Source organism: Microbacterium paludicola (genome assembly GCF_015235415.1).
GTDB lineage: Bacteria > Actinomycetota > Actinomycetes > Actinomycetales > Microbacteriaceae > Microbacterium > Microbacterium paludicola.
The window spans coordinates 55,855-226,439 of the sequence record NZ_JADGLL010000001.1 but is presented as its reverse complement, the minus strand read 5'-3'; the positions used below and the strand labels follow the sequence as shown (position 1 = coordinate 226,439).

Below are 170,585 nucleotides of genomic sequence, written 5' to 3'. Positions count from 1 at the left end.
ACAGAAGCGAGATGCCCGCGCCCACCCGCCCCAGCGCCAGCGCGAGCAGCGCGATCATCGCCATGGTCCCGGCACGGATGACGCTCGGCTCGGGCGTCACGAGCACGACGAAGCCACCGAGTGCCGCGGCAGCGAGCCCGATCCGCGCACCGCGGGAGGCACCACACAACGCCGCCGCGCCGAACGCGATGCCGACCACGAGTGCGCAGTTCGCGCCGCTGACCGCCGTGAGGTGGCTCAGCGACGTCGCCTTCATCTGTGCGTCGAGCTCATCCGTCACCGCCCGTGTGTCGCCGACGGCAAGGCCCGGAAGCAGCATCGAGCCTGGCGCGGGGAGGGCCGTCGCCCGCTCGACGAACACGTCGCGCAGCGACGCGGCCGCGTCGAGCGGCCCGAACGGCCCGCGGATGACGTCCACCCCGCGCGCGAAGACGACCAGCGCCGCACGGTCTCCCCCGTCTCCCGCCTGGGCCGTGCCGCTCACGATCACGGCCGAGCCGAGGTCCAGCCGCTGCCCCTCGACCGCCTCTGCCGACACGCTGACCGTGACCGGCACTGTGCCGACGAGCTCCTGCTCCCCACGACTCAGGCGCTGTGCCTCGCCGTCGAACCACAGCGCCTCGCCGTGCAGCTCGACCTTCGACGTCACGTCGACGCTGAGCTCCACGGAGCGGCCACCGGTGACCGCGAACTCGACCGCCGCACTGCGCGCGGGCAGAGCGGCGGCCACGTGGGTGGCGACCGCTCCGGAGGCCGCGCACGCGAGCAGCACGACGGCGGCAAGGGTGCGCCGCCGCGCCGGGAGCCACCGCCACACGGCGAGGCCGGCGACCGTCATCACCCAGGCGGCGACCGCCACGGGAGCGGCCGCCGGCGGCGCGAGCACGACCAGGAGGGCGGTCGCCCACGCGGCGATCGCGATCGGCAGCAGCCGCAGATCGGCCGAGCGAAGCAGCTCCTCCTGCTCGACCGGCGCGTCCTGCACGACGGGCGCGACGAACGTCATCCGACCCTCACGTGGGGGCGCAGCGACTCGAGCATCTTCTCGCCGATGCCCGGCACCGCGAGAAGATCCTCGACCGCGGCGAACCGTCCGTTCGCGTCCCGCCACTCGATGATGCGCTGGGCCAGAGCCGGGCCGATCCGGGGCAGCTCCTCCAGTGCGGCGGAGTCGGCGGTGTTCAGGTCGATGAGGGCCTCGCCGCCGGCTCCTCCGCCCGCCGCCGCGGCAGGCGGAGGGGCGGCCCCCTGCTCGGGCACCACGAGCTGCTCGCCGTCGGCCACGACGCGCGCGAGGTTCACGGAGGTGCGGTCGGCCTTCTCCCCGAAGCCGCCGGCGGACGCGATCGCGTCGACCACGCGCGATCCTGCGGGCAGGACGTACAGCCCCGGCGCGCGCACCTGCCCGTCGACGTGCACGTATACACGTCCCGCGGCCACGGTCGCTCCGGGAGTCGCGGTGGCGGCCGCCACCCGCTCGGTGGGCGTCGTGGCACCGCGCCACACGCCGATACCGATCGTGACCGCCAGCGCGCCGAGCACGAGCAGTACGACCGCACCGAGGCCGAGCCTCACCCGGCGCGGCGGCGCCGCGATCTCCGGGATCGGCTCGGCACGTGTCCCCTCGCCGCCCGCCACATCGCCAGGCTATAAAGAGCCAGGACGCGCGAAGCGGGCCTTTCCCGCAATCGTGGAAGGCCTAGGGTGCCGACCTCCTGGGGACGAGTCACCCGGTCGCTTCGACTCGCTTCGCTCGCTCAGCAACCGTCACTGGACGCGGCCACCGGCCTGTCCCCGAGCTGCCGGAATCAGACGGCAACTCGGGGACAACAGCCACAGGAATTACTTCGTCGAGAAGCTGACGACCTTCGGCGCGCGCACGATCGCCCGCACGATCTCGCGGTCGCCGAGGGCACGCAGCACGCGCTCGTCGGCGCGCGCGAGGCGCTCGAGCTCCTCGGTGTCGATCTTCGCCGACACCTCGAGCGTCGCCCGCACCTTGCCGTCGATCTGCACGACCGCGGTCACCGACTCCTCCACGAGCAGCGCGGGGTCGGCGCTGCGCCACGTCACGTGGCCGACCGAGGCCTCGTAGCCGAGCAGCTCCCACATCTCCTCGGCCGTGTGCGGCGCGAACAGGTCGAGGATCATCGCGGTCGCCTCGACCGCCTCGCGCACGGCGGGATCGGCCGGACCCGCGGCGCCGTCCACGGCCTTGCGGATCGCGTTGACGAGCTCCATCAGGCGCGCGACGACCACGTTGAACTTGGTCTGCTCGATGAGCACCGGGGCTTCGGCGAGCAGGCGGTGCGTGACGCGACGCAGGCCCGCGTCGCCCTCGGCCCAGACGACATCCGTCGCGCTCGTGACCTCCTGCGCCAGGCGCAGGGCGCGGGCGAGGAACTTCTGGGCGCCCGTGGTCGAGACGTCCTTCCAGTCCTTGTCGTCTTCCACGGGGCCGGCGAACGCCAGAGCCACGCGCAGCACATCGGCGCTGTGCTGCGCCAGCTCCTCCTCGAACAGCACGAGGTTGCCCTTCGACTTCGACATCTTCGCGCCGTCGAGGATCACCATGCCCTGGTTGATCAGGCTCGAGAACGGCTCGGTGAAGTCGACCTGGCCCATGTCGAACAGGACCTTGGTGATGAAGCGCGCGTAGAGCAGGTGCAGGATGGCGTGCTCCACGCCGCCGATGTACGAGTCGACGGGCGCCCAGCGGTCGGCGTCCTTCGGGTCGAAGGCGCGCTCGGCGTTGCCGGGAGACAGGAAGCGCAGGAAGTACCACGAGCTGTCGACGAACGTGTCCATCGTGTCGGGGTCGCGCAGCGCGGGCTCGCCGGTGCGGGGATCCGTCGTCTCCACCCAGCCGGTCGCGGCGCCCAGCGGCGACTGCCCCTTGGGCTTCAGGTCGAGCCCGGCGGCGTCCGGCAGGCGCACCGGCAGCTGGTCGGCCGGAACCGGCACGATCTCGCCGTCCTGCGTGTGGATCATCGGGATCGGGGTACCCCAGAAGCGCTGGCGCGAGATCAGCCAGTCGCGGAGGCGATACTGCTTTGCCGCGCGGCCGGTGCCGGCCGCCTCGAGCTGCTCGATCACGCGCGCGATCGCGTTGCGCTTGGACAGTCCGTCCAGCGATCCGGAGTTGATCATCCGCCCCTCGCCGGTCAGCGCCTCACCCGTGTGGCGGGGGTCGACGCCGCTCAGCTGCGGGTCGATCGGCACGCCGTCCTCGTCGAGCTCGATGACCGGGATGGCGCCGGTGATCGGCGCCGTCGTGTCGACGACGACCCGGATGGGCAGGTCGAACGTGCGGGCGAAGTCGAGGTCGCGCTGGTCGTGCGCGGGAACGGCCATGACCGCGCCGTGGCCGTAGTCGGCCAGCACGTAGTCGGCCGCCCAGATCGGCAGGCGCTCGCCGTTGACGGGGTTGATCGCGTAGCGCTCGAGGAACACGCCAGTCTTCGGCTTGTCGGTCGCCTGGCGCTCGATGTCGGTCTGCTTCTGCGTCTGCTCCAGGTAGTCCTGGAAGCGCATCCGCGCCTCGGGCGACGCGCCGGAGACCAGCTCGGCGGCGAGGTCGCTGTCCGGGGCGACGACCATGAACGTCGCGCCGTACAGGGTGTCGGGACGCGTGGAGAAGACCGTGACCTTCTCGGCGCGGCCCTCGATCTCGAAGTCGATGTCGGCTCCAACCGAGCGGCCGATCCAGTTGCGCTGCATCTGCAGCACCTTGTGGGGCCAGCGGCCCTCGAGCTGGTTCAGGTCGTCGAGCAGGCGGTCGGCGTACTCGGTGATGCGGAAGTACCACTGCGTGAGCTTCTTCTTCACGACGGTCGTGCCGCAGCGCTCGCAGGCGCCGTCGACGACCTGCTCGTTCGCCAGCACGGTCTGGTCCTTGGGGCACCAGTTGACCGGGCTCTCCTTGCGGTACGCGAGGCCGCGCTCGTGCAGCTGCTGGAACAGCCACTGGTTCCAGCGGTAGTAGTCCTCGTCGCTGGTGTGGAGCACCCGGCTCCAGTCGAACGAGACGCCGTACGCCTTCAGGCTCTCGCGCTGCTGCGCGATGTTCGCGTAGGTCCACTCGCGCGGGTCGGCGCCGCGCTGGATCGCCGCGTTCTCCGCCGGCAGGCCGAACGAGTCCCAGCCGATGGGCTGCAGCACGTTGTAGCCGCGATGACGCCAGAAGCGCGCGACGATGTCGCTGTACAGATAGTTCTCCGCGTGACCCATGTGCAGATCGCCGGACGGGTACGGGAACATCGGCAGCACGTACTTGCGCGGACGGGTGTCCTCGTCGGAGCCCGCGAGGAACGTGTCGTTCTCGGCCCAGTACGCCTGCCACTTCGCGTGCAGGGCGTGGAGGTCGAACGCGCCGTCGGCGGGAGCGTTCGCTGCGGGGGCGGGAGAGATCTGCGACACGGGTGGGACAGCCAATCGATCGAGCGTGCGCGCCCCGATTCGGGCGCGTCGGTGCGAGATTCCAGGTTAGCGCCCGACGCCCCCGCCTATGCTCTACGCGTGGACGACGCTCTCCGGTGGCTGCTGGACCTGGTGGAGTCCGTGGATCCGGTGCTGCGCACCACCCTGGCGGGCATCGCGATGCTGCTGGAGACCAGTGTGCTGGTGGGGCTGATCGTCCCCGGCGACACCGTCGTCATCGTCGCGGCGACCGGCGTGACGAGCCTGCTCGACGGCGTGATCCTCGCGCTCGTGGTCATCTCCGGGTCTCTTGCGGGCGAGTCGATCGGCTTCGCCCTCGGACGCTGGCTCGGCCCGCACATCCGCACGTCCTGGGTCGGACGCAGGATCGGCGAACGCAACTGGGTTCGGGCGGAGCGATACGTCCAACGTCGCGGCGGGATCGCCATCTTTCTGTCCCGGTTCCTGCCCGTGATGCACTCGCTCGTGCCCCTCACCGTCGGCATGAGCACCTACCCGTTCCGCCGCTTCATCCTCTGGACGCTGCCCGCCTGCGTGATCTGGGCGACGCTCTATGTCTCGATCTCCGCCGGCGCGGCGCAGTCGTACCGCACGCTCTCCGAGACCGCGCACTGGGCCGCGTACATCTTCGTCGGCGCCATCCTGCTGCTCGTCGTCGGCGTCTTCGTGGCGAAGAAGGTCATCGCACGCGTGGAGCGGCGCCACCTCGACGACTGACGGGCACCTCCACCCGCGGACACGAGCGGTGCTCGTGGAAGACTGGTGGCGATGCCCTCCACCTCGCCTCGCGACAGGATCCACTGGATCGCCCGGATCGAGCGCCGCGTGCATGCGTGGCGAGAACGACGCGCCCGTCGGCACGGCCGCAAGCCCACGGTGCTCGTGTTCCCCGGCTACGGCGGCGAGGGATGGGTTCGCGTCCTCGGTCGCGTCCTGATCGTGCCGCCGACGAAGCGCACGAAGTCGGGCGAGCTGGCCAGCGTGCGCGGCTGGCGCAGCTTCCTCGGGATCCCGGTGGGCTACTCCACTGTGCGCATCACGATCGGCGACGAGACGCACGAGGTCGTCGCCGACCGCGGCGGGGTGATCGACGCGCGCATCGAGGCGAAGCTCGAACCCGGCTGGCAGCTGGTGCGGATGGCCGTCGAGGACGGCGAGCCCGGCGAGTCGCTGGTGCAGATCGTCGCGCCCGGAATGCGTCACGGCGTCGTCAGCGACGTCGACGACACCGTGATGGTCACGGCGCTCCCCCGACCGCTGCTCGCCGCGTGGAACTCGTTCGTGCTCGACGAGCACGCCCGCCAGCCGGTGCCGGGGATGGCGGTGCTGCTCGGCCGCCTCACGCGCCAGCAGCAGGGGCTGCCGATGGTCTACCTGTCGACGGGCGCCTGGAACGTCGCCCCGACGCTGACCCGCTTCCTCAACCGCCATCTCTTCCCCGCCGGGTCACTGCTGCTGACCGACTGGGGCCCGACGCACGACCGCTGGTTCCGCAGCGGCAGCGATCACAAGGCGACCAACCTGCGCCGCCTCGCCGAGGAGTTCCCGGATGTGCGGTGGCTGCTGATCGGCGACGACGGTCAGCACGACGACGCCATCTACACGGCCTTCGCGAGCGAGTACCCGCAGTCGGTCGCGGGAGTGGCCATCCGCCGCCTGTCCCCCGCCGAGGCGGTGCTGGCCGGTGGTCGCACGGCCGTCAACGACCACTCCGGCGCCTCGATCCCGTGGGTCACCGCCGACGACGGCGCGGGCCTCGCGGAGCGCCTCGAGGCCGTCGGCCTCCTCGACCCGGAGAGCTGAACTCCCGCGATATCGGTGGTCGGCGTGCGCCGGCGAGCCTATGAGGCCGCACGGATCATCCGGATCTCACGGACTCCGTCGTCGACCTCTGACCGGCCGTCAGGTGTGAAGCCGTGCCTCCGGTAGAAGGCCTGCGCCCGCGGGTTTGGGTCCGCAACCCACAGGAAGGCGCCCTCCGTCGGCGCCAAGACCGCCTCGAGGAGCGGACCGCCCACGCCCGAGCCGTGCTCGGCGGCGAGGAGGTAGATCAGGTAGAGCTGGCGCGCCTGGGGCGCATCGTCGCCCTCCGGCGGGCCCGCCAGCGCGATCCCTACGACCGCTCCATCGCGGTCCGCGACGGCCGCGCGCTGGCCCGATCCGCCGATCCTCGTCAGCACGTTCGTCCACATCCGCTCGCGACGCTCGACCGCGTCGGGGGCGTCGAGCACCTCGTCGCGCATCAGCCCGCGGTATGTCTCCTGCCAGGCCAGCGCGTGCACGCGCGCCATAGCCCGCGCGTCCTCTGGCCGGGCGGCCCGCACCACGACTGCTGGGGTCATGGCACGACGGTAGCGACCCGAAACGACTCACCGCAGCCGAAACGACGGACGGGATCGGCGATCCGGTGCGTCGCTGCGGTCTTCTTGTGTCGTTTCGGGCCACTGGCAAGCGGCGCAGCCCACACGCTCGCCCCTCGGCCCGGGGCCAGACGGATGTCGGCGGCACGGCATAGCCTGGCGGCATGTGCGGTCGATTCGTCGTGGCGAAGGTCGGGAACGAGCTCGTGGGCGAGCTGCGGGTGGATCTGCAGGCGGATGAGCTGCCACCGCCCTCGTACAACGTCGCCCCGACCGATCGGGTCGCGATCGTGCTCGATTCGGCGAAGACCGAGCCGCCGACCCGCCGGCTCGAGGTCGCGCGCTGGGGACTCGTCCCGTCCTGGGCGAAGGACCTCTCGATCGGCGCCCGCGCGTTCAACGCGCGCTCCGAGGAACTGGAAGAGAAGCGGATGTTCCAGAACGCGCTGCAGAAGCGGCGCGCGATCATCCCCTCCTCGGGCTACTACGAGTGGCAGCAGCAGGCGGACGGCAAGGTGCCGCACTTCATCCACCCCGCCGACGGATCGCCGCTGCTGTTCGCCGGCCTGTACGAGTGGTGGAAGGACCCGTCGAAGGGCGACGACGACCCGGCCCGCTGGGTGCTGAGCTTCACGATCCTCACCCGCGAGGCGATCGGCGAGCTCGGCTCCATCCACGGCCGCATGCCCGTCTTCCTCGACGTCGACCACGCCGATGCCTGGCTCGATCCGACGATCGACTACCCGCGCGATGTGCTGGACGCCGCGGTCGACGCCGCGCCCTACGTCGCGGAGACGCTGACGTTCCACCCTGTGGCGAAGGACGTCGGCAACGTGCGGAACAACTCCCCCGCGCTGATTGAGCCGCTCGACGCCGCCTGAGCCGAGACGCCCAGGCGCCCGCGCGATAATCGAACCCATGACTGCCGATCGCGTTCCCGCCGAAGCCCGCGCCCACATCGAGGACCTCGCGGCCTTCGTGACGGCCTCCCCGTCCTCGTACCACGCGGCCGCGGAGATCGCCCGCCGCGCCGAGGAGGCCGGGTACACGCGGATCGACGAGGTCGACGCGTGGGACATCGTGCCCGGCGGGCGCTACGTCGTGGTGCGCGACGGCTCGGCCGTGGTGTTCGCGCTGCCGGAGGCCGCCGCCGCGACCACGCCCTTCACCATCATCGGGGCGCACACCGACTCCCCCGGTTTCAAGCTCAAGCCGAAGCCGACCACGCACGGGCCCGGCGGATGGTGGCAGCTCGGCGTGGAGGTCTACGGCGGCCCGCTCCTGAACTCGTGGCTCGACCGCGAGCTCGAGCTCGCCGGTCGTCTCGTCACGCTCGAGGGCGACGAGCACCTCGTCCGCACGGGGTCGCTGCTGCGCATCCCGCAGCTCGCGATCCACCTCGACCGCGGCGTCAACAACGGCCTCGAGCTCGACAAGCAGCGTCACACGCAGCCCGTGTGGGGCCTCGGCGACGCCGAGAGCGCCGACATCCTGCACGCCCTGGCGGCACGTGCGGGCGTCGAGGCCTCGCAGATCGGTGGCTACGACATCGTGGTCGCCGACACGCAGGAGCCGCGCACCTTCGGCCACGCCCAGGAGCTGTTCGCATCGGGCCGGCTCGACAACCTGCTGTCGGCGCACGCGGCGCTGGTGGCCCAGCTGCAGACCGAACCGCGCGAGGCGATCACGATGTACGCCGCGTTCGACCACGAGGAGATCGGCAGCGCCTCGCGCTCCGGCGCGGCCGGCCCGTTCCTCGAGGATGTGCTGCTGCGGATCTCGGCGGCGCTCGGCGCCGGCGCCGACGAGCGCGCGCAGGCGTTCGCCGCGTCGCTTCACGTCTCCAGTGACGTCGGTCACGCGGTGCACCCGAACTACCCCGACCGGCACGACCCGGCGAACCACCCCGTCGCGGGCGGCGGGCCGATCCTGAAGATCAACGCCAGCCAGCGCTACGCGACCGACGCGCACGGCGCGGCCGCGTGGAACGCGGCATGCGAGGCGGCCGGCGTGCCGATGCAGGAGTTCGTGTCGAACAACGCCGTGCCGTGCGGCTCGACGATCGGCCCCATCACCGCGACCCGCCTGGGCATCCGCACCGTCGACGTCGGCGTGCCGATCCTGTCGATGCACTCCGCCAGGGAGCTGACCGCGGTCGTCGACCCGTGGTACCTGTCGCGCGCGATGCGCGCCGTCCTCGAACGGTGACATGACGCCGACCGCCGCGCCCGCCGTCACGCGCCTCGCGCGCGATGAGTGGCGTGCGCGCGCGGAGGCGCACCAGCAGAGGGCCGACGAGCTGACCGCGGCGCACCGCGCCCGGTCGGCCCGCGGCGAGAAGCACCCCGTGTGGGACTTCCTCTTCACCTACTACTCGTACAAGCCCGCGACGCTTCGCCGCTGGCATCCCGGCCCCGACGTCGAACTCGCGGGCGCCGCGGACGACGAGCGTGCCGGCTGGCGTTGGTACGTGCAGGGCACGGAGCCGGGATCCCTCACCGTCGACCGCCACGGATTCGGCCGCGACAAGGCGTCGCTGGCGCGGCTGATCGAGATCATGCTCCGCCGGCCCGCGGAACGCGCGGGGCGGTTCGACTGCTTCGGGCTTCACGAGTGGGCGATGGTCTACCGGCAGCATGAGCACCGGCATCCGGTTCCCCTGCGCCTCGGCCAGGATGCGACGGACGCGGTCGTCGACACGCACGAGCTCAAGTGCACCCACTACGACGCGTTCCGCTTCTTCACACCCGACGCCGTGCCGCGCAACCAGCAGGCGCCGACGCGTGAGACGCAGCCCGAGCTCGACCAGCCGGGCTGCCTTCATGCGGGGATGGACGTCTACAAGTGGGCCGTCAAACTCGGCCCACTCGTTCCCGGCGAGCTGCTGCTCGACGCATTCGAGCTGGCGAGGGACATCCGGCTGCTGGACATGGAGGCCGCGCCGTATGACCTCGCCGACTGGGGCGTCACACCGGCGCGGATCGAGACGCCGGAGGGGAAGGCCGAGTACGTGCGTCGGCAGCGGGCGTTCGCGGAGCGGGGAAACGACCTGCGCCGGCGGATCCTCGACGCGTGGCGGCCGGACGATCAGCGCCGCACGAGCGCTTCGATCGCCCACGCCCCGGCGACGCCGGCGGCGTAGAGCAGCAGGTCCTGAGGGGCGAACACCGTGCCGAAGACGAGCATCAGCGGCGTGAAGGCCGCGCCCCATACCTCGGGCAGCCCCGTGAGCTGGAACAGCTCGACAGCCGCGCACCAGCCGAAGGCTGCGGCCGCGACGATCCAGGACGCCGCGCGCGGCAGGATGAACACCCCGAGCAGGTAGATCAGCGCCGCGTACAGCGCGTCGCCGGCCGCGTCCGAGGCGAAGCCGTCGGGCGCGAACGCGTGGACGGCGAGCCCCGCGGCCACGACCAGCGCTCCCGCGACGGCAACCGCGACACGCCTCGGCGCCGACCGCACGCGGGCAGAACTGCCCGGTTCTGTCGCCATACCCACGGCGCGACTCTAGACGAGGCGTGTGATCCGCGGCCGAATGCCCGTCAGCGCCGCAAGTCCCGCCGGCCACAGCCAGGTGAACGGTCGCGAAACACGATCGAGACGTCGATGTAATGGTCGGGTACGCGACGGAGAAGTAGGTTGGCGGATATGCGTCGGCTGTGAGCCGACGCGATCTGCATTCCGAGAAAGGTGCACAGCGCATGTCCCATCACGCACGACGACGCGGCCTGATCGCAGTCGCGGGGATCGCCATCGCGACCCTCGCCCTCAGTGCCTGCGCGCAGAGCCAGCGCGGCGAGGACGGCGGCGGTGACGGCGGCGACGATGCCGCGGTCGACTCGACCTTCACGTTCGCCTCCTCGTCCGACCCCGCCGGTCTGGATCCGGCGTTCGCCAGCGACGGCGAGACCTTCCGCATCGCCCGCCAGATCTTCGAGGGCCTCGTCGGCGTCGAGCCGGGCACGGCCGACCCCGCCCCGCTGCTCGCCGAAGAGTGGACGCAGAACGACGAGGGCACCTCGTTCACCTTCACGCTGAAGGAGGGCGTGAAGTTCCACGACGGCACCGACTTCAACGCCGAGGCGGTGTGCGCGAACTTCGACCGCTGGTACAACTGGACCGGCGTCGCGGCGACCGAGAGCCTCTCGTACTACTACAACAGCCTGTTCGGCAGCCCGGACTCGTCGGACAACCCGCTCTACGAGTCCTGCAGCGCCGACGACGAGCTCAGCGCGACGGTCAACCTGACGCGCCCGTGGTCGGGCTTCATCGCCGCACTGTCGCTGCCCGCCTTCTCGATGCAGAGCCCCACCGCGCTCGAGGAGTTCGGCGCCGACGAGGTCGGCGGCACCGAGGACGCGCCCGTCTACAGCGAGTACGCCGAGGGGCACCCTGTGGGCACCGGTCCGTTCACGTTCGACTCGTGGTCGCCCGGCGACCAGGTCGTCCTCACGGCGAACGAGGACTACTGGGGCGAGCAGGGTCAGGTCCAGGAGGTCGTCTTCCGCGTGATCGACGACCCGACGGCCCGCCGTCAGGCGCTCGAGTCGGGCTCGATCGACGGCTACGACCTCGTCGCCCCCGCCGACACCGCCGCGCTGGAGGAGAAGGGCTTCACGATCACCCAGCGTGACCCGTTCACGATCCTCTACCTCGGCTTCAACCACGCGACGCCGGAGCTGCAGGATCCGCTGGTGCGCCAGGCGCTCTCGTACGCGATCGACAAGGACGCGCTCGTCCAGCAGGTGCTGCCCGAGGGAACCGAGGTCGCGACGCAGTTCATTCCGCCGGTCGTCAACGGCTGGAACGATTCGGTCACGACGTACGAGTACGACCCCGAGAAGGCGAAGCAGCTGCTGGCGGAGGCCGGCCATGAGGACCTCACGCTCACGTTCAACTACCCCGTGAACGTGTCGCGCCCCTACATGCCGAACCCCGACCAGATCTTCGCGGCCCTCGCCGCGCAGCTGGAGGAGGTCGGCATCACGGTCGAGCCGGTCGAGAACGAGTGGGTCGACTACCTCGACCTGATCCAGGGCAGCGAGAACCACGGCATCCACCTGCTCGGGTGGACGGGCGATTACAACGACACCGACAACTTCCTCGGCGTCTTCTTCGGCCGCCAGTCGATGGAGTGGGGCTTCGACAACCCCGAGCTGTTCACGGCCCTCGAGGAGGCGCGCCAGATCCCGAGCCCGGAGGAGGCGACGGCGACGTACCAGGAGATCAACGAGATGGTCGCCGAGTTCATCCCCGGCATCCCGCTCGCTCACCCGGCACCGTCGCTCGCGTTCGCCCCGCGCGTCACGTCGTACCCGGCGAGCCCGGTGAACGACGAGGTGTTCAACATGATCGAGCTCAGCGAGTGACGCTCGGCGAGTAGGACACGTTCGACAGACGACTGCCGCGGGGTCGGCTCTCCGGCCCCGCGGCAGTCGCTCGCCGCCCCACATCCCGCAGGAGCACCGTGCTACGCACCATCGGCAAGAGGATCTTGCTCGTCATCCCCACCCTGTTCGGCCTGACAATCCTGCTGTTCGCCTGGGTGCGCGCGCTTCCCGGAGGGCCCGCCGCGGCCCTGCTCGGCGAACGCGCGACACCCGAGGCGATCGAGCGCATCAACGCGGCATACGGCTTCGACCGCCCGATCGTCGTGCAGTACTTCACCTGGCTCGGCCGCCTCATCCAGGGCGACTTCGGAGCGTCCATCAGCTCGCGCCGCCCCGTGCTCGAGGAGTTCGCGAACCGCTTCCCCGCAACCGTCGAGCTGTCGATCGCGGCGCTGCTGATCGCCGTCGCGATCGGCATCCCCATCGGGTACTGGGCCGCCAAGCACTACGGCAAGGCTGCCGACCATGTCTCGGTGGCCGCCAGTCTCGTCGGCATCACCATCCCGGTCTTCTTCCTCGCGTACATCCTGAAGTACGTCTTCGCCGTACAGCTCGGATGGCTGCCGTCGGACGGCAGGCAGGACAACATCGACGCGACCCACATCACCGGCTTCTACGTGCTCGACGGTCTCATGACCGGCGAGCTGGATGCCGCGTGGAACGCGATCCTCCACCTGATCCTTCCCGCGATGGCGCTGTCGACGATCCCGCTCGCGATCATCGTCCGGATCACGCGTGCATCCGTCCTCGAGGTGATGAACGCCGACTACGTCCGCACGGGCCGCGCGAAGGGGCTTCCCCCACAGCAGATCCGTGACCGGTTCGTGCTGCGCAACGCGATGCTGCCGGTGGTCACCACCATCGGCCTGCAGGCGGGCCTGCTCATCGCCGGCGCCGTCCTGACCGAGACGGTGTTCGCCTTCCACGGGATCGGCGAGTTCCTCGCGACGGCGATCTTCCAGCGCGACTTCCCGGTGCTGCAGGGCTTCGTCCTGTTCATCGCCATCGCCTACGCCGCGATCAACCTGCTCGTCGACATCTCCTACAGCCTGATCGATCCGAGAGTGAGGGTTCAGTGAGCGCTCCGGTCATTCCCCCCACCGGCGGCCTCGGCGGCGACGCCACCGCCGTCGACCACGCCGCACTCGAGGCGCGACGCACGGGCGGCTTCTGGCACGACGTGTTCCGTCGCCTGCGCCGAAACCCGACGGCCTGGATCGGCGCCGCCATCGTGCTGCTGTTCATCCTCGTGGCCGCCGCTGCACCGCTGCTGGCACCGTACGGCGACCTCAGCTCGCCCGGACGCGAGCACATCCGCCCGACGGCGCTGCCCGGGATCGGCACGCTGCCGGAGTTCCCGCTCGGGATCGACCGGTTCGGCGGGGATGTGCTCTCGAAGCTGATCTGGGGCGCGCAGGCGTCCCTCGTGATCGGCGTCGTCTCCACCCTGTTCGGACTGATCGGCGGAATGGTGCTCGGGGCGCTCGCGGGGGCGTTCGGCGGCTGGGTCGACAACGTCGTGATGCGCGTCGTCGACATCCTGCTGTCGGTGCCGAACCTGCTGCTGGCGGTCTCGATCGCCGCGGTGCTGGGACGCACCCAGCTCGCCGTGATGATCGCGATCGGCGTGGCGCAGATCCCGATCTTCGCGCGACTGCTGCGCTCGTCGATGCTGCAGCAGCGCGAGACCGACTACGTCCTCGCCGCCGGCACGCTGGGCCTCGGGCGCGGGCGGATCACCCTGACGCACGTGCTTCCCAACTCGGTCGGCCCGGTCATCGTGCAGGGAACCCTGACGCTCGCCACCGCCGTGATCGACGCTGCCGCGCTGTCGTTCCTCGGCCTCGGCGGCGGGCGCCCCGAGACGGCAGAGTGGGGGCGCATGCTCACGTACGCGCAGGCGGAGCTCTCGATCGCCCCGCACCTGGCGTTCCTGCCGGGCATCTGCATCATGATCACCGCGCTGGGTTTCACGCTGCTCGGCGAGGCGCTGCGCGGTGCGATGGACCCGCGGACGCGCGCACGCTGATCCCACAACGAGAAGAGGCCGGTCCCCCGTGGAAGGGTGACCGGCCTCTTCTGCGTGCGACTCAGCTCGCGATCTCGAGCTCGTTTCCCGGGATCGACGCGAGCAGATTGCGCGTGTACGGGTCGCGCGGATTCGTGAAGATCTCCTCGCTGGTCGCCGCCTCGACGAGCTTGCCGTTCTTCATCACGCACACGTAGTCGCTGATCAGCCGGACGACGGCGAGGTCGTGTGAGATGAACAGGTAGCTGAGCCCGTACTCGCGCTGCAGATCGCCGAGCAGCCGCAGGATCTGGTCCTGCACGAGCACGTCGAGCGCCGAGACCGGCTCGTCGCACACGACCACGTCGGGCGAGAGGGCGAGTGCGCGGGCGATGGCGACGCGCTGGCGCTGACCTCCCGAGAGCTCCGACGGGTAACGGCGGGCCATTTCGGATGGAAGGGCGACCTGGTCGAGCAGCTCGCGCACCCGCTTCTGACGCTCGATCCGCGATCCGCGCCCGTAGAACGCGAGCGGCTCCTCGATGATGCGCTCGATCGTGAACATCGGATTGAGCGACGAGTACGGGTCCTGGAAGACCGGCTGCACCTTCTGCCGGAAGTCGCGCTGCTCGGCGCGGCTCAGGGAGAAGATGTCCTTCCCTTCGAAACGGACCGTGCCCGACGTCGGCTCGATCGCCTTGAGCAGCATCCGCGCGGTGGTGGTCTTGCCCGATCCCGACTCGCCGACGACCGAGACCGTCGTGCCCCGCGGGATCGCGAGAGATACATCGTCCACCGCGAGGAACGGCTCGCGCTGCCCGCGGATGCGGTACTCCTTGGTGACGCCCTCGAACTCGACGATATGGTCGGGCGCGGGCGCCGACGCGACCGGAGCCAGACGCTCGCTCGTCGTGGCGCGGAAGTCCTCGGGGCGCAGGCGCGCGATCGCGACCGACGGCGCGGCCTTCACCAGCGACTGGGTGTAGGGGTGCTGCGGGTCCTCGAGGATCTGGCGGGCCGGGCCCTGCTCGACCACACGACCACGGTGCATGACGACGACGTGCTTGGCCCGCTCGGCGGCGAGGCCGAGGTCGTGCGTGATCATCAGCACGGCCGTGCCGAGCTCGCGCGTCATCGAGTCGAGCTGGTCGAGGATCGTGCGCTGGACGGTCACGTCGAGGGCGCTGGTGGGCTCGTCGGCGATCAGCAGGCGGGGGCGACAGGCGAGACCGATCGCGATCAGCGCGCGCTGGCGCATGCCCCCGGAGAACTCGTGGGGGTACTGCTTCGCCCGGCGGGCGGCGTCGGGAAGCCCCGCGGCCGCGAGCGTCTCGACGACCTTGGCGTCGACGTTCCGCCGGTTGGCGAGCCCGTGCGCGAGCAGCGTCTCGGCGACCTGCGTGCCGATCTTCGACACCGGGTTCAAGTTCGACATCGGGTCCTGCGGCACGAGTCCGATGTGCCGGCCGCGCACCTCGCGCAGCGCTGCCTCGTCGGCCCCGACGAGTTCCTGCCCGTCGAAGCGGATGCTGCCCGCCGACACGCGCCCGTTGCCCGGCAAGAGACCGATGATCGACATCGCGGTCGTCGACTTGCCGGATCCCGACTCGCCGACGATGGCGAGCGTCTCCCCGGCCCCGAGCGTCAGGCTCGCCTCGTGCACCGCGGTGACCGGTCCGTCCTGGGTCGAGAAGTCGACCTTCAGACCCGAGATCTCGAGCAGCGGCGGGAGCGTCTCTGGATGCCTCATCCCCCCATCCTGCCCTCGACAGGCCGCATCCGGGTATCGCCATCCCCGGCAGTAACGAGCCTGTAACAGCGGCACCGTGAGTGCGGCAGGATCGACGCATGGCCTCCGACCCGCTGATCGACGTCGCGTGGGAGCTGCACGACCTGCCGCCCGCGCGGTTCACCGCCGAGCGCAATGCCCGCGCGAAGGCGGTGAAGGGCGAGGATCCGGCGCTCGCGAAGCGGATCGCCGAGCTGCGACGCCCGTCCGCGCCGGCGTGGATCATCGGGCAGCTCGTGCGGCACCGCGCGGAGCGGCTCACCCAGGTGCTCGAGCTCGGCGCCGAGCTGCGCGAGGCCCAGGAGGATCTGGATGCAGCCACGCTGGCGCAGCTCACGAAGGACCGCCGTGCGCTGACGGCCGCGCTCGCGCGCGAGGGCGCCGACCTGGCCGCCCGCCAGGACGTCAACGCCCCGTCGTCGGTGCTCGACGAGGTGTCGCAGACCCTCCAGGCGGCCATGGCCGACGCGGGCGCGGCCGAGGCGGTCACGTCGGGGCGGCTGATCCGGTCGCTCGAGGCGGTGGGCTTCGATCCCGTCGACCTGGCCGACGCGGTGGCGGGGCCCGCGCCCGACGGCTCCGTCGCCCCGCAGCGGGCGAAGGCGGCGCCGGACGAGCTCGCCGCTCGGCGCGCGCGCCGGGAGGCCGAGCGCGCGATCCGCGACGCGGAGGCCGCGCACCAGCGCGCCGAGCGCGACCTGGCTGCCGCGCGCCGCACGGCTGCAGACGCGCGGCAGCGCCAGGACGAGCTCACCAGCCGCCGAGAGCAGCTGCGCGCTGAGCTTCGCCGGCTCGACGACGATCTGCGCGACGCCGAGACCGCGACCGAGCAGGCGACCGCCCGCGAGCAGGAGGCCGAAGCGGCCCAGGCCACCACGGGCGCGGCACTGGAGCGCGCCCGCTCCGCGCTCGAGCCCTGACCGAACGGCTCAGTCGAACGGCGCCGGATCCCACCGACATCGAGCGGCCGCCGCCGCACCGCCGCCGCAGATCGGCGAAGATGGTCTCATGACCTCCGCCCCCTACGGCCTGCTCCTCGACGTCGACGGTCCGCTCGCGAGCACGGTCACCCGGTCCATCCGGATCCCGTCGATCGCCGATGACCTCGTCGCCATCGCGAACTCCGGGTGCCCGGTCGTGTTCAACACGGGGCGCTCCGACGCCTTCCTCGCCGAGCAGGTCATCCCCGAGCTCGTCCGCGCCGGCCTCGCCGCCGACGCCCCCGTGTGGGGAATCGGCGAGAAGGGGGCCTCCTGGTTCACCGTGACGAACGGCCGGATCGGAGCGGTGCAGGTGGACGAGACCATCGCCGTCCCGGCGGATCTCGTCGCCGCCTGCCGCGCGATCGTCGAGCAGCACCGCGACCTGATGTTCTGGGACGCCACCAAGCGCACGATGGTGTCGCTCGAGCAGAACCTCGACGTCGAGAACGCCGACTTCCTCGGGCGCCGCGCGCAGGTCACGGCCGAGCTCGACGCCGCGATCGCATCCCTCGGCCTCGCGGATCGCTTCTACACGGTGCCCACGGTGATCTCGATCGACCTCGAGCACCGAACCGCGGGCAAGGCCCTCGGGGCCGAGCGCGCCGTGCGCCTCGTGGGCGAGCGGATGGAGGTCCCCCGCCGGTGGTTCACTGCCGGCGACTCCCACGGCGACTACGACATGGCCGCCTGGCTGCACGACGCCGGCTACGACGCGACGCACCTGGACGTGCGCCCCTCGGGCGACCAGCCGGAGACCGCGTTCACGGTGCTGCGGGAGATCCCGACCTTCGCCGAGGGTCACGCGGAGGACGACATCACCGCCTCGTACCTCACACGCTGGCGCGCGGAGCTGGCCGTCTAGACTCGGGCGTCATGACGGCGATGCGGCTACCTCTCCCCCGCCTGCGCGGGCTGCTCGAGCTCTCCCGCGTCGTCCTCGCCCTCCGCACGGCCGTCGCGGCGGCGATCGCCTGGTATCTGGCCCCGCTCGTCCCGTTCGCCGAGGCGGAGTACTCCTACTACGCCCCACTCGGGGTGCTGGTGAGCATGTATCCGACGCTCGCCCGCTCGGCGCGATCCGGGGCGCAGGCGCTCCTCGGCCTCGCGCTCGGCATCGCGCTGGGCATCGGCGGCATCGCGCTCACCTGGCTCGGCGCGCCCGGCATCATCGCCCTCGCCCTCGTCGTCGGCGTCGGCGTGTGGCTCGGCGGCATCGAGCAGCTCGACGCCGGCCGGGACTGGATCGCCATGGCGGGGCTCTTCGTCCTGCTTCTGGGAGGGCCGACGCCGGACGACTTCTCGATCTCCTACCTCGTCACGATGGCCTTCGGCGTGATCGTCGGGCTCGTCGCCAATCTCCTCTTCCCGCCGCTGTACCTCCAGCAGGCGTCCGCGCGACTGTCGTCGCTGCGCGACGCGGCCGCCGCCCACCTGCACGACATGGCGGATGCGGTGGAGGCGGATCAGCTCGAGAAGGAGCACCTGCACAGGATCGTCCGCGAGCTGCGTGAGACGGAGACGCAGGTCGCCGCCGCCGTCGAGGACGCGGATGAGAGCAGCCGCGCGAACCCTCGCGCGCGCGGGCGAGGCCAGGACCGCGAGCTGAACCGGCAGCGCCTGGAGGCGCTCGAGAGGACGACGTTCTCCATCCGCGAGCTCGCGGACGCCCTCGAGCGGGCGCACGACCGTCCGGCCGGGCCGGAGCCCGCGCAGGACCTGCTCGCCGAGGCCATACATCGCGTCGCCGATCTGGTGGCGCAGGCGCCGCGCAGCGACGCGGGTGCCGAACAGCTGACCGCCGCCGAGCGGGCGCTCGAGCGCTACACCTCCGCGATCGACGACGCCGCGGGCGGCGCGGAGCGCGTGGCCGTGCCGTCGGGCGTGGCCGAGGAGATCACCGCCGCCGTGTGCCTGCGTCGCATCGTCGATGCGTCGCGTCCGCTCGTCTGAGTCCGCTCAGCCGACGGCCACGGGAGCCACGACACGCTCGACGCCGGCGTAGACGTTCATCGTCTCGCCGCGCAGGAACCCCACCAGGGTCAGGCCCTGCTCGACCGCCAGCTCGACCGCGAGCGAGGACGGCGCGGATACGGCCGAGAGCACGGGGATGCCGGCCATGACCGCCTTCTGCGCGAGCTCGAAGCTCGCCCGGCCCGACACCATCAGCACGTGACCGCGAAGCGGCAGGCGGTCGTTCAGAACTGCCCATCCGACGACCTTGTCGACCGCGTTGTGCCGGCCGACGTCCTCGCGCAGCACGACCAGTTCACCCGTCTCGGCGTCGAACAGTCCCGCCGCGTGCAGGCCGCCGGTCTTGTCGAACACGTCCTGGTGGGCGCGCAGCGCATCCGGCAGCCCCGCGAGCGTCTCGGCCGTGACGCGCACGTCATCCTCGGCGACGTCGTAGGCCGACACGGCCTTCACCGCATCGATGCTCGCCTTCCCGCACATCCCGCACGAGCTCGTCGTGTAGAAGTTGCGCGCGAGGTCGGTGCTCGGCGGCTCCACGCCCGGCGCGAGGGCCACATCCAGCACGTTGTACGTGTTCTCCATGCCGCCGGTCCCGGGACCGCCGCAGTGGATGGCGGAGCGGAAGTCGGATCCGGTACGCACGACCCCCTCGGACACGAGGAATCCCGCGGCGAGCTCGACGTCGTGCCCCGGGGTGCGCATCGTCACGGCGAGCGGCTCCCCCACAACGCGGATCTCGAGCGGCTCCTCGACCGCCAGCGTGTCCGCCCGGCGAGTCGTCGCGCCGTGCAGCGCGATCCGCACGACGGGACGTCGCTGTGTGATGCGTCCCATGCCGTCCTCCTATCGCCTCTCGAGCCGCACGACCACGGCCTTCGACGTCGGCGTGCCACTCACATCCGCCGTCGAGTCGAGCGGCACCAGGACGTTCGTCTCGGGATAGTACGCGGCGGCGTTCCGGCGCGGCGTGTCGTACGGGACGAGACGGAACTCCTCCGCGCGCCGCTCCTCGAACCCCGCCGGACCGTTCCATTCGGACACGAGATCGACCACGTCGCCCTCCGCGAACCCGAGCTCCCGGATGTCGGCCGGGTTGATCAGCACGACCCGGCGGCCGTCGTGGATCCCCCGGTAGCGGTCGTCCTTGCCGTAGATCGTGGTGTTGTACTGGTCGTGCGAGCGGAGGGTCTGCAGCAGCAGACGGCCCTCCGGGATGACGGGGTACTCCAGCGGGTTGGCTGTGAAGTTCGCCTTCCCGTTCGCGGTGGCGAACCGCCGCTCGTCGCGCGGCCCATTCGGCAGGAAGAACGTGCGTCCCTTGTCGATCCGGGCGTCGTAGTCCTCGAACCCCGGGATCACGCGCGAGATGTGGCCGCGGATGGCGGAGTAGTCGCTCTCGAGGCCGCGCCAGTCGGCGCGGGGGGCGCCCGGGCGGTCGGCGAAGACGAGCTCACACAGCCGGGTCAGGATCGCCACCTCGCTGAGCAGGTCTTCCGCCGGCGGGGCGAGCCGGCCGCGTGAGCCGTGGACGGCGCCCATCGAGTCCTCCACGGTGACACGCTGCTCGACGCCACCCCGGCGGTCGCGGTCGGTGCGTCCGAGCGTCGGCAGGATGATCGCCCGGCGGCCGTGGACGACGTGCGAGCGGTTGAGCTTCGTGGAGACCTGCACCGTGAGCCCCACATTGCTCATTCCCTGCTCGACGACCCGGGTGTCGGGGGTGGCGCTGACGAAGTTGCCGCCCATCCCCATGAACACGCGCACCCGGCCATCGCGCATCGCGCGGATCGCCTCGACGGTGTCATAGCCGTGCTTGCGCGGCGCGGTGAACCCGAACTCGCGGTCGAGTGCCGCGAGGAACGCCTCGGCGGGCTTCTCGTAGATGCCGACGGTGCGGTCGCCCTGCACGTTCGAATGCCCGCGCACGGGGCACACCCCCGCGCCGGGGCGCCCGATGTTGCCCTGCAGAAGAAGGACGTTCACGATCTCGCGCAGGGTCGGCACCGAGTGCTTGTGCTGGGTCAGTCCCATCGCCCAGCACACGATCGTCGCCTCCGACCGACGCACGATCTCGGCGATCTCGCGCAGCCGATCCGCCGTCAGCCCTGTCGCCTCCTCGAGCGGCTCCCACGGCAGCGCGGCGACATGCGCGGCGTACTCGGCGAAGCCGGCCGTGTGGCCGTCGATGAAGTCGTGATCGAGCACGCCGCCCTCTTGGGCTTCCCGCTCCAGCAGGTGCTTGCCGATCGCCTGGAAGAGCGCCTGGTCGCCGCCGAGGCGGATCTGCACGAAGTCATCGGCGAGCTTCGTGCCGCCCAGCAGCACTCCCTTCGGCGTCTGCGGGTTCTTGAAGTTGAACAGGCCCGCCTCCGGCAACGGGTTCACCGCGATGATCGTCGCGCCCTTCTCCTTCGCCTTCTCGAGCGCGCTCAGCATCCGCGGATGATTCGTGCCGGGGTTCTGGCCGGCGACGATCAGCAGGTCGGCCTCGTGGATGTCGGTGATCGAGACGGTGCCCTTACCGATGCCGATCGTCTGGTTGAGTGCCGAGCCGCTCGATTCGTGGCACATGTTCGAGCAGTCGGGCAGGTTGTTCGTGCCCAGTCCGCGCACCAGCAGCTGGTACAGGAACGCGGCCTCGTTCGACGTGCGCCCCGAGGTGTAGAAGACCGCCTGATCCGGGTCGTCGAGCCCGCGCAGCGCCCCGGCGATCTCCTCGAGCGCCGCGTCCCAGCCGATGGGGCGGTAATGGGTGCCGCCCTCCTCGAGCAGCATCGGCGTGGTGAGGCGCCCCTGCTGACCGAGCCAGTAGTCGTCGTGCTCGCGCAGCTCGGCGATGCTGTGCCGGGCGAAGAAGTCGGGGCCGACCCGTCGCACGGTGGCCTCCTCGGCCACCGCCTTCGCGCCGTTCTCGCAGAACTCCGCGGCGTGGCGGTGGTCCTCCTCCGGCCAGGCGCATCCCGGGCAGTCGAAGCCGCTCTTCTGATTCACCCGGAGCAGGGTCTGCGCGCTGCGCAGAACGCCCATCTGCTCGATCGAGATCTTCAGCGCGTGCATCACGGCCGGCACGCCGACCGCCGACCGTTCGCGTTCGCCGATGCGCAGCTTGGACTCGTCGATGTCCTCGGTGGGGGGCTTCGTCGCCATCGTCCCTCCTTCGTCTCGTGCCAGGCTACGCCGGGCGGAGGCCAGTGGGGTCCAGCACGCCGCGTACTAGGAGGACGGCGTGACGGTGACGCCCTCGGACGGCTGCACGATCACGAAGCCGTAGCCCGCGAACGCGACCTGCACGGCCTCCCCCGATCCGCGGCCGATCAGCGCGCCGGCCTTGAACGACGTCTTCAGCGTCGTCTGCAGGGACGCCGACCAAGCGACGACGGCGTTGGTGTCGGCGTACGTCGGGGCCTCGGCGGCGTTGAGCACAACGGGCGGCCCGGCCGTCGTGACGGCGACCCATCCGGTTCCCCGCAGCGTCGTGTTGAACAGGCCGCCGGTCATGATCCCCGCGCCCTGCACCCGCTCGATGTTCCACTGCAGGCTCTCCGAGAACGCCAGCACGTTGCGGCCGTTGATCGAGATGCCGGAGTCCTCGAGGTGAAGGATGTGCACCTCGGCCTCCTCGTTGGCGAGGAAGACGTCACCCCGGCCCGAGACCCGCATCAGCGAGAGCCCTTCACCGGTCACCTGCGACTTGAGGAAGCGACCCACGCCGCCGCCCTGGTACGCGAAGTCGACCTCGCCCTGGTAGGCCACCATCGCGCCCTGGCGGGCGAGGAACGCCTCGCCCAGGCCGACGCGCAGCATCTTCAGGTTCTGCTTGGTGGGGCCGAGGCCCGACACCTCGGCGTGCGACCCGGAGATGAGGTCGCCCGTGATGCCGGCGTCGCCGCGGCCGATGCCCTGCCCCGCTGCACTGGACTGCGCCGCCTGCGGAGCGAAGGCCGCCGGCGGGGCCTCCTCCTGCGCCTGCGACCCGCCGCCGACGGCGTGCGGCTCCTCCTGCGCGGGGGTCAGCGGCGCACTCGAGACCACGCCTCCGGTCGAGACGTGCTCCGTCCACGTCGTGCCGTCCCACCAGCGCAGTTCGGCGCGCCCCGTCGGATCCGGAAACCAGCCTGCATCCATGTGCGGTCCCTCCCTCTCACGGGAACACTACTCAGTGCGCTGGGACCCGTGCGAGGTCGCCTCGCGCCGCGGGTTGCGGATGCCCGCCCAGGAGGCGAGAGCTCCCGCGGCGAACAGCACCGCGGTGGCGACGGCCGTGCGGTGGAATCCGTCGAGGTCGAGGTCTCCCCCGGCGATGACCGCGATCATCGCGACCACGAGAAGGCCCGCCACCCTGGCGACGGCGTTGTTCACGGCCGAGGCGATGCCCTCGCGGCCCGTGTCGACCGCGCCGAGAACGGCGCTCGTGAGCGGACTGACCGTCACCGTGAGGCCGACGCCCAGCAGGATGATCCCCGGCAGCATCTGCAGCCAGTAGTCGAGCGGATCCCGCGCCGTCAACAGCAGGATCGATCCGATCGCCATGATGGCGGGTCCGGTCGCCATGAACAGCCGGGGGCCCCGGCGGTCCGCCCATCTGCCCACGCGGGACGATCCGAGGATCATGATGACCGTGATCGGCAGCGAGGCGAGCCCCGCGAGCGTGGCGCTGAATCCCGCGGTCTCCTGCAGGAAGACCACGACGGCGAAGCCGTTCAGGGCGAGCGCCGCGTAGACGAACGTGGTCGCCAGGTTGCCGGCCCAGAAGTTGCGGAGCCGGAACAGCGCCAGCGGCAGCACCGGCTCGGACGAGCGCCGCTCGCGCAGCACGAACCCCGCGAACAGGGCCGCCCCGACGAGGAGCGCCGCGATCACGATCGGATCCGCCCAGCCGAGACGCGGACCCTCGATCAACGCGAACACGACGCCGCCGAGCCCGAGGGCGCACAGCGTCGACGCGAGGAGGTCGACGCGTGCGCCGGGCTTCCGCACATCCGGTGTGCCCAGCCCCGCCAGCAGCCACAGCGTGATGCCGATCGGGAGCACGTTGATCAGGAACGCCCAGCGCCAGGATGCGAGGTCGATGAAGAGGCCGCCGATCAGCGGAGCGACGAGCATGGCGGCGCTCGTCGCGGCGGTCCACGCCCCGATCGCCCTGCCGCGCATCGCCTCGCCGAAGTGGGTCGTGATGAGCGCGAGCGAACTCGGCACCAGCAGCGCGCCCGCGATCCCCTGCACGGCCCGGGCGATGACGGCGAACTCGATTCCCGGGGCAGCCGCGATGGCCACCGACGTCACGAGGAAGCCGATCAGCCCGACCCGCAGCACCACTTTGCGCCCATAGAGATCGCTCAGCGAGCCCGCCACCAGGATCAGCGCCCCGAGAGTGACCAGGTAGGCGTTGACCACCCACTGCTGACCCGCGAGGCCCCCGCCCAGATCGGCCCGGATCGCCGGCAGCGCGACGTTCACGATGCTCGAGTCGAGGAAGGCCACAAAAGACGCGAGGATCGCGACCGTGAGCACTCGACGATCGGTCGCAGTCATCCGCTCATCCGGCACGTCTGCACGCTACCCCGGATCGAGGGCGCCGGGGCCCGACGGCGCCCTCACGCGACACGCCGTCCGACCACATCCGGCCCGTGACCCCCTTCCCTCCGCGGAGCACGTCGTCTTGACTGGACGGAGGGACGACACACGACGAAGGCGAGGGATATGAGCAGCGCTCAGGACGACCGCGAGGTCGAGGAACTCCCCACCGGGGAATGCTGGCGGCTCCTCGAGATCGCCGACATCGGCCGCCTCGCCGTCACCCACGGTGACGGAGGCCCGGACGTCTACCCCGTGAACTTCATCGCCCACCAGGGGCGGATCTATCTGCGCTCGGGGGCCGGTCCGAAGCTTCGCAGCATGATCGCGAATCCGGCGGTCGCGATCGAGGTGGACGGCGAGGAGGACGGATTCCACTGGAGCGTCGTCGTGCGCGGCGTGGCAGCCCGCACCGAGGTCGACTCCGAGATCCTCGCATCGGGCGCGGCCCGGCTCGTGAGCCACGAGCCCGCCCGGAAGCCGCATGTGCTCCGCATCACGCCCGACAGCGTGACCGGGCGCCGCTTCGCGAAGCGCTCGACGCCCGGCGAGCCTACGCCTCCGGGGCGAGGGGCTCCGCCCACCGACGCTCCTGGAAAACCGAAACCCATCCCGCACTTCCCGCCGCCCTGGCAGCGCTGAGGTCGCGTCAGTCGACGCGCCCCGCGCGGAACGCCTCCGGCACGATGTGCGCGTGCAGGCGGGTCAGCGTGTCGGCCTGCTCGCGGGCCCGGGCCGCGAGCCGCTGGAACTGCTCGCGCGGCAATCCGAGTTCCGGAGCCAGCTCGGCGAGGGTCTCCCACCCTCCGAGCTTTCCCATGATGGCGCTGCGCATCAGCTCGATCTCCAGCACGGGGGTCATCGGCGAGCCGAGCGGGCGGCCGTTCGTCTTCAGCCGGCCGGCCCGCTCCGCGGCCCAGGCCGCCGCCTGACGGTAGGGGCGGCGTCGGAACTCGAGCGTGGCGAGCAGATCACGGAGGAACCTGCGCTCGTCGCGGGTCTCGCGCGCGATGCGGGCGAGGTCGGCCCCCATGTCGGTGTCGGCGTATGCCTTCGCCATCCGCTCGAGTCGCGCAACACCCGCCGTGGCACCCGTCAGGTGATCGGACAGGTAGAGACCGAGGATGTCGCGCTCGAGGTCTGCGGGCACGCGGTGCGCCGACGCGGCCGGCGGCTGCACCATCCCGTCCGGCGTGCTGGCCGCGGGCGGCTGCTGATCCTGCGGCCACTCCTTGCGGGGCCGCATCGGCGGGCTCGCGGTGCCGCGGCCGTCCGCCATCGCGGTGAGCAGCTCGCTGAGGGCCTCTCTCGCGCCGCGGCGCGGGCTCCAGCCGAGCTCGCGCTGGGCCCGCGACGTGTCCATGAGCGGGGCCGTCATCGCCATGTCGAGCCAGCCGGGGTCCGCCGCGACGGCGTGTGCCCGCCACGCCGCGTGCAGCATGGGGCGCAGCATCCGCGCCGGCACCTCGATGTGCCTGCCGTGACTGAGCACATCCGCGAGGTCGCGAGCGCGCAGCACGGGATCGGTGGCGATGTTGTACGCACCGATCGCCCGCTGCACGATGACCCGACGGTAGGCGTCGGCGAGGTCCGCGCCGTGCACGACCTGCATCCGGATTCCCGCGGGCAAGGTGAGGAGCGGAAGCGCTCCCGGCCGCAGCAGCGCCGGCGGAACGAGCGCCCCCACGAAGAGCCGCACGACCTCGGCTCCGGCATCCGCGTCGAACACGAGCGCCGGGCGCAGCCGCGCATCGGCGAGCCCGCGCCGCTCCCCTTCGTCGAGCACACGCTCCTGCGCCGCCTTGTCCGAGGCGTAGTGCGCACTCGGGATGCCCTGCGTCGGCCACGACTCGTCGCGCAGGTCGTCATCCCGCACGCCCGTGTAGGCGCCCACCGACGACGCGCAGACCAGGTGGGCGACCCCGGCGCGCACACAGGCCTCCACGACGCGCCGCGTGCCGTCGACGTTCGCGCGCCGCAGCAGCTCGCGGTCTCGGTTCGGCTGGATCAGCCACGCGAGGTGGACGACCGTGTCGACGCCCGTGAACGCGGCCGCCAGGCGCGCGATGATCAACTCCTCGCTCTCGTCCCCGAGCAACGGCGTCGCGATGTCGATGAGGTCCCAGCGCGCCGCGTCATACGGCGCAGCAGCGACGTCGGGCGAGCGTCGGGCGATCCCGATGATCTCTCCGACGCCCGGCTCGTCGCGAAGCGCGCGCAGCAACGCGGTGCCGACGTGGCCGCTGGCTCCGACGATGGCGACTTTCAGGGGGGTGTTCGATGCTTCCGGCATGGCTTCCTCCTTGGAGGATCCTCGCCCGCGCTGCGGCCCCTGACCATGGGGTTGCGGTGACGTCGATCTGGCCGTACGGCGGCGCAAACTCGCGGCATGGCCTCGCGAGAGCAGAACCAGGAGCGTCTGTTCAAGACGGCCGTCTCCGCCGTCTACCCGCTGTACGTCCAGAAGGTGGAGCGGAAGGGGCGCACGAAGGCCGAGCTCGACGAGGTCATCGAATGGCTCACCGGCTTCGATCAGGGCGAACTCGAGGCCCACCTCGAGGCGGGAACCACGTTCCGCGACTTCTTCACGCGGGCCGAGATCAATCCGCTGGCGTCGCAGATCACCGGCGTCATCTGCGGAATGCGGGTCGAGGAGATCGACGACCCGCTGATGCAGAGGATCCGCTACCTCGACAAGCTCGTGGACGAGCTTGCCCGGGGCAAGGCGATGGAGAAGGTGCTCCGCGCCGTGTGACCCCTTCGCGGGCGGAATGCAAGCCCCGTTCGCCATTGCGTCGCTCGTCTTATGGTTGCAGTCATGACCGACATCCAGCTGATGCAGCGCGTCGAGGTGTCCATCAATGGCACAGCACACCTTCTCGCCCAGGGACAGCAGCTCACCGCGCTCAAGGAGCGGGTCGAGGAGGCCGTACAGGCCGGCGGAAGATTCATCGACTTCACCGTCGTCGGCAATCGCTCCGTCAGCGTGCTGATCACTCCCGCTGCACAGGTCGTCTTCTCGGTCGAGACCGTGCAGTACGACCCGCGCGACGACGGCGACGAGGCCCACCCGTACGGCGGCATCTTCGACTTCTAGGTCGTTGTGTCGCACACGCCGGGAACGAGAAAACCCCCGGGGAGACCGGGGGTTTCTTCGTGTCGTTGGTGGATCTGAGGGGACTCGAACCCCTGACCCCCTGCATGCCATGCAGGTGCGCTACCAGCTGCGCCACAGACCCAGGTGCTGTCCGGGTAGAAGCCCCGGACAACTCCATAAGCTTACAACAGGAGTACGCGGAGGTGAAATCCGGTCACTCGGCCGGGCGCGTCGAGGCTTCGGGGGCCGCGACCGTGACGGGCAGCACCGGGCAGTCCTTCCACAGGCGCTCGAGCGCGTAGAACGCCCGCTCCTCCTGATGGAAGGCGTGCACCACGAGATCGCCGAAGTCGAGCAGGACCCAGCGCGACTCCGCGCGGCCCTCGCGGCGCAGCCGCTTGTAGCCCGCCTCGTTGAGCTTGTCTTCGATCTCGTCGGCGATCGCCGCGACGTTGCGCTCGCTGCGTCCCGTCACGAGGAGGAAGACGTCGACGAGTGGCAGCGGCTCGGAGACGTCGAGGGCGACGAGGTCCTCGCCGCCCTTCGAATCGGCCGCCGCGGCGGCGATCTCGAGCATGCGCAATGAATCGGCAGAGGCCATCAGCCAAGAACTCCTGTTGTGAATGCGGCGACCACCACGCCGATGAGAGCGATGCCCAGCACACCCGCCGCGATGCCGAGGATCAGGGTCAGGCGGTGCGACTTCTCCGGTGCCGGCGGGCGGATCACCTCCGCTGGGCTCTTCGAAGTGCTCACCGCGTCGCTCGCGGAGATCGGGGTCGGCGACGACGCGAGCGGCAGCTCACCGTCGATCAGCACGACATCCACTTCCTTGCCGTCGGTGGTGCCGGCGGCGTGCCCGCGCGACCCGAACCCGTCGGGAAGCGCGTGAGTGCTGGTGACGAGGATCTCCCCCGTCGCGTCGATCGGCGCGGACAGCGGGATCGCCCCGGGGTCTGTTGCGAGGATCAGCGTGCTGCCCGCCGTGGCCGTGCCGCTCGAGTCGGACGACTGGGTCAGGATCTCCTCGAAGCTCGCCGCGGTGGGCGTGGCGGGAGCCGGTGCCCGTAGCACGGTGGAGCCGAACGCCGGCGCGACAGTGGGGCGCTCCTCCTCGACACCGTCGGCCGGTGCGTCCTCGGCGACGAACACCGTCTGCACGGCCGCGTCCGCGAACTCGTCCTCGGGCCGGGGCTGCTCCGTCTCCTGCTCGGGGGCGGCGTCCTCGTACACCAGCTCGGCCACCGGCACCTCGGCGCCTGCGGGCTCCGTCTGCTCGGAGGGCTGGGCGTCGTCGTCCTGCTCGGCCGCGGGCTGCTCGAACGGCACCTCGACGACCTCGTAGACAACGGACGTCTCGTTCTCGCCGACGATCTTCGTCTCGATGGCGGCGACATGCGGCTCGAAGGCGAGCGGTGCATCCTCGTCGGCGGGAGGGATCACTGCCATCTGGTTTGTGCGCAGCCGCTCCTGCTCGCGCACCTCGCGGCGCGTGAGGGGTCGACCGCCGCCGATGGGCCACGCGGGGGCCGAGGACTCCTCGGCGGCCGCCTCCAGCGCCGCTGCCTCTTCGGCGGGAGCGGGCTCCTCCGCGGGAGCGGCCTCGGGCGCGACGGGCTCCGCGACATCCTCAACGGGTGCCGCGGGCTCGGGCGTCTCCGCTTCGACGACCTCGGGCGCTGCTTCGGCGGGAGCCTCCTCGACTCCCCGGGCGTTGCTTGCGGCCTGGATCTCGGGCGTGATCACAGGCGTCTGGCCGGTCAGTTTCAGCTCGCGCAGCTGCCGGCGCGTCAGCGGCTGCGACGGCTCGTGCGGTGTGCTCATTTCGACTCGCTCCGATACAGATGATGCTTCGCGATGTACTGCACGACCCCGTCAGGCACGAGGTACCAGACCGGGAAGCCGCGACTCACGCGGTCACGGCAGTCCGTCGATGAGATCGCCAGCGCGGGGATCTCGAGCTGGCTCACTTCCGTGGTCGGCAGTCCCGCGAGGTCGAGCACGTGGCCCGGCCGGGACACGGCCACGAAGTGCGCGAGATCCCACAGTTCATCGTGGTCTCTCCAGCTGAGAATCTGCGCCACGGCGTCGGCGCCGCTGATGAAGAACAGCTCGGCGTCCGGCCGCTGCGCCTTCAGGTCGCGGAGCGTGTCGACCGTGTAAGTGAGCCCCTCGCGATTGACGTCGACCCGGCTCACGGTGAAGCGAGGGTTCGAGGCGGTGGCGATGACCGTCATCTCGTACCGCTGCTCGGCGGGCGAGACGTCCTGCTTCTGCCACGGCTTGCCGGTCGGTACGAAGACGACCTCGTCCAGGTCGAACGACTGCGCCACCTCGCTCGCGGCCACGAGGTGACCATGATGGATGGGATCGAACGTCCCACCCATCACCCCGATACGCGGAGGCCTCGGCTGCACCGTCACCTGGGACGACCTAGTGGCCGTGGCCCGTCTCGTGCTCGGAGTGGCCGGCGGATGCGTGCACCTCTGCCGGGTCGGCGTGACGGTTGGCGACGTTGCGGTACGACGCCGTGACGATCGCGAGCAGCGTGAAGACGACAGCCGCGATCACAAAGGCCGGCAAGGTCGCCAGCATCGGGTTGCCGTGGTGTTCCGTCTCGGCGGCGGCGGCGACAAGCGCTGCGGCGAGGTGCATTCGTGCTCCGTTCAAGGTTCTGGCACGGGTGATGAGAACGTGCCGTCCCAGCTTATCTCTCAGACGCGGACCTGACCGGAGCCACGACCGAGCCACTTCGTGCTGGTCAGCTCCGGAAGGCCCATCGGACCGCGGGCGTGAAGCTTCTGGGTCGAGATGCCGACCTCGGCGCCGAACCCGAACTCCGAGCCGTCGGTGAATCGCGTCGACGCGTTCGCCAGCACGACGGCGGAGTCGACCTCGGCGAGGAAGCGCTCGGCGTTGCGGACATCCGTCGTCACGATCGACTCGGTGTGCCCTGTCGAGTACCGACGGATGTGCTCGAGCGCGTCGTCCAGCGAGTCGACGACGCGCATGGCGATGTCGAGGGTCAGGTACTCCGTGGCCCAGTCGTCTTCGGTCGCGGGCTCGACGCCCTCGACGAGCGTGCGGACGGTCTCGTCGCCGTGGATCGTGACGCCCTGTGCCTGCAGGGCCGACGCCACGGGCGCCACGAGGCGCTCCGCCGCGCCACGCAGCACGAGGACGGTCTCGGCGGCGTTGCAGACGCTGGGCCGCTGCACCTTGGCGTTCACGACGATGTCCCGCGCCCATTCCTCGGGCGCGCTGTCGTCCAGGACGATGTGGACGTTTCCAGCGCCGGTCTCGATGACGGGGACGGTCGACTCGGTCACCACGGTCTCGATCAGGCTCGCACTGCCGCGCGGGACGAGCACGTCGACGAAGCCGCGGCCGTGCATGAGGGCCTTCGCGCCGTCGCGTCCGAAGGCGTCGACCGACTGGATCGCGTCGGGCACGATCCCCTGCGCCTCGAGCGCGTCCCGCATCACACCGACCAGCACCGTGTTCGACGAGAGGGCCGCACTGCCGCCGCGCAGCACCACGGCGTTTCCCGACCGCAGCGCGAGCGCGGCGATGTCGACCGTCACATTTGGCCGGGCCTCGTAGATGGCGCCGACCACGCCGAACGGCACGCGCACCTGCTCGAGGTTCACGCCGTTGGGCATGCGGTGCCCGCGGACGATCTCGCCCACGGGGTCCGGGAGTGCGGCGATCTGCCGCACCGCCTCGGCCAGCGCGGCCACGCGAGGGGTGTCGAGGCGCAGGCGGTCGAGCAGCCCCGCGCCGATGCCGTCGCGCTCGCCCCTGGCGAGGTCGTCGGCGTTGGCCGCGATGATCTCATCGCCGTGAGCGAGCAGGGCATCGGCGATCGCGTGCAGCGCATCGGCCTTCTCGCCGCTCGTGAGCCGCGCCGTGACGCGCGCGGCGTCCTTGGCGAGGCGCAGGCGATCCTGCGGCGTGTCGACGGCGACCTCGGCGGTCTCGACGATGCTCATCAGCGCTGTCTCCTCGGGGTGCGAGCGGCGCGTCCGGGACCGGGCCACGGGCCCGTCCGGATCACTGTCATTCCGTGAGTGTACCGAGCGGTGCCGGGGTCGGAGACGGCTCGAACCACGTGCCGACCGGCCCACCGGCGAGGGCCTCGCCGACGAGGTCGGCACCCGTGACCAGCACGCCGATCCCGGCGGCCGCGGCAAGGCGCGCGGCGGACACCTTGGTCGCCGCTCCCCCGGTGCCGACGCTGTTCACGACGGTCGATCCGAACTCCAGCCCGCTGAGGTCGGCGTCGTGCGCGATCACGTCCAGCGGCTCGGCGCCCGGCTCGGTCGGCGGCTTCGTGTAGAGCGACGCGATGTCGCTGAGCAGTACGAGCGCATCCGCCGACACCAGCTTCGCCACGAGCGCGGCGAGCCGGTCGTTGTCGCCGAAGCGGATCTCCTGCGTCGCCACCGTGTCGTTCTCGTTGACGATCGGCAGGACGCCGAGATCGAGCAGGCGATCGATCGCGCGGCGGGCGTTGCTGCGCGGTGTCGGGTTCTCGAGGTCGCTCGCGGTGAGCAGGATCTGCCCGGCAAGGGTCGCGTGCCGATCGAGGCTGTTCTGGTAGCGCCACATCAGCACGTTCTGCCCGACCGCCGCGGCCGCCTGCTGGGAGGCGAGGTCGTTGGGTCGGCCGCCGAGATCGAGGAACGGGATGGCGGTCGCGATGGCTCCCGACGAGACGAGCACCACCTCCGCACCGCGTGCGCGCGCGTCGGCGAGGGCGTCGACGATCACGTCGATGCGCCACGACGACTCGCCGCTGATCGACGAGGAGCCGACCTTCACGACGATGCGGCGCGCGGCCGCGAGACCGGCGCGGTCCTGCGCGGTCACGACGCGTCGTCCTTGGTTCCGGCCTCCTCGGGGAGGTCGTCGCGTCGGGCCCGGCGCACCTCGTCGGCCTCCGCGCGGGCGGCGGCGCGGGCATCCTGACGCGCGTGGTACTGCTCGCGGCGCTCGTTGCTCGTGCGGCGACCGCCCTGCATGAGGCGGGGGTCGGTGCCGCGCGGGGCCTGGATGAGCTCGGCGGCCGAGCCGATCGAGGGCTCCCAGTCGAAGACGACCGAGTCGCCCTCGCCGATGAGAACGGTCGAGCCGGGCGTCGCGCCGGCGCGGAACAGCTCGTTCTCGATGCCGAGCTTGTCGAGGCGGTCGGAGAGGAAGCCCACGGCCTCCTCGTTCTGGAAGTCGGTCTGCTGCACCCAGCGCACCGGCTTCTCGCCCAGGATGCGGTAGATGTTGCCGTAGGTGCCGCCCTCGACCCGGATCTCGAACTCCTTGCGGGAGCCCTTCGGGCGGATGACCACGCGCGGCTGGACGGGCTCGACGGGCTGCGCCTTGCGGTGCTCGTCGATGACCTCGCCGAGCGCGAAGGTCAGCTCGCGCAGCCCCTTGCGGGCGACGGTCGAGATCTCGAACACGCGGTAGCCCTGCGCCTCGAGGTCGGGGCGCACGAACGCGGCGAGTTCCTCGGCCTCGGGGACGTCGATCTTGTTCAGCACGACGATCTGCGGGCGCTCGAGCAGGGGCGTCTGCCCCTCGGGCACGGGGTACGCGCCGAGTTCGGCGCGGATGACCTCGAGGTCGCTGACCGGGTCGCGGCCGGGCTCGAGCGTCGCGCAGTCGAGGACGTGCACGAGCGCGGTGCACCGCTCGACGTGGCGGAGGAACTCGAGACCGAGCCCGCGGCCCTCGCTCGCGCCCTCGATGAGACCGGGCACGTCGGCGACCGTGTAGCGGACGTCGCCCGCCTGCACGACGCCGAGGTTCGGGTGCAGCGTCGTGAACGGGTAGTCGGCGATCTTCGGCCGCGCGGCCGAGATCGCGGCGATCAGGCTCGACTTGCCCGCCGACGGGAAGCCCACCAGCGCCACGTCGGCGACCGTCTTCAGCTCGAGGACGACATCGCCCTCCCAGCCGGGCGTGCCGAGCAGCGCGAAGCCGGGAGCCTTGCGCTTGGGCGACGCCAGCGCCGCGTTGCCGAGGCCGCCGCGGCCACCGGGCGCGGCGATGAAGCGCATCCCCGGCTCGATCATGTCGACGAGCACCTCGCCCGACGGGTCCTTGACGACCGTTCCGACCGGGACGGGAAGCTCGAGGTCCTCGCCCTGCGCGCCCGAGCGCATGTCGCCCATGCCGAATCCGCCGTTGCCCGCCGCGCGGTGCGGCGAGTGGTGGTAGCTCAGGAGCGTCGTCGTCTGCGGGTCGGCGACCAGGATGATGTCGCCGCCGTCGCCGCCGTTCGCGCCGTCCGGGCCTCCCAGCGGCTTGAACTTCTCGCGGCGGACCGAGACGCAGCCGTTGCCGCCCTTGCCGGCACGCAGATGCAGCGTGACCTCATCGACGAACGTGACCATGATCCCCACAGATTCAGATAGATAGAAGAACGGGACGAGCCGAAGCCCGCCCCGTTCCCAAGAGTGCTCGTGCGCGTCGAGTGATTACTCGCCCGCGACGATGTTGACGACCTTGCGGCCGCCCTTGTTGCCGAACTCGACCGCACCGGCGGCGAGGGCGAACAGGGTGTCGTCGCCACCGCGACCGACGTTGGCGCCCGGGTGGAAGTGGGTGCCACGCTGGCGGACGATGATCTCGCCGGCGCTGACGACCTGACCGCCGAAGCGCTTCACGCCCAGTCGCTGGGCGTTGGAGTCGCGACCGTTACGGGTGGAGCTTGCGCCCTTTTTGTGTGCCATTGCTCAGATCCTCCGCTGCTTACTTGATGCCGGTGATCTTGACGCGCGTGAGGTCCTGACGGTGTCCCTGGCGCTTCTTGTAGCCGGTCTTGTTCTTGAACTTCTGGATGACGATCTTCGGGCCGCGAAGGTTGCCGACGACCTCAGCCGTGACCTTGATCTTCGCGAGCTTCTCAGCGTCGGTCGTCACGTTGTCACCGTCGACGAAGAGGACGGCGGGCAGCTCGATCGTCTCGCCCGCAGCAGCCTGCACACGGTCGAGCTGAACGATGGTGCCGACCTCGACCTTCTCCTGCCGGCCGCCGGCGCGCACAACTGCGTAAACCACTTCACACCTGTTTCATTGGGGAGCCTCGTCCGGCTCCGGTATCTCACGGGAAAGACTTCGCTTGCTCTCGCTGGCAGCGAGGGGCGTCTGCAAGACTTTCGTCGCGGCGCTGTCTGGAGCGCGCGACATAGGGGACGCACCAAAGGAATACTCTACCCGATCCAACCTGGATCCGGCAAAAGCGGCGACCCGGCGCGTCGCCACGTTCCCGCTGGTTACGATCGTGCGATGGCGATCCTGGTGGATGATCCGGTCTGGCCCGCGCACGGGCGCCTGTGGGCGCACCTCGTGAGCGACTCGGATCTCGCCGAGCTGCACGCGTTCGCGGCGGCGCAGGACGTGCCGCCGCGCTCGTTCGACCGCGACCACTACGACGTGCCGCAGGATGCCGTCCCGCGCCTGATCGCCGCCGGCGCGCGGCACGTCTCGGGCAAGGAGCTGGTGCGCGCGTTGATCGCCTCCGGGCTGCGCGTGACGGCGCGCCAGCGCCGCCACGGATGACCCGCACGACGCGCGAACGCCGCGCGCGCTGAGCCCGCGGCGTTCGACGACGCCGATCAGTCCTCGGCGAGAGGAGCCGGTGCGACCGGGGTCACCGAGACCGCCGTGCCGGTGAGCGCGGCCGTGGTGACGCGGCGGCTGCGGCTGCGTCCCTGGCCCGGCGCCTTCGGCTCCGGCAGGGCGTTGAGCACGGAGTCCAGCAGCTGCTCGGTCGACGACTTGCGCTGCGGCTGAGCGGGCTCGGCCGCCGGACGCTTGCGGCGCGGCTTCTTCTGACGATCCTCGCGCGGTGCGCCGTCCTGGGCGTCCTGGCGGGGCGCATCCTGCTTCGCGGGCGTGCGGGGCCCCTCGGGCAGCTCGATGCGGACCTCGGGAAGCGTCTCCTGCTTCTCGGGGTGCGACAGCGTCGACGCGGCGATCTGGGCGAGGGCCGACTTCACGCCCTCGGTGATCACGTGCGTGCCCGCGGTGCTGGAGGCCGCGCTCGAGGGCTGGCCTCCCCCGTTGCCCGACTGCCCGTTCGACGACCCGCCGCCGCGCGAGCGCCGGCCGGAGCCGCCGCCGTTGCCGCCCGCGCTGCCACCGCCGTTGCCGTTGCCGACGGGACGGTGCTTGGCGACGGGATCGTGATGCACGATCACGCCGCGGCCGGCGCAGACCTCGCACGCCTCGCTGAAGGTCTCGAGGAGGCCGAGGCCGAGCTTCTTGCGGGTCATCTGCACGAGTCCGAGCGAGGTGACCTCGGCGACCTGGTGCTTCGTGCGGTCGCGGCTCAGGCACTCGACGAGTCGTCGCAGCACGAGGTCGCGGTTCGACTCGAGGACCATGTCGATGAAGTCGACGACGATGATGCCGCCGATGTCGCGCAGCCGCAGCTGGCGGACGATCTCCTCGGCGGCCTCGAGGTTGTTCTTGGTGACCGTCTCCTCGAGGTTTCCGCCCGAGCCGACGAACTTGCCGGTGTTGACGTCGACGACGGTCATCGCCTCGGTGCGGTCGATCACGAGCGAGCCGCCCGACGGCAGCCAGACCTTGCGGTCGAGCGCCTTCTCGATCTGCTCGGTGATGCGGAACGCGTCGAAGGGATCCTGCTGGTCCTCGTACTTCTCGACCCGGTCGAGCAGGTCGGGGGCGACGCCCTCGAGGTAGCTGGTGATGGTGCTCTGCGCGTCGGCGCCCTGGATGAGCATCTTCGTGAAGTCCTCGTTGAAGACGTCGCGGACGATCTTCACCAGGAGGTCGGGCTCGCTGTGGAGCAGGCTCGGGGCGTTGCCCTTCTCGACCATCGCGTTGATGTGCGCCCACTGCGAGGTGAGGCGGTTCACATCCCGGGTCAGCTGCTCCTCGGTGGCGCCCTCGGCGGCTGTGCGGACGATGACGCCCGACGACTCGGGCAGCACCTCCTTGAGGATCTTCTTCAGGCGCGAGCGCTCCGTGTCGGGCAGCTTGCGCGAGATGCCGTTCATGGCGCCGCCCGGCACGTAGACCAGGTAGCGACCGGGCAGGGAGATCTGGCTCGTCAGACGGGCACCCTTGTGGCCAACGGGGTCCTTTGTGACCTGCACGAGGACCTTGTCGCCCGGCTTGAGGGCGAGCTCGATGCGGCGGGGCTGGTTGCCGGTCTCGACCGAGTCCCAGTCGACCTCGCCCGAGTAGAGGACGGCGTTGCGGCCGCGCCCGATGTCGACGAAGGCGGCCTCCATGCTCGGCAGCACGTTCTGCACGCGACCGAGGTAGACGTTGCCGATCAGCGACGCGTCCTGGCTGCGCGCCACGTAGTGCTCGACGAGGACGTTGTCCTCGAGCACCGCGATCTGCACACGCCCACTCTTCGAGCGAACGATCATCTGGCGGTCGACCGCCTCGCGGCGCGCGAGGAACTCGGCCTCGGTCACCACGGGACGGCGACGGCCCGCCTCGCGGCCGTCGCGGCGGCGCTGCTTCTTCGCCTCGAGTCGCGTCGATCCCTTGATCCGCTGCGGCTCGGTGATGACCTCGACGACGCGCTGGCGGCGGCGCGGGGCCTCCTCGGCCTGCGCGGGGGCAGGGGCCTCGTCGGCACCATCGCTGCCGCCGCGGCGGCGACGACGTCGCGACGAGCGCGCCGAGCTCGGCTCCTCCTGGGCGGGAAGCGCGGGAAGCGGCTGGATGTCGGGCGCGTAGAAGTGGAGAGCGGTCGAGACCTGCGACACGAACTGCTCGGGAAGCAGCCCGAGGCTCACGGCCGTCGGGCGCTCCGGGGTCTCGGGCTCGGCCTCGGTGGTCGGTGCGGGCTCAGCATCAGCCGGCTCGGCATCAGCCGGCTCGGAGCCTGCGGGCTCGGCCTCGCCGGGCTCGGCGGGCTCGGTGGCGTCAGCCGCGTCGGCCTCCGGCTCCGTGGCCTCAGGCGCGTCGGCCTCCGGCTCGGCGACCGCGCGCTCGCTCTCCGCGGCGGGCTGCTCATCGACCGGCGCCACGTCGGCGGGCTGGTCCTCGGACGGCTGCTCTTCGGTCGGCTGCGCGTCGGCGGCAGCCTCGACGGGCTGCTCGCTCTCGGAAGCCTGAGCCTCGGGCGCTACCGCGTCCGCAGGCTCGTCGAAGGTGCGCTCGTCGTGTTCATTGTTCTGTTCAGCCATTGCTGGCGTACTCCCTGCGGGCGGACATCCGCGCGTCGCCCGGAAATCTCGTGCGGCTCCGCCTCGGCGGCTCCGCGAACTCATTCGGCCTGCGACCGGCTCATGGCTCTGGTCGCGCGGGGCATCCGTTGCCCCGAAGTCTTCAATCGACGCGGAACGCGGCGCGGCCGCGAGATGCGTCAGGTGTCATTATCGCACCCCGCGCGCGGTTATCGCACGCACGCGCGGCACGACGGCGCGTGAGACCCGGGAGACAATGGTGCGGTGACCGAATCGCCGCGCCGCCCCGTCGTCCTCGCCGTCTGGCTCGTGATCGCCGGAGTCATCGGCTGGTGGGCGGCCTTCTCGCTCACGATCGAGCGCTTCCACAGCCTGCAGAACCCGGGCACGGACGCATCCTGCGACTTCAGCCTGCTTGTCCAGTGCTCGGCGAACCTCGAGTCGGCGCAGGGCTCGGCGTTCGGCTTCCCGAACCCGATCCTCGGCCTCACCGGGTGGGTCGCCCCGATCGTCGTGGGGATGGCGCTGCTCGCCGGAGCGCGCTTCGCCACCTGGTTCTGGCTGCTGTTCCTCGCCGGCATGACGTTCGCGTTCGGCTTCGTCGTGTGGCTGATCGGCCAGAGCATCTTCGTGCTGGGAACGCTGTGCCCGTGGTGCATGGTGACGTGGGTCGTGACGATCCCGTCGTTCTATGCGGTGCTGCTGCACACAATCCGTGTCGTCGGCGGATCCGGGGCACGGCGGGTCGCCGGGACGCTCATGGGCTGGCTGCCGCTGTTCGCCATCGTGAGCTACGCGGTGATCGCCGTGCTCGCCGAGCTGCGCCTCCACGTGCTCGACAACCTGTTCTAGGCCCGTCGGTCCACAGACGCGAGGGGCCGCTCTCCTTCGGTCGTTGAGTGAGGGCGTCCACGCCCGAGTCGAAACGGCCCGGACCGCCGGGGGCTTCACGCCGTGGCACGTCCGGACCGTTTCGACTCGTCGCTTCGCTCCTCGCTCAACGAACGAGGGGCGACTTCAGTTCACGCGAACCAGATCGCGAGCTCGCGGGACGCCGACTCGGGCGAGTCGGAGCCGTGCACGAGGTTCTGCTGCACCGCGACGCCCCAGTCACGACCGAAGTCGCCGCGGATCGTGCCGGGCGCCGCGGTCGTCGGGTCGGTGGTTCCCGCGAGCGAGCGGAAGCCCTCGATGACGCGGTTGCCGGCGACGCGGATGGCGACCACCGGGCCGGACATCATGAACTCGAGCAGCGGCTCGTAGAACGGCTTGCCCTCGTGCTCGGCGTAGTGCTGCGCGAGAAGGTCGCGGCTCGGCTCGACGAGGCGGATGTCGACGAGCGAGTAGCCCTTCGCCTCGATGCGAGCGAGGATCGATCCGGTCAGTCCCCGGGCGACGCCGTCCGGCTTGATGAGGACGAGGGTCTCTTCGGTGGCCATGTGCTCTCTCTCCGTTGCGTTTGTCACTGCCGCACGGGGCGGCGTTCGGTCAGTTCGAGTCGTCGTGCGCGGCGCGCTGTGCGGCGATCCGGCGCTCGATCCGTCCGCCTCCGATCGTCGCATACGCCCACATGCCGCCGAAGACGAGCGCGACCAACAGGATGGCCGGCACCACGAAGGCACCGAGCGCGACGACCACCTGGAGCACCCAGCCGATCACGAAGCCGGATCTGCGCCGCAGCAGACCGGACGTGAGGAACATCGCCAGCCCCACGACGGCACCGGCGACGATCCCCCACCAGGGCGCGATCGGCTCGGGCAGCGCGCGCAGCCCGTAGATCACAAGCCCGGCGAGGAACACGACGATCGCCTCGAACCCGAGGACGACCTGACCGAGCTTCTCGGGCAGGGAGCGGTAGCGAGGCGCCTTCGGCGCGGGCTCGCTCATCCCTTCCACCCGGACTTCCAGTCGTCCGCCTCCGAGAGCGTCAGCGCCTCACCCGCGAGCAGCACCGATCCGGCGATCGCGACCGCGCGGCGCGGGCTCTCCGACGCCCACTCCCGTGCGGCGTCGGCGGCGTCCGCGAGGTTCGGGTGCACCGTGGTGCGCAGCCCCGCGCTCTCGACGAGATCCGCCAGCGAGTCCGGCTCCGTCGCGCGCTCCGACTCGGGAGCGGTGACGAACACATGCGCCGCGATCGGGCCGAGCTCGCGCAGGATGCCGATCGCGTCCTTGTCTCCGAGCACACCGAGCACGAGGCCCCACTCGTCGAAGTCGAACGCCTCGCGCAGGGCGGCGGCGAGGGCCGCGGCGCCGTGCGGGTTGTGCGCGGCGTCCACGACGACGGTCGGCTCGACGCCCACCAGCTGCAGGCGTCCGGGAGACGTCGCCTCGGCGAGCCCCTCGGTCAGCACGGCCCCGGCGATCGGCTGCGATGCGCCGCCGATCAGCGACTCGACGGCGGCGATAGCGAGCGCGGCGTTCGCACCCTGGTGGCGCCCGTACAGCGGCAGGTACTCCTCGGGGTACTCCCCCGCGAGGCCCTTCACCGTGATCAGCTGCCCGCCGACGGCGAGCTTGTCCTCGGCGAGGGCGAAGTCGGCGCCCTCGAACGCGATCTCGGCGCCCTTCGCGGCCGCGACGCGGCGGAGCACCGCCTCGGCCTCGGGGCGCTGGCGGGCCGAGACGACGCGCGCGCCGTCCTTGATGATCCCGGCCTTCACCGTCGCGATCTCCGCGATCGTCTCGCCGAGGCGGTCGGCGTGGTCGACATCGATCGGCGCGAAGACCGCCACGTCACCGTCGGCGGTGTTCGTCGAGTCCCACTCGCCACCCATGCCGACCTCGAGGACCAGCACGTCGATCGGCGCGTCGGCGCACGCGACGAACGCGAGCACGGTGAGCAGCTCGAAGAAGGTCAGCGGCTCCTCGTCCTTCGCCTCGAGCTCGGCGTCGACGATGCCCACGAACGGCTCGATCTCCTCCCAGGCATCCGCGACGGCGGCGTCCGCGATGGGGCGGCCGTCGATCAGGATGCGCTCGGTGAAGCGCTCGAGATGCGGGCTGGTGAACAGGCCGGTGCGCAGCCCGTGCGCACGGATGAGGCTCTCGATGATCCGGCTCGTCGAGGTCTTCCCGTTCGTGCCCGTCACGTGCACGACGCGATAGGTGCGCTGCGGATCGTCGAGCAGCTCGAGCACGCGCGCGGTGCGCTCCTTGCGCGGCTGCACCCACCGCTCGCCCGCACGCGAGAGCAGCGTCTCGTAGACCGCGTCGGCGCGCCGGCGGTCCTCCGGGGTCCCCTCGACGATGTCCTCGCTGTCGCTCACTTGGCGGCTCCGATCCGGCTCACGGCGACCGCGAAGTCGCCCCTGTTCGCGTATGTGCCCTTGCTCACCACGGCGGTGTGCTCGGCCTCGCCCGGGGTCGACCCGGTCGTGACCGCATGCTCGACCGCGAGGGTCTCCCCCGCCACGTCGGCCACGTCGAACGCGCTGCGCACGGCGGCGGCATCGGCCTCGTCCGCGAAGGCGAGGGAGAGACGGATCCGGTCGCTCACGTCGAAGCCCGCCGCCTTCCGGGTGTCCTGCACGGCGCGGATGACGTCGCGCGCGAGGCCCTCGGCCTCCAGCTCGGGCGTCGTGTTGGTGTCCAGCAGCACGAAGCCGCCCGTCGGCAGCAGCGCGAGCGCCTCGCCCTCGGGACGTCCGGTGGTCTCGAGCACGAGCTCGTACTCGCCCGGCTCCAGCGCCAGTCCGCCCGCGGTGACGACGCCGTCCTGCTCCGACCAGTCGCCCTCCTTCGCGGCGCGGATCGCCTGCTGCACCTGCTTGCCCAGGCGCGGTCCGGCGGCGCGCGCGTTGACCGTGAGCCGGTGCGAGATGCCGTACTCGGCTGCCGTGTCGTCGCCCAGCGCCACGAGCTCGACCGCCTTGACGTTCAGCTCCTCGCGCAGGATGTCCTCGAACTGGCCGAGACCGGCGTGGCCTGTCACGACCGTGAGCTTCGCGAGCGGCAGGCGCACGCGCAGCCCCTCCTTCTTGCGGAGCGCGTTCGCGACGCTCGAGGCCTCGCGCACGGCGTCCATCGCCTCGCGGATGTCGGCGGCCTCCGGGAACGCGGTCGCATCCGGCCAATCCGTCAGGTGCACGCTGCGGCCGCCCGTCAGGCCCTGCCACACGCGCTCCGCCACCAGCGGGATGAGCGGCGCCGCGACGCGCGTGAGCGTCTCGAGCACCGTGTACAGCGTGTCGAAGGCCTCGCGGCTCTTCGGATCCTCCGTCACGCCCGTCCAGAAGCGGTCGCGCGAACGCCGGATGTACCAGTTCGTCAGCACCTCGGCGAAGTCGCGCAGGCGCGCGGCGGCCGTGGTCGAGTCGAGTGCGTCGAGGTCGGCGGCGACGTCGCGCACGAGCTCGCCGAGCAGGGCGAGGATGTACCGGTCGAGCACGTCGGTGGAGTCGATGCGCCACTGCGCCTCGTATCCGGATCCCTCGGGTCCGCCCGCCGCGTTCGAGTACGTCGCGAAGAAGTACCACGAGTTCCACAGCGGCAGCAGAAACTCGCGCACGCCCGCGCGGATTCCCTCCTCGGTGACGATGAGGTTGCCGCCGCGCAGCACGCTCGACGACATCAGGAACCAGCGCATCGCGTCGGATCCGTCGCGGTCGAACACCTCGGACACGTCGGGGTAGTTGCGCAGCGATTTCGACATCTTCTGCCCGTCGCTTCCGAGCACGATGCCGTGGCACGAGACGCCCGAGAACGCGGGACGGTCGAACAGCGCGGTCGAGAGCGCGTGCATCACGTAGAACCAGCCGCGCGTCTGACCGATGTACTCGACGATGAAGTCGGCCGGGGCGTGGGTGTCGAACCAGTCGGCGTTCTCGAACGGGTAGTGCACCTGCGCGAACGGCATCGATCCCGAGTCGAACCACACGTCGAAGACGTCCTCGATCCGGCGCATCGTGCTCTGCCCCGTGGGATCGTCGGGGTTCGGGCGGGTCAGGTCGTCGATGTACGGGCGGTGAAGATCCACCTCGCCCTGCTCGTTGCGCGGCAGGGTGCCGAAGTCGCGCTCGAGCTCCGCGAGCGAGCCGTAGACGTCGACGCGCGGGTGGTTCGGGTCATCCGACTTCCAGACCGGGATCGGCGATCCCCAGAACCGGTTGCGGCTGATCGACCAGTCACGCGCACCCTCGACCCACTTGCCGAACTGGCCGTGCTTGACGTTCTCGGGCGACCAGGTGATCTGCTCGTTGAGCTCGACCATGCGGTCCTTGAAATCGGTGACGCGGACGAACCAGCTCGACACCGCCTTGTAGATCAGAGGGTTCCGGCAGCGCCAGCAGTGCGGGTACGAGTGCTCGTACGACTGCAGGCGCAGCAGGCGGCCGTTCTGACGCAGCAGACGCACGAGCGGCGTGTTCGCGTCCATCCAGAGCTCGCCCGCGACATCCGGCACCATGTCGAGGAACCGGCCGTCGTCGCCGAGCGAGACGATGGTCGGGATGCCGGCGGCGTCGTTCAGTCGCTTGTCGTCCTCGCCGTAGGCGGGGGCCTGGTGGACGATTCCCGTGCCGTCGCCGGTCGTGACGTAGTCGTCGACGAGGATGCGCCAGGCGTTCTGCGTGCCCCACTTCTCGGTGTCGGCGAAGTAGTCGAAGAGCCGCTCGAAGGTGACGTCGGCGAGGTCGGCGCCGGCCACGCGCGTGCGCACGGCCGCCTTCGCATCGTCGGCCGACTCGTAGCCGAGGTCCTTCGCGTAGCCGCCCAGCAGGTCCTCGGCGAGCAGGAACTCGTCGCCCGCGGCGCCCTCCTTCGCGCCGTTCGGCCCGACGGGCACCACGGCGTACGTGATGCCGGGCCCGACCGCGAGCGACATGTTGGTGGGAAGCGTCCACGGCGTCGTCGTCCAGGCGAGCGCTCGCGCGCCCTCGATGCCGAGAGCCGCCGCCTTCTCGCCCGTGAGCGGGAACGTCACGGTCACCGACGGATCCTGGCGGTTCTTGTAGACGTCGTCGTCCATCCGAAGCTCGTGCGTGGACAGCGGCGTCTGGTCGCGCCAGCAGTACGGCAGCACGCGGTAGCCCTCGTACGCGAGTCCCTTGTCGAACAGCTGCTTGAAGGCCCACAGCACGCTCTCCATGAACGTGGTGTCGAGCGTCTTGTAGCCGCGGTCGAAGTCGACCCAGCGCGCCATGCGCGTGACGTAGTCCTGCCACTCGCGCGTGTAGGTGAGGACGGACTCGCGCGCCTTGGCGTTGAACGTGTCGACGCCCATGGCCTCGATCTCGCTCTTCTCGGTGATCCCGAGCTGCTTCATCGCCTCCAGCTCGGCCGGGAGGCCGTGCGTGTCCCAGCCGAACACGCGGTCGACCTTGCGACCCCGCATGGTCTGGAAGCGCGGGAAGAGGTCCTTCGCGTAGCCGGTGAGCAGGTGGCCGTAGTGCGGCAGGCCGTTCGCGAACGGCGGGCCGTCGTAGAAGACCCACTCCTCGGATCCCTCGCGCTGCTCGATCGACGCGCGGAAGGTGTCGTCCTGCTGCCAGAACGACAGCACGTCGCGCTCGATGTCGGGGAAGCGCGGGCTCGGCGCGATCGCGCTCTGCGCGTCGGCAGCGGGACCAAAGGAAGACTTCGGGTAGGTCATCAGCACTCCAGCAGATCCGGTGACGGTCTGCGAGGACGACCTCTGCCGACGAACGACAGGTGCCGCGGTACCACCCCGCGTTGCGTGGTGCCGAAGCACCGCGCCGCTCTCACTGCGGCTGTGACGGGCCTGCCCCGCGCGGTTCTACTGGGGCCGAAGCCTGTTCTTCCGCGAGCTCCCCGGTGATGGCCGGATCGATGCCGTTCCCTCGATTCTACGGGGTCGCCGCCGTCCGGGGATACCGTGGCGGAATGGCCAGATCCGTCGTCCGTCCCGCCCCGCCCCGCGTCTCGTCGCCCGATCTGCCGAATCGGCTCGAGGATGGCGTCCCGAGGCGTGGGATGGATGCGCACCAGCAGCGCTTCGCCGGGCTCGACGCTTCCGTGGATCTCGCGCATGCGTCGCTCGAGGAGTGCGCGATCGACGACGCCGCCGTCGACTCGCTCGATCTGCTCGGAGCGACCCTGATCGACGTGTCGGTCTCGAACCTGCGGGCGGCGTCCGTGTCGGCGCGCGACACGACGATCCGGCGTCTGCGCGTCACCGGTGGCCGCATCGGCACGCTCGATCTCACGGGAGCGCAGGTCGCGGAACTCGAGCTGCGCGACGTCCGCATCGACTATCTGACGCTCGCCGGATCGCGCGCGGAGGACATCCTGGTCTCCGGGTGCACGATCCGCGCCCTGGATCTGCCGCACGCGACGCTCACGCGCGTCGCCTTCGACGACTGCCGGGTGGACGAGGTCGATCCGCGCGGAATGCGCTCGGCCGACGTCGACCTGCGCGGGCTCGACGCCGTGGGCTTCCTCGACGTGCTCTCGCTGCGCGGCGTCACCCTCTCGTCGCTCCAGGTCGAGCGTCTCGCCCCGGTCTTCGCCGTGGCGGCCGGCATCGACGTCCGCGACTGAGGCTCCGGCGCGTCCGCCCGACGGCTTCTTCGGAGATGCCGCGTTCTCCGGAGGCGAAGCGGGCGATTCGGACCGGAGAAGCCGGGATCTCCGGAGAACCCGTCACCGTGAGCCACTCGCGACCTCCCGGTAGACTCGAGGCACAACCCCACACTCAGGCACGCAGACACCGTGCCGCATATAACGAGGAGATCCTTATGGCCGCCATTCCCGACAAGCCCGCGCTCGAGGGTCTCGAATCCAAGTGGGGATCCGCCTGGGAAGAGCAGGGCACGTACCTGTTCGACCGTGACGCGGCGAAGGCCGCCGGTCGCGCGCGCGTCTACTCGGTCGACACTCCCCCGCCCACGGCATCGGGATCGCTGCACATCGGCCACGTGTTCTCGTACACGCACACCGACGTCAAGGCGCGCTTCGAGCGCATGCGCGGCAAGACCGTGTTCTACCCGATCGGCTGGGACGACAACGGCCTGCCGACCGAGCGCCGCGTGCAGAACTACTACGGCGTGCGATGCGACCCGTCGCTTCCGTACGACCCCGACTTCACGCCGCCGTTCGAGGGGAACGCCAAGAGCCTGAAGGCCGCCGACCAGGTGCCCGTCAGCCGCCGCAACTTCATCGAGCTGTGCGAGACCCTCACCGTCGAGGACGAGAAGACCTTCGAGGAGGTCTGGCGCGCGCTCGGCCTCTCGGTCGACTGGACGCAGACGTACCGCACGATCTCGGACGACACCATCCGGACGAGCCAGCTCGCCTTCCTGCGCTCGGCTGACCGCGGCGAGGCGTACCGCGCCCTGGCGCCGACGCTGTGGGATGTCGACTTCCGCAGCGCGATCGCGCAGGCCGAGCTCGAGGATCGCGAACAGCAGGCCTCCTTCCACCGGATCGCGTTCGCGAAGACGGATGGATCGGGCGACATCGAGATCATGACGACGCGCCCGGAGCTGCTCGCGGCCTGTGTCGCGCTCGTGGCGCACCCCGACGACGAGCGCTACCAGCCCTACTTCGGCAAGACCGTGACCACGCCGGTCTTCGGCGTCGAGGTCCCGGTGCTGCCGCACCCGCTGGCGCAGCCCGACAAGGGCACCGGCATCGCGATGATCTGCACCTTCGGTGACGTGACGGACATGATCTGGTGGCGCGAGCTGGATCTGCCGATCCGCACGATCATCGGCCTCGACGGCCGCGTGGTCGCCGACGCCCCCGAGGCGATCACCAGCGACGAGGGCAAGGCCGCGTACGCCGAGCTCGCGGGCCTGACGGTCTTCAGCGCAAAGAAGAAGATGGCCGAGCTGCTCGAGGCGTCCGGTCGCCTGCTCGAGGTGGGCAAGCCCTTCATGCACCCCGTGAAGTTCTTCGAGAAGGGCGACCGCCCGCTCGAGATCGTCTCGACGAAGCAGTGGTACCTGACGAACGGCGCGCGCGACGAGAAGCTCAAGGAGCGCCTGCTCGAGCTCGGCCGCCAGATCGAATGGCACCCCGAGTTCATGCGCGTCCGCTACGAGAACTGGGTGAACGGCCTCACCGGCGACTGGCTCGTCTCGCGCCAGCGGTTCTTCGGCGTGCCGATCCCCGTCTGGTACGCCCTCGACGAGAACGGCGACCAGAGCGACGTCCTGTTCGCGACCCCCGACCAGCTGCCCGTCGACCCGTCGACGGATGTGCCGGCCGGCTTCACCGAGGAGCAGCGCGGCGTGCCGGGCGGGTTCATCGGGGAGACGGATGTGCTCGACACCTGGGCCACGTCCTCGCTCACGCCGCAGATCGTCGGCGGCTGGCAGCGCGACGAGGAGCTCTGGAACCTCGTGGCGCCGTTCGACGTGCGCCCGCAGGGCCAGGACATCATCCGCACCTGGCTGTTCTCGACGCTGCTGCGCAGCGCGCTCGAGGACGACCGCACCCCGTGGGCGAACGCCTCGATCTCGGGCTTCATCGTCGACCCCGACCGCAAGAAGATGTCGAAGTCGAAGGGCAACGTCGTCACCCCTGCCGACATCCTCGCGCAGCACGGCTCCGACGCGGTGCGCTACTGGGCCGCCTCGAGCCGACTCGGCACCGACGCGGCGTTCGACCCGCAGAACCCGACGCAGATCAAGATCGGTCGCCGCCTCGCGATCAAGCTGCTCAACGCGGCGAAGTTCGTGCTCGGCTTCCCGGTGCCGGATGGCGCCGAGGTGACCGAGCCCCTCGACCTGTCGATGCTCGCCACGCTCGATCGCGTCGTCGCCGATGCCACCAAGGCGCTGGAGGCGTACGACCACGCCCGCGCGCTCGAGGTGTCGGAGTCGTTCTTCTGGACGTTCTGCGACGACTACCTCGAGCTCGTCAAGGAGCGTGCGTACGACCAGACCAACCCCGGTCAGGCCTCGGCGGCGCTCGCCCTGCGCACGGCGCTCGAGACGCTGATCCGCCTGTTCGCCCCGGTGCTGGCGTTCGCTGCCGAGGAGACGTGGTCGTGGTTCCGCGAGGGATCCGTCCACACCGCCGGATGGCCGACGCCCGCGGGCGTCGAGGGCGACCTCGCGGTGCTCACCGCCGCGAGCGAGGCCCTGATCGGCGTCCGGCGCGCGAAGACCGAGGCGAAGGCGTCGCAGAAGACCCCCGTGGCCTTCGCGGCGATCGCCGCCCCCGCGGCCACCGCCGCGGCCCTGCGCCTGGCGGCCGGCGACCTGAAGGCCGTGGGGCGCATCCAGGAACTCGAGATCACTGACGGCGAGGAGTTCGCGGTGACGCGCATCGACCTCGCGGAGACGGAGGCATGATGCAGCTCGGAACCCGTTGGACGGCAGGATCGCAGCCGCCCGCATCGGTGCCCGCGGAGCTTCGCGAGACGATCGCGAAGGTCGAGGAGCACCTTCCCGAAGGCCCGAAGCCCGGGTGGACGCTGACCTGGCTCGAGGGTCGCCCGATCGCCGAGCTCGACACGGGCGTCACCGTCTCACTCGCGCCGGACGGCGAGGCCGTAGTCGGTCACATCGACGGCATGGACGACGACGAGCGCTGACCGGATGCACGAAGGCGCCTGACTTCCGCGGATGCTCAGGCGCCTTCGTCGTCTCCGGGGTCAGAGCCGGGGGACGTCGCGCGCCATGGCGCGCATCGCGGCGAGCCGGCTCTCGCCGACAAGTCGCTCGCGCTCGAGATCGGCGAGCAGTCGTGCATCGCGGCGCATCGCCCGGCGATGGATGTACGCCGCGAGTGCATCGGCCGCGCGCAGCGCGAACCGCTCGCCCGGCGTGATCCGGAGCGATGGCATCGCGGCGCGCGGGTACAGCGTCACAGCGGTCATGAGGCACCTCCGAGCTGGCGCAGCGGAAAGAGGTCGGCGCGGATGGTGACGCTGCGCACGTCCTCACCCTCCTGGTCGCGGTAGCGTTCGCCGGCCGCGGTGATGATGGCCTCGATCTGATCGCCGATCTCGGCGAGCTGGGCCGGCGTCATCCGGGCCGTCGTGGTGAAGGAGGAGGAGACATCGCGCCACTCCTCCGGTTCGCGGTCGGCGCGGCGGGTGAAGAAGTCGAGCGTCTCCTCGTTGCGGAGACGGTGGAACTCCGAGGTCGCGGCCTGGAGCGCGGCGCGGCCGGCGGGCGAACGGGTGTCGTCCGTGTCGCCCCACGCCGTGGAGCCCTTCGGCCGCTCCCACCAGCGCTCGCGGCCAGTGCTGCGCTCGGGGATCTCGCGGATCAGCTCCTGCTTGGCGAGGATCCGCAGGTGGTAGCTCGTGGACCCGGACGACTCCCCCGTCAGTTCGGCCAGCGTGCTCGAGGTCTGCGGCCCGTGCTGACTCAGGATGTCGAAGATCCGCATGCGGAGCGGATGCCCCAGCGCACGCAGCGCCGCGACATCGAGGACACGCCGCTCGCGGGTCGGCTGTTCGGGCTGCTCATCGGTCATGTCCCCCAGCGTACGATCGCAAAGGTTTCTTTGCAAGACTTTCTTTGCAGAGATTTCCTTGCCGTTGGCTAGGGTGGAGGAATGACCGACGCGCCCGCCTTCAACCCGCTGCTCGCCCCGTCGCCGCTCCCCTACGGCGTGCCCGACTACGCGGCGATCGAGCCGGCGCACTACCTTCCCGCATTCGAGGCCGCGTTCGCGGCCCATCGCGCCGAGGTGGAGGCGATCGCGTCGCGGGATGAGGAGCCGACGTTCGAGAACACCCTGCTCGCGCTCGAAGAGGCGGGCGGGCAGCTCGAGCGCGTCATCCTGGCGTTCTACACGGTCAGCTCGGCCGACGCGACGCCCGAGATCCAGGCGATCGACGAGCAGCTCGCGCCGCTCATGGCCGCGCACACCGACGCCATCCAGCTCGACGGCCGCCTCTACGCGCGCATCCGCGCCCTGCACGAGCGACTCGACGATCTGGACCTGGATGCCGAGTCGCGGCGGCTCGTCGAGCGTCACTTCCGCGAGATGACGCACGCCGGCGCCGCGCTCGATGACTCCGCCAAGTCGCGCCTGACCGCGCTCAACCGCCGCCTGTCCGAGCTCACGACGCAGTTCGAGAAGAACCTCCTCGCGGACACGAACGAGCTCGCGGTGGCGTTCGACGACGTCACGGAGCTCGACGGCCTGACGGAGGGTGAGCTGTCGGCCGCGGCCGAGGCGGCGCGAGAGCGCGGCCTCGAGGGCAAGTGGCTCGTGACCCTGACCCTGTTCTCGGGTCATCCGTACCTCGCGCAGCTGACGAGCCGCGCGTCGCGCGAGCGCATCATGGCCGCCTCGCGCGCCCGGGCATCTCGGGGCGACGCGCACGACAACAGCGCCGTGCTGCTCGAGATCGTCCGGCTGCGCGCCGAGCGCGCCGAGCTGCTCGGCTACGCGTCGCACGCGGCCTACATCACCGCGGATCAGACCGCGGGCACGCCCGAGGCGGTGCAGTCGCTGCTGAGGCAGCTCGCGGTTCCCGCCGCGCGCAACGCTCAGGCCGAGAAGGCCGCCCTGCAGCGCCTGATCGACGCGACGGAGCCTGAGCCGTACCCGCTCGAGGCGCACGACTGGGCGTTCTGGACCGAGAAGGTGCGCTCCGCGGAGTACGACATCGACGCGGCCGCGCTGCGCCCCTGGTTCGAGGCGGAGCGCGTTCTGCAGGATGGCGTCTTCCGCGCGGCGAACCTGCTCTACGGTCTGACGTTCCGCGAGCGCGCCGACATCCCCGCTTACCACCCCGACACCCGCACGTTCGAGATCTTCAACGAGGACGGATCGGCGCTCGGCCTGTACGTGCTGGATCTGTACACGCGCGACACGAAGCGCGGCGGGGCCTGGATGAACTCGATCGTCAAGCAGTCCGCCCTGCGCGGCACGCAGCCGGTCGTGGTCAACAACCTCAACGTGCCGAAGCCGGCGGCGGGGTCGCCGACGCTGCTGACGCTCGATCAGGTCACGACGCTGTTCCACGAGTTCGGTCACGCGCTGCATGGCCTGTTCGCCACCGTGACCTATCCGCACTTCGCCGCGACGGCGGTGCACCGCGACTTCGTGGAGTTCCCGAGCCAGGTCAACGAGATGTGGATCCTCTGGCCCGAGGTGCTGGCGGAGTATGCCGTGCACCATGAGACCGGCGAACCGCTGCCCACAGACGTGGTTGAGCGCCTGCGTGCGACCGAGACGTTCAACCAGGGCTTCGCGACGAGCGAGTACCTCGCCGCGGCGTGGCTCGATCAGGCGTGGCACTCGCTGTCGCGCGCCGAGGCCGACGCGGTCACCGACGTCGACGCGTTCGAGGCCGCGGCCCTCGCCGACATCGGTCTCGACGAGCCCGCCGTCCCGCCGCGCTATTCGTCCACGTACTTCGCGCACGTGTTCTCGGGCGGCTACAGCGCGGGGTACTACTCCTACATCTGGGCCGAGGTGCTCGACGCCGACACCGTGGAGTGGTTTCGCGAGAACGGCGGCCTCACCCGCGCGAACGGCGACCGGTTCCGGCAGCGCCTGCTCGGTGTCGGCGGCGCCAAGGATCCCCTCGAGGCCTACCGCGACTTCCGAGGCCGCGACGCCGAGATCACGCCACTGCTGACGCGCCGCGGCCTGACCGCCTGAGCATCTGTCGCGCCTGCCGCGCCGGGTCTACGCTTCGCGCAGGAGACCCGAGCGGAGGACGCCATGTACCTGGAGACAGTGTCGGACGAGGCGGCGGACGGCGAGATCGCGGCGATCTACGCCGCGGAGCGCGCCGACATGGGCATGGTCATGAACGCCACGCGCAGCCTGTCGGCGCGGCCGGACATGGCGGCACCCGTCGAGAGGCTGCTCCATCAGCTGCGTGACGGCTTCTCGCTGGGCCTCGAGGCGTTTCGGATGATCACGCTCGTCGTGGCGAAGCACGTGCCGTCCAGCTACTGCAGTCACGTGTACTTCCGCGGGCTGACGCGGTTCGTGGGGCGCGAGCAGGCGCTCGCAATCCAGAGCGATCACCGCACCGCGGGTCTGAGCGCGCGCGACGTCGCGATGCTCGACTACGCGGAGCAGATCGCGACCGACGCCTCGCGCATCGGCGAGGCCGACATCCAGCGTCTGCGGGACCTCGGCTTCAGCGACCTCAATATCGCCGACATCGCGTACGCCGCGGCGTTCCGGTGCTTTCTCAGCCGGTACTTCGACGCGGTCGGCGCGACCGCCGAGCCAGACCTCCTCGATGACGACCCCGCTGTGCGGGCGCAGCTCGCGGTCGGCAAGCGCTGACCGGCACGCCGGGGACGCCGGGGCTCAGCGCAGCGTCGCCGCGAACGCCCGGACGCGGTCGGCCATCTCGCGCGGCACCTCGGCGATCGTGAAGTGCCCACCCCGCTCGAGACGCTCGAACACGCGCAGGTCGAGATAGTAGCGGCGCGCGAGGACCTCCGGATAGTCGTGCTCATGGCGCTGGATGAACACGGCGGCGGGCACGGTGACCGGCGGGATCGGGCCGGGGGTGTCGGCGCCCTCGTGATACGGCCGGAACGACGTCGCGATGCTCTGGGTGACCCAGTAGATCATCGCCTCCGTCAGGATGCGATCGCGCGAGATGACCGACTCGAGCCGTGCCGGATCGTCGCCTGGGACATCCGCCCACTCGGCGAGCTTCTCGGCGATCCAGGCGAGCACGCCCGCCGGAGAGTCGTTCAGCGCGGCCGCGAGGGTGTCGGGGCGCGCCCACTGCACGTGACCGTACGACCCGTTCGGCCCGTGCTCGGCGTTCAGCCGCGCGAAGAACGCTCGCACCGCGGGATCGTCGTTCGCCTCACGCTCGGCCGGGGTGCCGAAGTGCGCATGCGTCGCGACGATGCCGGCGACCTGATCCGGATGCGTCGCCGCGATCAGGTCGCTGACGTTCGCCGAGACGTCCTCGCCGTACGTGATGTACGACGTGTAGCCGAGCACGTCGGTCATCAGCGCGTGCATGGTCGCCGCGAAGCGCGCTTCATCCGCCGGTCCGTCGTCGTACGGCGGCGAGAATGCGAAGCCCGGCAGGCTGGCGACCACGACGTGGAAGTCGCGCAGCTGCGCCGCGAAGTCGAGCTGCAGCGCGAAGGTGTGCGGCCAGCCGTGCATCACCAGCAGGGCGGGCGCATCGGCCGCGTCGGAGCGCAGGTGCGCAAAATGGATCGTCGCGCCGTCGACGTCGGCGAGGAACTGCGGGCATCCTCCCAGCCACTCCTCGCGGGCGCGCCAATCCCACGTCGCCCAGGCATCGACGAGGTCACGCAGCCAGTCAGCCGTCATCCCCGACGGCATCCGCCGTGGCGAGTCGGGAAGCAGCCTGGTGCGCGTCAGTCGCTCACGCAGATCCGCGAGCACGGCGTCGGGCACGTGGAGCCGGAAGGGTCGGATGTCGGTCATGCGCGCACGCTACGCGCGGGCACCGACATCGGCGTCGGCGCCTGCCACCACAGCGCTCAGTCGAACGAGATCGCGTGCCCGTCGGTCAGCGGCCGCGGCGAGACGAGCGAGCCATCCAGGAGAACCCGGTCGCCCAGGCGCTCGGCGAGTTCGATGGTGAACGGCGTCGTGGGGTTCGAGGGGCAGGTCTGCGGCCCGCCCTCGGGACGGATGCCGATGCGCACCGTCACGGAGGCATCCGTCTCCTCCAGCGAGATCAGCTCGATCCGGCCCGCGGCGTCCCGCCCGCTGTTGCAGGCCCCCTCGGTGACGAGGAGCGCGATCGTGGTGTCATCCGGTGACGGGAGAGCGGCCAGGTCGCGCTGGACCAGGGCTCCGGTCAGGGGCGCAGGGTCCAGCGACAGCGCGCACGACGACAGCTGCCCGTAGGAGGGGATGTCCCCGAGCTCGGTCGTCGCGGTGAAGAGCTCGTGATCATGCAGCTCGCCGTTGCCGTGGAGATCGGCGGGCTCCGCCAGGGGCCGGATGAGCGTGACCCTCGCCGAACTCTCGCTCACGATCGACCACGAGGCGAGGTCGTCCACGGTCACGGGGTCTCCCAGGTCGTCCGTCGCGCCCGCCACAAGCGCCGCGGGCTCCGGCGACAGCTCGTCGGCGCTGCGGGCTTCGCGGTACGCCGCGGAGTCGATCGGCGCTCCCCCGCACATGTACGGCGACGAGACGCCGGACGCCGCCCCGCCCGGCGAACCGGCGACCGAGGGCGATGCGCATCCGGAGGCCGCACCGGACAGCACGACAACGGCGAGCAGCGCGTACGCGCGCGAAGTCCTCATACCGAGGAGTGTCCCCGACGGAGCGTACGTCTCACACCCGTCGGGACGAGATCAGGCCGACTTCTTCTTCTGCGCGAGCACGAACGTCGGATCGGCGCCGTCCTCGACCGAGGCGCGCGTCACGATCACCTTCGCCACGTCGTCATTCGAAGGGATGTCGAACATGATCGGGCCGAGCACGTCCTCGAGGATCGCGCGGAGACCGCGCGCACCGGTCTTGCGCAGCACCGCCAGATCCGCGATGGCGCGCAGTGCGTCCTCTTCGAACTCGAGCTGCACGCCGTCGAGCTCGAACATGCGCTGGTACTGCTTGACCAGCGCGTTGCGCGGAACGGTCAGGATCTCCATCAGCGCGTCCTGATCGAGCGGCTGCACCGAGGCGATGACGGGAAGCCGGCCGATGAACTCGGGGATCAGGCCGAACTTGTGCAGGTCCTCCGGGAGCACCTCGCCGAAGAGGGAGCTGTCGTCGTTCTTGTCGTGCAGCGGGGCGCCGAAGCCGACGCCGTGCTTGCCGACACGGGCGGAGATGATGTCCTCCAGGCCCGCGAAGGCGCCGGCCACGATGAACAGCACGTTCGTGGTGTCGATCTGGATGAACTCCTGGTGCGGGTGCTTGCGCCCACCCTGCGGAGGAACCGAGGCGACCGTGCCCTCGAGGATCTTCAGCAGCGCCTGCTGCACACCCTCGCCCGAGACGTCGCGCGTGATCGACGGGTTCTCGGCCTTGCGGGCGATCTTGTCGACCTCGTCGATGTAGATGATGCCGGTCTCGGCGCGCTTGACGTCGAAGTCGGCGGCCTGCAGCAGCTTGAGGAGGATGTTCTCGACGTCCTCGCCGACGTAGCCAGCTTCAGTCAGCGCGGTGGCGTCGGCGACGGCGAACGGCACGTTGAGACGCTTCGCCAGCGTCTGCGCCAGATACGTCTTGCCGCAGCCGGTGGGGCCGAGCATCAGGATGTTGCTCTTCGCGACCTCGACGTCCTCGGCCTTCTGGTCTGCCGCCTTGAGCTCACCACGGGCGCGCACGCGCTTGTAGTGGTTGTACACCGCGACCGCGAGGGCCCGCTTGGCGGGGTCCTGGCCGATGACGTACTCCTCCAGGAACGCGAAGATCTCGCGGGGCTTGGGAAGGTCGAACTCGGCCACCTCGCCGGTGCCGGCCGACTCGGCCATCCGCTCTTCGATGATCTCGTTGCACAACTCGACGCATTCGTCGCAGATGTACACGCCGGGGCCGGCGATCAGCTGCTGCACCTGCTTCTGGCTCTTGCCGCAGAAGGAGCACTTGAAGAGGTCGGCGCTCTCACCGATACGTGCCATGCGTGTCCTCCTCGGACCTTTCCGTTCGAGTCCCCCTGAGCCTAACCGCTGCCACCGACACCGGGACCGCGGCACGCGCCGTTTTCGGTGTCGGTCCTGTCACGGCCCTCCGGATCATGTCCCCGACGAGGTCCGCCCGCGCCTCGCCGCGATCTCCGCGAGCAGGATCGCCTCGGTGTCCGGTCCCGCCTTGATGCCACCCGGCAGCCGGAAGGCGAACGCGACGCCGACCAGCATCCAGACCCCGAAGATCAGGTACGACTGCCAGGCGAGAGTGATGCTGATGGGCGTGAGCCCCGGGATGTAGAGCAGGAAGAGAAGCACGCACAGCACGCTCGCCGCGACGCCCACGACCATGCCGGTCGTGCGGCCCCGACCGACGCGGAAGGGCCGCTCCATCCCGGGGTCCTTGATCCGCAGCAGGCAGAACGACAGCGCCACGAGCGCGTAGGCGAGCACGATCATCGGCGAGCCGCCGTCCACCGCCCAGCCCAGCATGGCCGTGCCGCCGAACGGCGCGATCACCGACAGGGCGCCGATGAAGAGGATGGCGTTCGACGGCGTGCGGTAGCGCGGATGGATCCGGCCGAACCACGCGGGGATCATCCCGGACATCGACATCGCCCAGAGCAGCCGCGACGCACCCAGCAGGAATCCGATCCACGACGTCAGGATGCCCGCGAGCCCGCCCGCGATCACGACGCGGCCCCAGAAGTCGGCGCCCAGCATGATCGCCAGCGCGTCGGCGGTGACGAGGTCGAACGCCGCGAGTTCGCTCGCGGGCATGGCGAGCGAGGTCACGAAGATGACGATCAGGTAGAACGCGACGGCCATCGCGACCGACAGGATCAGGATCCGCCCGATCCTGCGCGGCGGCAGGTCGATCTCCTCGGCCGCCTGCGGGATGACGTCGAAGCCGACGAACAGGAACGGCACCGCGCCCAGCACGATCGCGAATCCCGCGACGCCGCCCACGAAGGCCGGCTCGGTGTTGGCGATGTCGCCGCCCGCGAACCCGCCGAAGACCAGCAGCGCCGCGACGAGCAGCAGGAACGACACCACGAAGGTCTGCACGAGCGACGTGATCTTGACGCCGCGGATGTTGATCCACGTGACGGCGATCGCCGCGACGACGCCGACGAGCGCCCACGGCAGCCCGACCTCGAAGCCGGCGATCGTGTACATCGGCATGAGCGAGGCGAGCCCGGGGAACAGGTAGTCGAACGTGCGCGGGGTCGCCACCGCCTCGAACAGGATGACGGTGATGTAGCCGCCGGTGATCGCCCAGGATCCCACCAGGGACCAGCGCGGCCCCATGCCGCGCATCAGGTAGTTGTGCTCGCCGCCCGCTCGCGGCATCGCCGACACGAGCTCGGAGTAGACGAGGCCGACGAGCACCATGATGGCGCCGCCGACGACGAACGCGAGCATCGCGCCCCAGGTTCCCGCGGTGGTGAGCCATCCGCTCGTCAGGGTGATCCAGCCGAAGCCGATCATCGCCCCGAACCCCACGAACAGGGCGTCCACGGAGCCCATCGCCTTCACGAATCCGCCCTCGCGGTGTCCGCCCTCGGTCTGAACGCAGGTCATTGCCCCGCCTCTCGTCCGCTCCATTGCGGCCCATGGTGCCGGGCCGGGATGTCGAGGACATTACCGCGAGGAAACGCCGACGCCCCGGAACCGCACGCGGTTCCGGGGCGTTTCGAGCCGTGGTTACTTGATGGCCGGCTGGCGCTTGCGCGTCGTCAGGACCTGGTCGACGAGGCCGTACTCGACCGCCTCCGCGCCGCTCAGGATCTTGTCGCGGTCGATGTCCTTGTTGACCTGCTCGACCGTCTTGTTCGAGTGCTTCGCGAGCGTCTCCTCGAGCCAGGTGCGCATGCGCAGGATCTCGGCCGCCTGGATCTCGATGTCCGACGCCTGACCGTGACCGGCCTCGCCGACGGCGGGCTGGTGGATCAGCACGCGCGCGTTGGGCAGCGCCAGACGCTTGCCCGGGGCTCCGGCGGCGAGCAGGACCGCGGCGGCCGAGGCCGCCTGGCCGAGCACGACCGTCTGGATCTGGGGCGAGATGTACTGCATCGTGTCGTAGATCGCCGTCATGGCCGTGAACGAGCCACCGGGCGAGTTGATGTACATGATGATGTCGCGATCGGGGTCCTGGCTCTCGAGCACAAGCAGCTGCGCCATGACGTCGTCTGCGGACGCGTCGTCGACCTGCACGCCGAGGAAGATCACGCGATCTTCGAACAGCTTGTTGTACGGGTCCTGGCGCTTGTAGCCGTAGGCCGTGCGCTCCTCGAACTGGGGCAGGATGTAGCGGCTGCCCGGCATCTGCAGGCCCTGGGGCGACGTCTGGCCGGTGTAGGGGGTGTGCATCTTCGATACGTCCTTCTCTGTGTACCCGGGCTCAGTTCGCCGCGCGGTCGGTGCCGCCGCCGCCGGTGACGTCGGCCGCGTGCTCGCGGATGTGGTCGACGAAGCCGTACGCGAGGGCCTCCTCGGCCGAGAACCAGCGGTCACGGTCGCCGTCCTCGTTGATCTGCTCGACCGACTTGCCGGTCTGGGCAGCGGTGATCTCGGCAAGACGGCGCTTCATGTCGAGGATGAGCTGCGCCTGCGTCTGGATGTCGCTCGCGGTGCCGCCGAAGCCGCCGTGGGGCTGGTGGAGCAGCACGCGCGCGTTCGGCGTGATGTAGCGCTTGCCCTTGGTGCCGCTGGTCAGCAGGAGCTGGCCCATCGAGGCCGCCATGCCGATGCCGACGGTGACGATGTCGTTGGGCACGAACTGCATGGTGTCGTAGATCGCCATGCCGGCCGTGATCGATCCGCCGGGCGAGTTGATGTAGAGGTAGATGTCCTTCTCGGAGTCCTCTGCCGCGAGAAGCAGGATCTTCGCGCAGATCTCGTTCGCGTTGTCGTCGCGCACCTCCGAGCCAAGCCAGATGATGCGGTCCTTCAGCAGGCGGTCGAAGGCACTCTGTGCCATCAGCGGTTCGGGCATTCTCACTCCATTCAGTGGTGCGTCGATATGACCCTACCCGCGGGTTATCCGGGCCTCGCGCGTGTTCGCCGTGGGCATACGTCGGTGTCGGCGCCCCCTCCGCCGGCGGCCGCGAAGACCCTCCTCTAACGGCCCGGTGGCTCGATTCGCAAGCCCTTCCGCAGGGCCCGGTCTCCGCGTTAGCGTCGCCGTGAGAGCTGTCCCGGCTCCCCTCACAGGAACGGCAGGATCACATGGAGACGTGGCCAGGACGGCCCTACCCGCTGGGTGCGACATACGACGGCGACGGCACGAACTTCGCGCTCTTCAGCGAGGTCGCCGACAAGGTCGAGCTCTGCCTCTTCGACGACGACGGCACCGAGACGCGCGTCGGCATCATCGAGGTCGACGCGAACGTGTGGCACGCCTACCTTCCCGGGGTCGGCCCCGGTCAGGAGTACGGCTACCGGGTCCACGGGCCGTTCGATCCCGCCGCCGGCCATCGCTGCGACCCCAGCAAGCTCCTCGTCGACCCGTATGCCAAGGCGCTGGCGGGAAGCATCGACTGGGATCCGTCGCTGTTCGACCACCACTTCGACGACCCCGACGTGCGCAACGAGGACGACTCGGCCGCGCACACCATCCGGTCCGTGGTGATCAACCCGTACTTCGACTGGCGCGGCGACCGGCGCCCCGGCACCCCCTACGGCCAGACGCTGATCTACGAGACGCACGTGAAGGGCCTCACCGAGCTGCATCCCGAGATCCCCGAGGAGCAGCGCGGCACGTACGCCGGCGTCGCCCATCCCGCCGTCGTCGCCCACCTGAAGCGGCTGGGCGTGACGGCGATCGAGCTGATGCCCGTGCACCAGTTCATCCACGACTCCGTCCTGCTGGAGAAGGGGCTGCGCAACTACTGGGGCTACAACACGCTCGGCTTCCTCGCGCCGCACAACGAGTACTCCTCCAGCGGCGACCGCGGCGAGCAGGTGCAGGAGTTCAAGGCGATGGTGCGGGCGCTCCACGCCGCGGGCATCGAGGTCATCCTGGACGTCGTCTACAACCACACGGCGGAGGGCAACCACCTCGGCCCGACGCTGTCGTTCAAGGGAATCGACAACGCCGCCTACTACCGGCTCGTCGAGGACGACCCGCAGTACTACATGGACTACACGGGCACGGGCAACACACTCAACGTCCGCAACCCGCACTCGCTGCAGCTGATCATGGACTCGCTGCGGTACTGGGTGACCGACATGCACGTCGACGGCTTCCGCTTCGACCTCGCATCCACGCTCGCGCGGGAGTTCTACGAGGTCGATCGCCTGTCGAGCTTCTTCGACCTCGTGCAGCAGGATCCGGTGGTGTCGCAGGTGAAGCTGATCGCCGAGCCGTGGGATGTCGGTCCCGGCGGCTACCAGGTCGGCAACTTCCCCCCGCAGTGGACCGAGTGGAACGGGAAGTTCCGCGACACGGTGCGCGACTTCTGGCGGGGCGAGCCCTCGACCCTCGGCGAGTTCGCCTCGCGCTTCACCGGCTCCGCCGACCTGTACGAGGGAAGCGCGCGGCGCCCGATCGCCTCCATCAACTTCGTCACGGCGCACGACGGCTTCACCATGCGCGACCTCGTGTCGTACAACGAGAAGCACAACGAGGCGAACGGCGAGGACGGGCGGGACGGCGAGTCGCACAACCGCTCGTACAACCTCGGCGTGGAGGGGCCGACCGACGATGCCGAGATCCTCGAGCTGCGCGCGCGGCAGCAGCGCAACCTGCTGACGACGCTGCTGCTGTCGCAGGGAGTGCCGATGCTGCTTCACGGCGACGAGCTCGGTCGCACGCAGCAGGGGAACAACAACGGGTACGCCCAGGACTCGCCGCTCACCTGGATCCACTGGGACGAGGCCGACGAGCCGCTGATCGAGTTCACGGCGCTCGTGTCGCGCCTGCGGCGCGAGCATCCGACCTTCCGGCGGTGGGGCTTCTTCGACGGCCGGCCGGTGCGCCGCGGCGAGGGAGACCCGCTTCCCGACATCGTGTGGCTGACGCCCGACGGCTCGCCCATGGACGAGGGCGACTGGCAGACGAGCTACGCGCGCACGCTCGGGGTGTTCCTGAACGGCCAGGGCATCCAGGAGCGCGGCCCGCGCGGCGAGCGGATCGTCGACCGGCACTTCCTGCTGTTCTTCAACGCGCACAGCGAGCCCGTCGACTTCACCCTTCCCGCCGACGAGTTCGCGGCGTCGTGGGACATCGTGCTGAACACCTCGGACGGGCGCGATCCCGCACCTCACGAGGCGGGAAGCACCATCGCGGTGCCGGCCCGGTCGATCCTCGTGCTGCGCGAGTGGCAGGAGGAGGCGGCCGCGCCCGAGTGGTCGCCGGCGGCGTCCGTCCGGCAGGCGCTGGCGGGCGGTCAGGGCGGTGCCGGCGGTCAGGACGTCGAGGCCGACGGATGAGCGGGCGCATCCCCCGCTCCACCTATCGCCTGCAGATCCGGCGCGAGTTCGACCTCGACGCCGCGGCGGGCGTCGTCGACTATCTGAAGGCGCTCGGCGTCGACACCGTCTACCTCTCCCCCCTGCTCGCGAGCGAGCCGGGCTCCAACCACGGCTACGACGTGATCGACCACTCCCGGGTGGACCCGGATCGCGGCGGATCCGAGGGGCTCGAGCGGTTCGCGACGGCCGCCCGCGAGGCGGGGCTCGGGGTGCTCGCCGACATCGTGCCGAACCACGTCGGCATCGCGACGCCGCGGCTGAACCCGTGGTGGTGGGACGTGCTCACGCACGGGCGCGGATCGCGTCACGCCGAGGCGTTCGACATCGACTGGGACGCCGCGAGCGGGCGGATCAGGATCCCGGTGCTCGGCGACGACGACGTCGAGAAGCCGGATCTCGGCCTGCGCATCGAGGACGGCGAGCTGCGGTACTACGACAACGCGTTCCCCCTCGCGCCGGGCACTGCCGACGACGGCGCGTCGCCGGGCGTTGTCCACGCGCGACAGCACTACGAGCTCGTCCACTGGCGCCGCGGTGACAGCGAGCTGAACTACCGCCGCTTCTTCGCGGTGTCGACGCTCGCCGCCGTGCGTGTCGAGGACCCGCGCGTGTTCGACGAGAGCCACACGGAGATCCTGCGGTGGCTCCGCGAGGGGCTCGTCGACGGCCTGCGCATCGACCATCCCGACGGCCTCACCGACCCCGGCGGCTACCTCGCCCGCCTTGCGGACGCGTCCGACGGCGCGTACGTGCTCGTGGAGAAGATCCTCGAGCCGGGCGAGCCGCTCCCGGCGCACTGGGCGACCGCCGGAACCACCGGATACGACGCGCTCGGCGACATCGACCGCGTCCTCGTCGACCCGGCCGCGCGCACCGCGCTCGACGACCTCGAGGCCGAGCTGCGAGCGGATTCGCCGCAGACCGGCACCGCCGAATGGCACCGGATGATCCACGACGGAAAGCGCGCCGTGGCAGACGGCCTGCTGCAGGCGGAGGTGCGGCGCCTCGCCCGGCTCGTGCCGGACATCGAGGGCGCCGAGGACGCGCTGGCCGAACTGCTCGCCTGCTTCCCTGTCTACCGGTCGTACCTGCCCGCCGGGCTCGACCACCTCCACGAGGCGGCCGCCGCGGCCAAGCGCGGCAGGCGCGACCTCGCCCGCACGATCGACAGGCTGCTCCCCCTGCTCGCCGACCCGGATCATCCTGCCGCGATCCGGTTCCAGCAGACCTCCGGGGCCGTGATGGCGAAGGGCGTCGAGGACACGGCCTTCTACCGCTACGGACGCCTCGCCTCGCTCAACGAGGTGGGCGGGGATCCCGCCGAGTTCGCGATCGACGTGGCCGAGTTCCACCGCCGGCAGGCCGCACGTCAGGCGTCCTGGCCGCTGTCGATGACCACCCTGTCCACGCACGACACGAAGCGCGGCGAGGACACCCGCGCACGGATCGACGCCCTCGCAGAAGTGCCGGAGCTGTGGCGCAGCACCCTCCGCACGCTGCGCACGCTGGCGCCCCTCGGCGACGGCCCGTTCGAGTCGCTGCTGTGGGCATCCCTGATCGGCGCCTGGCCGCTGTCCCGCGAGCGCGCCCACGCGTATGCCGAGAAGGCCGCCCGCGAGGCCGGCACGCGGACGACGTGGACCGCGCCGGACGAGGCGTTCGAGCGATCGATGCACGCGCTCGTCGACGCGGCCTTCGACGACGAGTCCGTGCACCGGACGCTCGAGGAGTGCGTGGGGTTCGTGCAAGCCGCCGGCTGGTCGAACTCGCTGTCGGCCAAGCTGCTCCAGCTCGCCGCACCGGGCGTCCCGGACGTCTACCAGGGGTCCGAGCTGTGGAATCGGTCGCTCGTGGACCCCGACAATCGCCTTCCGGTCGACTACGCCGAGCGCCGCGCCATCCTGGAGCGCATCGACGGCGGCGAGCTGCCCGACCTCGATGAGACCGCCGCCGCCAAGCTGCTGGTCACGACGCGGGTCCTCCGCGCCCGCCGCGACCGTCCCGAGCTGTTCACCCGCTACGCCGGGCTGGACGTCACGGGCGGGGCCGCGGAGCACGCGATCGCGTTCGACCGCGGCGGCGCGGTGGCGGTCGCCACGCGTCTGCCCCTCGGGCTCGAGAGGCGGGGCGGATGGGCCGACGCGCGCGTGATGGTGCGGCCCGGCCACTACGTCGACGCGATCACCGGCGTCTCCTTCTCGGGCGACGCCCTGGCGCTTGCGGACGTGCTGGGGCGCTATCCGGTCGCCCTGCTGCTGAGGGAGGGCTGATGGGTTTCGAGGTCTGGGCGCCGCGCCCCGCATCGGTGCGCCTCGTCGTGGACGGGCAGACGCACGACATGAGGCGCGAGGGCGGATGGTGGCGGGCCGACGTTCCCCGTCGTCCCGGGCAGCGGTACGGCTACCTGCTCGACGATCGCGACACACCCGTGCCGGATCCGCGGTCGCTGCGCCAGCCCGACGGTGTGCATGAGCTGAGCCAGGTGCACGACCTCGGCTTCGACTGGACCGATCAGCGTTGGACCGGCCGTCAGCTCGCCGGATCGGTGATCTACGAGATGCATGTGGGCACGTTCACCCCGGACGGAACGCTGGATGCCGCCATCGAGCGTCTCCCGCACCTCGTCGACCTCGGCATCGACCTCGTCGAGGTCCTGCCCGTGAACTCGTTCAACGGCGCCTGGAACTGGGGATACGACGGCGTGCTCTGGTACGCCGTCGACGAGACCTACGGTGGTCCGGAGGCGTACCAGCGGTTCGTCGACGCGTGCCACGCCGCCGGCCTCGGCGTCATCCAGGACGTCGTGTACAACCACCTCGGCCCCAGCGGCAACTACCTGCCGCTGTTCGCCCCGTACCTGCAGGACGCGAGCGCCAACACCTGGGGGTCGTCTCTCGATCTCGCCGAGCACGAGGTGCGGGAGTACATCCTCGACAACGCCCTCATGTGGCTGCGCGACTTCCACGTGGACGGGCTCCGCCTGGATGCCGTTCACGCGCTTGTCGACGACTCCTCCACGCACCTGCTGCAGGAGATGGCCGAACGCGTCGACGCGCTGAGCGCGCACCTGCGGCGTCCGCTCACGCTCATCGCGGAGTCGGACATGAACGAGCCGAAGCTGATCACTCCCCGCGAGGGCGGCGGCTACGGGATCCACGCCCAGTGGAGCGACGACTACCACCACGCGGTGCACGTCGCCCTCACCGGCGAGACCTCGGGCTACTACGCCGACTTCGAGCCGATCGAGGCGCTCGCCAAGGCGGCGACCCGCGGATTCTTCCACGACGGCACCTGGTCGTCGTTCCGCGAACGCGAGCACGGTCGTCCGATCCCGCCCGAGACGCTGACCTGGCGCCTCGTCGCCTACGCGCAGGATCACGATCAGATCGGCAACCGCGCGACGGGCGACCGGCTCTCGCAGACCCTCGACGACGACGGCCTGGCGATCGCGGCGCTGCTCGCGCTCGCGGGCCCCTTCACGCCGATGCTGTTCATGGGCGAGGAGTGGGGCGCCTCCACACCGTGGCAGTTCTTCACGGCCCACCCCGAGCCGGAGCTCGGCGAGGCGACGGCGAAGGGGCGCATCGCCGAGTTCGAGCGCATGGGCTGGGATCCGGCGGTCGTGCCCGATCCGCAGGACCCCGAGACGTTCCGCCGGTCGAAGCTCGACTGGTCGGAGCCGTCGACCGGACGCCACGCGCGCCTGCTGCGGATGCACCGCGAGCTCATCGCGCTGCGTCGCCGCGAGCCTGACCTGACCGACCCGCGCTTCGACCGCCTGTCGGCCGAGTGGAGCGAGGATCCGCGGTGGATCCGGATCCGCCGCGGCGCGCTCGAGATCGTCGTCAATCTCGCCGACCTGCCGCTCGCGATCACGCCACCCCGCGAGGTCCTGTTCGCGACCAAGCCGCTGGGCGCGGAGGCCGACGGCATCCCGCCCCGCTCGGGCGCGATCATCCGCCCGTGACCCGCGCGGGTCGCTGGATCAGTCGCGCGCGAGCTCGGCGGCGTAGCCGGTGACCGAGCGGGTGTAGCGCGTCAGATGCGGCGCAAGCGCCGTGAGGGCGACCGAGAGACCCCGCTCGGGCTCGCCGGCCGAAGCGAGCGCGAGGGCGTAGAACGCCGCGGCCTCGTCGCGCAGGGCGGCCGCGTCCTCCCGCTCGTGCTCGCTCCGCAGCAGCTCGAGCGCCTCGTCGGTCTTCCCCAGGTTCCGGATCGTGCTGGCGAGCTGGACGATCGCCCGCGTGCGCCGCTGATCGTCGAGACCCAGCTCGATCGCGCGGCGGTAGAGCGGCTCGGCCTCGGTCTCGAGGCCCGCGCTGTCACGCGCACCGGCGCGCTCGAACAGCGCCACCGGCTGCTCCTCCCCCAACTCCGCGGCAAGTGCGTCGATCCGCGCGATCCTGTCGTCGTCGGTCAGCGCGGCATCCTGCCAGACCGCGTCGATGCGCTCCTGCCAGTCGTCGAATGAGGAGGCCATCGGTGTTCCTTCCGGGTGGATGAGAAAGGGGGACGGATGCGCGCGGCATCCGTCCCCCCCCCCCCTCGCGGGCGCTGCGGCTTACTCGGCCGCGGGCTCCTCGGTCTTCTTCTTGCGGGTGCGCTTCGGCTTCTCCTCGGCGGGGGCCTCCTCAGCGGCGGCCTCCTCGGCCGGGGCGGCCTTCTTCTTGGTCGCGCGCTTCGGCTTCTCCTCGGCGGCGGGCTCCTCGACCGGCGCCTCGGCCTCGACCTCGTCGGCCTCGACCTCGTCGGTGGCGGCGAAGCCGGACAGGTCGACCGCCTGGCCGTTGCTGTCGACGACCTCGACCTTGCCGAGGACGATCGCGAGCGCCTTGTTGCGCGCGACGTCGCCGATCACCGACTGCAGCTGGTTGCCCTGCTGCAGCGCCTCGATGAACTGCTGCGGCGCCATGCCGTACTGACCCGACATCTGGATCAGGTACTGCGTGAACTCGTCCTGCGAGACCTGGACCTCGAGCTTCTCGGCGATCGCGTCGAGCAGCATCTGCGTGCGGAACTGCTTCTCGCTCGCCTCGGTCACCTCGGCGCGGTGGACGTCGTCCTCGAGCCGGTTCTCCTGCTCGAGGTGCTGGTGCACCTCGTCCTCGACGAGCTGCGCGGGCACCGGGATGTCGGCCTTCTCGAGCAGCGTCTCGATGAGCTTGTCGCGCGCGGCGGAGCCCTGCGAGAAGGCACCGCGCGAGGCGACCTGCTCGCGCAGGCTGTCGCGCAGCTCGGCGATCGTGTCGAACTCGCTCGCCATCTGGGCGAAGTCGTCGTCCGCCTCGGGCAGCTCGCGCTCCTTGACGGCCTTGACCGTCACCGCGACCTCTGCCTCCTCGCCGGCGTGGTCACCGCCGACGAGCGTCGAGCGGAAGGTGGTGTCCTCGCCCGCCGTCAGCGAGTCGATGGCCTCGTCGATGCCGGGGAGCAGCTCGCCCGAGCCGACCTCGTACGACACACCCTCGGCGCGGTCGATCTCGGCGCCGTCGATCGTGGCGACGAGGTCGAGCTCGACGAAGTCGCCCTTGGCCGCGGGGCGGTCGACAGGGATCAGCGTGCCGAAGCGCGCGCGCAGACGGTCGAGCTCCTCGTCGAGCGCCGACTCGTCGACCTCGGCGGCGTCGACCGTGATGGTGAGGTCCTCGTAGGACGGGATCTCGAACTCGGGGCGGACGTCGACCTCGACGTCGACGATCAGGTCGCCCGAGAAGTCCTTCTCGTTCGGCCACTCGACGATGTCGGCCGAGGGACGGCCGAGCATCTTCACGTCGTGCTCGGCGACGGCGGCGCGGAAGAAGCCGTCGAGGCCCTCGTTGACGGCGTGCTCCATGACGGCGCCGCGGCCGACGCGCTGGTCGATGATCGGAGCGGGCACCTTGCCCTTGCGGAAGCCGGGGACCTGCACGTCCTGAGCGATGTGCTCGTAGGCGTGCTGGATGCTCGGCTTGAGCTCCTCGGGGCTGACCGTGATGTGCAGCTTCACCCGGGTCGGGCTGAGCTTCTCGACGGTGCTGGTGACCATAGGGGTTCGTTCTCCTCGTGACTCCTCCCGCGCGCAGGCCGCGCGACGGGATCGTAGGTCTGTGTGGGCCGATCGTCGGGGCGACAGGATTTGAACCTGCGGCCTCCCGCTCCCAAAGCGGGCGCTCTACCAAGCTGAGCTACGCCCCGGGGAGTCCCCACGGGGGACACGAAACGGCCCCGTGAAGTCTAGCCGACGCAGCAGGATCGGCCTCTCACGCTTCCGCCAGCGCTTCGGCGACCATCCTGAGGCCCCGCTGCTCGAGCTCCGGAACCCCGAATGCGAACGACCAGCATGCGGCGGAGATGCCCGCCCGCGTGCGCTGCCGGAACCAGGCCGGCGTGCGGCGCGGATCGGAGCCGTACCCGCGGATGAACGCCTCCTCGCGCTCCGGGCGCCCCACGAACTCGCCCGAGTCGAGCCGCTCGAAGTCCTCGAGCGGCGGGCGGAGATCCGCGCGCCCCCAGTCGATGACCCGCACGGTGCCGGCCTCGTCGATCACCCAGTTCCGCGGCCGCCAGTCCCCGTGCGTCGGAACGCACACGACCTCCGCTTCCGGCCACGACCGGATGAGCCGCCGCAGCCGCGCGGCGTCGTCCGCGGGGATCCGGTGCGGCCTGTCGAGCCAGGCGAGGACCTTGCGGTTCGCGCTGGCCTCGAAGTCTGGGTCGACGACCTCCAGCTGGCCGTGCAGGGCCGCGAGCAGCTCACCCGCCTGCCGATACGTCTCGGGATCCGACACGGCGGGGCCATCCTGCACGAGCGCGCCGGGCAGGTGCTCCGTCACGAGCAGCTTCGCCTCGAGGTCGGCGTGCAGCAGTCGGGCCGCGCGTCCGCGATCGACGAGCGGTGCCGTCCATTCGCGATGGGCGCGGATCTCCCGGGCGATGTGGTGGTCGCCCGGCCCGCCCGCCTTCACGACGACCACACGGTCGCGGTGCGTCACCCTCAGGACCGTCGTCTCCAGCACACCCCATGACATGTCGGCATCCACGCGCGCCCCGGGAAGCCACGCCGCGAGGAGTTCGCGCCGCACGAGTCGAGGCCGGGATCCGGGATGGGCATGCGCCGAGCCTAGGACCGGCCGTGACGCGAAAGCGCCCCGGCTCGGTGAACCGGGGCGCTGATGGAGGGGATGACGGGAATCGAACCCGCGTAATCAGTTTGGAAGACTGAGGCTCTACCATTGAGCTACATCCCCGCGACGCGATCCGAGACGGATCGGGCAGCGCGTAAGAGTCTATCCGATTCCGCGCCGCTCCCTCGACGCGGGCACGCCGCGGAGACCTCGCCGGCGAGCCTGCCGATCCCGTTCCGGCGCCGGAGGGAGTCGCGCCTAAGGCACCGGCGACTCGGAAATAGGGCGATCGTCCGATGCCCCTCCCCCACCTCAGAGACGAGCGTGGAGACATCCGAACAAGGGATGGAGCGGGACATGAGCATCGATCCGATGGCCGTCATCAGGGAGTACGAGCTTCACGTGCGCGAGGCGGAGGAGCACATCGCCCGGCGCCGCGCGCTCGAGGAGCGCCGAGCCGATGAGCGGAGCGCACCGGCGCGGAAGGCAGTGCGGCGGGAGGGCGTCCTGCGCCGGCTGCTTCCTCGCCACGGCGCATGACGGAAGCGGGTCCACCGGGATGTCGGTGGGGGATGTCACGATGGGCGGGTGCGGATGCAGACGTCTGAGCTGATCGGCCGCGATGGCGAGCTGAGCCTTTTGGCGGAGGTGATGGCGGATGTCGTCGCCGGTCGCCCGCGCACGGTCGCGCTCGGGGGCGAGGCAGGCATCGGCAAGACGCGCCTGCTGACCGAGTTCCTCGAACGGCACGCCGGCGCCGCACGTGTGCTCATCGGACGCTGCGTCGACCTCGGCGGTTCCGGCGACGCCTACACGTCGATCGCCGGCGCGCTCCGCCCGCTCATCACGGAGCTCGGCGCGGACGAGGTCAACCGCATGACCGGCGGCCAGCGCGCGATGCACCGCCTCTTCCCGCAGCTCGGCGTCGGAGCCGAGGAGCGAGAGTCGACGCCCGGCGGCCTGCACGAGTCGATCGCACTGCTGCTCGAGGCGGTCGCCGTCGAACGGCCGCTGGTTCTTGTGATCGAGGACCTCCACTGGGTCGATCCCGCGAGCCTCGCGGTGGTGCGGTTCCTCACGCGCGCCCTCAGCGAGGCGCCGATCCTGCTGATCATCTCCTACCGGTCTGAGGACATCGGGCGCGGGCACATCGCGCGCGCGTTCCTCGCCGAGCTCCCCCGCGACCGCCGGGCGCTGCGGATGGATCTGCCGCGGCTCGACAGGGAGTCGACCCGACGGCTGATGCGCGAGCTGCGGGGTGAGGTCCCCGAGGAGACCGCCGTCGACGCGCTTCTCGAGCGCACGGACGGCGTGCCGTTCTACATCGAGGAGCTCATCGACCTCGATGCCTGTGAGGACGGCAGCGCGGGCCTTCCCGACGGCCTGCGCGATCTGCTGCTGCTGCGATACGAGCGTCTGTCGGAGGCCTCGCAGCGCATCGTCCGCCACGTCGCGGTCGGCGGCGTCGAGGTCGAGCACGATCTGCTCGCGGCCGTGCTCGGGCAGGACCCCGACACGCTGGACGCCGCCGCGTGGGAGGCGATCGGCGGGGGCGTGCTGGTGGCCACAGCCACGGGCTACGGGTTCCGGCACGCGCTCATGCGCGAGGCGATCCTGCAGGACTTCCTCCCCGGCGTGCGGGAGCGCCTGCACGAGCGGTACGCGATCGAACTCGAGCGTCGCGCCGCCGAGGGAAGGCCCGCCGCGGCCGCGATCGCTCACCACTGGTCGGGCGCCCGCAACGCATCGCGCGCGTTCCCGGCCTGGCTGCAGGCGATGCGGGAGGCCCGGGCCGCGCTCGGCTATGCCTCGGCCGCGCCGAACGCCGAGCGGGCACTGGCTCTCTGGGACCGCGTCGACGACCCGGAGGCCGTGGCGGGGATGACGCGGCGCGAGCTGATGGGCCGCACGGCGACGTACCTGCGCAACGCCGGTGACGTCGAGCGCAGCCTCGCCGTGCTGAAACTCGCGCTTGCCGACTGCCCTCCCGGCACGCTCGAGCACGCGCTGCTGCTGAACAACCAGGGGCGCGGGCTCGCCATGCTCGCGCGCCCGGGCGCGATCGAGGTATACCGGGAGGCGCTCGCCACCCTCGACACGCTGGGCGGCGGCCCGAAGGTGGATCTTATGCGCGCCGATGTCATGGTGTCGCTGTCCGGGCGCCTGATGCTGATCGGCGAGGACGAGGATGCGCTGGTGCTGGCCGAGGAGGGCGCGGCGCTCGCCCGTCGCCATGCCGGCTCATCGCTCGGCCGCGAGCAGGGAGTCGACCGGCTGCAGTCGGTGGCCGAGAACCTCGCGGCGCTGTGCCGTGGGCACATGGGGCAGCTCGACGCGGCGGCCGCGGGGCTGGAACGCGCCCGCGAGCTCGCCGGCACCGACGGCCCCGCGCTGCTGCGCTACTGGGTGAACGCCTCCGACCACGCGTACCACCTCGGCGAGCACCGCCGCGCGCTCGCGATCGCGCGGGAGGGTCTCGACGCCGCTCGCCGATACGGCGCCGACCGCACGTCGGGCGTGATCCTCGCCTCGAACGCCGCCGACCCCCTGACGGATCTCGGCCGCTGGAACGAGGCGAGGGAGCTGCTCGAGCGATCGCTCGAGCTCGCGCCCCCTGGGTCGTTCCGGTCCTACCTCGTGCGCGGGATCGCGTGGCTGCAGCTGTGGCAGGGCGACGCGGCCGGCGCGCAGGCATCGATGGCCGACGCGCGCCCGCAGCTCGCGCAGACGTCGCGGTTCGAGGTGCAGTCGCGGCTGAACGTCGGGCACGTCGGTGCGGAGATCGCGCTCGCGCTCGGCGACCTCGCCGGCGCGTGGCGCGACGCGCAGGCGCTGCTCGACGCCGATCCCGCCCGGCTGCATCCGGGGCACGTTCCGCCGTTCTCCTGGACCGTGGCGCGGGTGATCTCGCGGATGCGCGATGCCGGCCAGACGGAGGTCGATCTCGAGGGCGCGGCCGCCACGCTGCGCGACATCCTCGATCGAGCCTCCGCGTGGTGGCCGACGCACGCGGTCTGGAGCCCGGCGGTCGATGCCGAGCTGCGGCCGACACACGCCGCGTGGGACGCGGCCCTGGCGGCATCCGAGAGCGAGCGCGCCCCCGTCTACCTGCGACCGGCGGCCCTGCTCCGCTCCGCCGAGTGGCTGCTCGCGGTCGGTGACCGTGCCGCGGCGCGCGAGCGCCTGGACGAGACCCTCGCGGAGGCGGCGGAGCGGGACGTCACGTCCATCCGGAACGCGGCGCTCGCCCTCGGCCGCTCATCCGGCCTGCTTCGCGAGGCGACGACGCGCACGGTGGCAGAGGGGCTCACCGAACGCGAACGGCAGGTGGTCGAGCTGGTCGCCGCGGGCCTGAGCAACAAGCAGATCGGCGAGCGGCTGTTCATCAGCGGCAAGACGGCGAGCGTTCACGTCTCGGCGATCCTGCGCAAGCTCGGCGCCGCGAATCGTGCCGAGGCAGCGCACCTCGCGCGCGACCTCATCGCGCGCTGAGTTCCTCAGCCGGCGGCGAGCCCCGCGGCATGCCGCTCGGCGTGGGCGAGATAGGCGACGGCGTTCTCGCGCAGCCCCGCGACCTCGTCGTCCGTGAGCTCGCGGCGCACCTTCGCCGGCACGCCGGCGACGAGCGATCTGGGCGGGATCTGCGTGCCCTCGAGCACGACCGCGCCCGCTGCCACGAGGCTGCCCTCGCCGATCACGGCCCCCGACAGCACGACGCTTCCCATGCCGATCAGGGCACCGTCGCCGATCGTGCAGCCGTGCACCACGGCGTTGTGCCCGACCGACACGTACTCGCCGATGTCGACAGGGTTGGACGCGTCGACGTGCACCGAGACGTTGTCCTGCACGTTGCTGAACGCGCCGATCGAGATCCCGGCGACATCGCCGCGGAGCACGGCGTTGTACCAGACGCTCGCGCGCTCGCCGATAGAGACCGACCCGATCACCCGTGCGCCGTCCGCGACGAAGGCGTCGGGATGGAGCGCCGGGAGGTCCTCGTCGCCCGTCGGAGAGCTCAGCGGCAGGATCGATGCATGCAGAGACACGGCCATGCGCCGACTCTACGACGTCGACCCGTTCCGTGCGGCCGCCACCGCTGTCAAGCCCCACCGGCGCGGTGAGGTATGGCTTGCCTATGTTTTCCCAGATGAGGCAGTGATTAGCCGAGCCTTGGCTTGCTTGCGGAATGCCCGAACGCGAGTAGCGTTGTACTCACCGACCGGCTCTCGCGCCGGAACACTTCGGAGGGATTGACATGAGCAGCAACCAGACCATCGCCACCACCGCCGCCGACCCGACTGTCGCCGCGGGGGCATCGCAGTTCCTCTCCCCCGTCGTCCTGGGCCTGCAGGCGCTCACCGTCAACGGCAAGCAGGCGCACTGGCACGTGCGCGGCGCGAACTTCATCGGCGTGCACGAGTTCCTCGACACGCTTGTCGCACACGCCGGTGCGTGGGCCGACGAGGCCGCCGAGCGCATCGTGGCCCTGGGGCTCCCGATCGACGCTCGCCTCGAGACCGTCGCTCAGAAGGCCGCGGGCACCACCGTCGCCGCGGGCTTCTCGCAGTCGACCGAGACCATCCGCGCCATCGTGGCCGACATCGACAAGGTGATCGCCGACCTCGACGCCGCGATCGACGGCCTCGACGAGATCGACCTCACCAGCCAGGACGTCGCGATCGGCATCAAGGCCGGCCTCGAGAAGGACCGCTGGTTCCTCGTGGCGCACATCGCCGAGTAATCAGCCACCACACATCGAAGGGCTCCGGATCTGATCCGGAGCCCTTCGTCGTGTTCGTCGTCGCGATCAGGCGACGTGCGTGAGGCGTCCGCCGATCATCGTCGCGTGCACGGGCATCGTGCGCAGTCGCTCCTCACCCGCGGTGAGCGGATCGTCCGCGACGATCGCGAGATCCGCGAGCGCGCCGGGCTCGATCCGGGCCGAGTGGCGTGACCCGCCATAGGTGGATGCCGCCAGCGCGGTCTCTGCGTCGAGCCGCTCCTCGGGACGCCACGCGGGGCGATCATCGTGCGTGCGGAACACCGCGGCCGCCATCGAGACCCACGGGTCCAACGGGGCGACCGGCGCATCCGAGCCGAGCAGGATGTTCGCTCCCGCGTCGCGCAGCGACCGCAGCGGGAAGGCGAGCGCCGTCTGCGACGCCCACAGCGTCTCGGTGAGTTCCCGATCGTCGATGGCGTGCTCCGGCTGCACGCTCGCCCCGACGCCGAGCCGCGCGAACCGCGCGAGGTCGGCGTGCCGCACGAGCTGTGCGTGTTCGATCCGCCCGACCGCGCCCGTCGAGGCGAAGGCGTCGAGGGCGTGCGAGTTCGCGAGATCGCCGATCGCGTGGATCGCGCACCCGATGCCGGCGGCGGTGGCGGCGGTCATGAGCTCGACGAGGACTTCGGGCGAGACCGTGAGCATCCCATGGTTGTGCGGGTCGTCGCCGTACCCGTGCGAGCACGCGGCGGTCCGGGTGCCGAGCGAGCCGTCGGTGATCACCTTCAGCGGGCCCACCCGCACGAGCTCCGTGTCCGCGTCACGCAGCGGATCGCCCGACTGCAGTCCGAGACCGATCGCGCGCTCGAGGTGCTGCGGGTAGATGCCGAAGTCCACGCGCAGGCTGTCGAAGCCGCCGGCCACGCGGCGCTGCCAGGGCTCCTCGTTCCAGGTCATGTCCAGGTCGACGCAGCCGACGACTCCGCGGGCCGCGGCAGCCAGCGCCGCGCGCCCCACGGCGGCGTCCGCGTCCGCGACCGGCACGTCGTTCAGGATGCGGGCGACCGCGAACGCGTCGTCCTCGCGCACGAAGCCGCTCGCATCCGGTGCGAATCCCTCCCGCCGCAGCGCGGCCGAGTTCAACCACGCCGAGTGCAGATCGAGGTTGAGGATGTACGTCGGCACGTCGCCGGTGGCGGCGTCCAGCAGCGCCACGGTCGCGGGATCCGCCCACAGCGCGTCGCGCATGTCGACGGCGATGCGCCGGCCGTCGGAGCGCACCGGGGCGCGCGCCGCAAGAGCCGCGGTGTCGGCCGCGGTCTGCGCCTCCCGTACCGAGAAGCGTTCGACCCCGAGCGCCCACTGCAGCATGTGCACGTGGTGATCCCAGAGCCCGGGGATCAGCCACCCGCCCTCCGCGTTCAGCACGCTCCCACGGCGCGGCAGTGCGCCGGCGGGCGCGATGTCGGCGATCAGCCCGTCGGCGAGGATCACGTCGTAGAGCGCGTCGTCGTCCACGCCGGCGAACGGCAGCAGCTCGCGTCCCTCCCCGGTGATCCGCGCGTCCGCGATGACGTCGACCCGGGTGCCGCGCGCGGTCATCCGGCGTCCCCGGCGCGGGCGGCCGCGCGGGCGTCCTGCGAACGGCGCATCTCCGCCGCCAGGGCGGGGTTGCGGAACGGTCCGTCGCCGGACAGCTCGCCGATGATCGTCTCGACCACGTCGTCGGGCCGGTTCTGGCTCAGCTTGCGCTTGGCGACCACCTTCGTCGGGGTGAGCCGGAAGCCGACGGTGCCGCGCTCGAGCTTCGTGACGAAGTCGGCGTCGTTGGGGCGCTCCCACATCATCCGCGGATCCGGCATGCGCGACTCGAAGCGCGCGACGAGCCTGTCGAGCACGGCGAGGTTCTCCTCTGCGCTCAGGATCTCGGGGACGCCGCTCAGATGGGCGGAGACGAAGTTCCACGTCGGCACGGCGGGGCCGTCGCCGTACCAGTTCGGCGAGATGTACCCGTGGGGGCCCTGAACCACCACAAGCAGCTCGCGCTCGCCGAGCCCGTGGATCGCGTCGTCCGGGCGCCCGACGTGCCCGACGATCGTGAGGTCATCGCGCTCTTCGTCGAGCAGCACCGCGTAGTGCGAGGCGGTGAGGCCCTCGGGCGTCGCGCTCACGAGCGTGACCCACGGGTTGCGGTCGATCAGGCGGCGCAGTTCGGCCACATCCGTGAAGGCGAAGCTCGGGTTCTGACGCATGGATCCGATCGTACGGCGGAGCAGGGGCCCCGGACGCCGCGCGACGGGACCACCGCGATAGCCGCACCTGTTCGCCCACCGCGAACGGGCGTTCGTCGAGCCACAGGCGAATCAGGACCGGAGGACGTCCAGCTGCTCGGGGGTCACGTCGCGATCGGTGTAGATCAGGCGCACCGCGTCCGGATCCGGATTGCCCTCATCCGGCCCACGCCAGGCGAGGCGCAGCCCCAGCTTCTCGGCGACGGCTTTCGAGGCGAGGTTGTGCTCGAGCAGGATCGCCGAGATCGGGATGTCGGGATCGATGTGGGTGGCCGCGCCCATGCCGGCGCGCGCGATCTCCGTCGCGAAGCCGCGGCCCTGGTACGCCGGATCGATCCGGTAGTAGATGTTCCAGGCGGTCGCCTCGCGCAGGCGGCAGCCGCCGATGCCGACGTAGTCGCCCGAGCTGCGCAGCCGCGCGGTCCAATAGCCGACGCCGTGGCGCCAGTCGTCGATGTACGCCTCGACCATCTCGCGCGTGCGGAGGAGCGTCCGGTGCCGACCCGAGGGAAGGTGACGCCAGACCGCCGGATCGGCGTGGAGCCGGTGGATCTCGGGAAGGTCGTCCCTGGACACCGGCGAGAGCATCAGCTCGCCGGTGACGAACGGCTCGGTCAGCGCTGACACTGCGGGCACCAGTAGAGCTTGCGCGCCTGCATCTCCTCGAGCACGATCTCGGTACCGCAGACGCGACACGGGAGGCCGGCGCGGTGGTAGACCCAGTGGCGGTCGTCGCGGTGGGCCATGGCCTTCCGCCACTCGTCACCTTCAAGCCCGTCCATCGTCATCATCTGCCCGGTCTCTACGCCGATGCGGATCAGCTCGACCCAGTCGCGCCACAGTCCGCGCACGATCTCCTCAGGGATCGCCCTGCCCGGCGTGTGCGGGTCGAGGTTCGCGCGGAACAGCATCTCGGCGCGGTACACGTTGCCGATGCCGCTGACGACCGACTGATCCATGAGGAGCTGGCCGATCGCGACGTTGCGGCGGCGCACCGCCTGGACGAACCGCTCCTCGTTCTCGCGCGGGTCGCCAACGAGCGGGTCGGGGCCGAGCCGGGCGATCACGGCGGCGACCTGCTCCGGCGTCTCGACCACGCAGGCGGTGGGGCCGCGCAGATCGGCGCAGGTGACGTCGGTCATGAGCCGAAGCCGCACCTGCCCCACGACCGGCGGCGGCCACTCCGAACCGGCGGCCTCGAGGCCATCCGCCTCGTCCAGCCCCTTCGTCTGCTCGGACATGCGCACATGGACCCGCGTCCGGCGCGGGGCGCCGATCGACGCGAGCGAGTTCTCACCGGCGTCGTCGAAGATCGGTGCGTCATCCGGCGTCGCGAGGTCGGTGCCGCGCTGATTCGTCTGGCCCATCCGGCCGTTCGCGGACGCGATCGTCGGATCGACGAGGATCTCCCCCGCGAAGTCCCATGCGCCGTAGAGGCCGAGGTGCACGCGCAGCCACAGGTCGCCGTCGAACTCCATGAACATCTGCTTGCCGACGGCACGCACCGTCGTCGGCGTGCAGCCGTCGAGCTGCGCGGCACCGTCGGCGAAGCGCCCCTGCGGGCTCGAGGCACGGACGGGACGGCCGACGAAGTTCCGCGCGAACTGCCGCGCGATGCGATGGACGGAGTGACCCTCTGGCATCAGGTGCGAGGCCCGCCGGCCTCCGGCTGCTCATCCGCTCGCGGATCCGGAAGCAGCGAGCCGTCCGTCTCGTAGGCCGCGATCTGCGCGATGCGGCGCACGTGGCGCTCGTCCTGCGAGAACGGCGTCTCGATGAAGCGGTCGATGAAGCGCACGACATCCTCGAACGCGTGCTGGCGCGCGCCGATCGCGATCACGTTGGCGTCGTTGTGCTCGCGGGCGAGCTCGGCGGTCGCGATGCTCCACACCAAGGCGGCGCGCACTCCCTCGACCTTGTTCGCCGCGATCTGCTCGCCGTTGCCGGAACCGCCGAACACGATGCCCAGCGCCGGGACGCCGGCACGCTGATCCACGACGACAGCCTGCGCCGCGCGGATGCAGAACGCGGGGTAGTCGTCGACGGGGTCGTACTCGATCGGCCCGTGGTCGACGACCTCGTGGCCCTGCCCCGCCAGGTGGTGCTGCAGCTGGGTGGAGAACTCGAGGCCCGCGTGGTCGGTCGCGATATGGATGCGCATGAGGTCGATCCTAGATTCTCGTTGGCGGCTTGCCACGAACCGCCCCGTCGGTCGTTGAGCGAGCGAAGAGCCGAAGCGCCCTGCCGGGCCGGGTTATGGCAGGAGACCGGCCGCCGCGGGCTTGAATCCGGCACGGACGTTCTCGCAGCACCCCGGGCGGCAGATGTCGAACCATGGTCCGAGTGCCGTGCGATGCGGCCGCTCGGCGGCGGGCGTGCCCGTCAGTCGCTCCTCGACCAGATCCACCAGCCCGGAGACGTAAACCGGATCCACGCCTGGCGTGGGCGTGCGCACCGCGCGGATGCCGGCTTCCGCCGCCGACTCCATCGCCTCGTTGTCGAGATCCCACATGACCTCCATGTGGTCGCTGACGAAGCCGAGCGGAACGATGGCGACTGCCTCGATGTCGGCCGCGGGAAGCTCAGCGATCACGTCGTTGATGTCGGGCTCGAGCCAAGGCTGCGAGGCGGGACCCGAGCGCGACTGGTAGACGAGCTTCCACGTCACGTCGGCGGCTTGGGGGACGCGCGTCGCGATGTCCGCCATGACGACCTCCGCGACTGCGAGGTGCTGCGCCTCGTATGCGCCACCATCGCCCCACTCGACATCGCGCGGGCCTGAGCGCTGGGCGTCCTGCATCGGGACGCTGTGCGTCGAGAACAGCACCTGGACGCGCTCGGGCGCGACGCCGTCCGACAGGAAGCCGCGCACCGCGGCTTCGACGCCGTCGATGAAGGGCTGCACGAATCCGGGGTGGTCGAAGAACTGACGGACCTTGTCGATGGTGACGCGGTCACCCAACCCGGTGTCGGACAGCACTCGAGCAAAGTCCTCGCGGTACTGCCGGCAGCTCGAGAACGAGCTGTAGGCGCTGGTCGCAATAGCCAGGAGACGTCGGTCACCCGCCGCGTCCGCGGCGGTCACGGCTTCGTCGAGGTACGGCGCCCAGTTGCGATTTCCCCAGTACACCGGCAGATCGAGACCCCGGCGTGCGATCTCGCCCTCGATGGCCTCCTTCAGCGCTCGGTTCTGTGCGTTGATGGGACTGACGCCTCCGAAGTGGCGATAGTGAGTGGCCACCTCCTCCAGCCGCTCGTCCGGGATACCCCGGCCACGGGTGACGTTGCGGAGGAAGGGGATGACGTCATCCTGGCCCTCGGGTCCGCCGAAGCTGGCGAGCAAGATCGCGTCGTACGCGACGGCGTTCTCGATGTGCGGCGCTCCGGTGGATGCCTCGGGCGAGGCGAACAGAGGCCCCCGCTGCTCGACCGTTGCGGTGGCGGGGTTCGATCCGGGAGTCTGGTTCTCGTCGCGCTGCTCGTTCACGTCCTCCATTTTCGCACCTCTGTAGAAGTCGGGACGACATCCCGCGTGACCCGCGCCGCCAGGGCGGTGGCCGTGCCCAGCGACGGACGACGTAGTCTTGTCGGGTTGCCGCAGGCGTCACCCATGCCTGCGCGTCCCCCGACCCTCACCCCACGGGAGCTCAGCAGTGCCTGGAGAGAACCTCACCCGGAACGAAGCGCACGAGCGCCGCACCGTCATCGACACCCGCTCCTACGAGGTCGCGCTCGATCTCACAAAGGGCGCGGAGGTGTTCGGCTCGCGCAGCGTCGTCCGGTTCGCCGCAGCCCCCGGCGCATCGACCTTCATCGACCTGATCGCGCGCGATGTGCGCGAGATCACCCTGAACGGGCGCGATCTCGACCCGGCCGTGGTGTTCGGAGACTCGCGCATCCAGCTCGACGGTCTCGAGGAGGAGAACGAGCTGGTCGTCGACGCCGACTGCCTCTACACGAACACCGGCGAGGGCCTGCATCGCTTCGTCGACCCCGTGGACGGCGAGGTCTACCTGTACTCGCAGTTCGAGGTGCCTGACTCGCGCCGCATGTTCGCCGTGTTCGAGCAGCCCGACCTCAAGGCCACGTTCCAGTTCACGGTGACCGCGCCGGCGAACTGGAAGGTCGTCTCGAACGCGCCGACCCCCGAGCCCATCACGCACGACGAGGGCGCCACCGCGACGTGGGGCTTCGCACCGACGCAGCGGATCTCGTCGTACATCACGGCGCTCATCGCCGGCCCGTACGAGGAGGTCCGTTCCGAGCTGACGAACTCCGAGGGCCGGGTCATCCCGCTCGGCGTGTTCGCCCGCAAGAGCCTGTGGCAGCACGTGGACGCCGACTACATCTTCGAGAAGACCCGCCAGGGCTTCGCGTACTTCGAGGAGAAGTTCGGCTACCCGTACCCGTTCGAGAAGTACGACCAGCTCTTCGTCCCCGAGTTCAACGCCGGAGCGATGGAGAACGCGGGCGCCGTGACCTTCACGGAGGCCTATGTCTTCCGCAGCAAGGTGACCGACGCCGTCAAGGAGCGTCGCGTCGTGACGATCCTGCACGAGCTCGCCCACATGTGGTTCGGCGACCTCGTCACCATGAAGTGGTGGAACGACCTGTGGCTGAACGAGTCGTTCGCCGAGTGGGCGTCCACGATCGCCACCGCCGAGGCCACCGAGTGGACCGAGGCGTGGACCACGTTCAACGCCATGGAGAAGACCTGGGCGTACCGCCAGGATCAGCTTCCCTCCACGCACCCCGTCGTCGCCGAGATCAACGACCTCGAGGACGTCCAGGTCAACTTCGACGGCATCACCTACGCCAAGGGCGGCTCGGTGCTCAAGCAGCTCGCCGCGTGGGTCGGCATCGACGCCTTCTTCTCGGGCGTCGGCGCGTACTTCAAGAAGCACGCGTTCTCGAACACCGAGCTGAGCGATCTGCTCGTCGAGCTCGAGCGCACAAGCGGCCGCGATCTGTCGGGCTGGTCGAAGAAGTGGCTCGAGACCGCGGGGGTCAACACCCTGTCCCCCGTCATCGACGAGTCGGGCGACGGGACGATCTCGCGCTTCGCGATCACCCAGACCGCGCCGGCCGACTACCCGACGATCCGACCGCACCGTCTCGGCATCGGGTTCTACGACCTGAAGGACGGCGCCCTCACGCGCACGCACAGCATCGAGCTGGATGTGGACGGCGACCTCACCGAGGTGCCGCAGCTGAAGGGTCAGCGCCGGCCCGACCTGGTGCTGCTGAACGACCAGGACCTGGCGTACGCCAAGATCCGCCTGGATGACCGATCGCTCGCGACCGCCATCGAGCATCTCGCCGACATCGCCGACCCCCTCGCGCGCTCGCTCGTCTGGGGCGCCGCCTGGGATCAGACCCGCGATGCCGAGTCGTCGGCGAGCGACTACGTGGATCTCGTGCTGCGCAACATCGGCCGCGAGACCGAGTCGACCACCATCCGGACGACGCTCGCTCAGCTGCAGCTCGCGGCCAACACGTACGTCGCTCCGGATCACCGCGACATCACGCGCGCCCGCGTGGCCGACGGCCTGTGGTCGCTCGCTCAGGCCGCCGAGGCCGGCAGTGACGCCCAGCTGCAGTTCGTCACGGCGTTCGCCTCGGCCGCGTCGACGCCGGCGCACTGGGAGATCGTCCGCGGGCTCCGCGCCGGCGAGACCTCCCTCGAGGGCTTGACGATCGACACCGACCTCTCGTGGCAGCTGCTTGTATCGCTCGCCGCGGGCGGCGTCGCCGACGAGGCGACCATCGACGAGGCCCTCGCGGGCGACAACACGGCGAAGGGCGGCGAGTTCGCCGCCCAAGCCCGCGCCGCCATCCCGACGGCCGAGGCGAAGGCCGCGGCTTGGGCCTCGCTCATCGAGAAGGACACGCTGCCGAACACCCTCGTGCGCACGTCCGCCGCGGGCTTCGTACACCCGGCGGGCCGGCACCTGCTCGGCGAGTACGTGGAGAAGTACTTCGCGATGCTGCTTCCCATCTGGGAGGCGCGTTCGTTCACGATCGCCGAGTACCTCTGCGAGCTGCTGTATCCGGCGCCGCTCGCCGACGCCGCGCTGCTCGAGGCGACGCGCGGATGGCTCGCGGCGAACCCCGAGGCCCCCGCCGCGCTGCGTCGCATCGTGATCGAGAACCTGGCGGGCGTCGAGCGCGCTCTCGCCGCCCAGGCGCGCGACGCGGAGTGAGTTCCCTCCGCAGGGCCTGAACATCCCCAGCGAGCCCCGGCGTCACCTCAGGTGGAGCCGGGGCTCGCCGCATACGCTGGAGGGGATGATTCACACCAACACCGATGACACCGCAGAGAAGGTCCTCACGTTCGGCGAACAGGTGCTCGAAGTCCTCGGCGTGATCGGCGGGAAGCTGCTCTGGATCGCGATCACGATCGTGGTCTGCGCGCTGATCGCCTGGGTCCTGCGGCTGCTCGTGCGCCGTGTGGTCGACCGCATCGTGCAGGGCGCCAAGAGCAAGGCGAAAGTCGACGACACGCGCGCCCTCGAGCGGTCGCCGCTGGCAGCCGTCCGGCTCGTTCAGCGCACGCGCACGCTCGGCTCCATCCTGACCAACATCATCAACACGACGGTCGTCATCGTCGCGATCATCCTGATCATCAACATCATCAATGAGAATCTGCTCGGCTCGTTCGCGCTGATCAGCGCGGCCATCGGCGCGGGGCTCGGCTTCGGCGCGCAGAACATCGTGAAGGACGTGCTCAACGGCATGCTGATCGTGGCCGAGGATCAGGTCGGCATCGGCGACGTCGTCGACCTCGGGCTCGCGACCGGCGTCGTCGAGTTCGTGAGCGTGCGCATCACGCACGTCCGCGATGTGAACGGCACGCTCTGGTATGTGCGCAACGGCGAGATCACGCGGATCGGCAACATGTCGCAGGGCTGGTCGCGCGTCGTGATCGACGTCGGGCTCCCCGCCGACATCGACGTGCTCGCCGTCGAGGCGGCGCTCCTCGACACCGCGGAGGAACTCTCGAAGGACCGCCGCTGGCGCACCCGCGTCATCGGCTCCCCCGAGGTCTGGGGCCTGGAGTCCGTGGCGGGCGAGACGCTCAGCATCCGGCTCGTCCTCCGCGCGAAGCCGAGTGCGAAAGACGACGTGGCCCATGAGCTGCGCATGCGACTGCGCGCGACTGTGCACGAGCTCGGTCTCGACCTTCCCTCGCTCGAGACCGTCACCCTCACGGGTGCGGACGGCGCGTTGCGCGTGCGCGGATCGAACCCGCCGCGCACCGAGCCTCAGCCCCTCCCCGAGCGCCCCTCGTGGCGTCCGCTGGGCCGCAAGAAGAAGACGACCGCGCGGGACGAGGCTCCGCTGACGACCCCGCCTCCCGGCGACGAGGGCAGCCAGGACGACGAGCCCGTCGCCGACGGCGAGATCGATGAGAGCGCACCCTCGGCGGACGCCCCGCGCGAGGCGCCCAACGGTGACGGGGACCACCCCGGAAAGGATCGCGCCCTGTGAGCGGACAGACCCTGAACGGAGTGATCCAGTGACCCTCGGCATCCGGCCGGAGGGCCACGACGAGAACCCGTCCATCACCTTCTACGAGGCCGTCGGCGGGCACGACACGTTCGTGAAGCTCGTCGACGTGTTCTACCGCGGCGTCGCGGACGATCCCGTGCTCAAGCCGATGTACCCCGAGGAGGACCTGGGTCCGGCCAAGGAGCGCCTGACGCTGTTCCTCGAGCAGTACTGGGGCGGCCCGACGACGTACAGCGAGACCCGCGGCCACCCGCGTCTGCGCCAGCGGCACTTTCCGTTCCACGTCAATCCCGACGCGCGCGATCGCTGGCTGCGGCACATGCGCACGGCGGTCGACGAGCTCGGCCTCGCGCCCCTCCACGAGGAGACGCTGTGGGACTACCTGCAGCGCGCGGCCCACGCGATGGTGAACACGTTCGAGGAGACTCCTTCGTAGCTCGCTGCGCTCGCGCGTCCCACGCGCTCGGGCACCCGCTTCGCGGATGCCACTCGGCGAGAGACACGACGTCGCTTCGCTCCGTCGGAGGCGTGCGCTGCGCACCCGCAGGGCCGCTTCGCGGCACGCTCACTCCGTTCGCACGGGCACAACGCAAACGGGCACGCGCGCGCGTCTCACGCGCTCGGCACCCGCTTCGGGCACCCCTCACCGGCTTCCGGTCTCCCGCACCGCGGTCATGCCCATCGCGGCCGGCCCACGCGACAGGATGTGGCCACGCTGAAGCGTGACGCGCGTCCAACGGCCCGAGGCGGTGACGCGCGCCTCTTCCTCGCCGCCGATGAAACCGAGCGAGAACGCCGCGAACGCGATGCCGAGCGGCAGGCCGAGCAGGGCGTCATCCGGCATCCCCCAGACGTCGCCGCGGATCGCGCGCACAACGTCCTCGCCGGCATCCTTGGGCATGCGCTCGGCGACCGCCGCGATCCCCCACTGCGCGCGCGAGGCGAGCGTCGCCGCGGAGATCTCGCCGCGAGGCTCCCAGCCGCCCCGCGGCGGCGCGACACCCGCCCACGCGGGGGCCAGGGCGGTCTCGGGAAGCGCGAGGGCCGTGTCGTCATCCGTCTCGGCGAGCTCGCTGACGACGAGGTCGCACTGCAGCTCCGGATCGGCCGCGATGATGCGCATCCCGAGCACCGTGGGCGTGCGGTCGAGCAGGCCGCGGGGCGCAAGTGCCGCCGTCGACATCGCGAGCACGCCGCCCGCGGCCTGCAGGCGCACGCCCTCATCCCCGATCCGGGCGGAACGGCGCGCGAAGGTCAGCGCATCCTGGGCGGAGGGGGCATCGGCGAGCACGAGGCGGGCGGCGGTCACCGGTCAAGCCTAGGTCGCCGCGGGCGCGACGCGGTTGTGAGTGGACGCCAAGCGACACCGGATGGCGCCTCGCGCGAATCTAGACTGGACGGATGACCGACGCCCCCGCATCCGCCGATCCGATCGACGTCCTGCTGGGGGTGCTCGCCATCGGAGAGACCGGCGCCCGCACGAGCGAAGACATCTTCACCGCCTCGTCCCACCCGATGCCGGGTGGCCGCGTCTTCGGCGGTCAGGTGCTCGGCCAGTCGGTGGTCGCCGCCTCGCGGACGCTGCCGCCCGACCGCGCGCCCCACTCGCTCCATGGGTACTTCCTGCGCCCCGGCGACATCGCCAAGCCGCTGACTTTCTCGGTCGACCGCATCCACGACGGCCGCTCGTTCTCGCGCCGCCGCATCCAGGCATTCCAGGAGGGCGAGCCGATCTTCTCCGGCATCGCCTCGTTCCAGGACGACGACCCGGGCTTCGAGCACCAGGTGTCGATGCCCGACGTCCCCGGTCCGGAGGAGCTCCATGGGCCGTCCGATCTCGTCCACGACCGGCCCGAGGCGTCGCTGCTGATCCGGATGAACCCGATCGAGGTGCGCCACGTCGGGTCGGACATCTACCTGTCGGTCGACAAGCCCGAGCCGCGTCAGGCGGTGTGGACCCGCCTGCGCCGCCCGATCGGCGACGATCCGGTGCTTCACCGCGCCGCGCTCGCCTACCTGACCGACTTCACCATCCAGGAATCGGTGCTGCGCGCGCACGGCGTGCCGTGGTCGACGCCGGGCATCCGCACCGCCAGCCTCGATCACGCCATCTGGTGGCACCGCTTCGGCCGCGCGGACGAGTGGATGCTCTACGTCCAGGAGTCGCCGAGCGCGCGCGGCGGCCGCGGGCTGGCGCAGGGAAACCTCTTCTCGCGCGACGGTCGCCTGCTCGCCACGGTCAATCAGGAGATCATGCTGCGCGTCCCCGGCGCGTAGTCTCGGCCCATGCGCCGCCGTCTCGTCGCCCTGTCCGCCCTCGCGGCGGTCCTGACGGGATGCGCGGCGCAGCCGTCACCCGAAGCTCAGGCGTATGCCGAGCACGCGATCGCGCTGATGGACGACGGGCTCTTCGCCACAGGCGACGGCTGGTCGGACGCGAAGCAGCGTGCGGAGGCGCGGATCGAGGCGGCGGACGACATCACCGAGACCTACGACACACTGCGGTCCCTCGCGAGACTCGCCGGAGGGGCGCACTCGGTGTTCCTCGATCCGGATGAAGCGGAAGCGAGCGAAACCCGCGCCGATGAGCTGGAGACCCCGACCGTGGCCGCGAGCGACGGCATCGGGACCCTGACGCTGCCGGCCTTCAACAGCGGTGACGACGACCTCGTGCGCGCTTATCGGGACGCCGCGCTCACGGAGCTGGGCGGTGCCGCCGTGGACTGCGGCTGGATCGTCGATCTGCGCGGCAACGTGGGCGGCAACATGTACCCGATGCTCGCGGCCGTCGCGCCCCTGTTGCCGGACGGGCCGGCCGTCCTGCTGCGGGAACCCGAGGGCGGCGAGGAGGTGACCGCCGTCGGTGACGGCGACCTCATCCTGCCCGGCGGCGACGTGCTGGCGTCGGGGACGGCGTACCGCTGGAGCGGACCGGTCGCCGTGCTCACCGATGCGGGCACCGCGAGTGCGGCCGAGGCGGTGCGCGTCGGCTTCGCGGGGCGCGCCGACACCCGCGTATTCGGGGTGCGGACGGCAGGCGTGCCGACTGGCAACGTCACGCACGAGCTCGACGACGGCGCGAAGCTGGTGCTCACGACTTCCCGGATGGTAGACCGGGACGGCCGTGTCTACGACCGTCGGATCGCTCCGGACGAGGTGACCGATCGCGGCGAGGCGCCGAGCCGCGCCGCCTCTTGGCTCGCGGGAGCCTGCGGACGCTGAGCGCGATCGGCGGATGCACCGAGGGCGAAGATCGCGACGGTGCGGCGCAGATCATGCTCCGCGTCCCCGGCGCGTAGTCTCGGCCCATGCCCCGCCGCGATCTCTCGTCCGCTCGCCTGTCCCCCGCGGCTCGCTCGCGCTATGCGAAGCGGCGGCAGCGCAGACTTGCGCGGGTGGACAACGACCTCAGCGCCGATCAGTGGCAGCAGCTGCTGGAGGCGTGGGCGGGATGCGCGTACTGCGGCGCCGACGGGCCCGCGCTCCAACGCGACTGCATCCTGCCGATCTCGCGTGGGGGTCGCTACACGCTCGAGAACGTCGTCCCGGCCTGCGCGTCGTGCAACGCGAGCAAGCACAACGCGGAGGTCACCGGCTGGCTGCGCCGGAAGAAGCTCGACGAGCGCGCGTTCCTGCTGCGCCACGCGGCCATCCTGCGTGGTCTTGTGCCGCGGGAGGAGTGACGCGCCCGTTACGCCGTCTGGTTCAGGCAGGCCTCCAGGGCGACCCAGCCGAGCATCGCGCACTTGATGCGCATCACGTACTTCGCGACGCCCTGGAAGGCGGCGGCGTCCTCGAGCGACTCCGGCGGCTCGCCCGCGCCGCGGGAGCGCAGCATCGTGCGGAACTCCTCGATCCGCTCCAGCGCCTCGGCCTTCGACGCCTCGGCGAGCATGTCGGCCATCACCGAGGCGGAGGCCATCGAGATGCTGCAGCCCTGACCGTCCCAGACGAGCCGGGTGATCCGGCCGTCCTCGCCCACCGTGACGCCCATGGTGATCTCGTCGCCGCACGACGGGTTGAGCTCATGGTGGGTGTGGGCGGCGGTTGTCGGATCGCCCTTCCCCTGCGGGTTGCGGGAGTGATCGAGGATGACCTCGCGGTACAGCTCCTCCAGCTCGGCGCTCATCGGTCGGCTCCGAAGAACGCGCGCACCTCGGCGAGGGCCGCGCCGAAGCGGGCGACGTCGTCCGCTGTCGTGTAGACGTACGCGCTTGCCCGCGTCGTGGCGGCGACGCCGAGCCTGCGGTGAAGCGGCTGGGCGCAGTGGTGTCCCGTGCGCACGGTGATGCCGCGGTCATCCAGGAACTGACCGACGTCGTGGGAGTGGACCCCGTCGACGACGAAGCTGACGAGGCCGGCGCGTTCGGCGCCCGCGGGCGGCCCGAAGAGCCGCGTCCCGGGGACCGCCCGCACGGCATCGACGAGCAGGCCGGCCATCTCGGCCTCGTGCGCGCGGACGCGGTCCATGCCGATGGCCGACAGGTATGCGGCCGCGGCGCCGAAGCCGACAGCCTGGGTCACGGGCTGCGTGCCGGCCTCGAAGCGCTGTGGCGACGGCAGGAACTCGGCGTCCTGGAGCGTGACCGTGGTGATCGTCGACCCGCCGGTGCGCGCGGGCGGCAGCTGGTCGAGCAGCTCGGCGCGGCCGTACAGCGCGCCGACGCCGGTCGGGCCCAGCATCTTGTGCGACGAGAACGCGGCGAAGTCGACGCCGAGCGCACCGAGGTCGAGCGACAGGTGCGGGGCCGACTGGCACGCATCCAGCACCGTCAGCGCGCCGGCCTGACGCGCGACCTGCACGACGTCGGCGACCGGGGCGATGTATCCGGTGACGTTCGAGACGTGAGCGAAGGCGATGAGGCGCGTCCGCTCGGTCACGACGGCGGTGAGGTCGTCGATGGTCCAGAGGCCGCTCTCGTCCACCGGCACGACCCGCAGCGTGGCTCCGGTGCGGCGCGCGAGACGCTGCCACGGGATGAGGTTCGCGTGGTGCTCGGCCTCCGTGATGACGATCTCGTCGCCAGGTCCGAAGGCGAGGTCGGGAGCACCGAAGGTCGCGGCGTCCGACAGGCCGAGCGCGATCACGTTCAGGGCGTCGGTGGCGTTCTCGGTGAACACGATCTCGCGGTCGCCGGCTCCCACGAACCCCGCGATGGTCTCGCGTGCTCCCTCGAACGCCCAGGTCGCCTCGCCGGTCGCCATGCTCGAGCCGCGGTGGACCGCGGCGTACTGCGTGCGAGCGAAGACGTCCTCCGCCTCGAGCACCGCATCGGGGCGCTGCGAGGTCGCCGCCGAGTCGAGATAGGTCCGTTCGGCGTTGCTGCGCAGGTACGGGTACGCGTCGCGCGCGAACGCGGAGGGCGTGGTCGAGGTGGTGTGCATCAGGCTCCCTGTCCGGCGAGAAGGCCGTCCTCCAGTCTCCCCCATCCGTGGCGCCGTCGGGCGCCTCAGGCTGTGGGATCGCTCAGCGACGCGCGAAGCTGATCGGCTCCTCGACGTACGGCGCCCACGTCTCCCGGACCTCGTCCGAGAGCCGCGTCGGACGCCCGGTCGCGGTGTCGACGAGCACGACCACCGCGGATGCCCGCGCGTAGCAGACCTGAGGATCGCTCCCGAACGGGCTGTAGACCTCGTAGCAGACCTCGGCGCTCGCCCCGCCGATCCGGCCGAGCCAGATCTGCACGTCGAGCGGCTTGTGCTCGTACGGCACGGGAGCGAGGTACTCGATCTCCTGCCGAGCGATGAGGGTGGCGACCGCTCCCCCGCCCTCGAGCACGCTGGCGTCGAAGACCGCAGTCGGCGCCTGATCCTGGGGGTCCGCGGACCTCCAGAACGCGCGCAGGCGCGCTTCCTCCAGGAGTTTCAGCATCGAGGTGTTGTTCACGTGCCCGAGGGCGTCGAGGTCGCCCCAGCGACGATGGATCGGGATGTGGACGCGGGTCATGCGGTGCTCTCTCTCGTCGTCGGGATGCGCTCAGGCCCCGCAATGGTCACGATCAGGTAACGGTGAGGCCGCGCCGATTCCACTCGCGGATCGCACCCAGAGCCGCGGAATGACGCGGCCCAGCCGACGTCCACTGCCGCTGATCGGGAGTCTCCCCTGCTCGCGAGGCGTTGCTAGCCTAGGCGTGGCCCTCCCGGGACAGCGCGCTGTGCGCCCCGGTGGAGGCCGAGGGAGCCCGGGCGACGCGTCCGACACGATCCGGGCTCGCGACCCGCCCAGGACCGCGCGTGCCAGCCCGAATGGCATTCGTATGGCCGACGATCGCCGCCGAACCGGCGGCCGCGTGTGCGGCGCCGCTGCGTCGCTCCATCGTCTGCCCGGACCGTGACCGATCACCGATCGACCGACATCCGTCGTGTCGCCCGGCAGAGGAGAACGTGACCGACAACGACCGCTCCACCGCCCTGAGAGCCCGGAACCTGTACAAGGTGTTCGGGCGTCGCCCCGCCGAAGCCGTCGAGCGCCTGGGCTCCGGCACCCCCCGCCACGAACTGGACCCCGGCACCACCGCCGCCGTGATCGATGCCTCGTTCGAGGTGCATCGCGGCGAGATCTTCGTGGTGATGGGACTGTCCGGCTCGGGCAAGTCGACCCTGATCCGCATGCTCAACGGCCTGCTCGAGACAAGCTCCGGCACGATCGAGGTGGGCGGCGACGCCCTCACCGGCGCGCCTGCCAAGCGGCTGCGCCGGATCCGCCAGGACCGCGTGTCCATGGTGTTCCAGCACTTCGCCCTGCTACCCCACCGGACCGTCGCGGCGAACGTCGCGTACCCGCTGGAGATCAAGGGCGTCGGCCGCGCCGAGCGCCTGCGCCGCGCGCAGGAGGTCCTCGAGCTCGTCGGTCTCGGCGGCTGGGGCGACAAGTTGCCTTCGCAGCTGTCGGGAGGCATGAAGCAGCGCGTGGGCATCGCCCGTGCGCTGGCCGCCGACACCGACATCCTGCTCATGGACGAGGCGTTCAGCGCGCTGGACCCGCTGATCCGGCGCGAGATGCAGGATCAGCTGCTGGAGCTGCAGCAGAAGCTCGGCAAGACCATCGTGTTCATCACGCACGATCTGAACGAGGCGATGCTGCTCGGCGACCGCATCGCGGTGATGCGTGACGGCCGGATCGTGCAGATCGGCACGCCCGAGGACATCCTGACCGACCCCGCGAACGACTACGTGGAGCAGTTCGTGCAGGACGTGGACCGCGCGCGTGTGCTGACCGCGGGCAACGTCATGGAGCGCCCGCGCCCCGTCGTCGACCTGCACGACGGGCCCCGCGTCGCCCTGCGCGCGATGCGCGAGCCGTTCCTGTCGGCCGCCTACGTCGTCGACCAGGACCGCCGGCTGCTCGGTATGGTCACCGACCGCGACGCCATCAAGCTGGTGCGCCGGGGCGAGCGATCGCTGTCGTCGATCGTCACGCCGGCCCCCGCCACGGTGCGCGACACCGACGTGCTGATGGACGTGTTCGTCCCTGCCGTCGAGTCGCCCTTGCCGCTTGCCGTGCTCGACGCCGACGGCCGCCTCGTCGGCGTCGTCCCCCGTGTCACGCTGCTCGCGGCCCTGGGCCCCGGCCCGTCCGCCACGGAGGAGATCATGCTGCCCAGTGAGCCCGTGCCCACCGCCGTGATCGACGAGGTGCTCGCCGCCACGGAGGGCCAGGCCGACGAGAAGGTGGAGGTGCGCTGATGGACGGCATGATCCGCCTCCCGATCGGCGACATCGCCGAAGGCGTCGTCTCGTGGCTGGTCGCCAACGCGTCCGGTCTGTTCGCGGTGCTCCGCACTGTGTTCAAGGGCATGTACGACGTGCTGTACGGCGTGCTGGGCGCCGACTACTTCTGGATCGTCCCCGGACAGCTCGCCGTCACCGGCATGTCCCTGATCATCGTGCTCTTCGCCGTGATCGCGCTGCTCGCGCGCGGCTGGGTCTTCGCGGCCGGCACGACCGCCGGCCTGCTGCTCATCGCGAGCGTCGCGCAATGGGACAACGCCATGGCGACGCTGTCGCTCGTCATCGTCGCGACGTTCTGGGCCCTGCTCATCTCGATCCCCCTCGGCATCCTGGCGGCCAGGAGCGACGGGGTCTCGCGCGTGATGCGGCCGATCCTGGACTTCCTGCAGACCATGCCCGCGTTCGTGTGGCTGATCCCCGCGCTCGTGCTGCTGCGCGTGGGCGTGGCCCCCGGCATCGTGGCGACGATCATCTTCGCGCTCGCCCCGGGCGTGCGCATGACAGAGCTCGGCATCCGCGGCGTGGACAGCGAGGTCGTGGAGGCCGGGCACGCGTTCGGCTCCTCGCCCGGACGCATCCTGCGCCAGATCCAGCTGCCCCTCGCCCTGCCGACCATCATGGCGGGCGTCAACCAGGTGATCATGCTCGCCCTGTCGATGGTGGTCATCGCCGGCATGGTGGGCGCGGGCGGCCTCGGCAGCGACATCGTCCAGAGCCTCGGCACGCTCGACACGGCGCTCGGCGCCGAGGCCGGCATCTCGGTCGTCATCATCGCGATCGTTCTGGATCGCCTCACGGGTGCGTTCGGCAAGCGGATGGGCGTCTTCGCCTGGATCCGCGAACGGGCCCAGCGCCGTCGCGGGCGGCAGCCCCTCCCGGCCGGGGCGCCCGCGCCCGAACCGGTCGCGGCGACCGCCTGACACACAGACCTGCGCCGCCCCGACGAGGAGCGACGTGGCATCGGAGCTCAGCCGATGCATCCGGCCGGGGAGATTCTCCGGCTCGAGAAAGGAATCACAGCATGACCAAGCGTTTTATGACACTGACTGGCCTCCTGGCCGTCGGCGCCCTCGGCCTGACCGGCTGCGTCGCCTCGGCCGAGGACGTCGCAGGCGCGGGTGCCGGCGGCGAGGAGTCGAAGGGCGAACTCACGGTCGCCGTCTTCAACGGCTGGGAGGAGGGCATCGCCACCTCCGAGCTGTGGAAGGTCGCGCTCGAGCGGCAGGGCTACGACGTGACGCTCGAGTACGTCGACGCGGCGCCCGTCTTCCAGGGTCTCGCCGACGGCGACTACGACTTCACCACCGACGTGTGGGAGCCCGTCACGCACAAGGAGTACCTCGCGCAGTACGGCGACTCGATCGAGAAGCTCGGCACGTGGAACGACGATTCCAAGCTCACGGTCGCCGTGAACGAGGACGCCCCGATCGACTCGCTCACGGAGCTGGCCGGCGCGGCGGACGAGTTCGGCAACACGATCGTCGGCATCGAGCCCGGTGCGGGCCTCACGGCTGCCGTGCAGGACAGCACCATCCCGACCTACGGCCTCGAGGGCATGGACTTCCAGACCTCGTCGACCCCCGCGATGCTGGCCGAGCTGCAGGCGGCGACCGACGCGGGCGAGAACATCGTCGTGACGCTGTGGGAGCCGCATTGGGCGTACAGCGCCTTCCCGCTGAAGAACCTCGAGGACCCGGAGGGCACGCTCGGCGACGCGGAGACACTCAGCTCGTACGGCCGCACCGGCTTCGCCGACGACTTCCCCGAGGTCGCCGAGTGGCTCAGCGGCTTCACGATGGACACCGAGACCCTCTCGGATCTCGAGAACTTCATGTTCAACGAGAACGAGGGCGCCGACGACTGGGGCCCCGTCGTCGAGCAGTGGGCCGAGGAGAACCAGGACTACGTGGACTCGCTCACCAGCTGATCCTCACGCGCACGAAGAAGGCCGCCCCGATCGGGGCGGCCTTCTTCGTGGGTGGGCTCAGTCGCGCGTGAGCTTGCGGTGCGTGGTGCGGTGCGGACGCGCGGCGTCGGGGCCGAGGCGCTCGATCTTGTTCGCCTCGTACGACTCGAAGTTGCCCTCGAACCAGTACCACTTCGCCGGGTCCTCGTCCGTGCCCTCGTAGGCGAGGATGTGCGTCGCGACGCGGTCGAGGAACCACCGATCGTGGGTGATGACCACGGCGCAGCCGGGGAAGTCGAGCAGCGCGTTCTCGAGCGAGCTCAGCGTCTCGACATCCAGGTCGTTCGTGGGCTCGTCGAGGAGGAGCAGGTTGCCGCCCTCCTTCAGCGTGAGTGCGAGGTTCAGACGGTTACGCTCACCACCCGAGAGCACGCCGGCCTTCTTCTGCTGGTCCGGCCCCTTGAAGCCGAACTTCGACACGTAGGCGCGCGAGGGGATCTCGGTCTTGCCGACCGTGATGATGTCCAGGCCGTCGGAGACGACCTCCCACAGCGTCTTCTCCGGGTCGATGTTCGCACGCGTCTGGTCGACGTAGCTGATCTTGACGGTCTCGCCGATCTTCAGATCGCCGCCGTCGAGCGGCTCGATGCCGACGATCGTCTTGAACAGCGTGGTCTTGCCGACGCCGTTGGGGCCGATGATGCCGACGATGCCGTTCGGCGGGAGGTTGAAGCTCAGGTTCTCGATCAGCGTGCGGCCGTCGAAGCCCTTCTTCAACTTCTTCGCGTCGATGACGATGCTGCCGAGGCGCGGACCGGCCGGGATCTGGATCTCCTCGAAGTCCAGCTTCCTGGTGCGCTCGGCCTCCGCCGCCATCTCCTCGTAGCGGGCGAGACGCGCCTTCGACTTCGTCTGGCGGCCCTTCGCGCTGCTGCGCACCCACTCGAGCTCGTCCTTCAGACGCTTGGCGAGCTTCGCGTCCTTCTTGCCCTGGACGTCGAGGCGCTCGGCCTTCTTCTCGAGGTAGGTCGAGTAGTTGCCCTCATAGGGGTAGAGACGGCCACGGTCGACCTCGGCGATCCACTGCGCGACGTGGTCGAGGAAGTACCGGTCGTGGGTCACGGCGATGACCGCGCCCTTGTACGCCTGCAGGTGCTGCTCGAGCCAGAGCACGCTCTCGGCGTCGAGGTGGTTGGTGGGCTCGTCGAGGAGCAGCAGATCGGGCTTCTGGAGCAGCAGCTTCGCAAGTGCCACGCGGCGCTTCTCACCGCCCGACAGCGGCGCGATCGCCGCGTCGGCCGGGGGCGTGCGGAGCGCGTCCATCGCCTGCTCGAGCTGCGAGTCGAGGTCCCAGCCGTCGGCAGCGTCGATCTCCTCCTGGAGCGTGCCCATCTCGGCCAGCAGCGCGTCGAAGTCGGCGTCGGGCTCGGCCATGAGCGCCGAGATCTCGTTGAACCTGTCGACCTTCGCCTTGATCGCGATGCCGTCCTGGATGTTCTCCAGCACGGTCTTCGACTCGTCGAGCTCGGGCTCCTGCATGAGGATGCCGACGCTGAAGCCCGGCGAGAGCTTCGCCTCGCCGTTCGACGGCGTGTCGAGACCCGCCATGATCTTGAGGATCGTCGACTTTCCGGCACCGTTGGGGCCGACCATGCCGATCTTCGCCCCGGGGAGGAACGCCATCGTCACGTCATCGAGGATGAGCTTGTCGCCGACCGCCTTGCGGGCGCGCACCATTGAATAGATGTATTCAGCCATTTGGCTCCCAGTCTAGGGCGCCGGGCCGCGATCGCACGGGTCGATGAGCCGAGGCTCGGGTGCCTACCAGTCGATCGGGCGGGTCTCCCCGAGCAGACAGACCGTTCCGCCCTGGAGGGCCGGAAGCACACGCGTGATGGCCTCGCCGATATCGGGCCCGACCTGCCCGACGAGGCACTCCTCCTGCCAGAGCACCGAGAACTGCATCGACTCGGCGGGATTGCCGACGGTGCTGTAGTCCTGCGTCACCTGCATCGTCGCCTTGTCGAAGCCGGCCTCGACGAGCGCGTCGATGTACGCCCGGCCCTCCGCGCGCCGATCCGACGCCCAGACCTCCTCGGTCACGGCGGTGAAGAACGGCAGATTGTCGTCGGCGGATCCCTCGGGCACCAGCACGGGCTCGGCCGGAGCCGAGGGCGTGGCGGTGGCCGATGCCGTCGGCGCGGAAGCGGCGGGTGCCGACACGCTGGGCTGCGGAGTCTCGGCACCGGCGTCGCATCCGGCGAGGACCGTCGCGACGGCGACCGCGAGGGCCGCCGACATGACGCGCCGACGGGTCGATCGCGGGTCGCGTCGCAGGCTCACGCGCTCGAGTCTACGGCGCCCGCACGTGCGCCCCGGGATCCTTGCCCGCCTGCTCGCCCGCCGCGCGCCGCTCAGAACGGTGCGCTGTCGGCCAGCTCCGAGATGCGCTCCGCTTCGGGTGCCGGCTGGGTCGGCACATCCGCCTTCGGCCAGGAGGGCTCACCGTCGGCCGATGCACCGGGGAGCGCCCATGCCTCCTGAACGCCGTCGGCCGGCGGCTCGTCCTGCGCCGACGGCGTGCGCGTCGAGGTGCGCCGGTAGGTGCTCGTGCCGAAGAGGAGGTCGTGCCCGAGCGCGTCGGCGTCGATCTCGGCCTCCATGCCCTTCTTTCCATCGTTCTCCCACGCGCGCAGGCGCAGCCGACCGGTCACGATGACGCGTTCGCCCTTCTGGAGCGAGTTCCGCGCGTTGTCCGCCAGGGTGCGGTACGCCGAGACGCTGTACCAGTTGGTGGGGCCATCGACCCAGCGGTTCGCGTCCCGGTCGAACTTGCGGGTGCCGCTGGCCACCCGGAACCGGGTGACGGGGATTCCGCTCGGCAGCACCTTGTGCTCCGGCGGTGTGGCGATGTTGCCCGTGATGGTGATGATGTCGGTCATGTCCGTCCTCCTTCGCTTGCCGGTCGCCCGGCCGGCCGCCGTTCGGCCTCGCGACGAGGATGGCGCGATCCGCACCCGCCAGACGCGAATCGCCCCCATCCGGGAGGGATGGGGGCGATTCCGGCTGCTGTGGACGAGTCTGCCGTCAGGCGACGAACTCCGCGAAGCGCGCACGCACCTTGTTCACCTTCGGCACCGCGACCGCCAGGCAGTACCCCTGATTCGGGTTCTTCGCGAAGAAGTCCTGGTGGTAGTCCTCGGCGTCGTAGTAGCTGCGCAGCGGCTCCATCGTCGTCACGATCGTGCCCTCGGTCTCGCCGAGCGGGGCGTCCCAGATCTCGGAGGCGCGCTCGCGGGCCTTCTCGAAGACCTCCCGCTGCGCGTCATCGGCGGGGAACATCGCCGAGCGGTACTGCGTGCCGGTGTCGGCACCCTGGTGGTTGAGCTGGCGCGGGTCGTGCATCGTGAAGAACGCGTCGAGGATCACGTCGGACGGGATCACCTCCGGATCGAACGTCACCTTCACCGCCTCGGCGTGCCCCGTCGCGCCGGTGCAGACCTGCTCGTAGGTCGGGTTCGGCGTGGTGCCGCCCGTGTAGCCGGACACGACGCTCTCCACGCCTCGCAGGGCGCGGTACGCCGCATCCAGACACCAGAAGCAGCCGCCTGCCAGAACGTAGGTCTCCATGTCGTACTCCTCTCGCCGCTTCCGCGGCACGTGCTCCACGCTACGCCGGATCGCCGCCCGGACCGCGCGGCGCGGATGTCGGTGGCCCCTCCTAGCGTCGGGGGCGGAGAGGAGCCTTCATGCACAACACCGGTCAGGCCGCAGTCGTTCCCGAGATCCCGATCGCCGCACCGCAGATCCGCGGGCGCGAGACCCTCGTCCGCGCCGGTGCCGCGCTGTGGCGTGTCACGACGCGTGAAGGCCGCGTGATCGGGCACCTCCGCCGTCTCGAGCACCCGCTCGGGATGCGCTTCCGCGCCGAGAGGCTGCACCTCGCGACCAACCGTTTCATCGAGGTGGGCGAGTTCTGGTCGGCCGACGAGGCGGTCGCCAGCCTCCGGGCCTGATCGGCTACACGACCGCGTCGAGCGGCGTCGTCTCGCCGGGTTCGAACGCCATGTCCGCGACGTCGTGCCACGCTTCGACGAGCAGCAGTGCCGCCCGTTCGATCACCGGCGCCGGCGCCGTGAACGGCACCCGGATGTGGCGTTCGTGACCGCCACCGATGGAGAACCTCGGCCCCGCAGACAGGAGCAGCCCTCGCCGGCGCGCCGCGAGGGTCAACGCCGAGCTCCGGGGCGCGCCGATCCCGACCCACAGTGCGACCCCGCCGCCGACATCGGGCACGTCCCACTCCGGGATGTCGCGCCGCAGCGCCGTGACCGCGGCGTCGCGTCCCGCGCGCAGCAGCTCGGATCGCTGGGCAAGGATCTCCGGCATCGCCGGCATGAGCCGCTCGGCAACCGCCTGTTCGAACTCCGGCGTTCCCAGATCCGTGCTCGGCCGCGCCGCAGTGAGGCGCCGGATCATGTCGATGTCCGCCCGGATCCAGCCGATGCGCAACCCGCCCCAGACCGTCTTTCCGAGCGAGCCGAGCGTGATCACCCCGTCGCCGCCGCCCACCGTGGCGAACGGCGCGGGCGAGATGACGCGGTCGAGGCCCAGCTCCGCCGTCGTCTCGTCCACGATCACGATCGCACCGACGGAGCGTGCGAGGTCGGCGATCCGCACCCGGGTCTCAACGGGCATCGACTCACCGGTCGGGTTGTGGAAATCGGGCATGAGATACAGCGCGGTCGGCCGTGACCGCAGAATCGCGTGCTCGGCGCGTTCGAGATCCCAGCCGGCGCCCACTGCGACCGGGACGCCGACCAGGCGCGCACCCTGCCGCGCGAAGGCCTCCGCCGCGTGCGGGTAGGTGGGGGTCTCGAGAAGCACACGGTCGCCCCGCGCGACGAGCAGCGTCGCGAGCAGGGAGATGGCGCTCTGGGCGCCGTTCGTCACCATGATCTGCGCGGCTTCGGTGGGAAGGCCGCGTTCCGTGTATCGCCGCGCGATCGCCTCGCGCAGCCCCCGCCGCCCCGAGACGTCGTAGCCGGCGCGCGCGACCACCGAGGGTGCGTCCGCCGCCGCATCCGCGTACACGGCCGCAAGCCCGGGCCACGAGGCGGGGCTCGCCTGCTGCAGGTCGATCGACCCCTCGTCGCCCGCCACACGTCCGAGGTCGCGCCGCCCGAGCGGGCGCGTGATGCTGCCGGAGCCGCGCACGCTCTCGATGTGTCCCGAGCCGCGCAGGCTGCGGTACGCGGCCGCCACGGTTGTGCGGCTCAGACCGAGCCGCGCGGCGAGCTCACGCTCGGCGGGCAGGGCGGTGCCCGGAGCGATCCGGTTGTCGAGACAGAGCAGCCGGATCGCGTCTGCGAGCGCCTCGTAGGCCGGCTCGCGCGTGCGCCATGGTCCGAGAAGAGCGTCGAGCGCACGAGCGGAGAGTCGGGAGTCAACCATGGATCCACTCTAGCCATATTGGACTCTTCACAAGTGGCCAATCCGGGTGTGGACTTCTCAACATGCCCACCCTTCTCGCCCTCCTCGTCGCGATCGGCCTGCTCTCGACGCTCGCCGTGGCGGCGACGCTGCGAGAGGTCGCCCGCGACGGACACCGCGCGATCCCGACGGATCCCCTGCGCGTGCCCGACCGCCACCCGCTCACGGAAGATCGATCGCTATGACCCGCCGCATCATCCAACTCCTCCTGGGCCTGCCGCTGTACGGCGCCGGCGTCGCCCTGACGGTCGAGGCCGGCCTGGGTCTCGACCCGTGGACAGTGCTCGCCGAGGGCATCTCGCTGCACACCGGCATCGGCATCGGCTGGGTCGCCAATCTGCTCGGCGCGGTCGTGCTGCTCCTCTGGATCCCCTTGCGCCAGCGGCCCGGCGTCGGGACGGTGCTGAACATCCTGCTCGTCGGCACCGCGATGCAGATCACGCTCGACCTGATGCCACCCGTGGAGGGGCTCGGCTGGCGGGTGGCCTGTCTCCTCGGCGGCATCGCCCTGGTGGGGTTCGCCTCCGGCCTGTACATCGGGGCGCAGTTCGGCCCCGGCCCTCGAGATGGCCTCATGACCGGACTTCACCGCCGTTACGACTGGCCCGTGTGGCGGGCGCGGATCACGGTCGAATTCACCGTCCTCGCCCTCGGCTGGCTGCTCGGCGGCACGGTCGGCATCGGCACGCTCGCCTTCGCGCTGCTCATCGGGCCGTGCGTGGATGTGGCGCTGCGCTTCCTCGACACGGCACGCGCACCGCGCGCCCTCCCCGCGCCTGCGTGAGCGCACTCGGCGCTCGCGACCTCAGGGCGCGGGAGCTCCCCAGTTCAGTGCTCGCGGAACTCCGGGCGATCCGATCCGGGCTTCAGGTGCGAGACGAGGGCATTCTTCGCGACCTCGAGCCCCTCGTACTTACCCACTGGCGAGTCGGCTCCCGCCATGGTGACCGCGAAAACCCCACGGTCGACCTCGCGAACCGTGCCCACCGCGCCGGCCGGCCCGTAGGCCACGTACAGGCGTCCTGCGTGCGTCGTCGTCATCATCGACTCCTTCCGTCCGCATGGCACGCTACGCCTGAGATCGCCGGCCCGGAAGGTCTTGACAACGACCGACTCAGTCCTCCACCCAATGTCGGAGGTATGTTCTAATGTCGGCGCATGGACAGAGAGAGGCGGTATGCCATCCAGGCCCGGCATCGGCACCTGAACTTCGAGCGCATGATCGCGTACCTTCGCGAGCACCCCTGCGTCGATTGCGGCGAGGCCGACCTGGTGGTGCTCGATTTCGATCACCTTCCCGGGTTCGACAAGCGATTCGACGTGAGTCGCGCGGTGGGTGGTTCGACACGCTCGTGGGCAGCCATCGCCGAGGAGATCAGCAAGTGCGAGGTGGTCTGCGCGAACTGCCACCGCCGGCGGGGTGCGCGACGAGGCGGCTTCCGTCGCCACCTCCTCGATCTGGGCGTCAGCCTCCCACCACCACCCCCAGTCGGAGGTCGCCGGCTCGTCCCTCACGGAGGTGGAGCGAAAGGGCGCCGCGGCTGCGTGTGCGAACCCTGCGCGACACGACGACGCGAATATGCCCGCGACTATGCTCGACGAAAGTCGGCGCGACTACGCGCGCAGAGTGTCGCAGACGAGCCGAGTACCCTGGTTGACGACCCCCAATAGCTCAGCTGGACAGAGCATTGGACTTCTAATCCAACGGTCGTAGGTTCGAATCCTACTTGGGGGACCACCATCGTCGTCCGCCGCTGTCCTCCCCCGTCGTTAGGCTGGAGGAATGGTAGGCGCCTCCGAAAACGACCGGCTTGTCTGGATCGACTGCGAGATGACGGGCCTCGACCTCGCGGTCGACGAGCTGGTCGAGATCGCGATCGTCGTGACCGACTTCGACCTGCGGATCCTGGATCCGGGTTTCCAGGTCGTGATCAAGCCGTCGCAGGCAGCACTCGACAACATGGGCGAGTTCGTGACGCAGATGCACCGGAAGTCGGGGCTGCTCGACGAGCTCGACGGCGGTGTGTCGCTCGAGGAGGCCGAGCGCCTGTCGCTCGAGTACATCCGCCGCTTCGCACCGCAGGAGCGGAAGGCGCCGCTCGCGGGAAACACCATCGGCACCGACCGCATGTTCCTCGCGAAGTACATGCCCCAGGTGGACACCTACCTTCACTACCGCAGCGTCGACGTCTCGAGCGTCAAGGAGCTCTCCCGCCGGTGGTTCCCGCGCGCGTACATCCACGCCCCGGCGAAGGACGGCGGCCACCGTGCGCTCGCCGACATCCTCGAGTCGATCCGCGAACTCGAGTACTACCGGCGTGCGGTTTTCGTCGCCGAACCGGGCCCCACGAGCGACACGGCCCGCGCGATCGCCTCGTCGGTCGTGTCGTCGTCCGCCTCAGAAGTGTGACAGAATGAAGAGGTTGTCCCCGAGCGATCGGGGGCCACGGTGGCTGTAGCTCAGTTGGTAGAGCACCGCGTTGTGGTCGCGGGGGTCGCGGGTTCAAGCCCCGTCAGCCACCCCACTGATTCCGCGGGGATGTTCCGATGATCGACATGGACGCCGATGCGTTCGAGCGTCTCGTCATCGACGAACTCGACCGCCTTCCCGACGACATGGTCGAGGGCCTGGACAACGTGGTCTTCGTCGTCGAAGATCGGCCGGAAGACGGCTCGCTCGATCTCCTCGGCCTCTATGACGGTCTCGCGTTGACCGAGCGCGACCGTTACGGCATGGGTGAGCTGCCGGACCGCATCATCGTGTACCGCGAACCGCATCTCGCTCAGTGCGAGACGGAGGACGACCTGCGCGACGAGATCCACACGACCCTTGTACACGAGATCGCGCACTTCTACGGGATCGACGACGAGCGCCTGCACGAGCTGGGGTGGGCGTGAGCACGTCCCTGCCCGAGCTCGGTGAGGATCTCCGGCTCGACGAGCTGCACCGCCCGGATGTCCCCTGGCAGACCGTCGTGTGGAACGACCCGGTCAACCTGATGAGCTACGTCGTCCACGTGTTCCGCGAGTACTTCGGGTACAGCATCGACCGCGCGACGCAGCTGATGCTCGCCGTTCATCACGACGGCCACGCGGTGGTCGCGGAGGGAGCGCGCGAGCAGATGGAGCTGCACGCCCAGGCGATGCACGACTACGGGCTCTGGGCCACCGTCCGGAAGGCACCGGTCGGATGAGCGAGCACGTCGTCCTGACGCTCACGCGCATCGAGGCAACGCATCTCGCCGAGCTGCTCGGACAGTTCGCCGAGCTCGTCGGCAGCAGCCCGGCCATCCCGGATCCGGCGCTCGAGCGCCTCACACCGGATGTCTATCCGGAGGACGCCGAGGCCTCCCGCGAGTTCCGCTCGCTGACACGCTCGGACCTGCTGCGTCGTCGCGCCGAGGACGCCCGCGTCGTGCTGGACGGTCTCGCCGCGATCGAGCACGAGGATGAGCTCGCCCCGGTCGAGGTGTCCGTCGATGCCGCGCAGCTGCGCGCGTGGATGCGCACCCTCGCCGCGGTGCGCCTCGTGATCGCCGACCGGCTGGGCATCGTCGACGACGATGAGGACCGCGATCCCGACGACCCGCGCTATGGCGTCTACGACTGGCTCGGGTACCGTCTCGAACTGCTCGTGCAGACGGCCGAGCAGGGCTTCTGAGCGACGATCCTACGGCAGGTCGAACACCAGGTCCGCCAGTGCCCGCGGGGAATGGCGCGCCATGTGCTCGACCTCCTGCGCGGCCCACCGCTCCCAGTGGGGCGCATACGCGTCGCCGTCGCGATCGAGCGCGCGGATGCGGCGCGACGACTCCGGGGCGTCCACCCAGACGGTGAGATCCGCGAGCGGCTTCGCCTGCGCCGTCAGCGAACCGGATCCCTCGATGATGAGCGGGCGCTCAGCGTCCACGGCGTGCTCCTCGGCGAACGCCTGCACGTCCCAGTCGAATCGGCGCCACCGCGCCTCGCGGTGCTCCGCGTGCGGCACGAGCAGCCACTCGCGCGTCAGCCGCGTCGCCTCGGCCAATCCGTCCCAGCCGGGATAGAAGGAGTCGAGCGCCACCAGCTGCGGCCGCTCCCCCGCGGGGGGCCACTCGTCGGCGAGCCGTCGAGCCAGCGTCGTCTTGCCTCCGCCGCTGCGGCCGTCGATCAGGACGACAGGAGCTGTCGAGTCGAGGCGCGCGACTGCGTCGGCGACGACCGCGAAGGCGTCGTCGTGCGCGGCGACGAACGGATCCGGTGCGCTACTTCTTGAGCGCACGGATGATGCGCGACAGCGCCCTGCCGGCGACCCACACGAAGGGGATCGCCACGGCCAGCAGCGAGACGAGGTTCGGCTCGAAGGTGAGCGTGTCGCCGCGGCGGATGTACGCGCCGATCGGGGCGGAGAAGCCGCCACCCCCACCGCCGCCGTTGCCCGACTCGTCCGAGCCGCCGCCGAAGCCGCTCCACGTGGCGGCGACGGGCACGATCCGCACGCCGTCGACGTCCTGCTGCTCGCCGTAGCTGCTGGTCACGCCGATGTTGGCGGACATCTTGCCGAGCTCGAGTGCGATGTTGGGCATGTCACCACCGTACCGAGGTTCGTCGATCCGCGTCAGTTCTCTTCCGAGCCGGCGCCGATCGACGTGCGACGCCGCCGCGACGGGATCAGGACTCCGGCCGCGGATGCGAGGGCAGGTGCCGCTGCTCGTCCCGGCCGAGGAACGTCGCCCGCGTCACGGCGCCCTTCCCGAAGCGCGCGAGGGCGTCGTCGAGCGTCCCCTCCAGGCGCTTCCAGTCGGCGTCGTCGTCCCACAGCGCGACGCCGCCGGATCCGGCCGCCTGCAGGCGCTCGGCGCGGACCCCGATGAGCCGCACCGGCAGGCGCAGGTCGACCCCCGCGAGGAGCTCCCGCGATGCCTCGGCGATGCGCTGTCCCACGGCGGACGGCTCGGGCAGCGTGGCGGAGCGGGTGATCGTGGAGAAGTCGGAGAACCTGACCTTGATCGCGACGCCCGCCGCCTCGAACCCGGCGCGACGAAGGCGCACGGCGACACGATCGGAGAGCCGGAGCAGTTCGGCGCGCAGCACCCCGACATCGGGGATGTCGGTCTCGAACGTCTCCTCGTGCCCGATGCTCTTCTCGACCCGGGTGGTCTCGACCCCGCGCGGATCGATGCCACGGGCGAGCTCCGCGAGCCGCTGCGCCCCGGCGGGACCGACGATGCGCTCGAGCACCTGCGGCGGCGTCTGGCGCACATCGCCGATCGTGCGGATCGCCCGCGATTCGAGGGCCTCGGCGGCCTTGGGCCCGACCCCCCAGATCGCGCGCACGGGCTTCGGGTCGAGGAACTCCTGCGTGCGATCGGCCGGGACGATCAGCAGGCCATCCGGCTTCGACATCGTCGACGCCATCTTCGCGACATGCTTCGTGGCGGCGACTCCGACGCTCGCGGTGATGCCGACCTCCTCGGCGATCCGCGTGCGGATGAGCTGCGCGATCGTCCCGGGGCTTCCCCACAGGCGGCGCGCTCCCCGCACGTCGAGGAACGCCTCGTCGATCGACAGGGGCTCGACGAGGGGCGTGAAGCTGCGGAACACGTCCATGACCTGCGCCGAGACGGCCTGGTACCGGCCGAAGTGCGGAAGCACGACGATGGCCTGCGGGCACAGCCGAAGCGCCTGCCCCATCGGCATCGCCGAGCGCACCCCGAAGCGCCGCGCCTCGTAGGACGCGCTCGAGACGACCGAACGACCCTCGGGTGCCCCGATCACGATCGGCTTGCCCTTCAACGACGGGTCGTCGAGAACCTCGACGGCCGCGTAGAACGCGTCCATGTCGACGTGCAGGATGCCGGTTCCCGAGTCGTCGGCGTCGATGGGCGACACGATGCGCCCCGACCCGTCCGCTCGTCCCATGACTCCATTGTCGCCCGAGGCACCGACACGGACACGTCTCGGGCTCGGGGCTCATCCCCTCGGCGGTTCGAAGGCGTCGCCGTCGAGAAGGCCCGAGGCGAGCACCCGCAGGGTGACGACCCGCGTCGCGGCCGCCTCGAGACGCTCCGGCGGAAGGTCACCCGCCTCCGCCGCCGCCGCGATCCCGTCGGCGAGCTCGCCCGCCGTTCCCGCGTTCGATCCGGCGACCATCAGGGCCATGTCCGCGCCCGCCGTGATCGCATCCACCGCGTTGCGGACGGGATCCGCGTAGCGACCCTCGCCTGAGGACAGCAGCATGCCGAGGTCGTCCGTGATCGCGACCCCCTCGAAGTGGAGGTCGTCGCGCAGGATGGCGTACCACTCGGGCGAGAGCGAGGCCGGAGCGTCGTCCACCGCGGTGAAGCGGAGGTGCCCGGTCATCACCAGTTCGGCGCCCGCCTCGATGCCCGACTCGAAGGGCGGCGCGTGGTCGGCGCGCCACTCCTCGACGGGCATCGCGGTCTCGGGGATCGCGCTGTGCGAGTCGCCGGCCGCAGCGCCATGGCCGGGGAAGTGCTTGAGCGTCGAGAACGCGTGCGGCCTCTCCCCCGCGACGGCCGCGGCGACGCGCTCGGCCGCTGCCGTCGCGTCGCCTCCCAGCGTCCGCGGCCGGATGAAGCCGCTCGTGCGGGTGCCGACGTCTGCCACGATCCCGAAGTTCACGCTGATGCCGACGTCCTCCAGAAGCCCTCCCCGCGCGTCGAACGCGGCGCGGGAGGCGTCGGGGTCCTGGCGCTGCAGCTGCGTGCCCGCAGGCCCGTCGTCCCAGGGCAGACGGGTCACGACGCCGCCTTCCTCGTCAACCGCGACCAGCGGCGGCAGCGTCCCCGTCGGTCCATCGAGCGCGTCAGTGATCCGGCGGAGCTCGTCCGGGGTCTTCGGCACGTTCGAGCCCATCAGGATGAAGCCGCCCAGCCGGCCCTCGCGGACGTACGCGCCGAGCGCATCCGGATCCGTGCCGCCGACGTGCCCCATGACGACGGCCGACGCCCGCTCGGCCGTCGTCATGTCGTCGACGATCGCCCCGGCGATGGCCGAGGCCACCTCCTGCCGCGAGGCGGCCGGGGCCTCCGCAGCCACGGGCGTAGCCGCCGGAGCGGACACCGGCGCGGCGCCCGCCGGCGCCCCACACAGGACAGAGCCGGTCAGCGCGGCTGCGAGCCACGCTGACCGGCCACGGTCACGGCGGAGCATCACGCCTGCGCGGCGCGCTCCAGGACGAGTTCGCGGACGCGGGCGGCGTCCGCCTGGCCCTTCATCGCCTTCATCACGGCGCCGATGACGGCGCCGGCTGCCTGCACCTTGCCGTCGCGGATCTTCGCCAGCACGTCGGGCTGCGAGGCGAGGGCCTCGTCGATCGCCGCGATGAGCGCCCCGTCGTCGGAGACGACCGCGAGACCGCGGGCATCCACGACCTCCTGCGGGGTTCCCTCGCCGGCGATGACTCCCTCCAGCACCTGACGCGCGAGCTTGTCGGTCAGGGTGCCCGCGTCGATCAGCTTCTGCAGGGCGGCGACGTTCTCGGGCGACACGAGTGCCGCGGGCTCGCGACCCTCGGCGTTCGCGACGCGCGTGATCTCGCCCGTCCACCACTTGCGGGCGGCGGCGGGGCTCGCGCCGGCGGCGACGGTCGCCTCGACCTCGGCCAGCAGGCCGCCGTTGGCGACATCCTGGAACTCGAGGTCGGTGAAGCCCCAGTCGCCCTTCAGGCGGCGGCGCCGGACGGCCGGCGGCTCGGGCAGCGCGGCGCGAAGCTCCTCGATGAGCTCGATGCTGGGCTCGACGGGAAGCAGGTCGGGCTCCGGGAAGTACCGGTAGTCGTCGGCATCCGACTTCGGGCGACCGGGCGACGTGGTGCCGGTGTCCTCGTGCCAGTGGCGGGTCTCCTGGATGATCGTGCCGCCGTCGGCGAGGATCGCCGCCTGGCGCTGGATCTCGTAGCGGACCGCGCGCTCGACCGAGCGCATCGAGTTGACGTTCTTCGTCTCGGTGCGGGTGCCGAGCTTCTCGGCGCCTCGCGGGCGGAGCGACACGTTCGCGTCGCACCGGATGTTGCCGCGCTCCATGCGCGCCTCCGAGATGCCCAGCCCGATCGCGATGTCGCGGATCGTCGCGAGGTACGCCTTGGCGAGCTCCGGGGCGCGGTGCTCGGCGCCGAGGATGGGCTTCGTGACGATCTCGACAAGCGGCACGCCGGCGCGGTTGTAGTCGACGAGCGAGTACTCGGCGCCCTGGATGCGCCCGGTGGCGCCGCCGACGTGCGTGAGCTTTCCGGCGTCCTCCTCCATGTGCGCGCGCTCGATCGGCACGGTCACGATGGTGCCGTCCGACAGCTCGACCTCGACCGATCCCTCGAAGGCGATCGGCTCGTCGTACTGGCTGATCTGGTAGTTCTTGCCGAGGTCCGGGTAGAAGTAGTTCTTCCGTGCGAAGCGGCTCGAGGGCGCGATCGAGCAGCCGAGCGCGAGGCCGAGGCTGATCGACGAGCGGATCGCCTCCGCGTTCACGGTCGGCATCGAGCCGGGAAGGCCCATGTCGACCGGGGCGACGAGCGTGTTCGGCGCAGCGTCGTGGTTGTCCGCGTGGGCGGGGTTTGCCGCCGGCGAGAACATCTTCGTCCGGGTGTTCAGCTCGACGTGAACCTCGAGACCGATGACCGGCTCGAACAGCTCCAGCGCCTTGTCGAAGTCCATCAGCTTCGCGGTCGCCATCAGCGGGTCCCTCCCAGCAGTGCGGGGGCGCGGTCAAGCAGCAGGCCGCCCCAGTCGTCGACGAGCAGCGCCTCGAGCGCGGCGCCCACGCGGTACAGGCGCGCGTCCTCGCGGGCGGGGGCCAGGAACTGGATGCCCACGGGCAGACCGTCCTCCTCGGCGAGACCGGACGGCACCGAGATGCCGGGCACGCCGGCGAGGTTCGCCGGGATCGTCGTGAGGTCGTTGAGGTACATCGACAGCGGGTCGTCGATCTTCTCGCCGATCTTGAACGCCGTCGTCGGCGCGGACGGCGTCGCGATGACGTCCACCGACGCGAAGGCCTGGTCGAAGTCGCGCTGGATGAGCGTGCGCACCTTCTGCGCGCTGCCGTAGTACGCGTCGTAGTAGCCCGCCGACAGCGCGTAGGTGCCGAGGATGATGCGGCGCTTCACCTCGGGACCGAAGCCCGCGTCGCGCGTGGCCGACATGACGTCCTCGACCGTGCCGCCCGGCACGTCGACGCGAAGGCCGAAGCGCACCGAGTCGAACTTCGCGAGGTTGCTCGACGCCTCCGCGGGGAGGATCAGGTAGTACGCCGCCACGGCGTACTCGAAGTGCGGCGCGCTGATCTCCACGATCTCGGCGCCCTGCGCCTCAAGCTTCGCCAGCGCGTCGCGGAACGACGAGGCGACACCGGCCTGGAACCCGCTGTCGGGAAGCTCCTTGACGACGCCGACCTTGAGGCCCTTCAGCACATCGCCGCGCGCGCCCTCTCGGGCCGCCTCGGCGAACGAGGGCCACGGGTCGGCGATCGAGGTCGCGTCGTGGATGTCGTGTCCGGCGACCACGTCGTGCAGCAGGCCCGCGTCGAGCACCGTGCGGGTCACGGGGCCGACCTGGTCGAGGCTCGACGCCAGCGCGATCGCACCGTAGCGGCTGACGCCGCCGTAGGTGGGCTTGACGCCGACCGTGCCGGTGACGTGCGCGGGCTGGCGGATCGAGCCGCCCGTGTCCGAGCCGAGGGCGAGAGGCGCCTCGAACGCGGCGACGGCCGCGGCCGAGCCGCCGCCCGAGCCGCCGGGGATCCGGTCGAGGTCCCACGGGTTGCGCGTGGGACCGTACGCGGAGTGCTCGGTGGACGAGCCCATCGCGAACTCGTCCATGTTGGTCTTGCCGAGCGGCACCAGATCCGCCGCGCGCGAGCGCGCGACGACCGTGGCGTCGAAGGGCGACATGTACCCCTCGAGGATCTTCGACCCGGAGGTCGAGGGCATGTCGGTCGTGACAAGCACGTCCTTGATCGCGAGCGGCACGCCCGCGACCGGGCCGAGCTGCTCGCCGCCCGCGCGGCGGCGGTCCACGTCGGCCGCGACGTCGAGAGCGTGGTCCGAGACGTGGAGGAAGGCGTGGACGTCGCCGTCGACGGCGGCGATGCGGTCGAGGTGGGCCTGCGTGGCCTCGACGCTGGAGATCTCGCGCGAGGCGAGCTTGGCGGCCAGATCGGCCGCGCTCAGGCGGGTGATGTCTGTCACAGCTCGTCGCGTCCTTACTCTTCTTCGCCGAGGATCGCGGTCACGCGGAAGCGCGAGCCGTCGGCATCGGGCGCATTCTGCAGTGCCTGCGCGGTGGTGAGCGTCTCCGCCACCTCGTCGGGGCGGAAGACGTTCTGCATCGGGATGGGGTGGCTCGTGGCGGGGACGTCGGGGGTGGCGACCTGCGCGACCTTGGCGATGTTGTCGACGATCGCGTCGAGCTCGGAGGTCAAGCTGGTCACCTCCTCGTCGCTCAGCTGGATCCGGGCGAGCACACCGAGATGGCGCACGAGATCAGGGGTGATTTCAGACACCCCCAGAGTCTACGTGGTGACGCTCTGCCGTCCCGAGCCGTCACGCCTAGGCTGGTCGCGTGACGACCTTCGATCCGCCGCGCCCCTGGGTGAGCAGCTATGCCGCTGGAGTCCCCACCGACCTCGACGAGATCAGCGGGTCGCTTCCCGACCTCGTCGCCGCCTCCGGGCGCGAGTTCGCCGACGCGCCGGCGCTGCAGTTCTTCGGCCGCACAACGAGCTACGCCGATCTGAACGCGGCGATCGATCGCGCTGCTGCCGGCCTCCACGCGCGGGGCGTGCGCAAAGGCGATCCGGTCGCGATCATCCTTCCCAACTGCCCGCAGCACATCATCGCGTTCTACGCGATCCTGCGCCTCGGTGCCGTCGTGGTCGAGCACAACCCGCTCTACACGCCGCGCGAGCTGCGCAAGCAGTTCGAGGACCACGGCGCGAAGCACGCGATCGTGTGGAGCAAGGTCGTCGGGACCGTGCAGCAGTTCCCGGCCGACCTCGCCGTGAAGAACCTGATCTCTGTGGACGTGACCCGCGCGATGCCGCTGCCCATGCGCGCAGCGCTGCGCCTGCCGATCCCCAAGGCCCGCGAGTCGCGGGCGCAGCTGACCGAGCGGGTCCACGGCGTGCCGCAGTGGGAGGAGCTGCTGCGGGCCGCTCCCCTGCCTGCCTCGCATCCCGGCCCGGCGACCGACGACCTGGCGATCATCCAGTACACGTCGGGCACCACCGGCACGCCGAAGGGGGCGGCGCTCACGCACCGGAACCTGCTCGCGAACGCCGCGCAGGCCCGCGCCTGGGTGCCGACCATCACGCGCGGCCGCGGCACGAACGTGTACGCCGTGCTGCCCATGTTCCACGCGTACGGCCTGACGCTGTGCCTCACCTTCGCGATGTCGATGGGCGCGCGGCTCGTGCTGTTCCCGAAGTTCGACCCCGACATGGTGCTCGACGTCGTGAAGAAGCACCCGGCGACGTTCCTGCCGCTCGTTCCTCCCATCGCCGAGCGCCTGCTCAAGCGGGCGAAGGAGCGCGGAGTGTCGCTGGCGGGCACCGAGATCGCGATCTCCGGTGCCATGGCGCTGTCCGCCGACCTCGTCGAGCCCTTCGAGGCCGAGTCGGGCGGCTTCCTCGTCGAGGGCTACGGCCTCAGCGAGTGCTCGCCCGTGCTGATGGCGAACCCGGTCGCCTCCCACCGTGTCGCCGGATCGGTGGGCCTGCCGCTGCCGGGCACCGAGTGCCGCGTGGTCGACCCGGATGAGCCGACGCGCGACGTGGAGCAGGGTCAGCCGGGTGAGCTCATCGTGCGGGGCCCGCAGGTGTTCGGCGGCTACTACGGCAAGCGCGAGGAGACCGAGGAGGTGTTCGTCGACGGCTGGTTCCGCACCGGCGACATCGTCACGATCGACGACGCCGGGTTCGTCCGGATCGTGGACCGGATCAAGGAGCTCATCATCACGGGCGGCTTCAACGTCGCGCCCACCGAGGTCGAGACCGCCCTGCGGCAGTACCCCGGCATCGCCGACGCCGCGGTCGTCGGCCTGCCGAACGCGCGCAGTGGCGAGGAGGTCGTCGCCGCGATCGTCACCGACGGGAGCGCCGAGATCGACGTGGAGGCGGTGCGCACGCACGTGCGCGACACCCTCACCCCGTACAAGGTCCCCCGCCGCATCTTCATCGTCGACGAGCTTCCCAAGTCGATGATCGGCAAGGTGCTGCGCCGGCAGGTGAAGGAGCAGATCCTCCAGCTCACCGCCGGCGCGTCCTGATCAGCGGGCGCCCGGTCGGCGAGTCAGGCGTACTGACAGGGGCAGGGGCTACCGTGGCCACGTGCCTATTGAAGATGACACTCTGACCGAGACCGCTGCCACCCCCGGCTTCGAGGAGCTCGGGATCACCGGATCCGTCCTGTCCGCGATCCGCGACCTCGGTTACGAGACCCCCTCCCCGATCCAGCAGGCGACGATCCCGACGCTGCTGAGCGGGCGCGACGTGGTGGGCATGGCGCAGACCGGCACGGGCAAGACCGCGGCGTTCGCGCTGCCGATCCTGCAGCGACTCGACGTCAACCGCAAGGTGCCGCAGGCCCTCGTCCTGGCCCCCACCCGCGAGCTCGCGCTGCAGGTGGCCGAGGCCTTCGAGTCGTACGCGGCGCAGATGCCCGACGTGCGCCTGCTTCCCGTCTACGGCGGCCAGGGCTACGGCGTGCAGCTGTCCGCGCTGCGCCGCGGCGTCCAGATCGTCGTGGGCACCCCCGGCCGCGTGATGGACCACCTCGCCAAGGGCACGCTCGACCTGTCGGAGCTCGACTACCTCGTGCTCGACGAGGCGGACGAGATGCTGAAGATGGGCTTCGCCGAGGACGTCGAGCAGATCCTGTCGCAGACGCCCGAGGAGAAGCAGGTCGCGCTGTTCTCGGCGACCATGCCGGCGCAGATCCGCCGGATCGCGCAGCAGTACCTGCGCGACCCGCAGGAGATCTCGGTCAAGTCGAAGACCGCGACGAACGCCAACATCACCCAGCGCTACCTCGTCGTGTCGTACTCGCAGAAGGTGGATGCCCTCACGCGCATCCTCGAGGTCGAGAACTTCGACGGGATGATCGTCTTCGTCCGCACGAAGAACGAGACCGAGACGCTGGCCGAGAAGCTGCGCGCCCGCGGCTATTCCGCCGCGGCGATCAACGGCGACATCCCCCAGAACCTGCGCGAGCGCACGGTGAACCAGCTCAAGGAGGCGAAGCTCGACATCCTCGTCGCCACTGACGTCGCCGCCCGCGGCCTCGACGTCGAGCGCATCAGCCACGTCGTCAACTTCGACATCCCGACCGACACCGAGTCGTACGTGCACCGCATCGGCCGCACCGGCCGCGCGGGCCGCACGGGCGACGCGATCAGCTTCATCACCCCGCGTGAGCGCTACCTCCTCGGCCACATCGAGAAGGCGACGCGTCAGCAGCCCACCCAGATGCAGCTGCCCACGGCCGAGGACGTCAACAGCACGCGCCTCGCCCGGTTCGACGACGCGATCACCGAGGCGCTGCAGGACACCGGCCGGCTCGACGCGTACCGCGACGTGATCGCCCACTACGTGCGCAACCACGACGTGCCCGAGGTGGACGTCGCCGCCGCGCTGGCGATCGTCGCCCAGGGCGACAAGCCGCTGCTCATCGAGGCCGAGAACGACCAGCTCGCCGCCGCGGTCGCCGCCGACAACAGGCCCCCGCGCGAGCGCACCGGATCGGATCGCGGCGCCCGGGAGGACCGGCCCCCGCGCCGCGGACGCGGCGACTACGAGCCGTACCGCATCGAGGTCGGGCGTCGTCACCGCGTCGAGCCCCGTCAGATCGTCGGCGCGCTGGCGAACGAGGGCGGCCTCGGCCGCGACGACTTCGGGGCCATCCAGATCCGCCCCGACTTCTCGATCGTCGAGCTGCCCGCGAACCTCGACCGCCGGGTGCTCGAGAAGCTGCGCGACACCCGCATCTCGGGCAAGCTCATCGAGATCGCCCCGGATCGCGGCCCCCGCGGGCGGCGCCCCTCGCGCGACGGCGACGCGCGCGGTCAGGACCGCGACGACCGCGGGCCCCGCAAGCCCCGCCACCGTAAGGACTGACGGCGCCTCGCCTCGCGAGGAGATCCGCGTTCCTGAGGAGGTTTCGGACTGAATCCTCCTCAGGAGCGCGGATCTCCTCGTTTCGGGCTTACCAGCGGTCGTGCACCAGCGGGCGGATGGCCTCGTCGTACAGGTCGCGCACCGCGTCGAGGAAGTCCTGCGGCAGCGGCCCGACCTCACCGGCCGCGGCATTCGCGCGAGCCTGCTCCGGGTTCCGCGCGCCGGGGATGACCGTGGTCACTCCGGGCTGCTGCGCGACCCACGCGAGGGCCGCGGTGGCCGGCTCGAGGCCCGCCTCGCGCGCGAGCGCGGAGAAGCGCTGCGCCGCGTCGACGCCCGTCTCGTAGTCGACGCCCGAGAACGTCTCGCCCACGTCGAATGCCGACCCGTCGCGGTTGTAGTTGCGGTGGTCGTTCTCCGCGAACGTCGTCTCCCGCGTGTAGCGGCCGCTCAGCAGCCCGCTCGCGAGCGGCACGCGCGCGATGATGCCGACGCCCGCGGCGATCGCCGCCGGAAGCACCTCCTCGAGCGGCTTGCGACGGAACGCGTTCAGGATGATCTGCACGCTCGCCACGCCGGGGCGCTCGATGGCGCGCAGGGCCTCGGCGACGGTCTCGACGCTCACGCCGTAGTTCGCGATGGCGCCGTCCGCCACCAGGGTGTCGAGGTCGTCGAATACGCGGTCGGTCTCGTACACGTCGCTCGTGGGGCAGTGAAGCTGCACGAGGTCGAGCGTGTCGACGCCCAGGTTCCGGCGGGAGCGGTCGGTCCAGGCGCGGAAGTTCTCGAGCGTCGCGTGCGCCAGATCCGGGGCGTCCGCCCGGCGGATCATCTTGGTCGCGACGAACACACCGGAGTCGGGGTTGGCGCGCAGCCACTCCCCGATCGTCTGCTCGCTGCGGCCGTCGCCGTAGACATCCGCGGTGTCGAAGATCGTGACGCCGGACGAGTGGGCGGCGTCGAGCACGGCGAACGCGTCGCTCTGCGCGACATCGCCCCAATCCGCGCCGAGCTGCCAGGTTCCGAGGCCGATCGTCGAGACGTCGCGGCCGGTGCGGCCGAGGGTGCGCGGTTCCATGTCTCCGAGCCTATTCGGCCACCCGCGCCGGCGCGCCGCTCAGCGGTAGAACCCCTCGCGCAGGTTGATGCCGTGCTCGACCCAGGCCTTCAGCGCGGCGAGCATCCCGGTCCAGCCCTCGCAGTTGCCGAACGCGCTCTTCGCGCCGGCCGCCGTCGCCGCCCAGGCCTCCTCCGTGATCGTGACGAGGGTGCGCGTGCCGTCATCGATCGACGCGAACTCGAAGGTCGTGCGCGTTGTGCCGCGGCCCCCGGCCGTCTCTGCGCCATCCCATTCGATGACGATCCGGTTCGGGGCTTGTGCCTCGACCACCGTGACCGGAAACGCGCCGGGGAAGTCGGCGAAGTCCCACGTGACATCCGCGCCGGCCTCGAGCCGCCCGCGCGCCCCTCCGGTCGTGAAGTAGCGGGAGAGCTGGCCGGGATCGGCGACCGCCTCGTACACGTCGGCGACGGGGCGCGACACGCGACCCGAGACGGTGAAGCGCAGCTCGGACAGGGGCTCGGTGTCGTTCATGTGATATTTTTACAACATGTCTGATGCGCCACGCAAGAGCGATGACGCCGATGACGAGCGGGTGTTCAAGGCCCTGGCATCGTCGACGCGGCGGCGCATGCTCGACGTGCTCCGGGAGGGGCCGTGCTCGACGGGCGAGCTGTGCGGCAGATTCCCGGAGCTCGACCGGACGACGGCACTGCAGCATCTGAGGGTGCTCGAGCGCGCCGAGCTCGTGATCGGCCACCGCGTCGGCCGCGAGCGGCGTCTGACGCTCGCTCCCCTGCCGATCAAGCGCATCCATGACCGGTGGATCGGCGAGTACGCGCGCGCCGCCGTGGAGCTGCTCGACGAGCTCGATGGGCTGTGAGCGTCAGCCGGCGTCGGCCTCGGCGGCCGGCGGCAGTGCGCCGGGCCCCTCGGTGACGAGGATGTGGAACTGCGCCGCGTCGAGGATGCGGACGCCGAGGTGCTCGGCCTTGGCGAGCTTCGAGCCCGCGCCGGGCCCCGCCGCGACGAAGTCGGTCTTCTTGGAGACGCTCGAGGCCGCCTTTCCGCCGGCCTTCATGATCGCCTCCTGCGCACCCTCGCGGCTGTAGCCCTCGAGCGAGCCCGTCGCCACGACCGTGAGCCCGTCGAGGACGCCGCCCCCGGCCGACGCGGCGCCGGGACCGGGATGCCCCGGGGTCTCGAACCTCACGCCCGCCGCGCGCCAGCGGTCGAGGATCTCGATGTGCCAGTCGACCTCGAACCACTCGAGCAGCGAGTCGGCGATGATCGGCCCGACGCCCTCGACGCCGGCGAGCTCCTCGCGCGAGGCTGCGCGGATCGCGTCGAGCGACCCGAAGTACGTCGCCAGCGCGCGGGCGGCGACGGGGCCGACGTGCCGGATGTTGAGCGACACCAGCAGGCGCCACAGATCCTTCGTCTTCGCCTTCTCGAGCTCGTCGATCAGCTTCAGCGCCTGCGAGGACGGCTGCGGTCCCTCCCTGCCCTCCTTCCGCTCGGCGGCTGTCGGGTTGCGGCGGAACGGCGCGCGGCGCACGTACTCGCCGGTCTTCTCGTCGACGCGACGCTCGCCCGTCTCGGCGTCGCGCACCACGACCTCGATGGGAACGATCTGGTCGAGCGTGAGGTCGAACAGCGCGGCCTCGGTGTGAAGCGGCGGATCGGCCGGCACATCCGGCTGCGTGAGCGCCGCCGCCGTGACCTCGCCGAGGGCCTCGATGTCGAGGGCGCCGCGGGACCCGATGTGCTCGACGCGGCCGCGCACCTGCGCGGGGCAGTCCTTCGCGTTCGGGCAGCGGAGGTCGATGTCGCCCTCCTTCATCGGGCGCAGCGGCGTGCCGCACTCGGGGCACTCCGCCGGCATCACGAACGCGCGTTCGGTGCCGTCGCGCTTGTCGACCACCGGTCCGAGCACCTCCGGGATCACGTCGCCCGCCTTGCGCAGCACCACCGTGTCGCCGATCAGCACGCCCTTCGCCTTCACGACGTCCTGGTTGTGAAGGGTCGCCTGCCGCACGACGGATCCGGCCACGTGGGCGGGCTCCATCACGGCGTAGGGCGTCGCCCGACCGGTGCGGCCGACGGACACGACGATGTCGAGCAGCCGCGTGTGCACCTCCTCGGGCGGGTACTTGTACGCGATCGCCCACCGCGGTGCGCGGCTGGTGGCGCCGAGCTCGTCGTGGAGCGCGAGCTCGTCGACCTTGACCACGATGCCGTCGAGCTCGTGCTCGACCGAGTGGCGGTGCTCGCCGTAGTACTCGACGAAGGCGAGCACCTCGTCGATCGAGGCGCACACCTTCGGGTGCGGGCTGATCGGCAGACCCCACTCCTTGAGCAGCGCATAGACCTCGCTCTGGGCCTCGACCGGCGGGTTCTGCCACGCTCCGATGCCGTGCACGTAGAGGCGCAGCGATCCGACGCGAGCCAGGGCTGCCTCGAGTTCGAGGCCCGACTTCTTCTCGATCTGCTGGCGCAGGCCGCCGCTCGCGGCGTTGCGGGGGTTCGCGAAGGCGGGGAACCGGCGCACGGCCGACAGCAGCGCCTTGTCCTCGTCGAACGGGCGCCCGCGCGACTCGGCGCGCTCTCGGCCCTCGGCCACGGCGCGGTCTCGCAGGTCGGCCTGCAGCGCGTTCAGCTTCTCGAAGGCCTCGACGGGGATGAACACCTCGCCCCGCACCTCCACGATGCGGGGATGCCCCTCCCCCGCGAGGCGCTCGGGGATGTCGGCGAGGCGCAGCGCGTTCTCCGTCACGATCTCGCCCACGCGGCCGTCGCCGCGCGTCGCGGCGGACGTCAGCACGCCGTTCTCGTAGCGCAGGTTGATCGCCAGGCCGTCGATCTTCAGCTCGGTGAGCCACGCGACCCGCCGGCCCGCGGCGTCCTGCGCCTTCGTCGCCCACTCGCGCAGCTCGTCGATCGAGAACACGTTGTCGAGGCTGAGCATGCGCTCGGCGTGCTCGATGGTCGCCAGGGTCGTGCCCTCGGCCGCGCCCACCATCTGCGTCGGCGAGTCCTGACCCGCCAGCTCGGGATGCGCGCGCTCGATCGCCTCGAGACGCCGCATCCACCCGTCGTACGTCGCGTCGTCCACCAGCGAGGTGTCGCGCCCGTAGTACGCGTCCTTCGCCTCGAGGATCCGCTCGGTCAGCTCTCGCGCCTCGGCGCGCGCCTCGTCGAGGGTCAGATCGGGAAGGTCACGCGCGTCGTCAGCCACGCCCCAAGTCTACGAAGGGGGTGGGACATCCCCCGGGGCTTGCCGACCACAGACCGGACGGGCTAGACGCCCGCGGGAACGGCCGACACCGTGCGGTCGATCGTGCACTGGCCGATCACGCGCGTGTGGTCGTAGATGACGGCCGTCTGGCCGGGCGCGACGCCGTGCAGCGGGTCATCCGGCGTCACGACCAGCTCGCCGTCGCGCACCACGGCCACGGCGGGAACCGGATCCGCGTGCGCCCGCACCTGGACGTCGCACCGGAAGGGGGTGGTCGCGTCGAGCGGCGCGGCACCGGCCCACGTGAAGCGGCCGCCGGCGAGCTCGCCGATCGCGAGGGCCTCCTTCGGCCCGACCACCACGGTGTTCGTCACGGGCCGCACCTCCAGCACGAAGCGCGGCTTCCCATCCGGCGCCGGAACGCCAAGACGCAGCCCCTTGCGCTGTCCCACCGTGAACGCGTGCGCGCCGTCATGGGAGCCCACAACCGCGCCCTCCCGGTCGAGGATCTCGCCCGGCGCGGTGCCGACCTTGTCGGCGAGCCACCCGCGCGTGTCGCCGTCCGGGATGAAGCAGATGTCGTAGCTGTCGGGCTTCTTCGCCACCGTGAAGCCGCGCGCCTCGGCCTCGGCGCGCACGAGCGCCTTGGACGGCGTCTCACCGAGCGGGAAGTACGTGTGCGCGAGCTGCTCGGCCGTCAGCACGCCGAGCACGTACGACTGATCCTTGGCCTCCTCGCTGGAGCGGTGAAGCTCGAGCCCGCGCTCGCCGTCGCGCAGGATCGCGTAGTGACCGGTGCAGACGGCGTCGAAGCCGAGCTCGAGTGCCCGCTCGAGGAGCGCGGCGAACTTGATCTTCTCGTTGCAGCGCATGCAGGGGTTGGGCGTGCGACCCGCCTGGTACTCGGCGACGAAGTCGTCGATCACGTCGTCGCGGAACCGCTCGGAGAAGTCCCACACGTAGAACGGGATGCCCAGCTTGTCGGCGACGCGGCGGGCATCCATCGCGTCCTCGATCGTGCAGCAGCCGCGGCTGCCGGTGCGCAGCGTGCCGCCCGCGCGGGACAGCGCGAGGTGAACGCCCACAACCTCGTGCCCCGCGTCGACCGCGCGCGCCGCGGCCACGGCGGAGTCGACTCCACCGCTCATCGCCGCCAGGATCCGCATCGTCCCAGTCTACGAAGGCACCGCTGGACGAGGGCCGGATGATCGCCTCGGCTCGCTCCGGCCGCTCAGCAACCGTGCGGATCAGCGGTGCGCGGCCTGGCGATATGCGTCCGGCAGGGCGGCGAGCAGCGCGTCGACGTGCCCCTCGGTCGTCGTGCGTCCGAGCGTGATCCGCAGCACCTGTCGCGCCGCGCGCTCGTCGTATCCCATCGCCATCACAACGTGCGACGGTTCCGGAACCCCGGCCTGGCACGCGGACCCGGTGGACACCGCGATCCCCGCCCGATCGAGCAGGTAGAGCAGCGACTCACCCGGCGCACCCGGCAGATGCAGGTGGACGTTGCCGGGCAGCCGGTCGACAGGATCTCCGAGCAGGATGGCCTCCGGCACGCCGGCGCGGACGCCCGCGATGAGGCGGTCGCGCAGGCCGGACAGCCGCCTCGTCTCCGCCGCGCGTTCCCGTTCCGCCAGCTCGGCCGCGACCGCCAGCGCCACCGCGCCCGGGACATCCTGTGTACCCGCCCGCAGCGTCCGCTGCTGCCCGCCGCCGTGGAGCAGTGCGGTCGGCGCGGCGTCGCGGGAGACGACGAGCGCCCCCGTGCCGACGGGTGCGCCGATCTTGTGCCCCGACACGCTGAGCGCGACGAGCCCGACGGATCCGGATGCCCCGCCCCGCCAGCGACGGAAGGTCACCGGCACGTGCCCGAACGCGGCGACCGCGTCCACGTGCAGCGGCACTCCGCGCTGAGCCGCGATGGCCGCCAGCGTCGCGACATCGTTGACCGTCCCCGCCTCGTTGTTCGCCGCGAGCGCCGTCGCCAGCGCGGTGCCCTCGTCCAGGGCCTCCGCGAAGCGATCGGGCAGGATGCGCGCGGTCGCCCCGAGCGGGACGGGAACGACCCGCGCGGCCTCGTGAGCGCTCAGCCACTCGACGGCGTCGAGCGTGGCGTGATGCTCCCCGTCGGGCAGCACGATCGCGTCCGTCCCCGACGGCCGCGCCCACCACAGCCCCTTGAGCGCGAGGTTGACCGCCTCGGTGCCGCCCGAGGTGAAGACGACCTCGATCGGCTGGCAGTCGAGCACGCCCGCGAGGCGCTCGCGGGCGTCCTCCAGCAGGCGCCGCGCGGTCTGCCCCGCCCCGTGGATGGACGAGGCGTTGCCGACGACCTGCGACGCCTCGAGCCACGCGTCGCGCGCCTCGGTGCGCAGGGGCGCGGTCGCGGCGTGGTCGAGGTAGATGGTCACGGCCGAGACCCGGCGGCGATCAGAAGAGCAGCGAGGTCAGCTGCCCGCGGGCGCGGACGACGCGCGGGTCGGCGGCGCCGACGAGGCCGAACAGCTCCACGAGCCGCTCCCGCACGGGCGCGCGCTCCTCCGACGGCAGCGAGGCGAACAGCTCGAGCAGACGGTCGAACGCGTCGTCCACGTGGCCACCCGCGATGTCGAGATCGGCGACGACGAGCTGCGCATCCACGTCCCGCGGCGCGTCGGCGGCCGCCTGACGGGCGGCCTGCAGATCGACACCCTGCACGCGGGCGAGCAGGCTCACCTGCGCGAGACCCGCCTTGGCGTCCTCGTCGCGCGGGTTCTCCTTCAGCGCCTGCTCGTATGCCGTGATCGCGCGGGGGTAGTCGCCCGCCTCGATCGCCGCGAACGCCTCGGCGTGCAGCGGCGGCATCGGCGGTTCGGCCGGCGCCTCTGCGGGTGCGCCCTCCACGGGCACCGTCCCGGTCACGCCGTTCTGCGCGGCGAGCTGCAGCAGCTGGTCGAAGACCTGACGCACCTGCTCCTCGGGCACGGCACCGGTGAACAGCGGAACCGGCTGGCCGGCCACGAGCGCGACGACCATCGGGATCGACTGGGCGCGGAACGCCTGCTGCAGCTGCGGGTTCGCGTCGACGTCGACCTTCGCGAGCACAAGGCGCCCCGCGAGCTCGGTGACGACCTTCTCGAGCACGGGGCTCAGCTGCTTGCACGGCCCGCACCACTCGGCCCAGAGGTCGACGACCACCGGCACCTGCCGGGAGAGCTCGAGCACCTCGCCGAACGTGGCGTCGGTGACGTCGAACACGAGCGGCAGCGCACCCTGCGGCGCGGCGCCCGCGGCGCCCGGCTGGGCGGGAGCGGAGCCGCCGGCGGCCGGCTGCGCGGGCGCGGGCCGGTTGCGCAGCGAGGACAGGTCCACCGCCCCGCGCAGGGCAGCGGCGTTCAGCGTGGAGGAGGCGTCAGCCATCGGTCACCTTTCGACGGATCCGTTCGATGCAACGATCAACCGGTCTCGGATCATTCCTCGCGGATCTCCGCGGTGCGCAGCCCCGAGGAGTAGCCGAGCAGTCGGATCTGCTCGGGCGAGCCCTGGGCCGGCACCGCGAAGAACAGCTGGTTGGTCGCGGTCTCGACGACGGGGGTGGATGAGGTCTCCTCGCCGACGAGCGCGACCACGCCCTTGTTGCCAGGGAACTTGACGACGACGCCCTCATCTGTCGGGGCCGTCACGATGCGCGTGTCCACCGTCACCGCGACGATGGCCCCGCTCTCGAGCGTCGCGAGGGCCGTCGGATCCGACGGGCCCACACCCTGCTCGAACGTCATCTCGCCCGTCTCCGCGCCGGTCTCCCGGAACTTCGACAGCGTCTCCGCGCGCGCGTCCTCGAGCGCGACCCGGAAGCTGTCGCTCTCGAGGTCGAACAACGGTGCGAACTTGCTCTTCTCGCCGTGGGCCAGGACGTCCGCGTAGGCGGCGGGAAGCTCGGCCGGTGCGATCGCCAGGAACGACGAGTCCGGCGGAACCAGCGCCGCGCCGAGCCACCAGGGCGCGAGCTTCGGGAGCTCCGCGGCCGCTTCGAGGCTCGCCACGGTCGTCACCTTGTACTTCGCCCACGGGTCCGCCTGCGTGATGTTCATGATCGTCGGGGGGGCCTGCTCACCCTCGGCCGTCGCCTCGCCCTCGACGACGAGCATCGCCGAGCGGGGCCACTCGTCGAATGCCTGGGGCAGGATGATCCGCACGCTGTCGCCGGGGATCGGCAGCGGCGCGGGATAGTCCTCGACGTCGCCGCGGATGCGGTAGTTGACCTCGCGCATCGTCAGGGCGATGCCGTCGAGGCGGGTCTTCGCGAGGTCGAGATCGCGGTCGGCATCCGCCTTCTCCACGGTCGCGGCGATGTCCTCGGCGATCCGCACCGCCTGCGCGTCGGTCAGCGCGGGAGCCTGCTGGTTCTCCGGTGCGACGACCGTCTCGGTGGGCGTCGGCGTGGGCGTGGAGCCGAACTGCGGCCACGCGTCGGGCGAGCAGCCGGTGAGAAGCGCCGCCGTCAGCCCGAACACGGGTACAGCGAGCAGGGCGCGCCGACCGCCACGGCGACTGCTGCCACCGGGCGCCTCGTCTTCGCCGTTCTTCTCCGGCGCATCCGACGACGCGTCGGGGTTGTCGGCGGCGTCGGCCCCCTCCGCGGCCTCGTCGCTCGATGCGGCGTCGGGCCCGGCGGTCAGCTCCTTGCGCGGCTCCGCGGCCGCGACCGCGCCGCGCCGGCGACCCGCCCCGAGCGCGCGGCGCCGCGGCTCGGCCTGGACGCTGCCCTTGCGGCGGGGTCCGCGCGAGCGACGGACGTGACGGATCCCGAGGACCCACAGGATGACCCCGAGCAGCAGGATCAGCGCGCCGGCGACGATCAGCGGGCCGGCCCATGGCGTCGCGTTGGAGATCGGCCAGACGATCGAGATGTCTGTCGGCGCCGGTGCGTGGCCGTCGGAGGCGAGGAGGACGCTGACGTCCTCGGGAAGCTGAAGCGGCGTGCTGAGCGACCCCTCGGCGGTGCGCTCCTCGAGCCACAGATCCGATCCCGCGGGGTTGCGGCCCGGATACACGTCGCCCTCCCACGAGGGCTCCGCGGCGGGCACCGACTCGGCGACGGCCTCGCCGTCGTCATCCAGCGTCACGTGCGTGTACGGCGCGTCGGACAGCCAGGCCTCCAGGTCGGCGGTGCGGCTGTACGCGAGGTAGATCTGCTCGGAGCCCTCGACCTTGAGCGTCTGCGTGCCGGAGTGGGCGCGGAACACCTCCGCATCGATCAGCGTGTACGGCTGATCCTCCTGGACATCGACCTGCATCGTGGCCGTGTCCGGCCCCAGAAACACGGTGCGCTGGGCGATTCCGGCGCCGATCAGCGCGGCCGCGAGCACGAAGGCGATGACCGCCCAGACGAAACGCACGAATCCGACTCCTAACAGACCCGCTCATCGGTACGGCGGATCTCGGCACTCGACTTTCCAGACTAGCGAAGCGTCCTGAAAACCGCCCAGGAGCAGGTCGCGCGCGGAACCGGTCGCCCGAGCCCCATATCCTGACCTCACGACACTGTCCGCAGAGGACGATCCCGGAGGAGACTGCGTGAAGATCCACAACCCGTTCCGGGTCGCATTGGTGGCAACCCTCGGCGTCGGTCTCGGCATCATGCTGCTGCAGAGCCTGCAGACCCTCTCGACGATCCTCCTCTACGTCGGAACGGCGCTGTTCATCGCGCTGGGCCTCGACCCGGTCGTCTCGTGGCTCGAGCGTCGTCGGCTGCCTCGCTGGGCCGCCGTGCTGATCACGCTCATCGCCGTGCTGGGGCTCTTCGCAGGCATCGTGCTCATCATCCTGCCCGTGCTCGCGGGCCAGATCGGCGAGCTGATCAACGCGGTGAGTGCGATCATCCAGCGCGGCACCTGGCAGCAGGACCTCCAAGCGTGGCTGCTCCTGTACTTCCAGGAGGACGTCATCACGCAGGTGTTCACCACGGTCCAGGACTGGCTCGTCGGCAACATCGACACCATCAGCGAGAGCCTCGTCGGCGTCACGTTCGGCGTGGTCAACGGCCTGTTCGGCGCCTTCATCATCCTGATCCTGACGATCTACTTCACGGCGTCGACGCCGTCGCTGAAGCGCTCGATCTATCAGCTCGCGCCCGCGTCGAAGCGCCCGACGTTCGTCTCGCTCGGCGACCAGATCACCGATTCGGTCGGCTACTACGTCATGGGGCAGGTGAGCCTCGCGCTCATCAACGGCGTCCTGAGCCTGATCTTCCTGAACATCATCCGCGCGCCGTTCCCCGCGGTCCTGGCGGTCGTCGCGTTCCTCGGGTCGATGATCCCGCTCGTCGGAACGCTCACGGGTTCGACGATCATCGCGCTCACGTGCCTGATCCCGGGGCTCGGCTCCCCCACCACGGCGATCATCGCCGCCATCTACTACCTCGTGTACATGCAGATCGAGGCGTACGTGCTGTCGCCGCGCATCATGAGCCGCGCCGTGTCGGTGCCAGGCGGAGTGGTCGTGGTCTCCGCCCTCGCGGGTGGCGCGCTGCTCGGCCTGCTGGGCGCGCTCATCGCGATCCCCGTCGCGGCGAGCATCCTGATCATCTACCGCCAGGTGGTCATCCCGCGCATGAACGAGCGCTAGCAGTACCTCCTCACGCCCGTCCCGGCGTGCGAGCGAAGCGAGCGTGCGGGCGTTCGTACGCCCGCCACCTCACGCCTCCAATGGAGCGTCAGCGACAGTGCGAGGACGCGAGGGCGCGGCGGAGCCGTGCTCGAAGCGGCCGAGGGGCGTGAGCAATCAAGAATCCGCGAAGCGGGTCCCCGAGTGCGTGGGACGCGCGAGCGAAGCGAGCTAATAGGACATCGGCAGCGGCAGCGCGTCGGGATTGACCGCGCCCACGATCTCGCTGAGCACGCGATACGTCTGCTTCTCGCCGACCCAGAGGTGCTTGCCCTCGGCGACATCGATCAGCCGGATGTGCGGGATGAGCGAGAAGCGCTCGGCGGCCTCGGCGGGGCGCAGGTAGTCGTCGAAATCCGGGATCAGCGCGACGAGCGGTCGCGGATCCCCCTCCCACGCGCGGAGCTCATCATCCGTCGTGCGGTGAAGCGGAGGCGACAGCAGGATCGTCCCTCGGACGTTGTGCTGCCGCCCGTACTTCAGGGCCAGCTCGGTGCCGAACGACCAGCCGAGGAGCCAGGGGTCGGGCAGACCGCGCTCCGCGACGAACGCCATGGCGGCGGCGACATCGGCCTCCTCCGCGACGCCCTCGCCGAACTGTCCGTCGCTCGTGCCGCGTGGCGACGTCGTGCCGCGCGTGTTGAACCGCAGCACGGCGAGGTCCGCAAGGGCGGGCAGGCGCGCGGCGGCCTTGCGGATGATGTGCGAGTCCATGAAGCCGCCGTGCGTCGGCAGCGGATGCAGCGTGACGAGCGTCGCGACGGGTTCCCTGTCGGCCGGCAGCGAGAGCTCACCGACGAGGCTGAGGCCGTCGCTTGTGTGAAGCTCGATGTCTTCGCGCCGTGCCGGCAGCAGCGTGGCTCCGCGGATCTCCATGTGTCTCCCTCCGCGGCCCTCAGTCCGTCTTCCAGCAGTGGGTGTGCCAGTGGCGCCGCGCCGCGAGATCGGCGGCCGGGCCCATGACGCCGTCTTCCCGCCACACGACGACATGCGCGACACCGATCTCGATGGAACGGCTGCACCCGGGGCACGTGTAGCTCTTCTCGGTGCGGGCGCCGGAGACCGGCTGCACCGAGTACTCGCGGCCGCGCCGGGTCTCGGTGCGCCGCCATCCCGCGATCAGGCGGTCGAGCGAGTCGTCGTCGCGGTCATCCCGGCGACGACGGTGCGAGCGTGGCATTGCGCGCGGCCTACCACCAGTGGTTGGAGGTCCAGAAGGCGTACGCGTTGGCCCAGCTGCCGTAGCGGCCGACCGCGTAGCCGTTGGCCCACGTCAGGTTCGCGACGGGGTCGTAGCCGCCGCCGGGCACCTTGCTGCACGGGAGCGCCTGGACGAGACCGCAGGCTCCCGACGACGCGTTCGTCGCATTCGGGTTCCAGCCGCTCTCGCGCGAGACGATGTAGTCGACGTAGCCCCAGTCGCCCTGGGCGATGCCGGCAGCGGCCATCCACTGCTCCTTCGAGCCGCCGCCCGTGTAGAACGGCACCTGGACAGCGGCCGCGGGGGCCCCGCCGCCGGAGGCTGCGGCGACGGTGGGCTGCTCGGCGGCCTTCGCGGCCTCCTCGGCGGCCTTGTCCACGAGCGCGATGACCTCGTCGCGCGTGGCGCCCTCGGGCACCGAGATGTCCTTGCTCTCGGCGTACGCGACCCACTCGTCGACAGGCGCCTTCGGGTGCGGTGCGCCATCGGCCTGAGGCGCGAGCTCGACCTCGTACGAGCCGTACTGCACGCTGCCGGCGGGCGTCAGATTCGCCGCGGCGACGTAGACCTGCGCGTCGGCCTGCGCCGTGTCGTAGCTGGACGTCGCGACGCCCTCGGCAAGCGCGGCCGTCGTGGGCACAAGATACGCGGCGAGGAAGCCGAACGCGGCGACACCCGCGAAGACGCTGAGCACCCCGCGGCGACGGCTGAGGCGCGTCTGCGCGGGGGCGGCGGTACGGGCCGTCAGCGCGCGCGCATCACGGCGCGTGATCTGGGTTGCCGTCCGGGTTCGGGTCTCGTAGGCGGAAGTCACAGTTCCCCGAGTCTAACCCGGGCCTTCCGGGGAATCCACCGCGAATGTGATCAGTTCGTGACAAATGCGCTCAGCGCACCGCGAGCATCACGTCGACCACCGCGTCGAGCAGCGCGTCGACCTGCTCCTCCCGGTAGCCGCCGCGCACCAGCCGGAAGGCGGCCGCACGCACCTGCTCGACCGTCACCGGCTCCCCCGCCTCGAAATAGCGGGTCAGCCGATCCGCGACGAGATCCACCTCGTCGGGCGCGTAGCCGTACGAGAGCCAGGACACGCGGTCGAAGCGCCGGCCCTTGGGACGGCTCATCCGGTCGAGGATGACCTGCGCCTCCGCGCGCGCCCGCTCGACCCAGACCTCGGCGCCGCCCGAGGCGATCGCGCGCTCACGCTCACGCGCCGCGAAGGCGTCCTCGATCCGGCCCAGCGCCGCGTCGACCGCGGCGATCTGGTAGCCGCCGCGGCGCAGAGGGAACGCCACCTCGCGGACCGCGCGCGCGTCGATGGCGGATGCGCCCTGCTCGAACGTGCCGCGCGCCTTCGCCAGGAACTCGTCGACCGCCTCGCGGTCGTACCCCTTCTCGCGACCCTGCGCCAGCGGGAACGGCTGCGTCGCGCCGCTCACGGGGTGACCCCCGACGCGCCCAGCGGCGCCAGCAGGTGGTGCAGGATGAGCGCCGCCGTCACCGACGGCAGGATGCTGTCGAGACGGTCAAGCACTCCCCCGTGCCCAGGAAGCCACGAGCTCATGTCCTTGATCCCCAAATCGCGCTTGACCATCGACTCGCTGAGGTCCCCAGCGGTCGCGGTGCCCATGACGACGGCACCGAAGATGAGGCCGCTCCACCAGGGCAGCCCGAGCATGAAGTGCGCGAGCAGGGCGCCCGCGACGAGCGAGGCGAGGACCGCGCCGGCGAAGCCCTCCCACGTCTTGTTCGGGCTGATCCGAGGCGCCATCGGCGTGCGGCCGAAGGCGAGACCCGCAGCGTACGCCCCCGTGTCCGCGACGACCACCACCGCGATGAACGCCAGGACCCACCACTCGCCGCCGGGCTCACGCAGCAGCACAAGCGCGAGGCTTGCAAGGAACGGCACGTACAGCGTCACGAACGCGCCGACGGCGACGTCGGCGAGCACATCCGCGTACACCCGGCCGTCCTGCGCGGCCATCTGCGCCATCAGGCGCCAGACGATCACGAGCGCGATGGACGCGAACAGCATCGACCAGTGAAGCCACAGGTCACCGGCGTAGCCCGAGACCAGCAGCAGCGCCACGGCGGCGAGCTGCGGCACCAGGTCGATGCGACGGCCGCCCGCCTGCAGCGCGCGGGAGAGCTCGAAGACGCTGAGCACGGCGGCCGCCGCCGCGAAGATCGTGAACGTCCACTTGACGAAGACCAGCGACGACACCGTGATCACGCCGATCGCGAGGCCGATCGCGATCGCCACGAGCAGATCGCGGCCGGTGCGCGCCTTGATGCGCTCGTTCGCCTCGTCGAACTGGTCGCGGGCGTGCGCCGCGTGCATCTCGAACTCGCTGCGGGCGGCGCGGATGCGCGCCTGCAGCTCGGCCGCGTGATCCACGCGCGACGCCGCGGGAAGGCTCTCGTGCTTCACCTCGGGCGGCGCGCTGACGGGCGGCGTCACGAGGCTCGGCTGCTCCGCGCCGTGCGGCGCGGCGGGACGGCGCGATGCGTCGGCCGCCGCCCCCTCTGCCTCCGGAACGTCGCTCATGGATCAGACCTCGAGAAGCTCTGCCTCTTTGTGCTTGAGGGCCTCGTCGATCTTCTCGACGTGCGCCTTCGTGATGGCGTCGAGCTCCTTCTCGCCGCGGGCGATGTCGTCCTCGCCGATCTCGTCCTTCAGCGCGTCGAGGTCGTCCTTGATCTGACGGCGGATGCCGCGGATGCGCACCTTCGCGTCCTCGCCCTTGGTGCGCACGAGCTTCACGAACTCCTTGCGGCGCTCCGAGGTCAGCTCGGGCATGGTGATGCGGATCAGGTTGCCGTCGTTGGTCGGGTTCGCCCCGAGGTTCGGCATCTCGCGGATCGCGTCCTCGATCGCCTTCAGCGCCGACTTGTCGTACGGCGTCACGAGCAGCGTGCGCGCCTCCGGGTTGGCGAGCGCCGCGAGCTGCTGCAGCGGCGTGGGCGTGCCGTAGTAGTCGACGAGGACCTTCTGGAACAGCTGGGGGTTGGCGCGACCGGTGCGGACAGTGGAGAAGTCCTCCTTCGCCGCCTCGACGGCTCGATCCATGCGGGAAGTGGCTTCGGCCAGGACGTCCGCGATCACGGTGACTCCATTCGTCGGGGTGGTACTTGAAGAGTTTAGTGTGCGCGCTGGGCGCGCTCTGGGAGCGGCGGGCCCGCCTCAGGCCGTGACCAGCGTGCCGATCTCGGCGCCGAGGAGGGCCTGCGTGACGTTGCCCGACGGCTCCATGCCGAACACGCGCATGTCGATCCGGTTGTCCATGCAGAGGCTGAACGCGGTCGAGTCGACGACCTTCAGGCCCTGGACGAGCGCGTCGGCGTAGCTCACGGTGTCGAGCTTCGTGGCCGTCGGGTCGGTGCGCGGGTCGGCCGTGTAGACGCCGTCGACGCCGTTCTTCGCGACGAGAACCTCGTCCGCGCCGATCTCCAGCGCGCGCTGAGCGGCGACGGTGTCAGTCGAGAAGTATGGAAGCCCGGCGCCGGCGCCGAAGATCACAACGCGGCCCTTCTCCATGTGGCGCTGCGCGCGACGCGGGATGTACGGCTCGGCGACCTGCGTCATGGCGATTGCCGACTGCACACGGGTGGCGGCCCCTGCCTGCTCGAGGAAGTCCTGCAGGGCGAGCGCATTCATCACCGTGCCCAGCATTCCCATGTAGTCGGCGCGTCCGCGGTCCATCCCGCGCTGGCTCAGCTCGGCACCGCGGAAGAAGTTGCCGCCGCCGACGACGATGGCGATCTCCACGCGATCGGTCGCCTCGGCGATCTCACGGGCGATCTGGCTGACGACATCCGGGTTCACACCCAGCTGCCCGCCCCCGAAGGCCTCGCCGGAGAGCTTGAGCAGGACGCGGCGGCGCCCGGTCTTCTCATCGATCACGTGTGTGTTCCTCTCGTCGCGTTCCTACGCTACCGGTGGCGGTGGTCTCCGCAGGGAGCGCGCAGCGAGTTCGCCGCCGCGCGCGGAAAGGGGGCCCGGATCCGGGATGGATCCGAGCCCCCTCGAGACGCTGCTACGCGCCGACCTTGAAGCGGACGAAGCCGGTGATCGTGATGCCGGCGGCCTCGGCCACCTGCTTCACGGACTGCTTGTCGTCCTTGGCGTACGCCTGGTCGAGCAGGGCGACCTGCTTGAAGTAGGCGTTGATGCGACCCTCGACGATCTTCGGAAGGGCAGCCTCGGGCTTGCCCTCCTGGCGCGTGAGCTCGGTCACGACCGCACGCTCCTTCTCGACCTCGGCCTCGGGGACCTCGTCGCGCGTCAGGTACGACGGGTTCGCGAACGAGATGTGCTGCGCGATGCTGCGAGCCGTCTCGGCGTCGCCGCCCGTGTACGCGACCGCCACGCCGACCTGCGGAGGCAGGTCCTTGCTGGTCTTGTGGAGGTAGACCTGGAAGGCGTCGCCGGACAGCGTGCGCACGCGGCGCAGCTCGACCTTCTCGCCGATGATGGCTGCCTCGTCCGAGATCAGCTGCTCGACCGTCTTGTCGCCCGCGGCGGCGGCAAGCGCGGCCTCGGCCGAGTCGGCGGCGACGGCGGCGGCCGCGTCGGCCACCTTGTCGGCCAGCGCGATGAAACGGTCGTTCTTGGCGACGAAGTCGGTCTCGCAGGCGAGCTCGATCAGCGTGACCTTGCCGTCGACCTCGCGCGCGGCGACGAGGCCCTCGCTCGTGGAGCGGTCGGCACGCTTCGCGTTGCCCTTCGCACCCTTGAGACGGAGGATCTCGGTGGCCTTCTCGACGTCGCCGTCGGCCTCCTCGAGCGCCTTCTTGGTGTCGACCATGCCCGTGCCGAGCTGCTCGCGCAGCGCCTTGATGTCGGCGATGGTGAAGTTGGCCATTTGTTGCTGGCTCCTCAGGTTCGGTGGATCCGGTCGGATCCGGACGACTTACTTCTCGGTGGTCTCGGCGGCGGGAGCCTCGGCCTCGGCGGCCGGCTCCTCGGCGACCTCGGCCTCAGCGGCCGGGGTCTCCTCCGCGGCGGGCGCCTTGGTCGCCTCGGCGGCGGGCGCCTCGGTCTCGGCCGGGGTCTCGAGGAGCTCGCGCTCCCACTCGGCCAGCGGCTCGGCGTCACCCTCGGGGTTGTGCTTCTGCTGCAGGCCCTCGGCGGCGGCGTCGGCGATGATGCGCGTCAGCAGGCCCACCGAGCGGATGGCGTCGTCGTTACCCGGGATCGGGTACTGCAGGTCGTCGGGGTCGACGTTCGTGTCGAGGATGCCGATGACCGGGATGCCCAGCTTCTTCGCCTCGTCGATCGCGAGGTGCTCGCGCTTGGCGTCGACGACCCACAGGGCCGAGGGCGTGCGCGTGAGGTTGCGGATGCCGCCGAGCGACTTGTGGAGCTTGTCCAGCTCGCGCTTCTTGAGCAGCAGCTCCTTCTTGGTGAAGCCGGTGCCGGCCGGGTCGTTGAAGTCGAGCTCCTCGAGCTCCTTCATGCGCGCGAGGCGCTTCGACACGGTCTGGAAGTTGGTCAGCAGACCACCGAGCCAGCGCTCGTTCACGTAGGGCTGGCCGACGCGGGTCGCCTGCTCGGCGAGCACCTCCTGCGCCTGCTTCTTCGTGCCGACGAACAGCACGGTGCCGCCACGGGCGACGGTCTCCTTGACGAAGTCGTACGCCTTGTCGATGTACGTCAGCGACTGCTGGAGGTCGATGATGTGGATGCCGCTGCGCTCCGTGAGGATGAAGCGCTTGACCTTCGGGTTCCACCGACGGGTCTGGTGTCCGAAGTGCACGCCGCTGTCGAGCAGCTGGCGGATGGTGACCACAGCCATGGTCTTCTCCTTGATTCTGGGCGCGTGCGGACCTTGTCCGGCACATGCCGATTGCGGTTTTGATCTGCCGGTCGGTCGACCGGCGAGCCTGGTGCCCGGCACACACCCGCCCTCACGAAGAGGGACCGATGGGAGTGGATGCCACGACGTTCATCCGGAGATGCGTTGTCGCTGTGGGCACGCGGAGTCATCCCGATACACGGGATGCGACCTCAAGTGTATCAGGGCGGGACCCCGCGGACGCGCCGTGGCCGGCCGCGTTCACCGGTCGTTCGCGGTGTCGTCCACAGCGGCGGATCCTGCCGTTCGCGCCGGTCCCGCTGTGGACACCTCGGCCCCGCAGTGACGAGTGCCGGACGCTGTAGGCATGACCGGTCAGGTGAAGCGGATCGCGGCGGCGATGGCGCTGGCTGTGACCCTGCTCGCCGTACCCGCCGCGGCCGCGGCCGCGCCGGATCCGGAGTCGCGCATCGAGACGGCCGAGGTCTGGATCTGGCCCGTGCCGGGCGGCGTGCGCGTCGTCGAGCCCTATGCCGCTCCCGCCCATGCTTACGGGCCCGGTCACCGCGGGATCGACGTCGCGGCGGCGGTCGGATCGGACGCGCTCGCGCCCGCCTCCGGGACCGTGGCGTTCTCGGGCACGGTCGTCGACCGTCCGCTCCTCACGATCGACCACGGCGGCGGGCTCGTCACGACGCTCGAGCCGGTCAGCTCGGACCTCTCCCCCGGCGACACCGTCGCGCGCGGCGACGTGGTCGGCACCGTGGCGACGGGCGGCCATTCGGCGCCGGGCTCCCTTCATTTCGGCGTGCGTCTCGACGGGGAGTACATCAACCCGCTCCTGCTGCTCGGCGGCATCCCCCGGGCCGTGCTGCTTCCCTGCTGCTAGCGCTCAGGCGCGCGGGTGGGCGAGCTTGTACGCGGCGGCGAGCCGCTCGGACGAGACGTGCGTGTAGATCTGCGTCGTGCCGAGGCTCGCGTGGCCGAGCAGCTCCTGCACCGCGCGCAGGTCTGCGCCGCCGTCCAGCAGGTGCGTCGCCGCGGAGTGGCGCAGCGTGTGCGGACCGACCGCGCTCGAGCCGAGTGCGGGGCCGACCTCGCGCGTGACGACGTCGTACACCGCGCGGGGGCCGACCCGTCCGCCCCGCACCCCGAGGAACAGCGCGGGGCCGGATGCCGTCGCACGCGCCGCGAGGACGGGACGCGCGCGGGTGAGGTAGGCGGCGATCGCGCGGGTGGCGGGAGCGCCGAATGGAACGACCCGCTCTTTCGATCCCTTGCCGAGCACGCGGACGGTGCCACGGTCGAGATCCACGTCATCGACGTCCAGCCCGGCCAGCTCGGAGACCCGGATGCCGGCGCCGTACAGCAGCTCGAGCAGCGCGTGATCCCGCAGCACGAGCGGCTCGCCGTCCCGCGCCTGCAGCTCCAGGCGCTCGAGCACGCCGCGGAGCGCGTCGGCCGTCGCGACGTGCGGAAGGGTCCGCCCGCGCTTTGGTGCGACGAGGCGCAGGCTGGGGTCGACCGCGACGAGCCCTTCCTCGTGCGCCCAGCGGAAGAAGGCCCGGGCGGCGGAGGTCCGGCGCGCCAGTGTCGACCGGGCATCGCCTCGTCGCGTCGCCTGCCATTGCCACCCGCGCAGGTGCTCGAGGTCGACTTCGCGGACGTCGATGTCGCCGGTCACCTCGACAAGGCCGTGCAGGTCGTTCCGGTATGCCCGCACGGTCGCGGACGAGAGCCGACGCACCTTCTCGAGGTGCGCCGCGAACGCCTCGGTCGCGCGGGTCAGCAGCATGACTCAAGCTTCCCGCGTCGGGGACACCCGGCCGCGCCGACCCGCCGCGCCGACTGCCGTCAGCGATGGAGGCGCCAGCCGTCGAGGGACGATTCGATGCGGCCGTCGAGTTCGAGGAGACCGAGCTCCGCCTGCACCTCGGCGAGGGACATGCCGGAGCGGCGGGCGATGTCGTCGAGCGTGCGCCACGCGCGCACGGCGAGAGCGTCCAGCACCCGGATCGCCTCGGGGCGCGGGCGGTCGGCGCCGGTGCGGTCGTCGCCGACGCCCCACTCGCCGACGAGTTCGAGGACATCCGATGCGCGCGTGATGCACGTCGCGTCGAACTCGCGCAGCAGCCGATGGCATCCCTCCGATGTCGCGCTCGTCACGGGGCCGGGCACGGCGCCGAGCGGGCGCCCGAGCGCGGCCGCGTGGCCCGCGGTGTTCAGCGAGCCGCTGCGCCAGCCGGCCTCGACCACGACGGTGGCGGCGCTCACCGCGGCGATGAGGCGGTTGCGCATGAGAAAGCGCCACTTCGTCGGCGTGCCGCCCGGAGGCACTTCCGCGATGACAGCGCCGCCATCCGCGATACGGGCGAACAGGTGCGCGTGGGCCGCCGGATACACGCGATCTGCGCCACCCGCCACGAAGGCGACCGTCGTGCCCTGAACGCCCAGGGCCGCCCGGTGGGCGGCGCCGTCCACACCGTACGCGCCGCCGGACACGATGCCGACGCCCTGTTCCGCCAGCTCGCCCGCCAGGGTCGCGGACACGTGCTCGCCGTATGGGGTGGCCGCCCGCGCACCGACGAGGGCGGCGGAGCGGTCGAGCCCGCCGAGTGCCGCAGGCTCGCCGCGCACCCACAGCGCCAGCGGTGCGTGCTCGGCGAGATCCTCGAATCGCTCCGGCCACAGCGGGCCCTCGGGCGTGAGCACGGCGAGCCCCGCCTTCACGGCCACGACGGCGAGCGACTCGAACATGCGCGCATCGAGTCGCGGTTGCCAGCGCCGCAGCGAGGTGGTCAGTTCCTGCGGCGTCACGCCCGGGATCTCGGGGGTCGGCACTCCGGTCGCGAGGTCCTCGACGAGGCGCAGCGCCGCGACCGGACCGCATTCGGCCACCAGCCGACCGCTCACGCTGTCGCCCGGCTCCGCCAGCGCACTCCAGGCGAGGCGGGCCGTCAGCAGCTCAGGGTCGCCGAGCGGGGAGGCCACGCGTTCCACGGCTCTTCGCAGACCGGGGTCCGACATCACGCTCATCGGAGTCGTCATCAGGAGACACCTTTCTTCAGGAACAGGGCCTGCCCCACGTCGACGGCCGAGGGCTCGTCGCGCCCGCCGAGGTCGGCAAGAGTCCAGGCGAGCCGCAGGATCCGGTCGTAGCCGCGGAGCGTGATGGCGCCCCGCTGCAGCGCGGCCTCCAACGTCCGACGTGTTTCGGGCCGGATCGCCCGAGGCCCCTGCCGCAGCCAGGCACCCGGCACCTCGGCGTTGACGCGCCAGGGTGTGCCCTGCAGCCGCGCTGCCGCGCGGTCGCGCGCCGCCTTCACGCGCGTCCGCGCCTGCGCGGTGCTCACGACCGGCGCATCGTCGGGACGCGTCGATGACACCCGCTGCAGTCGCAGGTCGATGTCGATGCGGTCGAGCAGCGGACCGGACAGCTTGGCGAGGTAGCGCCGCACCACGCTGGGGGCGCACGTGCAGGTGCCGCCCCGCACTCCGTATTCGCCGCAGGGGCAGGGGTTGGTCGCGAGCAGCAGCTGGAACCGCGCGGGGAACTCGGCGCGGAAGCCCGCGCGGTGGATCTCGATCCGGCCCTGCTCGAGGGGTTGACGCAGCGCATCGAGCACGCCGGCGGGCGCCTCTGCGGCCTCGTCGACGAAGAGCACTCCCCTGCTCGCCCTGGCGATGGCGCCCGGTCGCGCGGTGCGCGATCCGCCGCCCACCAGTGCGGCGATGGATGCCGAGTGGTGCGGCGCCTCGAACGGCGGCGTCCGGTCCAGGGCGGCGATCCGCTCGCCGGCGAGAGATCGCAGCGAGGCGACCTCGAGCGCCGCCTCGTCGTCGAGCGGCGGCAGGATGCCCGGAAGGCGCCGCGCGAGCATCGTCTTGCCCGCGCCCGGCGGACCGGACATCAGCAGGTGGTGGCCGCCGGCCGCCGCGGCGATGAGCGCCTCCACGGCCGCGGGCTGCCCGACGATCTCCGCGAGATCGAGCGGCTCCGCACGCCGGACCGCGATGGCGTCACCGGGCACCGGCTCGAGGTCGGGCACCTCGACGTCGGCGCCGTGCCAGCGTGCGACCTGGGCGAGCGAGACGGCCCCCAGCACCTCGATGCCGGGAACCAGTTCGGCCTCGGCGAGGTTCGCGTGGGGCACGACGAACCGCTCGAAGCCGCGACCGGCCGCCGCGTGAACGGCGGGAAGCACGCCGGGAACCGGACGCAGCCGGCCATCCAGGCCGAGCTCTCCGATGTGGACGGTGCGGGCGAGCGACTCCGGCAGCACGAAGCCGTCAATAGCGAGGGAGGCGACGGCGATCGCGACGTCGAAACCGGTTCCCTGCTTCGGAAGCCCCGCCGGCGAGAGGTTCACGGTCACGCGGCGGTCGGGCAGTCGCATGTCGCTGTTCTCGCACGCGTTCATCACGCGGCGCTGTGCCTCCCCCAGTGCCTTGTCGCCGAGGCCGATGATCTTGAACTCGGGCGTCTGCGCGGTGATGTCGGCCTCGACTTCGACGAGTTCTCCCCGCAGGCCGGTCAGCGCCACGGCCCAGGTGCGCGAGACCCTCACCGCAGGCCCTCGAGGTGCTCGAGCGTGCCGTTGCGCGGATCGCGGCCGAGGATCGCGATGGCGTCCACGCCGATGCGCCGGCGCCGCGCGACATCAGGGTGCGACGCGGCCCAGGCCAGCGCGAGCCGCCACATCCTGCTCAGCTTGCGATCATCGATGGCGCTGAACGGATGGCCGTAGCCGATGCCGCTGCGCGTCTTCACCTCGACCGCCACGATCCGCTCGCCGCGGGCGGCGACGATGTCGATCTCGCCGTCGGCGCAGCGCCAGTTGCGGGCGAGGATCTCGTAGCCGCGGTCGCTCAGGTACGCGGCCGCGCGGTCCTCGCCGGCTCTGCCGAGCTCATCCTTGCGTGCCATGCACCGAGCGTCGTGGCCACGATGGCCGCGCGAGCGCTGTCTGGCCCCGATCTCGAACAAGGTCCGCGCGATCCGGACTTGTGGACGACTCTCCGAGCCGGTGTCCGCGGTCCGCGCTAGCCTCCGGCCATGACCTTCGCGAACGTCGGACACCTGGGAACCGCGCACGGCCGACGTGACGAGCTCGTCGCGATCCTGACAAGGCGCAGCGACCGGCTCGCCGAGGCCGGCTGCCTGCTGTATGAGGTCGGCGTCTCCGACGACAAGCCCGACGCCGTGTTCGTCGTCGAGCTGTGGGAGAGCGCCGAGGCCCATCGCGCCTCGCTGACTCTTCCGGAGGTGCAGGCATCCATCGCGGCCGCCCGGCCGCTGCTGTCCGGAGACTTCGGCGGCTTCCGGTTCGACGTGGTCGGGTCGCCCCTGCGTGACTGACGCCCGGGTCCCTGGGGACGAGAGGCGGGGCCCCGCGACGGACATAGGATGGAGTCACCATGGATGACGAGGTCTTCGACGATTACGACCGCGAACTCGAGCTGGCGCTGTATCGCGAGTACCGCGACGTCGTCTCGCAGTTCCAATACGTGATCGAGACGGAGCGGCGCTTCTACCTCGCCAACGACGTCAGCGTCGTTCGTCACGACACCGAGCACGACTTCTACTTCGAGCTCACGATGACGGACGTCTGGGTGTGGGACATCTACCGCGCCGACCGGTTCGTGAAGTCCGTGCGCGTGCTCACGTTCAAGGACGTGAACATCGAGGAGCTCTCGCGCCGCGACTTCCAGCTTCCCGACGAGCTGTCGCTCGACGGCAAGTGACGCGCGGCGGCCGCTGCTCGAGGGACTCGTCGCCGCGAGGACGTCACCTCGTTTCGACTCGGTCGCTGGCGCTCCCTCGCTCAACGACCGGAGGAGAGCTGTCGCTCGACGGCAAGTGACGCGGCTCGGCGACCGACGCTAGAACAGGGTCGGCGCGTCAGCGATCGCCCAGGAGCGGCGATGGTGAACGCTGAGCCCGTGCTCGCGGATCGCCGCGCGATGGGTCGGGCTCGCGTAGCCCTTGTTGCTGTGCCACTCGTACGCCGGGTGATCGTCGTGCAGCGTCACCATGCGCGCATCGCGCGCGACCTTCGCGATCACCGATGCCGCCGAGGCCGACGCGCAGTCGCGGTCGGCCTTGACGACCGGCCTCACCGTCAGGCGGGATGCCGCGACCGGGTTGATGTAGTCGTGGTTGCCGTCGAGCAGCACGATGCCGGTCGCCGGCGCATAGCCGAGCTCCTCGAGCGCGGCGAGGGCGCGCACCGCCGCGAGCCCGAGGGCGCGGATGATGCCGATCTCGTCGATCTCCTCCGACTCGGCCCAGCCGACGGCGCTCGCCAGCACCCAGCCGGCGGCGCGCTCGGCGACCTCGGCGCGGCGGGGTTCGGGAACGAGCTTCGAGTCGCGAAGGCCCATGGGCACGCGACGGCGCGCGGATGCCGCGTCGACCACCGATGCTCCGACGGCTACGGGACCCGCCAGCGCGCCGCGCCCCACCTCGTCGCACGCGAACACCAGCGGCGTCTCGCGCAGCAGCCGGCGCTCGAGCGAGAGGGTGGGGACGGCGACGGCCATCAGCCCTCGCCCTCCTCGATCCGGGGGACGCCCGAGAACACCTCGTGGTGGCCGTCGATCCCGCCGAAGCGGTCGAAGGGCCACGTCCGCAGGAAGACCTTGCCGACAACGTGGTCGAGCGGCACAAATCCGTTGCCGGGCTGCTCGCGGTTGTAGCGCGAGTCCTTCGAGCTGTCGCGGTTGTCGCCCATCACCCAGAGCGAGCCCTCCGGCACGGTGACGTCGAACTCGATGTTCGAGGCCTGCCGGTCGCCCGCGGGCAGCTTCAGGTAGCCGAGCTCGTCGACGGGCACGTCGTTCACCGACACCTGGCCGAGGGCGTTGCAGCACACGACGTGGTCGCCGGGCATGCCGATGATCCGCTTGACGAGGTGGTCATCCGAATCCGAGGCCGACAGGCCCACAAGGCTCAGCACCCATTCGACGCCGGCGGCGATGGGCGTGCGCTCGGTCTCCGGAACGGGGTCGAGCCAGCCACCGGGATCGCGGAAGACCACCACGTCGCCGCGCGAGTACCCCGTCCAGTTCGGCGTCAGCTCGTCGACCAGGATGCGGTCGTCGATGATCAGCGTGTCCTCCATCGAGGCGGACGGGATGAAGAACGACCGCACGACGAAGGTCTTCACGAGGAAGGACACGAGCACGGCGATGACCACGATCACCACGACGTCGCGGAGGAATCCCATCCATCCGCGGCTCCTGCGCTGCTCCGCGGCCGTCTGCTCGGCCTGGCGCCGGTCGCGACGGTAGAGGGGTGCCGCGGACGCGGTGGGATCGGTGCTCATGGGTTCCTTCGACAGCTCGCGCGCCGGTCCCGGTGCGCTCGATCCAGCGTCGCATATCCGCGCGGGACGGGCGCACGGCGTGCCGACGTTCGGGACGATCCGCAGGCGTTCCCGAGGTGCGTTGCCAGGAAACGACGAAGCCCCGCGACCACGTGGTCGCGGGGCTTCGTTCGAAGAGGCGCTGGGCTCAGCCGCGCTTCTCCTTGATCTTCGCCTTCTTGCCGCGCAGGTTGCGCAGGTAGTACAGCTTGGCGCGGCGGACGTCACCGCGGGTCACGACCTCGATGTGGTCGATGACCGGCGAGTGCACCGGGAAGGTGCGCTCCACGCCGACCTGGAAGCTGATCTTGCGGACCGTGAAGGTCTCGCGCACGCCGTCGCCCTGGCGGGCGATGACGACGCCCTGGAACACCTGGATACGCGAGCGGTTGCCCTCGATGATGTTCACGTGCACCTTGACGGTGTCACCGGGGGCGAAGGCGGGGATGTCGGAGCGCAGCGAGGCGGCGTCGACGGCATCGAGGATGTGCATGTCGGATCACTTCCTGCGGCCGCCACAGGTCGGCCGCGTTTGAGTCAAGGATTGGTCTGCGTGTGCTGTGAGGTCTGACGACCCTCGGCTCCCCTGGGGCAGAGCGGCGAAACGGGCGCAGCAACAGCTGCACCGGTCACGGCACAAGGATCCATTATGGCACGCGCGGAAGCCGCGGCCAAACCAGTGAGCCCGGGGCCCCGGGGTCAGAGCGATCCGCGCTCGTTCACGATGATCACGCCGGTCGCGGGTGCGGTCCGCGTGAGGGCCGCCTCGCGGCGCAGCTGCCAGAGCTGGAGCCACAGCAGGCCGAGCACGGCGACGATCGCGAGGGCGAGGGTCAGCCCGAACCACGTCGGGTTGAACAGGCCGACGGCGATCGTCAGGATGTGCCACACCCCGAACCCCGCGACGTCGAGCCAGGACACCGCGCCGGTGCGGCGCACCGACGGCCGCGCGCGGTTCAGCAGCGTCAGGGCGATCTGGGCGAAGAACACGGAGGGCAGCGCGATGAACAGCACCCAGAGGAACGCCCATCCGCCGGCGCCCGAGATCCCCCAGCCGACGAGCACCCACAGGGGCAGCACGAAGGCGGCGGGCCAGAGCCAGCGGGAGAAGATGCGTCGAAGCGCCATACCGCGATGGTACGGCGCCGGCCCGTCGTCACCGCTGCGTGCAGGTCGCCCCATAGGGAAGACACAGCCGCCTATCGGCGAGAATGGTTCTCGAGCGAGAGGACTCTCATGATCGAACTGCGCACCCCGGCCGAGATCGAGCAGATGCGGCCCGTCGGCCGGTTCGTCGCGGAGACCCTCGCGACGCTGCGCGAGGACACCAAGGTCGGCACGAACCTGCTGGCCATCGACCGTCGCGCGCACGACATGATCCGCAAGGCCGGCGCCGAGTCGTGCTACATCGACTACCACCCGTCCTTCGGCGCCAGCCCGTTCGGCAAGGTGATCTGCACCTCGGTGAACGACGCCGTCCTGCATGGGCTCCCCCACGACTACGACCTGCGCGACGGCGATCTCGTGACGCTTGACTTCGCGGTCTCCCTGAACGGCTGGGTGGCCGACTCGGCGGTGTCCTTCGTGGTCGGCACGCCGCGCGACGAGGACCTCGCGCTGATCGACACGACCGAGCGCGCGCTCGCGGCGGCGATCGAGGCGGCGACCGTGGGCAACCGCACGGGCGACATCTCCGCGGCCATCGCGGCGGTCGCCCACGCCGAGGGGCTCAGCATCAACACCGATTTCGGCGGTCACGGCGTCGGCCGCGAGATGCACGGCGACCCGCACATCGCCAACAATGGGCGTCCGGGGCGCGGATTCCCGCTGAAGCCGGGCCTCGTGGTCGCCATCGAGCCGTGGTTCCTGCAGACCACCGACGAGCTCGTCACGGACCCGGATGGCTGGACGCTGCGCAGCGCCGACGGCTCGCGCGGTGCGCACTCCGAGCACACCATCGCGATCACGGCCGACGGCCCGATCGTCCTGACCGACCGCACCGGCCTCTGACCGACGACCTCACACCGGCCCCGTGCCGGTCGTGAGGGAATCGTTCGATCGGGGTAATCGAACGCCGCGCCGCCGCGAAACACGCCGTTCCTACCGTGGGAATCCATCACCACCCGTGATCCCCCACCGGCAGGAGCGAGATGACCGCCTCGACTGATTCACCCCGTCGCATCGTCGTCGTGGGCGCCGGCATGGTGGCGCACCGCTTCGTCGAGAGCCTGCTGAGCCGGGCCGGCGACGTCGACATCACGGTGCTCGGCGAGGAGGGCCGCCGGCCGTACGACCGCGTCGGGCTCACCGCGTTCTTCTCCGGCTCCTCCCCCGACGACCTCACACTCGAGCCGGCACCGCTGCAGGATGAGCGCGTCTCGTTCGTCGGGGGCGACCCGGTCATCCGGATCGACCGCGGGGCCCGAACTGTCACGACGCGCTCGCGCAACGTCATCCCGTACGACACGCTCGTGCTCGCCACGGGGTCGTATGCGGCGCGTCCCGGGGTGGATGGCGCCGACCTGCCCGGCACGTTCGTCTACCGCACGCTGGATGACGTCGCCGGGCTGCGCGAGTTCGTGTCGGCCCGTTCCGCGCAGCTCGGGCGCCCGCTCGTCGGCACCGTGATCGGCGGCGGCCTGCTGGGCCTCGAGGCCGCGGGAGCGCTACAGGGGCTCGGCGTCGACGCGACCGTCGTGCAGTCGTCCGACCGGCTGATGTCGGCCCAGCTCGACCTCGCCGGAGGCAGCACCCTGCGCCGGCTCATCGAGGCGAAGGGCATCGCCGTGCGCACCGAGAGCCGCACGACGCGCCTGGATCAGGATCGGTCGGGCCACGTCACCGGGCTGGAGTTCCGCGACGGCTCGTACGCCCGCACCGACGTCGTGGTGTTCACGGTCGGCGTGCGGCCCCGCGACGAGATCGGCCGCGAGGCGGGTCTCGCGATCGGTCCGTACGGCGGCGTCGAGATCGACGCGGCCTGCGCGACCAGCGACCCGCACATCCTGGCGATCGGCGAGGTCGCCGCCTACGAGGGCCGCACGGTCGGTCTCGTCGCGCCGGGCTACGCGATGGCCGAGGTGGCCGCCGATCGTCTGGTGGGCGGTGCCGCCGCGTTCCCCGGGTACGACGACTCGACGAAGCTGAAGCTCTCCGGCGTCGACGTCGCGAGCTTCGGCGACGCGTTCGCCACGACGCCCGGCGCGCTCGACGTCGTCTACGCGGATCCGGTGTCCGGGGTCTACAAGAAGCTCGTGCTGTCGGATGACGCGAAGACGCTGCTCGGCGGCATCCTGGTCGGCGACGCCTCCGCCTACGGCTCGCTGCGTCCGCTCGTCGGAAGCGCCCTCGGCGCCGACCCTGCCGCGTACCTGATGCCCGCCGATGGCGTCGAGGCGCCCACGGGAGACCTGCCGGACGAGGCGATCGTCTGCTCCTGCTCCTCCGTCACGGCGGGCCGGATCCGCGGCGCGGTCCACGAGGACGGCTGCGCCGACGCCACCGCGGTCAAGGCGTGCACGAAGGCCGGGGCGACCTGCGGCTCGTGCTTCACCATGGTGAAGAAGATCGTCGGCAAGGAGCTGACGAAGCTCGGGCAGACGGTCAGCAACGCGATGTGCGAGCACTTCGACATGTCGCGCCGGCAGCTGTTCGACGCCATCCGCGTGTCGGAGCTCACGACCTTCAGCGCGATCATCGAGCGCTTCGGCCACGGCCGCGGCTGCGACATCTGCAAGCCGGCGATCGCGAGCATCCTGTCTGGCCTGGTCGGATCCCACGTGCTCGAGGGCGAGAACGCCACGCTGCAGGACACGAACGACCACGTCATGGCCAACCTGCAGAAGGACGGCTCGTACTCGGTCGTGCCGCGCATGCCCGGCGGCGAGGTCACGCCGGAGGGGCTGATCGCCGTCGGCCAGATCGCGAAGGACTTCGGCCTCTACACGAAGATCACGGGCGGACAGCGCGTCGACATGTTCGGCGCGCGGCTCGAGCAGCTGCCGCTCATCTGGCAGCGCCTGGTGGATGCCGGCTTCGAGTCGGGACACGCGTACGGCAAGTCGCTGCGCACGGTGAAGTCGTGCGTGGGCTCGACGTGGTGCCGGTACGGCGTGCTCGACTCGGTCGGCATGGCCGTGAAGCTCGAACTGCGCTACCGCGGCCTGCGCGCCCCGCACAAGTTCAAGCTCGGCGTCTCGGGCTGCGCGCGCGAGTGCGCCGAGGCCCGCGGCAAGGACGTCGGCGTCGTCGCCACCGAGAACGGCTGGAACATGTACGTCGGCGGCAACGGCGGGTTCACACCCCGCCACGCACAGCTGCTGGCCGAGGGGCTCGACGACGACGCGCTCATCACCGCGATCGACCGGTTCTTCATGTACTACATCCGCACGGCCGACCGCCTGCAGCGCACGGCCCCGTGGTTCGAGGAGCTCGAGGGCGGCATCGAAGAGCTGCGCCGCGTGATCTTCGAAGACAGCCTCGGGATCTGCGCCGACCTGGACACCCAGATGGCGCGCCACGTCGAGGACTACGAGGACGAGTGGGCGGCGACGCTGCGCGACCCGGAGAAGCTCAAGCGCTTCGCGTCGTTCGTGAACGCCCCCGACACCCCGGATCCGTCGCTCGCCTACGTCGCCGAGCGCGGCCAGGTGCGACCCGCGTTCCCCGAGGAGCGCGAGAGCGGCGCCGTCCTGATCGCCGGAACGACCCTGGAGGTGCGCCGATGACCATCGCCGAGCAGACTGCGCCCGCCGCGGAGACCACGGCGGCGCCGCGCGGATGGGTGCGCGTGTGCCGCGTCACCGACCTGGAGGTGGAGCGCGGCCGCGCTGCCCTGCTGGGCCGCGACACGCAGATCGCGCTGTTCCTGCTCGCGGACGGCACGGTGCGCGCCGTGTCGAATTATGACCCCTACGGGCACGCGAACGTCCTGTCTCGTGGCATCGTCGGGACGAAATCACTTGGTAACACGCCACAGCCGTCAGGAAACACGGCGCTGTCAGACTCTGGCAACGAAGAGTCGCGCGAGGAAGTGCCCACGATCGCCTCACCCCTGCACAAGCAGGCGTGGGACCTCCGCACCGGAATGGTGGTGGAGACCCAGGGCAAGGATCCGCTCGACATCCCCGTCTGGCCGGTCGCGGTTCGCGACGGCGATGTGCTCGTCAAATGGGAGGAGAGGCGATGACGACGATGCTCGGCGTTTCGCTCGCCGGCCGCGATGTGCTCTTCGTCGGCGGCGGGTCCGTGGCCGCGCGCCGGATCCCGCGCCTGATCGAAGAGGGCGCCGTCATCCGGATCGTCGCTCCCGCTCTGGGCGCGGAGACGACGGAGCTCGTCGAGCAGCACGGTCTCACCTGGATCGCCCGGTCGGTGCGGGAGGAGGACGTCTCCGCGGCCTGGCTCGTGCACACTGCCACCGGTGATCCGCGCATCGACGCGGACGTCGCCGCGTGGTGCGAGAGCGCCCGCACCTTCTGCGTGAACGCGTCCGACGGCGCCCACGGTTCCGCGCGACTGACGGCCGAGACGCGTTCGGGCGACGTCGTCGTCGCCGTGTCGTCCGACGCGGGCGTCGACCCCCGGCGCGCGGCACGAGTCCGCAACGCCATCGCCGCCCTGCTCGATCGCGGCGCCCTCCCCGTCCGCCGCGTCAGGGAGTCGGCCCGCGGGCGCGTCGCCCTCGTCGGCGGCGGCCCCGGCCCCGTCGACCTGATGACCGTGCGGGCCCGGCGACTGATCGCGGAGGCGGATGTCGTCATCGCCGACCGGCTCGGTCCGGTCGACGTCCTCGCCGAGCTGGATCCCGACGTCGAGGTCGTCGACGTCGGCAAGCGCCCCGGCCACCACCCGGTGCCCCAGCACGAGATCAACGCGCTCATCGTCGCCCATGCCCAGGCCGGCCGCCGTGTCGTGCGGCTGAAGGGCGGCGATCCGTTCGTCTTCGGCCGCGGCGGCGAGGAGGTCACCGCGTGCCTCGAGGCCGGCGTGCCCGTCGAGGTCGTGCCGGGCCCCACGTCGGCCGTGTCCGTGCCGCAGGCCGCGGGCATCCCGGTCACGCACCGCGGCGTGTCCGGCGCGATGCACATGGTCAACGGCCAGGGAGATCTCACCCCCGCCACGCTCGCCGCGCTCGCGGACGACGCGGTGACGACCGTGGTGCTGATGGGCGTCGCAGGCCTCGCACGGATCGTCGACGCGGCGCTGGACGCGGGCGCGCCCGCATCCCGTCCCGTCGCCATCGTCGAGAGCGGTCATACGCCGCAGCAGCGGACGACGCACACGACGCTCGCCACGGCCGTCGCCGATGCCCGGTCGGTCGGCATCCGCAACCCCGCCGTCATCGTGATCGGCGAGGTGGCCCGCCTCGACCTGCTCCTGCCCGTCCCCGCGGCCGAAGCCGCCGCCGCGGGCTGATCCTGTCCGCCCGCCGCCGTCGCGATCCGCGCCCGCCTTCTCCGACCTCCCCCTGGAAGACGTGACCCCCGTGCCGGACCTCATCCCCGACTCCAGCGCGGCGCCGCGCCTGCTCTCGACCGCCCTGGCCGGTTGCTCGGTGCTCATCGCCGTGGATCGGCGCTCGAGCGAGCTGACGGCGGCCCTCGAGCGGCACGGCGCGACGGTCCAGCAGGCCGCGGCCCTCACGATCGAATCCCACATCGACGACCCGAGCCTGATCTCGCGGACCCGGGAGCTCATCGCCGATCCGCCGGACATCGTCGTCGCGACGACGGGCGTCGGATTCCGCGGCTGGGTCGAGGCGGCGGATGAGGCAGGGCTCGCCGAAGACCTGGAGGTCGCGTTCCGCGGCGCGCAGATCGTCGCCCGCGGGCCGAAGGCGCGCGGCGCGATCCAGCAGGCGGGCTTCACGGCCGACTGGGTCGCCGAATCCGAGACGGCCGCGGAGCTCGGCCAGTACCTCGTCGCCGAGGGTGTGTCCGGCAAGCGGATCGCCGTGCAGCATCACGGCTCGGGTGCGGACGGGCTCGACGAGCTGTTCACCGGACACGGTGCCGAGGTCGTGAGCCTCACGGTGTACCGCTGGGGCCCTCCCCCGGACCCGGCCGTCGTGCGCCGGTCGGTGCTCGCCGCCGCGCGCGGGGATTACGACGCCGTGCTGTTCACCTCCGCACCGGGCGCCGCCGAATGGCTCGCCGAGGCGCGGCGCGCCGACGCGCTCGACGCGATCCGGCTGCGCGCCCGGAAGCGGCGGCTGCTGATGACCGCCGTCGGCCCCATCACCGCAGAGCCCCTGATCGAGGCGGACATCGAGACGCTGATCGCGGAGCGGGGGCGGCTCGGATCGCTCGTGCGCGCGGTCGTGATGCACTTCGGCGGCGGCCACGCGCCCCACCACGTGACGCCCGCCGGCAGGTTCGAGCTGCGCAGCGGCGGCGCGGTGCTCGACGGTCGCTACATCCCGCTGTCGCCGACCGGCGTCGACGTTGTCGCGGCGCTGTTCGAGGCGGGAGGCGGCGTCGTCTCCCGCGCCGATCTGCAGCGCGTGCTGCCGCGATCGGGCCAGAGCCCGCACGCCGTGGAGATGGCCGTCGCGCGGCTGCGCGAGGCGCTCGGCGCCCCCGACGTGATCAAGACCGTCGTGAAGCGCGGCTACCGGCTGAACGTGGAGGATCAATGACGCTCATCGCCTGCTCGCACGGGACCCGGTTCCAGGAGGGGCGCGACGCGATCCACGCGCTCATCGCGCAGGTGCAGCAGCTTCTCCCCGAGACGCCGATCGCCGAGGCCTTCGTGGATGTGCAGGAGCCGTCGATCGACGACGTCGTCGCCTCGGTCGACGGGCCGGCAGTGATCGTGCCTCTGCTGCTCTCCGCGGGGTTCCACACCGGCATCGACATCGCCCGCGCCGCCCGCACGCGCGAGGACGTGGTTGCCGCGGCGCCGCTCGGGCCGCATCCGCTGCTCGCCGAGACGCTCGTCGCGCGACTGGAGGAGGCCGGACTGCGCGCCGGAGACCACGTTGTGCTCGCTGCCGCGGGGTCGTCCCGTCCCGAGGCGGCCGTGCACGTCGAGCGGATGCGCGACCTGCTCGCCCCGCTGATCCCGAACCCGGTCACGGTCGGCTACGCGGCGGGGGCCGACCCGCGCATCGCCACGGCCGTCGCATCCGCGCGCGCCGCCGGCGCGGAGCGCGTCGTGGCGGCGAGCTACGTGCTCGCTCCCGGGTACTTCGCGAACGAGGTCGCCGCCGCCGGCGCGGATGTCGTGACCGCGCCCATCGGTCCGGATGAGCGGATCGCCCAGGTCATCGCCGAGCGGTACCGCGAGGGCCTCGACGCGCTTTGACGCCCCGCCCGACAGATCGGCCCGGATAGCGCCGATCAGCCGCCGATCGCGTTCATCCCGCGCGCCGGCTGCAGGAACGACGGATCGTCGATCGCGTGCCCCGGAAGCTTCCGGAGGATGCAGCCGCGCAGCATCGCGTCGAGGCGCGCGTCGAGATCATCCGCGTCGCTGCGCAGGATCGGCAGCAGGTCGAACTCGGTGGTGGAGAACAGGCAGTTGCGCAGCTGCCCGTCGGCGGTCAGGCGCAGCCGGTCGCAGTCCCCGCAGAAGGGCGCGGTGACCGACGCGATGACGCCCACCTTGTGCGGTCCGTCGTCGAGGATCCAGGTCTCGGCCGGCGCTCCCCCGCGCCCCGCCACCGGTGTGAGCCGCCAGCGCGCCGACAGCGCCTGCAGGATCTCCTCGCGGGTGACCATCCGCTCCCGCGACCAGGTGTGCCCGGCATCCAGCGGCATCTGCTCGATGAAGCGCAGCTGCGCGTCGTGCGCCACGGCGAACTCCACGAGCTCGACGAGCTCGTCGTCGTTCACGTCGCGCATGGCGACGGCGTTGAGCTTGAGGGGCGTGAGACCCGACTCCGCCGCGGCGGCGATCCCGTCGAGCACGTCGTCGAGCCGGTCGCGGCGGGTGAGGTCGCGGAAGCGGTCGCGGCGGAGCGTGTCGATCGAGATGTTGAGGCGCGACAGGCCCGCGTCGATCAGGTCGGGAAGGAACTCGCGCAGCCGGATCCCGTTGGTCGTCATCGCCACCTGGACGGGTCCGGCGGGGCCCTCGATCCGCGCGAGGCGCCTCACCACCTCGACGATGTCGTTGCGCAGCAGAGGTTCGCCGCCGGTGAGGCGGAACGTCGTGATCCCGGCGGCCGCGGCGACGCGTGCGATCCGCTCGATCTCCTCGAGGGACAGGATGCTCGTGCGCGCGAGCCACTCGTTCCCCTGCTCGGGCATGCAGTAGGTGCACCGCAGCGAGCAGCGATCCGTCAGCGAGATGCGCAGGTCGCGGTGAACACGGCCGAACGTGTCGACGAGCGGGCCACCCTGGCCCGCTGTGGGCGCGACGACGGGCGCGCGCAGGCCGATGGCGACCGGCACCGCGCTCACGAGACGCGCCCCTTCTTCATCTGCTCAGCCTACGGTCGTCCGCGGCCACCCGGGCCCCGGCGGCGCGCGTCACCCGTCCGCGAGAAGGCGCACATCCGAGCGATCGACGGAAAGACGCACGGGATCGCCGGGCCCGAGCCCCAGCGCCGCGAGCTGGGCGGCCGGGACGTCGACCACGACGTCGGGCTTGGCGGTGTGCACTCGCGCGCCCCCGGGGGTCGGCTCGAGCCGCGTCACCCGAGCCAGCCACTCGCCGACCGCGCTCGGCTGGTCGCGAGCGACGCGCACGGCCCCGGTCCAGGTGCTCTCCTCCGCGCGCGCGAGGCGGACGTCCGCCGGACGGAAGACCGCCACGAGAGCCGCGCCGTCCTGCTCCGCGGCGGGTTCGGCGGACGCGAGCCGGATGTCGCCGTCGATCCCGGGGGCGCGCCAGAGCCCGCCGTCGGCGGCACCGGTCACGCGGTTGAGCCCGGCGGCCGCGGCGACGAAGCGCGTCGCGGGAGCGGCGAGCACGCGGCTCACGAGCCCGCGCTGCATCACGCGGCCTCCTTCGATCACCACGACCTGGCGCGCGAGGGCGGCCGCGTCGAATGCGTCGTGCGTGACCACGAGGGTGGTGGTGCGCGTCGAGGAGAGCTGATCGTGCACCACGGCCCGGGTCTCGGCGGCCGTCTCGGCGTCGAGGCCCGTGAGCGGCTCGTCGAGCAGCAGCAGCCGCGGGGAGACGGCGAGGGCCCTCGCGAGTGCGACGCGCTGCTGCTGACCGCCCGAGAGCTCGCGGGGGCGATGGGAGCCGGACCCGGAGAGCCCGACGCGCCAGAGCCACTCGTCGGCGACCTGGCGGGCCCGGTCCTTGGCAAGGCCGCGCACCGCGAGACCGAATGCGACGTTGTCGCGCACCGACAGGTGCGGGAACAGCCGGGCGTCCTGACCGAGCATCACGACGCCGCGGGTCGCGGCGGACGGGTGGCGGCGACGTGTGACGAGGGTGCCGTCCGCGAGCCGGATGCTTCCCTCCGTCAGGCGCACCGCGCCGGCGATGGCCGCCAGCAGCGTCGACTTCCCCGCCCCGCTCGGCCCCATCACGGCCGTCACCTCGCCCTGCGAGACGGTCAGTTCGGCCTCGAGCCGGAAGTCCCCGCGCTGCACCGCCAGGTCCGCGATCAGCGCGACGCCGGGGCCGAGAGCGCTCTCCGTCCCCTCGCTCGTGCGCCGGCGACCCCTCAGCGCCACGCGGCGCGCCGGCGCGCTCACCGCACGCTCCCCGGCCGCCACGCGCGCACGAGAAGGAGCACCGCGATCGCGGTGACGAGCAGCAGGAGCGACAGCGCCACCGCCGGCCCCTGCCCGACGCCCGAGCCGTTGAACGCGGTGTAGATGGCGAGCGGCATCGTCTGCGTCACGCCCGGGTTGTTGCCGGCGAACAGCGCCGTCGCGCCGAACTCGCCGATCGCGCGCGCGAAGCAGAGCACAAGGCCCGCCACCAGCCCGGGCGCCGCGAGCGGGAGCGTGATGCGCCGCAGCGTCGCCCAGCGGCCGGCGCCGAGAGCTGCGGCCGTGCGCTCGTACTCCACGCCCACCGCGCGCACGGCGCCCTCGACGGCCAGCACCAGGAAGGGCAGCGCGACGAACACCTGGGCGACCACCACGGCGGCGGTCGTGAAGGGGAGTCCGAGGCCGATCCCCTCGAGCCAGCGGCCGACCGGGCCCGACCGCCCGAACAGGAACAGCAGCGCGACGCCGCCCACCATCGGGGGAAGCACGAGCGGGACGGTCACGAGCACGCGCAGGATGGCCGCGAGCCACGGCCGGGCGCGCGCGATCAGGATGGCGAGCGGAAGACCCAGGATCAGGCAGATGACCGTGGCGATGGCACCCGTCACCAGCGACAGGGTGAGCGCGCTCAGCGACTCGGGGGCCGTGACATCCGCCCAGAGCGTTCCCCATTCGGCACGCACGATGAGCCCGCCGAGCGGGACGACGAGCAGAGCGAGGGCAAAGATCGCCGGCAGCGCCAGGATGCGGGGCAGGTTCCCCGCGGGCGCGCGATCGTCACTGCGTGCGGTCATCGACGGAATCCCAGGCGCATGCACACCCTCCGATCTTGGCGCGGATGCCGCCGGGTGCACAGCCATCGGGCCGGATCCGGGGAGTCGTGTCCATCGGGTCCGCGCTCACGGCCCATCGAAGCCGTGCTCGGCGAGGACCCGGCGCCCCACCTCGCCGCGGACCAGCGCGACGAATGCCTCGGCCGCCGCGGGATTGCGCGCGTCGCGGAGCGCGGCCACCGGGTAGCGGTTCACGACGTCCTCCGCTCCTTCCGCGGGGACCGCGTCGACCGCGGCGCGCGCGACGTCCGTGCGGTAGACGAGCCCGGCGTCCGCCTCGCCCGCCGCGACCTTCGCCAGCACGGCGCCGACGTTCTGCTCCTCGCTCGCCGGGTCGACGGTGACGCCCGCGCGCTCCAGCAGCGCGCCGCTCGCCGCGCCGCAGGGCACCTCACGGGCGCACAGGACGACGGTGACGGACGGATCGGCGAGATCCGCGAGCCCTCCGATCCCCGCAGGATTGCCCCGCGGCACCGCGATCACCAGCGTGTTCGTGGCGAACACGGCGGGATCGCGCACGAGGTCCGCGACGCGCTCCATCGTCGACTCGTCGGCGCTCGCGAAGACGTCGGCGGGCGCCCCCTCGGCGATCTGCGTGGCGAGCACCTGCGAGCCGTCGAGCACCGGAGGACGCACGTCCACGCCGGGATGCGCCGCCTCGAACTCGGCCGCGAGCTCCTCGAAGGCGGGCCCGAGCGAGGCCGCGGCGTAGACCGTCAGCTCGCCGCCGATGCCGTCCGACTCTCCGGCATCGCGGGCGCATCCGGAGAGACCGAGAGCCACCGCCACGACACCTGCCAGGATCGCCGTCACGCGCGCAGCTCGCATCCTCCGATCCTGACACGTCGCGGGCACCCCACCCCCGTGCCAGGGCGGGGCGGCCCCCGTAGGCTGTGCGCATGTCCCCCCTTCCCCCTCTCGTGGAGCCGGTCGCGGCGCTCACCCCCGACGAGCGCGCGCGCACCGCGCGCCACCACGTGCTCGTCCCGCTCGGCGAGCTCGGTCAGCGACGCCTCGCCGCGGCGCACGTGGCGATCGTCGGCGCCGGAGGGCTCGGCTCCCCCGCGGTGCTCGCACTCGCCGCAGCCGGCGTCGGGACCCTGACCGTGATCGACGACGACGTCGTCGAGCTCTCGAACCTGCAGCGCCAGCTGATGCACCGCGTCGCCGATGTCGGGGCCGCCAAGGTCGACAGTGCCGCGCGCGCCGCCCGCGACCTCGCCCCCGAGGCGCGCGTGCACACCGTGCGCGAGCGCCTCACCCCCGGCAACGCCGAGCGCCTCCTGTCCGGGGCGGACATCGTCCTCGACGGCAGCGACACCTTCGACACGCGCGAGGCCGTCGCCGCCTCGACCGAGCGGCTCGGCCTGCCCCTGGTGTGGGGGACCGTGCAGGGGTTCGACGCGCAGGTCACCGTGTTCTGGTCGGCACCGCCCGCCGGAGCGGCCCCGGTCCGGCTCGCCGACCTCTACCCCACCGGCAGCGCCGGCGACGTGCCGACGTGCGCCGAAGTGGGCGTGCTCGGCTCGCTCTGCCTGCAGGTCGGCGCCCTCATGGCGACCCAGGCGATCCAGCTGATCGCCGGCATCGGAGATCCCCTGCTCGGCCGCGTCCTGGTGATCGACGGCCTGCACACGCGGCAGCGCGAGGTGCCGCTGCGGGCGTCGCGCGCCGCTGCTGCCACCGCGAGCCCGCGCTTCCGCGCCTCCGACCTCGCCGCCGCGCTCAGCGAGCGCGATGCGCCCCTCGTCGTCGACGTCCGCGAGGACGAGGAGGTGCGCGAGGGGATGATCGCCGGCGCGCTTCACGTGCCGCTCGGCGAGATCCGCACGGCACCGGATGCGGTCGCCCGTCGCATCGCCGATACCGCCGGCGGTCGCCGGGTCGCGGTGGTGTGCAAGGGCGGCGTGCGCTCGGCCGAGGCGGTCACCCTCCTCGCCGCCGCGGGACTCGACGCGGTCTCGGTCGACGGCGGCATGCTCGCCTGGACGGGGCCGCTCGCGCAGCCGGTGACGGCATGACGGACGACCTGCTGACGATCGAGCAGCACCTCGAGCGCATCCTGGCGGCGGTCGTGCCCACCGGCACGATCACGCTGTCCCTCGCCGGCGCCGCTGGCCTCACGCTCACCGAGCCCGTTCACGCACGCGTGGATGTTCCCGTGTTCGACAACTCGGGCATGGACGGCTTCGCGGTCCGCTTCGCCGACGTCGCGCACGCCTCGCCCGACGCGCCGGTCGAGCTGCGGGTCGTCGCCGACCTTCCCGCCGGCTCGGGCGACGACCCGGCGATCGCCGCGGGCGAGGCCGTCCGCATCATGACCGGGTCGCCCGTCCCCTCGGCCGCCGACGCGATCGTCCCGTTCGAGGACACCGCCGGTGGGCTGGCGGACTCCCTCGGCTCCGTCTCGGTGCGGCGCGCTCCCCGCGCGGCCGGCGCGCACGTCCGGCGCCGCGGCGAGGACCTCCGCTCGGGCGACGTCGTGCTTCCCGTCGGCACCGAGCTGGGCCCGCTGCAGCTCTCCGCCGCCGCGGCGGCGGGCGTCGATCGCGTGATCGTGGCCCGGCCGCCGCGCGTGATCGTCATCTCCACCGGCAGCGAGCTCGTCGAGCCGGGCGCGCAGCTCGAGCGCGGGCAGATCCCCGAGTCGAACTCGACGCTGCTCGCGGGCCTCGTACGGGCGACGGGCGCCGAGCTGATGCGCGCGACGTGCGTGTCGGATGATCCGGATGAGTTCCGCGCGCTGCTCGCGAGCGGAACGGATGCCGACCTCGTCATCACCTCGGGCGGGGTGAGCGCCGGCGCGTACGAGGTGGTCAAGCAGGTGCTCGGGTCTTCCGACGACGGGGCCGAGATCGTCTTCGCCAAGGTCGCGATGCAGCCCGGCAAGCCGCAGGCGTTCGGGCGGCTCTCGACCGGTGCGCTCCTGTTCGGCCTGCCGGGGAACCCGGTGAGCGTCGCGGTCTCCTTCGAGGCGTTCGTCCGTCCCGCGCTCCTGGCGATGCAGGGCCGCGCCCAGCTGCAGCGGCCCGTCATCCGCCTCCCCGCCGCGGCCGCGTGGCGCACGCCCGTCGGACGGCGCCAGTACCTGCCTGCGGTGATCGACCGCAGCGACCCCGCGCGCTGGACGGTGCGCCCCGCGACCTCCGGCGGATCCGGATCGCATCTCGCCGCCGGCCTCGCTCATGCCGAGGCGTACGCTGTCGTCCCCGCCGAGACGGAGGCCGTCGCGGAGGGCGACCTCGTCGATGTCATGCTGATCTGATGGGATCGCCTGACATGGCGATCCGTCCCGCCGGGAGTTGCCCGATCCACGAAGGGAGCGCATCCACGTGAGCTTCACCCATCTCGATTCCCGCGGTCACGCGCGCATGGTCGACGTGACCGAGAAGCAGCCGACGGTCCGCTCGGCGACCGCCTGCGGCTTCGTCCGCGTCGCACCGGAGACGGTGGCGGCACTGCGCGACGGCGCGGTTCCCAAGGGCGACGTGCTGGCGGTCGCGCGCATCGCGGGCATCCAGGGCGCCAAGAAGTGCGCCGACCTGCTGCCGCTGGCGCACGTGATCGGCGTGCACGGCGCGACCGTCGACCTGGCGATCGAGGACGACGGCGTCGCGATCGAGGCGACCGTGCGCACCGCCGACCGCACGGGCGTCGAGATGGAGGCCCTCACGGCGGTGACGATCGCCGCCCTCTCGATCGTCGACATGGTCAAGGGGATCGACCGTTCGGCGCTCATCGAGAGCGCCCGCATCGTCGCGAAGACGGGCGGGCGCAGCGGATCCTGGACACGGGAGGCCTGACATGTCCGACCGCACCCTGCCGCCGGAGGCGCTGGATGACTGGGCCCGCGCCGCGGCCGAACGACTGGGCCTTGACCCGGGCGAGGTGCCGGTCACGCTGATCCTCGATCTCGCACGCGATGTCGCCCACGGCGTCGCGCGCCCGGCGGCGCCGCTGACGGCCTTCCTCGCCGGCCTCGCCGCGGGACGCGCGGGCGGATCGCCGGCGGACGTGGAGAGCGCCGTCGCGGAGGTCGTGGCGCTCGCGAAGGCGTGGGGCGATGTATCGAGCGAGCGAGGCGAGTCGAGATGACCCGCGTCCGCTACTTCGCCGCAGCCGAGGAGGCCGCCGGCCGCGCCGAGGAGCAGCGCTCCGAGGCCACCCTCGGCGAGCTTCGCGCCGCGCTCGCGGCCGAGTATCCCGGCCTCGGCGGAATCCTTCCCCGCTGTGCAGTGCTCGTCGACGGCGAACGACGCGACGACGAGGCGACGCTTGCGGACGCCGAGACCGTCGACGTCCTTCCGCCCTTCGCGGGCGGCTGAGCGAGGTCAGGCCGCGGCGACCCTTGTCACCAGGGCCTCATCGACCGCTTCGGCGAGCGTCATCGGCCGACGGCCGCTGAGCTCGGCCAGCGCCGACGACCCGGTCTCGAGGGCACCCCGCGCGATCGCGGCATCGAGCTCGACAGCCTGAGCCGCGTCGTCCGCCGGGACTCCCTCGGCCACGAGTGCCGAGCGCAGCGCCTCGCCCTCCCGCGCGCGGAACGCGACCTGCCGCCCCGAGACGCGCGACAGCTCCCGCGCGTACTCGGCGAGGCCGAACGGCTCGCCGCCGAGTTCGTACACGCGCCCGGCCCACGGCGTCAGGATCGCGGCGGCGGCGGCCTCCGCGTAGTCGCGACGGTGGGCGGCCGACACCCGGCCCGAGCCGCCGATGACCTCGCCGCGCGCGACGTCGTCCGCTGCCCGCTCCATGTACGTGTCGAGGTACGGGCCGTTGCGCAGGATCGTCGTCGGGATCCCGGCGCGACCGAGCTCGCGCTCCGTCTCGCGATGCTCGCGCGCGATCGCGAGGTCCTCGGTCTCCGCGCCGAGCATGCTCGTGTAGACGATGCAGCCGACCCAGGCGCGCTTCGCGGCGGCGATGACGTTGCGGTGCTGCCGGAGGCGCCGCCCGACCTCGGTGCCGGCGACGAGCAGCAGACGCTCGACGCCGCGGAACGCGAGATCCAGCGACTCGGGGTCGTCGTAATCGGCCTGACGGACCGTGACGGCCCGATCCCGGAACCGCACACCCTCGGGAGTCCGGGTGATGGCGACGATGTCGGTGGGCGAGACGCCCCGCTCGACGAGCGCGTCGATCACGAATGAGCCGAGTCGTCCGCTTGCTCCGGTGACTGCGATGGACATGATGGTCCTCCCGTCGTCCGGCTCTCTCCGATGAGATCCGGTTTCTTCCGAGAATGCGCCGCCGGGACCCCCTTTGCAACGACCTTCGAGCGCGAGGATCCCGGGTTCTTTCACATCCGGAAGGAACCGCCCGCTCGCGGCCCGCGATTCTAGCCGCCGAGACCCTTCCACTCCGCCGTGCCGTCGGCCTCGAGCTGCCGCTTCCAGACGGGCAGCTCGCGCTTGATGTCCTCGATCACGTCGCGGCACGCCGCGAACGCCTCGCCCCGATGCGCGGCGGCGACCGCGATGACGACCGCTGCCTCCCCCACCTCGAGCCGCCCGATCCGGTGGCTCACCGCGACGATCGCGCCGTGGGCGTCCGCCGCACGGGACGCGAGCGCCTGCAGCGCCGCCTCGGCATCGGGGTGAGCGGTGTACTCCAGCGCCGCCACGGGGCCGCGCGCATCCGGATCGTGATCGCGCACGCGCCCCACGAACGACGTCTCCGCCCCCATCCGCGGGTCGTCGATCGCCGCGAGGTGATCCTCGAGGCGGATCGGATCGGACGAGATCCGCGCGATCCGGACAGCGCCGTCGGTCACGCGTGGTCACCGCCCGCGAGCTGCGAGGAGACGTGCCTCGCAAGCGAGAGCACAACGGGCATGCCGCTGCGCACCGCGGCCGGGGATCCGGGGAGGTTCACGATGAGCGCACCGCGCGCGACGCCGGCGAGCCCCCGCGACAGCAGCCCCGCGGGCTTCTCGGCCGCGCCGATCCGGCGCAGCTCCTCGGCGATGCCCGGGATCTCGCGCTCGAGCACCGCACGCGTGCCCTCGGGCGTCTCGTCCCGCGGACCGAGGCCCGTGCCGCCGGTGGTGACGATGACGTCGGCGCCGGCCGTGATCATGGCGATCAGCGCGCGCTCGACGCTCTCCGCGCCGTCCGGCACGACCACCGCGTCGTCGCAGTCGAAGCCCGCGACGCGCAGCGCCGCGACGGCCTCGGGACCCGAGAGGTCCTCCCGCTCACCTCGCGCCGATCGGTCGCTCACCGTGATGACGGCCGCGCGCAGGGGGATGTCTCGTTCATCCATGTCCCGAGTCTAAGGACGTCGCGCCCGGCCTGCGCAGGCGCATCCGGCCATGTTTCCGGCGTGTAAAGAACGACTCAACCGGCCGCACCGCCCGCGGTGATCGAAAGGTGATCGAGAGGAAACGGCCGAGCACCCGGCACGGAAACACGCGCGGCATAGCTTTCAGAACACCATCACTGCCCGTCCGAGGAGTCGCCATGGCCACCACCCTGAGCACCACCCCCACGAGCACCACCTCCGCGCCCGACACGACCGCCGCGTCGACGACGTCTCTGACGTTCCGCCCCGGCCGCTGGATCGACGGCTGGAACCCGGAGGACACCACGTTCTGGGCCTCCCAGGGCCGCGCCATCGCGAAGCGGAACCTGCGCTGGTCGATCTTCGCCGAGTTCCTCGGCTTCATCATCTGGCAGCTGTGGAGCATCGTCGTCGTGATGCTTCCGGGTGCCGGCTTCACGCTGTCCACCTCCGAGTCGTTCTGGCTCATCTCGCTGCCGAGCCTCGTCGGGGCCACGCTGCGCTTCCCCTACACGTTCGCCGTCGCGATCTTCGGCGGCCGCAACTGGACCATCGTCTCGGCGGCCCTCCTCCTCATCCCCGCCACCCTGCTGGGCTTCGCGGTGCAGAACCCCGAGACGCCCTTCGGCGTGCTGCTGCTGATCGCGGCCCTCGGCGGCGTCGGCGGCGGCAACTTCGCCAGCTCGATGGCGAACATCACGTACTTCTTCCCGCAGCGGGAGAAGGGCTGGGCCCTCGGCCTCAACGCCGCCGGCGGCAACATCGGAACGGCCGTGGCACAGCTCGCGGTGCCGATCGTCGTCACGCTGGGGGCCGCGGGGACGTTCAACATCCAGCTCGCCGGCTGGATGTGGATCCCGCTGATCCTGCTGGCGATGTGGGGCGCGTTCCGCTTCATGGACAACCTCTCCTCGGCGAAGGCCGACTTCGCCGGCGCCGCGTCGGCGCTGCGCGAGCCGCACCTGTGGGTCATGGCGCTGCTCTACATCGGCACCTTCGGCTCCTTCATCGGCTTCGCCGGCGTCTTCCCGAAGCTGATTGCCGACCAGTTCCCCGAGTTCTCGACGTTCCAGGTGGGAGCCACCTCCCTCACACTCGCCTTCCTCGGCGCGCTGGTGGGCTCGCTCTCGCGCCCGTACGGCGGCAGGCTCGCCGACCGCTTCGGCGGCGCCCGGATGACGATCGTCGCGTTCTCGGCGATGATCCTCGCCACACTCGCGCTCATCCTGACCCTGCCGCTCGCGAGCTTCTGGACGTTCCTCGGCTGCTTCCTCGTGCTGTTCGTCGCGACCGGCATGGGCAACGGCGCGACGTACCGGATGATCCCGAGCATCTTCGCGGCCCGCGGGGCGGCGACGGCCGGCGACCCACACGCGGTGAGCACGCAGCGCAAGGGCGCCGCCGCGCTCGGGCTGATCTCGGCGATCGGCGCCTACGGCGGGTTCGTGATCCCTCAGGTGCTCGGTGCCTCGCAGGCGGCGACGGGTGGGTACACGGCCGCCTTCTGGGGCTTCATCGCGGCCTACGCCGTGATGCTCGCCATCACCGCCCTCGTCTACCTCGTGCCGCGCGCCTCGCTCGCCGGCCACCGGATCTGAGGCGCTCCGGATGAGGATCGTCCCCTCCGCTCCCCTCCGCGTCGTCCTGATCGGCTTCGGCCCCGTCGGGGTGCGCTACGCCGAGGAGCTGCTTCCCGAGATCACCGCGGGCCGCATCCGCCTGACGATCCTGGGAGCGGAGGCGGACGATCCATACAACCGCGTGCTCGTCGCCGAGTACGCAACGGGCGAGCTCGAGCGCGACGATCTCGCCATCGCCGATCCGGCCGAGCTGCGCGCTGCGGGAGCCGACGTCCTCACGGGAGTGCGCGCCACCGCGATCGACCGCGAAACACGCGAGGTCGTCCTCGGCGACGGCCGGCGGGTGCCGTACGACCGCGTGGTGCTCGCCACCGGAGCCCGGGCGACGGTTCCGCCCCTCGACGGGCTCGAGCATGTCGGGCCGGATGCGTCGGGCCTGGACGACGCGCTGACCGAGGGCGTGTGCGTCCTGCGCACGCCCGAGGACGCCGAGCGTGTCCGGTCGGTGGTCGCCACGGGCGGCCGCGTCGTGGTGCTGGGCGCCGGTGTGCTGGGAATCGAGCTCGCGCTGCTGCTTGCGCACGCCGGCGCCGTGCCGAGCGTCGCGCACTTCGGCCCCATGCCCATGCCGCGCCAGCTCGACCGGGGCTCGGCGTCCGTCCTCGCCGCGGCGCTCGAGACGGCAGGCGTCCACGTCGTGCCGCACACGCGCGCCGAGGCGATCATCGCGCGGGCGGACGAGAACGGCGTCCGACGGTTCCACGCCCTCGTGAGTTCGGATGGCCGGCGCATCGAGGGCGACCTGCTGGTCCTCTCGTGCGGGGTGCGCGCCCGCAGCGAGCTGGCCGAGGCCGCCGGCCTCCGCGTCGATCGCGGAGTGCTCGTCGACGACCGGCTGCGGTCGTGGACCGACCCCGCGATCCACGCGATCGGCGACTGCGCCCACATCGGCGATCCGGTGCACCTTCACGACGCCCACGTGCCGGGCGGCCCGAGCGGGCTCGTCGGCCCGGGGTGGCGCCAGGCCGAGTGGCTCGCGCGGGCGCTCCGCGACGAGCTCGACGGGATCGAGACGGCGCCCTTCGCGGAGGACATCCCCGGCGTCGTCGCGCTCAAGGCCGCGCAGGTCGACCTGGTGTCGGCGGGCGACGTGTCCGCCGACCCGTTCGCCCCCGTCCCCGCCGGCGAGGACGCACCCGGCGTGGCGATGTGGGCGGATCCCCAGCACGGCACGTACGTGAAGATGGTCACCCGCGACGGGGCCCTCACCGGCTTCGTCGCCGTGGGCATGCCACGCGCGGGCGCGGAGCTCAGCGTGCTGTACTCGCGGCGCGGCGAGCTGCCGTCCGATCGATCCCTGCTGTTGCGCCTCGACACGGCCGAGGATGCGGGCCCGCGTACCACCGGCCGCGAGGCGACGCTCTGCGTCTGCAACGGCGTCACCGAGGGGACGGTCGAGGACGCGATCGACGACGGCTGCGAGACCGTCGCCGACGTCGGGCGCTGCACCCGCGCCGGCACCGGATGCGGCGGCTGCCGCGCCCGCATCGCCGAGATGATCGGCGCGCGAGAGGCGGCCGCCCTGTGACGGCGTCCCCGGCGGACACGCACTGCCCGTACTGCGCGCTGCAGTGCGCCATGACGCTCACGCCGACCCCCGCCGACGGGCTCCCCGTGTCGGTGGAGGGACGCGACTTCCCGACCAACCGCGGCGGGCTCTGCCGCAAGGGATGGTCGTCCGCCGAACTCCTGACAGCCCCCGACCGGCTCGTCTCTCCGCTGCTCCGGGGCGCCGACGGCGAACTGCACCCGGCCTCGTGGGACGCCGCTCTCGACCTGATCGCCGACCGGATCCGGGAGATCCAGGACCAGAGCGGACGCGACGCGATCGGCGTGTTCGGCGGCGGCGGCCTCACGAACGAGAAGGCGTACCAGCTCGGCAAGTTCGCCCGGATCGCGCTGCGCACCTCGCGCATCGACTACAACGGCCGGTTCTGCATGTCGTCCGCCGCGGCCGCCGCCAACCGCGCCTTCGGCATCGATCGCGGGCTGCCGTTCCCGCTCGAGGACCTCGACACGGCGCACACCATCCTGATGCTCGGATCGAACGTCGGCGACACGATGCCGCCGTTCGTCTCGCACCTCCAGGGTGCCCGCGCCCGCGGCGGACTGATCGTGGTCGATCCTCGGCGCAGCACAACCGCGCGCCTCACCGCAGACGGCGGGGGCCTGCATGTGCAGCCGGTGCCGGGCAGCGACCTCGCGCTGCTGCTCGGGCTCATCCACGTTGTGATCGCCGAGGCGCTCCACGACGCCGACTACGTCACACGCCGCACGAGCGGGTTCGAGGCGCTGCGCCGTTCGGTCTCGATGTGGTGGCCCGAGCGCGCCGAGCAGGTCACGGGCGTGCCCGCGACGGACATCCGATCACTCGCGCGCCGGCTCGCCGAATCCGCATCGACCTACATCCTCACCGGGCGCGGCGTCGAGCAGCACGCCGACGGCACCGACACCGCGACGGCGGCGATCAACCTCGCCCTGCTGCTGGGGCTGCCGGGCCGGCCGGGCAGCGGATACGGCACGCTCACGGGACAGGGGAACGGGCAGGGCGGGCGCGAGCACGGTCAGAAATCGGATCAGCTTCCCGGCTACCGCAGGATCGACGACCCGGATGCGCGCGCCCACGTCGCGGCGGTGTGGGGCGTCGATCCATCGATCATCCCCGGTCCCGGCATCCCCGCCGTGCAGCTGCTGCAGTCGAGCGGGCGCCCCGGCGGGATCCGCGCCCTGCTCGTGCACGGATCGAACGTCGTCGTCTCCTCCCCCGACGTCCAGTCGATCCGCGACGCTCTGGGCCGCCTCGATCTGCTTGTCGTCAGCGACTTCTTCCTGTCGGAGACGGCTCGGCTCGCGGATGTCGTCCTCCCCGTTCTGCAGTGGGCCGAGGAAGAGGGCACGATGACGAACCTCGAGGGCCGTGTGCTGCGCCGGCGCCGTGCCCTCGAGCCGCCCGCGGGCGCCCGCAGCGAGCTGTGGATCATGGCCGAACTCGCGCGCCGGCTCGAGGCGCCCGGGGTGTGGGACCTGGATCCCGCCGTCGTGTTCGACGAGCTCGCGCGCGCCTCCGCCGGGGGCCTCGCCGACTACTCGGGCCTGAGCCACGCGCTGCTCGACGAGGGAGCGGCCGCCCACTGGCCGTATCCGGCGGGCAGCACCGGCACGCCGCGGCTGTTCGCCGACCGCTTCGCCCACGCCGACGGGAGCGCCCGCCTCGTCGCCGTGCGCTCCCGTGCGCCGGAGACACCGCGGGGCGGCGAGCTCAGCCTGATCACTGGTCGTCTTCTCGAGCACTACCAGTCGGGAACGCAGACCCGCCGGGTGGCCGAGCTGGAGGCCGCCCAACCCGAGCTCGTCGCCCAGCTCCACCCCGCCACCGCGCGGGCTCGCGGTCTCGTCGAGGGCGGCCGGGTGCGCCTGGAGAACGCCCGCGGCGCGATCGAGGCCCGTGTCGGCGTCAGCGGCGACATCCGGCCCGACACGGTCTTCCTGCCGTTCCACTTCCCCGATGCGTCCAGCGCCAACCTCCTGACGAGCAGCCGCCTCGACCCGATCTCCTCGATGCCGGAGTTCAAGAACGCCGTCGTCACCGCCACCCGGGTCCCGTAAGGCGCCGAGCAGGCATCCCGCGCGCGATCAGGCATGTACGCGCATGCCCGCTCGCCGCGCGGATGCCTGCTCGGCGCCGGGCGAGGCGCGAGCGAAGCGAGCTATCAATCCGACAGAAGGTCGGGGCGCCGCTCGCGCGTGCGCTCGATGCTCTGCTCGCGGCGCCAGGCGGCGACGGCGCCGTGGTTGCCGCTCAGCAGCACCGGCGGCACCTCCAGGCCGCGCCAGACGGCGGGCTTGGTGTAGATCGGGTACTCGAGCAGGCCGTCCTCGTGCGACTCCTCGACGAGGCTCTCGGGGTTGCCCATAAAACCGGGGATGAGGCGCGTGACGGCCTCGATCATTGCCATCGACGCGACCTCGCCGCCGTTGAGCACGTAGTCGCCGATGCTCACGAGCCGCACACGGCCGACAGCGGCGTAATGGTCGATCACGCGCTGGTCGATTCCCTCGTACCGCCCGCAGGCGAACACCAGCTGCTGCTCCTGGGCGAGTTCTCGCGCCATCGGCTGCCGGAACACCTCACCCGAGGGCGTCGGCACGACGAGCACGGCGTCGTCACCGAGGATCTCGTCGAGCGCCGCGCCCCACGGCTCGGGCTTCATCACCATGCCGGCGCCGCCGCCGTAGGGAGTGTCGTCGACCGTGCGGTGGCGGTCGTGCGTCCAGTCGCGCAGGTCGTGCACCCGCAGGTCGAGAAGGCCCTTCTCGCGGGCCTTGCCGATCAGTGAGACGTCGAGCACGTCGAAGAACGACGGGAAGATCGTGACGATGTCGATCCGGTGTGCTGAGCGAGCGGAGCGAGCCGAAGTGCGCACGGGGATCAGTCCTCGGAAGCGGGCGTCTCCGCCTCGGCGGCCGGCTCGGGCTCGGGCAGCTCCTCGAACAGACCGGCGGGCGGCGTCACGACGACCCTGCCGGCCTCGATGTCGACCTCGGGGACGATCGCGGCGACGAAGGGCACGAGCACCTCGCCCGCACCGGTCTCGACGACGAGAAGATCCTGGGCCGGGAAGTGCTCGACGCGGGCGACCTTGCCCACGACGGCGCCGTCACGCACGACGTCAAGGCCGACGAGCTGGTGGTCGTACCAGGCATCGGGCTCGGCGGGCGCGTCCTCGTCCTCGTCGACCCACAGGATCGCGCGGACCAGGGTATCGGCCGCGTTGCGGTCGTCCACGCCCTCGAAGAAGACGACGGGGCTCTGGTTCATCCAGCGGAACTCGCGCACCGTGATGGACTTGCCGTGCCACTGCGAGTGCTCAGGCACCTGCAGGGTGAACGACGCCCCGGGCACAAAACGGCCGTCGGGGTCGTCGGTGTACAGCTCGAGCTTGAGGGCGCCCTTGAGCCCGTGGGCCTTGACGAGGCGGCCGACACGCAACTGGTTCTTCGCGGGCTTCGCGGCTGCCACGTCAGTCGTCCGCGACGTCGACGCGCACGCGCTTGCCGTCCGCCAGAGCGGCGACGAGCGTGCGCAGTGCCTTCGCGGTACGGCCGCCGCGCCCGATCACCCGGCCACGGTCGTCGGCGTGGACGTGCACTTCCAGCACATCCCCGCGAGACGAGGTGGTCGAGTCGATGCGCACATCATCCGGGTGATCGACGATCCCCTTGACGAGGTGCTCGAGCGCGGCGGCCAGCACGATTACTCGGCGGCCTCGGCCTCGGCGGCCTCATCGGCCGGGGCCTCGGCGGGAGCCGCGGGCTCCTCGGCCTTCTTCTCGACCTTGGGCTTGACGACCGACTTCTTCGAGGAGTCGGCGACGTACTCCGACTTCTCCTCGCGGGTCTTCAGGGTGCTCTTCGCATCCTTGTCGCCCTTGAAGGTGCCCCAGTCGCCCGTGATCTTGAGGATGGCGCGCACCTGCTCGGTCGGCTGGGCGCCGACGGACAGCCAGTACTGCGCACGCTCCGAGTCGACCTCGATGAACGAGGGCTCCTCGGTCGGGTGGTACTTGCCGATCTCCTCGATCACACGGCCGTCGCGCTTGGTGCGCGAGTCGGCGACGACGATGCGGTAGTACGGCGCGCGGATCTTGCCCAGGCGCTTCAGACGGATCTTGACAGCCACGATTCTCCTGTGTGGTGTGTAAAGCGAGACGAACCAGTCGCCAGGTAGTGGGGTGCACACCGGCGGAAGCTCAGAGGAGGACTCAGGGCGCTGGATAGAGGGTCGAGCACCCGGTCCGACCCTCCATTCTGCCAGATGACGGAGGACGTCGCGTACAGGTTGCCGGCAGAGGTCCCGGGCACTCACACTGAGCGGATGACGATCGCATTCGCCACCTCCGCCAGATCCACCGTCGGCATCGAGTGGGAGCTCATGCTCGCCGACGAGGCGACCGGCGACCTCGTGGGCCGCGCCCCTGAGATCATGCCCGCGCTGGAGGAGTCGACGGCCCTCGAGCGGCACACGGTGACGGCCGAGCTGCTGACGAACACGATCGAGGTCACGAGCGGCGTGGGCGACACCGTCGCGGCCGCGGTGGACGACATCTCGGATGCGATCGACGCGGTGCGCACGCAGACCGATCCCCTCGGCATCGAGTTGATGTGCGCCGGCAGCCACCCCTTCGCCCGCTGGTTCGACCAGAAGGTCACCGAGAAGACGCGCTACGAGAAGCTCATCGAGCGCACCCAGTGGTGGGGCCGCAACATGATGATCTGGGGCATCCACGTGCACGTGGGCATCGACCACGTCGACAAGGTCTTCCCGATCATCCACGCCCTGACGGGCTACATCCCCCACCTGCAGGCGCTGTCGGCGTCGAGCCCGTTCTGGGCGGGCGAGCGCACCGGATACGCCTCGAACCGCGCGCTTGTGTTCCAGCAGCTGCCGACCACCGGCCTGCCCTGGCAGCTCGACACCTGGGGTCAGTACGAGAACTACATCGACGACCTCGTTCGCACCGGCGTCATCGCCGACGCCACGGAGGTGCGCTGGGATGTGCGCCCCGCCGCGCACTGGGGGACGATCGAGATCCGCGCGTGCGACGGCATGTCGACCCTGCCGGAGCTCGCCGCCATGGCCGCGATGGTGCAGACGCTCGTCGAGTCGTTCTCGCGCGACCTCGACGAGGGGCGGGAGCTGCCGAGCCTGCAGCCCTGGTACACCCGCGAGAACAAGTGGCGCGCGGCGCGCTACGGGCTCGACGCCGACGTCATCGTCGACCGCGAGGGCACGCAGGTGCCGGTGCGCGAGCACATCCGCGAGACCATCGAGCGCCTCGAGCCGATCGCCGTCGAGCTGAAGTGCGCGCGCGAGCTCGCCGAGATCGGGGCGATCCTCGATCGCGGCGCCAGCTACCAGCGACAGGTGGCGGTCGCGGAGGCCGCGGACGGCGACCTGCGCGAGGTCGCGCGTTCGCTCATCCGCGAGTTCCGCAACGGCCCGACCCTGCGGGAGCGCGTCGGCCTCGGCCGGATCGACGTGCCCCCGGAGGGCTGAGCCGGGTCAGTCCGAGACGAGGTCCCGGGCGAGGGCCTCGTCGACGACGACGTCGGTGACGAGGCCCGCCAGCATCGCGCTGCGCAGGCTCGCGCTCTTGTGCACCCCGGCGGCGACGCAGACCCTCCTCGGCACGCGGCGGAACCGCTCGAGGTCGGGGCCCGTCGCCCGTGCGTTCACGCGGATGTCGCGCCAGGTGCCGTCTCCGCGATAGAACACGGTGGCGACGTCCCCGATCGCCTTGTCCTCGGCGAGGCTCCGGAAGTCCTCCCGCTCGAGGTAACCGCCCGCGTACACCCGGCTCGGCACATCCGCGGCGGGAGAGCCGACGCCGAAGACCGCCAGATCCATCCGCGCCTGGATCTCCAGGACACGCCGGATACTGCGCTCGCGCCACATCGCCGCGCGGGTCGCCGGATCGTCGAAGAACGCCGGCACCGGGAACTGCTGCACTCTCGCGCCGAAGGCCTCGCCGAAGCGCTGCAGGATCTCGCTCGCGTACTCGATGCCGGTCGTCTGCATGTTGCCCGCGCCGTTCAGCTGCACGACCGTCACGTTGTGCAGCTCCTTCGAGGGAAGGTGGCGGCTGAGCGCGCTGAGCGTCGATCCCCACGCCACCCCGACGGTCATGTGCGAGTCGACGAACTGCGGCACCAGGCGCGCCGCCGTCATCGCGACGCGTTCGAGGCGGTCGACCTCGCTGACGGTGCTCGGCATCGGCACCACGTGCGCCGCGACGAGGTAGCGGTCGCGGATCTGCCGCTCGAGGGCGCTGCCGCCGGCCACGGCCGTGATCCGGATGTCGACGATCCCGGTGTCGCGGGCGTACGCGAGGAGCCGGGACACCGATGACCGCGAGACGCCGAGCTCGCTGGCGATCGCCTCCATCGTCCGGTCCTGCATGTAGTACATCTGCGCGGCGGCGAGGGCGTCGCCCGAGCGGCCGCGCCGTCGCCCGCGGGAAGGGCGCCGCTCGCCGGCGATATCGGTCATCCCCTCATTCTGCACGTTTGTGCACTGACGTTGCCACGATGTGCTCATAGGCGCACGCTGGGAGGCGACATGAGAGGACGGCGCTGATGACGGATCCCCTGCCCCAAGCCGAACGGGCCGACGTGACCACGGTGCGCGAGAGCGCGAGGACCACGGTGCTGATCATCGGCGGCGGCATCAACGGCATCTCGACGTTCCGCGACCTCGCGCTGCAGGGCGTGGACGTGCTGCTTGTCGAGCGCGGCGACTTCGCCTCCGGCGCGTCCTCCGCCTCGAGCCACATGATCCACGGCGGCATCCGGTACCTCGAGAACGGCGAGTTCCGATTGGTGAAGGAGTCGGTGCAGGAGCGCAACGGCCTGCTGAAGATCGCCCCCCACTACGTCAAGCCGCTGCGCACGACGATCCCGATCTACTCGACGTTCTCCGGCATCCTCGCGGCGCCGCTGCGCTTCCTGACCCACCGCAGCGGCAAGCCCACCGAGCGCGGCGCGTTCCTGATCAAGATCGGCCTGACGATCTACGACACGTTCTCGCGCGCCGGGGGCACGGTGCCCCGCCACCGCTTCCTCGGGCGCAAGCGCTCGCTGCAGGAGCTGCCGCACCTCGACCCGCGCGTGAAGTACACCGCGACCTACTTCGACGCCTCGATGCACGATCCCGAGCGACTCGCGCTCGACGTGCTGCAGGACGGACTCGAGGCCCACCCGGGCGGTGCGATCGCCCTCAACTACGTCGAGGCCGTGGGTCACGACTCGCGCGGCGTCGTGCTGCGCGACCTCGAGACCGGGACCGAGTTCTCGGTCGCGGCGGATGTCGTCGTCAACGCCTCGGGTCCGTGGACCGACCTCACCAACGACGCGCTCGGCACCGAGACCCGGTTCATGGGCGGCACCAAGGGATCGCACATCGTGCTCGACAACCCCGAGCTGAGCGAGGCGACGGGGGGCCGCGAGATCTTCTTCGAGCACTCGGACGGCCGCATCGTGCTCATCTACCCGCTCAAGGGCCGGGTCATGGTCGGGACGACCGACATCGACGCGGATCCCAGCCAGCCGGTCGTCTGCACCGACGAGGAGATCGACTACTTCTTCGACCTCGTCCACCACGTCTTCCCGAAGGTGACAGTCGACCGCAGCCAGATCGTCTACCACTTCTCCGGCATCCGCCCGCTCCCCCGCCACGAGGACACCGCACCGGGCTTCGTTTCGCGTGACTACCGCGTCGAGGTCGACCGCAAGGCGCTCGCCGCGAGCGACGGCGGCACCCCGCTGGTGAGCCTCGTCGGGGGCAAGTGGACGACGTTCCGCGCGCTCGGCGAGTCGCTCAGCAGCACGGTCCTCGGGCTGCTCGGCCGGCCGCGGCGCGTCCGCACCGCCGGGCGCACGATCGGCGGCGGCCGCGACTTCCCGCGCGGCGAGTCGGATCGCGCCGCCTGGCTGACGACCCGCCTCCCCGGAGCGGGCGAGCGCGCCACCGTGCTGTTCGAGCGCTACGGAACGCGCGCCGCCGACGTGTGGGCATTCATCGGCGAGCACGACGACCGGGCGCTCGGGCACGGCGGACTCTCCACCGGGGAGCTCGCGTGGATGGTCGAGCGCGAGCACGTCGTCCACCTCGCCGACGTCATCCTGCGCCGCACGTCGATCGCCTTCACCGGCGACGCCTCGTCGAAGGCGCTCGATGACATCGCCTCGGCACTCGCCCCGCTGCTCGGCTGGGACGACCGACGCCGCGACGCCGAGATCGCCGAGACGGCGACCCTGCTGCGCGAGCAGCACGGGGTGGAGCTGACCCCCGCCGGAACCTGAACCCTCGATGCCGCACAGGCGGCAGCGAGTACCCCCAGATCGCGCAGAGAAGCGCGCGCATGAAAGGTCGATGAAGACATGCAAGATGTGAATCTCGGGCTCTACTTCCTGTCCGAGCTCGTGGGCACAGCCATGCTGATCCTGCTCGGTGCGGGTGTCGTGGCGAATGCGATCCTCGTCAAGGCCAAGGGCTTCGGCACCGGGTTCCTGATGATCAACTGGGGATGGGGTCTCGCGGTCTTCGCGGGTGTCCTGGTCTCCGCGTACTCCGGCGCGATCCTCAACCCCGCTGTCGGCATCGGTCTGCTGATCCGGGGCACGATCGACTTCCCCATGTTCCTCGTCGCGACCGCCGCCGAGCTCGTCGGCGCCATCCTCGGCGCGGTCCTCGCGTGGGCTGCCTACAAGCAGCACCTCGATGAGGAGGAGGACCCGGGCGCCAAGCTCGGCGTCTTCTCGACGGGCCCTGCGATCCGCTCGTACGGCTGGAACCTCGTGACCGAGATCATCGGCACGTTCGTGCTGGTGTTCGTCATCTTCGCCTTCGCCGACTACGGCGACGTCGAGGTCGGCGTGCCCGGAGGCCTCGGCCCCCTGGCCGCACTTCCCGTCGCGCTCCTCGTGGTCGGCATCGGCGCCTCGCTCGGTGGCCCCACCGGCTACGCGATCAACCCCGCCCGTGACCTCGGCCCCCGCATCGCGCACGCGATCCTGCCGATCAAGGGCAAGGGATCGAGCGACTGGTCCTACGCGTGGGTGCCGGTCGTCGGCCCCCTGATCGGCGGCGCCCTCGCCGCTCTCGCGGCTCCCGTCCTGCTGAGCCTCGCGTCCTGAAGTCCGAATTCAAAGGAGAATCCCCATGGCTGACTACGTCATCGCAATCGACCAGGGCACGACATCCAGCCGCGCCATCATCTTCGACAAGAAGGGCTCCATCGTCTCGACGGGGCAGAAAGAGCACGAGCAGATCTTCCCCAAGCCGGGCTGGGTCGAGCACGACCCGCTGGAGATCTGGCGCAACGTCCAGGAGGTGATCGGCATCGCGCTCGCGACCGCCGATCTCACCCGCCACGACATCGCCGCGGTGGGCATCACCAACCAGCGCGAGACCGCCGTGGTATGGGACCGCACGACCGGCAAGCCCGTCTACAACGCGATCGTGTGGCAGGACACCCGCACGCAGAGCATCGTCGATCGCCTCGCCCAGGACGGCGGCGTCGAGCGGTTCAAGCCGATCGTCGGCCTCCCGCTGGCGACGTACTTCTCGGGCACGAAGATCGTGTGGATCCTCGAGAACGTCGAGGGCGCGCGCGAGAAGGCCGAGGCCGGCGACCTGATGTTCGGCACGACCGACAGCTGGGTGCTCTGGAACCTCACGGGCGGCACGGACGGCGGCGTCCACGCGACCGACGTCACGAACGCCTCGCGCACGCTGTTCATGGACCTCGAGACCCTCGAGTGGCGCGACGACATCCTCGAGACGTTCGGGGTGCCGCGCTCGATGATGCCCGAGATCCGCTCGTCCTCCGAGGTGTACGGCGCGGCGGAGAGCTCCTCGCTGCTGCGCGAGACGCCCATCGCGGGCATCCTCGGTGACCAGCAGGCCGCCACCTTCGGCCAGGCGGCGTTCCAGACCGGTGAGAGCAAGAACACCTACGGCACCGGAAACTTCCTGATCTTCAACACGGGCGAGGAGATCGTCCACTCGAAGAACGGCCTGCTCACCACCGTCGGGTACAAGCTCGGCGACCAGCCGACGCACTATGCGCTCGAGGGCTCGATCGCGGTGACCGGATCGCTGATCCAGTGGCTGCGTGACCAGCTCGGGATCATCTCGTCGGCGCCCGAGGTGGAGAAGCTCGCCACCACGGTCGAGGACAACGGCGGAGTGTACTTCGTGCCGGCGTTCTCCGGCCTGTACGCCCCGTACTGGCGTCCGGATGCGCGCGGCGCGATCGTCGGCCTCACCCGCTACGCGAACAAGGGCCACATCGCCCGCGCCGCGCTCGAGGCCGTCGCCTTCCAGACCCGCGACGTCATCGACGCGGTCAACGCCGACGCCGGTGTCGACCTCACCGAGCTCAAGGTCGACGGCGGCATGGTCGCGAACGACGCGCTCATGCAGTTCCAGGCCGATGTGCTGGGCGTGCCGGTCGTCCGTCCGGTCGTCGCCGAGACCACGGCCCTGGGCGCGGCCTACGCCGCCGGTCTCGCCGTCGGCTTCTGGGCGGGCCTCGACGACCTGGCGGCCAACTGGCAGGAGGACCGCCGCTGGGAGTCGTCGATGGACGACGCCGAGCGCGATCGCCAGCTGCGACTGTGGCGCAAGGCCGTGGAGAAGTCGATGGACTGGGTCGACGACGACGTGAAGTGAGTCGCTGAAACGCTGAACGAAGCGGCCCGGGGATCCTCGGATCCCCGGGCTGCCAGGCTGCCGGGCTGCCGACGCTGCGCCCCGGTGCGAGCGGAGCGAGCGTGGAGCGAAGCGACTGCCGACCACCTCGAAAACGCGACGCCCGTCGACGGATGGAGCGAAGCGACAGCCCGCGAACGAGAGTGCCCGCGCGAAGCGTGGGCGCGAACGTTCGCGCACGCCCCCTGCTCTACCCCGCGAAGCGGGAGATCAACGGCCGCCGAAGAGCTTCTGGATCTCCGCCAGGTCGGCCTCAGACGGGGCCTGCTGCGCGCCAAGGCCGAAGCCCGAGCCCGTGGGCTGCTGCGTGATCATGCCGGCGTTCTCGGCGGCGCGCTTGGCGGGGTTGCCCGAGCGCGATCCGCCCTTCTTCTTCGCCTGCTTGCCGCGCTTGGCCGATGCGCCGGTGCGCCCCATCCCGGGCACGGGACCCATGCCGGGGATGTTCGGGGTTCCCCCGCGCGCGACGGTCTTCATCATCTTCGCGGCCTGCTCGAACCGGTTCACGAGCTGGTTCACGTCGGTGACGGTCATGCCGGATCCGCGCGCGATGCGCACGCGACGCGAGCCGTTCAGCAGCTTCGTGTTCTGACGCTCCGCCGGCGTCATCGAGCGGATGATCGCCTCCGTGCGGTCGATCTCGCGCTCGTCGAAGTCGTCCAGCTGCTGCTTCATCTGGCCCATGCCCGGCAGCATGCCGAGCATCTTCTTCATCGAGCCCATCTTCTTGAGCTGCTGCATCTGCTCGAGGAAGTCCTCGAGCGTGAACTGGTCCTTCGCGAACTTCTCGGCGACCTTCGCGGCCTCCTCCTCGTCGAAGGCCTGCTGCGCCTGCTCGATGAGGGTCAGGATGTCGCCGAGGTCGAGGATGCGGCTCGCCATGCGGTCGGGGTGGAACGGCTCGAGATCCTCGAGGCCCTCACCCGTGGACGCGAAGATGATCGGACGGCCCGTGACCGAGGCGACCGAGAGCGCGGCGCCACCGCGGGCATCGCCGTCGAGCTTCGACAGCACGACGCCCGTGAAGTCGACGCCCTCCTGGAATGCCTTGGCCGTGTTGACCGCGTCCTGACCGATCATCGCGTCGATGACGAACAGCACCTCGTCGGGGCTCGTCGCCTTGCGGATGTCGGCGGCCTGCTTCATCAGCTCGGCGTCGACGCCGAGGCGTCCTGCCGTGTCGATGATGACCACGTCGTGAAGCTTCTGCTTCGCGTACTCGACGCCGTCGCGCGAGACGCGCACCGGGTCGCCGACGCCGTTGCCGGGTTCGGGTGCGTAGATCGCCGCTCCCGCACGCTGGGCGACGACCTGCAGCTGGTTCACGGCGTTCGGGCGCTGCAGGTCGGCGGCGACGAGCAGCGGCGTGTGGCCGTCCTTCTCGAGCTGCCGCGCGAGCTTGCCGGCGAAGGTCGTCTTACCGGATCCCTGCAGGCCCGCGAGCATGATCACGGTCGGCGGGTTCTTCGCGAACTGCAGGCGGCGCTGCTGGCCGCCGAGGATGCCCACGAGCTCCTCGTTGACGATCTGCACGACCTGCTGCGCGGGGTTCAGGGCGCGGTTGACCTCGTCGCCGAGCGCGCGCTCGCGCACCTTGGCGGTGAAGTCCTTGACGACCGTGAGGGCGACATCCGCGTCGAGCAGGGCGCGGCGGATCTCGCGGACGGTGCCGTCGACGTCGGCCGGGGTGAGCTTTCCCTTGGTGCGGAGATTGCGGAAGGTCTCTGTGAGCCGGTCGGAGAGCGTGCCGAAGGTAGCCATGATCCTCCGATTCTACCGGCGCGACTCGGCGGATCCCCTGCGCCCGCCCGATCGGATCCGGCGTATTGTTGGACGCGATCCAGAAATCCGCGAAGGGATCCTCATGCTCGACATCGTCCGGGTCGGCCTCGCGCCGGCCTACGTCCCCTATCTCGAGGCGTGGGACCTGCAGCGCCGGGTGCACGCCG

Annotated in this window: 166 protein-coding genes and 5 tRNA genes (1 of these 171 running past the window's edge); 71 read left to right on the top strand and 100 right to left on the bottom strand. The window is 71.1% G+C overall.

What is annotated here, in order from left to right:
* The 3 genes from IR155_RS01115 to leuS form a co-directional block, all read right to left on the bottom strand.
* Positions 1 to 1,006: ComEC/Rec2 family competence protein (locus IR155_RS01115; RefSeq protein WP_194210266.1), on the bottom strand; the 1,006-nt coding region annotated here is incomplete at its 3' end.
* On the bottom strand, positions 1,003 to 1,638 hold the full coding sequence (locus IR155_RS01110) for a helix-hairpin-helix domain-containing protein (RefSeq protein WP_233441052.1): 636 nt from the start codon (positions 1,636 to 1,638) through the stop codon (positions 1,003 to 1,005). The genes IR155_RS01115 and IR155_RS01110, both read right to left, overlap by 4 nt.
* 204 nt (positions 1,639 to 1,842) lie before the next feature.
* On the bottom strand, positions 1,843 to 4,410 hold the full coding sequence (leuS, locus tag IR155_RS01105) for a leucine--tRNA ligase (RefSeq protein ID WP_135112329.1): 2,568 nt from the start codon (positions 4,408 to 4,410) through the stop codon (positions 1,843 to 1,845).
* Positions 4,411 to 4,518: 108 nt separating this feature from the next.
* Here leuS and IR155_RS01100 point away from each other — a divergent pair, with 108 nt between their 5' ends.
* Together IR155_RS01100 and IR155_RS01095 are read left to right on the top strand one after the other, a co-directional pair.
* The gene (locus IR155_RS01100) at positions 4,519 to 5,157 is read left to right on the top strand and encodes a DedA family protein (protein ID WP_135112276.1); all 639 of its coding nucleotides are present in this window, start codon (positions 4,519 to 4,521) and stop codon (positions 5,155 to 5,157) included.
* A 51-nt stretch (positions 5,158 to 5,208) separates the two neighbouring features.
* Positions 5,209 to 6,243, top strand: a complete 1,035-nt coding sequence (locus tag IR155_RS01095) for an App1 family protein (RefSeq protein WP_135112274.1) — start codon at positions 5,209 to 5,211, stop codon at positions 6,241 to 6,243.
* 38 nt (positions 6,244 to 6,281) lie between these two features.
* Here IR155_RS01095 and IR155_RS01090 read toward each other — a convergent pair whose 3' ends face one another.
* Positions 6,282 to 6,782, bottom strand: a complete 501-nt coding sequence (locus tag IR155_RS01090; RefSeq protein ID WP_167760679.1) for a GNAT family N-acetyltransferase — start codon at positions 6,780 to 6,782, stop codon at positions 6,282 to 6,284.
* Positions 6,783 to 6,964: 182 nt separating this feature from the next.
* Between IR155_RS01090 and IR155_RS01085 the strand changes: the two genes are divergently transcribed.
* Genes IR155_RS01085 through IR155_RS01075 form a run of 3 tightly spaced genes read left to right on the top strand, consistent with a single transcriptional unit; the run spans position 6,965 to position 9,942 of the window.
* The gene (locus IR155_RS01085; protein ID WP_135112272.1) at positions 6,965 to 7,681 is read left to right on the top strand and encodes an SOS response-associated peptidase; all 717 of its coding nucleotides are present in this window, start codon (positions 6,965 to 6,967) and stop codon (positions 7,679 to 7,681) included.
* A 37-nt stretch (positions 7,682 to 7,718) separates the two neighbouring features.
* Positions 7,719 to 9,008, top strand: coding sequence for a M18 family aminopeptidase (locus IR155_RS01080; RefSeq protein WP_135112270.1), 1,290 nt, complete (start codon positions 7,719 to 7,721; stop codon positions 9,006 to 9,008).
* Position 9,009: 1 nt separating this feature from the next.
* Entirely contained in the window at positions 9,010 to 9,942 is a 933-nt protein-coding gene (locus IR155_RS01075; RefSeq protein ID WP_135112268.1) for a 3-methyladenine DNA glycosylase, read from the top strand.
* Here IR155_RS01075 and IR155_RS01070 read toward each other — a convergent pair.
* Positions 9,888 to 10,292: a ribosomal maturation YjgA family protein gene (locus IR155_RS01070; protein ID WP_135112325.1), complete on the bottom strand. Its 405-nt coding sequence runs from the start codon at positions 10,290 to 10,292 to the stop codon at positions 9,888 to 9,890. The two genes, IR155_RS01075 and IR155_RS01070, sit on opposite strands and share 55 nt — an antisense overlap.
* A gap of 209 nt (positions 10,293 to 10,501) precedes the next feature.
* Between IR155_RS01070 and IR155_RS01065 the strand changes: the two genes are divergently transcribed.
* The 3 genes from IR155_RS01065 (at position 10,502) to IR155_RS01055 (ending at position 14,219) form a co-directional block, all read left to right on the top strand.
* The gene (locus IR155_RS01065) at positions 10,502 to 12,169 is read left to right on the top strand and encodes an ABC transporter substrate-binding protein (protein WP_135112266.1); all 1,668 of its coding nucleotides are present in this window, start codon (positions 10,502 to 10,504) and stop codon (positions 12,167 to 12,169) included.
* A gap of 98 nt (positions 12,170 to 12,267) precedes the next feature.
* On the top strand, positions 12,268 to 13,269 hold the full coding sequence (locus IR155_RS01060; protein ID WP_135112264.1) for an ABC transporter permease: 1,002 nt from the start codon (positions 12,268 to 12,270) through the stop codon (positions 13,267 to 13,269).
* Positions 13,266 to 14,219, top strand: a complete 954-nt coding sequence (locus tag IR155_RS01055) for an ABC transporter permease (RefSeq protein ID WP_135112262.1) — start codon at positions 13,266 to 13,268, stop codon at positions 14,217 to 14,219. The genes IR155_RS01060 and IR155_RS01055 overlap by 4 nt, the downstream gene beginning before the upstream one ends.
* 61 nt (positions 14,220 to 14,280) lie before the next feature.
* On the opposite strand, the gene IR155_RS01050 is transcribed toward IR155_RS01055, so the two are convergent.
* Entirely contained in the window at positions 14,281 to 15,948 is a 1,668-nt protein-coding gene (locus IR155_RS01050; RefSeq protein WP_135112261.1) for an ABC transporter ATP-binding protein, read from the bottom strand.
* A gap of 98 nt (positions 15,949 to 16,046) precedes the next feature.
* Between IR155_RS01050 and IR155_RS01045 the strand changes: the two genes are divergently transcribed.
* From IR155_RS01045 to IR155_RS01035, 3 genes are all read left to right on the top strand, one after another.
* Positions 16,047 to 16,907: a transposase gene (locus IR155_RS01045; RefSeq protein WP_135112259.1), complete on the top strand. Its 861-nt coding sequence runs from the start codon at positions 16,047 to 16,049 to the stop codon at positions 16,905 to 16,907.
* Positions 16,908 to 16,995: 88 nt separating this feature from the next.
* Positions 16,996 to 17,832 carry a hypothetical protein gene (locus tag IR155_RS01040; protein ID WP_135112257.1) on the top strand — a complete coding sequence of 279 codons (837 nt, stop codon included), beginning with the start codon at positions 16,996 to 16,998 and terminating at the stop codon, positions 17,830 to 17,832.
* A gap of 11 nt (positions 17,833 to 17,843) precedes the next feature.
* The gene (locus tag IR155_RS01035) at positions 17,844 to 18,920 is read left to right on the top strand and encodes an aromatic acid exporter family protein (RefSeq protein WP_167760678.1); all 1,077 of its coding nucleotides are present in this window, start codon (positions 17,844 to 17,846) and stop codon (positions 18,918 to 18,920) included.
* Between the two features lie 6 nt (positions 18,921 to 18,926).
* On the opposite strand, the gene fdhD is transcribed toward IR155_RS01035, so the two are convergent.
* From fdhD to IR155_RS01015, 4 genes are all read right to left on the bottom strand, one after another.
* On the bottom strand, positions 18,927 to 19,775 hold the full coding sequence (fdhD, locus tag IR155_RS01030) for a formate dehydrogenase accessory sulfurtransferase FdhD (RefSeq protein WP_135112253.1): 849 nt from the start codon (positions 19,773 to 19,775) through the stop codon (positions 18,927 to 18,929).
* 9 nt (positions 19,776 to 19,784) lie between these two features.
* Entirely contained in the window at positions 19,785 to 22,088 is a 2,304-nt protein-coding gene (locus IR155_RS01025; RefSeq protein ID WP_135112251.1) for an FdhF/YdeP family oxidoreductase, read from the bottom strand.
* Positions 22,089 to 22,154: 66 nt separating this feature from the next.
* Complete coding sequence (locus IR155_RS01020; protein WP_135112249.1) at positions 22,155 to 23,066, bottom strand: AIM24 family protein; 912 nt, start codon at positions 23,064 to 23,066, stop codon at positions 22,155 to 22,157.
* 27 nt (positions 23,067 to 23,093) lie between these two features.
* Positions 23,094 to 24,473: an MFS transporter gene (locus IR155_RS01015; RefSeq protein ID WP_135112247.1), complete on the bottom strand. Its 1,380-nt coding sequence runs from the start codon at positions 24,471 to 24,473 to the stop codon at positions 23,094 to 23,096.
* A 168-nt stretch (positions 24,474 to 24,641) separates the two neighbouring features.
* Here IR155_RS01015 and IR155_RS01010 point away from each other — a divergent pair, with 168 nt between their 5' ends.
* Entirely contained in the window at positions 24,642 to 25,157 is a 516-nt protein-coding gene (locus IR155_RS01010) for a pyridoxamine 5'-phosphate oxidase family protein (protein ID WP_135112245.1), read from the top strand.
* Positions 25,158 to 25,164: 7 nt separating this feature from the next.
* Here the strand turns inward: IR155_RS01010 and IR155_RS01005 are convergent, their stop codons facing one another.
* The gene (locus IR155_RS01005) at positions 25,165 to 26,808 is read right to left on the bottom strand and encodes an NAD-dependent epimerase/dehydratase family protein (protein WP_228066456.1); all 1,644 of its coding nucleotides are present in this window, start codon (positions 26,806 to 26,808) and stop codon (positions 25,165 to 25,167) included.
* A 96-nt stretch (positions 26,809 to 26,904) separates the two neighbouring features.
* Between IR155_RS01005 and IR155_RS01000 the strand changes: the two genes are divergently transcribed.
* Both IR155_RS01000 and IR155_RS00995 read left to right on the top strand, forming a co-directional pair.
* Positions 26,905 to 27,270 (top strand): DUF2200 domain-containing protein, encoded by a 366-nt coding sequence (locus tag IR155_RS01000; protein WP_135112243.1) that lies wholly within the window; start codon positions 26,905 to 26,907, stop codon positions 27,268 to 27,270.
* Between the two features lie 63 nt (positions 27,271 to 27,333).
* A complete protein-coding gene (locus tag IR155_RS00995; RefSeq protein WP_228066455.1) occupies positions 27,334 to 27,612 on the top strand; it encodes a hypothetical protein in 279 nt (92 codons plus the stop codon).
* 66 nt (positions 27,613 to 27,678) lie between these two features.
* On the opposite strand, the gene IR155_RS00990 is transcribed toward IR155_RS00995, so the two are convergent.
* The 10 genes from IR155_RS00990 to rplU all read right to left on the bottom strand — a co-directional run bounded on the left by IR155_RS00990 (position 27,679) and on the right by rplU (position 34,674).
* Positions 27,679 to 27,754: transfer RNA gene (locus IR155_RS00990), tRNA-Ala, on the bottom strand.
* Between the two features lie 72 nt (positions 27,755 to 27,826).
* Entirely contained in the window at positions 27,827 to 28,213 is a 387-nt protein-coding gene (gene rsfS, locus IR155_RS00985) for a ribosome silencing factor (protein ID WP_135112241.1), read from the bottom strand.
* Positions 28,213 to 29,436, bottom strand: a complete 1,224-nt coding sequence (locus IR155_RS00980) for a hypothetical protein (RefSeq protein ID WP_135112239.1) — start codon at positions 29,434 to 29,436, stop codon at positions 28,213 to 28,215. The genes rsfS and IR155_RS00980 overlap by 1 nt, the downstream gene beginning before the upstream one ends.
* The gene (gene nadD / locus IR155_RS00975) at positions 29,433 to 29,999 is read right to left on the bottom strand and encodes a nicotinate-nucleotide adenylyltransferase (RefSeq protein ID WP_135112237.1); all 567 of its coding nucleotides are present in this window, start codon (positions 29,997 to 29,999) and stop codon (positions 29,433 to 29,435) included. Before nadD ends, IR155_RS00980 begins: the two co-directional genes overlap by 4 nt.
* A gap of 46 nt (positions 30,000 to 30,045) precedes the next feature.
* Entirely contained in the window at positions 30,046 to 30,267 is a 222-nt protein-coding gene (locus tag IR155_RS00970; RefSeq protein ID WP_135112235.1) for a hypothetical protein, read from the bottom strand.
* 59 nt (positions 30,268 to 30,326) lie between these two features.
* A complete protein-coding gene (locus IR155_RS00965; RefSeq protein ID WP_135112233.1) occupies positions 30,327 to 31,604 on the bottom strand; it encodes a glutamate-5-semialdehyde dehydrogenase in 1,278 nt (425 codons plus the stop codon).
* A gap of 67 nt (positions 31,605 to 31,671) precedes the next feature.
* A complete protein-coding gene (gene proB, locus IR155_RS00960; RefSeq protein WP_135112231.1) occupies positions 31,672 to 32,484 on the bottom strand; it encodes a glutamate 5-kinase in 813 nt (270 codons plus the stop codon).
* The gene (obgE, locus tag IR155_RS00955) at positions 32,481 to 34,007 is read right to left on the bottom strand and encodes a GTPase ObgE (protein WP_135112229.1); all 1,527 of its coding nucleotides are present in this window, start codon (positions 34,005 to 34,007) and stop codon (positions 32,481 to 32,483) included. Before obgE ends, proB begins: the two co-directional genes overlap by 4 nt.
* A gap of 84 nt (positions 34,008 to 34,091) precedes the next feature.
* Entirely contained in the window at positions 34,092 to 34,346 is a 255-nt protein-coding gene (gene rpmA, locus IR155_RS00950) for a 50S ribosomal protein L27 (RefSeq protein ID WP_135112227.1), read from the bottom strand.
* 19 nt (positions 34,347 to 34,365) lie between these two features.
* Positions 34,366 to 34,674 (bottom strand): 50S ribosomal protein L21, encoded by a 309-nt coding sequence (gene rplU / locus IR155_RS00945; RefSeq protein WP_135112225.1) that lies wholly within the window; start codon positions 34,672 to 34,674, stop codon positions 34,366 to 34,368.
* Between the two features lie 228 nt (positions 34,675 to 34,902).
* Here rplU and IR155_RS00940 point away from each other — a divergent pair, with 228 nt between their 5' ends.
* Positions 34,903 to 35,175: a DUF4031 domain-containing protein gene (locus IR155_RS00940; protein WP_135112223.1), complete on the top strand. Its 273-nt coding sequence runs from the start codon at positions 34,903 to 34,905 to the stop codon at positions 35,173 to 35,175.
* A gap of 56 nt (positions 35,176 to 35,231) precedes the next feature.
* On the opposite strand, the gene IR155_RS00935 is transcribed toward IR155_RS00940, so the two are convergent.
* Positions 35,232 to 37,790 (bottom strand): Rne/Rng family ribonuclease, encoded by a 2,559-nt coding sequence (locus IR155_RS00935; protein ID WP_135112221.1) that lies wholly within the window; start codon positions 37,788 to 37,790, stop codon positions 35,232 to 35,234.
* A 264-nt stretch (positions 37,791 to 38,054) separates the two neighbouring features.
* Here IR155_RS00935 and IR155_RS00930 point away from each other — a divergent pair, with 264 nt between their 5' ends.
* Positions 38,055 to 38,642 carry a vitamin K epoxide reductase family protein gene (locus tag IR155_RS00930; protein ID WP_135112219.1) on the top strand — a complete coding sequence of 196 codons (588 nt, stop codon included), beginning with the start codon at positions 38,055 to 38,057 and terminating at the stop codon, positions 38,640 to 38,642.
* A gap of 170 nt (positions 38,643 to 38,812) precedes the next feature.
* On the opposite strand, the gene ndk is transcribed toward IR155_RS00930, so the two are convergent.
* The 4 genes from ndk to ileS are packed head-to-tail and all read right to left on the bottom strand — an operon-like array spanning position 38,813 to position 44,382.
* On the bottom strand, positions 38,813 to 39,229 hold the full coding sequence (gene ndk, locus IR155_RS00925) for a nucleoside-diphosphate kinase (RefSeq protein ID WP_135112217.1): 417 nt from the start codon (positions 39,227 to 39,229) through the stop codon (positions 38,813 to 38,815).
* Positions 39,230 to 39,278: 49 nt separating this feature from the next.
* Positions 39,279 to 39,677 carry a DUF4233 domain-containing protein gene (locus IR155_RS00920; protein WP_135112215.1) on the bottom strand — a complete coding sequence of 133 codons (399 nt, stop codon included), beginning with the start codon at positions 39,675 to 39,677 and terminating at the stop codon, positions 39,279 to 39,281.
* Positions 39,674 to 41,059 (bottom strand): bifunctional folylpolyglutamate synthase/dihydrofolate synthase, encoded by a 1,386-nt coding sequence (locus tag IR155_RS00915; RefSeq protein ID WP_233441051.1) that lies wholly within the window; start codon positions 41,057 to 41,059, stop codon positions 39,674 to 39,676. Before IR155_RS00915 ends, IR155_RS00920 begins: the two co-directional genes overlap by 4 nt.
* Positions 41,056 to 44,382 (bottom strand): isoleucine--tRNA ligase, encoded by a 3,327-nt coding sequence (gene ileS / locus IR155_RS00910; RefSeq protein WP_135112213.1) that lies wholly within the window; start codon positions 44,380 to 44,382, stop codon positions 41,056 to 41,058. Before ileS ends, IR155_RS00915 begins: the two co-directional genes overlap by 4 nt.
* 251 nt (positions 44,383 to 44,633) lie before the next feature.
* Here ileS and IR155_RS00905 point away from each other — a divergent pair, with 251 nt between their 5' ends.
* The 3 genes from IR155_RS00905 to IR155_RS00895 all read left to right on the top strand — a co-directional run bounded on the left by IR155_RS00905 (position 44,634) and on the right by IR155_RS00895 (position 48,294).
* Positions 44,634 to 45,290, top strand: a complete 657-nt coding sequence (locus IR155_RS00905; RefSeq protein ID WP_135112211.1) for a pentapeptide repeat-containing protein — start codon at positions 44,634 to 44,636, stop codon at positions 45,288 to 45,290.
* Between the two features lie 197 nt (positions 45,291 to 45,487).
* A complete protein-coding gene (gene valS, locus IR155_RS00900; protein WP_194210265.1) occupies positions 45,488 to 48,052 on the top strand; it encodes a valine--tRNA ligase in 2,565 nt (854 codons plus the stop codon).
* Positions 48,052 to 48,294 (top strand): hypothetical protein, encoded by a 243-nt coding sequence (locus IR155_RS00895; RefSeq protein ID WP_135112315.1) that lies wholly within the window; start codon positions 48,052 to 48,054, stop codon positions 48,292 to 48,294. The genes valS and IR155_RS00895 overlap by 1 nt, the downstream gene beginning before the upstream one ends.
* A 60-nt stretch (positions 48,295 to 48,354) precedes the next feature.
* Here the strand turns inward: IR155_RS00895 and IR155_RS00890 are convergent, their stop codons facing one another.
* Together IR155_RS00890 and IR155_RS00885 are read right to left on the bottom strand one after the other, a co-directional pair.
* Positions 48,355 to 48,579: a hypothetical protein gene (locus tag IR155_RS00890; RefSeq protein WP_135112209.1), complete on the bottom strand. Its 225-nt coding sequence runs from the start codon at positions 48,577 to 48,579 to the stop codon at positions 48,355 to 48,357.
* A complete protein-coding gene (locus tag IR155_RS00885) occupies positions 48,576 to 49,184 on the bottom strand; it encodes a winged helix-turn-helix domain-containing protein (protein ID WP_135112208.1) in 609 nt (202 codons plus the stop codon). Before IR155_RS00885 ends, IR155_RS00890 begins: the two co-directional genes overlap by 4 nt.
* Before the next feature lie 81 nt (positions 49,185 to 49,265).
* Here IR155_RS00885 and IR155_RS00880 point away from each other — a divergent pair, with 81 nt between their 5' ends.
* Together IR155_RS00880 and IR155_RS00875 are read left to right on the top strand one after the other, a co-directional pair.
* Entirely contained in the window at positions 49,266 to 51,329 is a 2,064-nt protein-coding gene (locus tag IR155_RS00880) for a M3 family metallopeptidase (RefSeq protein WP_135112206.1), read from the top strand.
* Between the two features lie 63 nt (positions 51,330 to 51,392).
* Positions 51,393 to 51,971 (top strand): carboxymuconolactone decarboxylase family protein, encoded by a 579-nt coding sequence (locus IR155_RS00875; RefSeq protein ID WP_135112204.1) that lies wholly within the window; start codon positions 51,393 to 51,395, stop codon positions 51,969 to 51,971.
* Positions 51,972 to 51,995: 24 nt separating this feature from the next.
* On the opposite strand, the gene IR155_RS00870 is transcribed toward IR155_RS00875, so the two are convergent.
* The 6 genes from IR155_RS00870 to IR155_RS00845 form a co-directional block, all read right to left on the bottom strand.
* Positions 51,996 to 53,108, bottom strand: a complete 1,113-nt coding sequence (locus tag IR155_RS00870; RefSeq protein WP_135112202.1) for an epoxide hydrolase family protein — start codon at positions 53,106 to 53,108, stop codon at positions 51,996 to 51,998.
* Positions 53,109 to 53,164: 56 nt separating this feature from the next.
* The gene (locus IR155_RS00865) at positions 53,165 to 53,941 is read right to left on the bottom strand and encodes a hypothetical protein (protein ID WP_135112200.1); all 777 of its coding nucleotides are present in this window, start codon (positions 53,939 to 53,941) and stop codon (positions 53,165 to 53,167) included.
* Positions 53,942 to 53,992: 51 nt separating this feature from the next.
* A complete protein-coding gene (gene clpX / locus IR155_RS00860; RefSeq protein WP_135112198.1) occupies positions 53,993 to 55,264 on the bottom strand; it encodes an ATP-dependent Clp protease ATP-binding subunit ClpX in 1,272 nt (423 codons plus the stop codon).
* A 114-nt stretch (positions 55,265 to 55,378) separates the two neighbouring features.
* Positions 55,379 to 56,854, bottom strand: coding sequence for an APC family permease (locus tag IR155_RS00855; RefSeq protein WP_135112196.1), 1,476 nt, complete (start codon positions 56,852 to 56,854; stop codon positions 55,379 to 55,381).
* A gap of 123 nt (positions 56,855 to 56,977) precedes the next feature.
* Positions 56,978 to 57,643: an ATP-dependent Clp protease proteolytic subunit gene (locus IR155_RS00850; RefSeq protein WP_135112194.1), complete on the bottom strand. Its 666-nt coding sequence runs from the start codon at positions 57,641 to 57,643 to the stop codon at positions 56,978 to 56,980.
* Between the two features lie 31 nt (positions 57,644 to 57,674).
* Positions 57,675 to 58,268: an ATP-dependent Clp protease proteolytic subunit gene (locus IR155_RS00845; RefSeq protein WP_194210264.1), complete on the bottom strand. Its 594-nt coding sequence runs from the start codon at positions 58,266 to 58,268 to the stop codon at positions 57,675 to 57,677.
* 233 nt (positions 58,269 to 58,501) lie between these two features.
* Between IR155_RS00845 and glgX the strand changes: the two genes are divergently transcribed.
* Genes glgX through treZ form a run of 3 tightly spaced genes read left to right on the top strand, consistent with a single transcriptional unit; the run spans position 58,502 to position 64,715 of the window.
* On the top strand, positions 58,502 to 60,706 hold the full coding sequence (glgX, locus tag IR155_RS00840) for a glycogen debranching protein GlgX (RefSeq protein WP_135112190.1): 2,205 nt from the start codon (positions 58,502 to 58,504) through the stop codon (positions 60,704 to 60,706).
* Positions 60,703 to 63,018 (top strand): malto-oligosyltrehalose synthase, encoded by a 2,316-nt coding sequence (gene treY / locus IR155_RS00835; protein WP_135112188.1) that lies wholly within the window; start codon positions 60,703 to 60,705, stop codon positions 63,016 to 63,018. The genes glgX and treY overlap by 4 nt, the downstream gene beginning before the upstream one ends.
* Positions 63,018 to 64,715: a malto-oligosyltrehalose trehalohydrolase gene (treZ, locus tag IR155_RS00830; protein WP_135112186.1), complete on the top strand. Its 1,698-nt coding sequence runs from the start codon at positions 63,018 to 63,020 to the stop codon at positions 64,713 to 64,715. Before treY ends, treZ begins: the two co-directional genes overlap by 1 nt.
* An 18-nt stretch (positions 64,716 to 64,733) precedes the next feature.
* Here the strand turns inward: treZ and IR155_RS00825 are convergent, their stop codons facing one another.
* From IR155_RS00825 to IR155_RS00805, 5 genes are all read right to left on the bottom strand, one after another.
* Entirely contained in the window at positions 64,734 to 65,228 is a 495-nt protein-coding gene (locus tag IR155_RS00825) for a tetratricopeptide repeat protein (RefSeq protein ID WP_135112184.1), read from the bottom strand.
* Positions 65,229 to 65,309: 81 nt separating this feature from the next.
* Positions 65,310 to 66,773 carry a trigger factor gene (gene tig, locus IR155_RS00820; protein ID WP_135112182.1) on the bottom strand — a complete coding sequence of 488 codons (1,464 nt, stop codon included), beginning with the start codon at positions 66,771 to 66,773 and terminating at the stop codon, positions 65,310 to 65,312.
* Between the two features lie 75 nt (positions 66,774 to 66,848).
* Positions 66,849 to 66,922 (bottom strand) — tRNA-Pro (locus IR155_RS00815).
* A gap of 65 nt (positions 66,923 to 66,987) precedes the next feature.
* On the bottom strand, positions 66,988 to 67,809 hold the full coding sequence (locus IR155_RS00810) for an aminoglycoside phosphotransferase family protein (protein ID WP_209306713.1): 822 nt from the start codon (positions 67,807 to 67,809) through the stop codon (positions 66,988 to 66,990).
* Between the two features lie 91 nt (positions 67,810 to 67,900).
* A tRNA-Gly gene (locus IR155_RS00805) sits at positions 67,901 to 67,974 on the bottom strand.
* 234 nt (positions 67,975 to 68,208) lie between these two features.
* Here IR155_RS00805 and IR155_RS00800 point away from each other — a divergent pair.
* Together IR155_RS00800 and IR155_RS00795 are read left to right on the top strand one after the other, a co-directional pair.
* A complete protein-coding gene (locus tag IR155_RS00800; RefSeq protein ID WP_135112180.1) occupies positions 68,209 to 68,391 on the top strand; it encodes a hypothetical protein in 183 nt (60 codons plus the stop codon).
* 54 nt (positions 68,392 to 68,445) lie between these two features.
* A complete protein-coding gene (locus IR155_RS00795) occupies positions 68,446 to 71,343 on the top strand; it encodes a helix-turn-helix transcriptional regulator (protein WP_135112178.1) in 2,898 nt (965 codons plus the stop codon).
* A gap of 5 nt (positions 71,344 to 71,348) precedes the next feature.
* On the opposite strand, the gene IR155_RS00790 is transcribed toward IR155_RS00795, so the two are convergent.
* Positions 71,349 to 71,903 carry a gamma carbonic anhydrase family protein gene (locus tag IR155_RS00790; protein WP_135112176.1) on the bottom strand — a complete coding sequence of 185 codons (555 nt, stop codon included), beginning with the start codon at positions 71,901 to 71,903 and terminating at the stop codon, positions 71,349 to 71,351.
* A gap of 203 nt (positions 71,904 to 72,106) precedes the next feature.
* Here IR155_RS00790 and IR155_RS00785 point away from each other — a divergent pair, with 203 nt between their 5' ends.
* A complete protein-coding gene (locus IR155_RS00785) occupies positions 72,107 to 72,592 on the top strand; it encodes a Dps family protein (protein WP_135112174.1) in 486 nt (161 codons plus the stop codon).
* A gap of 66 nt (positions 72,593 to 72,658) precedes the next feature.
* On the opposite strand, the gene IR155_RS00780 is transcribed toward IR155_RS00785, so the two are convergent.
* From IR155_RS00780 to IR155_RS00755, 6 genes are all read right to left on the bottom strand, one after another.
* Positions 72,659 to 74,176, bottom strand: coding sequence for an amidohydrolase (locus IR155_RS00780; RefSeq protein WP_135112172.1), 1,518 nt, complete (start codon positions 74,174 to 74,176; stop codon positions 72,659 to 72,661).
* A complete protein-coding gene (locus tag IR155_RS00775) occupies positions 74,173 to 74,826 on the bottom strand; it encodes an FMN-binding negative transcriptional regulator (protein WP_135112170.1) in 654 nt (217 codons plus the stop codon). The genes IR155_RS00780 and IR155_RS00775 overlap by 4 nt, the downstream gene beginning before the upstream one ends.
* Before the next feature lie 111 nt (positions 74,827 to 74,937).
* Positions 74,938 to 75,501, bottom strand: a complete 564-nt coding sequence (locus IR155_RS00770) for a GNAT family N-acetyltransferase (RefSeq protein ID WP_233441050.1) — start codon at positions 75,499 to 75,501, stop codon at positions 74,938 to 74,940.
* Positions 75,480 to 76,508 carry an Fpg/Nei family DNA glycosylase gene (locus IR155_RS00765; RefSeq protein WP_135112168.1) on the bottom strand — a complete coding sequence of 343 codons (1,029 nt, stop codon included), beginning with the start codon at positions 76,506 to 76,508 and terminating at the stop codon, positions 75,480 to 75,482. The genes IR155_RS00770 and IR155_RS00765 overlap by 22 nt, the downstream gene beginning before the upstream one ends.
* Positions 76,508 to 77,026: a ribose-5-phosphate isomerase gene (locus IR155_RS00760; RefSeq protein WP_135112166.1), complete on the bottom strand. Its 519-nt coding sequence runs from the start codon at positions 77,024 to 77,026 to the stop codon at positions 76,508 to 76,510. The genes IR155_RS00765 and IR155_RS00760 overlap by 1 nt, the downstream gene beginning before the upstream one ends.
* Before the next feature lie 93 nt (positions 77,027 to 77,119).
* Positions 77,120 to 78,361, bottom strand: coding sequence for a ferrochelatase (locus IR155_RS00755; protein ID WP_135112164.1), 1,242 nt, complete (start codon positions 78,359 to 78,361; stop codon positions 77,120 to 77,122).
* A gap of 157 nt (positions 78,362 to 78,518) precedes the next feature.
* Between IR155_RS00755 and pepN the strand changes: the two genes are divergently transcribed.
* The 3 genes from pepN (at position 78,519) to IR155_RS00740 (ending at position 82,813) form a co-directional block, all read left to right on the top strand.
* On the top strand, positions 78,519 to 81,068 hold the full coding sequence (gene pepN, locus IR155_RS00750) for an aminopeptidase N (RefSeq protein WP_135112162.1): 2,550 nt from the start codon (positions 78,519 to 78,521) through the stop codon (positions 81,066 to 81,068).
* Between the two features lie 85 nt (positions 81,069 to 81,153).
* The gene (locus IR155_RS00745) at positions 81,154 to 82,356 is read left to right on the top strand and encodes a mechanosensitive ion channel family protein (protein ID WP_135112160.1); all 1,203 of its coding nucleotides are present in this window, start codon (positions 81,154 to 81,156) and stop codon (positions 82,354 to 82,356) included.
* 28 nt (positions 82,357 to 82,384) lie between these two features.
* Complete coding sequence (locus IR155_RS00740; RefSeq protein ID WP_322783503.1) at positions 82,385 to 82,813, top strand: globin; 429 nt, start codon at positions 82,385 to 82,387, stop codon at positions 82,811 to 82,813.
* 207 nt (positions 82,814 to 83,020) lie between these two features.
* Here the strand turns inward: IR155_RS00740 and IR155_RS00735 are convergent, their stop codons facing one another.
* Positions 83,021 to 83,686 carry a hypothetical protein gene (locus IR155_RS00735; protein ID WP_135112156.1) on the bottom strand — a complete coding sequence of 222 codons (666 nt, stop codon included), beginning with the start codon at positions 83,684 to 83,686 and terminating at the stop codon, positions 83,021 to 83,023.
* 92 nt (positions 83,687 to 83,778) lie between these two features.
* On the opposite strand from IR155_RS00735, the gene IR155_RS00730 reads away from it, so the two are divergent.
* From IR155_RS00730 to IR155_RS00720, 3 genes are all read left to right on the top strand, one after another.
* On the top strand, positions 83,779 to 84,654 hold the full coding sequence (locus tag IR155_RS00730; RefSeq protein ID WP_135112155.1) for an acyl-CoA thioesterase: 876 nt from the start codon (positions 83,779 to 83,781) through the stop codon (positions 84,652 to 84,654).
* A 9-nt stretch (positions 84,655 to 84,663) separates the two neighbouring features.
* Complete coding sequence (locus IR155_RS00725) at positions 84,664 to 85,599, top strand: S41 family peptidase (protein ID WP_135112153.1); 936 nt, start codon at positions 84,664 to 84,666, stop codon at positions 85,597 to 85,599.
* 173 nt (positions 85,600 to 85,772) lie between these two features.
* On the top strand, positions 85,773 to 86,060 hold the full coding sequence (locus IR155_RS00720) for an HNH endonuclease (protein ID WP_322783502.1): 288 nt from the start codon (positions 85,773 to 85,775) through the stop codon (positions 86,058 to 86,060).
* Between the two features lie 8 nt (positions 86,061 to 86,068).
* Here the strand turns inward: IR155_RS00720 and sufU are convergent, their stop codons facing one another.
* From sufU to IR155_RS00705, 3 genes are all read right to left on the bottom strand, one after another.
* A complete protein-coding gene (sufU, locus tag IR155_RS00715; RefSeq protein WP_135112151.1) occupies positions 86,069 to 86,506 on the bottom strand; it encodes a Fe-S cluster assembly sulfur transfer protein SufU in 438 nt (145 codons plus the stop codon).
* Positions 86,503 to 87,762: an aminotransferase class V-fold PLP-dependent enzyme gene (locus tag IR155_RS00710; RefSeq protein ID WP_135112149.1), complete on the bottom strand. Its 1,260-nt coding sequence runs from the start codon at positions 87,760 to 87,762 to the stop codon at positions 86,503 to 86,505. The genes sufU and IR155_RS00710 overlap by 4 nt, the downstream gene beginning before the upstream one ends.
* Positions 87,763 to 87,844: 82 nt before the next feature.
* Entirely contained in the window at positions 87,845 to 88,324 is a 480-nt protein-coding gene (locus IR155_RS00705; protein WP_135112147.1) for an acyl-CoA thioesterase, read from the bottom strand.
* 437 nt (positions 88,325 to 88,761) lie between these two features.
* On the opposite strand from IR155_RS00705, the gene IR155_RS00700 reads away from it, so the two are divergent.
* The 3 genes from IR155_RS00700 to IR155_RS00690 all read left to right on the top strand — a co-directional run bounded on the left by IR155_RS00700 (position 88,762) and on the right by IR155_RS00690 (position 92,035).
* Positions 88,762 to 90,063, top strand: a complete 1,302-nt coding sequence (locus tag IR155_RS00700; protein ID WP_233441049.1) for a quaternary amine ABC transporter ATP-binding protein — start codon at positions 88,762 to 88,764, stop codon at positions 90,061 to 90,063.
* Entirely contained in the window at positions 90,063 to 91,028 is a 966-nt protein-coding gene (locus IR155_RS00695) for an ABC transporter permease (protein WP_135112143.1), read from the top strand. Before IR155_RS00700 ends, IR155_RS00695 begins: the two co-directional genes overlap by 1 nt.
* Positions 91,029 to 91,129: 101 nt before the next feature.
* Positions 91,130 to 92,035, top strand: coding sequence for a glycine betaine ABC transporter substrate-binding protein (locus IR155_RS00690; RefSeq protein WP_135112141.1), 906 nt, complete (start codon positions 91,130 to 91,132; stop codon positions 92,033 to 92,035).
* Between the two features lie 57 nt (positions 92,036 to 92,092).
* On the opposite strand, the gene ettA is transcribed toward IR155_RS00690, so the two are convergent.
* The 4 genes from ettA to msrA all read right to left on the bottom strand — a co-directional run bounded on the left by ettA (position 92,093) and on the right by msrA (position 95,644).
* Entirely contained in the window at positions 92,093 to 93,772 is a 1,680-nt protein-coding gene (ettA, locus tag IR155_RS00685; protein WP_135112139.1) for an energy-dependent translational throttle protein EttA, read from the bottom strand.
* A gap of 63 nt (positions 93,773 to 93,835) precedes the next feature.
* Positions 93,836 to 94,357 carry a DUF6993 domain-containing protein gene (locus IR155_RS00680; protein ID WP_233441048.1) on the bottom strand — a complete coding sequence of 174 codons (522 nt, stop codon included), beginning with the start codon at positions 94,355 to 94,357 and terminating at the stop codon, positions 93,836 to 93,838.
* Between the two features lie 71 nt (positions 94,358 to 94,428).
* Positions 94,429 to 94,956: a single-stranded DNA-binding protein gene (ssb, locus tag IR155_RS00675; RefSeq protein ID WP_167760677.1), complete on the bottom strand. Its 528-nt coding sequence runs from the start codon at positions 94,954 to 94,956 to the stop codon at positions 94,429 to 94,431.
* A 145-nt stretch (positions 94,957 to 95,101) separates the two neighbouring features.
* Positions 95,102 to 95,644: a peptide-methionine (S)-S-oxide reductase MsrA gene (gene msrA / locus IR155_RS00670; RefSeq protein ID WP_135112134.1), complete on the bottom strand. Its 543-nt coding sequence runs from the start codon at positions 95,642 to 95,644 to the stop codon at positions 95,102 to 95,104.
* Positions 95,645 to 95,763: 119 nt separating this feature from the next.
* On the opposite strand from msrA, the gene IR155_RS00665 reads away from it, so the two are divergent.
* Positions 95,764 to 96,030, top strand: a complete 267-nt coding sequence (locus IR155_RS00665; protein ID WP_135112132.1) for a hypothetical protein — start codon at positions 95,764 to 95,766, stop codon at positions 96,028 to 96,030.
* 4 nt (positions 96,031 to 96,034) lie between these two features.
* Here IR155_RS00665 and yczR read toward each other — a convergent pair whose 3' ends face one another.
* Positions 96,035 to 97,468 (bottom strand): MocR-like transcription factor YczR, encoded by a 1,434-nt coding sequence (gene yczR / locus IR155_RS00660; protein ID WP_135112130.1) that lies wholly within the window; start codon positions 97,466 to 97,468, stop codon positions 96,035 to 96,037.
* A 62-nt stretch (positions 97,469 to 97,530) separates the two neighbouring features.
* Between yczR and IR155_RS00655 the strand changes: the two genes are divergently transcribed.
* Positions 97,531 to 97,692 carry a hypothetical protein gene (locus IR155_RS00655; protein ID WP_167760676.1) on the top strand — a complete coding sequence of 54 codons (162 nt, stop codon included), beginning with the start codon at positions 97,531 to 97,533 and terminating at the stop codon, positions 97,690 to 97,692.
* Entirely contained in the window at positions 97,689 to 98,291 is a 603-nt protein-coding gene (gene yczE, locus IR155_RS00650; protein ID WP_135112128.1) for a membrane protein YczE, read from the top strand. The genes IR155_RS00655 and yczE overlap by 4 nt, the downstream gene beginning before the upstream one ends.
* Before the next feature lie 44 nt (positions 98,292 to 98,335).
* On the opposite strand, the gene IR155_RS15835 is transcribed toward yczE, so the two are convergent.
* Positions 98,336 to 99,022, bottom strand: coding sequence for a hypothetical protein (locus IR155_RS15835; protein ID WP_228066454.1), 687 nt, complete (start codon positions 99,020 to 99,022; stop codon positions 98,336 to 98,338).
* 146 nt (positions 99,023 to 99,168) lie between these two features.
* On the opposite strand from IR155_RS15835, the gene IR155_RS00640 reads away from it, so the two are divergent.
* The 6 genes from IR155_RS00640 (at position 99,169) to IR155_RS00615 (ending at position 101,168) form a co-directional block, all read left to right on the top strand.
* A tRNA-Arg gene (locus tag IR155_RS00640) sits at positions 99,169 to 99,245 on the top strand.
* A gap of 45 nt (positions 99,246 to 99,290) precedes the next feature.
* Positions 99,291 to 99,917, top strand: coding sequence for an oligoribonuclease (gene orn / locus IR155_RS00635; RefSeq protein WP_135112126.1), 627 nt, complete (start codon positions 99,291 to 99,293; stop codon positions 99,915 to 99,917).
* Positions 99,918 to 99,956: 39 nt separating this feature from the next.
* Positions 99,957 to 100,032, top strand: a tRNA-His gene (locus IR155_RS00630).
* A gap of 22 nt (positions 100,033 to 100,054) precedes the next feature.
* On the top strand, positions 100,055 to 100,405 hold the full coding sequence (locus tag IR155_RS00625; RefSeq protein ID WP_135112124.1) for a metallopeptidase family protein: 351 nt from the start codon (positions 100,055 to 100,057) through the stop codon (positions 100,403 to 100,405).
* The gene (gene clpS, locus IR155_RS00620; protein ID WP_409366527.1) at positions 100,402 to 100,701 is read left to right on the top strand and encodes an ATP-dependent Clp protease adapter ClpS; all 300 of its coding nucleotides are present in this window, start codon (positions 100,402 to 100,404) and stop codon (positions 100,699 to 100,701) included. Before IR155_RS00625 ends, clpS begins: the two co-directional genes overlap by 4 nt.
* Positions 100,698 to 101,168 carry a DUF2017 family protein gene (locus tag IR155_RS00615; RefSeq protein WP_228066453.1) on the top strand — a complete coding sequence of 157 codons (471 nt, stop codon included), beginning with the start codon at positions 100,698 to 100,700 and terminating at the stop codon, positions 101,166 to 101,168. Before clpS ends, IR155_RS00615 begins: the two co-directional genes overlap by 4 nt.
* Before the next feature lie 9 nt (positions 101,169 to 101,177).
* Here IR155_RS00615 and IR155_RS00610 read toward each other — a convergent pair whose 3' ends face one another.
* The 7 genes from IR155_RS00610 to gatC form a co-directional block, all read right to left on the bottom strand.
* Positions 101,178 to 101,768, bottom strand: a complete 591-nt coding sequence (locus IR155_RS00610; protein WP_135112120.1) for a nucleoside/nucleotide kinase family protein — start codon at positions 101,766 to 101,768, stop codon at positions 101,178 to 101,180.
* Complete coding sequence (locus IR155_RS00605) at positions 101,752 to 102,072, bottom strand: hypothetical protein (protein ID WP_135112118.1); 321 nt, start codon at positions 102,070 to 102,072, stop codon at positions 101,752 to 101,754. Before IR155_RS00605 ends, IR155_RS00610 begins: the two co-directional genes overlap by 17 nt.
* Before the next feature lie 85 nt (positions 102,073 to 102,157).
* Entirely contained in the window at positions 102,158 to 103,408 is a 1,251-nt protein-coding gene (dinB, locus tag IR155_RS00600) for a DNA polymerase IV (RefSeq protein WP_135112116.1), read from the bottom strand.
* A gap of 51 nt (positions 103,409 to 103,459) precedes the next feature.
* Positions 103,460 to 104,548 carry a glycoside hydrolase family 3 N-terminal domain-containing protein gene (locus tag IR155_RS00595; RefSeq protein ID WP_233441047.1) on the bottom strand — a complete coding sequence of 363 codons (1,089 nt, stop codon included), beginning with the start codon at positions 104,546 to 104,548 and terminating at the stop codon, positions 103,460 to 103,462.
* A gap of 113 nt (positions 104,549 to 104,661) precedes the next feature.
* Positions 104,662 to 106,179 (bottom strand): Asp-tRNA(Asn)/Glu-tRNA(Gln) amidotransferase subunit GatB, encoded by a 1,518-nt coding sequence (gene gatB, locus IR155_RS00590; protein ID WP_135112112.1) that lies wholly within the window; start codon positions 106,177 to 106,179, stop codon positions 104,662 to 104,664.
* Positions 106,179 to 107,693 (bottom strand): Asp-tRNA(Asn)/Glu-tRNA(Gln) amidotransferase subunit GatA, encoded by a 1,515-nt coding sequence (gene gatA, locus IR155_RS00585; RefSeq protein ID WP_135112110.1) that lies wholly within the window; start codon positions 107,691 to 107,693, stop codon positions 106,179 to 106,181. The genes gatB and gatA overlap by 1 nt, the downstream gene beginning before the upstream one ends.
* Before the next feature lie 14 nt (positions 107,694 to 107,707).
* Entirely contained in the window at positions 107,708 to 108,007 is a 300-nt protein-coding gene (gene gatC / locus IR155_RS00580) for an Asp-tRNA(Asn)/Glu-tRNA(Gln) amidotransferase subunit GatC (RefSeq protein WP_135112108.1), read from the bottom strand.
* Between the two features lie 59 nt (positions 108,008 to 108,066).
* Here gatC and IR155_RS00575 point away from each other — a divergent pair, with 59 nt between their 5' ends.
* Together IR155_RS00575 and IR155_RS00570 are read left to right on the top strand one after the other, a co-directional pair.
* Positions 108,067 to 109,770 (top strand): long-chain-fatty-acid--CoA ligase, encoded by a 1,704-nt coding sequence (locus IR155_RS00575; protein WP_135112106.1) that lies wholly within the window; start codon positions 108,067 to 108,069, stop codon positions 109,768 to 109,770.
* A gap of 61 nt (positions 109,771 to 109,831) precedes the next feature.
* A complete protein-coding gene (locus IR155_RS00570) occupies positions 109,832 to 111,616 on the top strand; it encodes a DEAD/DEAH box helicase (RefSeq protein WP_233441046.1) in 1,785 nt (594 codons plus the stop codon).
* Positions 111,617 to 111,704: 88 nt separating this feature from the next.
* Here IR155_RS00570 and IR155_RS00565 read toward each other — a convergent pair whose 3' ends face one another.
* Together IR155_RS00565 and IR155_RS00560 are read right to left on the bottom strand one after the other, a co-directional pair.
* Positions 111,705 to 112,694 carry an aldo/keto reductase gene (locus IR155_RS00565; RefSeq protein ID WP_135112104.1) on the bottom strand — a complete coding sequence of 330 codons (990 nt, stop codon included), beginning with the start codon at positions 112,692 to 112,694 and terminating at the stop codon, positions 111,705 to 111,707.
* Between the two features lie 39 nt (positions 112,695 to 112,733).
* Positions 112,734 to 113,210 (bottom strand): SRPBCC domain-containing protein, encoded by a 477-nt coding sequence (locus IR155_RS00560; protein WP_135112102.1) that lies wholly within the window; start codon positions 113,208 to 113,210, stop codon positions 112,734 to 112,736.
* Between the two features lie 16 nt (positions 113,211 to 113,226).
* On the opposite strand from IR155_RS00560, the gene IR155_RS00555 reads away from it, so the two are divergent.
* Positions 113,227 to 113,559, top strand: coding sequence for an ArsR/SmtB family transcription factor (locus IR155_RS00555; protein WP_135112100.1), 333 nt, complete (start codon positions 113,227 to 113,229; stop codon positions 113,557 to 113,559).
* Positions 113,560 to 113,562: 3 nt separating this feature from the next.
* On the opposite strand, the gene ligA is transcribed toward IR155_RS00555, so the two are convergent.
* The 5 genes from ligA to IR155_RS00530 all read right to left on the bottom strand — a co-directional run bounded on the left by ligA (position 113,563) and on the right by IR155_RS00530 (position 121,292).
* Positions 113,563 to 115,914, bottom strand: coding sequence for an NAD-dependent DNA ligase LigA (ligA, locus tag IR155_RS00550; RefSeq protein WP_135112098.1), 2,352 nt, complete (start codon positions 115,912 to 115,914; stop codon positions 113,563 to 113,565).
* Positions 115,915 to 115,976: 62 nt separating this feature from the next.
* On the bottom strand, positions 115,977 to 117,080 hold the full coding sequence (gene mnmA / locus IR155_RS00545) for a tRNA 2-thiouridine(34) synthase MnmA (protein ID WP_135112096.1): 1,104 nt from the start codon (positions 117,078 to 117,080) through the stop codon (positions 115,977 to 115,979).
* 81 nt (positions 117,081 to 117,161) lie between these two features.
* Positions 117,162 to 118,325 (bottom strand): cysteine desulfurase family protein, encoded by a 1,164-nt coding sequence (locus IR155_RS00540; protein ID WP_135112094.1) that lies wholly within the window; start codon positions 118,323 to 118,325, stop codon positions 117,162 to 117,164.
* 19 nt (positions 118,326 to 118,344) lie between these two features.
* A complete protein-coding gene (locus IR155_RS00535; protein WP_135112092.1) occupies positions 118,345 to 119,313 on the bottom strand; it encodes a tetratricopeptide repeat protein in 969 nt (322 codons plus the stop codon).
* 50 nt (positions 119,314 to 119,363) lie between these two features.
* A complete protein-coding gene (locus IR155_RS00530; protein ID WP_135112090.1) occupies positions 119,364 to 121,292 on the bottom strand; it encodes a glycosyl transferase in 1,929 nt (642 codons plus the stop codon).
* 178 nt (positions 121,293 to 121,470) lie between these two features.
* Between IR155_RS00530 and IR155_RS00525 the strand changes: the two genes are divergently transcribed.
* Positions 121,471 to 122,520, top strand: coding sequence for an AI-2E family transporter (locus IR155_RS00525; protein ID WP_135112088.1), 1,050 nt, complete (start codon positions 121,471 to 121,473; stop codon positions 122,518 to 122,520).
* 210 nt (positions 122,521 to 122,730) lie between these two features.
* On the opposite strand, the gene IR155_RS00520 is transcribed toward IR155_RS00525, so the two are convergent.
* The 9 genes from IR155_RS00520 to rpsB all read right to left on the bottom strand — a co-directional run bounded on the left by IR155_RS00520 (position 122,731) and on the right by rpsB (position 129,555).
* Positions 122,731 to 123,435 carry an alpha/beta hydrolase gene (locus IR155_RS00520; RefSeq protein ID WP_135112086.1) on the bottom strand — a complete coding sequence of 235 codons (705 nt, stop codon included), beginning with the start codon at positions 123,433 to 123,435 and terminating at the stop codon, positions 122,731 to 122,733.
* Between the two features lie 19 nt (positions 123,436 to 123,454).
* Entirely contained in the window at positions 123,455 to 123,739 is a 285-nt protein-coding gene (locus tag IR155_RS00515) for a hypothetical protein (RefSeq protein WP_135112084.1), read from the bottom strand.
* Positions 123,740 to 123,749: 10 nt separating this feature from the next.
* Positions 123,750 to 124,574 carry an aggregation-promoting factor C-terminal-like domain-containing protein gene (locus IR155_RS15830; protein ID WP_233441045.1) on the bottom strand — a complete coding sequence of 275 codons (825 nt, stop codon included), beginning with the start codon at positions 124,572 to 124,574 and terminating at the stop codon, positions 123,750 to 123,752.
* A 70-nt stretch (positions 124,575 to 124,644) separates the two neighbouring features.
* Positions 124,645 to 125,196 carry a DivIVA domain-containing protein gene (locus IR155_RS00505; RefSeq protein ID WP_135112082.1) on the bottom strand — a complete coding sequence of 184 codons (552 nt, stop codon included), beginning with the start codon at positions 125,194 to 125,196 and terminating at the stop codon, positions 124,645 to 124,647.
* Positions 125,193 to 126,305: a phosphatidate cytidylyltransferase gene (locus IR155_RS00500; RefSeq protein ID WP_135112080.1), complete on the bottom strand. Its 1,113-nt coding sequence runs from the start codon at positions 126,303 to 126,305 to the stop codon at positions 125,193 to 125,195. The genes IR155_RS00505 and IR155_RS00500 overlap by 4 nt, the downstream gene beginning before the upstream one ends.
* Positions 126,306 to 126,308: 3 nt before the next feature.
* On the bottom strand, positions 126,309 to 126,863 hold the full coding sequence (gene frr / locus IR155_RS00495) for a ribosome recycling factor (protein ID WP_135112078.1): 555 nt from the start codon (positions 126,861 to 126,863) through the stop codon (positions 126,309 to 126,311).
* Positions 126,864 to 126,941: 78 nt separating this feature from the next.
* Positions 126,942 to 127,661 carry a UMP kinase gene (gene pyrH / locus IR155_RS00490; protein ID WP_135112076.1) on the bottom strand — a complete coding sequence of 240 codons (720 nt, stop codon included), beginning with the start codon at positions 127,659 to 127,661 and terminating at the stop codon, positions 126,942 to 126,944.
* Positions 127,662 to 127,794: 133 nt separating this feature from the next.
* A complete protein-coding gene (tsf, locus tag IR155_RS00485; RefSeq protein WP_135112074.1) occupies positions 127,795 to 128,622 on the bottom strand; it encodes a translation elongation factor Ts in 828 nt (275 codons plus the stop codon).
* 48 nt (positions 128,623 to 128,670) lie between these two features.
* Positions 128,671 to 129,555 (bottom strand): 30S ribosomal protein S2, encoded by an 885-nt coding sequence (rpsB, locus tag IR155_RS00480; RefSeq protein WP_135112072.1) that lies wholly within the window; start codon positions 129,553 to 129,555, stop codon positions 128,671 to 128,673.
* Positions 129,556 to 129,922: 367 nt separating this feature from the next.
* Between rpsB and IR155_RS00475 the strand changes: the two genes are divergently transcribed.
* A complete protein-coding gene (locus IR155_RS00475) occupies positions 129,923 to 130,444 on the top strand; it encodes a murein hydrolase activator EnvC family protein (RefSeq protein WP_228066451.1) in 522 nt (173 codons plus the stop codon).
* Positions 130,445 to 130,447: 3 nt separating this feature from the next.
* Here the strand turns inward: IR155_RS00475 and IR155_RS00470 are convergent, their stop codons facing one another.
* The 4 genes from IR155_RS00470 to IR155_RS00455 are packed head-to-tail and all read right to left on the bottom strand — an operon-like array spanning position 130,448 to position 134,482.
* Positions 130,448 to 131,350: a tyrosine recombinase XerC gene (locus IR155_RS00470; protein WP_135112070.1), complete on the bottom strand. Its 903-nt coding sequence runs from the start codon at positions 131,348 to 131,350 to the stop codon at positions 130,448 to 130,450.
* Positions 131,351 to 131,409: 59 nt separating this feature from the next.
* Positions 131,410 to 132,603, bottom strand: coding sequence for a DNA-processing protein DprA (gene dprA / locus IR155_RS00465; protein WP_228066450.1), 1,194 nt, complete (start codon positions 132,601 to 132,603; stop codon positions 131,410 to 131,412).
* The gene (locus tag IR155_RS00460; RefSeq protein ID WP_135112068.1) at positions 132,603 to 134,123 is read right to left on the bottom strand and encodes a YifB family Mg chelatase-like AAA ATPase; all 1,521 of its coding nucleotides are present in this window, start codon (positions 134,121 to 134,123) and stop codon (positions 132,603 to 132,605) included. The genes dprA and IR155_RS00460 overlap by 1 nt, the downstream gene beginning before the upstream one ends.
* Positions 134,120 to 134,482, bottom strand: a complete 363-nt coding sequence (locus IR155_RS00455; RefSeq protein ID WP_135112066.1) for a YraN family protein — start codon at positions 134,480 to 134,482, stop codon at positions 134,120 to 134,122. The genes IR155_RS00460 and IR155_RS00455 overlap by 4 nt, the downstream gene beginning before the upstream one ends.
* A 129-nt stretch (positions 134,483 to 134,611) precedes the next feature.
* Here IR155_RS00455 and IR155_RS00450 point away from each other — a divergent pair, with 129 nt between their 5' ends.
* Both IR155_RS00450 and IR155_RS00445 read left to right on the top strand, forming a co-directional pair.
* Positions 134,612 to 134,914 carry a putative quinol monooxygenase gene (locus tag IR155_RS00450; RefSeq protein ID WP_135112064.1) on the top strand — a complete coding sequence of 101 codons (303 nt, stop codon included), beginning with the start codon at positions 134,612 to 134,614 and terminating at the stop codon, positions 134,912 to 134,914.
* Positions 134,915 to 134,973: 59 nt separating this feature from the next.
* The gene (locus tag IR155_RS00445) at positions 134,974 to 135,300 is read left to right on the top strand and encodes a DUF2469 domain-containing protein (protein ID WP_135112062.1); all 327 of its coding nucleotides are present in this window, start codon (positions 134,974 to 134,976) and stop codon (positions 135,298 to 135,300) included.
* Between the two features lie 138 nt (positions 135,301 to 135,438).
* Here IR155_RS00445 and IR155_RS00440 read toward each other — a convergent pair whose 3' ends face one another.
* The 4 genes from IR155_RS00440 to IR155_RS00425 all read right to left on the bottom strand — a co-directional run bounded on the left by IR155_RS00440 (position 135,439) and on the right by IR155_RS00425 (position 138,050).
* Positions 135,439 to 136,098: a ribonuclease HII gene (locus IR155_RS00440; protein WP_135112060.1), complete on the bottom strand. Its 660-nt coding sequence runs from the start codon at positions 136,096 to 136,098 to the stop codon at positions 135,439 to 135,441.
* Positions 136,098 to 136,784, bottom strand: a complete 687-nt coding sequence (lepB, locus tag IR155_RS00435) for a signal peptidase I (RefSeq protein ID WP_228066478.1) — start codon at positions 136,782 to 136,784, stop codon at positions 136,098 to 136,100. The genes IR155_RS00440 and lepB overlap by 1 nt, the downstream gene beginning before the upstream one ends.
* Positions 136,785 to 137,070: 286 nt before the next feature.
* Positions 137,071 to 137,415, bottom strand: a complete 345-nt coding sequence (gene rplS, locus IR155_RS00430; protein ID WP_135112056.1) for a 50S ribosomal protein L19 — start codon at positions 137,413 to 137,415, stop codon at positions 137,071 to 137,073.
* A gap of 206 nt (positions 137,416 to 137,621) precedes the next feature.
* Positions 137,622 to 138,050 (bottom strand): MFS transporter permease, encoded by a 429-nt coding sequence (locus tag IR155_RS00425; RefSeq protein WP_135112055.1) that lies wholly within the window; start codon positions 138,048 to 138,050, stop codon positions 137,622 to 137,624.
* Between the two features lie 108 nt (positions 138,051 to 138,158).
* On the opposite strand from IR155_RS00425, the gene map reads away from it, so the two are divergent.
* From map to IR155_RS00395, 6 genes are all read left to right on the top strand, one after another.
* Positions 138,159 to 138,932: a type I methionyl aminopeptidase gene (gene map / locus IR155_RS00420; RefSeq protein ID WP_135112053.1), complete on the top strand. Its 774-nt coding sequence runs from the start codon at positions 138,159 to 138,161 to the stop codon at positions 138,930 to 138,932.
* A gap of 140 nt (positions 138,933 to 139,072) precedes the next feature.
* Positions 139,073 to 141,649 carry a nitrite reductase large subunit NirB gene (gene nirB / locus IR155_RS00415; protein WP_194210263.1) on the top strand — a complete coding sequence of 859 codons (2,577 nt, stop codon included), beginning with the start codon at positions 139,073 to 139,075 and terminating at the stop codon, positions 141,647 to 141,649.
* Positions 141,646 to 142,110 carry a nitrite reductase (NAD(P)H) small subunit gene (locus IR155_RS00410; RefSeq protein ID WP_135112051.1) on the top strand — a complete coding sequence of 155 codons (465 nt, stop codon included), beginning with the start codon at positions 141,646 to 141,648 and terminating at the stop codon, positions 142,108 to 142,110. The genes nirB and IR155_RS00410 overlap by 4 nt, the downstream gene beginning before the upstream one ends.
* On the top strand, positions 142,107 to 143,339 hold the full coding sequence (gene cobA, locus IR155_RS00405; protein WP_135112049.1) for a uroporphyrinogen-III C-methyltransferase: 1,233 nt from the start codon (positions 142,107 to 142,109) through the stop codon (positions 143,337 to 143,339). Before IR155_RS00410 ends, cobA begins: the two co-directional genes overlap by 4 nt.
* Positions 143,340 to 143,400: 61 nt before the next feature.
* The gene (locus IR155_RS00400) at positions 143,401 to 144,561 is read left to right on the top strand and encodes a uroporphyrinogen-III synthase (RefSeq protein ID WP_409366526.1); all 1,161 of its coding nucleotides are present in this window, start codon (positions 143,401 to 143,403) and stop codon (positions 144,559 to 144,561) included.
* The gene (locus IR155_RS00395; protein ID WP_135112047.1) at positions 144,558 to 145,229 is read left to right on the top strand and encodes a sirohydrochlorin chelatase; all 672 of its coding nucleotides are present in this window, start codon (positions 144,558 to 144,560) and stop codon (positions 145,227 to 145,229) included. Before IR155_RS00400 ends, IR155_RS00395 begins: the two co-directional genes overlap by 4 nt.
* 35 nt (positions 145,230 to 145,264) lie before the next feature.
* Here the strand turns inward: IR155_RS00395 and moaA are convergent, their stop codons facing one another.
* The 4 genes from moaA to modA all read right to left on the bottom strand — a co-directional run bounded on the left by moaA (position 145,265) and on the right by modA (position 149,265).
* Positions 145,265 to 146,329 carry a GTP 3',8-cyclase MoaA gene (gene moaA / locus IR155_RS00390; RefSeq protein ID WP_135112044.1) on the bottom strand — a complete coding sequence of 355 codons (1,065 nt, stop codon included), beginning with the start codon at positions 146,327 to 146,329 and terminating at the stop codon, positions 145,265 to 145,267.
* A 69-nt stretch (positions 146,330 to 146,398) separates the two neighbouring features.
* Positions 146,399 to 147,583, bottom strand: a complete 1,185-nt coding sequence (locus IR155_RS00385; protein WP_233441044.1) for a sulfate/molybdate ABC transporter ATP-binding protein — start codon at positions 147,581 to 147,583, stop codon at positions 146,399 to 146,401.
* Positions 147,580 to 148,398 carry an ABC transporter permease gene (locus IR155_RS00380; RefSeq protein WP_135112042.1) on the bottom strand — a complete coding sequence of 273 codons (819 nt, stop codon included), beginning with the start codon at positions 148,396 to 148,398 and terminating at the stop codon, positions 147,580 to 147,582. Before IR155_RS00380 ends, IR155_RS00385 begins: the two co-directional genes overlap by 4 nt.
* Before the next feature lie 105 nt (positions 148,399 to 148,503).
* Positions 148,504 to 149,265: a molybdate ABC transporter substrate-binding protein gene (modA, locus tag IR155_RS00375; RefSeq protein ID WP_135112040.1), complete on the bottom strand. Its 762-nt coding sequence runs from the start codon at positions 149,263 to 149,265 to the stop codon at positions 148,504 to 148,506.
* A gap of 71 nt (positions 149,266 to 149,336) precedes the next feature.
* Here modA and IR155_RS00370 point away from each other — a divergent pair, with 71 nt between their 5' ends.
* The 5 genes from IR155_RS00370 (at position 149,337) to IR155_RS00350 (ending at position 152,762) form a co-directional block, all read left to right on the top strand.
* Positions 149,337 to 150,458, top strand: a complete 1,122-nt coding sequence (locus tag IR155_RS00370) for a ThiF family adenylyltransferase (protein ID WP_135112038.1) — start codon at positions 149,337 to 149,339, stop codon at positions 150,456 to 150,458.
* Positions 150,455 to 151,702: a molybdopterin molybdotransferase MoeA gene (locus IR155_RS00365; RefSeq protein ID WP_135112036.1), complete on the top strand. Its 1,248-nt coding sequence runs from the start codon at positions 150,455 to 150,457 to the stop codon at positions 151,700 to 151,702. The genes IR155_RS00370 and IR155_RS00365 overlap by 4 nt, the downstream gene beginning before the upstream one ends.
* 67 nt (positions 151,703 to 151,769) lie before the next feature.
* Positions 151,770 to 152,240 (top strand): cyclic pyranopterin monophosphate synthase MoaC, encoded by a 471-nt coding sequence (moaC, locus tag IR155_RS00360; RefSeq protein WP_135112034.1) that lies wholly within the window; start codon positions 151,770 to 151,772, stop codon positions 152,238 to 152,240.
* Between the two features lies 1 nt (position 152,241).
* Positions 152,242 to 152,532 (top strand): DUF6457 domain-containing protein, encoded by a 291-nt coding sequence (locus tag IR155_RS00355; protein ID WP_135112032.1) that lies wholly within the window; start codon positions 152,242 to 152,244, stop codon positions 152,530 to 152,532.
* Positions 152,529 to 152,762 (top strand): MoaD/ThiS family protein, encoded by a 234-nt coding sequence (locus tag IR155_RS00350; protein WP_135112030.1) that lies wholly within the window; start codon positions 152,529 to 152,531, stop codon positions 152,760 to 152,762. The genes IR155_RS00355 and IR155_RS00350 overlap by 4 nt, the downstream gene beginning before the upstream one ends.
* Positions 152,763 to 152,768: 6 nt before the next feature.
* Here IR155_RS00350 and IR155_RS00345 read toward each other — a convergent pair whose 3' ends face one another.
* From IR155_RS00345 to IR155_RS00335, 3 genes are all read right to left on the bottom strand, one after another.
* Complete coding sequence (locus IR155_RS00345; protein WP_135112028.1) at positions 152,769 to 153,629, bottom strand: NAD(P)H-binding protein; 861 nt, start codon at positions 153,627 to 153,629, stop codon at positions 152,769 to 152,771.
* 149 nt (positions 153,630 to 153,778) lie between these two features.
* Positions 153,779 to 154,213, bottom strand: coding sequence for a molybdenum cofactor biosynthesis protein MoaE (locus IR155_RS00340; protein WP_135112026.1), 435 nt, complete (start codon positions 154,211 to 154,213; stop codon positions 153,779 to 153,781).
* Positions 154,210 to 154,704, bottom strand: coding sequence for a MogA/MoaB family molybdenum cofactor biosynthesis protein (locus IR155_RS00335; RefSeq protein ID WP_167760675.1), 495 nt, complete (start codon positions 154,702 to 154,704; stop codon positions 154,210 to 154,212). The genes IR155_RS00340 and IR155_RS00335 overlap by 4 nt, the downstream gene beginning before the upstream one ends.
* Positions 154,705 to 154,901: 197 nt before the next feature.
* On the opposite strand from IR155_RS00335, the gene IR155_RS00330 reads away from it, so the two are divergent.
* Genes IR155_RS00330 through IR155_RS00320 form a run of 3 tightly spaced genes read left to right on the top strand, consistent with a single transcriptional unit; the run spans position 154,902 to position 159,968 of the window.
* A complete protein-coding gene (locus tag IR155_RS00330; protein ID WP_135112024.1) occupies positions 154,902 to 156,320 on the top strand; it encodes an MFS transporter in 1,419 nt (472 codons plus the stop codon).
* 10 nt (positions 156,321 to 156,330) lie between these two features.
* Positions 156,331 to 157,890 carry an FAD-dependent oxidoreductase gene (locus IR155_RS00325; RefSeq protein WP_135112022.1) on the top strand — a complete coding sequence of 520 codons (1,560 nt, stop codon included), beginning with the start codon at positions 156,331 to 156,333 and terminating at the stop codon, positions 157,888 to 157,890.
* Entirely contained in the window at positions 157,887 to 159,968 is a 2,082-nt protein-coding gene (locus IR155_RS00320) for a molybdopterin oxidoreductase family protein (protein ID WP_267899505.1), read from the top strand. The genes IR155_RS00325 and IR155_RS00320 overlap by 4 nt, the downstream gene beginning before the upstream one ends.
* A 104-nt stretch (positions 159,969 to 160,072) precedes the next feature.
* On the opposite strand, the gene trmD is transcribed toward IR155_RS00320, so the two are convergent.
* Genes trmD through rpsP form a run of 4 tightly spaced genes read right to left on the bottom strand, consistent with a single transcriptional unit; the run spans position 160,073 to position 162,042 of the window.
* Positions 160,073 to 160,786, bottom strand: coding sequence for a tRNA (guanosine(37)-N1)-methyltransferase TrmD (trmD, locus tag IR155_RS00315; protein ID WP_135112018.1), 714 nt, complete (start codon positions 160,784 to 160,786; stop codon positions 160,073 to 160,075).
* A gap of 5 nt (positions 160,787 to 160,791) precedes the next feature.
* Entirely contained in the window at positions 160,792 to 161,382 is a 591-nt protein-coding gene (gene rimM, locus IR155_RS00310) for a ribosome maturation factor RimM (protein ID WP_135112016.1), read from the bottom strand.
* Between the two features lies 1 nt (position 161,383).
* Positions 161,384 to 161,614 carry an RNA-binding protein gene (locus tag IR155_RS00305; protein WP_135112014.1) on the bottom strand — a complete coding sequence of 77 codons (231 nt, stop codon included), beginning with the start codon at positions 161,612 to 161,614 and terminating at the stop codon, positions 161,384 to 161,386.
* A gap of 2 nt (positions 161,615 to 161,616) precedes the next feature.
* The gene (rpsP, locus tag IR155_RS00300) at positions 161,617 to 162,042 is read right to left on the bottom strand and encodes a 30S ribosomal protein S16 (protein WP_135112012.1); all 426 of its coding nucleotides are present in this window, start codon (positions 162,040 to 162,042) and stop codon (positions 161,617 to 161,619) included.
* 195 nt (positions 162,043 to 162,237) lie between these two features.
* Here rpsP and IR155_RS00295 point away from each other — a divergent pair, with 195 nt between their 5' ends.
* Entirely contained in the window at positions 162,238 to 163,419 is a 1,182-nt protein-coding gene (locus IR155_RS00295; RefSeq protein WP_135112010.1) for a glutamate--cysteine ligase, read from the top strand.
* A 6-nt stretch (positions 163,420 to 163,425) separates the two neighbouring features.
* Here the strand turns inward: IR155_RS00295 and IR155_RS00290 are convergent, their stop codons facing one another.
* Entirely contained in the window at positions 163,426 to 164,412 is a 987-nt protein-coding gene (locus IR155_RS00290; RefSeq protein ID WP_135112008.1) for a sugar-binding transcriptional regulator, read from the bottom strand.
* Between the two features lie 86 nt (positions 164,413 to 164,498).
* Here IR155_RS00290 and IR155_RS00285 point away from each other — a divergent pair, with 86 nt between their 5' ends.
* From IR155_RS00285 to glpK, 3 genes are all read left to right on the top strand, one after another.
* Positions 164,499 to 166,223, top strand: a complete 1,725-nt coding sequence (locus tag IR155_RS00285) for a glycerol-3-phosphate dehydrogenase/oxidase (protein WP_135112006.1) — start codon at positions 164,499 to 164,501, stop codon at positions 166,221 to 166,223.
* Between the two features lie 78 nt (positions 166,224 to 166,301).
* Entirely contained in the window at positions 166,302 to 167,057 is a 756-nt protein-coding gene (locus IR155_RS00280) for an MIP/aquaporin family protein (protein ID WP_135112004.1), read from the top strand.
* A gap of 25 nt (positions 167,058 to 167,082) precedes the next feature.
* The gene (glpK, locus tag IR155_RS00275) at positions 167,083 to 168,597 is read left to right on the top strand and encodes a glycerol kinase GlpK (protein ID WP_135112002.1); all 1,515 of its coding nucleotides are present in this window, start codon (positions 167,083 to 167,085) and stop codon (positions 168,595 to 168,597) included.
* 249 nt (positions 168,598 to 168,846) lie between these two features.
* Here glpK and ffh read toward each other — a convergent pair whose 3' ends face one another.
* Positions 168,847 to 170,397 carry a signal recognition particle protein gene (gene ffh, locus IR155_RS00270; RefSeq protein WP_135112000.1) on the bottom strand — a complete coding sequence of 517 codons (1,551 nt, stop codon included), beginning with the start codon at positions 170,395 to 170,397 and terminating at the stop codon, positions 168,847 to 168,849.
* Here ffh and lipB point away from each other — a divergent pair.
* On the top strand, positions 170,396 to 170,585 hold the 5' end (the start) of the coding sequence (gene lipB, locus IR155_RS00265; protein ID WP_135111998.1) for a lipoyl(octanoyl) transferase LipB. Its footprint extends 560 nt past the window's final position; only the first 190 of its 750 coding nucleotides appear in the window; it begins with the start codon at positions 170,396 to 170,398; the stop codon falls past the right edge of the window. The genes ffh and lipB overlap by 2 nt on opposite strands.

What these genes read in the sequence shown, in the direction of transcription:
- map (WP_135112053.1), top strand. Translation starts at nt 138,159, where the DNA reads ATGATCGAACTGCGCACCCCGGCCGAGATCGAGCAGATGCGGCCCGTC.
- IR155_RS00890 (WP_135112209.1), bottom strand. Translation starts at nt 48,579, where the DNA reads ATGACCGCTGTGACGCTGTACCCGCGCGCCGCGATGCCATCGCTCCGG.
- IR155_RS00285 (WP_135112006.1), top strand. Translation starts at nt 164,499, where the DNA reads ATGACGGATCCCCTGCCCCAAGCCGAACGGGCCGACGTGACCACGGTG.
- cobA (WP_135112049.1), top strand. Translation starts at nt 142,107, where the DNA reads ATGACGACGATGCTCGGCGTTTCGCTCGCCGGCCGCGATGTGCTCTTC.
- nadD (WP_135112237.1), bottom strand. Translation starts at nt 29,999, where the DNA reads ATGGGTGGGACGTTCGATCCCATCCATCATGGTCACCTCGTGGCCGCG.
- IR155_RS00440 (WP_135112060.1), bottom strand. Translation starts at nt 136,098, where the DNA reads ATGGCCGTCGCCGTCCCCACCCTCTCGCTCGAGCGCCGGCTGCTGCGC.
- IR155_RS00940 (WP_135112223.1), top strand. Translation starts at nt 34,903, where the DNA reads ATGGCGATCCTGGTGGATGATCCGGTCTGGCCCGCGCACGGGCGCCTG.
- IR155_RS00795 (WP_135112178.1), top strand. Translation starts at nt 68,446, where the DNA reads ATGCAGACGTCTGAGCTGATCGGCCGCGATGGCGAGCTGAGCCTTTTG.
- IR155_RS00885 (WP_135112208.1), bottom strand. Translation starts at nt 49,184, where the DNA reads ATGACCGATGAGCAGCCCGAACAGCCGACCCGCGAGCGGCGTGTCCTC.
- clpX (WP_135112198.1), bottom strand. Translation starts at nt 55,264, where the DNA reads ATGGCACGTATCGGTGAGAGCGCCGACCTCTTCAAGTGCTCCTTCTGC.
- IR155_RS00615 (WP_228066453.1), top strand. Translation starts at nt 100,698, where the DNA reads ATGAGCGAGCACGTCGTCCTGACGCTCACGCGCATCGAGGCAACGCAT.
- IR155_RS00370 (WP_135112038.1), top strand. Translation starts at nt 149,337, where the DNA reads ATGTCCCCCCTTCCCCCTCTCGTGGAGCCGGTCGCGGCGCTCACCCCC.
- IR155_RS00535 (WP_135112092.1), bottom strand. Translation starts at nt 119,313, where the DNA reads ATGGCTGACGCCTCCTCCACGCTGAACGCCGCTGCCCTGCGCGGGGCG.
- IR155_RS00665 (WP_135112132.1), top strand. Translation starts at nt 95,764, where the DNA reads ATGCACAACACCGGTCAGGCCGCAGTCGTTCCCGAGATCCCGATCGCC.
- ffh (WP_135112000.1), bottom strand. Translation starts at nt 170,397, where the DNA reads ATGGCTACCTTCGGCACGCTCTCCGACCGGCTCACAGAGACCTTCCGC.
- IR155_RS01015 (WP_135112247.1), bottom strand. Translation starts at nt 24,473, where the DNA reads ATGACTGCGACCGATCGTCGAGTGCTCACGGTCGCGATCCTCGCGTCT.
- IR155_RS00335 (WP_167760675.1), bottom strand. Translation starts at nt 154,704, where the DNA reads ATGGATGAACGAGACATCCCCCTGCGCGCGGCCGTCATCACGGTGAGC.
- IR155_RS00280 (WP_135112004.1), top strand. Translation starts at nt 166,302, where the DNA reads ATGCAAGATGTGAATCTCGGGCTCTACTTCCTGTCCGAGCTCGTGGGC.
- IR155_RS00755 (WP_135112164.1), bottom strand. Translation starts at nt 78,361, where the DNA reads ATGGAGGACGTGAACGAGCAGCGCGACGAGAACCAGACTCCCGGATCG.
- IR155_RS00785 (WP_135112174.1), top strand. Translation starts at nt 72,107, where the DNA reads ATGAGCAGCAACCAGACCATCGCCACCACCGCCGCCGACCCGACTGTC.
- gatB (WP_135112112.1), bottom strand. Translation starts at nt 106,179, where the DNA reads ATGGCGACCGCGAAGCTGATGGACTTCGACAAGGCGCTGGAGCTGTTC.
- IR155_RS00745 (WP_135112160.1), top strand. Translation starts at nt 81,154, where the DNA reads ATGATTCACACCAACACCGATGACACCGCAGAGAAGGTCCTCACGTTC.
- IR155_RS00455 (WP_135112066.1), bottom strand. Translation starts at nt 134,482, where the DNA reads ATGGCACGCAAGGATGAGCTCGGCAGAGCCGGCGAGGACCGCGCGGCC.
- yczE (WP_135112128.1), top strand. Translation starts at nt 97,689, where the DNA reads ATGACCCGCCGCATCATCCAACTCCTCCTGGGCCTGCCGCTGTACGGC.
- IR155_RS00445 (WP_135112062.1), top strand. Translation starts at nt 134,974, where the DNA reads ATGGATGACGAGGTCTTCGACGATTACGACCGCGAACTCGAGCTGGCG.
- IR155_RS00880 (WP_135112206.1), top strand. Translation starts at nt 49,266, where the DNA reads ATGACCGACGCGCCCGCCTTCAACCCGCTGCTCGCCCCGTCGCCGCTC.
- IR155_RS00325 (WP_135112022.1), top strand. Translation starts at nt 156,331, where the DNA reads ATGAGGATCGTCCCCTCCGCTCCCCTCCGCGTCGTCCTGATCGGCTTC.
- IR155_RS00350 (WP_135112030.1), top strand. Translation starts at nt 152,529, where the DNA reads ATGACCCGCGTCCGCTACTTCGCCGCAGCCGAGGAGGCCGCCGGCCGC.
- IR155_RS00295 (WP_135112010.1), top strand. Translation starts at nt 162,238, where the DNA reads ATGACGATCGCATTCGCCACCTCCGCCAGATCCACCGTCGGCATCGAG.
- IR155_RS01070 (WP_135112325.1), bottom strand. Translation starts at nt 10,292, where the DNA reads ATGGCGACAGAACCGGGCAGTTCTGCCCGCGTGCGGTCGGCGCCGAGG.
- dinB (WP_135112116.1), bottom strand. Translation starts at nt 103,408, where the DNA reads ATGGGACGAGCGGACGGGTCGGGGCGCATCGTGTCGCCCATCGACGCC.
- rsfS (WP_135112241.1), bottom strand. Translation starts at nt 28,213, where the DNA reads ATGGCCTCTGCCGATTCATTGCGCATGCTCGAGATCGCCGCCGCGGCG.
- IR155_RS01020 (WP_135112249.1), bottom strand. Translation starts at nt 23,066, where the DNA reads ATGGATGCAGGCTGGTTTCCGGATCCGACGGGGCGCGCCGAACTGCGC.
- IR155_RS01075 (WP_135112268.1), top strand. Translation starts at nt 9,010, where the DNA reads ATGACGCCGACCGCCGCGCCCGCCGTCACGCGCCTCGCGCGCGATGAG.
- IR155_RS00710 (WP_135112149.1), bottom strand. Translation starts at nt 87,762, where the DNA reads ATGCACACCACCTCGACCACGCCCTCCGCGTTCGCGCGCGACGCGTAC.
- IR155_RS00555 (WP_135112100.1), top strand. Translation starts at nt 113,227, where the DNA reads ATGTCTGATGCGCCACGCAAGAGCGATGACGCCGATGACGAGCGGGTG.
- ssb (WP_167760677.1), bottom strand. Translation starts at nt 94,956, where the DNA reads ATGACCGACATCATCACCATCACGGGCAACATCGCCACACCGCCGGAG.
- IR155_RS00290 (WP_135112008.1), bottom strand. Translation starts at nt 164,412, where the DNA reads ATGACCGATATCGCCGGCGAGCGGCGCCCTTCCCGCGGGCGACGGCGC.
- ettA (WP_135112139.1), bottom strand. Translation starts at nt 93,772, where the DNA reads ATGGCTGAATACATCTATTCAATGGTGCGCGCCCGCAAGGCGGTCGGC.
- orn (WP_135112126.1), top strand. Translation starts at nt 99,291, where the DNA reads ATGGTAGGCGCCTCCGAAAACGACCGGCTTGTCTGGATCGACTGCGAG.
- IR155_RS00855 (WP_135112196.1), bottom strand. Translation starts at nt 56,854, where the DNA reads ATGACCTGCGTTCAGACCGAGGGCGGACACCGCGAGGGCGGATTCGTG.
- IR155_RS00470 (WP_135112070.1), bottom strand. Translation starts at nt 131,350, where the DNA reads ATGCTGCTGACCCGCGCGACCGAGGCGTTCGCGGCGCACCTCGAGAAG.
- IR155_RS00380 (WP_135112042.1), bottom strand. Translation starts at nt 148,398, where the DNA reads ATGACCGCACGCAGTGACGATCGCGCGCCCGCGGGGAACCTGCCCCGC.
- IR155_RS00365 (WP_135112036.1), top strand. Translation starts at nt 150,455, where the DNA reads ATGACGGACGACCTGCTGACGATCGAGCAGCACCTCGAGCGCATCCTG.
- tsf (WP_135112074.1), bottom strand. Translation starts at nt 128,622, where the DNA reads ATGGCCAACTTCACCATCGCCGACATCAAGGCGCTGCGCGAGCAGCTC.
- IR155_RS00705 (WP_135112147.1), bottom strand. Translation starts at nt 88,324, where the DNA reads ATGACCCGCGTCCACATCCCGATCCATCGTCGCTGGGGCGACCTCGAC.
- sufU (WP_135112151.1), bottom strand. Translation starts at nt 86,506, where the DNA reads ATGAGCGCCGAGCTGGAGGAGCTGTACCGCGAGGTCATCCTCGATCAC.
- IR155_RS00895 (WP_135112315.1), top strand. Translation starts at nt 48,052, where the DNA reads ATGCAGCTCGGAACCCGTTGGACGGCAGGATCGCAGCCGCCCGCATCG.
- treY (WP_135112188.1), top strand. Translation starts at nt 60,703, where the DNA reads ATGAGCGGGCGCATCCCCCGCTCCACCTATCGCCTGCAGATCCGGCGC.
- treZ (WP_135112186.1), top strand. Translation starts at nt 63,018, where the DNA reads ATGGGTTTCGAGGTCTGGGCGCCGCGCCCCGCATCGGTGCGCCTCGTC.
- IR155_RS01050 (WP_135112261.1), bottom strand. Translation starts at nt 15,948, where the DNA reads ATGAGGCATCCAGAGACGCTCCCGCCGCTGCTCGAGATCTCGGGTCTG.
- IR155_RS00995 (WP_228066455.1), top strand. Translation starts at nt 27,334, where the DNA reads ATGACCGACATCCAGCTGATGCAGCGCGTCGAGGTGTCCATCAATGGC.
- IR155_RS01005 (WP_228066456.1), bottom strand. Translation starts at nt 26,808, where the DNA reads ATGCCGGAAGCATCGAACACCCCCCTGAAAGTCGCCATCGTCGGAGCC.
- IR155_RS00725 (WP_135112153.1), top strand. Translation starts at nt 84,664, where the DNA reads ATGCGCCGCCGTCTCGTCGCCCTGTCCGCCCTCGCGGCGGTCCTGACG.
- IR155_RS00515 (WP_135112084.1), bottom strand. Translation starts at nt 123,739, where the DNA reads ATGCCACGCTCGCACCGTCGTCGCCGGGATGACCGCGACGACGACTCG.
- glpK (WP_135112002.1), top strand. Translation starts at nt 167,083, where the DNA reads ATGGCTGACTACGTCATCGCAATCGACCAGGGCACGACATCCAGCCGC.
- IR155_RS00920 (WP_135112215.1), bottom strand. Translation starts at nt 39,677, where the DNA reads ATGAGCGAGCCCGCGCCGAAGGCGCCTCGCTACCGCTCCCTGCCCGAG.
- dprA (WP_228066450.1), bottom strand. Translation starts at nt 132,603, where the DNA reads ATGACGACTCCGATGAGCGTGATGTCGGACCCCGGTCTGCGAAGAGCC.
- IR155_RS00800 (WP_135112180.1), top strand. Translation starts at nt 68,209, where the DNA reads ATGAGCATCGATCCGATGGCCGTCATCAGGGAGTACGAGCTTCACGTG.
- IR155_RS00450 (WP_135112064.1), top strand. Translation starts at nt 134,612, where the DNA reads ATGACCTTCGCGAACGTCGGACACCTGGGAACCGCGCACGGCCGACGT.
- IR155_RS00775 (WP_135112170.1), bottom strand. Translation starts at nt 74,826, where the DNA reads ATGCGTCAGAACCCGAGCTTCGCCTTCACGGATGTGGCCGAACTGCGC.
- IR155_RS01010 (WP_135112245.1), top strand. Translation starts at nt 24,642, where the DNA reads ATGAGCAGCGCTCAGGACGACCGCGAGGTCGAGGAACTCCCCACCGGG.
- IR155_RS00865 (WP_135112200.1), bottom strand. Translation starts at nt 53,941, where the DNA reads ATGAGGACTTCGCGCGCGTACGCGCTGCTCGCCGTTGTCGTGCTGTCC.
- IR155_RS00565 (WP_135112104.1), bottom strand. Translation starts at nt 112,694, where the DNA reads ATGGAACCGCGCACCCTCGGCCGCACCGGCCGCGACGTCTCGACGATC.
- IR155_RS01080 (WP_135112270.1), top strand. Translation starts at nt 7,719, where the DNA reads ATGACTGCCGATCGCGTTCCCGCCGAAGCCCGCGCCCACATCGAGGAC.
- tig (WP_135112182.1), bottom strand. Translation starts at nt 66,773, where the DNA reads ATGGTCACCAGCACCGTCGAGAAGCTCAGCCCGACCCGGGTGAAGCTG.
- IR155_RS00935 (WP_135112221.1), bottom strand. Translation starts at nt 37,790, where the DNA reads ATGGCTGAACAGAACAATGAACACGACGAGCGCACCTTCGACGAGCCT.
- IR155_RS00690 (WP_135112141.1), top strand. Translation starts at nt 91,130, where the DNA reads ATGACCAAGCGTTTTATGACACTGACTGGCCTCCTGGCCGTCGGCGCC.
- IR155_RS00625 (WP_135112124.1), top strand. Translation starts at nt 100,055, where the DNA reads ATGATCGACATGGACGCCGATGCGTTCGAGCGTCTCGTCATCGACGAA.
- IR155_RS00875 (WP_135112204.1), top strand. Translation starts at nt 51,393, where the DNA reads ATGTACCTGGAGACAGTGTCGGACGAGGCGGCGGACGGCGAGATCGCG.
- IR155_RS00410 (WP_135112051.1), top strand. Translation starts at nt 141,646, where the DNA reads ATGACCATCGCCGAGCAGACTGCGCCCGCCGCGGAGACCACGGCGGCG.
- valS (WP_194210265.1), top strand. Translation starts at nt 45,488, where the DNA reads ATGGCCGCCATTCCCGACAAGCCCGCGCTCGAGGGTCTCGAATCCAAG.
- IR155_RS00355 (WP_135112032.1), top strand. Translation starts at nt 152,242, where the DNA reads ATGTCCGACCGCACCCTGCCGCCGGAGGCGCTGGATGACTGGGCCCGC.
- IR155_RS01095 (WP_135112274.1), top strand. Translation starts at nt 5,209, where the DNA reads ATGCCCTCCACCTCGCCTCGCGACAGGATCCACTGGATCGCCCGGATC.
- IR155_RS00845 (WP_194210264.1), bottom strand. Translation starts at nt 58,268, where the DNA reads ATGCCCGAACCGCTGATGGCACAGAGTGCCTTCGACCGCCTGCTGAAG.
- IR155_RS01025 (WP_135112251.1), bottom strand. Translation starts at nt 22,088, where the DNA reads ATGGCGACGAAGCCCCCCACCGAGGACATCGACGAGTCCAAGCTGCGC.
- IR155_RS00870 (WP_135112202.1), bottom strand. Translation starts at nt 53,108, where the DNA reads ATGACCGACATCCGACCCTTCCGGCTCCACGTGCCCGACGCCGTGCTC.
- IR155_RS01035 (WP_167760678.1), top strand. Translation starts at nt 17,844, where the DNA reads ATGACGGCGATGCGGCTACCTCTCCCCCGCCTGCGCGGGCTGCTCGAG.
- IR155_RS00965 (WP_135112233.1), bottom strand. Translation starts at nt 31,604, where the DNA reads ATGAGCATCGTCGAGACCGCCGAGGTCGCCGTCGACACGCCGCAGGAT.
- IR155_RS00850 (WP_135112194.1), bottom strand. Translation starts at nt 57,643, where the DNA reads ATGCACACCCCCTACACCGGCCAGACGTCGCCCCAGGGCCTGCAGATG.
- IR155_RS00425 (WP_135112055.1), bottom strand. Translation starts at nt 138,050, where the DNA reads ATGGCGCTTCGACGCATCTTCTCCCGCTGGCTCTGGCCCGCCGCCTTC.
- IR155_RS00760 (WP_135112166.1), bottom strand. Translation starts at nt 77,026, where the DNA reads ATGCGCATCCATATCGCGACCGACCACGCGGGCCTCGAGTTCTCCACC.
- IR155_RS01045 (WP_135112259.1), top strand. Translation starts at nt 16,047, where the DNA reads ATGGCCTCCGACCCGCTGATCGACGTCGCGTGGGAGCTGCACGACCTG.
- ileS (WP_135112213.1), bottom strand. Translation starts at nt 44,382, where the DNA reads ATGACCTACCCGAAGTCTTCCTTTGGTCCCGCTGCCGACGCGCAGAGC.
- IR155_RS00475 (WP_228066451.1), top strand. Translation starts at nt 129,923, where the DNA reads ATGACCGGTCAGGTGAAGCGGATCGCGGCGGCGATGGCGCTGGCTGTG.
- IR155_RS00560 (WP_135112102.1), bottom strand. Translation starts at nt 113,210, where the DNA reads ATGAACGACACCGAGCCCCTGTCCGAGCTGCGCTTCACCGTCTCGGGT.
- rpsB (WP_135112072.1), bottom strand. Translation starts at nt 129,555, where the DNA reads ATGGCTGTGGTCACCATCCGCCAGCTGCTCGACAGCGGCGTGCACTTC.
- glgX (WP_135112190.1), top strand. Translation starts at nt 58,502, where the DNA reads ATGGAGACGTGGCCAGGACGGCCCTACCCGCTGGGTGCGACATACGAC.
- IR155_RS01085 (WP_135112272.1), top strand. Translation starts at nt 6,965, where the DNA reads ATGTGCGGTCGATTCGTCGTGGCGAAGGTCGGGAACGAGCTCGTGGGC.
- rplS (WP_135112056.1), bottom strand. Translation starts at nt 137,415, where the DNA reads ATGCACATCCTCGATGCCGTCGACGCCGCCTCGCTGCGCTCCGACATC.
- fdhD (WP_135112253.1), bottom strand. Translation starts at nt 19,775, where the DNA reads ATGGGACGCATCACACAGCGACGTCCCGTCGTGCGGATCGCGCTGCAC.
- IR155_RS00780 (WP_135112172.1), bottom strand. Translation starts at nt 74,176, where the DNA reads ATGACCGCGCGCGGCACCCGGGTCGACGTCATCGCGGACGCGCGGATC.
- ndk (WP_135112217.1), bottom strand. Translation starts at nt 39,229, where the DNA reads ATGGCCACCGAAGAGACCCTCGTCCTCATCAAGCCGGACGGCGTCGCC.
- msrA (WP_135112134.1), bottom strand. Translation starts at nt 95,644, where the DNA reads ATGGAGACCTACGTTCTGGCAGGCGGCTGCTTCTGGTGTCTGGATGCG.
- IR155_RS00980 (WP_135112239.1), bottom strand. Translation starts at nt 29,436, where the DNA reads ATGAGCACACCGCACGAGCCGTCGCAGCCGCTGACGCGCCGGCAGCTG.
- IR155_RS00695 (WP_135112143.1), top strand. Translation starts at nt 90,063, where the DNA reads ATGGACGGCATGATCCGCCTCCCGATCGGCGACATCGCCGAAGGCGTC.
- IR155_RS00970 (WP_135112235.1), bottom strand. Translation starts at nt 30,267, where the DNA reads ATGCACCTCGCCGCAGCGCTTGTCGCCGCCGCCGCCGAGACGGAACAC.
- IR155_RS00765 (WP_135112168.1), bottom strand. Translation starts at nt 76,508, where the DNA reads ATGCCAGAGGGTCACTCCGTCCATCGCATCGCGCGGCAGTTCGCGCGG.
- IR155_RS00330 (WP_135112024.1), top strand. Translation starts at nt 154,902, where the DNA reads ATGGCCACCACCCTGAGCACCACCCCCACGAGCACCACCTCCGCGCCC.
- obgE (WP_135112229.1), bottom strand. Translation starts at nt 34,007, where the DNA reads ATGGTCACGTTCGTCGATGAGGTCACGCTGCATCTGCGTGCCGGCAAG.
- yczR (WP_135112130.1), bottom strand. Translation starts at nt 97,468, where the DNA reads ATGGTTGACTCCCGACTCTCCGCTCGTGCGCTCGACGCTCTTCTCGGA.
- IR155_RS00905 (WP_135112211.1), top strand. Translation starts at nt 44,634, where the DNA reads ATGGCCAGATCCGTCGTCCGTCCCGCCCCGCCCCGCGTCTCGTCGCCC.
- IR155_RS00790 (WP_135112176.1), bottom strand. Translation starts at nt 71,903, where the DNA reads ATGGCCGTGTCTCTGCATGCATCGATCCTGCCGCTGAGCTCTCCGACG.
- IR155_RS00605 (WP_135112118.1), bottom strand. Translation starts at nt 102,072, where the DNA reads ATGCCCAACATCGCACTCGAGCTCGGCAAGATGTCCGCCAACATCGGC.
- IR155_RS00655 (WP_167760676.1), top strand. Translation starts at nt 97,531, where the DNA reads ATGCCCACCCTTCTCGCCCTCCTCGTCGCGATCGGCCTGCTCTCGACG.
- IR155_RS01090 (WP_167760679.1), bottom strand. Translation starts at nt 6,782, where the DNA reads ATGACCCCAGCAGTCGTGGTGCGGGCCGCCCGGCCAGAGGACGCGCGG.
- lepB (WP_228066478.1), bottom strand. Translation starts at nt 136,784, where the DNA reads ATGGGATTCCTCCGCGACGTCGTGGTGATCGTGGTCATCGCCGTGCTC.
- IR155_RS00825 (WP_135112184.1), bottom strand. Translation starts at nt 65,228, where the DNA reads ATGGCCTCCTCATTCGACGACTGGCAGGAGCGCATCGACGCGGTCTGG.
- nirB (WP_194210263.1), top strand. Translation starts at nt 139,073, where the DNA reads ATGACCGCCTCGACTGATTCACCCCGTCGCATCGTCGTCGTGGGCGCC.
- IR155_RS00500 (WP_135112080.1), bottom strand. Translation starts at nt 126,305, where the DNA reads ATGAGCGACGTTCCGGAGGCAGAGGGGGCGGCGGCCGACGCATCGCGC.
- mnmA (WP_135112096.1), bottom strand. Translation starts at nt 117,080, where the DNA reads ATGCGGATCCTGGCGGCGATGAGCGGTGGAGTCGACTCCGCCGTGGCC.
- IR155_RS01065 (WP_135112266.1), top strand. Translation starts at nt 10,502, where the DNA reads ATGTCCCATCACGCACGACGACGCGGCCTGATCGCAGTCGCGGGGATC.
- IR155_RS01040 (WP_135112257.1), top strand. Translation starts at nt 16,996, where the DNA reads ATGACCTCCGCCCCCTACGGCCTGCTCCTCGACGTCGACGGTCCGCTC.
- IR155_RS00395 (WP_135112047.1), top strand. Translation starts at nt 144,558, where the DNA reads ATGACGCTCATCGCCTGCTCGCACGGGACCCGGTTCCAGGAGGGGCGC.
- rpmA (WP_135112227.1), bottom strand. Translation starts at nt 34,346, where the DNA reads ATGGCACACAAAAAGGGCGCAAGCTCCACCCGTAACGGTCGCGACTCC.
- IR155_RS00345 (WP_135112028.1), bottom strand. Translation starts at nt 153,629, where the DNA reads ATGTCCATCGCAGTCACCGGAGCAAGCGGACGACTCGGCTCATTCGTG.
- IR155_RS00520 (WP_135112086.1), bottom strand. Translation starts at nt 123,435, where the DNA reads ATGGAGATCCGCGGAGCCACGCTGCTGCCGGCACGGCGCGAAGACATC.
- modA (WP_135112040.1), bottom strand. Translation starts at nt 149,265, where the DNA reads ATGCGAGCTGCGCGCGTGACGGCGATCCTGGCAGGTGTCGTGGCGGTG.
- IR155_RS01000 (WP_135112243.1), top strand. Translation starts at nt 26,905, where the DNA reads ATGGCCTCGCGAGAGCAGAACCAGGAGCGTCTGTTCAAGACGGCCGTC.
- IR155_RS00730 (WP_135112155.1), top strand. Translation starts at nt 83,779, where the DNA reads ATGACCGACGCCCCCGCATCCGCCGATCCGATCGACGTCCTGCTGGGG.